The following is a 222,856-nucleotide window of genomic DNA, read 5'->3' on the forward strand; positions in this document are numbered from 1 at the left end:
CCCTTACAAAAATCCGAACACGGGCGAGTTCATCTGGACGCGCGAGAGCAACCGTTTCGGCTGGCGCGCGCTACAGGGCGATTACCAGATCGACGACGCCCGGCGCGGCTGGTTTTCGCCGAGCCTCGCCGCCGACCTGTCGAATCTGCCGCCCGCCTATATCGCGACGGGCAGCCTCGATCTCTTCTTCGACGAGAATCTGGACTATGCGCGCCGCCTGACCGCGGCGGGCGTATCGGCCGAGCTGCACAGCTATGCCGGCGCGATCCACGCCTTCAACGCGATCCCCGATGCCGCACTCAGCCAGCGATTCAATGCCGGACTGCTGGCCGCAGCGGCGGCAATGACCGCCTAAGCCGCCACCGCTTCCTCGCTCCGGCTCGCGGCGGCTTCGAGCATCCGCTTCTCAAGGCTTTTGACGCGCGCGGCGCTGTCGATCTTGTCGCCGATCAGGTCGGTCACGTAAAAAGTGTCGACCGCGCGCTCGCCATAGGTCGCCACATGCGCCGAGTGCACCGTCACCTTCGACTGGAAGAGCGCGTAGGCGAGCTGGTTCAGCAGCGCCGGGCGGTCCTGCGCATTGACCTCGATCACCGTGAAGCGGTTCGACGCCTTGTTGTCGACGAAGACGCTGGGGGCGACGCGGAAGGCCTCGGCGCGGGTGCGCGGCAGCGCGCGCGCTTCGAGTTTCGGAAGCAATTTCTGGCGGTTGGCGAGCGCATCCTCGATCGCCCGCGTCAGCCGGCCGATCTGTCCCTCCTCGGCGAACGGGCGGCCGAGCGGATCCTGGACGAGGAAATTGTCGAGCGCCAGACCGTCGCGCGTCGTGTGGATGCGCGCGTCGATGATGTTGCCGCCGGCGAGGTGGATGCCCCCCGCCATGCGATAGAAGAGCCCCGGATGGTCGGCGGCGAGCACCATGACCAGGGTCGCGCCGCGATCCTCGTCGGGCACCGCCGCGATGTGGAGCGGCGCGTCGCCGGCGGCCTGGATATGGCGAAGATTGGCGGCGATCACCTCGACCGGTTCGGCGATCCAATAGCTTTCGGGCAGGCGCTTGACGAGTTTGGCGAACGCCTTCTCGTCGTCGCCCAGCAGATCGGCGACCGCCTCCTTCTTCGCCTCGATCCGCGACTCGCGCCCGCGCTGCTTGTGCCCGAGGCGCAGCACTTCCTCGGCCGCGTCGTACAGTTCGGTAAGAAGTTGGCGCTTCCAGCTGTTCCAGACGCCGGGGCCGACCGCGCGAATATCGACGACGGTGAGGACGAGCAGCAGGCGCAGACGCTCGGGGCTTTGCACGACCTGTGCGAAATCGAGGATCGTCTTGAAGTCGGCAAGGTCGCGCTTGAACGCCGTCGCCGACATCAGCAGGTGATAGCGCACCAGCCACGACACCGTCTCGGTCTCGGCGGCGCTCAGCCCCAGTCGCGGGCAGACGCGCAGCGCAAGCTCGGCGCCGAGCACGCTATGGTCGCCGCCGCGCCCCTTGGCGATATCGTGGAGCAGCACCGCGACATAGAGCACGCGCCGCGAATGGATCTGGTCGAGGATCGCGGTCGAAAGCGGATGATCGTCGGCGAGCCGCCCCTGCTCGATATCGGCGAGCAGCCCGATCGCGCGGATCGTATGCTCGTCGACGGTATAGTGATGATACATGTCGAACTGCATCTGCGCGACGACACGGCCGAAATCGGGCACGAAACGGCCGAACACCCCGGCCTCGTTCATCCAGCGCAGCACCGTTTCGGGATCGCGGGGCGAGGTCAGCACGTCGAGGAACAACTCGTTCGCGCGGGGGTTGCGGCGGATCGCCTTGGTTTCGATCAGCTTCGCGTCGTGGCGCGCCTGCCGCATCGCCTGCGGATGGATTTCGAGGCCATGCTTGTCGGCGAGCGCGAAAATCTCGACCAGCCGCACCGGATCCGCTTGAAAGAAATCGTCCGACGGCAGCGCGAGCCGACCGCGGTCGAGGACGAAGCCGTGGAGCTTGCCCGGCCGCCGCCGCAGGGTCGGCAGGAAGCGCCGCCCGCGCGCCGCCATCTGCTCGTCGAGATGCGCAAGGAAGGTGCCGGTGACGTCGCCGACCGCCTTCGCATGGATGAAATAGAGCTGCATGAAGCGCTCGACCGCGCTTTTGCCGGGACGCTCGGCGAAGTTCATCCTCTGCGCAATCTCGCGCTGGAAGTCGAAGGTCAGCCGATCCTCCGCCCGCCCGGCGAGGATGTGGAGGTGGCAGCGCACCGCGAGCAGGAAATTCTCGGCGCGTTCGAACTGCCTGAGCTCGCGGCTCGTCAGCAGCCCCGCGTCGACTAGCTCGGGCACCGTGCGCACGCGGTGGATGAACTTGCCGATCCAGAACAGCGTGTGGAGATCGCGCAGCCCCCCCTTCCCTTCCTTCACATTGGGTTCGACGACATAGCGCGAATCGCCCATGCGCTTGTGGCGTTCGTCGCGTTCGGCAAGCTTTTCGGCGACGAACGCGCGCGCGTTGCCCGCGACGACCTCGGCGTCGAAGCGCGCGCTCGCCTGATCGTAAAGCTCGCGGTCGCCCCAGATGAAACGCGCTTCGAGCAGCGCGGTACGGATCGTCAGATCGTCCTTCGCGGCGCGGATCATCTCGTCGAGCGAGCGCGAGCTGTGACCGACCTTCAGCCCCAGATCCCAGAGCGTGTACAGTTGCGCCTCGATCACCTGCTCGGTCCAGCTCGTCTGCTTGAACGGCGTCAGGAAGCCGATGTCGATGTCGCTGAACGGCGCCATTTCGCCGCGGCCATAGCCGCCGACCGCGATCAGCGTGATGCGCTCGCCCGCCGAGCGATTGCCCGAGGGATAGAGATGGCCGACGGTGAAGTCGTGGCTGAGGCGGACGATCTGGTCGATCAGGAAGGCGGTAGCATTCGCCGCGACGCGCCCCGACGAGGGGCGGGCGAGCAGCCGCCGGTTGATCTCCGCGCGTCCCTCTTCGAGCGCGGTCTTGAGCAGCGCTACCATCGCCGCGCGGCGCTTGCCGGTATCGCTCGTTTCGCCCGCGATCTCGCCGAGCCGGTCGGACAACGCGCGCCGATCGATGATCGCGCGGCGGCCCTCAAGATTGTCGAAGATGTCGCTCATCGCTCGTCCGCCACGATCTGCTTCAGCCGGTAGAGCGCATCGAGCGCCTCGCGCGGCGCGAGTGTGTCGGGTTCGATGCCCGCGAGGGCGTCGCGGAGCGCGTCCTTCGCGGCGGCGGGCGCTTCCGCCAGCGTCGCGGCGAACAGCGGCAAGTCGTCGAGCCCCGCGGCGAGCCCGCCGGTCTTCTCGCGCCCCGCTTCGAGTTTCGCGAGCACCGCCTCGGCGCGCTTGACGACACCCGCAGGAACGCCGGCAAGCCGCGCGACGGCAAGGCCGTAGCTGCGGTCGGCGGGCCCTTCAGCAACTTCGTGGAGCAGCACCAGATCGCCCTGCCACTCGCGCGCGCGGACATGGTGGAGCGAGAGCGCGTTCAGCGTCTCGGCGAGGCGCGTGAGCTCGTGATAGTGCGTCGCGAAGAGGCAGCGGCACTTGTTGACCTCATGCACCGCCTCGACCACCGACCAGGCGAGCGCGAGCCCGTCATAGGTCGAGGTGCCGCGCCCGACCTCGTCGAGGATGACGAAGCTCTGCGGCGTCGCCTGCGCGAGAATCGCTGCGGTTTCGACCATCTCGACCATGAAGGTCGAACGCCCGCGCGCGAGATTGTCGCTCGCGCCGACACGGCTGAACAGCCGGTCGACGAGCCCGAGCCTCGCCGACGCGGCGGGGACGAAACCACCCGCCTGGGCGAGCACGACGATCAGGGCATTCTGGCGGAGAAAGGTCGATTTGCCGCCCATGTTCGGGCCGGTCACGAGCCACAGCCGGTCGGCTTCGCAAAGCGAGACATCGTTGGGGACGAAACGCTCGCCCGCCTTCGCCAGCGCAGCCTCGACCACCGGGTGGCGCCCGCCTGAGACATCGAGGCACGGCGTGTCGGCAAGGTCGGGGCGGCACCAGTTGTGGCTCATCGCATGATCGGCGAGCGCGGCGGCGACGTCGATACGCGCGAGGACGTCGCAGCTCGCTGCAATCGCTTCGCGGCGGGAAACAGCGGCTTCGGTGAGGGCTTCGAGATGCGCGGCCTCGGCGGCAATGGCGTGGACACCCGCCTGGGTGACGCGGCTCGCGGCTTCGTGAAGGTCAGACGAGTTGAAGCGCACGACACCTGCGAGCGTCTGGCGGTGGGTGAAGCCCGATTCGGGCGCCATCAGCGCGTCGGCGTGCTTCGCGGGCACCTCGACATGATAGCCGAGCACGCCATTGTGGCGGATCTTCAAGGAGGCGATGCCGGTACGGTCGCGATACTGCGCTTCGAGTGCGGCAATCGCCTTGCGGCCGTCGCGCGCGGTTTCGCGCAGCGCGTCGAGCGCGGCGTCATAGCCCTCGGCGACATAACCGCCCTGCGCGGCATCGACCGGCGGGGTTTCGATCAGCGCGCGCGTCAGTTCGTCGACGAGTGCGCCATGACCGTCGAGGCCCGGAAGCAGCCGCGCAAGCAAGGGCGGCAGGTCGGGGCGGCGGGCAAGCCGCTCGCGCAAGAGTCGCGCGCCGCCCAGCGCATCGCGAAGCTGTGCGAGGTCGCGCGGCCCGCCGCGCCCCGCGACGAGGCGGCCGAGCGCACGCCCGGCGTCGGGCAGCGCGCGCAGGGCGGCGCGAAGCTCGCCGCGCCAGAGTGCATCGCGGGCAAAGCCATCGACGAGGTCGAGCCGGTCGAGGATCGCCGCTTTGTCGGTCAGCGGACTCGCCAGATCGTCGGCGAGGAGCCGCGCCCCCGCGGCGGTAACGGTGCGGTCGATCGTGCCGAGCAAGCTGCCGTCGCGCCCGCCCGCCATCGTGCGGACGAGTTCGAGGCTTTCGCGTGTCGCGGCGTCGATCGCCATGCGGCCCGACGCCTGATGCTTCAGCGGCGGCTGGAGGAAGATCGGCTGGCCGGTCGCGACATGATCGAGATAGGCGACGAGCGCGCCCATCGCGGCAAGCTCGCCGCGGCCAAACTGGCCGAAGCCGTCGAGCGTCTGGACGCCGAAGAAGTTTTCGAGGCGCTTTTGCGCGGTGGTGCTCGAAAAATCGGATTGCGGACGCCGCACGACCTGCCGCGCGACCCATTCGGGCATATCGTCGGCGCTTTCGCTAACGAGCAGCTCCGACGGCGCGAGCCGCGCGAGTTCGGCGTCGACCTGTTCGGGGCGCACCGCAACGACCTCGAACCGTCCGGTCGAGATATCGGCGGCGGCGATCGCGACCTCGCCCTCGCTCCCGACCTGCGCGAGGGCGGCGAGGCGGTTCGCGCTGCGGCCTTCGAGCAGCGCCTCCTCGGTCAGCGTCCCCGCGGTCACGAAACGCACGATGTCGCGCGCAACGAGCGCCTTCGATCCGCCGCGCGCCTTGGCCTCGGCGGGCGTTTCGACCTGCTCGGCTATGGCGACGCGGTGGCCCGCCTTGATCAGCCGCGCGAGATAGGATTCGGCCGAATGGACGGGCACGCCGCACATCGGCACCGGCTCGCCGCCATGTTCGCCGCGCGAGGTCAGCGCGATGTCGAGCGTCGAAGAAGCCGCCTTCGCATCGTCGAAAAACAGCTCGAAGAAATCGCCCATGCGGTAGAAGAGCAGGCAGTCGCCCGCCTTCGCCTTCAGCGACCAATATTGCGCCATCATCGGCGTCGCCGCGGGATGGGCGGCGGGTGCGGCGTTGCTGTTGGCGGCGGTGCGGGCGGTGGCGGACATCGCACCCTGCTTAGTGATTGGGGGCAGCAAGGCAAGGCGCGGGTCGCGAATGGCGGCTTTGGGGTGGATTCCAGACATTCGTCACCCCGGACTTGATCCGGGGTCCACGACTTCAACGCCGCGATGGATCCCGGATCAAGTCCGGGATGACGAAGAAAGGAATATCCTCCCTGCGGCGCAGCCGTGGGGAGGGGGACCGTCGCCGCAGGCGATGGTGGAGGGGCCGCAACCTCGCGTCATTTGCCCCTCCGTCAGCGCTTCGCACTGCCACCTCCCCATGGCTTCGCCACGGGGAGGAACCAAACGGCAACCTTCGGTCGCTCCCAGTCGTTCGCAACCCTTGCGCCTGGACGCCACCCGAGTTTGCAACATTGCCGGTTACAATTCGCCCCGGTGGCGCTAGGGGAATCGGAAACGGGCGCGCGGTCTGGAAACACGAAACAGGGGACAAGGAATGGACAGCGGCAGCAAGGTGCAGTTTTCGGATCGTGAGGCCCTGCTCTACCACTCATATGGTCGGCCCGGTAAGATCGAGATCGTCGCCTCGAAACCGATGGCGACGCAGCGCGACCTTTCGCTCGCCTATTCGCCCGGCGTCGCGGTGCCCGTGCTCGCAATCGCCGAGGATCCGGGGAGCGCCTATGACTATACGGTCAAGGGGAACCTCGTCGCCGTCATCTCGAACGGCACCGCGATCCTCGGCCTCGGCAATCTGGGCGCGCTAGCCTCGAAGCCGGTGATGGAGGGCAAGGCCGTCCTGTTCAAGCGCTTCGCCGACGTCGATTCGATCGACCTCGAAGTCGCCACCGAAGATCCGCAGCGCTTCATCGAGGCGGTCGAACTGCTCGAGCCGAGCTTCGGCGGCATCAACCTCGAGGATATCGCGGCGCCGAACTGCTTCATCATCGAAGCGGCGCTGAAAGAGAAGATGAACATTCCGGTGTTCCATGACGACCAGCATGGCACCGCGATCATCACCGCCGCCGGCCTGATCAACGCCTGCCACCTGACCGGGCGCGACCTGTCGACGGTCAAGGTCGTCGTCAACGGCGCCGGCGCGGCGGCGATCGCCTGCACGGCGCTGATCAAGGCGCTGGGCGTGCGGCACGAAAATGTGATCATGTGCGACCGCAAGGGCACCATCTATCAGGGCCGCACCGAGGGCATGGACCAGTGGAAGTCGGCGCACGCGGTGCCCACCGAAGCGCGCAACCTGACCGAGGCGCTGAAGGGCGCCGACGTCTTCCTCGGCCTGTCGGCCGCCGGCGCGCTGAAGCCCGAGATGGTCAAGGACATGGCGCCCGCGCCGATCATCTTCGCGATGGCGAATCCCGACCCCGAAATCTCTCCGCCCGATGCGCGCGCGGCGCGCCCCGACGCGATCATCGCGACGGGCCGTTCGGATTTCCCGAACCAGGTCAACAACGTCCTCTGCTTCCCCTTCATCTTCCGCGGCGCGCTCGACGTGCGGGCAACCGCGATCAACGAGGAGATGAAGATCGCCGCCGCCTATGCCATCGCCGACCTTGCGCGCCAGCAGGTGCCGGAAGAAGTGGCCGCAGCCTATGGCGGGCGCGCGTCGAGCTTCGGCCCCGAATATATCATCCCCTCGCCCTTCGACCCGCGCCTGATGGAAATCGTCCCTGCCGCGGTCGCCAAGGCGGCGATGGACACCGGCGTCGCGCAGCGGCCGATCGCCGATATGGAGGAATATCGCACCCAGCTGCGCGCGCGGCTCAACCCGACGACATCGGTGCTGACGCTCGCCTATGAGGCGGCGCGCGCCAATCCGAAGCGCATCGTTTTTGCCGAGGGCGAAGAGGAAGTGGTGCTGCGCGCGGCGATCCAGTTCCGCGACGGCGGCTATGGCATTCCGGTGCTCGTCGGACGCGAAGGGCTACACGACAAGCTGCGCGCGATGGGCGTGCCCGACGCCGAGAGTTTCGAGGTCCACAACAGCGTCAATTCGCCGCACGTCCCGCAGATGGTCGACATGCTCTACGAACGGCTGCAGCGGCGCGGATACCTCCGCCGCGACGTGGAGCGCATGGTCAACCGCGACCGCAACATCTTCGGCTCGCTTCTGCTCCAGCTCGGCCTCGCCGATGCGATGATCACCGGCACGACGCGCACCTATTCGCAGTCGATGCGCGAGGTGCGGCGCGTGATCGACCACGCCGAAGGCAAGACGCCGTTCGGCATCCACGTCCTCGTCGACCAGCATCACACCATCTTCATGGCCGACACGACGGTCAACGAGCGCCCGAGCGCCGAGATGCTTGCCGACATCGCCGAGCGTACCGCGCACGTCGCGCGGCGGATGGGGCATGAACCGCGCGTCGCCTTTCTCTCCTATTCGACCTTCGGCAACCCGCCGGGCTCGTGGCTCGACAATATCCGCGAGGCCGTCTGCATCCTCGACGAACGCAATCCCGGCTTCGAATATGAAGGCGAAATGGCGCCCGACGTCGCGCTCAACCTGCGCGCGATGAAGAACTATCCCTTCTGCCGTCTGTCAGGCCCGGCGAACGTCCTCGTCATGCCGGGGCTGCAGTCGGCGAACCTGTCGGCGAAGCTGCTGCGCGAACTTGGCGGCGGTGCAGTGATCGGCCCGATGCTGATCGGGATGGAAAAGCCGGTGCAGGTCGCGACGATGTCGTCGACCGCGTCGGACCTCGTCACCCTCGCCGTTCTGGCGGCGGGCGGTATCGCGCAGTAAAAGAAAGGCGGCGGTCGTCGGGGAGACGCCGCCGCTGTTGCAATCCGCCCGGCAAAGGCCGCCGGCTTACTGCCCCGGCGCGCCACCGCCGGCCGTTCCCGGCGCGCCGACCGCCCCGATATTGCCAAAGATGTCCTCGAAGAAGCTGCGCTCGCGGCCGAGCGTCGGCGTCTTGTCGCCATCGGGGTTGATCTTGCTCACCAACTCGAGCCCGGTCTTGTCGACCGCGACGACATTGCCCGCGGGATCGAAGCGCACGCGCAACACCTGCTGCGCGACGGGGCGCGGCCTGGCGAACGCCAGCTGGCGCGTCTCGCGCGAGACATAATAATATTCATTGTCGCTGAACTGACCGACGAAGGTCGGACGGCCGAGGGTCTTTTCGACCGATTCGCGGTTGTCGACGCCGGGGGCGATCGCATCGGTCAGCACCGGATCGACGAAATAGCCCTGCCGGCCCTTGACCTGCGCGCAGCCGCTGGCGGTCAGCGCGAGCGCCACGCCCGCAACGATCAGGCGTGCGGGACGGGCGAAAGACTTGGGGTCGGCAATCGGCATCAACTCGTCTCCTTGCGCCGCTTTTCCCCGCATCGGGCGCCGGCGCTGGCAATCGCGCCTCTTAACCGCAAGCGGACGGCGCGCACAAGCGGCTTATGCCGCCCGAATGCTTGCGCCAAGCTGACTCAGAAGTCTTTTCGGATGGGCCGAATGCGCCTAAGCGTTGCGGCATGTTTTCTTCGCTCCGCAAGCTCTTCAAGTCCGAACCCGATCCCCGTGAAGCACGGCGCCCGCTGTGGAACGCCATCGTCGCGACCGCGCGGCAACCGCACTGGTATAGCGAGGGCGGCGTCCCCGACACGCTCGACGGGCGCTTCGACATGATCAGCCTGATCCTCGCGCTTGTCCTGCACCGGATCGACGAGGATCCGGACCAGGCGCGCGCGGGCGTCGAACTGACCGAATTGTTCGTCGACGACATGGACGGCCAGATGCGCCAGATCGGGTTCGGCGACATGGTCGTCGGCAAGCAGATCGGGCGGATGGTCGGCGCGCTCGGCGGCCGCCTCGGCGCCTATCAGGCCGCCGACGGATCGGATGAACTCAGGGCGGCGCTGGTGCGCAACCTGTGGCGTGGCAAGGAGCCGCCCGCCGCCGGGCTGGCGCATGTGATGGCGCGGGTGGCGGCGCAGCGCGCGGCGCTGGCGGCGACCCCGGTCGATGCGCTCGTCGTCGCCGACCGGCTGCCCGGATGAGCGCGCCCGAATTTTCGCACGTCGTCACGCTTGCCGAGGCGGCGCAAGGTCGCACGATGCGCCTCGAAGCCGACGAAGCCGTCCGCGCGGCGATCGCGACGCGGCTCGACCTCGTCGCGCTCGACCGGTTCGTCGTCACCGCCGAGGTGCGCGCGGTCGCGGGCGGGATGGCCGCGAAGGGTGAGATCGAGGCGGCAGTCGTACAGGGCTGCGCCGCGACCGCCCTGCCGGTGCCCGCGAAGCTCACCGAACCTTTCGATCTTCGCTTCCTGACGGGCGCCGAGCCCGTCGTCGATCCCGACGAGGAGATCGAGATCAGCGACGGCGACTGCGATATCCTGCCGCTCGAGGACGACCGCGTCGATATCGGCGAGGCGGCGGTGCAGACATTGTCGCTGGCACTCGATCCCTTTCCGCGCCACCCCGACGCCGACCGCATCCTTGCCGAGAAGGGCGTGCTCCGCGAGGAGCAGGCGGGGCCTTTCGCGGCGCTCGCAAAGCTGCGCGGCAAACCCGGCGCCTAATCGCTCTCGGGCGTCTCTTTCGGTTCGTCCTTGACGAGGTCCGCGACCGCGGCGTCGAGACCCTGCTCGTCCTTCGGAGGCGCTTCCTTGGCCGCGCCATCGGTCTCACCTCGCGCGACGGGCAACGATCCGCCGAGCGCCTTCGCCAGCCCGACGAGCTGCTCGCCGAGCACACGGTCGACTCCCGGCGCAACGTCGGCGACCTTGAAGCGCATATAGCCGCCCACCGTATAATCGAACCGGATCGCGCTGCCGGTCGACGTCGGCTTGATCTGGATCGTCAACGTGCCGACGACGGCCTCACCCTGCAGCGGGCCGAAGGCGCCCGACAGGCGCATCAGTTCGTCGGGTTTTGCGAACAGGATGCGCGCGTGCTGGACGCTGCCCGGCGCACCGCCCGGCTTGGCGGGAGGCAGCTTTTCGCAGAAGCAACCGCCGGCCTGCGAATCGAGCCAGAAATTCGCGGCATCGCCCGACCAGCTATGGTCCTTCGACCACCATTTGTCGGGGGTGCGAAGCATCTTCCAGACGTCTTCGGGCGAGGCGGCGACCTGCGCGCTGTGCGCGACGGTGAAGCCGATGTCGCTCTGGTCGATCACCTTCGCCTGCGCGGGCATAGCCAGCGCAGCGGCCGAGAGTATCCCAGCGGCGAGACAGGATTTAGATTTCATACAATCCCCTCCTCCCTGAGCTCCGTCATTGCGAGCGAAGCGAAGCAATCCAGGGCGGCCTTACACCGCTCTGGATTGCCACGGGCCTGCGGCCCTCGCAATGGCGTTTACAATCGGTTCGGCTTAGCTGCCGAGGATCGCCTCGATCGCGCCGTTGACATGGTCGATGTCGGCCATGCCGTCGACCTTGCTGACGATGCCGCGCGCTTCGTAGATCGGCAGGATCGGCGCGGTCTTGGCACGATATTCGGCCATGCGCGTGCGCACCGTTTCCTCATTGTCGTCGGGACGACGCTTGAACTCGTGGCTACCGCACACATCGCAGGTGCCTTTGACCGTCGGAAGCTTGTAGCGGTCGTGATAACCCTCGCCGCACTTGGCGCACGAAAAGCGGCCGGTGATGCGGTCGACGAGCGCGTCCTCCTCGACCACCAGTTCGATCACATGGTCGAGCTTGCGGCCGCGATCCGACAGGATCTGGTCGAGCGCGTCGGCCTGTGCGGCGGTGCGCGGATAGCCGTCGAAGATCACCGAGGTGTCGCCGCCGAGCTCGTCGAGCCGTTCGCCGATCAGGCCCGAGACGATCTCGTCCGAGACGAGCTCGCCCGCGTCCATGACCGCTTTCGCCTGGAGGCCGATCGGGGTGCCCGCCTTGACCGCGGCGCGGAGCATGTCGCCGGTCGAGAGCTGAACCATGCCATGCTCGCTTTCGAGCCGCGATGCCTGCGTTCCCTTGCCCGCGCCCGGCGGTCCAAGCAAAATGATGTTCAGCGTCATGGAAGCCCCTGTTACCTCTGCCCTGTCGGGATTCGCGTAGCGGCGGCGTCAGCGACGCGCAATGCCGCCTTTCAATTTGGCCTTCTTGATGAGGTCGCCATATTGATGCGCGAGCATGTGGCTCTGGATCTGGCTGATCGTGTCGATCGTGACGTTGACGATGATCAACAGGCTGGTACCGCCGAGCTGGAACGGCAGGCCCGATCCCGCGATGAAATATTCGGGGATAAGACAGATCGCCGCGAGGTACGCAGCGCCGATCACGGTGATGCGCGTGAGCACGAAGTCGAGATAGGCGGCGGTGTTCTTGCCCGGGCGGATGCCGGGGATGAAGCCGTTCTGGCGCTTCAGATTGTCGGCGGTTTCCTCGGGATTGAAGACGACGGCGACGTAGAAGAAGCAGAAGAAGATGATCCCCGCGGCATAGAGCGCCATGTAGAGCGGCTGGCCGTGCGCGAGATACTGGTTGAGCGAGACGAGGAATTCGCCCCACGCCGTGTCCTGCTGGACATTGTTGCCGAGCATCTGGGTCACCGTCAGCGGCATCAGCAGCAGCGACGAGGCGAAGATCGGCGGGATGACGCCCGCGGTGTTGACCTTGAGCGGCAGGTGGCTGCGGTCGGCCTGCATCACGCCGCGCTGCGTCGCGCGCTTCGGATATTGGACGAGGACGCGGCGCTGCGCGCGTTCCATGAAGGCGATGAAGGCAATGACGACGATCGCGCCGCCGACGACCGCGACGATCGTGCCGCCGCCCATCGAGCCTTCGCGCACCTGCGTGAACATCTGCGCGAAGCTGCGCGGCAGCTGGGCAAGAATGCCCGCCATGATGATCAGCGAGACGCCGTTGCCGATGCCGCGGCTGGTGATCTGCTCGCCGAGCCACATCAGGAACAAAGTACCGCCGACGATCGAGATGACCGCGCCGATGCGGAACATCATGCCGGGGTCGACGACCGCGGCGATGCCCTGGCTCTGGCCGAGCGTTTCGAGGCCGACGGCGATGAAATAGCCCTGGATCGCGGTGAGGAACACCGTGCCGTAGCGCGTGTACTGGTTGAGCTTTTTGCGCCCGCTCTCGCCCTCTTTCTTGAGCGCGGCGAGGCTCGGCGCCAGCGCCGAGGCGAGCTGCACCACGATCGAGGCGGTGATATAGGGCATGACGCCGAGCGCGATGATGCTCATGCGCTCCAGGCTGCCGCCCGAGAAGGTGTTGAAGATGTCGAGGACGCCGCCGGACGCGGCTTGGCTGTAGAGTCGCGACAACGCTACGGGGTCAACCCCCGGCAGCGGCACGAACGACAGGAAGCGGAAGACGATCAGCGCGCCGATCGTGAACCAGATGCGGTTCTTGAGTTCGGTCGCCTGGCCGAACTTCGAAAAATTGAGGTTGGATGCAAGCTGGTCGGCGCGAGAGGCCATCGGTAGTTTCCTCGAGGATATTCCGGACCGCGCCCCCCGCGACCCGGCGCCTATGTGCGTTCGGAGGTCACGAAGCGCAAGGGGAAAGGCCTTACTTAAGCGGCAGGTTGATACCGAATGCCGCCTTCATTGTCCGTTCGCATCGAGCGAAGTCGAGATGCCCCTCGATCTTGCGCTGTCCCGATGGGTGTCTCGACTTCGCTCGACACGAACGGGAAAAGAGAGGTCGTCAAATGACGTAGGGCGGCCCTTTCGGAGCCGCCCTGGTATATTACTCGGCCTTGGCCTTGGCGCGCCGCTGGGCCTTCTTGCCTTCGGGCGCCGCTTCCTTGACTTCGGGAAGTTCGACCTTGCCACCGGCCTTCTCGACAGCCTCGATCGCGCCCTTCGACGCGCCGGCGACCGCAAAGGTCAGCTTGGCGGTGAGTTCACCCTTGGCGAGGAGACGGACGCCGTCCTTGCCGCCGCGCGCAGCGCCAGCGGCCTTCAGCGCGGCGTGATCGATCACGGCCTTCGCATCGAGCTTCTTGGCATCGACCAGCTTCTGCACCAGGCCAAGGTTCACGATCGCGAAATCCTTGCCGAAGATGTTATTGAAGCCGCGCTTCGGGATGCGCATGTGGAGCGGCATCTGGCCGCCCTCGAAACCGTTGATCGCGACGCCGCTGCGGGCCTTCTGGCCCTTCTGGCCGCGGCCGGCGGTCTTGCCCTTGCCCGAGCCGATGCCGCGTCCGACGCGCATGCGGCCCTTGCGGGCGCCCTTGTTGTCGCTGAGTTCGTTAAGCTTGATCGTCATGTCTGTGCACTCGCTTTCGCTGTGGTCGCGCTGGGGACCGAAAGATTTCAGTCCGGTTCGATTTCATTCGACGGCTGAAAACCGGGATAGGGCCCGGCTTTCTCCATCACGATGGCCTGGGCGACATAGCCGCGGCCATCGACTTCGGTAATCGAGGGGCTGCCGTGAAGCTGCCATCCCCGGTTGAGCAGTCCCTCGACCCGCGCGCAAAAGGCGCTGTCGTCGGGACCGGTCAACAGGCGGTAGAGCTTCACTGGCGTTTAGCCCTCGACGATTTCCACCATGTGCGGAAGCTTGCGGATCATGCCGCGCACTTCCGGCGTGTCGACCAGTTCGACCTCACGGTGCATCTTGCCCAGGCCGAGGCCGGTCAGGATCTTGCGCTGGTCCTTGGGGCGACGGATCGGCGAGCCGATCTGGCGGATCTTGATCTTCTTGTCGGCCATCGTCTTACTCCGTCACCGCCGCGGCTTCCGCCTCGGCTGCGCGGTCGGACGAGCCGCCACGCTTGATCAGGTCCGAAACCTTCTTGCCGCGACGCTGTGCGACCGACTTCGGGCTCGTCTGTTCGCCGAGCGCCTCGAAGGTCGCGCGGATCATGTTGTAGGGGTTCGAGGTGCCGACCGACTTGGTCACCACGTCGGCGACGCCCAGCGATTCGAACACGGCGCGCATCGGACCGCCGGCGATGATGCCAGTACCCGCGGGCGCCGAGCGCAGCGTGACGTTGCCGGCACCGAAGTGGCCACGGCCGTCATGGTGCAGCGTGCGGCCGTCGCGCAGCGGAACGCGGATCATCGCCTTCTTCGCAGCAGCCGTCGCCTTCGAAATGGCTTCGGGCACTTCGCGCGCCTTGCCATGACCGAAACCGGCGCGGCCCTTGCCGTCACCAACGACGACGAGCGCGGCGAAACCGAAGCGCTTGCCGCCCTTCACGGTCTTCGAAACGCGGTTGATGTGGACGAGCTTTTCAATGAGCTCTTCGCCACCGTCTTCGTCGCGCGGACGGCGATCGTCGCGGCGGCCACGGCCACCGTCACGGCCACCGCGGCCACCGTCGCGGCCGCCACGGCCACGGCGGGGAGCGCCGGTGTTTTCGGTCGCTTCGGGCGCCGCTTCGGCGTTCTGAATTTCGTCAGCCATATTAGAACTCCAATCCGCCTTCGCGAGCCGCGTCGGCCAGCGCCTTGATGCGCCCGTGGAACAGGAAGCCGCCACGGTCGAACACGACCTGCGTCACGCCCGCCTTCTTGGCGGCCTCGGCGAGGCGCTTGCCGACTTCGGCAGCGGCCGCAGCCGTGGCGCCCGAGGTCTTGCCGCGGACATCCTTGTCGAGCGTCGAAGCGGCGGCCAGCGTCGCACCGGCAGCGTCATCGATGAGCTGCGCATAGATGTGACGGCCCGAACGGTGCACCGAGAGACGCGGACGTCCACCGGCACGCTGGCGGAGGGCGGTACGCACGCGCTGGCGGCGTTTTTCGAAAGTGGTAAGATGTGCCATGGCTTACTTCTTCTTGCCTTCTTTGCGGAAGATGTACTCGCCGCGATACTTGATGCCCTTGCCCTTATAGGGCTCCGGCTTGCGCCAGCGACGGATTTCCGCCGCCACCTGACCGACCTTCTGCTTGTCGATACCGCTGATCTCGATCGTCGTGTTGTCCGGCGTCTTGATCTCGATGCCCTCGGGCACCGCGAAATCGACATCGTGGCTGTAGCCGAGCTGCAGCTTCAAGGTCTTGCCCTGCGAGTTGGCGCGATAGCCGACACCGGTGATTTCGAGCACCTTGGTGAAGCCCTCGGTCACGCCTGTGATCAGGTTCTGCACCAGCGTGCGCTGCATGCCCCAGAAGGCGCGCGCTTCACGCGTGTCGTTCGCGGGCTGCACCGAGATGCTGCCTTCACCGACTTCATACTTGATGTTGTCGGAGAGCGTCATCGCGAGGGTCCCCTTCGGGCCCTTCACCGAGAGCTGGCCGCCGTCGATCGCAGCGGTCACACCGCTGGGGATCGCCACTGCCTTTTTACCAATGCGCGACATCAGAACACCTCCGCCAGCACTTCGCCGCCGACATTATGCTCGCGGGCCTCGGCGTCCGAAAGAACGCCGCGCGGGGTCGACACGATGGTGATGCCCAGGCCGTTGCGCACGATCGGCAGCTCTTTCGAGCCCGAATAGACGCGGCGGCCCGGCTTCGAGACGCGGGCCACGTGGCGGATCGCCGGCTGGCCTTCGAAATATTTGAGCTCGATGCGAATGCCCTTGTGCTGGCCCTTCGCGCCCAGCGATTCTTCGCTGTAGCCGCGGATATAGCCTTCGCGCTGGAGCACATCGAGAACGCGGACGCGCAGGGTCGAGGCGGGAGTCAGGACGCTGTCCTTCTTCGCCTGCTGGCCGTTGCGGATGCGGGTGAGCATATCACCCAGGGGATCGGTCATTGCCATCTTCTAGTCCCTTACCAGCTCGACTTCACAACACCCGGGATCAGGCCCTTGTTGGCCAGATCGCGGAGCTGCACGCGGCACAGCCGGAATTTGCGGTAATAAGCACGCGGACGGCCCGTCAGCTCGCACCGGTTGCGGATGCGAGTCGGGTTACCGTTGCGCGGAATTTCCGCCATCTTGAGGCGCGCGATCAGACGCTCGCCATCGTCGAGCGAGGTGTCGGCCGCAATCGCCTTCAGCTTCGCATAACGGCCGGCGTATTTCTTCACCAGCTTCTTGCGACGCTCATTCTTGTTCACCGAACTCAGTTTCGCCATGACTTAAGTTCTCTTTCCTTCTTGAAAGAGCCTGCCTGGTCCCTTGCGGGACTCAGGCGGCTTCCTTTTCCTGCGCTTCGATCGGGAAGGGGAAGCCGAACAGCTTGAGCAGTTCGCGGGCCTCTTCGTCCGTGCGGGCGGTGGTGGTGACGATCACGTCCATGCCGCGCACCGTGTCGATGCGGTCATAGTTGATCTCGGGGAAGATGATCTGCTCTTTCAGGCCCATGGCATAGTTGCCACGACCGTCGAAGCTCTTCGCCGACACGCCGCGGAAGTCGCGGATGCGCGGCATGGCGATCGTGATCAGGCGATCGAGGAATTCGTACATGCGTTCGCGGCGCAGGGTGACCTTGCAACCGATCGGCATGCCTTCGCGCAGCTTGAACTGGGCGATCGACTTCTTCGCGCGGGTCACGACGGGCTTCTGACCGGCGATGAGTTCCATCTCGGCAGCGGCCGCTTCGACCTTCTTCTTGTCCTGCGTGGCTTCGCCGACGCCCATGTTGAGCGTGATCTTTTCGATCTTCGGCACTTCCATCGCATTCTTGTAACCGAACTTCTCGGTCATCGCCTTGACGATCTTGTCGTCATAGAGCTTGCGCATACGCGGGGTGTAAGCATCAGCCATTGATCGTCTCCCCGGACTTCACGGCCACGCGGACCTTCTTGCCGTCCTTGGTTTCAAAGCGGACGCGCGTCGGCTTGCCGGTCTTCGGATCGGCCAGCGCGACCTTGCTCGCGAAGAGCGGCGCTTCCTTGCGCTCGAGACCGCCCTGCGGGTTCTGCTGGGTCGGCTTGCGGTGGCGGGTGATGACGTTCACGCCCGCGACGACGACCTTGCCATCCTTCGGCAGCGCCTGCGTCACTTCGCCGGTCTTGCCCTTGTCCTTGCCGGACAGGACGACGACGGTGTCACCCTTCTTGATCTTGTTCGCCATGGTCAGAGCACCTCCGGCGCCAGGCTGATGATCTTCATGTAGCCGCGGCCGCGCAGTTCGCGGACGACGGGGCCGAAGATACGCGTGCCGATGGGCTCTTCGTTCTTGTTGACGAGCACGGCGGCGTTGCTGTCGAAACGGATCACCGAGCCGTCGGCGCGGCGAACGTCCTTCGCGGTGCGGACGATGACGGCGCGATGCACGTCACCCTTCTTCACCTTGCCGCGCGGCTGGGCTTCCTTGATCGAGACGACGATCACGTCGCCCACGCCGGCAGTGCGACGCTTCGAGCCGCCCAGCACCTTGATGCACTGGACGCGCTTCGCACCGCTGTTGTCGGCGACTTCCAATTGTGACTGCATCTGAATCATCGATGCATTTCCTTCTTCTCTGGCCTACCGGGCCATCCCGGCGGTTCCGTGAAACTCTTCGCGCTTACGCGTCGATCTCGTCGGCTTTCTTCGCCTTGGTCGAAACCTCGACCTTGTCGAGGACCTTCCAGGTCTTCAACTTCGAGATCGGACGCGTTTCCTCGATGCGGACGGTTTCGCCAGCCTTGAAGCTGTTGTCCTCATCGTGGGCGTGATACTTCTTCGAACGGCGGATGATCTTGCCGTAGAGCGGGTGCTTGACCTTACGCTCCACCTTCACCACGACGGTCTTGTCGCCCTTGTCGGACACCACCGTGCCGGTCAGAATGCGCTTCGGCATGGGTTGGTCTCCTTATTTCGCAGCCGAGCGCACGCGCCCGGTCTGTTCGGTCTTGATGCGCGCGATCGTGCGGCGCACTTCCTTGACCCGCGACGCCTTTTCCAGCTGGCCGGTGGCGGCCTGGAAACGGAGGTTGAACGCCTCGCGCTTCAGTTCGCCAAGCTGTTCGGCGAGCTGGTCGTCGGTCTTCTTGGTCAGATCTTCGGTCTTGGCCATGGCCCTCAACCCTCCAGATGCGAGGTGTCGCCGAGGCGGGCAACGACCTTCGTCTTGATCGGCAGCTTCATCGCCGCGCGTTCGAACGCCAGCGCGGCCACGGGGCCGGGAACGCCGTCGAGTTCGAACAGGATGCGGCCGGGCTTGACGCGGGCGGCCCAATATTCGGGCGAACCCTTGCCCTTACCCATACGGACTTCGGCGGGCTTCGACGACACGGGGACGTCGGGGAACACGCGGATCCACAGGCGCCCCTGACGCTTGATCGCACGGCTGATCGCACGGCGAGCCGCTTCGATCTGGCGCGCGGTGATGCGCTCGGGTTCCATCGCCTTCAGGCCATAGGAGCCGAAGTTCAGGTCGGTGCCGCCCTTGGCGAGACCGTGGATGCGGCCCTTGAACGCCTTGCGGAACTTGGTTTTTTTCGGTTGCAGCATGTCAGCGTTCCTTAGCGGCGATCATCGCGAGCCGGACGGACACCGGTCGTCTGCGCGTCGAGCATCAGACGGTCGGTCGCCATCGGGTCGTGACCCAGGATCTCGCCCTTGAAGATCCACACCTTGATGCCGCAAACGCCATAAGCGGTGTGCGCTTCGGCCTCGGCATAGTCGACGTTGGCGCGGAGCGTGTGCAGCGGCACACGGCCCTCGCGATACCATTCGGTGCGCGCGATTTCCGCGCCGCCCAGACGGCCGGCGCAGTTGATGCGGATGCCCTCGGCGCCCAGACGCATCGCCGACTGCACCGCGCGCTTCATGGCGCGGCGGAAGGCGACACGGCGTTCGAGCTGGTCGGCAATGCCCTGTGCGACGAGCTTGGCGTCGACTTCGGGCTTGCGGATCTCGACAATGTTCAGCGACACGTCGCTGCCCGTCATCTCACCGAGCTGCTTGCGCAGCTTTTCGATGTCGGCGCCCTTCTTGCCGATGATGACGCCCGGACGGGCGGCATAGATCGACACGCGGCACAGCTTTGCCGGACGCTCGATCACGACCTTCGAGATCGCGGCCTGCGGCAGGTGCTTGAACACGAACTTGCGGATCTTCAGATCCTCGACAAGCATACGGCCATAGTCCTGGCCTTCGGCGAACCAGCGGCTGTCCCAGGTGCGGTTGACCTGCAGGCGCAGGCCGATCGGATTGCTCTTCTGGCCCATCTTACGCCTCTTCTTCCTGTTCGCGGACGACGATGCGGATGCGGCTGAAGGGCTTGACGATCCGGGTCGACTTGCCGCGGCCGCGAGCGTGCCAGCGCTTCATCGAGATCGACTTGCCCACGCTCGCTTCCTTGACGACCAGCGCGTCAACGTCGAGGTTGTGGTTGTTTTCCGCGTTGGCGACGGCGCTGGCAAGAACCTTGCGCACGTCGACGGCCATCGCCTTCTTCGAGAAAGCGAGGACGTTCATCGCGTCTTCGACCTTGCGGCCGCGGATCAGCGCCGCGACGAGGTTCAGCTTCTGCGCCGAACCGCGAATCTGCGTGCCCACGGACAATGCCTCATTATCCGCAACGCGGCGGGGGGACTTTTCCTTGCCCATTAGCGTTTGCCCTTCTTGTCGGCCGCGTGACCGGGGAAGAAGCGCGTCGGCGCAAATTCACCCAGCTTCATGCCGACCATGTCTTCGTTCACCGACACCGGCACGAACTTGCGGCCGTTGTAGACGTTGAAGGTCAGCCCGACGAACTGCGGCAGGATGGTGGAGCGACGCGACCAGGTCTTGATCGGGGCAGAGCTGCCACCGTCCTGAGCCGCTTCGGCTTTCTTGAGGAGATGAAGGTCGACGAACGGACCCTTCCAGACCGAGCGAGCCATGGCTTACCTCTTCTTCTTCGCGTGACGCGACCGGATGATCATCTTGTCGGTCGACTTGTTGTGACGGGTACGAGCGCCCTTGGTCGGCTTGCCCCACGGGGTAACCGGATGACGGCCACCCGAGGTCCGGCCTTCACCACCACCGTGCGGGTGGTCGACCGGGTTCTTTGCGACGCCGCGAGTCAGCGGACGCTTGCCGAGCCAGCGGCCACGGCCGGCCTTGCCCAGGTTGGTGTTCTGGTTGTCGGGGTTCGACACCGCGCCGACCGTGCCCATGCACTCGCCGCGGATATAACGCTGTTCGCCCGAACCGAGACGCACGATGACGAGACCGCGGTCACGACCGACGACCTGCGCATAGGTGCCGGCCGAACGGGCGATCTGGCCGCCCTTGCCCGGCTTCATCTCGATGTTGTGGATGATCGTGCCGACCGGCATCTGCGACAATTCCATCGCGTTGCCCGGCTTCACGTCGGTCTTCTTGCCCGCGACGATGGTGTCGCCGACGCCCAGGCGCTGCGGCGCGAGGATGTAGGCTTGCGTTCCGTCTTCATACTTCACGAGCGCGATGAACGCCGTGCGGTTCGGGTCATATTCCAGACGCTCGACGGTGGCCGGCATGTCCCACTTGCGACGCTTGAAGTCGATGAAGCGGTACTTCTGCTTGTGGCCGCCGGCGATACCGCGCGAGGTCACATGACCCTTGTTGTTGCGGCCACCGGTCTTGCGCTTGCCTTCGGTCAGCGCCTTGACGGGCTTGCCCTTCCACAGCGACGACTTGTCGACGAGGATCAGGCCGCGCTGCGCGGGGCTGGTCGGATTATAATGTTTGAGTGCCATTTTCTTGTCCCTTCCCGAGCCGCTCAGACGCCCGTGGTGACGTCGATCGACTGGCCTTCGGCCAGGCGAACGATCGCCTTCTTCACGTCGCTGCGGGTGTAGGGCTTGCCCTTCCAGCGCTTGGTCTTGCCCTTGGTGACGAGCGTGTTGACGCTCAGCACCTTGACATCGAACAGCGCCTCGACGGCGGCCTTGATCGCGGGCTTGGTCGCGTCGTCCGCGACCTTGAACACCACGGCGTTGTTTTCGCCGAGCAGCGTCGACTTCTCGGTGATCACCGGAGCGAGGATCACGTCATAGTGACGCGCGTCGATGGTCTTTGCCTTAGCCATTGCAGCGGGCCTCCAGCTTTTCGACCGCCGCGCGGGTCAGGACCAGCGTGTCGGCACGGATGATGTCATAGACGTTGGCGCCGATGGCCGGCAGCGAATCGATGCCGATCAGGTTGGCCGACGCCATCGCGAAGCTTTCGTGGACCGCATCGCCGTCGATGAAGAGGGCGCGGTTGCCGAGTTCGAGCTTGCCGAGCTTGCCGGCGAGCGCCTTGGTCTTCGCGTCCTTGAGCTCGAGCGTGTCGATGACGACGAGCTTCCCGCCCTTCGCCTTGTCGCTCAAAGCCATCTTCAGGCCGAGGGTGCGGATCTTCTTGTTCAGCGAGTGGCCGAAGGTGCGGGCACGCGGGCCGTGCGCCTTGCCGCCGCCGATGAAGATCGGCGCCTTGCGGTCGCCGTGGCGAGCCGTACCGCCGCCCTTCTGGCGACCGAACTTCTTGCCGGTGCGGGCGACGTCGCTGCGCTCGCGGGCGGCGCGGGCGGGGCCGCGGCGCTTCTCGAGCTGCCACGCGACGACGCGGTGCAGAATGTCGGCACGCGCGTCGACGCCGAAGACGTCGTCGTTAAGGTCGATGTCGGCGCCAGCCTTGCCATCGAGGGTCTGTACCTTGACCTTCATGATCAGGACTCCTGTGCGCCGTCGGTGGCCGCGGTGTCGACGACGGTTTCTTCGACCGGCGTTTCGACCGGCGCGTCAGCCGGGGCTTCGTTGGTGTTGGCCGCGCTCTTGATGCCCGCCGGATAGGGGGCCTCGGGGTGACGCGGCAGCTTCACCGCATCGCGGACGAGCAGCCAGCCGCCCTTCGAGCCAGGGACCGAGCCCTTGACGAAGAGAAGGCCGCGCTCGGCGTCGGTGCGGACGATTTCGAGATTCTGCTGGGTGCGATTGCGGGCACCCATATGGCCGGCCATCTTCTTGTTCTTGAAGACGCGGCCCGGATCCTGACGGTTACCGGTCGAACCATGCGCACGGTGGCTGATCGAAACACCGTGGGTCGCGCGCATACCGCCGAAACCCCAACGCTTCATCGCACCGGCAAAGCCCTTACCCTGGGTCACGCCCTGGATATCGACGATCTGGCCGGCGACGAAATGGTCGGCCGACAGTTCGGCGCCGACGTCGAGCGTCGCGTCTTCGGCGACGCGGAATTCGACGAGCTTCGCCTTGGGCTCGACTTCGGCCTTGCCATAGGCGCCACGCTGCGGCTTGGCGACATTCTTCGCCTTGGCCGAGCCGGCACCCAGTTGAACGGCCACATAGCCGTCGCGTTCTTTATCGCGCACGGAGACGACCTGACAGCCTTCGAGGCTCAGGACGGTGACGGGCACGTGGCGGCCGTCGTCCTGAAACAGGCGGGTCATCCCCATTTTCTTCGCGATCACGCCAGTACGCATGATCCATACTCCTAAACAGAGGCCGGGCGGACCATTCCGCACGGCTTGCGGGACCCACCGAGGCAAGCCCCGGCAGAACCCTCCCAGCCCGAAATTTCGATGCATCGCCCCGTCCGGGCTGAGATGCCACCGTCCCGAAGGACCAGTGACGAGACGGGGGACGCAGCCCGGTCGTAAATGCTCTCCGAAGAGAGCGACCGGCGGTATCCACCCTATCGTGATGCAGGCGGCGAACCGTCCTGCCGATAGAGACCCCCGCTTTCGCGGGGGCGGCGTTGGCTTAGGCCAACTTAATCTCGACGTTCACGCCCGCGGCGAGGTCGAGCTTCATCAGCGCATCGACCGTCTGCGGGGTGGGCTGCACGATGTCGAGCAGCCGCTTGTGGGTACGCACCTCGAACTGCTCGCGCGACTTCTTGTCGACATGCGGACCGCGGTTCACGGTGAATTTCTCGATGCGCGTCGGCAGCGGGATCGGACCGCGAATGAGAGCGCCCGTGCGACGTGCCGTGTCGGCAATGTCGGTGGTGGCCTGATCGAGCACGCGGTGATCAAAGGCCTTCAGGCGAATGCGAATATTCTGCGTTTCCATGACTGTTCCAGTCGAATCCCGTCTGACGATGCGAAAGAGCGAAATGGCCTGTTCCGACCCCCAAAGGAGGCCGGAGAGGCCATCGAAAATCTTTTAGCTACGAGCCGCGCGAATCAGTCCGAATCGCGCGGCTCGCGGCCCTATATTACTTTGTGATGGTCGCGACAACCCCTGCGCCGACCGTGCGGCCGCCTTCGCGAATCGCGAAGCGCAGACCCTGGTCCATGGCGATCGGGGCGATCAGCTTGACCGACAGCTGGACGTTGTCGCCCGGCATGACCATCTCGGTGCCCTCGGGGAGGATAACCTCGCCGGTGACGTCCGTGGTACGGAAGTAGAACTGCGGACGATAGTTCGCGAAGAACGGCGTGTGACGGCCGCCCTCGTCCTTCGACAGGACGTACACTTCCGAGGTGAACTCGGTGTGCGGCGTGATCGAGCCGGGCTTCGCCAGAACCTGGCCACGCTCGACTTCTTCACGACCGACGCCGCGGATCAGCGCACCGATGTTGTCGCCGGCCTGGCCCTGGTCGAGCAGCTTGCGGAACATTTCGACGCCGGTGACGGTCGTCTTCTTGGTGTCCTTGATGCCGACGATTTCGACTTCTTCACCAACCTTGACGATGCCGGTTTCGACGCGGCCGGTGACAACCGTACCACGGCCCGAGATCGAGAACACGTCCTCGATCGGCATCAGGAAGGGCTTGTCGAGCGGACGTTCCGGCTGCGGGATCCATTCGTCGACGGCAGCCATCAGCTTCAGGATCGCGTCCTTGCCGATGTTGTCGTCGCGGCTTTCCAGAGCAGCGAGGGCCGAACCCGCGATGATCGGAATATTGTCGCCGTCGAAGTCGCGCTTCGAGAGTTCTTCGCGGATTTCGAGTTCGACGAGCTCGAGCAGCTCGGGGTCGTCCAGCTGATCGACCTTGTTGAGGAACACGACCATGGTCGGAACGCCGACCTGCTTCGCGAGCAGGATGTGCTCCTTGGTCTGCGGCATCGGGCCGTCAGCGGCCGACACGACGAGGATCGCGCCGTCCATCTGGGCGGCACCGGTGATCATGTTCTTGACGTAGTCGGCGTGGCCGGGGCAGTCGACGTGCGCATAGTGACGGCCTTCGGTTTCATATTCGACGTGCGCCGTCGAAATGGTGATGCCGCGCTCGCGCTCTTCGGGCGCCTTGTCGATGTTCGCGAAGTCGACGGCTGCGTTGCCCGCGACGTTTTCGGCGAGCACCTTGGTGATCGCGGCGGTCAGCGAGGTCTTGCCATGGTCGACGTGACCGATGGTGCCGATGTTGCAGTGCGGCTTCGTCCGCTCAAATTTAGCCTTAGCCATGATTTAAGAACCTTCTTCTTAGGTGTTTCCGTTGATCAGTCGTGGACGAGCCTGCTGAATCAGGCGCCGCCCTTAGAGGGTCTTGCCGCGCGGCGCAAGTCCGCGCGGCCCAGGACCCTTACTGGGACCCGTCAGGCCATCTTGGCCTTCACTTCTTCAGCCACGTTCGTCGGCACTTCCTCATAATGCGAGAATTGCATCGAGTATTGTGCGCGACCCTGGGTGAACGAGCGCAGCTGGTTCACGTAGCCGAACATATTGGCAAGCGGCACGATGGCTTCAACCACCTGCGCGTTGCCGCGGCTGTCGGTGCCCTGGATCTGGCCACGACGGCTGTTGAGGTCGCCGATGACGTCGCCCATGAACTCCTCGGGAGTCACGACTTCGACCTTCATCACCGGCTCGAGCAGCTTGATGCCGGCCTTCGCCGCCACTTCGCGCATCGCCGCACGGCCCGCGATTTCGAACGCCAGCGCCGACGAGTCGACATCATGGTACGCGCCGTCGGTCAGACGGATTTCGAAGTCGATGATCGGGAAGCCGATCATGTGGCCGTTTTCGGCGCTCTCGCGCATGCCCTTTTCGACCGACGGGATATATTCGCGCGGAATGTTGCCGCCCTTGATCTCGTCGATGAAGGTGATGCCCGAGCCGCGTTCGCCGGGCGCGACGCTGACCTTGACGCGGCCGAACTGGCCCGAGCCGCCCGACTGCTTCTTGTGGGTGTAGTCGACGTCGACCGGCTTCGCGAGCGATTCGCGGTACGCCACCTGCGGCGCACCGACGTTCGCCTCGACCTTGAACTCGCGCTTCATGCGATCGACGAGAATGTCGAGGTGAAGCTCGCCCATGCCCTTGATGATCGTCTGACCCGATTCATGGTCGGTCGACACGCGGAACGAGGGATCCTCGGCAGCCAGGCGGTTGAGCGCGATGCCCATCTTTTCCTGGTCGGCCTTGGTCTTCGGTTCCACCGACAGCTCAATGACCGGCTCGGGGAATTCCATCCGCTCGAGGATGATCGGCGCGTTGGCGGCGCAGAGCGTGTCCCCGGTCGTGGTTTCCTTGAGGCCGGCGAGCGCGACGATGTCGCCCGCATAGGCTTCCTCGATGTCCTCGCGCGAATTGGCGTGCATCAGGAGCATACGGCCGATCTTTTCCTTCTTGTCCTTGACCGAGTTCAGATAGCTGCCCTTGGTCAGGGTGCCCGAGTAGATACGGGCGAAGGTGAGCGAACCGACGAACGGGTCGTTCATGATCTTGAACGCGAGCATCGACAGCGGCGCCGTGTCCGACGTCGCGCGCGAGTCGGGTTCGTTCGTGTCGGGGTTGACGCCCTGAACGTCGGGGATGTCGAGCGGCGACGGCAGATAGTCGACGACCGCGTCGAGCAGCGTCTGGACGCCCTTGTTCTTGAACGCCGAACCGCAGAGAACCGGAACGAACGCCTGGCCGAGCGTTCCCTTGCGGATAAGCGCCTTCAGGGTCGCGACGTCGGGCAGCGTGCCTTCGAGATAGGCTTCCATCGCATCGTCGTCCTGTTCGACGGCGAGTTCGACGAGCTTTTCGCGATATTCGGCAGCCTTGTCGACAAGGTCGGCCGGAATTTCTTCATAGAAGAATTCGGCGCCCAGGCTCTCGTCCTTCCAGATGATCGCGCGCTCGTTGACGAGGTCGACGAGGCCCTTGAAGTCGCCTTCCGCGCCAATGGGCAGATAGAGGACGGCCGGGACCGCGCCGAGACGATCGATGATCGTCTGGACGCAATAATAGAAGTTCGCGCCGGTGCGATCGAGCTTGTTGATGAAGCACATCCGCGGAACCTTGTACTTGTCCGCTTGGCGCCACACGGTTTCCGACTGCGGCTCGACGCCGGCAACGCCGTCGAACGCCGCGACCGCGCCGTCGAGGACGCGCAAGCTGCGCTCGACCTCGATGGTGAAGTCGACGTGGCCGGGGGTGTCGATGATGTTCAGGCGATGTTCGGGGCCTTTACCCTCATCGGCCTTCCACAGGCAGGTGGTGGCGGCCGACGTGATCGTGATGCCGCGTTCCTGTTCCTGCTCCATCCAGTCCATGGTGGCGGCGCCGTCATGGACTTCGCCGATCTTGTAGGACTTGCCGGTATAATAGAGAATGCGCTCGGTCGTCGTGGTCTTGCCGGCGTCGATGTGCGCCATGATACCGAAATTGCGATAGCGTTCGAGCGGATGGCTGCGTGCCATGATCTTTTCCTTGGATTTGGGGGGAGGCCTTTGGAGCCGCCCCCGATATAGGAAGTTTTGTTGCGATTGCGAGACGCCGGGGCGTCGCGCAAATTACCAGCGGAGGCTGACCTTCCCGCTGTTACCAGCGGTAGTGCGAGAAGGCGCGGTTCGCTTCCGCCATGCGGTGCGTGTCTTCGCGCTTCTTGACTGCGTTGCCGCGGTTGTTCGACGCGTCGAGCAGTTCGCCCGACAGGCGCGCGGCCATCGTCGTTTCGCTGCGGTTGCGCGCCGCGGTGATCAGCCAGCGGATCGCGAGCGCCTGCGCGCGGTCCGGACGGACTTCAACGGGAACCTGGTAGGTCGCACCGCCGACGCGGCGGCTGCGGACTTCGATGTTCGGGCGGATGTTCGCGAGCGCTTCGTGGAACACGCCGAGCGGTTCCTTCTTGGCGCGGGCTTCGACCGCTTCGAGCGCACCGTAAACGATGCTTTCGGCGACCGACTTCTTCCCGTCCAGCATGACGCTGTTCATGAACTTCGACAGCACCGTATCACCGAAACGGGGATCGGGCAGGATTTCGCGGCGTTCAGGACGACGACGACGAGCCATAGGTAATTCCTTTTACAACAGCATCCCGGCGCGGAGCGCTCGCGGGATGATCAAATAGCCGGGGAGTGAATGGATCCCGGATGAAATCGCTTGAAGCGATTTTCCGGGATGACGTTCACCCCGTGAACGTCACTTCGGACGCTTCGCACCGTACTTCGAACGGCTCTGCTTGCGGTCCTTCACACCTTGGGTGTCCAGAACGCCGCGCAGGACGTGGTAACGGACACCGGGAAGGTCGCGCACACGGCCGCCGCGGATCAGCACGACGCTGTGTTCCTGGAGGTTGTGGCCTTCGCCGGGGATGTACGAAATGACTTCGCGGCTGTTGGTCAGACGGACCTTCGCCACCTTGCGGAGCGCCGAGTTCGGCTTCTTCGGAGTCGTCGTATAGACACGGGTGCAAACGCCGCGCTTCTGCGGGTTCGCGTCCATCGCCGGGACCTTGGACTTCGCCTTCTGCGGCGTCCGGCCCTTGCGGACGAGCTGGTTGATCGTGGGCATGAATGCTTCACCTTTATGTGTCCGCCCATCGGAGCGAACGGTTACTGTACCGCGGTGGATGAAGCTCTGGCCGACACCTGCCGAAACCGGCAGAAAACGGCCAACCTGATAACAGCAAAAGACCCCGGCGGACTCGTTCGTCCTCCGGAGGCTCCATCCGCGCCAGCAATGTTCAAGCGCTGTTGTGATCGAGTTTGGCGGAAGTCCGCCGCTTTCGACCGTGCGCGCCCCTAGCGGTGATTCCCTCCGCGGTCAAGGGGAAGGCAATATTGTTGCGCCGTGCCTGCGCCGCTATCGGTCGTATATGGCCGCGCTTCGACACGCCAGCTTCGCCCCGCATGTCGCGCCCGACACGCGCCTGCTGATCCTCGGCAGCTTGCCCGGCGCGAGGTCGCTGGCCGAACGCCGCTATTACGCCCACCCGACGAACCAGTTCTGGCGCCTGCTTGGCGCGGTGATCGATCAACCGCTTGCGGAGTGGTCCTATGGCGAGCGGCTCGCCGCGCTGCGCCAAGCGAAGATCGGATTGTGGGACGTGATTCGCAGCGCCGAGCGGCGCACAAGCAACGACGCGCATATCCGCAGGGCCGACCCGCACGACCTTGCCGCGCTGGTGTCGACCCTGCCCGATCTTCGCATGATCGCCTTCAACGGCGGCAAGGCGGCGGCGATCGGGCGGCGTCAGATCGCCCCGCTGGGGGCGATCGCCATCGTCGACCTGCCGTCGAGTAGCGCCGCGAACACCGCAAGCTTTGCAGCGAAACGCGAAGCCTGGCTGGGCTTGCGCGACGCGCTCGACTGACGATCAGAAGCCCATCGTAAAGCGGAGCGCCGCGCCCTTGTCGTCGGGCATCGCCGCAATATGGCCAGGATCGCGCCGCCACCATGTGTTGGCGACCAGATCGCCGCCGAACAGAGTCAACGCATAGCTCGCCTCAGCCACCAGTTCGCGGCCCGTCGGTGCCAGATTGTAGGTGCGGCGCTCGAATCCAGCGCTCTGCGTCGCATAGTCGTACGACACGGGAAGCGTCAGATCGACCCCGCCGCGCGCGACGCGAAGCGGCTGCGCGAAGCGGAGCGCCGCACGGTCGCCGGCGCGCAGCAGGCCCGCCTTCGCGATGTCGAACGAGAAGGCGTTCGAGCGCAGCGCGCCCCCGGCGATCAGGCCGCCGCGATCGGGCCGCGTCCACATCTGGCGCCACGCGCCTGCGATGCTCCAACCGTCACCTATATCGACGCCGAGCCGCGCATCGCCGACGAGGCTGGTCGCTCCGCCCGCGCCGAAGACCGGCCCGAGCCGGGCGCCGAGCAGGCTGTCCGATTCGCGAAGCCAGCTTCCGCCGAGCGCTGCCTGAAACCGCCCGAACCGGCCGTCCCAAGAGGCGCCGAGGCGTTGGTAGCGACTGTCGCGGATACTCCGATAGCGGAGCAGCGGATCGTCCTGCCAGCGCGATCCCGACACCGTGCCATTCTCGGCGCTCAGGCTGATCGCCTGACCGGGGGCGATCCTGTGCCGGATCAGGGACCCGACCCCGGGGCTTGCGGCAAAGCCAAGGCCTTCCTGCGCCGCGTCGCCGACGAGCATCGCATGACCCGCCTCGCCGCGTTCGCCCGCGAGCAACCCGCCAACGCCGCGCCCCACTGCAAGGCCGAGCCGGGTGTCGGCGTCGAGACGCGTGACCATCGACGCGGCGATCGTCCGCGCCCGCTGCGCATCGTGAAAGGAAAGACCCGCCAGCGCGTCGGTCCCGCCGACGCCCGGCGCGGTGACGAGCGACAGCGCGGTCGCGCCCGAGGCGGCGCTCTGCTGGCGGACGAGCCCGCCGATCGCTCCCGACAGTTTGAAGTCGGGGCGGCGCTGGCGAAGCGAGCCAGCGAAGTCGACGTTGAAGGCGCGGCCGAAACCGTCGGTGACAAGCCCGACGGCGCCGCCCTGTCCCCGCGCACCCGCATCGCCCATCGGTCCGCCGAGTTCGCCTAGCGCACCGCCAAGCGGCACCGCGGTCGACGTCCCCGCCAGCGTCGTCGCGCCGATCGGCTGAAAGGCGCGCGCGATGTCGAGAATCCCCTGGCCATAGACCGCATCGTCGCCCGCCGCCCCGGCGTCGCGCGCCGACTGGTAGAGAAGGTCGACGATCTGTTGCCCCGTCAGGTTCGGAAAGGCCTGCGCCAACAAGGCGACCGCGCCCGCGACCTGCGGGGCCGAGAAGCTGGTGCCGTTGAGGACGAAGACGAAATTGCCCTCGGTCTTGATCACGCCATTCTCATAGGCGCAGCACACGCCCTCCCCGAGCGCCGTCAAATAGGAACCCGCATAGGCGCCCGCGCGATTGCTGAAGTCCGCGATGCGCCCATTTTCATCGACCGCGCCGGCAATGATGACAAGCCCGCCGCCCGCATCGCGCAGCCCCTGCGCGAACAATTCGGGATTGTTCGGGTCATTGCCGTTTGCCGTCGTATCACCTTCGTTGCCCGCCGACAGGATGACGACGATCCCCGCCGCGGTCGCGCGCGCCACCGCCGCGCGCAGCGTCGCGCCGGGCGGGTCGCCGCCGCCCAGCGAGATATTGACGACGCGCGCGCCGGCGGTGACCGCGCGGTCGAGCCCCGCCGCGATCGCGCTCTCGGGAAAGCGGCAACCCGTTTCGTCGTTCGACGGATCCTCGGTCGCGCAGCTTCCCGGCCGGTCGGCGCGGAGCACGAGCAGGTTCGCATTATAGGCGATGCCAAAGGTGCCGGCGTCATTCTTCGCGCCGAGCAGGATCTGCGCGACATTGGTTCCGTGCGTCCCCTCGCCGTTGATCCCGCGCGCGCCTGCGACATCGGCCGAGAGCGTCGAGATGCGTCCCGCGAATTCGGCGCTGTCCTCGTCGATCCCGTCGTCGATTACCCCGGCCAGCACGCCCAGGCCGGTCGCGCCCGCCTGATAGGCGGTGATCGCGCCGTGAAAATTGACACCGTCGGATCGCCGCGTTTCAGCCGTGTTGAAATTGCTGCCCGGCGGCGGGGTCGGCGTGGGCGTGGGGGTTGGCACCGGCGTCGGCGCGGGTGTCGGAGCCGGGGGCGGGGCAGGGGTTGGCGAAGGACGCGCCCCGCCGCCACCGCCGCAGCCACCAAGCGACAGGGCGGCGATACAAAATATTGCGGGCAAGGGACGCGTAGCGATCCGGCGCATGAAGCTCTGTCGCATCGCCTCGGCCATCGGTCTTCCCCCTGTCGCTGCCTTCCGTCTCCTAGCTCGACGGACGGGCCCGACGCTAGACCCTACAGCCTTGCCGGAAGGTAAAGCGACGCGCCTTGCCGCCGGATCGTTGGCGCTTTATGCGACCGGGCGTCATGACCGTGCCGATCGACCATATCGAAAGCTGGATCTTCGATCTCGACAACACCCTCTATCCGCCGTCGGCGAAGCTGTTCGACCTGATCGACGAACGCATGGGCGCCTTCATCATGCGCCTGCTCGGCGTCGATGCGGTCGAAGCGCGGCGGGTGCAGAAGCAATATTTCCACGATCACGGCACGACGATGGCCGGACTGATGCGGCATCACGGCGTGCACCCCGAGGATTTTCTGGCCGACGTCCATGATATTGCACTCGACCGGCTGAGTGTCGACGATCGGTTCCGTGCTGGACTCGCCCGGTTGCCCGGACGCAGGCTGGTCTTCACCAACGCCGACGCCGACTATGCCGAGCGCGTTCTCAAGGCGCGCGGGATCGCCGATCTGTTCGACGGTATCTGCGATATCCGCAGCACCGCCTATACCCCGAAGCCCGATCCCGCCGCTTATGCCGCTATGGTCGCGCACCTGGCGGTCGATCCCGCGACGAGCCTGTTCGTCGAGGATATGGCGCGCAACCTGACGCCCGCCAAAGCGCTGGGCATGACGACCGTCTGGCTGGACAATGGCAGCGAAAGCGGCCATCGCGACCACCTGCCGAGCCATGTCGATTTTCATGCGACCGACATCGTCGACTGGCTCGATACCTTACCGCAACCTTGGGGAATTTCATGAGCACCGACCTGCAAGCCACGATCGAAGCCGCCTGGGACGCCCGCGAAACGCTGGGGCTGACGACGACCGGCGCGGTGCGGGATGCGGTCGAGGCGGCGCTCGCCGGACTCGACGACGGCAGCTTTCGCGTTGCGACACGCGACACCGCGGGAACGTGGCAGGTCAACCAGTGGCTCAAGAAGGCGGTGCTGCTCTCCTTCCGCCTCAACGACATGGAGATCATCGAGGGCGGCGCCGGCGGCGCGACCTGGTGGGACAAGGTACCGTCGAAATTCGCCGGCTGGGGCGAGAACCGCTTCCGCGACGCGGGCTTCCGCGCCGTTCCCGGTTCGATCGTCCGCCGCGGCGCCTTCATCAGCAAGGGCGCGGTGCTGATGCCGAGCTTCGTCAATATCGGCGCCTATGTCGGCGAGGGGTCGATGGTCGACGCCTGGGCCACGGTCGGCAGCTGCGCGCAGATCGGCGCGAACGTCCACCTGTCGGGCGGCGCCGGGATCGGCGGCGTGCTCGAACCGCTGCAGGCGGGCCCGGTGGTGATCGAGGATGGCGCCTTCATCGGCGCGCGCGCCGAAGTCGCCGAGGGCGTGATCGTACGCGAGGGCGCGGTGCTGTCGATGGGCGTCTATCTGGGCGCATCGACCAAGATCATCGACCGCGCGACGGGGGAGGTCTTCATCGGCGAAGTCCCCGCTTATTCGGTCGTCGTTCCGGGATCGCTGCCGGGCAAGCCGCTACCCGACGGAACGCCAGGCCCGTCGCTTTATTGCGCGGTGATCGTCAAGCGCGTCGACGCGCAGACGCGCGCCAAGACCGGGATCAACGAGCTGCTGCGCGACTGATCAAATGCGTTGCCCTCGCCAGGGCGACGACTGCGGGCGTTAGCGCTCGCTCAGATAATAACGTTCGCGCGCCGTCAGATCGTCGGCAAGCTCATAGACGATCGGCTGTCCCGTCGGAATCTCCAGCCCCGTGATGTCGGCGTCCGAAATGCCCGACAGATGCTTGACCAAAGCGCGCAGGCTGTTGCCATGCGCCGAGATCAGCACCGTCTTGCCGGCGGCGAGCTGCGGCGCGATCGCGCTTTCATAATAGGGCAGCACGCGCGCGATCGTATCCTTCAGGCTTTCGGTGTTGGGGATCGCGATGCCCGCGTAACGCGGATCGCCCGACAAGTCATAGGGCGATCCGGCGTCGAGCGGTGGCGGCGGGATGTCGAAGCTGCGGCGCCAGATCTTCACCTGTTCGTCGCCATGCTTCGCCGCGGTTTCTGCCTTGTCGAGCCCGGTGAGCCCGCCGTAATGGCGCTCGTTGAGGCGCCAGTCCTTCGTTACCGGCAGCCAGAGCCGGCCCATCGCCTCGAGCGCGAGATTGAGGGTCTTGATCGCCCGCGTCTGGACCGAGGTGAAGCAGGTGTCGGGCGTAATGCCCTTTTCCTTCATCAGCTCGCCCGCCGCCCATGCTTCGGCCGCGCCCTTTTCGGTGACGTCGACGTCCCACCAGCCGGTGAACCGGTTTTCCAGATTCCACTGCGACTGGCCGTGGCGGATGAGGATGAGCTGCGGCATGTTCGGTCCTTCGGATGGAGGAAATTCGCCGCCCCATAGCGCGGGTTTTTGCCGAATGCCAACGCCCCCTTGAAATGGTTTCGGCGGTTACCAGATTGGCCTTGTCCGGCCGCCGAAACGGGGTCGGGTGGTGATCGCGGCCAACAACCGCGGTCCCGTGACTTCGCTTTGAAAGGAAGGAATGACCCATGCGCAACAGCTTTGACTGGACCCCTTATCGCCGTTCGACCGTCGGTTTCGACCGTCTGTTCGACTTCCTCGAAACCGGTGGTTCGGGTGCCGAAAATTATCCGCCGTTCGACATCGAAAAGCTGGGCGACGACCATTTTCGCATCACCGTCGCGGTGGCCGGCTTCAAGTCGAACGAAATCGACATCACCGCGCAGCAGAATATGCTGACCGTCAGCGGCCGCAAGGCGCCGGTGGCCGAAGGCGAGGCGCGCCAGCTGCTTTATAGCGGTATCGCGACGCGCGCGTTCGAGCGCCGCTTCCAGCTCGCCGACTTCGTGCGGGTCGACGCCGCCGACCTCGCCGACGGGCTGCTGACGATCGATCTCGTCCGCGAGGTGCCCGAGGCGATGAAGCCCCACAAGATTGCGATCGGCGGTGCTCCGGTGATCGAAGACAAAAAGGCCGCGTAACCACGCGTCCGTTTCGACCGAAAATATACGGGGTCCGGAGTCCCTTCCGGGCCCCGTTTTCGTGGTCAGAGTGCGCAGGTCATGAAGCGGCTGAACGGATCGGGCCGGTAGTCGGAAAAGGGATCGCAATCCGCGAATCCATGCGCGCGATAGAGCGCTAGTGCCGGCTCGAACGCCGGGCCCGATCCGGTCTCGAGGCTGAGACGTTCGAGGCCCCGGGCGCGGGCCTGGTCCATGATGTGACCCAGCATCCGCGCAGCCACGCCCTGCCGCAAGAACGCCTCTGCGGTGCGCATCGACTTGATCTCGCCGTGGCGGCCATCGATCAGCTTGAGCGCGCCGCAACCGGCGAGTTCATCGCCCTTGTGGATCGACCAGAAGGTCACGCCGCCCGCGCGCAGACCGTCGAAATCGAGGAAATGGCAGCTGCCGGCCGGCGAGTTCGCCAGCATCCCCGCGAAATGCACCTCCAGCAAGGCCCGGATCGGTGCGCCCGACAGATCGTCCTCGACGATCCGCCAAGCGTCACTCACAGAAGCTGGTCCAGCGTCTGCAGACAGGCGTGCGCGAGCAGCTTCGACCGCTCGGGCGACCAGCCCTGCACCGGGTCGGGCAGATCACGATTGTCCTTGAAGGGCATCTCCAGCGTCATCGACACCGCGCCGAACCGTTCGGCGAGCTGGGTCGTCGACATCGACATATTCGCCTGCCCCGGCGCCGATTCGGCATAGCCGAGATCGGTCTGGAAATCGGGGGTGTTCGCGGCAAGCGCCTGTTCAAACGCTTTATATTTTTCAATCTGTCCGGGCTTCAGCGACTTGATCCCCTCAAAGCCGGCGAGGAAGACTGCAGGGATCGCCTCGTCGCCATGGACGTCCATCGCCCAGTCGACCCCGCTTTCGTCCATCGCGTCGCGGACGCAAAGCACTTCGGGGCTGCGTTCGGCGGTCGGATTATCCCACTCGCGGTTGAGGTTCACGCCCGCATAGTTGGTGCGAAGGTGGCCGCCGCGCGAGCCGTCGGGATTCATGTTCGGCACGATATGGAAGCGGCACTTCTGCCTCAGCGAGCGCGCCCAGGGATCGGTGAGGTCAGTGAGCATTTCGAGCGCGCCCTCCATCCACCATTCGGCCATCGATTCGCCGGGATGCTGGCGCGCATAGAGCCACACCTGCGTCGCGCCGGTGCCGAGTTCTATGCAGTCGATCGGCTGGCCCTCGAGGCTGGTGCCGAGGCAGCGATAGGTCACCCCCTCGCACTCGGCGACCGAGGCGATCAGGTCGTGGTGCCGCTCCATCGAATAAGGCGCGAAATAGGCAAGCCACAGGATCGGGCTTTCGGCGGTATGCCGGATCGCGAGTTCGCCAGCGCCCGCATCATAGCTGGTGTCGAGACGGAACCAATGGTCGCGATCGCTGCTCGCGCAGACGGCGTAGCCCGGCCAGCCCTCGGGATAGGCCGACCCGGCGAGCCCGCCGATGGTGAGATCGAGTTCGTCGCCGACGTCGCACGCGACGCGGAAGTGAAACCATTGATAGAAATCGGATTCGCGATCCTTGCGGATCGAAAGGCGCGCCGACGTGCCGTCGACCGAATCCACGACGATGTTGCCGCTGTCGAAAGCGGCGGTGATGCTGATGGTCATGGGACGCTGATAGTGCGTCCCGATTCGCCGGGGAAGTCCTTGAATAGCGCCTCGGCCAATTTCGCCGCGGCGAGACTCGGCTGCGCCGCCGGGGCCTTGACCGGCACCGCAGTCAGCGCGCGGCCCTCCCACAGCGCCTGCCCCGTCGCGGCATCGTCGATACGCACCGAAAGCTGGAGGTCGGCCATCCGCTTTGGCCCGCCGCCGAGATTGAAGCCGATGCCGAGCCCGACGCCAGAACCATAGCTGCCAGTCGAGCCGCCGACCCCGACCGAGACGGGCGAACGGCGCGGGCCATCGAGTTGCTGGGAGCGATCGAAGCCGACGCGGACGCGAAGCGGCGCGGTTTCATTGGCGCCCGCAGCGACGAGACCCTGCCGCTGCAACTGCTGTTCGACCGCGGCGCGATAGCTGTTCCATTCGATCGACGGCATCGCGGCCGGATCGTCGAGCGGGGCGGTCTGGATCGCGTAGCGCGTGCCCGGTGCCCAGCCGGGGATGGCATTGTGAAATCGGGTGACTTCGACCGGCGGCACGGCCGTCGCACAGCCGCCAAGCGCGAGCGCCGCTGCGGAGAGCAGGGCGACGGAAAGATGATGCATCATCGGGCGATCATGCGCCACGAATAATGGCTTGGCAATGAACGGGATGCGCGAAGCTTCGCAAAGCGGCGCGGGCCCTGCCGAACCGAAAAGGGCGGGACCCGATCCCGCCCTTCACCATCACCGATAGAAGATGTGATTGTCGATCGCAGCGACGCGCGTCTTGCGCCAACCCGGCGAGACATAGCGGGCGTGGAAGAAGAGCGCACCCGGCGCCTGGTTCTTCCAGCTGCCCTCGCGCGCGATCTGCGCGATTGCAACCGCGTTGTTCCACTGCGTGCCTTGGCGCATCGCGGGCATCCGGCCGCCGCGCACGAAGCTGAACTGGCTCGGCTGGTGGACGACGCCGCACAGGCTCTTGGGGAAACGGCCCGACTTGGCGCGGTTGATGACGACATGCGCAACCGCGAGCTGGCCGGCGAGCGATTCGCCACGCGATTCGAAATAGACCGCGCCGGCCAGACAGCGCAGTTCATCGTCCAGATCGGCCGGCCGCGGGGTCGCGGCGACGAGTTCGGCAAGCGTATCGACGTCCAGCGGAACCGCCTTGGGCTCGACGGTGGATTCGTCCTTAATTTCAGGGGTTGGCTCGACCGGGGTCTGGGCTTCGGTCGGCAGGTCCGCCGGCGGCTCGGTTGCCGTCGTGTCGGCAAGCGGCAGGGTGATCGCGGGCAGGTTCGCGCTAGTCGCGAGATCGCTCGCGAAACCCGGTTCGGCCAGTGAAAGTGCGGCCACGGCGGTCATGCCGACGGCAGCCATACCGGCCACGTTCAGAATGCGACTCATATATTCCGTCAAAAGGGCAGATGACGGACCGAAACCAAAGAACAGGCGGGCGAGCTAATTTTGCTCAGTGCCGCCTGCGGCCGTCACCCGACTGCGTGTCCGAACCGTTTTGCCGGGTGCTTCGCCGAAACGTCGCAACCCTCGGAACGACCTACGCGTTATGGGGTGCGCGGCACCTATTGTGCGGCGCAACAGAGTCAAGTTAACGCAGCCCACTCCGCGACGAGTCGTGGCGCATCTGCGATATCCAGTTCAACGATCCACAGATCGGGATCGGCCTTTCGCCGCCGTTCGCGATAGTTTTCGCGCGATTCACCATCCTTTGGGTCATCGGGGCCCACGGACTCCCAGACATAGGCGCCATCCATTGAAAAGCGCCGTTCCAGCAGCGGTCCGGGTTCACCGCGATCGCTGCACTGGACGAGAATTACGCCCGACGTGTCGTCCCCTTTGCCGAGAACAGCCGCAAAACCGCCGGCCGCTTCGGTTCGCCGCATCAGCAGATCGACGAGAAACCGGCTCTTGAGCCGCGTCACGGGAAAATCCGGCGCGCGACGTTACGCCGCGTCACGCGTTTCGGCGTCGGCGAGCAAAGCATACAGCGCTTCGTCGTTCTTCGCGCCGCGCAGCCGTTCGGCGAAGCTGTCGTTGCGGAGCATCCGCGACACGCCCGCGAGCGCTTTCAGATGGTCGGCGCCGGCGTCGAGCGGCGAGAGCAGCACGAAAAGCAGATCGACAGGTAGTCCGTCGACCGCCTGGAAGTCGATCGGCCGCGCGAGCTGCAGGAAAAGGCCGCGGACCCCGGTCAGATCCGCCATCTTGGCGTGCGGGAGCGCAATCCCACGCCCGAAACCCGTCGAGCCCAGGCGCTCTCGCTCGAGCAGCGCCTCGCTGACCTCGCCGGCGTCGAGGCCGAGCGAACGGCTCGCAAGGTCGCCGACGAAGGGAAAGAGCGCCTTTTTCGAATCGAGCTGCACATGCGCACGCACGGTCGCCGGGTAGAGAAGGGAAGAAAGGTTCATCACTTTGGTCAAATCTGTAAAACGCCGGTTCGTTGCCGACCAGGACATCCTGCGGGCAAACGATCACGGATCCGTCGTGGCAGGCCCCCGCCATCCCAGCATCGGGCATCGTTGGGCGCGGCCCTTAGGCCGGATGGCGGAGAAAATCCAGTCCTTTGTCCCGCTGCTATCGTCCTAGCGGGGTTCGACCCAGCCGATCGTGCCATCCTCGCGCCGGTACACCATGTTGTGCGAGCCGGTCTTGCTGTTGACGAAGAGCAAGGCGTTGGTGTTGCGGAGGTCGAGCATCATCACCGCGTCGGACACGCTGCTGGTCGGAATGTCGACGCGCGTTTCGGCGATGATCGCAGGCGCGTCGCCCGCATCCTCTTCCTCGGTCCCGGTGTCGAAAACGGTGTAGCTGGCGTTGTCCTCGATCTCGTCGAGCGAGGCGGCCAAGGTGGCGCCCGCGGCGCTGTTGCGGTCCTTGAGTCGGCGCATATAGCGTCTGAGCTGCTTTTCGATGCGCTCGGCCGCGCCCTCGAACGCGACATGCGCGTCCTGCGCCTGGCCGTGCCCCTTGAGCACCAGCCCCTGCATCACATGCGCGACGATGTCGCACTGAAAACTGTCGTGCGGCCCTTTTCCGAAGGTCGCGTGCGCCCCGATCGCCCGCGAGAAATATTTGTCGGCAATCGCGTTCATCCGGTCCGACACATGCGCCTGCAGCGCTTCGCCGGTTTCGATCTGGTGGCCAGAGACGCGGATTTCCATTTTTCTTCTCCTTCCAGGGTCGCGCGAGCGGCGGGGAGGCCGCTACGGGCTATCGTGCCACAAAGGTTGGTTGAGTGCGGCGACGAACTCGGTGTGGCGCGCCAGCTCGGCGGCCGTGGCACCATGCGGGCGGGGCTCGCGGAACGCGCGCGCGGGAGCCGCCGCGCGAACCGGGGCGGCGGCGAGCGAACGCCCTACGTCTACCGATTGCGCCGCAAGGCCCAGGCCGATCTGCCGGCCGCCGGTCATTTCGATGTAGAGGTGCGCGAGAAGCTCGGCGTCGAGCAACGCGCCATGCTTGATACGGTGGCTGCGGTCGATGCCGTAGCGCGTGCAGAGCGCGTCGAGGCTGTGCTTCGCGCCCGGATGCAGCTTGCGCGCCATCTGCACGGTGCAACGCATCCGGTTCATGTCGAGCGCGGGACGTCCCGCGAGCATCAACTCGGCGTTGACGAAGCCGAAGTCGAAGGCGGCATTGTGCGCCACCATCGGCGCATCCCCCAGAAACTCCATCAGCTCGTCGACCCGAGTCGCGAAAAGCGGCTTGTCCGACAGGAACTGGATCGACAGGCCGTGCACGGCTTCGGCGGCAGCGGGCATGTCGCGCTCGGGATTGAAATAGGCGTGGAAGGTGACGCCCGTTTCGCGTCGGTCGATCAATTCGACGCACCCGATTTCGACCAGCCTGTCCCCGGTTTTGGGATCGAGCCCCGTGGTTTCGGTATCGAATATTATCTCACGCATCGAGGCGTCAATCTGGACCCTATCGCGCGCGGAAACAAGAGGCGATGGCGCGAATCTGGCGGCGTGTATAGCTTTTCGGACGCCCCGTTTCGATGACGAAATCGGCACGCGCGCGCTTGACGCGGTCAGGCACCTGCAGGTGGCGAATCGCCTTCAGCTTGGCGCGCGTCATCCCGGGGCGCCGCATCACGCGCTTCGTCTGCATCCACACCGGCGCCGAGACGACGGCGATCGCGCCGACGCGGCGCCAGCCGCCCTTTTCGAAAAGCAGCGGGATGTCGAGGATGACGACGTCGCGCGCGCGGTGGCGCATCAGGAATCGATGTTGCGCCTTCGCCACCGCAGGGTGGACGATCGCTTCGAGCGCGGCGAGTTCGTGGGTGTCGCCAAGGACGTGTGCGCCGAGTTTTTGCCGGTCGACGCCGTGTGGACCGGTGGTGCCGGGAAAGCGCGCCTCGATCGCCGCGACCAGCGCCCCGCCCGGGCCCTGCAGCCGATGCACCTCGGCATCGGCGTCGAACACCGGTACGCCCTCACGCTCGAACATCCTGGCCGCGGTCGACTTGCCCATCCCGATCGACCCGGTGAGCCCGAGGATGAACGGACGGCGAAGCCGCGCACCGAGATGGTTGTGGAACCTCATGTAGTAAGCAGCGACCGCAGTTCGTCATCGCGGCCTTCGGGGGGCGATCGGCCGAAAAACAGTTCGAAGGCCAGCGCGGCCTGGCCGACCAGCATGTCGAGCCCGTCGACGGTGTCGAGTCCGCGCGCCTCGGCGGCCTTGAGGAGACCGGTCCGAAGCGGGGCATAGACGAGATCATAGACGATCGCGTCTTCGGGTAGGGGGGACAGGTCGAGATCGAGCGGCGGCTGGCCGGTCATGCCGAGGCTGCTGCTGTTCACCAGCAGTGACACCGGCGGCAGCGCGGCATCGAGCCCGACGACCTCGCCCTTGAGCCCGAAGGTGGCAAGCAGGCCCATCGCCTTGAGCGGCGACCGATTGAGAATCGTGACATGAGCAACGCCCGCCCGCGCAAGCGCGAACAGCACCGCACGCGCTGCGCCGCCGGCGCCGACCACCGCCACAGCGGCGCCGTCGAGGTCGAGCTCGGCGAGCGGGGCATAGAATCCCGCGGCATCGGTGTTGGTGCCGATCAGCGCGCCGTCCGGCTGCCGCACGACGGTGTTCATCGCGCCGATCGTCCCGCGGATATCGCCGGGATCGTCCACCACATCCATCACCGCGACCTTGTGCGGGATGGTGACGTTGCAGCCGCGCCAGTAGGGATCGGCCTTGCGATCGGCGATATAGCCTTCGAGCGCTTCGGGTTTCACATGCGCGCGGCGATAGTCGCCGTCGATGCCAATCGCGTCGAGCCAGAAACCATGGATGAGCGGCGACTTCGAATGGGCGATCGGATCGCCGATCACTTCGGCATAAGGCTTGCTCATCGCGGCGCCAATCCGGTCGCGCGCAGCCATGCCATCAACGGAAGCATCGGCATGCCGATGATGGTCCAGGGGTCGCCTTCGACCCGGTCGAATAATTGCACGCCTGCCCCCTCGATCTCGTAGCATCCGACGGTCCAGCGGATGCTGTCCCAGTTTTTCGCCACATAGTCGGCGATGAAGGCGTCGGACAAGGGACGCATCCAGAGCTTGGCTTCGCCGATCGCACGCCACACCGGCGCCCCGTCGCGCGCGGCGACCGCCGCGCTGAAAAGCCGGTGGCGCGTACCCGCCATGCGACGAAGATGATCGGCCGCCTCGTCGGGGCTTTCCGGTTTCGACAGCATCGACCCATCTTCGAGCGCGAGCGTCGAATCGGCGCCGATCACAGTGACGCCGGGAAGTCGCGAGGAAATCTTCACCGCCTTCGCCTCGGCGAGCGCGTCGGCGATGTTGCGCGGAGTCTGACCGGCGTCGAGCAGCGATGCGGTGAGTGCCTCCTCGTCGACATGCGCAGCGCTGGTTTCGAATGTCAGCCCGGCGGCGCGGAACATCGCGGCGCGGCCGCTGCTTTGCGAAGCGAGGAGCAGGCCCGTGCTGAGCGAAGTCGAAGGGGTCATGCGGCGCTACGATCCTCGACGAGCTTGATCACCGCCGCTGCGGTTTCCTCGATCGAGCGGCGCGTCACGTCGATCACCGGCCAGCCGTTGTCGGCGAACATGCGGCGCGCGTAAGCAAGCTCGGCCTTCACCCGCTCGTCGTCGACGTAGGAGGTTTCGGGCGCCTGATTGAGCGAAAGCAGCCGGTTGCGACGCACCTGCACAAGGCGGTCGAGACCGGTGGTGAGTCCGACAACGAGCGGCTTCCTGAGATTGTAAAGCGCATCGGGCGGCGGCGATTCGGGAACGATCGGAATGTTCGCGGTCTTGAAACCGCGGTTCGCGAGATAGATGCTCGTCGGTGTCTTCGAAGTCCGCGACACGCCGGCGAGGACAATATCAGCCTGCTCCCAATTCTCCCATCCGATCCCGTCGTCGTGCGCGACCGTGAACTGGATTGCTTCGACCCGCGCGAAATAGGCGGCGTCGAGCTGGTGTTGGCGCCCCGGCCGCGCCTTGGCCTGTTGCCCCAGCATCCGCGACAGCGCATCGGTCACCGCATCGAGCGCCGGAACCGTCGGCAGGTTGAGCGCCGCCGCGCGTCGTTCGAGGCTCGCACGCAGCTCGCCGTTCACGAGAGTGAATAGGATCATGCCGGGGCTCGCCCGCACTTCATCGATGATCCGGTCGAGATGCGATTCCGAGCGCACCATAGGCCAGAAATGGCGCACAACCTCGACGTCGTCGAACTGCGCAATCGCCGCCTTGGCGATGTTTTCGAGCGTCTCGCCCGTGGAATCGGATATAAGATGCAAGTGGAGCCGGCCCATGCGGCATCCTTTCGCGGCGACGGCATAAAAGGCAAGCAAAGCCTTCGTCCGCACATCGTCGCCGACCTACCCCGAAAGGCTGAAACTACCCCCTGTGGATAGTTTGCCGAATAAGTGCCGGGACAAGATCGGCAGGTAGAATTCATCCCCGACGCTGCCGATTCCGCTCCACCGCTTTTCCACAAGGGACGAAATTTATCCACAGGCTGTGAATTTGGGGGAGAGGCGCTCGCGACTCCCTGACGCAACACGTGACACATGGAGTCAATATGTTGGCAAAAGGGGTGCTGCGCCCTAAAGCCGCGCTGTCCGCCGACCAAAAACCACCACAATATCTTTAAATGTATATGATGAGAGAAAGAGGGGCCGTGTGAGGGCGTCGTCGAAGAGCTTGCTGGCAACGCTGCGCGGGGTGCGGCAGGAAAAGCCAGCGCTATGGCTGATGCGCCAGGCGGGGCGCTATCTTCCCGAGTATCGCGCGCTCAGGGAAACCAAGGGCGGGTTCCTCGAGCTTTGCTATGACAGCGAGGCGGCGGCCGAAGTCACGCTGCAGCCGATCCGGCGGTTCGGATTCGACGGCGCGATCCTCTTCTCGGACATTCTCGTTGTCCCGCACGCGCTGGGTCAGAAGCTATGGTTTGAGGCAGGCGAGGGGCCGCGGCTCGCGCCCCCGCTCGTCGACAGCGCGTTGGCGTCGCTCGAGGCGATGCCGCAGCGGCTCGATCCGGTCTATGGTACCGTCGCGCGCGTCGCGGCGTCGCTGCCGGCCGAAACGACCTTCCTCGGCTTTGCGGGCAGCCCGTGGACGGTTGCGACTTATATGGTTGCGGGGCAGGGATCGAAGGACCAGGCGCAGGCGCGCCGCCTGGCATTCGGCGATCCAGTGGCGTTTCAGGCGATCATCGACGCGATCGTCGACCTGTCGGTCACCTATCTTTCGGGCCAGATCGAGAATGGCGTCGAGGCCGTCCAGCTTTTCGACAGCTGGGCGGGGAGTCTCAGCCCCGCGCAGTTCGAACGCTGGGTGATCGCCCCCAATGCCGAGATCGTCCGCCGATTGAAGGCGCTGCATCCCGACACGCCGGTGATCGGCTTTCCGAAAGGGGCCGGGGGCAAGCTTCCAGACTATGCGAACGAGGTCGGCGCCGATGCCATCGGTCTCGACGAGACGGTCGATCCGGTGTGGGCCGACAAGGCGCTGCCGGCGCATCTGCCGGTGCAAGGCAATCTCGACCCGCTGGCGCTCGTGGCGGGTGGTGAAGCGCTCGATACGGCGATCGACCGCATCCTTGCGGCCTTCCCCGATCGTCCCCATATCTTCAATCTCGGTCATGGCATCGTCCCCGACACGCCGATCGCTCATGTCGAGCATCTGATCCGGCGCGTCCGTGGATAGGCGGGACTTATGGAACTGGCAGGATTCTTGGGGGTGACGATGCTTTGGGTCAAAGCCGCGCACGTCATTTTCGTGATCTTTTTCATGGCGGGCCTGTTCATGATGCCGCGCTTCTTCGTCTATCACCACCAATGCCCCGTGGGGTCGGATGAGGACAGGAAGTGGATCGAGCGCGAGGATCGCCTGCGCAAGATTATCCTGAATCCGTCGATCCTGTTCGTCTGGATCTTTGGGCTGATGCTCGCGTTCAACGGCGATTATTGGCACGAGGGCTGGTTCATTGCCAAATTCCTGACCGTTGTCGCGCTGTCCGGCTACCATGGCTGGATGATCGGCTATTTCAAGAAGCTGGCGAAGGGCGAGCGCCCGCTGACCGAGAGGCAACTGCGGATGCTCAACGAAGTTCCCGGCATCGCGGCAGCGCTCGTCGTCATCCTGGTGATCGTCCGTCCCTTCTAAGGCTTCGGCCCTTTTGAGGTTTCGGATCGGCGCAGCCGCGATTGACTTGGCTGGCGGCCGGTTATAGGGGCCGATCAACCCCGTTTTTCAGCGGGCGGCGCCTCGATACGCCGATCTATCGATAACGGTCGTCCCACGGCCGGATAGGCACCAGCCGGTGCGACGAATTTTTTGTCCAAATTTCTTACTGAATTTCTACCCGGAATCTATCCCATGCACCTCAAAGAACTCAAAACAAAAGCGCCCGCCCAACTCGTCGAAATGGCAGAGGAATTGGGTGTCGAGGGCGCGTCGACCTTGCGCAAGCAGGACCTGATGTTCTCAATCCTGAAGGAACTCGCCGAGGAGGGCGAGGAAATCATCGGGTCGGGCACGATCGAGGTTCTCCCGGACTCGTTCGGTTTCCTGCGCTCGTCGGAGGCCAATTATCTGGCCGGCCCCGACGATATTTATGTCTCGCCCAACCAGGTCCGCAAATATGGCCTGCGCACCGGCGACACCGTCGAGGGCGAGATCCGCGCGCCGCGCGACGGCGAGCGCTATTTTGCGCTGACCAAGCTCATCAAGGTCAATTTCGACGATCCCGAGGCGGTGCGTCACCGGGTCAATTTCGACAATTTGACCCCGCTCTATCCGAACCAGAAGCTGTCGCTCGACACCGTCGATCCGACCGTCAAGGACAAGTCGGCACGGGTGATCGACCTCGTCAGCCCGCAGGGCAAGGGCCAGCGCGCGCTGATCGTCGCGCCGCCGCGCACGGGTAAGACGGTGCTGCTCCAGAATATCGCCAAGGCGATCACCGACAACCATCCCGAGGTTTACCTCATCGTCCTCCTCGTCGACGAACGTCCCGAGGAAGTCACCGACATGCAGCGCAGCGTGAAGGGCGAGGTCGTATCCTCGACCTTCGACGAACCCGCGACGCGCCACGTCCAGGTTGCCGAAATGGTGATCGAAAAGGCGAAGCGCCTGGTCGAGCACAAGAAGGACGTCGTGATCCTGCTCGATTCGATCACACGCCTCGGCCGCGCCTACAACACCGTGGTACCCTCGTCGGGCAAGGTGCTGACCGGCGGTGTCGACGCCAACGCGCTCCAGCGTCCGAAGCGCTTCTTCGGCGCCGCGCGAAACATCGAGGAAGGCGGTTCGCTGTCGATCATCGCGACCGCGCTGATCGATACCGGCAGCCGCATGGATGAAGTCATCTTCGAAGAATTCAAGGGCACGGGTAACTCGGAAATCGTGCTCGACCGCAAGGTCGCCGACAAGCGCATCTTCCCGTCGCTCGACGTCGGCAAGTCGGGCACCCGCAAGGAAGAACTGCTCGTCGAGAAGGACAAGCTCAGCAAGATGTGGGTGCTTCGCCGTATCCTCATGCAGATGGGGACGGTCGACGCGATGGAATTCCTGCTCGACAAGATCAAGGATTCCAAGACCAACGAAGATTTCTTCGACAGCATGAACCAGTAAGCCGGCAAAATGGCCGTCATCGAACACGCCTTGCTTCCCGTTCGTGCGGGAAGCGAAGCCGGGTTCGAGGCGGCCTTTGCCGAGGCGCGGCCACTGATCGAGGCTTCGCCGGGATTTATCTCGATCGAAATTCGCCGCCCGACAGGAACCGGACAGCCTTATCTGCTTTTGGCAGAATGGAGGTCGATTGCGGATCATCGGGACGGCTTCCGGCAATCGGACCGCTACCAGCAATGGCGGACGTTGCTGCATCGCTTTTATGACCCTATGCCAGAGGTCAGCTATTTCGGAGAGCCACTGTGATCCTGGAAATCTTGACCCATGCCGGCGCAGCGGCGAGCGGCTTTGGCGGCCCCGGCGATATCTGGGCCGCGATCGTCAAGGATTTCTCCAACATCTCATCGCCAGCGGCTTTCTCGGCCTTTCTCCAGGTGCTGATGATCGACATCGTACTCGCGGGCGACAATGCGATCGTCGTCGGGGCGCTCGCCGCGGGGCTTCCCGCCGACCAGCGCAAGAAGGTGATCCTGATCGGCGTGCTCGCGGCGCTGGTGCTCCGTATCGCCTTCGCGCTCGTCGTGACGCAGCTCATGCAGATCGTCGGCCTGATCTTCGTCGGCGGACTGCTGTTGATCTGGGTCGCGTGGAAGATGTGGCGCGAGCTGCGCGAAGGTGCGCATTCGGCAGGTTCGCCCGAGATCGAGGGTGACGAGCATTCGGGGCTCAAGCCTGCCAAGAGCTTTGCTGCCGCCGCGTGGGCGGTCGCGATTGCCGATGTGTCGATGAGCCTCGACAATGTCCTTGCGGTTGCCGGAGCGGCGCGCGAGCATCCGGGGATCCTGATCGTCGGGCTGATCTTCGCGGTCGCGCTGATGGGCCTCGCAGCGAATGTCATCGCCAAATATATCGAGCGCTATCGCTGGATTGCCTACATCGGGCTCGCCGTGATCCTCTATGTCGCGGTGAAGATGATCTACGAGGGCTGGATCGATCCCGGCGTTGGGATCGGAACGCTGTTCGGCTAGAAAAGGAAAAGCCAGTCCTTCGCGGGGCTGGCTTTTTTCCCAACGGCTCCCCATTTGACGCTCATGCCCCCGCTTCACATGACCCGCGTCGCCGTCGGCTGCGCCGACTATCCGGCGCTTCAGGCGCGGATCGCAAACTTTGCGCAAGCCAGCGAAGTTCGTTTCACGACGCGGTTCAAACCCAAGCGCGCCGACGAACTGATCGGCGGCAAGCTCCACTTTATCGTGAAGCACACGCTGGTCGGGCGGGTCGAGATATTGCGGTTCGACGATCGCGATGACGGGCGCATCGATATCGTCTGCGCCGCCCAACTTGAACGCGTGCATCCGCAACCGAAGCGTGCGCATCAGGGCTGGCGCTATCTGACCGATGCAGACGCGCCGAAGGGCGTCGATGACGCGAGCGGGCTTGGTGAGCTGCCGCCCGAATTGTATCGCGAACTCGCTGAACTCAGCCTTATCTAGAGGGCGGCGCGAAAGCTGTTGGCGCGTGCCATCGCCCAGTAACGCGCACCCGATACCGAGTCCGGATCGTCGAGCAGCACGCCGCGATCATAGAATTTATAGATACGATCGATCGAATCCGAGCGAGCCGAATTGAGCCGTTCGTGCAGGTGATGCGGCCGGATCTGCCAGGGGCTGTCGAGCCCCATCGCGCAGCTGATGTCCCAGAGCGCCGACACTGTGGCGGCCTGAAAGCGGCGAACCCGTTCGGCCTTGTCCTCGACCACGAGCCCGCGCTGGCGGCCGGGATCCTGTGTCGCGACGCCTGTCGGGCATTTGTCGGTGTGGCACTTGAGCGACTGGACGCATCCCAATGTGAACATGAAGGCGCGCGCGGCATTCGACCAGTCGGCGCCAAGCGCGCAGTTCATCGCAAGCCCTGCGCCCGAGTGGACCTTCCCCGACGCCGCCAGCTTCACCTCCTCCTTGAGTCCGCAGCCGACGAGTGCATTGCGCACGAAAATGAGGCCTTCGCGCAGCGGCATGCCAAGGCTGTTCGAAAACTCGATCGGGGCAGCGCCCGTGCCGCCTTCGGCCCCGTCGACGACGATATAATCGAGGCGGATGCCGGTCTCGATCATTGCCTTCATGACGGCATAAACTTCATGCGGCTGGCCGACGCAGAGTTTGATCCCGACGGGCTTGCCGCCCGACAATTCGCGCAGTTTCGCGGCCCATTCGACCAGTTCGATCGGGGTCGCAAAGGCGGAATGGGTGGCGGGCGAAACGCAGTCATGGCCTTTGGGGACGCCGCGGGTCGCAGCAATCTCGGCACTGACCTTCGCGCCGGGAAGAACACCGCCGTGCCCCGGCTTCGCGCCCTGGCTCAGCTTGATCTCGATCATCTTTATCTGATTATCGGTTGCGCGATCGCGAAAGCGATCGGGATCGAAGCGACCGGCATCGTCGCGGCAGCCGAAATAGCCGCTGCCAAGCTCCCAGACAATGTCGCCGCCGTGGATGCGATGGTAGGGGCTGAAGCCGCCTTCGCCGGTATCGTGATAAAAGCTGCCGAGCTTCGCACCCCGATTGAGCGCCTCGATCGCGTTCGCGCCGAGCGATCCGAAGCTCATCGCCGAGATATTGAGCAAGGCGGCGTCGTAAGGCTGCGAACATTGCGTGCTGCCGACCTTCACCCGCTGCGCCCGATCGGCGTGTGGCGTCGGTGCCATGCTGTGGCTCATCCACTCATATTCGTCCGAATAGACGTCAAGCTCGGTGCCGAACGGATGACTGTCGAGCTCACCCTTGGCGCGCGCGTAGACGATGTCGCGTTCGGTACGTGCAAAGGGGCGGCCGTCGAGTGGCCCTTCGACAACATACGAATAGAGAAACGGGCGCAGCTCCTCGAACAGCCAGCGGATGCGCGCGATCAGCGGGAAGTTGCGGCGGAGGCTGTGGTGCTGTTGGACGCTGTCGTAGATGGCGACCAGCAGCAGCGGGATCCACAACAGTAGCGTCCAGCGCGCTGGCGCCCACCAGCCCGCCAGTGCGATCGCGACGATGAGGATCGGATAGGCGATCAGCCGGAGCATCGCTTGCGAGCCGGACTAGCTTGCCTGCGCCGCGAGCATGGCGGCCATCTTCTCCCACACCTTGTTGATTGCCTTGAGCGGACGAACCATCACCTTGAAATCTTCAATTTTTCCTTCGTCGTTCCAGCGGATGATGTCGACACCGTTGATCTGGATGCCGTCTAGTTCGCTTTGGAATTCGAGCATCGCCTGGTCGCCGTCGACGATCTCGCGCAGATAGCGGAAATCATCGCCGCCAAGGACGTGGCTTGCAGCGTGGAGATAAGCGAAGACCTTGTCGCGGCCCTCCTGCGGCGTGTGGACCACGGGCGAGTGGAACACCGCATCCTCCGCAAGCAGGTCGCGTAGAGCCTGCGGATCGCCGCCGCCCGCCATATAGGCGTGCCAGGCGGCGAGACCGGGGTGGCGGCTCACGCGAGATGCTCGGCGAAGAAAGCGCGGGTGCGGCTGTCGGCGAGCTGCGCACCAGCCTCGTCGCGGCGGTTGCCGCTCGTTGCGGCGAACCCGTGGTCGAGCCCTTCGTAGTCGTGGAGCGTGACCTTGGGGTTCGGATCGAGGCCTTCGTGCATCTTCGCCTGTGCTTCGGGCCCGACGAGATGGTCGGCGGTCGGCACATGGAGCATCAGCGGGTGCGCGATCGCGTGGCTTTCGTTCAGCATCTGGTCGATCATGACGCCATAATAGCCGACCGAGGCGTTGATGTCGGTGCGCGCGGCGGTCATGTAGGCGAGGCGGCCGCCGAGGCAGAAGCCCACACACCCCACTTTGTTTGTGCCTTGCGCATGGAGCCAGCGGATCGCGGCTTCGATATCCTTCACGCCGAGGTCGGCATCATATTGGCCGAAATAGCCGAACGCTTCCTGAAGCTCGGCCTCGACATCGGGATCGAGTTCGACGCCGGGGGCGAAGCGCCAGAAAAGGTCGGGGGCGATCGCGAGATAGCCCTCAGCCGCCCAATCGTCGCATTTCTCGCGGATGCCGGCGTTCACACCGAAGATTTCGGGAATGACGATGATCGCGCGCGACGAATCGGCGTCGGGGCGCGCGACATAGGCTGGGATATCGCCTTCGCCGTCGAGTGCGGGGATGGTGATGTTCGTCGCGGACATGGGGAAGCTCCTGACTCTTGCCAACTGGGAGGGAAAGCGCGAAGCTAGCCGCCGTCAGGGCGCGGCTCAAGCGCCGAAAGGGGCGAAAGGCACGGCGATGAAATTCAATATCGAGATCGATTGCACGCCGGAGGAAGCGCGGCGGCTGTTCGGGCTTCCCGACCTCGAGCCGCTGCACGATATCTACCTGAGCCGCGTGAAGGAGCTGATGGCCAAGGGAATAACCCCCGACGTGGTGCAGCAAATGGTCAAGACGTGGGTGCCGATGGGCGGCAGCGGGCTTGAACTCGTCCAGTCGCTGCTCGGCCAGTTCGGCGGTGGGCTGATGGGCGGATCGCCGAAATCGAACGACGACGACAAAGGCTCCAAGGGGCGCAAGAGCTGAGCCAGGATGCAGCGAGTGACACGATTTTCGCGTTGTCGAGCGGGATGCCGCCGGCAGCGATCGGCGTCGTGCGGATCAGCGGGTCGCGGGCAGCGGAAGCGCTGACCGCGCTCGCCGGGCGGTTGCCCGAGCCGCGGCGGGCTTCGCTGGCGTCGCTGAAAGACGCGGCGGGCGCACCGCTCGATCGGGCGCTGGTCCTGTGGTTTCCGGGGCCGGCGACGGCGACGGGCGAGGATCTTGCCGAACTTCATCTTCACGGCGGCCGCGCAGTGGTCGCCGCGGTCGAGGCGGCTTTGGCGGCGTTGCCGGGGCTGCGCCATGCAGCGCCGGGTGAGTTCACCCGGCGGGCTTTCCTGAACGGCCGGATCGATCTGGCGGAGGCCGAGGGGCTCGCGGACCTGCTTGCGGCGGAGACCGAGAGCCAGCGGGTGCAGGCGCTGGGGCTGGCGAGCGGGCATGTGTCGCGTGCGGTTGCCGGTTGGCAGGATCGGCTGCTCGCGCTGATGGCGGGGGCAGAGGCCGAGCTCAATTTTGCCGATGAGGATGATGTCGAAGTTTACGAAGGTGCCGCGCAGCGTTTGATCGAGGGGATGGCCGAGCTGGGGGCGGAGCTCGGCGCATGGTTGGCGCGGCCCGCGGCGGAGGTGATTGCCGAGGGACTGTCGGTGGTGATCGCGGGGCCGCCCAATGCCGGAAAATCAACCCTGATCAATGCCTTGGCGCAGCGTGAACTGGCGATCGTGTCGCCGGTCGCGGGGACGACGCGCGATGTGATCGAGACGCCGCTCGCGCTTGACGGGATTGCGATGCGCTTTTCGGACACGGCGGGGATTCGCGCCGAGGGTGCCGACGCGATCGAGGCGATCGGGATCGACCGGGCGAAGGCGGCCGTCGATGCCGCGGACATATTGCTGTGGCTGGGACCGCCAAAAGACGTCCCCGAGCATCCGCGCGCGATCCTGATCGCGGCGCAGGCCGACCGCTGGCGCGGCGACGCGGCGGCCGAGGCCGACGCCGCGCGATGCGACCTGAGCCTGTCGGCGGCGACGGGCGAGGGGATGGACAGGCTCCACGCCTATATCGTCGAGATGGCGCGGACCTTGCTGCCGCGCGAGGGCGAGGCGGCGCTGCGCCAGCGGCAGCGCGCGGCGCTTGCCGAAGCAAAACAATGGCTTACGATCGAATCGGGCACGCGCGAGGCCGGCGATCTGATCCTGATCGCCGAGCGGCTGCGGCTCGCCGCGACCGCACTTGACCGGATCACCGGACGCGCGGGGGTCGAGGATATGCTCGATGCCTTGTTCGGGCGTTTCTGTATCGGGAAATGATGTTCCACGTGGAACAGATTATTCCGCAGGGCTGCGCGTAAGCGCGAATTTCTCACACAAAGACACAAAGATGGCGCGTTTACCCGCGGCCCGACGCGCCATCTTTGTGTCTTTGTGTGAGATCATATTGGCACCCACCATAAGGGCACAGACACAACGGCCGGGCGCACAGCCTTTTCACGCAAAGGCGTGAAGGCGCGAAGAAGACGGTAGTCCTCTTGCCTGTGCGGGCGACTCTTTGGCGTTGAGCGTGGATGGATTCGGGCCGTGGTTTCGGCTATGCGCGGCCGCAATCATGAACTCTGAAGCAACTTTCGATGTCATCGTCGTCGGCGGGGGCCACGCCGGGACCGAGGCCGCCGCCGCCGCGGCGCGGCTTGGTGCGCGCGTTGCGCTCGTCAGTTTCGATCCGGCGCTGATCGGCACGATGTCGTGCAACCCGGCGATCGGCGGGCTCGGCAAGGGCCATCTGATGCGCGAGGTCGACGCGCTCGATGGCTGGATGGCGCGCGCCGCCGACGGCGCGGCGATCCATTACCGGATGCTCAACGCCTCGAAGGGGGCGGCGGTGCAGGGGCCGCGCATCCAGGCCGACCGCAAACTCTATCGCGACGCGATCCAGGCGCTGCTCGCGGTCGAGGATGGCATCACCGTCGTTGCGGGTGAAGCGGCGGCTTTGACGCTGTCGGCCGATGGCGCGCGGGTCGAAGGGATCGAGCTCGGCGATGGATCGCAGTTGGTTGCCGGAGCGGTTGTGCTCGCGACCGGCACCTTCCTTGGCGGCAAGCTGTTCCGCGGCGAAGAGCGGATGGAGGGTGGACGCATCGGCGAAGCGGGGGCGCATAAACTCGCCCAACAGCTTCGTGCTGCCGATCTGCCGATGGCGCGGCTCAAGACGGGGACGCCGCCGCGGCTCGACGGGCGGACGATCGACTGGGCGCGGCTCGAGGAGCAGCCGTCGGACAGCGTCGAGGGCGCCGACTGGACCTGTTCCACGTGGAACAGTGCGCGGACGGTGCCGCAGATTTTCTGCGCGATCACGCGGACGAACGCCGAGGCCCATGCGATCATCGCGGCGAATCTCGACCGCTCGCCGCTGTTCACGGGCGCGATCGGCGCCGCGGGGCCGCGCTATTGCCCGTCGATCGAGGACAAGATCCACCGCTTCGCCGACCGCGACGGGCATCAGGTGTTTCTCGAACCCGAAGGACTCGATTCGCCCCTCGTCTATCCCAACGGCATCTCGACCTCGCTGCCCGCCGACGTCCAGCTCGCGATGCTGCGGACGATGGAAGGGCTCGAGGCGGTGGAAATGACCGTGCCGGGCTATGCCGTCGAATATGATCATATCGACCCCCGCGCGCTCGACCGCACCTTGCAGGTGCGCGCAATCGCCGGGCTGTGGTGCGCGGGGCAGATCAACGGCACGACGGGTTATGAGGAGGCGGCGGCGCAGGGGCTGGTCGCGGGGGCGAATGCGGCGCTCGCGGTGCAAGGGCGCGCGCCGCTGATCCTCGACCGCAGCGAATCCTATATCGGGGTGATGGTCGACGATCTGGTGCTGCAAGGGGTGACCGAGCCCTATCGCATGCTCACCGCACGCGCCGAGTATCGGCTGCGATTGCGCGCCGACAATGCCGCGACGCGGCTGACGCCGAAAGGCATCGCGATCGGGCTCGTCCGGCCCGCGACCGCCGCGCTGTTCGACGCGCGGCAGGCGGAACGGAAGAGGGCAGCGGCGCTGCTCGAGGCCCCCGTCGCGAGCGCCGATTATGCCCTGATCGGGATGGCGATTCCCGGCGACGGGGCGCAGCGCACGCGTGTCGAACTGCTCCGCTTTCCCGAGGTGGGCATCGCTACGCTCAGGATGCTCGCGCCGGAGCTCGAAGGCATCGACGACGGGATCTTGTCCGAACTCGCCGAGGATGCGCATTACGCGCCCTATATCGCACGGCAGGAGGCCGAGCTCCGCTCGCTCGCGGCGAACGAGGCGATCATTCTCGACCCCGCGCTCGACTATGGCGCGATCGGCGGTCTGTCGCGCGAGATGGTCGAACGGCTGAGCAAGGCACGGCCCGAAACGCTGGGGCAGGCGGCACGGATCGACGGGGTCACGCCGGCGGCGCTGACGGCGATCCTGGTGCATAGTCGGCGGCGGGCGGCTTGAGGGAGTGGTTTACAAGATTGGCATGGGTTTTTTTTGGGGGGAGAGCGGTCACTGTCCGCTACCCCTCGTCACTGCGGACTTGATCCGGGGTCCAGAAGGCGAGGGTGGCCATGGATCCCGGATCAAGTCCGGGATGACGAAGAAGGAATGTCTGAATTGGGGTGGGAAGCGGACGTATCAACAGCGTCGCCCCCGCGCAGGCGGGGGCCGATAGCCGCCTATTCCTGCGCGGCCGCGTAAACCGACAGCGGCCCCCGCCTGCGCGGGGGCGACGGCTCATTTCGGTCGCTAGCTGACGTTGCGATGGAACGGGTCGAGGGGGTGGGCTATTTTCTTCTTCCACGGAGGCACGAAGATGTCGCGGTGGCAAAACTGCCCCTTTGTGTCTGTGCGAGGCTTTTAAAATCGCACGCAAAGGCGCAAAGGCGCGAAGAAGAATGATCCCGCGTCGCGGGAAAAGTGAAAGAGCAACGTGGCGGACGCCGAAATACTGGACGATGAAGGCGCTGCGCGCGACTGGCTGGCGCGGGCGTTTGCGCCGAGTGCGGAGCAATGGGCGCGGCTCGAGCGCTTTTCGGCGATGCTGGTCGCCGAGAATGAGCAGCAGAATCTGATCGCGGCGTCGACGATCCCGATCCTGTGGGTCCGGCATATCGCCGACAGCGCGCAACTGCTGGCGCTCGATGCGGGGGGCGAAGGACTGTGGATCGACCTGGGCAGCGGGCCCGGATTGCCGGGGCTGGTTGTCGCGATCCTGAGCGAACGGCCGATGCTGCTCGTCGAATCGCGCAAGCGGCGGTGCGATTTCCTGCGCGCAGTTGTGGCTGACCTTGGTTTTGCGCATGTCGAGATCGCCGAGGCGCCGCTCGAGCGGGTCGAGACGCGCCGTGCGGGCACGATCAGCGCGCGGGCATTCGCGCCGCTCGACAGGCTGATCGACTTATCCGCGCGTTTTTCCACCGAATCGACGCGCTGGCTGCTGCCAAAGGGACGAAATGCGGTAAAGGAACTGGCGTCGCTGCCGCAGACATGGCAGAATCTGTTTCACGTGGAACATAGCCGCACCGACGCCGATAGCCGCATCCTGGTGGGCCAGGGGCGCATCGCGCCGAAAAAGCGAGGAAAAGCATGATTCGTATCGCTGTGGCGAACCAGAAGGGCGGGGTCGGCAAGACGACGACGGCGATCAATCTGGCGACCGCGCTCGCGGCGACGGGGTGGCGCACGCTGATCATCGACCTCGATCCGCAGGGCAATGCGTCGACCGGGCTGGGAATCACGCAGGCGCAGCGCGAGCTGTCGAGTTATGACCTGCTCCGCGCCGAGGCGACGGTTGCCGAATGCGCGGTGCATACCGCGGTACCGCGGCTCGACATCGTGCCGGCGACGGTCGACCTGTCGGGCGCCGAGATCGAGCTGATCGAATTCGCCGATCGCCTCCACCGGCTCGAACAGGCGCTGACCGGCGCCGAGGCGGGGCAGTGGGATATCTGCCTGATCGACTGCCCGCCGTCGCTCGGCATGTTGACGCTCAATGCGCTGATCGCCGCCGAATCGCTGATCGTGCCGCTGCAGTGCGAATTCTTCGCGCTCGAGGGCCTCAGCCAGCTGCTCACCACGGTCGAGCGCGTGCGCGGGCGTTTCAACCAGAAATTGTCGATCCTCGGCGTCGCGCTGACGATGTTCGACCGCCGCAACCGGCTGACCGACCAGGTCTCCGACGACGTGCGCGAGGTGCTCGGCCCGGTGGTGTTCCAGACCGTCATCCCGCGCAATGTCCGCCTGTCCGAAGCGCCGAGCCACGGCCTGCCCGCGCTGATCTATGACCATCGCTGCGCGGGGTCGGCGGCCTATATCGCGCTCGCCCGCGAGCTGATCGATCGCTTGCCCAACGTTCGCAAGGCAGCATAAATGTCTGAAAACGAAAAAGAAACTGGCGCGTCGGCGCCGCGCAAGCGCCCGTCAGGGCTGGGGCGCGGGCTGAATGCGCTGTTCGGCGATGCCGCGGTCGAGGCGCCGGTGCTGGCGACCCCGGGCGCCGCCGCGAAGGCCGCGCCGGTCGCCGCGGGCGATTCGGTGCAGCATGTATCGGTCGGCTCGATCCGTCCGTTGCCGAACCAGCCGCGTCGCCATTTCGACGAGGCGGCGATCGTCGAACTCGCTGATTCGATCAGCGCGCGCGGGCTGCTGCAGCCGATCATCGTGCGTCAGGCGCCCGATGGGCAGGGATACCAGCTCGTTGCGGGCGAGCGGCGCTGGCGCGCGGCGCAGCGCGCGGGGTTGCACCAGATCCCGGCGCTCATCCGCGATCTCGACGATGCCGCGACCTACGAGATCGCGCTGGTCGAGAATATCCAGCGGCAGGACCTGAACGCGATCGAAGAGGCGGGCGCCTATCGCCGGTTGATCGACGATTTCGGGCACAGCCAGGAAGCGCTCGCGAAACTGGTCGGCAAGTCGCGCAGCCATGTCGCGAACCTGATGCGCCTGCTCGACCTGCCGCAGGGCGTGCAGGCGCTGGTGAGCGACGGATCGCTGTCGATGGGCCATGCGCGCGCGCTGATCGGCGCCGACGAGGCCGAGGCGATCGCGCGCAAGGTCGTCAAGGAAGGCCTGTCGGTGCGCGCGGTCGAGGCGCTGATCCGCGCCGACAGGGGCGGCGGGCGCAAGGCGGCGGCCGAGCCCGCGGCGGGGCCGGGACGCGACCCCGATATCATGGCGGTCGAACGCCATCTCTCCGAACTGCTGGGGATCGGCGTCGCGATCCAATATGCCGGCGGGGGGAAGGGCGCGCTGACGCTGAAATTTGCGTCGCTCGACCAGCTCGACATGATCTGCCAGCGGCTGAGCGGCGAATCGATCTGATTCGCGCGCAGACGGTCGAGCCGGACTCGGCCGGTTTTTGTTCGCCGCTTCCCTTAATTTGTCCCGGCGCGGGCCGTTAATAGCGCACAGGCGGTCCCCACGACTTGCCGATCGGTGGCCCAAGGCCTTGTTTTTGCTCGCTTGCATCCTGCAACGCGGGCCAAATCTCTATGTGCTGTTAACCATGGTTGTTGGGCAAAGCCTGAACGGGTGGCGCGTTAGACGGACCCTCGAATGGGGTGGGATTTCCATTCGAGTTTTCGACTGCACGTCATAGTTCAAGGGACCAAATCATATGCGCACCACTGAAATGAAGCGCGCCCTCGTCGGCGCCGCGATTGCTGCCCTCGCTTTCAACGCTTCGGCGGCGCAGGCGGCGACCACCACGGCGACGGCGAAGGCGCGTATCCTCGCGCCGCTCACCATCGCCAACACCAGCGACCTCGATTTCGGGACGATCGTCAGCGGCACCGGCGCGTCGACCGTCGCGGTGTCGTCGGCGGGCGCCGTCAGCTGCGGCACCGGCCTGACCTGCCTCGGCACGACCTCGGCGGCGAATTTCAACCTTGGCGGCACGAGCGGCGCCAATGTGACGATCAGCGTGCCGGGTTCGGTGAACCTGACCTCGGGCGCGAACAGCATGACCGCGACGCTCGCTTCGTCGGCGAGCAGCCTGACGCTCGGCGCGAGCGGCGGCAGCTTCCAGGTCGGCGGCACGCTGAGCGTTGGCGCCAACCAGGCGGCGGGCAGCTATACGGGCACGTTCACCGTCACCGCCAACTATCAGTAAGATAACCGAACGGTGGGGGGGGGGGCGGCGGGCTTCGGCTCGCCGGCCGAGATCGGCCGCCGGGGTACCAGCCCCCGGCGGCCTTTTCTTATGCGCCGTACGGCGGCGGCACCGGCCCGCTCCCCCACCCGGCCTCCCACAGGATAGACTGGTCGGGAGGCCGGGTGGGGGAGCGGGCCAGTGCCGAATCCTCAACCACCTGCCATGGTTAGCGAAATATCAACCATGATGGCGCAACAGGGACGCGACCAACCAAAGGGGCGACGGCCGTCGCCCGAACGATTGTGGGGATCGTGTCTATGTTGCGTATGTTCCGGGCCATCGGCCTGTTCGCTGCGGCTGCGCTTGGCGTCGCCGCGTCGCCTGCATCTGCCGCGGGCGACCTGCTCGTCGCGCCGACGCGCGTGATCCTCGACGGATCGCGCGGCACCGAGGTGGTGCTCAACAATATCGGCAGCGAACCGGCGACCTATCGCATCAGTCTCGAGATCAAGCGGATGACCGCCGCCGGCGGGCTCGACGAGATCGCCGAGGCCGACGTCAATGCTGCCGAACGGGCGGCGCTCGACATCATCAGCTTCAACCCCCGGCGCGTCCGGCTGCTGCCGAACCAGCCGCAGGTGATCCGCGTCGGCGCGCGGCTTCCCGAAGGGTTGCCGCCCGGCGAATATCGCGCGCATATGCTGTTTCGCGCGGTGCCCGATGCGGCGGCCGAGGCGGCGTCGGCCCCTGAGGCCGTGAAGGCGGCCAGCGGCGGGATGTCGATCGCGCTCACGCCGATTTACGGCATCACCATTCCGGTGATCGTGCGCGTCGGCGACCTCGACGCCGCGGCGAAGATCGGCGATGCGCGCGTCGCCGACACGCGCGACGGGCCGGCGTTCGAGTTCGATCTGGCGCGGACGGGCAGCCGCTCGGTCTATGGCGATATCGAGGTGACGCGGCCGGGGGCGAGCGAACCGCTGCTGCTCGCGCGCGGGATCGCGGTCTATCCCGAGATCGGGTCGCGGACGGTGTCGCTGCGCGTGCCGCCCGAAGTCGCGGCGGCGCTGAAAGGCCCGGTGCGCATCCGCTACAGCGAGGACCGCGAGGTCGGCGGCGCGACGATCGACCAGGCCGATCGGGTGGTGAAATAGCGCGGGGGGCGGGCGGAGCCCGCGGAGCGGACGATGATCCGCGCGGCGATCCTGCGATGGATACCGGTGCTGGCCGCCGGGCTGGCGCTGGCGGGGCTCGTCCCCTCCGGCGCGCATGCCGTCGATACGGCCCAGGTTTCCGCCGCGTGGAGCCCGAACGAGGACGATAGCTGGCTGTTCGACTTGCGGTCGGGGCAATACCGGCTCGGCGACGGGGTGCGCGGATATCAGACGCCGCAGGGGATTTGCGTCGACCTGGCCGACATGGTGCTCGCGCTCGACCTGCCGGTGCGCGTCGACCGGAAGTTGCGCCGCGCAACCGGGTGGGTGTTCGACGAGCGGCGGAGCCTGACGATCGACCGCGAGGCGGGCGAGGTGCGCGTCGGGAGCGCGCGCTATCCGCTGGCCGCGACGACGATCCGCGACACCGCGGCAGGGTGGTGCGTCGACCTCGATGCGCTGTCGAAATGGCTGGGCGTGCCGGTCGCCGCCGATCTGTCGAACGCGGTGCTGCGGATCGAGACGAAGGAAAAGCTGCCCTTCCAGCTCGCCGCCGAACGCCGTGCGCGCGCGGCGGGGCTGCGGCCGCAGGCGAGTTTCGACCTGGCGAGCCTGCCGCAGGCGACGCGGCCGTACCAGATGTGGGCGACGCCCTCGGTCGATGTCGTCGCCTCGGCGGGGGTGGTGTCGGACAAGCGCGCGGGCGGGGGTACCTACACGCAGGCGCGTTACGAGATTTTCGCGGCGGGTGAGATCGCCAGGCACAGCTTCGACGCGCGGCTGTCGTCGGACGAGAAGGGCGAGCCCGACAGCCTGCGGCTGCGGCTCTATCGCACCGATCCCGAAGGGCGGCTGCTCGGGCCGCTCAAGGCGACGCATTACGGCGTCGGCGATGTCAGCCTGCTGTCGACGGGGCTCGTCGCGCAAAATGTACCGGGACGCGGCGCGGTGCTCACCAACCGGCCCGTCGAGCGCCCCGACAGCTTCGACAAGACGAGCTTTCGCGGCGACCTGCCCGCGGGCTGGGACGCCGAACTCTATCGCAACGGGCAATTGCTGGCCTTCACGACGCCCGACGGCAACGGCCGCTACGAATTTCTCGACGTGCCGCTGCAATATGGATCGAACCGCTTCGAGATCGTCCTGTACGGGCCGCAGGGGCAGGTCCGGCGCGAAATCAGGCAGTTGCAGGTCGGGATCGATTCGATTCCGCCGCAGCAGAGCTGGTACTGGGCCGGGATCGCGGAAGAGGACACCGACCTGATCGAGTTCCGGCGCCACGGCGGCGCGTTCCGGCGCGGGTGGCGCGGCACGATGGGGATCGAGCGCGGGCTCGACACGCGCACCTCGATCGCCGCCTATGCCCACAGCCTGATGATCGAGAATGTCCGCCGCACCTACGGCGAACTCGCGCTGCGCCGCGCGATCGGCCCGTCGCTGCTCGAAGTTGCGGGGGCGCACGCCGACGACGGCGGGAGTGCGCTGCGCGCGAGCTGGCTCGCCGCCTTCGGCGACACCAATATCCGCGCCGACGCGATGCGCGGCTGGGGCGGCTTCGTGTCGGACCGGCTCGCGAACAACGTCACCGGCATCTACCAGATCTCGGTCGAACAGGCGGTGAAGCTGGGGCGAACGGTGCTGCCGCTGCAATTCGAACTCGGCCAGATCGACCGGGCGTCGGGCGTTTCGAGCCTCACCGCGTCGGGCCGCGCATCGGCGAGCTTCCGCGCGCTGACCTTCACGGGTCAGCTCGACTGGAGCCGCACGCGGACGCCTGGTGGCCCCGACCCGCCCGACAATCTGAGCGCGACGCTGCTCGCCAATGCCCGGATCGGACGCGTCCGCCTGCGCGGCGAGGCGCGTTTCGCGCTGTCCGGGCAGGAGGCCGACACGCGCATGACCGCGATCGCCGAATGGACGGGGAAGCGCGACGCCGAATGGCGCGCCGAACTCGGCTATGACAAGGGGCTCGACCGCGTGCGCGTTGGTGCTGGTTATTCGCGCCGTTTCAAACAGTTGCAGCTTTCGGGCTTTGGCGAGATCGCGAGCGACGGATCGGTCGCGGCGTCGCTGTCGCTCGCCTTCAGCTTCGGACCGCGTCCGGGCGGAAGCGATGGAGGCCGTGGCGGATGGCGCGTGTCGAGCGAGAAGCTCGGCGGCCGCGGGCAGGTGATGGCCGACGTCTGGATGGACGATAATGGCGATGGCGTTCGCCAGCCGGGCGAAGCCGCGCTCGGCGACGTGCCGCTGACCGCGGGCGGTCATTTTATCGCCGCGTCGACCGACAAGGCCGGCCGCGCGATGGTCGACGGGCTCGAACCCTTCCGCCCGGTGATGATCGGGATCGATGCAGGGAGCCTGCCCGATCCCTATGTCCAACCCGCCGTCCCCGGCGTCGTCGTGACGCCGCGGCCGGGGGTGGCGACGCGCGTCGCGCTGCCGATGACCGCCGCGGGCGAAATCGAGGGCGTGCTGGTGCGCGAGGGCGGCAATCCCGTCGAAGGGCTGACGCTCGAGCTGGTCGATGCCGAAGGGCGCGTGCGCGCGACGACCGCGACCGAATTCGACGGCTATTTCCTGTTCGAAAGCGTCGCTTACGGGCGGTACACGGTTCGCATCGCGAAGGCCTCGGCGAGTGCGTTGCGGCTCGATCCCGCCTTCGTCATCGGCGCTGCGCCGGGCAAGGCGAGCCCGCGCGTTCGGCTGGGGACGCTGGCGCTGAAACCATCGCGGCGCGAAGCTGCGGCAACCGTCGCCGCGGAAGAAGAGGCGAACCGCGCGCGCGGGCCGCCGGGCGCGAGCGGCGTACCGTGAAGCCCGGAGCGGATGGGAATGGGCGGGTTAGGGGTCGTTTCCAGACCGTCCCCTATTTCCGTTCGCATCGAGCGAAGTCGAGACACCCATCGAAGCCGCGCCTGGATCGAGGGGCACCTCGACTTCGCTCGATGCGAACGGGGTCGGTTAGGGCCGCAATCGGTCGGTAGCCGTCATAAGCTTCCGATCGACGACAAATGACGGGATAGGGGTGGCGAGCGGTCACAGCCCGTCACCCCTCGTCACCCCGGACTTGATCCGGGGTCCAGAGGGCGAGGGTGGCCATGGATCCCGGATCAAGTCCGGGATGACGGAGAAGGAATGTCTGAATTGGGGTGGATTCCAGACCTTCGTCACCCCGGACTTGATCCGGGGTCCACGACTTCAACGCCGCGATGGATCCCGGATCAAGTCCGGGATGACGAAGTGGGAATGTCTAAATTGGGGGGGGCGGTCGCCCCAAGCTCGTCATGCTGAACTTGTTTCAGCATCCATGGCCGGGCCTTGCATCCGGCGCCGCGCCGAAGGAAACGGCAGACCATGGACCCTGAAACAAGTTCAGGGTGACGATGCAGGATAGGTCCGCTTCCGGTCGTTAGCGGTCATCGAACCCGGATCGGCGGGGACTTTCCGACGCGGGGGCGTGATCGGGCGGGCTGCGGCACCCGAATGTGCGCGCGTTAACCAGTTTTTATCCATGTTCGGCGCAGAGCGGACCGCAGCAAGTATTTGCCTGTGGGGGACTCTTGATGACCGACGCCCAAGTGCCGAGCAACCGCCCGACGAGTGCCGATGTCGCCATTATCGGCGCCGGGCCCGCGGGGCTGACGGCCGCCTATCTGCTGACCAAGGAAGGTTACAAGGTGACGGTGATCGAAAAGGATCCCGTTTACGTCGGCGGCATCAGCCGCACGGTCGAGCATGAAGGCTTTCGCTTCGACATCGGCGGCCACCGCTTCTTTTCGAAGGCGCAGGAAGTCGTCGACCTGTGGAACGAGATTCTGCCCGACGATTTCATCCAGCGTCCGCGGATGAGCCGCATCTATTATGAGGGAAAATTCTACAGCTATCCGCTGCGCGCGTTCGAGGCGCTGTGGAACCTCGGGATTTTCCGGTCGACCTTGTGCATGGTGAGCTATGCCAAGGCGAAGCTGCTGCCGAACAAGACGGTGCGCAGCTTCGAGGACTGGACGGTCAACCAGTTCGGACACAAGCTCTATTCGATCTTCTTCAAGACCTATACCGAGAAGGTGTGGGGGATGCCGTGCGACGAAATGTCGGCGGACTGGGCGGCACAGCGGATCAAGGGGCTTTCGCTCGGCGGCGCGGTGATCGACGGACTGAAGCGCAGCCTCGGGCTCAATAAAAAGCCGAATGACGGCATGGCGACCAAGACCCTGCTCGAAACCTTCCGCTATCCGCGCCTCGGGCCCGGCATGATGTGGGAGGCGGCGGCGGGCAAGGTGCGCGCGGGCGGCAACCATGTGCTGATGGGCCACAGCTTCAAGCAGTTGACGCAGGATCAGGTGTCGGGCCGCTGGCGGCTGACCGCGACCGGCCCCGACGGCGACGTCGTGATCGATGCGGCGCATGTGATCAGCTCGGCACCGATGCGCGAGCTTGCGGCGCGTATCCATCCGCTGCCGGCGTGTGCGCTGACCGCGGCGCCGAAGCTCAAATATCGCGACTTCCTGACCGTGGCGCTCAAGATCCGGTCGGAGGATCTGTTCCCCGACAACTGGATCTATATCCACGACAGCAAGGTGAAGGTCGGTCGCGTCCAGAATTTCCGCAGCTGGTCGCCCGAAATGGTACCCGATCCCGACCTTGCATGCGTCGGTCTCGAATATTTCTGCTTCGAGGGCGACGGGCTGTGGTCGTCGAGCGACGCGGATCTGGTCAAGCTTGCGACCGACGAAATGGCGATCCTCGGCCTGTGCGATCCGAAGGATGTCGTGGGCGGCGCCGTGGTGCGGCAGGAAAAGGCCTATCCGGTCTATGACGACGATTATGCGGCGCATGTCGCGTCGATGCGCGACGAACTCGAAGCGCGTTATCCGACGCTGCACATGGTCGGCCGCAACGGCATGCACCGTTACAACAACCAGGATCATGCGATGATGACCGCGATGCTGTCGGTGCGCAACATCGTCGCCGGCGCGCGTGTTTACGACATCTGGGGTGTCAACGAGGACGCCGAATATCACGAGAGCGGCAGCGAGGGCGAACAGGCCGCGCTGGCGTCGGTTCGCGAGGTTCCGTCGCGCGTCGACAAGGCCGCCTGAGCAGCGCGCGGGGCGTCACGGCGATGATGCGCACCCTCCGGACCCTGATCGCGACGGTTCGCCGCGGCGAGATCCGCTGGCTGAACTATCTGCTCGCGAGCGGTTTCGCGCTCGGCAGCGACGCGGGGCTGTTCCTGGTGCTGCTCGACGCCGGGCTGCCGCCGATGGCGGCGTCGGCGGTTGGTTATTGCGCGGGTATCCTCGTTCACTGGCTGATTTCGAGCCGCCTCGTCTTCGCCGACGGCGCCGCCGAGCGCGGCACGGGCGAGCGCCACCGTCAGAAGCTGCTCTTCGTCGGGTCGGCGCTGGTCGGGCTGGCGATCACGACCGCGATCGTCGGGGTCGGCACCGCGATGGGGCTCGACCCGCGGCTTGCGAAGCTTGCGGCGATCCTTGTCAGCTTCCAGACCACCTATCTGCTTCGCCGCCATATCGTTTTCCGGGCCGCCGCGGCATGAGCACCGCCGCGCGTCCCTTCGCGGAGGGCGCCGCCGCGACCGACGGCGCGCCCGAATCGGTGGCGGGAGGCTTTTCGCCCTGGTTCACGCCGCTGCGAATCGCGCTGATCGTGTGGACCGCGATGAGCATCGTCGCGGTGATCGCGCAGTGGCACGCGATCCAGATCCTCGAACTCAGCGACACCGACGACGCGATGCGCATGGCGCAGGTGCGCGATCTGCTCGCCGGGCAGGGTTGGTGGGATCTCACCCAATATCGTGTCAATCCGGCGGGCGGCGGGGTGTTGATGCACTGGTCGCGGATCGTCGATGCGCCGATCGCGCTCGGCATCTGGTTGCTGAAGCCGCTACTCGGGCAGGCGCTGGCGGAGAAGGTGGTGATGACGGTCTGGCCGCCGCTGCTCGGCGCTGCGCTCAGCGTCGCCTGCGCGCTCGGCTACCGGAATTTGCCCGACAAGCGCATCGCCTATGTCGCGCCGCTCTATCTTGTCACCGCGGGTTTCATCGTCGTGCAGCTGCGCCCGCTGCGCGTCGACCATCATGGCTGGCAGATTTTCCTCGCGATGCTGATCCTGTGGCAGGCGCTGCGTCCGGCGAGCCGGCAGGCAGGGCTGATCGCCGGGGCGTGCGGCGCGGTGCTGCTCGCGATCTCGATCGAGGGGCTGCCCGTCGTCGCGCTGTTCGCGGGGCTTTGCGCGCTGCGCTGGGCGCTGCACGCGCGCGCCGACGATCGCGCGCGCCTGACCGGCTATATGGCAGGCCTCGCGGGCGGGGCGCTATTCTTCCAGTTTCTGACGCGCGGGCCGATGGGATTGGTCGGACGCTGGTGCGATTCGCTGTCGGCGCCCTATCTCGGCGCCTTCGCCGTCGCAGCCGTCGCGGTGCTGGCGATTGCGGCGGTCGATCCGGCGCGGCGCTGGGTGCGCTTCGCGGCGCTCGGCGGCGCGGGGGTGCTCGCGGCCGCGGCGCTGGTGGCGATCGAACCGCTGTGCGCGGCCGGACCCTTTGCGACGCTCGACCCGATCGTCGTCCATTACTGGTATCGCAACGTCCTCGAGGGCCAGCCGGTCTGGGCCTCGCCGCCGCATTCGGTCTTTTTCGTCGTCGTGCCGTGGCTCATCGGGCTCATCGGATCGCTGTTTGCCTGGCGCGCCGGCAAGACGGCCGAGGACCGCCGCGCGTGGACGACGGTGATCGTCGCGCTGGCCGGCGCGTCGGCGTTGTCGCTGCTCGTGCTGCGCAGCGCCGGGACCGCGCATCTGTTCGCGATTCCGGGTTCGGCGTGGCTTGGCCTTCGCGGCTGGCTGCGCGCGCGGCAGATCGCGGCGCTGCTGCCGCGCGTGATCGCGTCGGCGCTCGCGGCGCTGACGCTGCCGATGCTCGGCAGCCTTGCGGTCGCCGGGCTCGCGGGGCTTGTTTTCCCGGCGGTCAAGGCCGATCCGCGCGCGGTCGACGCGTCGGTGGCGAAGCGGACGTGCGTCGATCCGCCGACGATCGCGGCGCTCAACCATATGCCGAAGGCGACGCTGCTCACCCCGATCGACCTCGGCGCGCCGCTGATCTTCTGGACGCACCATGCGATGGTCGCGACCCCGCATCACCGCAACAAGGAGGCGATGGCCGACACGCTGCGCGTCTTCACCGGCGATCCGGCGAAGGCCGAGGCGCTGGTCCGCAAGCAGCAGGCGAGCCTGATCGTCTATTGCGCCGGGGCGAATGATTTCACGCGCTACCGGCGCGAGGCGAAGCAGGGGCTGGCGGCGCAGCTTTATGCGGGGAAGGCGCCGGGCTGGCTCGAACCCGTCGCGATGCCCGCGGGCAGCAGCCTGGCGGTCTGGCGGGTGAAGCCGGCGTCCTGACGGGTCAGGCGGGGCGGAACCCCAGCGCCGCGCCGTTCATGCAATAGCGCTTGCCGGTCGGCTTCGGCCCGTCGTTGAAGACATGGCCGAGATGGCCGCCGCAGCGGCGGCAATGCACCTCGGTCCTGGGATAGCCGAGCTCATAGTCGGTCGAGGTCGCGATGGCGCCCTTCAGCGGCGCATAGAAGCTCGGCCAGCCGGTGCCGCTGTCATATTTGGTCTGGCTCGCATAGAGCGGCAGCGCGCAGCCCGCGCAGACGAAGGTGCCGCGGCGATGCTCCGTGTTGAGCGCGCTGGTGAAGGGACGCTCGGTCGCCGCCTCGCGCAGGACGCGAAACTGCATCGGGGTCAGTCGCTTCGCCCATTCTGCGTCGGTCAGCCGCCAGCCGGGTTCGGCGAGCGGGCGCTTGCCGGGCTTGGCGAACAGCATCGGCGCGGCGATCAGCGCGCCGCCGAGTGCGAGGCCGGACAGGATATAGCGGCGTTCGATCATATCGGGCTTCCTCATGACCGGGATACGCGGCGAGGCTGCGCCCGGTTACGCCCGGCTGTCAATATTGCTCGAGCTCGACCTGCAGGTGGCGATAGCCGTGGACGAAGCAGGCGTTGACGCGCTCGGGCTCGCCGATGACATTCACGCGCAGGCGGCGCTTCTGCATTTCGGAGATCAAGGTCGTGAGCTGCAACTCGGCGACCCGCGCGCCGACGCAGCGGTGGATGCCATAGCCGAAGGCGAGGTGGCGGCGCGCATTCTCGCGGTCGACGATGATCCGGTCGCCGTCGGGGAATATCTCTTCGTCGCGGTTCGCCGAAGCGTACCAGAGCGCGAGCTTGTCGCGCTTCTTGATCTGGTGGCCGAACAGCTCGGTATCCTCGGTCGCGGTGCGGCGCATGTGCGCGAGCGGGGTCTGCCAGCGGATGATCTCGTGCATCGCGTTGACCGCGAGGTCGGGGTCGTGATTCGCCTCGAGCTTCGCGCGTTCCTCCGGGAAACAGTGGAGACCATAGGCATAGGCCGACATCGAATTGCGCGTCGTGTCGTTGCCGCCGACGATGAGCAGGATGAGATTCCCCATGAACTCATTCTCGCTCATATGCTTCATCGCGTCGGACTGCAGCATGATCGAGATGAGGTCGTGCTTCCCGGGGTTCTGCGCTTTGCGGTCCCACAATTGCTTGAATGCGCCGCCCATCTCGAACGCCACGGCGAGGCGCGCGTGGCGTTCCTCGACGGTGCTGAAGCTTTCGATGTCGCCGAGCGCATCGGACCAGCGGGTGAGGTTGTGGCGGTCCTCCCACGGGAAGTCGAACAGGATCGCGAGCATGTCGGTGGTGAGTTCGATCGAGACTTTCTCGACCCAGTCGAAAGGCTTGCCGACCGGCAGCGTGTCGATCAGCGCCGCGGTGCGCGCCTGGGTGTCGGCGCGCATCCGCTCGATCTCCGACGGGCCGAAGGCGGGGGCGACGGTGCGGCGCTGCGCGGTGTGCTGCGGCGGGTCCATCGCGATGAACATCGGCATCGGCACATCGCCTTCCTGCAGATGATCGATGCCGTCGCCGGCGACGGTGATCCCGCCATATTCCCACGACGAAGAGAATATCTTGGGCAGCGCCTCGATATGCTGGATCGGCTTGTAGGTCGTCACCGACCAATAGGGACCGAACTTCGAATCCTCGCAATAATAGATCGGCGATTCGGCGCGCAGCTGGCGCATCGGTTCCTGCCAGACATCGTTACGCCACAGCTCGGCGCGGCTGAGGTCGAGCGGATTGACGGTTTCGGATGCGGGGCGGATCTGGGTGGCCATAGGGGGTCGCTCCTCTCTGGGCCGTCTCCGCGGCCGATTCAGTTGCAGAATGCCACTATTTACAACTTTGTCAATGGAGCCGAGGGAGTCAGTCTTGGGGTGGGAAGCGGACACAGCCTCTGTTCTTGGAAGTGCCTTTCATCAAAGCCCAGATTTATTGAGAAGCGCCAGCACTTTCGGCCATTTCTCGTACTCGCTCCACTCTCTCAGGGTTTTTCCGTCTGAGGGCCTAACCGCGCCCATGTCGGCGCCGCGAGAAATGAGCAACAGCGCAACATCTTCATCTGAAATGTTGAAAAGGATGTGTTCTCCTTCATTGTCCTTGAAGTCCGGATCGGCGCCAGCATCCAACAACAGTCTCGCGACGCCAACATCACTCACCTGCCACAAGATGCTCTCGCAGTAGCCGTTTTGGCAATGCTTTATGCTTGCTCCCGCATCCAATAGCAGCCGTATGACTGCTCTGCGATCGGTGGTGGCAGGATGCTTTTCGTCATTGCTCATCACACCGTTGGCAGCTTCAAAAAGTGGAGGGTCGCTTGGCAAGCGACTACCGTTATCTCCGTTCGGGTTCGCCCCCAGTCGGAGCATGTCGCTAACAATCTGGGGGTCTGCGTTCGCTGCAGCACTCGTTAGAAGCCTTGTTGCGAAGGCGCGGTCAATCCCACTGGAACTCTGCGGCTGATACAGAGCGTCGTACGCGGCGTGATTATCGGAATCCACTGCCGCCTGCAGTGCGCTCTTCCACTGCGCTTTGTCTGCAATGCCTCCGTTAGCAATCAGCCATTTGATCGCATCGCCATGGCCTTCGTAGATTGCTGTTCTCAGTGGGCTTGGCCCTTCGGCAAGAAAAATCGGGGCTCCCAAACCCTTCAAACGCTGCATCGTCCCCACGTCGTTGCGCTCTGCCGCAGCATCCATGAGTTCGAGCCCCAAAGTACCTGCGAAGTCAGCGCCCTCTTCTTGAAGCATCGGGATGACCTGGGGTGTTCCCTCGATCCAGCGATTAGTTCCTGCTGCTGCATCAATTGCATCCTGAAGCGCTGTTACCGACGCGGGCATCCCTGCTTTCTCGCCGACATAGTCGACGATCGATTTCTTGCCGTTTCCAGTATCAATCGTCACCACATAGGTTGGATTGTCGGTAACCTCGGCGCGATACTCGTCGCGAAGGGTGAAAAATCGTGCCTCTTCGAATTGCGCCACAAGTTGTTCGATCGCCTGCGTCTCTATGGTTGTCTCGTGAGTGCCGGGGACTCGGACGCCGCTTTCTGTCGAGTACGCGCGATGAATATTGGCGACATCATCGGGATCGAGATTTGGCGTGGTTTCAAAAACCACGCGACCGCGTCCTGTGATTGTAACTTTGTAATCTGGACACGATCCGAAGCAGGCAGTCCTTTGAAGGCTGATTACAAGCTTATCCTTGTTTACATCAGGAAAGGGCGCACTCAAGAAATGGCAAGCGCTTAGCAACAAACTGCAAATTCCAATCAAGATGGCTCGCAAATTTGCACTCCTGCACTCCGTTCACACGCGCTTGCTTATCAAACAAAGGACGAATGTCCGCAATCGTTCGAAAGCGGCCAGCCTAGGTCCGCTTCTTCTTCCAGAATTTCCAGCCGCTGCCGCTGCTGAGCACGCCGGCGCGGAACAGGCGGACCGAGAGATAGACGGTGAGCGCGACCCAGATGGCCTGCCAGCCGAGCGCGAGCAGGTGGACGCCGACCGCATCGTCGGTAGCGGCGCGCGCTGCCATCGCGAAGGGCGACGAAAAGGGGAAGATCTGCGCGAAGCGGGCGAGGCCGGTGCCGGGGGCGCTCGCCGCCGCGGCCGAGAGGCTGAACATGCCGACTTGGAAGATGGTGATCGGCAGGCTGAGCATCTGGATCTCGCGCACCGTCGCCGCCTGCGCGCCGACGCCGAGAAACGCCGCGCCCAAAAGCAGGAAGGCCATGATGAAATAGGCGAGCGAGATGCCGAGGAAGAAGAGCCAGCCCGTCGCGGGCGCGGCCATCAGCGCGGGCTTGGCGGCGCCCGCGGCGGCGCCGGCCGCCGCGATGGCGGCGGGGTCGGCCTGAAGCGCGTAGAGAAATCCGCCGCCCATCGCGAGCGCGAACCAGAAGGCGATGAAGAGTATCGCGACGCCGAGCATCCCGAGCAGCTTGCCGAGGAAGACGCTTTCGAGCGGCACTGCAGCGGCGAGAATCTCGATGACCTTGTTGCCCTTTTCCTCGGCGAGCGAGCTCACCGTCTGGCCCGCGAGCAGCAAGGTCAGGAGGAAGATGGTGAACACCGCGACAAAGGCCAGGGTCTGCTGCGCCGCAATGCTGTTGCCGCCGTTCGACAGGCTTTCGAAGCGCGGCGCCACGGGTGGCAGCGGCCCGGCGGCGCGCGCGCGTTGCACCTCGGTGGCGAGGAGGACGAGATAGCGTCCCGGACTGGTGCCCGGTTCGCGCTCGACGATGCGCGGCGCGGCGAGCGGTCCGCTCATCACCGCATAGGTGTCGCTGCCCTTCTCGCGCGCGATGGCGACCGGATCGGCGGCCGGGGACACGACGCGGAGCACAAGAACCGCTGGTTCGCGCGGCATCGCGGCGCGCAGCCGGGCATCGGCAGTGCGCAGCACTTCGATATCGGCAGCATCGGCGATCGCGACGATCCGCCCCGCGCCGCGCGCGCTGTCGGCGAGCTGCGCGGCGCCGGTACCGCCGGCAAGCCCCATGGCCAGCATGAACAGCGGCGCGAGCAGGAAGAGCAGGAAGGTCGGCGTCGCGACGATGGCGAGGAAATCGCGGCGCGCGACGACGCGCATATTCCTGAGGAAGGCGTTCATGCCGCGGCCTCCTCGATCGCGTCGTTTTCGGGCGAGGCGTCGAAACCCGCGTCCACCTGCCGCACGATATGGACGAAGGCGTCGTGAAGCGCCGGGCGCGCGATCGACAGGCCCGCGACGCCGTGCCCGCTCGCCGTGATTCGCGCCAACAGCGGTTCGACCTCGCCATCCTCGATGGCGAAATGCCACGCGTCGCCCTTGCGCATCGCCGCCGAGGGAAGCAGCGCCGCGACGGCGTCGCTACCGTCGCGCGGCGTATAGCGCACCTGCATCGGCAGCAGCGCGCGCGCTTCGTCGACGGTCCCCTCGAAGCGGCGCTGCGAGCGCGCGATGATCGCGAGCCGGTCGCAGAGCCGTTCGGCGTGCGCCATGACATGCGTAGAGAAGAGGATCGTCGCGCCGCGGTCGCGTTCGCGCCGGACGAGCATTTCGAGCCGTTCCTGGTTGACCGGGTCGAGCCCCGAGAAGGGCTCGTCGAGGACGATCAGATCGGGGGCGTGGACGATCGAGCCGATCAGCTGGACCATTTGCGCCATGCCCTTCGACATCTTGCGGATCTTTTCGTCGATCACGCGTTCGAGGCCGAGTTCGGTCATGAAGGTCGCGGCCCGGCGGCGTCCCTCCGACCAGTCGAGCCCGCGCAGCGCGCCCATGAAGGCGATCGCCTCGCGCGCCTTCATGCCCGGATAAAGCCCGCGTTCCTCAGGGAGATAGCCGATGCGATGGCGCACCGATTGCGGCTTGTGGCCGCCGAGCAGGCGGCTCGTGCCCTCGTCGGGGTCGATGATGCCGAGGGTCATGCGCAGGCTGGTCGTCTTGCCCGCGCCATTGGGTCCGAGCACGCCATAGATGCTGCCCTCAGGCACCTGAAGCGACACATGGTCGACCGCCTTGAAGCTGTCGAAATATTTGGTGAGGCCATCGGCCTCGACGCTGTAGTCGGTCAAACGCTGGTCCCCGATCTTCGGTCACGCCGTCTATGGCACGGACAGGCGGTTGCCGTATAGAGCGCCAATGGTTGCCGAAGCCTTGCCTCACCCCGAAACGCTCGAACAGCGGCTCGAAGCGGTCGCGCGCGCGCACGGCTTTGCTGCCTTCGGGATCGCGCGCGCCGACGCGGCGCCCGAAACCGCGGCGCGGCTCGACCGCTGGCTGGCCGAGGGATGCCACGGCGACATGATCTGGATGGAAAGCCGCAGCAGCCAGCGCGGGTCGCCGCAAGGGCTGTGGCCCGAGGTGCGGTCGGTGATCGCGCTCGGCATGAGTTATGCGCCCGAGGTCGATCCGCTGGCGCTGGCGGAGGTTCCGACACGCGGCCGCATCTCGGTTTACGCGCAGGGCGCCGACTATCATGACGTCGTCAAGAAAGCGCTGAAAGCCGTCGCGCGCTGGCTCGTCGCCGAGGCGAAGGAGGCAGAGGTCAAGGTGTTCGTCGACACCGCGCCGGTGATGGAAAAGCCGCTGTCGGCGGCGGCCGGGCTCGGCTGGCAGGGCAAGCATACCAATCTGGTCAGCCGCGAGCATGGCAGCTGGCTGTTCCTTGGCGCGATCTATACGACGCTCGACCTTGCACCCTCGGTTGCAGGCCGCGATCGTTGCGGCAGCTGCGCCGCGTGCCAGCAGGCGTGCCCGACCGATGCCTTTCCCGCGCCCTACCGCCTCGATGCGCGGCGCTGTATCTCCTACCTCACGATCGAGCATGACGGGCCGATCCCGGTCGAGCTGCGGCGCGGCATCGGCAACCGCGTCTATGGCTGCGACGATTGCCTTGCGGTGTGCCCGTGGAACAAGTTCGCCGACACGGCGGCGCGGCACAAGGCCTTCCTGCCGCGCGGCGAACTGGTCGCCCCGGCGATCGCCGACCTTCTCGCGCTCGACGATGCGGGGTTCCGGCAGGTGTTCGCGGGGTCGCCGATCAAGCGGATCGGACGCGGGCGGATGGTGCGCAATGCCGCGATCGCGGCGGGAAACAGCGGCGATGCGCGATTCCGGGCGCGGCTGGAAGCGCTGACGCAGGACGAATCGCCGATGGTGGCCGATGCGGCGGCGTGGGCGCTTGCCGAACTGGCGTCCTGACGTCAGCGCCTGAGCGCGTTCACGCAGCTGTCGACATTGGCATCGCGCCCCTCGGGCGTGCGGGCGTCGACGTGCGTCGCAACCGGCTCGGCACCCTGTTTCGGGGCGTAATAATAGATGTCGAGGATACAGGCGGTGCCCGCGAACTGCAGCTTGCGGCCGGCACCCTCGGCGACGTCGAGGCGCGGCTTGCCGAATTGCGACAGCGCCGCGCCGGCACGCTGGCCGACGAGGCTGTTGTGCTGGACGATACGCGGGGTGACGGGTGGCGGCGCGGCGACCGGCCGCGCCGGGCGCGGTACGGCGGTGGTTCCGCAGCCCGCCAGGGCGGCTGCAAGCAGGATCGTCGGCAGCAGCCGGACCAGTTTCATCGCGGTTTCCCGTCGCTCAGGTGCAAAAGATGGACGGCCATAGCGGCGCTCAGGATCGGGGCCAACAGATTGGCGACGGGCACCAGGAAGCTTGCGGCGGACAGCAGGCCGAGCGACCAGCGTGTCGGCCGGTCGAAGCGCGGCCGGTCGGGGTGGCGCGCAAGCACCATCGCCTCGAGATCGCGGCCGAGCAGCAGTGCATTGACGGCGAGGGCGAGGATCGGGGTGCCGATACCGGTGACGAGCAGGACGATATAGAGCGGCAGCGCGAGGAGGTTGCCGACGATGAGGCGGCCGAGCGAGGCGAGCGCGAGCGCGATATTCTGCCGCCAGCCGACATCGACCGCGCGGCTTGCGGCGGCGGCATAGTGGCGCCCCTCGACATCGGCAACGATCGCGTCGGCGAACAGCCCGACGACGACGATCGCGACGGCGCGGAAGAGCAGCCAGCTTCCGACGACGAGCGCGAGGGCGATCAGCACGCCCGCCATGTCGAGGCTCGCACCGTCCAGCCAGCGCCAGTGCGCGAGCGCCCAGCGCACGCCGAAGAAGATCGCGGCACCCGCGGCGGCGAAGATCAGCAGGGTGAGCGCAAGACTTTGCGCGAGGATGCGGATCACGCGCGGGCTCGGCAAGTCCCTGAGGGCAAGCAGGAAGGCGTGGACGGTGCGGGTCATCATAGGGGGATGGGGCGCGGCGGGCCGCTTCGTCAAGCGATGCGCTTGCCTAGACGCGCTGTCGCCCTTAAAGCGCGCGGCAGTTTTCCCCGACCAGCACAGGATTTTTCATGGCCTCCACCGCCCGTTTCGACGTCGTCGCCATTGGCAACGCCATCGTCGATGTTCTTGCCCGCGCCGACGATGCGCTGATCGAGGCCGAGGGCCTGACCAAGGGGTCGATGCGGCTGATCGACGGCGACGAGGCCGAACGTCTCTATGCGGCGATGGGGCCCGCGGTCGAGGTTTCGGGCGGCTCGGCCGCGAACACGCTCGCGGGCATGGCGGCGCTCGGCGAACGCTGCGCCTTCATCGGGCAGGTCGCCGACGACCAGCTCGGCCATGTCTTTACCCACGATTTGCGCGCGCTGGGCGTCGCGTATGAGACGCCGGCGCTCAAGGAAGGCGCGCCGACCGCGCGCTGCCTGATCCTCGTGACCCCCGATGGCCAGCGCACGATGAACACCTTCCTCGGTGCGAGCCACCTGCTCGAGCAGCGGATGATCGACGAGGCGTGGATCGCCGACGCCGAGATCCTCTATCTCGAAGGCTATCTGTGGGATCCCGAACTGTCGCGCGCGGCAATGCGCCGCGCGATCGACGTGTCGCGCGCGGCGGGGCGAAAGGTCGCCTTCACGCTGTCCGACGCCTTCATCATCGACCGCCACGGCGCCGATTTCCGCAAGCTGATCGGCGCGGGGCTGTTCGACATCCTGTTTGCGAACGAGGTCGAGATCTGCGCGCTCGCCGAAACCGAGGATTTCGAGGCGGCGGTCGCCAAGATCGCGCCGCAGGTGCCGCTGCTTGTCGTCACGCGCGGTGCGCGCGGCGCGATCGCGCTCCGCGATGGGACACGAACCGAAGTCGGCGCCGAGCCGATCGAGACCGTCGTCGACACGACGGGCGCGGGCGACCTGTTCGCGGCGGGATTCCTCTCCGGCCTCGCCGAAGGGCGGCCGATCAAGGATTGCCTGACGATGGGCGCGGTGTGCGCGCGCGAGATCATCGCGCAAGTCGGCCCGCGCGCGCAGACCGACCTGAAGGCGAAGGTCGCCGCGCGCCTCGGCTAGGGTCAGGATCCCGGGAACTTTTGCGTTCGCCGAAGCGTCCTTAGCGCCATAGTGCAAAAAGGAGGCTTCGCCATGGCCGACGAAATCCACACGACGCGCGATCCCGACGGGACGACGCACACCACCACGGTCATCGACCGCGAACCGCGCCGCGGCGGCGGGATCGGCGTTGGCCTGATTGTCCTCGTCGCGATCGTGATCGCGGCCTTTTCCGCCTTTCAGTTCCTTGCGAACGACAAGACCGAAACGGGCGCGATCACCGAGGCAGCGCAGAAGGTCGGCGACGCCGCACAGGATGTCGGCGACGCGGCGCAGAAGGCGGTCGATTAGGTCAGGCGGCCGGCGCCGCGGCCTCGGGGTGCTTGCGGAACAGCGCGCGGTCGGCGGGGCCGAAGCCGCGGGTCCAGATCAGCCAGGCGTAGATGCCGAGGATGAAGGGGACGCCGATCAGCAGCTCCGCCCATTCGGGGAGCTTGGTCGCGCCCCAGCCGAGCACCGTCGCGCCCGCGGTTGCCCAGACGAGCGCCCAGCGCAGGCTGTTCACCGGCGCGCCGAGGATGTGCGCGAGCAGCCGCGCCTTGACCACCGATGCAAAGCCGAGCGCAAGCATCAGCGCGAGTGCGACCGCGGCGGCATAGTAGATCGGGTCGAGCCCCATCGAGCGCGCGACGAGGATCAGCGCGACGCTGAGCACCGCCTGCAGCGCGAGTGTCGCAAGGCTGATCAGCAGGTTGCGGTGGCGCGCGACATAGACGAGCGCGGCCTCGCTGACGACCGCGGTGGCGGCGACGACCTCGGCGGCGAGGAGGAAGGCGAGCGCGCCCGCGCCGCCGACGAACTGCGGCCCGACGAGGCCCATGACGGCCTCGCCCGGGATGCCGAGCGCGAGCGCGATGCCCGCCTGCGCGGCGATGATCCAGAAGCCGACCTGGCTGACCTGTGCCGCCACGGCGGCAAGCCGCTTTTCGGCGAGGTTGCGCGTGATCACGGGGCCGAGGATCGGTTCGAAGCTGGTCTTGAGCTTCTGCGGCAGCGAGGCGACCTGCTGTGCCATATAATAGATGCCGTAGATCGTCGGCGAGGTGAACTGGCCGAGGATGAAGAGGTCGAGGCGGCGTGTGCCCCATTCGATCGCATCGGCAGCGGCGAGCGGGGCGTTGCGCCGCGCAACTTTAAAGAGGTGCGCGGGGTGCGGTTGCCAGCCGCCGGGCCCGCCATAGTGGCGGATCATCGGAACGAGCGCGGTCAGGAAAGCGCCGATCATCGCGCTGCCATAGGAGAGCATCAGCCCGTCGCGCGGCGAGACGAACCAGAAACCGGCGGCGGCGATGCTGATCACCCACGGTTCGACGACGGCGCGCGCGCGCACCGTCGCGCCGACGTCGAAGCGATAGGCGCAGGCGGCGAGCGCGACGTCGGTGCCCGCGATCGCGAAGATCAGCAGCGCCATCCAGCGGTCGGTGCCGTCGATGCTGCCTGCCGGAAACATCAGCCCCGGAAAGAGGAGCAGGATCGCCGAGCCCGCCGCGGAGGCAAGGAAGGCGACGAACATGCCGTCCCAGACGACGGTGCGCTGGTCGGCGCCCGGCGCGCTCAATTGCTCGGCGAGTCCGCGCTTGAGGCCGAGCGTCGCGAGCTGCGCGACGAGTTCGATCACGAGGACGGCGAAGGCGAAGCGCCCGACCGCCTCGGGCCCGTACCAGCGCCCGGCGAAATAGAGGAAGGGCAGGCGCGCGACGAGGCGCAGAACGAAGCCGAAAAAATTGGTGCGTCCGCCCTTGGCAAGCGCCGCGGTATCCGCCTCGGCCTGTGGCGCAGTAGCGGACGAATCGGGGGTGCGCGCGGTCGCGCTGTCCGTGTGGCTCAAGCCTGGCGCCCCTTCTGCATGTCCCCGCGCAATCTAGCGCGGGGGTGCGGGGCAGGCAATCGGTGCAAAAGACTCATCGGCCCTCTGGTCGGAGCGGCCGGCTGAGCAGGGCCTGAATCGCTTCGCCCGCGCGAATCTCGCCCGCGACGAGCCGCGCCACGGCGTCGGTAATCGGCATGTCGATGCCGTCGGCGCGCGCCGCCGCGGCGATCACGGGCGCGCTGAACGCGCCTTCGGCCACCGTGCGGCGGTCGGCCATCAGTCGGGCAGCCTCCTCGCCGCGCCCGAGACCCTGGCCGAGCGCGAAGTTGCGCGAATTGGACGAGGTGCAGGTGAGGACGAGATCGCCGAGTCCGGCGAGCCCGGCGAGCGTTTCCGCCTGCGCGCCGCGCGACAGGCCGAACCGCGTCATTTCGGCAAAACCCCGGCTGATCAGCGCAGCGCGTGCGTTGAGGCCGAGCCCGGCACCGTCGACAATGCCGCACGCGATCGCGAGGATATTCTTGACCGCCCCGCCGATCTCGGCGCCGATCATGTCGGCCGACACATAGGGACGGAAATGCGGACGCGCGAGCGACCCGGCGATGGCCTCGGCGGCCGCTGTGTCGGCGGCGGCGAGCGTGATCGCGGTTGGCAGGCCGGCGGCGACCTCGTGCGCAAAGGTCGGGCCCGAGAGCACCGCGAGCGGCCTCGCGGGGCAAAGCTGTTTGGCGATGTCGATCGGGAAGGCGAAGCTCTCGGCCTCCATACCCTTGCTGCAAAAGATCAGCGGCGCGTCGCCTGCGGGTAGATCGGTCAGAACCGCGCGCAGAAAGGGCACGGGGACGACGACGAGCAGCGCATCGCAGGCGGCGAGATCGGCGAGCGTTCCCGTCGCGGTCAGCGAGGACGAAAGCGCTGCGTCCGGCAAGAAGAGCGGGTTGCGATGTTCGGCGTTGATCGCGGCGACAACCTCCTCCTCGCGCGCCCAGAGGCGCACCGGCGCGCCGTCGGCGGCGAGCATCTGTGCGAGCGCGGTGCCCCACGCGCCGCCGCCGACGACGCCGAAGTTCGAATATGATGTCATGCCTTCACGCGTCATGCTTTCACTCCGGCGCCGCGCACGGCTTCGGCCTCCGGATCGAGCGGCCAGCGCGGGCGCGCGGCGGTATCGAGCGGATCGGTGAGCCCCGCGGCGAAGCGCTCGGCGCCCGCCCAGGCGATCATCGCGCCATTGTCGGTGCAGAGCCAGAGCGGCGGCGCGACGAAGGGCTTGTCGAAGCGGCTTGCGAGTTCGGTGAGCGCGGTGCGGATCGCGCCGTTCGCCGCAACGCCGCCCGCGACGACGAAGGCGGTCGCCTCGGGACACGCCGCGAGCGCGATGCGGCTGCGATCGACGAGACAGTCGACGACCGCCTGCTGGAAGGAGGCGGCGAGGTTGGGGACGCTATGCGCACCCGACGCGGCGGCGCGTGCGACCGCGCTCTTGAGCCCGGCGAAGGAGAAATGCGGCTCGGCGCTGCCGACGAGCGGGCGCGGCAGCGGCACCGCGGTCGGATCGCCGCTCTGCGCCGCGCGCTCGACCGCGGGGCCGCCCGGATAGCCGAGCCCGAGCAACTTCGCGGTCTTGTCGAAGGCTTCGCCCGCGGCGTCGTCGATCGTGGTGGCAAGGCGGCGATAGGCGCCGACGCCTTCGACGAGCAGCAACTGGCAATGGCCGCCCGATACGAGCAGCAGCAGATAGGGAAATTCGAGCGCGGCGTCGGTGAGCCGCGGGCTCAGCGCATGGCCTTCGAGATGGTTGACCGCGACGAGCGGCTTGTTAGCGGCGTGCGCGAGCGCCTTGCCGGTGACGAGCCCCACCATCACGCCGCCGATCAGGCCCGGGCCCGCGGTCGCGGCAATCGCGTCGACATCGGCGAGCGTGACGCCCGCGTCGGCGAGGACGCCCTCGACGAGCGGCGCGAGCCGGTCGACATGCGCGCGCGCGGCGATTTCGGGGACGACCCCGCCATAGGGCTGATGTTCGGCCTCCTGCCCCGCGACGCGGTGCGCAAGCACGCGCCGGTTGCTGTCGACGAGCGCTGCCGCGGTTTCGTCGCAGCTCGATTCGAGGCCGAGGATGAGAGTCATATGATAGCGCGCCCTTTACCCGCCCCATTGCGGGCAGGGCAAGGGAGAGAGAGAGATGCGAGCCTTTCCCCGCCGAAAACCGGATTGGAAAAACCGGTTCCCACTTTTTCGGGAAATGCTCTAGCGCGTGAATATGGCTTCGATTCCGCTTCCGACAACTGCCCGCCCGCTGCGTATCGGCACGCGGGCCTCGCCGCTGGCGCTCGCGCAGGCGCATATGGCCGCCGCCGCACTGGCCAAGGCCCATGCATTGGCGCCCGAAGCGCTTGAAATCGTGGCGATGACCGCGACCGGCGACAAGATCCAGGATCGCGCGCTCGCCGAGGTTGGCGGCAAGGCGCTGTGGACGCGCGAACTCGACGCCGCGCTCGATGCGGGCGCGATCGATATCGCGGTTCATTCGTTGAAGGATGTGGAAACGATCCGCGACGCGCGTTTTGCGCTAGGCGCGATGCTCGAGCGTGCCGATCCGCGCGACCGGCTGGTGGTGCGCGGCGGCGTCACCGCGACGACGATTGCGGAGCTGCCGCCCGGCGCGCGGCTGGGGACGAGCAGCCCGCGGCGCGCGGCGCAGGTCAGGCGGCTGCGCCCCGACCTGGTGACGATGCTGCTGCGCGGGAATGTCCAGACGCGGCTCGCGAAGCTCGCCGCGGGCGAGGTCGATGCGACGTTGCTCGCGGCGGCGGGGCTCGACCGGCTCGGCATGCACGACATCGGGCAGGCGCAGGCGATCGACCTGCTGCTGCCTGCCGCCTCGCAGGGGGCGATCGGTATCGAGTGCCGTGCGGATGACGCCGCGACCTTCGCACTGCTCAAGACGATCGACCATGCGCCGACGCATCGCGCTGTGGCGGCCGAGCGCGCGTTGCTCGCTACGCTCGGCGGCGATTGCCGTTCGCCGGTCGCGGCATACGCACACTGGCTGGACGATGGCGCGCTTCGCCTCGACGCCGAAATCTTCTCGGACGACGGCGCGGAGCATGTGGCGGGCCATGCGCTGGTCACCGGTCGCGGCGATGCCGAGGCGCTGGCGCATCGCCTACTGGACGAAGCTCCGGGCAGCGTGCGGCGCCTGTTCGCCGTATGATTGGCGGCCTGCCGCTGCTCGTGACGCGCCCCGAGCCGGGATGCGCCGCGACGGTGGCGCGGGCGCGGACGCTGGGGCTCGATGCGCGGCCGCTGCCACTGTTTGCGGCGCGGGCGCTCGAATGGGTAGCGCCCGATACGCGCGACCATGACGCGCTGCTGCTGACGAGTGCGCAGGCGGCACGGCTGGGCGGGTCCGGGCTCGCCGCGCTCGGGGCGCTTCCGGTTTATGCGGTGGGCGAGGCGACCGCCGCTGCGGCGCGCGATGCGGGGTTCGGCGTCGCTGCCGTCGGCGAGCGCGACGCCCAGGCGCTGCTCGACGGCATGGCGTCATCGGGAAAGCGGCGAATCCTGTGGCTTTGCGGGCGCGACCGTACGGCGTTCGCGACCGCGCTGACGGTGACGGCGCTGCCCGTCTATGCGGTCGATCCGGTCGATCCGGCCGCCGGTTGGCGCGATTCGGTCGCGGCGCCGGCGGTGGTCCTTGCCCACTCGGCGCGGATCGCGGCGCGGGCCGCCGACCTCGCCGGAGCGGCGGTTAAGCATTTGACCTTGCTGGCGATCAGCGCCGCGGCCGCCGATGCGGCGGGTGATGGCTGGGCGGAAAAGGCGGTTTCGCCGCGCCCCGATGATGCCGCGATGTTGGCAGAGGCGGTCCGTTTGTGCCACAAGGGTCGCCAATAGGGTCGTTCGAAAGAGACACATGACAATCGAAAGCATCGACAGGCCGGCGTCCTCGGACGGCGTGGCCCCGGTGAAAAGACTTTCGCTCCGCGCGCTGTTCATCGGCGCGGTGCTTCTCCTGATCCTGGGCGTGGTCGGCGGCGGCTGGGCGATGAGTCGCTGGCTGGCGAGCGAGAAGCCCCCGGTGACCGTCGTCAGCGACGAACCGGCGGTGGGCGGAGCGCTCGCCGCGATCGGCCAGGCCGAGGTGGCGGCTGGCGGGCAGGTGGCCGCGGCGCCCGCAGTCGACGGCGCAGGCGGTCTCGCGGCGCGGGTCGCCGAACTCGAACAGCGGCTGTCGCGCATCAACCTGCAGGCCGAATCGGCGTCGGGCAACGCCTCGCGCGCCGAGGGGCTGCTCGTCGCCTTTGCGGTGCGGCGCGCGCTCGATCGCGGGTTGTCGCTCGGCTATCTCGAGGCGCAGCTTCGCCTGCGTTTCGGCGACGACCAGCCCAATGCGGTCAAGACGATCACCGAAACCTCCCGCGAACCGGTGACGCTCGAGCAGCTGCGCGCCGAACTCGACGCGATCGCGCCCGAACTTGTCGGGCGCAGCGGCGACAAGGGCAGCCTGTGGACCGGCCTGCGCCGCGAGCTCGGCGAATTGTTCGTCGTGCGCCCGGCGGGCACGCAGTCGCCGCGTGCGACCGAGCGGCTCGAACGCGCGCGCCGCTATCTCGCGGGCGGCATGGTCGACCAGGCGATTACCGAGGTCGAGGCGATGCCCGGCGCGGCGGAGGCGGGCGACTGGCTGATCGACGCGCGCCGCTATCACGAGGCGCGGCGTGCGCTTGACCTGATCGAGACCGCCGCGATATTGGAGCCGCGCGACGGGGCCGCCGTCGCGATGGCCCGCGATCCGGCCCAAACGAACCCCTGAGCGCGCCCGCGGGCACGCCCCAAGAGAAAGCCCGACCCATGGCCCTCGCCGATCCGCAGCGCATCGAGGCGCTCGACCCGTTCGATCCGCTCCAGCTCGCCGACCAGCTCAGCGAAGAAGAGCGGATGATCCAGAGCGCGGCGCGCGCCTATGCCGAGGGCGAGCTGCTGCCGCGCGTCACCTCGGCCTTTCTCGACGAGCGCTTCGACCGTGAGATCATGTCGGAGATGGGCCAGCTCGGCCTGCTCGGCGCGACGATCGATCCCGAATATGGCGGGGCGGGGCTCAATTACGTTTCCTACGGGCTGATCGCGCGCGAGGTCGAGCGCATCGATTCGGGCTATCGCTCGGCCTGTTCGGTGCAGAGCAGCCTCGTGATCCATCCGATCAACGCCTATGGCAGCGAGGAGCAGAAGCGGAAGTTTCTGCCCGGGCTGACCTCGGGCGAACTCGTCGGCTGCTTCGGCCTGACCGAGCCCGACGCGGGCAGCGACCCCGGCAGCATGCGCACGCGCGCCGAGAAGATCGCGGGCGGCTATCGCCTGAAGGGCGCGAAGATGTGGATCACCAACGCGCCGATCGCGGATGTCTTCGTCGTCTGGGCGAAATCGGACGCGCACGACGGCGCGATCCGCGGCTTCGTCCTCGAAAAGGGGATGAAGGGCCTGTCGGCGCCGAAGATCGAGGGCAAGGTCAGCTTACGCGCCTCGATCACCGGCGAGATCGTTATGGACGGGGTCGAGGTCGGCGAGGATGCGCTGCTGCCGCACGTCTCGGGCCTCAAAGGCCCGTTCGGCTGCCTCAACCGCGCGCGCTACGGCATCGGCTGGGGCGCGATGGGCGCGGCTGAATTCTGCTACGAAGCGGCGCGCAACTACACGCTCGAGCGCAAGCAGTTCGGGCGCCCGCTCGCGGCGAACCAGATCGTCCAGCTGAAGCTCGCCAACATGCTCACGGAGATTTCGATGGGGCTGCAGACCGCGCTGCGCGTCGGCCGGCTGATCGACGAGGGCCGGCTGGTTCCCGATGCGATCAGCCTCCTGAAGCGCAACAATTGCGGCAAGGCGCTCGATATCGCGCGGGTTGCGCGCGATATGCACGGCGGTAACGGGATTTCGGCGGACTATCATGTCATCCGTCACGCGGTGAACCTCGAGACGGTGAACACCTATGAGGGCACGCACGACGTCCATGCGCTGATCCTCGGCCGCGCGATCACCGGCATTCCCGCCTTTTCCTGATGCGGCCGCTGGAGGGCCTGCGCGTCGTCGAGCTGGCGCGCGTGCTTGCGGGGCCGTGGTGCGGGCAGCTGCTCGCGGATCTCGGCGCCGAGGTGGTCAAGGTCGAGCGGCCGGGCGCCGGCGACGACACGCGCGAATGGGGGCCGCCCTTCGTCACCGGCGCGGACGGCGCGAATCTGGGCGCGGCCTATTATCACAGCACCAACCGCGGCAAGCGGAGCGTCGCGATCGACATCGCGAGCGCCGAGGGCCAAGCCGGGGTGCGCGCGCTGCTCGCCGATGCCGATGTCGTCATCGAGAATTACAAGGTCGGCGGGCTCGCCAAATATGGGCTCGATCCAGCGCGATTGCGCGCCGATTTCTCGCGGCTGATCGTCTGCTCGATCACCGGCTTCGGCCAGACCGGGCCTTATGCGCACCGCGCGGGCTATGATTTCATCGTCCAGGCGATGAGCGGTTTCATGTCGCTGACCGGCGAGCCCGACGGGGCGCCCCAAAAGGCGGGAATCGCCTATGCCGACATTTTCACCGGCATGTATTCGGCGGTCGCGATCCTCGCCGCGCTGCGACGTCGTGACGTCAGCGGAGCGGGCGCGCATATCGACATGGCGCTGCTCGATTCGCAGGTCGCGGTGCTCGCCAACCAGGCCGCGAACTATCTGGCGAGCGGGGTGTCGCCGAAGCGAATGGGCAATGGTCACGCGAATGTCGTGCCCTATCAGGCGTTTGCGACCGCCGACGGCCAGCTCGTCGTCGCGGTCGGCAACGACAGCCAGTATCGCAAGCTCTGCGCGATCCTCGGCGAGCCGCAGTGGGCGGACGATGCGCGCTTCGCGAACAATGCCGCGCGGCTCGCGAACCGCGCCGAGCTGATCCCGCTGCTTGCGGCGAAGATCGCCACCTGGGACGCGCAGCCGCTGTCGCTCGCGCTCGAGGCGGAGGGTGTGCCAGCAGGCCCGATCAACGACCTCGCCGGGGTGTTCGCCGATCCGCAGGTGATCGCGCGCGGCATGCGCTTCCGGCCCGACGGGGCCTTTATCGACGGCGTTGCGAGCCCGATCGTGATCGATGGCGAGCGGATGGTCGCCCCGACCGGGGCGCCGCCGCTCGCCTCATAGAAAAAGGGGCGCCGCAGCGGACGCCCCTTTCCCCCCTTATTACCTTGCGATCAGAATTTGACCGTGCCGGTGACAAAGACCTGGCGCGGGTTGCCGTAGAAGGCGGTCAGTGTGCCTTCGGTCCCCAGCGCCGAGGTCGGCAGGCCGTTCGCGCCGAGGATCGGCACGCCGGTAACCGGGTTCACGCCGATGAAGGTATAGCCCGAGGTCTTGTAGTGCTTGTCGGTCAGATTCTTGCCGAAGACGCCGAGACTCCAGCGGCCTTCGGGCGCGGTGTAGACGAGGCTGGCGTCCCACAGCGCGAAGCCCTTCTGGTCGATATAGGGGTTCGGGATTTCGAACTGGTTGGTCTTGCTGCGGTACGACAGCGTTGTGCCGAAGCTGATGTCGCCGTCGCCGACCGGGGCTGAATAAGCGAGCGTACCGCTGGCGGTCCATTTGGGCGTGTTCTGGACGCGGCGGAAATCGGCGACGTCGGTCGGCACGCCGGCGATATTGGTGACGAAGCGCTTGTACTGCGCATCGATATAGCCGAGCGCGGTCGACAGCGTCAGCCGGTCGCCAGCCGCAGCCAGATCTTCGCCCAGCCGCGCGCGGCCCTCGAACTCGAGGCCCTTGAAGGTCGCCTTGCCGGCGTTCGACACGATGCCGCAGAAGCTGGGCAGGCCGCCGACGGTGCAAGCGACCGAGCCGGGGATCTGGACGTCGGTATAGTCGGCATAGAAGCCCGCAATTGCGACGTTCAGCCCGCCGTCGAACAGGCTGCCCTTGTAGCCGAGCTCGTAGCTTTCGACCTTTTCGGGGCGGAAGCTCAGGAAGGCGGCGATTTCAGCGTCGCTGCGCGTGCCGTTGCCGTCGAGGTCGGGCGCGTTGGCCCCGACGCCGCGCGGATCGAAGCCGCCGCCCTTGAAGCCCTGCGAATAGCTTGCGTAGAGCGTGTGATCGGGCGTGGGCTTGAAGGTCAGCGAGGCGCGCGGGGTGAATTTGTTGAACTTGCGGCTGCCTTCGAAATCGGTGCCCGGCGCGCCGAAGGGAACGCCCGCGCCGCCGAACACCGGCGAGCCGCCGCCGAGATAATTCTGGCGCAGGATCGAGGCCTCGCGCTTGTCCCACGTATAGCGGCCGCCGAGCGACAGGCTGAACTGGTCGGTGAAATCATAGGTGAAATCGCCGAACACCGCCGCGGTCTTGGTATCGACATCGGCCTCGGTGAAGGCGGTCAGCCCGGCAAAGGTGTTGAAGATGCGGACGTCGAACAGCGTGTCGGCGGTCGCGTCGAGATAATAGAAGCCAAGCAGGCCTTTCAGCTTGTCGCCTTCGTACAGGAGCTGGAATTCCTGGCTGACCTGTTCGTTGAAATAAAAGCCGGGAACGTCGACGTCGACCGCGGGCAAAGCGTCGAAATCGATCGGGGTCGCCGACTTGTCCTTGCGCCAGGCGCTGATCGAGCGGAGCGTGACCGTGTCGCTGAGTTCGGCGGTGACGTTCATCGCAAGCCCGTAAGCCTCGATGCTCTGCTTGGGATCGACGAGACCGCCGCGGCTGTCATAGACGTCGTCGAGGACCGGCGCGTTCGTCGCGAGGCTGGGAATCAGGCGGTGGCCGCCGCGCGGATCGCTCTTGTCCTTGCTATAGTCGCCCGAGATGCGGATCAGCACCGGCTCGCCATAGCCGCCGAACTCGACGGTTCCGCGACCGGCCCAGACATCCTTGTTGTAATTTTCGAGGCCGGTGGTGAGATTGTCGCCGAAGCCGCCGCGCGAGAGTCGCGCGACCGAGCCGCCGATGCGAAGCAGATCACCGATCGGGGTGCTCGCGGTAACGATCAGATCGGCCTGCTTGTAGGTTCCGAGCGTGCCCTTGATCTTGAGCGAGAAATCCTGCGGCAACGGGGCGGTAACATATTTGACCGCGCCGCCGATGGTGTTGCGGCCATAGAGCGTGCCCTGCGGCCCACGCAAAATTTCGATGCGCTCGACGTCATAGATGTCGAGCACTGCCGCCTGCGGACGGTTGAGATAGACGTCGTCGAGGTAGAGGCCGACGCCCTGTTCGAAACCCGACACCGGATCCTGCTGGCCGACGCCGCGGATGAAGGCGGTCAGCGTCGAGTTCGAGCCGCGCGAGACCTCGAGCGTCGTGTTCGGAGTGGTCTGGCCGATTTCGGTGATGTCGATCGCGCCGGCCTTTTCGAGCGCTTCGCCCGAATAGGCGGTGATCGCGACCGGAACGTCGATCAGCCGTTCGTCGCGGCGGCGGGCGGTGACGATGATCTCTTCATCGCCGGCATCGGCACTTGCGCCTTCTTCCTGGGCGAAGGCGGCGGGCGTGAAGGCGAGGATCGAAAGCGCGCTCGTTGCATAGACGGCACGGCGCAGCTGGCGGGCGAAAGGACGCATGAAAACTCTCCCATGTGGCGGACGACCCCTCGCCGTCCCTCCTCTTTTCTTGGGCCCGGTCTTGCCAAGCCGCGCGCCACCCAATAATGAAACATGAACCAAGTTTCAACTTGGAATGTGAAACCGCTATGTTTTGCCTGCCGGTGATGCGAAAAGGTCACGCTGGCGGTAACCCGAGGAGGGGCAGGCGGACAGGGGACGGGAAGGCAAGGCAATGGATCAGCCGCGCTCATCGGCGCCGCTAAGGGCGGAAGAAACGGGGAATCCCGACAAGACACCGCGCACCGAGCGCGGGCGGCGGACCTTGCGCAAGCTGCTCGACGCCGCGGCGACCGAGTTTGGCGAGCGCGGGTTTCACGATGCGTCGATCAGCGGCATCACGCGCCGCGCCGGCACCGCGCTCGGCAGTTTTTACACCTATTTCGATTCGAAGGACGAAATCTTCCAGGCGCTCGTCCGCTATATGAGCGAGCAGTTGCGCGACCATGTCACCCCGCGCGTGCAGGCGGCCCCCGACGAGATCAGCGCCGAGCGGATCGGCCTTGAATCCTTCCTCGGCTTCGTGCGCGAGCACAAGGAAATCTATCGCATCATCGACGAGGCCGAGTTCGTCGATTACGCAAGCTATCGCCGCCACTATGAAACGACGGTCGAACGTATGCGGCAGCGGTTGGAAGCCGGTGCGGCGCGCGGCGAAATTCGCGCGGATGCGAGCGAGGTCCATGCCTGGGCGATCGCGGGGATGAACGTGTTCCTCGGGATGCGCTACGGATTGTGGGATGCCGACGCCGACATCGCCGATGTGGCGCGGATCGCCAACGACATGCTCGCGAACGGACTGAAGAAGCGGGATTAACCGCGCGCGATCAGGAAGATCGCGTGCTCGGCGCGCCAGCTCGCGGCGGCGTCGCTCGTCGGCTTGTCGCCCGACAGATACCAGGCGCCCTCGACCCGGATGCCTTTTTCGCGCAGCAGCTCGCGAAAGTCGCGGACGGTCACATGGTGGATGTTCGGCGTTTCGTACCAGGCGACGGGCAGCAGCCGCGTCACCGGCATCCGGCCCGTCCATAGCAGCGACAATCGCACGCGCCAGTGCGCGAAATTGGGGAAGCTGACGAACGCGCGCGGCGCGATGCGGAGCAGTTCGCCGACTACGCGGTCGGGGCGTTCGGTCGTCTGCAGCGTCTGCGACAGGATGGCATAGTCGAACGCGTCGTCGGGATAATCGGCGAGGTCGCGGTTTGCGTCGCCCTGCACCACCGACAGCCCCTGCGCCATCGCTGCCTCGATCGCCGCAGCGTCGATTTCGAGCCCGCGCGCGTCGATCCGCTTTTCGGCGCGCAGTTCGGCCATCAACGCGCCGTCGCCGCAGCCGATGTCGAGTGCGCGCACGCCCGCCGGAATCGCATCGGCGATGATGCGCAGGTCGGGACGAAGCGCGCTCACCAGCCGGCTCCGAGCGCGCCCGCCATGATCCGGTCGAGCGCAGGGACATCGAGCAGGAAGCTGTCGTGACCGAAGGGCGCCGACAGCTCGACGAAACTCGCCGCCGCACCCACCGAATGGAGCGCCTGGACGATGCGCCGCGATTCGGCGGTCGGATAGAGCCAGTCGGTGTCGAAGCTCACCAGCGTGAAGCGCACATCCTTGGCGTTCGCGAAGGCACCTGCAAGGCGCCCGTCGTGCGGCTCGGCGAGGTCGAAATAGTCCATCGCGCGGGTGATATAGAGATAGGCGTTGGCGTCGAAGCGGTCGGTGAAGGCCAGCCCCTGGTGCCGCAAATAGGATTCGATCTGGAAATCGGCGTCGAAGCCGAAACTCTTGATGTCGCGCGCCTGCAGCCGGCGGCCGAACTTCTCGGTCAACCCTTCCTCGGACAGATAGGTGATGTGCGCCGCCATGCGCGCGACCGCGAGGCCTTTTGTGGGCGCCCGCGCGCTGCCGTAATATTGGCCGCCCTGCCAGTCGGGATCGGCCATGATCGCCTGCCGTCCGACCTCGTGGAACGCGATATTCTGCGCCGAATGGCGCGCTGCGCTGGCGATGACGACCGCGGAACGCAGCCGCTCGGGATAGGATGCGGCCCAGGCGAGCGTCTGCATCCCGCCCATCGATCCGCCGATGACGGCATGAAGCCGTTCGATGCCGAGATGATCGAGCAGCATCGCCTGCGCGCGCACCATGTCGGTGATGGTGATGACGGGAAAGGCCATGCCCAGTGGTGCGCCGGTCGCGGCGTCGGGGGTCGCGGGGCCGCTCGACCCCATGCAGCTGCCGAGGACGTTGGCGCAGATGACGTGGAAGCGATCGGTGTCGATGGGCTTGCCGGGCCCTACCATCCGCGCCCACCAGCCGGGCTTGCCCGTCGCAGGATGGTCGCTCGCGACATATTGGTCGCCGGTGAGCGCGTGGCAGATCAGCACGGCATTGGACTTGTCGGCGTCGAGCGCGCCATAGCTTTGCCAGGCGATCGTCACCGACGGCAGCGACTGGCCGCTGTCGAGCGGCAGGGCTGCGGGAATCGTCACGCTCTGGTGCTGGATCTGGTGAAGCAGGCTTGCCATCGTGCGCGCGGGGCTAAGCGGGCGCGGACAGGCTGTCAACGTGCTGGACTTGGGGCGCACAGCCGCTAAACGGCGCGGCATGACCGACGCGACCCCGACCCTCACTCCGAAGCCGTGGATCAGCGGCATCGCCCCCTATGTGCCCGGCAAGTCGGCCGGCGCCGACGGTCGTCCGCTGATCAAGCTCAGCGCGAACGAAAATCCGCTCGGTACCGGGGACAAGGCGCGCGCGGCGTTCGCGGCGTCGCAGGCGGCGGCCGACGCGCTGTCGCGTTACCCCGACCCGGGCGCGAACGAGCTGCGCGCGGCGATTGCGGCGAAGTTCGGGCTCGACCCGGCGCGGGTCATCTGCGGGAACGGCTCCGACGAGTTGCTGCACCTGGCGGCGGGCACTTATGCGGGGCCGGGCGACGAGATTCTCTATGTGCGCTATGGCTTCGCGGTCTATGAAATCGCCGCGCGCCGCGTCGGCGCTACGCCGGTCGAGGCCGACGATCGCGACTATGCGACCGACGTCGATGCGCTGCTTGCGGCGGTGACCGACAAGACCCGCGTCGTCTATCTCGCCAACCCGAACAATCCCACGGGCACGCTCGCGACGCGCGAGGAGGTGCAGCGGCTCTATGCGGGGCTGCCCAAGGACGTGCTGTTCGTGATCGACCAGGCCTATAGCGAATATCTTTCGGCGGCCGAGGACGATGGCGGGCTCGAACTCGCGAAGACGCAGCCGAATGTCTTCGTCACGCGCACCTTCTCGAAGATCCACGGCCTTGCCGCCGAACGGATCGGCTGGGGCTATGCCGCCGCCGAGGTGATTTCGGCGCTGCACCGTATCCGCCTGCCGTTCAACGTCACGCGCGCGGGGCAGGCGGCGGCGATTGCCGCGCTCGGCGACGAGGATTTCGTCGCGAACAGCCGCGACCATAATGCCAGGTGGCGCGCGTGGCTGGCGCAGGAGCTCGAAAGCCTCGGCAACCATGGCGTCCGCGTCGTGCCGTCGGCGACCAACTTCCTGCTCGTGCTGTTCGAGGGCGAGGTCAGCGCCGAGACGGTCTACAACCGGCTGATGGATGCGGGCTATATCGTCCGCTGGCTGCCGGGGCAGGGGATTCCGCAGGCGCTGCGCATGACGATCGGTACCGAGGCGGAAACGCGCGGGCTGGCGGCGGCGGTCCGCGCGGCGCTCGCCGGCTGATGGCGATCGAGCGGGTCACGGTCGTCGGGCTGGGGCTGATCGGCTCGTCGATCGCGCGCGCCGCGAAGGCGCGGCTGCCGCAGGTGACGGTGACCGGCCATGACGCCAGCGCCGATGTGCGCGAAGAGGCGCGGGCGCTCGGGCTGTGCGATACGATCGCCGACGATCCCGCCGCGTCCGTCCTGGGCTCCGACCTCGTAATTCTCGCGGTGCCGGTGGGGCGGATGGCCGATGCGGCCGCCGCGATCGCCTCGGGACTGAAGCCCGATGCGATCATTTCCGACGTCGGATCGTCGAAGGCGGGGGTCGCCGATGCACTGGCGAAGGCGCTGCCCGACCATGTCGTCATTCCCGCGCATCCGGTCGCGGGGACAGAGAACAGCGGACCCGCCGCGGGCTTCGCGACCCTGTTCGAGGGGCGCTGGTGCATCGTGACGCCGGGCGCGAGCGCGCCCGCCGACGCCGTGGCGGCACTGTCGGGCTTCTGGGAAGCGCTCGGCGCCAAGGTCGACACGATGGATGCGGCGCATCACGATATGGTACTCGCGGTGACCAGCCACCTGCCGCACCTCATCGCCTATACGATCGTCGGCACCGCGAGCGAGCTGGAGGAAGTGACCGAGAGCGAGGTCATCAAATATTCGGCGGGCGGCTTCCGCGATTTCACGCGCATCGCGGCGAGCGACCCCGTGATGTGGCGCGACGTGTTCCTGGCGAACAAGGATGCCGTGCTCGAAACGCTGCAGCGCTTCAACGAGGATCTCACCGCGCTCCAGCAGGCGATCCGCCGCGGCGACGGAGCAAAGCTCGAGGACTGGTTCACGCGCACCCGCGCGATCCGGCGCTCGATCATCGAACAGGGGCAGGATGATGCCGCGCCCGATTTCGGGCGGCGGCATTGATTTTCCGCTGACACGGAAAGCGGCGGCGGGCCAGTGCCGCTATCTGGCCGAAAGCAGCGCCTCCGGCGGGTTCAGCGCATTGATGGCGCGCCAGACCCGCTCCTCGGCCTCTTCGCGCGGCAGGCCGGCGGGGATCGTCTCGCCGATCCGGTAGGTGATCGTGCCCGGCCATTTGACCCAGCGGCGCGGCGGATAGACGAGGCCGCTGTTCACCGCGACCGGGATCACGGGCACGCCGAGCATCCGGTAAACGCCTGCGAAGCCCGAGCGGAGCGGCGGCGCCGACCCGTGCGGTACGCGCGTTCCCTCGGCGAACAGCACCAGCGGACGACCCTTCGCCAGCGCGGCCTTGGCGGCGTTCAGCATCGCGCGCATCGCCTTGCCGCCGCCGTCGCGGTCGACCGGGATCAGGCCATAGAAGCGCGCCGCCTGCCCCCAGACGGGGATCGAGAACAGCTCTTCCTTCGCGAATACCGCCGGATGCCTGAACAGCATCGGCTGTTCGATCGTCTCGAACGCGCCCTCATGCTTGAAGACGTAGAGGACGGGGATATCGGGCATGTCGCCCTCAACGACGATCCTCTGCCCGAGCACGAAGCGGCATATCAGCCGGTGGAATTGCGCCCAGATGCGCACGAACCAGATCGTCGCATGGTGCGAGACCGGCAGCGAAATGACGGCGCCGATCGACGAGATGCTGCTCATGATCACGAACAGCAGCCAGAAGAGGATCGAGCGGAGAAGGGCGATGGTGTAGCGCATCGGCGCGGTTTCTAGAGGCCGAGGAGCCCGCCCGCCAGCCCGGCGAGATATTTATGATATTCGCGGAACAGGGTCGCGAAGTTCGGCTGGCTCCGCACCGCGTCGGGGACGATCCGAACCGTGTCGCCGACCGCGCGGCCGATCTCATATTCGGCGCGGCGCATGTGCCAGTCGGTGGTGATCAGGCGGATGCTCTTGTAGTTGCGCCGCTGGACCCAACTCGCGACCTCGGTCGCGTTCGAGCGCGTATCCTCGGCCTCGAACCCCAGCGCAATGCAGCAGTCGAAGAGCTTTATGGAGCGCTTGTATTCGGCGGCGAGTTCCCCGGGCTTCACCTCGCGCGCGACGCCGCTGATCAGCAATCGCTTGGCATCGCCGGCCTCGAGCCGTTCGAGCGCGCGGTCGATCCGGCCGGGTCCGCCGGTCAGGACGACGATCGCGTCGGTCTTTTCGGCGGGTGCGGGCTGCGGCAACAGCAGCGCAAACCAGGCGAAGCCGAGCACCCAGGCCAGGAAGATGAGCGAAATCAGACGCTTGATCATAGTATCTTCTGGAGGGCGGCGAGCAGGGTCAGCCGCGCGGTCAAAGCTGCGAGCGCGATAGCCAATAGCGGCAGCGCCAGCAAGAGCGTCCAGCCGGCGGGGCCGAGCGACGCGGTCGCGGCGAGCCCCGAGGTGACCCCCGACCATTGCCAGCCGATCAGCAGCAGGATCAGCGCCGCGACGACGGTGCCGAGCGCGATGCCATAAGCCGTGTCGATCGCGATCCGCCGCTGGAACAGCCGCGTGATCTGCTGGTCGGTCGCGCCGATCATGTGGAGCATCTCGATCGTCGCATAATGGGTGCCGAGCGCGGCGCGCGCCGTCATGATCACGACCGCGGCGCTCGCGAGCGTCATCAGGACGACGAGGCCGCCCGCGACCCAGGCGAGCGAACGGATCAGCCGCGCGACGGGGCCGAGCCATTCGGCGTGCGGGATGATCCGCGCGCCCGGTGCCTCGAGCGCGACCAGCGCGCGGAGCTGGCCCATGTGGCGGGCGCGGTCCTCGCCGACGAAATCGATGTCGATCAGCGCGGGGAGCGGCAGCGACTGCAGCACCGGGTCGTCGCCTTCCGCACCGCCGAACCATTGGCCGAGCGTCGCCTTCAATTCCTCCTGTTCGACCGCGCGCGCCGAGCGGACGAAGGGCTGCGCGGCGGCGGCGCGGCGCAAGGCGACGGCCTGTTCGGCGCGGGTGACGGGGTTGGCGGTGACGATCTGCACGGTCACGCGCCCCGCGATCGCGTCGCCGATCGCGTTCGCCGAGCGCGCGAGACCGACACCCGCTGCCGCTGCGAGCAGGGTGAGCAGCATCAGGATCGCGATGACCCACGGCGTCGGCCCCGACAGGCGGCGGTCGGGGAGCAGGCGGCGGTGCTGGACGGGAACGCGGGGGATGATCATCGGCGCGTCACGATCGGTTCGGCGGATAGCGCAGCGCGCCGGTCGGGTCGGACAGGCGCCCTTTCTCGAGGCGCATCATCTGCGCATTCTCGATGCGGCTGATCAGGTGGATATCGTGCGTCGCAACCACGACAGTGGTGCCGAGGCGATTGAGCGCCTCGAACAGCCCCAGAAGGCGCGTCGCCATCTCGGGATCGACGTTGCCCGTCGGTTCGTCGGCGACGAGAAGCTGCGGCCGCGCGATCACCGCGCGGGCGATCGCGACGCGCTGTTGCTCGCCGCCCGAAAGCGTCGGGGGAAAGGCCTCGGCGCGCTCGGCGAGACCGATCCAGCTCAGCATCTCGCCGACCGGGCCCGACAGATCCTCCTCGCTCACCCCCGCGATGCGCAGCGGCAAAGCAATATTGTCGCGCGCACTGAGGTGCGGGATCAGCCGGAAATCCTGGAAGACGACGCCGATACGGCGGCGAAACCCAGGCAGGCGATGGCGCGGCATCGACACCAGATCCTCGCCGAAAAGCCGGACGATCCCGCGGCTCGGCCGCTGCGCGAGATAGAGCAGCTTGAGCAGCGAGGTCTTGCCCGCGCCCGATGCGCCGGTGAGGAAATAGAAGCTGCCCGGCTGGAGGTTGAAGCTGATGTCGGACAGGATTTCGGCATCGGGGCCGTAGCGGAGCCCGACGCCGCTGAATTCGACCATCGCGCCGCCAGACCGGGGCGTCGACGTCATGACGCCCCCATGGCGCGCGCGGGGGCGCCCGACGAACCGTGGATGATGACAGCCCCGACGCTCATGCGCCCGGCTGTTACATGCCTGTCCACAGAGGTAAAGTGCTCTGTTTCGCAGGAGGCGGCGCCGGCCCGTTCCCCCGCCCAACCTCGCGATACGATATGCTCTGGGAGGATGGGCGGGGGAGTGGGCCGGCACCGCGACAAGCTGCGCGTAACGCAGAGCTTGCCACGCGCGAATCGGCATGTTTAGAGGGGAGCCATGATCCTTGCCTGCCCGTCCTGCCATACGCGCTATGTCGTCCCCGACACGGCGATCGGACCCACCGGACGGACAGTACGCTGCGCCAATTGCCGGCACAGCTGGTTCCAGGAGCCCGCGGCGCCCGCCGCCGCAGCTCCACCGACCCCGCCGCCGCCGGCCGAACCGGCTGCGGCCGGGCCCGCGCCGGTCGTGCGCGAGCCCGATCCGGCGCCTGCCGTGCCGCCGCCCGAAGCGGTGCCCGAACGACCGGTTTTCGTCGAAGAGCCCGTCGCGGCTGCCCCGCCGCCGCCGCCCGAAGCCTTTGCCGCGCCCGAAACGCCGGTGATCCAGCCGCCGGCGGAAGACGCTCCGCTGCCCTTCCGCCGCCCGCGCCGCAACCCGGCGCGGCGCTGGACGCTGATCGCGGCGAGCGCGGCGCTGTTGATGCTCGCCGCGACCGGCGCGCTCTACTGGTTCGGGCTGCCCGGCTGGGCGCAGGGCCTCGGGATTCCCGGGATGACCGACGAGCCCGATCTGGTGATCGAGCTGCCGCCGAACCAGGACCATCGCGAACTGGCCGACGGCACCATCTATTTCGCCGCGTCGGGGGTGATCATCAACCCGACCGATCGCGAACAGCGCGTGCCGCCGATCCTCGCCGAGCTGCGCGATGCGCAGGGGACGATCGTCTATAGCTGGACGATCAAGCCGCCGGTGCGGATGCTGCCGCCCAACGAGAAGGTCAATTTCAGCGAGGCCAAGCTCGACATTCCGCGCCGCGCCACGCAGCTGACGGTGAGCTGGGCGCTACCGAAGGGCTGATATCCCAGAGTGTTACGGTGACGTCACGGCGTCACAGGCTGATCGCGGCGGCCAGCGAAAACAGGAAGCTGGTCAGCGTCGCGACGACGATCGGGGCGAAGCTGCGCCACCCCTGATCGAGCAGCAGGTGCAACCGCGCCTTCATTGCCGTCGCGACGATCGCGAGCAGCAACAGCGCCTGCGCGGCGGTATTCGCGGCGCCCTGCACTGGCTTCGGGATCGCGACCAGCGAATTGACCGCGGCGACGGCAAGAAAGCCGAGGATGAACCACGGCAGACGCAGCGGAATGCGCGTCTTGGTATTGGCCTCGCCGCTCCGCGCCAGCCAAAGACCGACGAGCATCAGCATCGGCGCGAGCAGCGCGACCCTCGCCAGCTTGACGATCGTCGCGACCTCGCCCGCTCGAGCGGAAAAGGAGAAGCCGCCGCCGATCGCCTGCGCGACGTCATGAATCGATGCGCCGATCAAAAAGCCTGCCTGCTGGTCCGACAGGCCGAGTTCGGTCGCGAGTATCGGGTAAAGCGTCATCGCGAGTGCGCTCGCGACCGTGATGCCGACGAGCGTCAGGGTGAAGCGCGCCTGGTCGACGCGCTTGTCGCCGATCAGCGAATAAAGCGCGAGCGCCGCCGACGCGCCGCAGATCGCGGTCGCCCCGCCCGCGAGCAGCGCCGAATGCCTGTCCTGCCGGAACAGACGCGCGCTTGCGACGGTCGCGACGATCACCGTGAGCATGATGAGCACGAGCAGCGCAAAGGGCAGCGGCCCCAGCTCGACGAGCTGTGTGGCGGTGATCCGCGCGCCGACGAGGACGATCCCGATGCGCAGCGCGGTCTGCGACATCAGGTCGAGCCCCGCGTGCGTTCGCTTGTCCTGCGACAGGAAGCTCATCGCGAGCCCGATCAGCAGCCCCATCAGCACCAGCGGCGCGGCATAATGGTCGGCGAGCCACGCGGCGGCGAGCGCGGCGATGGCAGTGACGAAGGCGCCGGGCAGATAGTCGCGCAGCCGGCGCTTCGCGGGCGGTACCGCCTCGAGCTGCATTTCGCCATACAGGTCGGCCGCCATCGGCCAGCTCTGCTCGGATGCGCGCATACGCTTTCCCCCAAATCGCCGCCCGCTTCGCACATCTGCGCGCGGCGGTCGATAGGCCATTGCTGGCGACGCCCTTGCTTGCTAGAGGCCGCGCTCTACCGGCACCCGTAGCTCAGCTGGATAGAGCGCTGCCCTCCGAAGGCTGATGTCAAGGGCGGCTGGTCTTTAAGTGATGACGAAAAGGAGTTCGTTTACAAAGGTTTGCGAGAAACGCGAGTAGAGCTTCCAACTCACAGGTTTTCCGCGTAAGCACGGCGTAAGCAATAGGCACCCATAGCTCAGCTGGATAGAGCGCTACCCTCCGAAGGTAGAGGTCTCAGGTTCGAATCCTGATGGGTGCGCCATCCCTGCCTTGATTGACTTCTGGGTCGAGCGACTGCTCCCCATTCGAAGCTACTCAGACTTACGTCACAGTTTGGTCTGTGACGGCGGGGCGGAGTAGACCCACTCCAGTTTCCACAACTTTGAGCCGGGCTTGGAGCACGGACATCACCTGCGATGAGCTCCGATACTCGGCCTTCCCTGTATGGCCCAGTGCCAGCCCCGGCCGGCAGAGGCCTGCGCCTCATCGCGGCGGTGTATGTTCTGTGAACCGTTTGCTTTCAAAGCCTGGCCGCCGACCCCACCGAGATGTCCCCCGATTTTCGGCTTATTAAGACACGCCAGTCCCGAAATTGATGGTGCCATGTGTATCCGCCGGGTACACATAGGGCCATGAAGGACTCAGGGCTTCGCATCCGCATTGAGCGGGATTTAAGGGAGAAATTCCTAGCAGCATGCCGGGAGCAGGACCGGCCTGCTGCACAAGTCATTCGCGAATTTATGAAGAATTACATCAGTTTGCACACCAGTAATGCGGGCGCTTCAAGAGTCGGGGCGGAGAAGAAATGAACGCGGTTGAAATTGAGCAAGCCGTTAGCGATTTGGCCGAGCGCCCATTCGACCCAGTGGAATTCCCCTTCGCGTTTCTAGAGGCCTTCGGCAACAAGGAAACCACTATCAAGCGCCTGCGAAGCGGCGTGTCGAACAAGTCGGACATGGGCGGAGTCCTCCAAACTAACAACATCCATATCGTTAGCTGCGCCGTGGGAGAGGTCACGAAAACCCTTCTCGCGCTAAGGGCCAGTCCAGCCACCTCGCGGGCCAAGGCGAAGTTCGTGCTCGCGACGGATGGCGATATGTTCGAGGCGGAAGATATCGAGAGCGGCGAGACCGTCGCGTCCGCATATGGGGATTTTCCTGATCATTTCGGCTTCTTCCTGCCGCTTGCAGGGATTTCGACCGTTCAGCAAATCCGCGATAACTCGTTCGACATCAGAGCGACTAGTCGCCTCAATCGCCTCTATGTCGAGCTTTTGAAGGACAATCCTGATTGGGGCACGGCAGAGCGGCGGCCCGACATGAATCATTTCATGGCGCGCTTGATCTTCTGCTTTTTCGCCGAAGACACAGACATCTTCAGCAAGACAAGGCTATTTACCGACACAATCGATAAGATGAGCGCGAAAGACTCGTCAAACACCCATAGTGTCATAGGCACGCTCTTCCGCGCAATGAACACCAAAGGCGAAGATCGAAGTTCGGCGTCTCTTCCTCGATGGGCCGAGCCGTTTCCCTACGTGAACGGCGGGCTGTTCTCGGGAAACACGGACGTACCGAGCTTCAGCCGGATCGCGCGATCATATTTAATCCATATAGGGAAGCTCGACTGGAGGCAGATCAATCCCGATATTTTTGGGTCGATGATCCAAGCCGTCGCAGACGACGAAGAGCGCAGTGCGCTCGGGATGCACTACACCAGCGTGCCGAACATTCTGAAGGTACTGAATCCGCTATTCCTCGATGATTTGCGGCAGCGGCTCGAAGAAGCTGGCGACAACGCTCGCACGCTATTTAATCTGCGCAAACGCTTATCGAAAATCAGAGTGTTCGATCCAGCCTGCGGCAGCGGAAATTTCCTTGTCATTGCCTACAAGGAAATGCGCGATATCGAAGCCACTATCAACACGCGGCGTGGCGAAGCCGATCGACCTTCTGATATCCCGGTGACGAACTTCCGCGGTATCGAGTTGCGTGACTTCCCTGCAGAGATTGCGAGACTTGCGCTCATAATTGCAGAGTACCAGTGCGACGTGCTCTATCGAGGCCAAAAGCTGGCTCTTGCGGACCTTCTGCCGCTTGATGCCCAGAACTGGATTTTTAGAGGCAACGCCCTGCGCCTAGATTGGCTAAGCATTTGCCCTCCAACCGGAACAGGGGTGAAACTGGTAGGTGAAGATCTATTCAGCATCCCGCTCGACCAGGCTCAAATCGACTTCGAGAATGAGGGTGGCGAAACGTACATTTGTGGTAACCCGCCTTACCTCGGAAGTAAGTGGCAGAACGAGGATCAGAAGGACGATTTAAGGGCGATTTTTGACAGTCGCACGCCCGCATGGAAGTCCCTAGACTATGTCGCAGGCTGGTTCATGAAGGCTGCGGATTACGGCTTGAGATCGAACGCCGCTGCGGCGTTCGTTTCAACCAATTCGGTCTGTCAGGGACAACAGGTTCCGATCCTGTGGCCCCTGATTTTCGGCACCGGCCACCAGATCTCGTTTGCCCATACCTCATTCAAATGGGCCAATCTTGCGAGCCACAACGCGGGCGTGATTGTGGCAATCGTCGCCATTTCGCGGGAGGCACCGGCTTCCAAACGCCTGTTCTCGATCGCCGATGACGGTTCGGTGACCGAGCGGCAGGTGAGCAACATCAACGCCTACCTTGCGGCCGGCGCCAACACTTCCGTCGATGCGGCACGAAGCCCGATCGGAGGTCTATCTCCAATGCTCTTTGGAAACATGCCGCGTGATGGCGGCCATTTCATCTTGTCGCCAGATGAGCGTAGGCAGGTTCTCCACCAGTATCCCGAGTTGGGTCGGTTCGTCCGGCCCTATCTGGGCTCCGAGCAGATGATTCAGGGAAAGCCCCGCTGGTGCGTTTGGATCGAGGCCAAGGACTCCGAGTTTGCGGAGGCCCACCCATATTTACGAGCCCTGTTAGCCCGCGTGCGGGATTTCCGCGCCAGCAGCGCAGCCGCATCGACTCGGGATTTCGCTTCCAAGCCCTATCGGTTCGTCCAGATCGCGGGCACTGCCAAGCGCTACACACTGGCCGTGGCGAAAGTGTCGTCGGAAAGACGCCCCTACCTGCCCGTGCATCTTTTCGATCGGGAGACGATCGTAAGCGATCTGTTGTTCGCCCTCTACGATGCACCGTTGTGGAATATGTCGATCGTGGCGTCGCGGCTTCATCTGGTCTGGGTCGCCACCGTCTGCGGAAAGCTAAAAACGGACTTCCGATACTCGAATACGATTGGCTGGAACACCTTTCCGGTTCCAATCCTCACCGACAAGAACAAGGCTGATCTGACACGATGCGCGGAAGATATTCTCCTCGCCCGTGAGGCCCATTTTCCTGCAACGATTGCAGATCTCTATGAGCCCGAGCACATGCCGTCTGACCTGCGGCAGGCGCACGAGCACAACGACGAGGTTCTGGAGCGCATCTATATCGGGCGGAGATTTCGCAATGATACCGAGCGGCTGGAGAAACTGTTCGATCTTTACACGAAGATGACCACTTCGCAGGGCGAAACCAGAAGACGCAGGGCGGGGGCAAACGCATGACCGACGAAAAGAGATCCGTCCCCTCTGTTTCGGTTTCATATGTGCGCAACGGCGCTTCGACCAAAGCCAATGCGCTCGGCATGCGGCCCATGCAGGAGCGCGCCTTCGAAAAGCGCGGTGAGCAGTACCTTCTCATCAAGTCGCCTCCAGCCTCCGGGAAAAGCCGTGCGCTGATGTTCATCGCGCTCGACAAGCTGGCGCATCAAGACGTGAAGCAGGCTATCATCGTCGTGCCGGAAAAATCGATCGGCTCCAGCTTCAATGACGAGCCGCTCACCCGGTACGGCTTTGAGGCCGACTGGCATGTCGAGCCGAGGTGGAATCTCTGCAATGCGCCTGGCGGGGACAACGGCGGTAAGGTCAAGTCCGTCGTCGCCTTTCTTGATAGCGAGGACAAGGTGCTGGTTTGCACCCACGCCACGTTCCGCTTCGCCGTGGACGAATACGGCGTGGAGCGATTCGATGGCCGCCTGATCGCGGTGGACGAGTTCCACCACGTCTCGGCCAATCCCGACAACAAGCTCGGTCAGCATCTCGGCCAGTTTATGGCCCGTGACCGCGTGCATATCGTGGCGATGACGGGCTCGTATTTCCGTGGCGACGCGGAGGCCGTGCTCGCGCCGCACGACGAAGCGAAGTTCGAGAGCGTCACCTACACCTATTACGAGCAGCTCAACGGCTACGAGTATCTCAAGCAACTCGACATCGGATACTTCTTTTATTCCGGCTCCTATGCCGACGACATTCTTGGGGTGCTTGATCCCGCCGAGAAGACGATCATCCACATTCCGAACGTCAACTCGCGCGAGAGCACGAAGGACAAGATCAAGGAGGTCGAGCACATCATCGGCGAGCTGGGCGAGTGGCAAGGGGCTGATCCGCTCACAGGCTTTCAACTCGTCAAAACGCTCGAGGGGCGAATTCTGCGCATCGCCGATCTCGTCGATGACGATCCGGTCAAGCGGGATCGTGTCTCGCTGGCGCTCAAGGATCCCAGGCAGAAGAACAACCGAGATTTTGTGGACATCATCATCGCGCTCGGGATGGCGAAGGAGGGTTTTGACTGGATTTGGTGTGAGCATGCCCTCACAGTCGGATACCGCTCCAGCCTGACCGAGATCGTCCAGATCATTGGACGCGCCACGAGAGATGCGCCGAACAAGACCCGTGCTCGCTTCACCAATCTGATCGCGGAACCCGATGCGTCGGAGGCGGCTGTTACCGAAGCGGTGAACGACACACTTAAGGCCATCGCCGCAAGCCTCCTCATGGAGCAGGTTCTTGCGCCGCGCTTCGAATTCAAGCCAAAGAATCCGGCGAGCGGCCCTTCGCCTGGCTTCGACTATGGCGAAGGCGGATACGACCCCACCAAATGCAATGTCGGCTTCAACGAGCAGACCGGCCAGTTCCAGATCGAAATCAACGGGCTTGTGGAGCCTAAATCCAGCGAAGCTGCGCGCATCTGTCAGGAGGACCTCAACGAGGTGATCGCGGCCTTCGTGCAAGACAAGACCGCGATCGAGAGAGGTCTGTTCGACGAGGAGCTCGTGCCAGAGGAGCTTACGCAAGTGCGTCTCGGGAAGATCATCAAGGATAAGTATCCCGAGCTGAGCGACGAGGACCAGGAGGCGGTGCGCCAGCACGCTATCGCCGCGCTCACCCTGACGCAGCAGGCGAAGAAGGAAGCAGATGGCGAGCCGAGCGCTAACACTGCCCTGATCGATGGCGTGCGTAAATTCGCGCTTAGCGTCACCGAACTCGACATTGATCTTATCGACCGGATCAACCCATTCGGCGAAGCATACGCCATCCTTGCAAAAACGATGAGCGAGGAAAGCCTCAAACAGGTAGCTGCCGCCATCGCAGCCAAACGCACGACCCTCACGCCCGATGAGGCCAAGGAACTGGCCGTGCGCGCCGTGAAGTTCAAGAACGAGCGCGGACGGCTTCCTTCCATCAGTGCGACCGATGCGTGGGAAAAGCGCATGGCAGAGGGCGCGGCCGCGTTTGTCCGCTTCAAGGATGAGGGCCGCTATGAGTGATCTCAACCTCGATGAACTGCGCGAGGAGCTGGCCGAGTTTGCCCAGCCGGAAAAGAACGCCGGACGCTCCCAGCGTGAGGAGCGCATCATTGCGGGTTTTGAGGAAATCCAGCGCTTCACCGAGGAGCATGGCCGCGCCCCGAAGCACGGCGAAGAAGGGGATGTTTTCGAGCGGCTCTATGCCGTCCGGCTTGACCGTCTTCGTGGTCTAGAGGAGTGCCACTCCCTTCTAGCGCCGCTCGACCATCAAGGATTGCTGACTGGTGCGGAGAGCGCTTCCGCCTCGTCGGTGGAGGAAATGGACGAGGATGAGCTACTCGCCGAGCTAGAAGGCGCGGCAGGATCGGCCGACATCACCGAACTTCGTCATGTGCGAACGACCGCCGAAAAGCGTGCAGCGGAGGAAATCGCCAACCGTGAGCGGTGTGAGGATTTTGAGCGGTTTGAACCTTTGTTCGAAGCCGTTCAGGCCGAGATCGATTCCGGTCTGCGCGAAACGCGTCCGTTCGAAATGAAAGCGGAGATCGGCCCCGGCGCATGGTTCATCGTCAGCGGGCAAAAGGCTTATGTTGCCGATATGGAGGAGGTCTTCGTCAACGCGCAGGGCAAGACCGATGCTCGGCTCCGTGTGGTTTTCGACAACGGCACCGAGAGCAATATGCTCATGCGCTCGCTCCAGCGGGCGCTGCATAAAGACGAGGTCGGAAGGCGTATAACCGACCCCGTTGCAGGGCCGCTGTTTTCCGGTGAGCACGCCGGCGATGATCTGGCTTCCGGCACGATCTACGTGCTTCGGAGCAAGTCCGATTATCCAACCGTTGCCGCTAATCGCGATCTGGTCCACAAGATCGGCGTAACGAACATGAGTGTCGAACAGCGTATCGCAGGCGCGCGCTTGCAGCCGACATTCATGATGGCCGACGTAGAAATCGTCGCGACCTACGATCTCTTCAACATCAATCGTGCCAAGCTGGAGCGTCTCATCCACCGCGTTTTCGATCCCGCGCGGCTGGACATCACCATTACCGATCGCTTCGGTAATCCTGTGGTGCCGCAGGAATGGTTTCTTGTGCCGCTGTTCGTCATCGACGAAGCGGTCGATCGCATCAAAGACGGCTCGATCACTGGGTTCGTTTACGACCCAAGCAAAGCCGCCCTCGTTCGATCGGGGAACAAGGCATGAGGCTGCGCACGTTCCTTCACAGCGATCAGAATTCACCTACGACCCTCTCGGAGATACAACGGGCTCACGATTGGATCGGCTCGGAAGAATATTTGGGCGTATACGCCTACGCCACTCAGTCCGGCGCTTCCGCCTTCAGCATTGCGATGTCGCCTGCCTTTTGGGCCGGAACGCAATCGCGATGGTTGTTCGGGCTGGATTACGGACGGACCCAGCCTTACGCCCTACGGATAATCAGCGACAAACCCAATGCGGAGGTCCGCATCTACGATGGGGCGTGGATTGTCGAGCAAAACGGATTTCTGCCCCGCCGAGACTTCCATGCGAAGTCATCGATATTGGCAAACCGTACCAACGGCCGAGCGGGGATGATCGTAGGGTCCGGCAACTTTTCCTCAAACGGCCTGCGGAAGAGTATCGAGGCGGGAGCCTCGATCTGCACCGATGTTCAAGTGGAATACGAACGCAGGATCCGCAATATCGAGGCGATGGCCGATGACCTTTGGGCACAAGCCACACCGCTGGACGATATCCTGGAGATATATGAGGAACGCTGGAAGGCAGATTTCGCTGCGGTAACGGCTGAAGATGAGGACGAAGCCGGCCAACCAGCCCCAAACATGTTCTGGATTGAGGCTGGCTACGTCACACAGAATCGTGGACCGCATCGTCCTGGGAACCAGATCGATTTGCCGAGAGGGATGAGCGGTTTCTTTGGCTTTAATCCCCCTGCGAATCTTGCGCGCAACTCGGTAATCGGGACCATTACATTTGAACCGCCGAGCGGCGGCCTCGTTTCGCGAGACTTAAGACTTGGCAATAATCTGATGGAGAAGATAACGCTGCCGATCCCTGAAACGCATGGTTTTGACCTCTATGACGGCAAGGTTCTTGTGTTTCGCCGCAGCGGCAACCGGTTCAAGATGTGGGCATTGGAAGCGGACGATTTCCTCACGGCCTTTGGCAACAGGCTGCACGACGTCAAGGCAATGGCGAGTGGGAGACGTTTTGGACCGATAGCCGACTAGACAATCACTAGTTGCGAGCCGTTCTCAAAAGCCCGGCTTCAAACCTTTTGCGGCCGTCGACTTGGCAGCGATCGCGAAGCGGCTCTTATGGGGTGTACCACGCTGCGGACGCCAATCCGCCAGCTTGATTGAACGCTGCGCCTGAAGCGGCAGAAGTCCGTGTCGGGAGGAATGCCAGCGCAGCATTGGCTACTCAGGCAACGCGTTCTCCGAAAAATGTTTGCGGATGAAGTCGAGCTTCGGATCGATGTATCGACGACAGAAGGGTCTGTTCGGGTCAGTGCGATAATAGTTCTGGTAGCGCTCGTCCGAAGCTTTGAAGCCCGCGAACGGCAGGACGACGGTGTGGACGGGCGTGCCAGCCTCCTCAGCGAATTCGCGTATCGCCTCGTCGGCTTCGACCCGCTGGCTCTCGTCAAAGATATAGATCGCGCTTCGGTATTTGTTCTGCGGTGAGCGGGCACGTGTAGCGGAGTGTGTGCGCAGGTGCACCTCGGACAGTGTCCCCAGCCCGATAACGGAGGGTTCGAACGTTACAATCACCCCCTCGGCCCAGGTGTCAGCCGGAGCGGCCGATTGCAGAAAACCCTGGTCGACCTGCGTGACGCCGCGCAACGCTTGGAAAACGCCCTCGGTGCACCAGTGGCAACCTCCTCCAAAGCCCACCTTCGCCATACTCAACTCCCGCGCAAAGGCACAACGGCCGGGCCAGACCTATCGAGCTGGCGCACGAACGCGATGATCCGCTGTCCGACATCGTTCGCCATTTCGACATGAGGGTAGTGCCCGGCACCCTCGACAATCATGGTTTCCCCATTGAGCCTGGAAGCCAAGCTCCGGGCTTCTTCGACGGGGTCCGGGAAATCGGGATCCTTTGTGCCCATGACGATGAGGCTCGGCACAGAGATCTCGTCCAAGATCGCTGCGGTGTCGGACTTCGACAATGAGAGCATCGTCAAGAGAGCCTGCATGCGCTTTGGCTCCCTGAGGTTTGCAGCAATCGCCGCTTTTACCTCAGCGTGATCCGGCGCCGGTTTCGTCGGGAATAGGCTGCTCCAGTAAGTGGTCCAAAACCAGGTTCGCCATGGCCCCGCAAATCCGAGCCCAAGGACAAGTTTCTGGATCGTCGTGAGGGGAAGGTCGCGAACGATCGGACCGAGCAGCACCACCCCGTTGACGTGACTAGGAGCTTCCTTGGCAGCCCAAAGCGCGGAGCCGGCTGCGAACGAGTTGCCCATGATCACGGCTGGCCCGGCAGCCAACTGTCGGAGGATGGCGACGGCGTCACGGCCGACCGCTCGCGCGGAGTAATCCGACCACTCCGGCGACGATTGGCCGAACCCGCGGACGTCCATCGTCACCACTCGGCATCCCGCATGCTGCAGCATGGGCTTGATGAGCCGATACTCGGAGCGCAGGTCTCCCATTCCTGGGATGCCTACGACGAGAGGTCCGGTTCCGCCCGTATCGTCGAAGGCTATCCTACCGCCCTCTGTCTGGAGGAACTGGGTCTGCCCATCGTTAGGTGCCATGAAACGATCCGATCCTTTGAGTAGCAGACCTATCGGCTAACTTCGAAAAGGAACCACGCTCGGCGTTCCGCCTCGTCGGTCCAGGTATCGATCAGGCCGGAGGTCGCGTTGTCCTTCGCCTCGTCGGCGACGTCCTTTGCGCGGCGCAGCGACTCGACCATGTGAAGATTATCGGCGCGCAGCTCCGCCAGCATGTCCTGCGGCGTGACGAATTCCGCGTCGTTGTCCTTGATTGTCTGGTGGCGGGCGATATCGCCGATCGATCGTATGGTCGTATTTCCGGTCTTCCGGGCGCGCTCCGCCATCGCATCGGTCGCTGCTAGGATCTCCGCAGCTTGCTCATCAAGAAGCAGATGGTAGTCCCTGAAGTACGGGCCCGAGACATGCCAGTGAAAGTTCTTGGTCTTGAGGTAGACCGCATAGCTGTTCGCCAAAATGATCTTCAACGCATCCGCGACCGTCATGGTCGCGTTTTCGTCGAGGTCAGATGGTGAAGGCACGGTTGCAGCACTGGAATTTGTCATCGCGTGAACTTCCTCGATGAGGGCTTGCGCAAAAGATCAGCGCCGATTCTCTGGCACGCTGAGGTATAGAAGATGAATTTACCTCAGATCGAAGTCCAATGGCCTGTGTCTATAGTTTCGATAGTTCTGGCGACCAGAAGGGGCGCTTGGAGCGGCATGGGAGCATAGGAAGGCAGTGAACCCCACATGCTCATCAGGCATTCGGCTGATAGCCCAATACGTGTGTTTCGGCTTGCAAAAGTGACCCCCATCTCGGGGATATCGGCGTCCAAAAATGACCCCCTGTCCTTGAGGCTTTGATGGCCAGATCGGCGGCTTGTGTAGCCGCGGATCGAGACGGGGATGTTGGTAGTGGAGACGGTGGCGAAGATCCGGCGCGAGCACTTCGCGCGGGGCAAGGGCGTGAAGACGATCGCGCGGGAGATGGGCCTGGCGCGCAACACGGTGCGCAAGGTTTTGAGGTCGGGAGCGACCTCGCTGGAGTACGAGCGCCGCGAGCAGCCGCACCCGAAGCTGGGGCCGTTCATCGAGCGGCTGGAGGCGCTACTGGAGGCCAATGCGTCCGGCGCTCGCAAGGATCGGCTGACGCTGATGCGGATCAGCGATCTGCTGCGCCGGGAGGGCTATGACGGCGGTTACGACGCGGTGCGGCGCTATGCGGGGCGCTGGTCGGTTCAGCACCGAGGCGTGAGCTCTCCGGTCGAGGCCTTCGTGCCGTTGAGCTTCGCGCCGGGCGACGCCTATCAGTTCGACTGGAGCCACGAGCAGGTCGAGATCGGCGGCACACCTCTGACGGTGAAGGTCGCCCACGTGCGCCTCTGCCATAGCCGCCGCTTCTACATCCGGGCCTATCCGCGCGAGACCCAGGAGATGGTGTTCGACGCCCATGCCCGGGCCTTCCAGGCGTTCGGCGGCGTCACCCGAAGGGGCATCTACGACAACATGAAGACCGCCGTTGAAGCGGTGTTCACCGGTAAGACCCGCCGCTTCAACCGGCGCTTTGAGCAGATGTGCTCGCACTATTTGATCGAGCCGGTGGCCTGCACGCCAGCCTCGGGATGGGAGAAGGGCCAGGTTGAGAACCAGGTCGGCTACGCCCGTGACAACATCTTCAAGCCGCGCCTACGCTTCCGGAGCCTGGAGGAGCTGAACGGCTGGCTGGAGGCCGAGTGCGTGCGCCGGGCCCGCAACGATCGCCATCCCGAGCACCGCGATCGCGTCGTCTGGGATGTCTACGAGGCTGAGCGGCCGTTCCTGGCTCCCTTCGCCGGCCCCTTCGACGGCTTCCACCAGATCGAGGCCGTCGCCCAGGCCACCTGCCTGATCACCTTCGATCGCAACCGCTACTCGGTGCAGGCCAAGGCCGCGCGACGAGCCGTCCAGATCCGCGCCTACGCCGACCGGATCATGGTGCTGTGCGACGGCGAGGTGGTGGCCGATCACCCGCGCGGCTTTGGCCGTGACCATACTGTCTACGATCCCTGGCACTACCTGCCCGTCCTGGCTCGCAAGCCCGGGGCGCTGCGCAACGGCGCGCCATTCCAGGAATGGGCGCTGCCGCCCGCCTTCAACAGGCTGCGCAAGCGGCTGGGCTCTGGCGACGAGGCCGACCGGCGCTTCGTGCGGGTCCTGGCGGCGGTGCTGGACGATGGCCTCGACGCCGTCGACCACGCTGTCCAGGAAGCGCTCGACGCCGGCGTCGCCAGCGACGAGGTAATCCTCAACATCCTGGCCCGCCGACGCGAGCCGCCCAGGCCCGATGCGATCACGACTTGCCAAGCCCTGGCTTTGAGCCACCCGCCGATCGCCGACTGCGCGCGCTACGACCTGCTGCGAGGCTCCTGTGCAGCGGCATGAGATGATCCAGGCCCTGAGCGAGTTGGGCCTCAAGGGCATGGCCGGCGCCTTCGATGACGCCGTCACCACGGGCCTGCAGCGCAAGCGCACCGCCATGGAGATTCTGGCTGACCTCGTGAAGGCCGAGGCCGCCCATCGTCAGGCCGCCTCGATCCGCTACCGGATCACCGCCGCCAAGTTGCCGGTGCTCAAGGACCTGGCGCACTTCACCTTCGAGGGCTCGCCTATCAACGAGAGCCTCGTGCGCGCCCTGCATGGCGGCTCCTTCCTGGCCGATCACCGCAACATCGTCCTGATCGGCGGCACGGGCACCGGCAAGACCCACCTGGCCATCGCCATCACCGCCAACGTCGTGCGAGCCGGCGCGCGCGGGCGCTACTTCAACACCGTCGATCTGGTGAACCGTCTTGAGGACGAGGCCCGGCGCGGCAAGACCGGCGCCTTGGCCGCCCAGCTCTCGCGTCTGGACGTCGTGGTGCTCGACGAGCTCGGCTACCTGCCATTCGCCCAGTCCGGCGGCCAGCGCCTCTTCCACCTGATCAGCAAGCTCTACGAGCGCACCTCAGTGATCATCACCACCAACCTGACCTTTGGCGAATGGCCCACCGTCTTCGGCGACGCCAAGATGACCACGGCGCTGCTCGACCGCCTGACCCATCACTGCGACATCGTCGAGACCGGCAACGACAGCTGGCGCCTCAAGACCAGGGCTTGATCCACAATCTATTCAACCTCCCCCAGACCCCCTCCGGGCAGCTGAATCTCACGCAGCTCACCCGGCGGCGACGCGCTGCGCTAGCTGACCGCTACGCGCCTCGCCGCCGGTCCGGGAACAGAGACCAGAGGGGTCAATTTTGGACGCCGATAGGGGGTCAATTTTCAACGCCGTTTGACACAATACGAAAGCGATAACCTTCTCCGAGGACATCTCGCACGGCTTCAGCGACGCACTGCCCGAAGCAACGCGATACAGATTGAAGCTGACTATGTCGTTCCCGGCTAGTTCTCGAGCAAAAAGGCTGTTCCTCCGTCCATCCTCCGACCGACGAACCGTCACGCCGAAACGCCTGTCTTCGTAAGCGCCTTCGCTATACCCCTCAGGCAGGCGCTCGAAAGCCGTATCGAATTCTGGATGGTCCATTCTGCATCACCGCCAATCGGCCTTCGCCCTGCGAACGTGAGCGCCGCGCCATGCGATTGGGGTCATCGCGTCAGTCTGACGTTGCGGCCCCAAAGAAACCCCGCGTCATTAGCGCTAGCGAAGTCGGGGTCCACGTAGATGAAAACACGCTTGATAAGCGTGCCGTCGAACTCGAATACGTTGGCGAAACGGCCTTCGGACCGGCCTTCAACCGGCCACGCCGTGCCGTCAGCCATAACGCCACCTTCAAAGCCTTCGACGATCACGTGGTCGCCGGCTACGTGGAAGGTCATGCGATCGAAATCGTGCTCGATCCGCTGAAGCGACCCCAACAGACCCTTGGCGACTTCCATGAATTCGGCTTTGCCATATCCAACTCCGAACTTCGGGAAGTACGTCACGACATCGTCAGTCAGAATATCGAGAATGGTGGGATCTCCACTGTCGATTTTCCGGAAATAGTCGGTGGCGATGGCGATGCGCTCTTGGGTTAGCTCTGTATTCGGCACTCTATGAACTCCTGAAATGCGGAAGCTTTATCCACTATGGCTTCGAGAATAATGGGCCCTGCAGGATCAGCCGATCTGCTGCCCGGATTTCAACGGAGCGCTGAGGCGCGGAAGCGATCGTCCTTCAGCTATCCGCGTGACACGCCCGTCGCGCATCGTTTCAGACCAGGACGCCCCCTGACACATCTATCACCGCGCCAGCTGTGTAGCTTGCAGCGGGACTAACGAGGTAACTGACGGCGCCCGCCACTTCTTCAATCGTGGCGATCCGACGGATGGGATGCATATCGATGACGGCCTGCGGAAAATTCTCAGCAACTTCTCCGGTCATGTCCGTCGGCATGATGCCAGGTTGGACCACATTGACGGTAATGTTGCGTGGGCCAAGATCGCGCTGCACCCCTCGGGCATATCCTGTGATCGCTGCCTTGGTTCCTGCGTAGTCGGCAATTCCCGGCACGATCGCTCGGGTACCCAGGCCGGAACCGATGAAGACAATGCGGCCACCGTCAGAGATTTTCTGGGCCGCCGCGCGCGTGATCGCCACGGTCCCAAGCACATTGACCATCCACTGCCTGTCGAACGCAGCGGAATCGAGCGTCGGATCGTCGACCAATTTTCCTTGGACGGCGATTGCGGCGTTGTTGATCAAGATGTCGAGCTTGCCGAGTTCAGCTACGACCTGCTCGACCATGGGCTTGGCGGCGGACGTATCCGCTTGATCGCATCGGATCGCGAGAGCGCGAACGCCTTTGGCCCTCACCACCTCGGCGACGGACTCGGCTTTATCGGCCGAAGCAGCGTAGGTGATAGCAATATCGGCTCCCTGATCGGCGAGCGTCGCCGCCAGCACGGCGCCAAGGCCCCGAGAGCCACCCGTGATGATAGCGACTTTGCCGTCCAAAACTTTCGACATCGGCGGTTCCTTTTTGAAGTCTAATGGCCGGCTGACGGCTAAGCGACGTTGACGCCTTTCCAGAAGGCGATGTGATCCTTGATGGAGTGCGCCGCCGGAGAAGGGTCGGCGTACGTCCAGGCGGCGTTTGCATTGCGCCGGTCGCCGACCTGGAGATGGAAGTATTGCGCCGTCCCCTTCACGGGACAGACAGACGTGTACTCGCTCGGTTCCAGATACTGCCGGTCAACCGATTGAGGCGGGAAATAATGGTTTCCGTCCACCACCACAGTCTCGTCGCTGACCGCGAGGATGACATCGTTCCAAACTGCTGAGACCAAACCGGAATCCTCTCTTGTCGTTCAGCCACTTGCATCGCCCAGTGGCCCTATCGGGCGGGACAAATCAGTTTGCCGGGGTTGTCCGGCAAGCAGCTTGTCGAGCGAGCCAGTTGCATCGAGCGCAACGAGATCGTCGGAGCCGCCGACATGCGTCTCGTTGATGAAGATCTGCGGCACGGTGCTTCGCCCCGACGACTCGATCATCGCCTTCCGGTGTGCAGGATCGGCTTCGATATCAAGCTCGGTGAATGCCACGCCCTTCTCTTGGAGGAGCGCCTTCGCGCGGCGGCAGAACGGGCACCAACTCGTGGTGTAGATGAGGACTTCAGGCTTCATGTCGTGTCTCCAATCGTTGAGGGATGACGGGCCGGCCGGATTCGCGGGGGCCATCCGAAGGTGAAGGCAAAGGCTTGCGCCCCGGGGTAGAGAAGCTCGATTTCGAAGGTGCACTCGTGGACCTCGCCGCTTTGGCGTCCGAGTTGGTTGAGGCGCTGGGCATCACGCCGCCATCTTTCGGACCGTGTCCAAAACCCGGTCTTGCCGGTATGGCTTGGCGAAGAACACAACGTCCGCTGGAACGACGGCCTCGACCGGCCAAGGCCTCCCGGACGTGATGATGATCTGAATGGTCGGCCACCGCCGGCGGATGCAAATGGCGAGCATGATGCCATCGATCCCGCCGGGCATGTTCACGTCCGTGAACACGACGCGCACATCCAGTCGTTCCTCCAAGGTCATGAGCGCGGCGGATGCATTCGGCGCCTGCAAGACTTCGAAGCCCGCCTCCTCGATCATGTCCGTCGCAAACAGACGGAGAAGTGGTTCGTCTTCGACGACGAGCACCACGGGTTTCACCATTCCACCCATACTCCCATCAACCTTGAACCAGGTGACGCATGGAGGCGTGCAGATCGGCCGTTAACCCGGCGGGCTCGAAGCGAACATCGACGCCTCCGGTGCCGACCAGGCCGATGTTGATCAGCTTCGATCCAAAGCCTCGGCGAGTTGGCGGCACAACCGGTGGCCCACCCCGTTCTCGCCATTTTACGCGGAGAAGGTCGTCGTCCTGGCCGACTTCGACATCCCACGACAGCGAGACGTGGCCGTCGTCACTGGTCAGCGCGCCGTATTTGCAGGCGTTCGTCAGCAACTCGTGGACGATGAGGGAAAACGAGAGCGCCGCTCGTGGCCCCAGCGCCACCGCCGGCCCACTCATGTCGACCCGATCTGAGAACCCGATCGCGTCGATCACTGTCGCCGCGACAGCTTGTAGATCAGCTTGTGTCCAACTCCTTTGAAGCAAGGCGTCGTGCGCCGCGCTCAAAGCCATCAGCCGACGCTCGAAGGCGTAGACCGCTTCGCGATCGGTGACGCTTCGCAGCGTTTGGCTCGCGATGGCCTGCACCATGGTGAGCATGTTCTTCAGGCGGTGAGCAATTTCGCCGTTCACTATGAGTTGCTGCTGCTCGGTACGATGCCTCGCGACGCCTGCCTCGAGCCGGTCTGCCGCACTTCGCAGGAACGAGATTTCCTCTGCGGGCCAAGGTCGGGGATGCGCCGAATGAACGAAGAAAACGGCGATGGTTTTGCCACGATCTCGAACCGGCATGTCGACCAGCGACCGAACGCCGACCCGCATTGCGCTCTCTAGATTGTGCAGAGTGCGATCGTCGGTCAGGGCGTCCCAAACAACGAGAGGGTCGCCAACGACGAGCGGCTCGCGCAAGTTCCCGTACTCGTCGAGACGGTGGCGCCCGGCAATGCTCACGGCCCCGGGCGCCGTCCAATCGGTTTCGACGTCGATCGTATCGACGTCCTCGTTGACGGATCCGAACCCGGCTCGGTCCGCGGAGAGCGCTCGGCCGACGATGGCGGCGGTCGCCGAAGCCATCTCTGCGGTATCGTGGCTGCTCCGAATGGTCTCGCCGATCTCGACCAAGGCAGTCTGCAGGGCTGTGAGGCGCTCGCTCGCGGTTGCGATCCGGCGCAGCTCGAGATTTTCGCTGGCGAGACGGGCAAGCGCCTGCAGCATCGCCTTTTCCATCTCGCTGAGCCCTTTAGGCCGCGGAACGGTATCGATGACGCACAGGCGACCCACGATCGCTCCGGATCGCAGGACGAGCGGTGCGCCAGCGTAGGCGCGAAAGTGCCTGGCACCTGTGACGAGCGGATTGCGCTTGGTCCGCGCATCATTTGTGAGATCGACGATCTCGAGAAGATCGCCCTGATCGATCTCGATCCGACAGACCGAGTGTTCGATCTCCGTCTCGCATACCTCAAGCCCGTACTTGGCTTTGAACCATTGCCGGTCAGTATCCAGCAGGGTGATGAGCGCGATGGGAACGTCACAGGCCTTTGCGGCGACAAAAACGAGATCGTCGAAGGCTTGCTCATCCGGTGTGTCGAGCACCATGAGGTCTGCAAGCGCCCGCGCCCGTTGTGCCGCCCCGAAATCGGTTCTGTCAGCGCTCAGGCTCACCGCAGTTCTCCTGGATGATGCCGCGAAGGTCGAGCGTGGCCGATCATCGGCGTTTCCCGCGTCATGTCAGTGCCCCCTCATGCGGGGCGGCCACTGCGATGACGGCACGCCCGCTTGGCCGCTCTGATCGGCGATGGGGTCACCGACGGCGAGGACGATCTTGCCCTGGATATGGCCTGCCTCTGCGCGTTCGTGAGCGGCGGCTGCTTCGGAAAGAGGGTATGTGCTGTCGACGGCGACGCGAACCGCACCGCTGTCGAGCAAGCGAGCTAGCTTGGCCAACTGGTCGCCACTGGAACGCACCTGCGTCGCCGAAACGGTCACTCCCCGGTCGGCAGCTTCATCATGTCCGGCAAAACCAAGGGGAAAAATCGGGAACAGCGCTCCGCCCCGACGTATGGTCCGAAGGAAGCGGCCGGAGGTCGGACCTCCGACGGCATCGACGACAAGATCGATGTCTCGCACATCGTCTTCGGGTTTGGTCTTCGTGTAGTCGATGAACTCGTCGGCACCCAGTTCGCGGAGGAACGCTTCGTGCCGGGTTGAAGCGACAGCGATGACACGCGCGCCTTCGTGCTTTGCCAACTGCAATGCCAGATGACCGACACCCCCTGCAGCGCCGTTGATCATAACGCTCTTCCCAGCCAACGGGACCGGGCTGTGGCGCTCGGACTGCAGCGGGTTCTGCTCGTTATGGCCTAGCTCGATCAGGAACTGCCAAGCGGTCAGCCCCGACATGGGAACGGCGGCTGCATGAATGTGGTCCAGGTGTCGGGGCTTGGCCGCAAGGTCGGAAGCAGGCGCGGAAACATACTCGGCGTATCCCAGGCTCTCGCCGAAGCTGGGAAAGCGGATCATTCCGAAAACTTCATCGCCCGGCGAGAACGCGGTCACATCGTCGGCGACCTTCTCGACGATCCCGGACACATCCGAGCCCGGTATGGCGGGGAATGTCACCGACGGCCGCCACTCGGGCGGCAGAGCCTTGTATCCCTCGCGGAGATACCAGTCGGGCGGGTTGAGGCCTGCCGCTTGTACACGGACGAGCACCTCTCCCGGCTTTATCACAGGTGTCGGCGCGTCCTCATAGCGAAGAACATCGGGAGCGCCGAACTCATGGAAGCGGATCGCCTTCATTTTTTTCGTCCTCCGATCAGATGCGTTCGAGGAGGGCGACAGTGCCTTGACCACCATCGGCGCAGATGCTGACGATCCCTCGAGATCCGACCGGCATGGCCCACAGCTCTTTCACAGCTTGGCTGAGATCACGCGCGCCGGTCGCGCCGAAGGGATGTCCGATGGCTACCGAGCCGCCGTTCGGATTGACGCGATCCCAATCGAAGTTGCCCATCTCAGCCGAAACACGGGCCTTCTCTCGGACCCAGTTCGGATCGGTGATGGCCGCGACGTTGGCCAGCACCTGTGCCGCGAAGGCCTCGTGGATTTCCCAAAGTGCGATGTCGGCGAAGCCAAGGTGATGGCGCGCGAGAAGTCGTGGAATGGCATATGACGGCGCCATCAGCAGCCCCTCCGTGCGCAGGTCGACCGCCGAGACTTCGTAGTCGATTATCCGCGCATAGGGCGTGCCATCGGGCAGCCTCTTCAGACCCTCCTCGTTGGACACCCAACAGCCGGCCGCCCCATCCGTGATGGGGGAGCTGTTGCCGGCTGTCAGGCTACCCATTCCGCTCTCACGATCGAAGGCGGGCTTCAAACCGGATAGACGTTCGGCGGATGTGTCCGCGCGCGGGTTCGCATCGCGGGAAAGCTCCGGCAACGAGATCACGAGGTCATCGAAGAAGCCGCCGTTCCAGCCGGCGACGGCGCGCTGGTGGCTTTTTAGAGCCCAGTCATCCTGAGCCTCACGCGAGATGCGCCACGCCTTGGCGGTCTCCTCCATGTGATCGCCCATCGTCCTGCCCGTAAGGCGGTTGGCCCAGCCCTTCGTGGGGAGCACATAGTCTTGAGGGGTCAACGCCCCCAGGGCGGCAAGTGCTGCGGCCGGATCCTGCGCGAAGAGATCGGTGAGTCGTTTAGATGCCTCAGCGGTGAGAGCGAGCGATGGTCGGCTCATGACCTCAGACCCGCCGACCAGTATCAGGTTGAGCCCGCCGCCGAGCATCCCGGCTGCGGCGAAGCTCGCGGTCATGCTGGTCGAGCACGCTAGGACTACGGAGAATGCTGGAACGTTGGGGTTGAGCTTCGCGTCCAGCCAGATTTCGCGAGCGATATTGCTCCAGCCCAGGTTCGGGATGACGGTTCCCCAGATCGACAGATCGGGCTCCGCAAGCTTCGCCATTTCTTGGACGACTGGCACTGACAATGAGGCCGCGTCATAATTTGCCAGCGCTCCTCCGCCACGGCCGAATGGTGTCCGCAAGCCTGCGGCTATGAAAACTGGTTCAGCGAAGCGGCTCACGGTGATCTCCCAAAGCAAAAGATTTTAATTAGACGAGGTGGCGTGGTGCGGTCCGCTGACGGCAGGCGCCGCCCGTCAGGGCGTCTCCCCATCCCTGAGGTCGATGACCATCTTTCCGATGTTTTTTCCGGCGAAGAGATCGAGGAACGCCGAAGGGGTTCTCTCGAGGCCGTGAACAACCGTCTCCTGCCATTTGACCTTCCCATCGGCGATCCACCGGGTGACGTCGCGCTGGAAATCCTCCCAAACCGACATGTTGTGGATGGTGACGAAGCCTTGCAGCAGGAGGCTCTTCTCAATAACCGCATAGATATTGCGGGGACCGACCGGCTCGCTATTGTATTGCTCGATCATTCCGCACAGAGCGAAGCGTGCGAAGTCATTGGCCGCCTCAAGCGCCGCTTCCAGGTGCGTGCCACCGACGTTGTCGAAATAGATGTCGACACCCTTAGGCGCAGCTTCGCGAAGTGCTGCGACCATGTCGTCCGTATTCTTGTAGTTTATCGTGGCATCAGCGCCTGCTTCCTCGCGCAGCCAACGCAATTTGTCCTCGCCGCCCGCGGACGCAACGACTCGGCATTCCTTGATCTTTGCGATTTGGACAGCGAGCGATCCGACCGAACCCGCTGCTGCTGACACGAACACAGTTTCGCCAGCTCGCGGCTTTCCGATCTGGAGCATGCCGATGTAGGCGGCGAAGCCTGGGAAACCGAGCGGGCCCAGATACGCCTGCTCTGGAATCGTCGTATCGATCTTAGTAGCGGATGCGGCGTCGATGATCGCGCGGTCGCGCCAGCCGGCAAAGTGGCTCACGACCTCGCCAGGGCTGAACCGTTCATCCTTGCTTTCGACTATGACGCCGATCGCGGCGCCATCCAGAGGCTCGCCAACTTGGAAGGGCGGCATATAGCTTTCTCGACCGGTCATGCGGCCGCGCATGTAAGGGTCAACGGAGAGCCACCGGTTGGCGACGAGCAGTTGTCCTCGCTCTGGCGCGGGGAGATCCTGCTCGACGAGTTCGAAGTTGTTGGCCTGCGGTAGCCCTTCGGGACGACTTTTAAGGTGAAATTGACGGGCCATGATGGTCATGCGCGAAGCCTTTCCCGGACAGAGCTTGAGCTGGGCGCTCCCGCGTGATGGGATGCGATCATCTGGCCGCCCCTACCCACCGTAGCGCTCGGTCTTGATGATCGAGACGCCCAGCCCTGCCGACAATGCGCTGTCCGTCGCGATGTTGACGAAACCGTTCGACCCGCAAACGAACACGTGGCCCGGGTCGCGACCGAGACGTGCGATTGTCGCCTGGACCATCCCATCGTCGATCCGTCGGCCATAGTCCGAGGCGCGCGTTGGCGCTTCTCGCGTAATCGCGAGCGTCAAGATGAACGTGGGATCGCTCATCTCGATTGAGTGGAGTTCGCTGGAGAAGAGCACGTCCTCAGCGGTTCGCGCCGACAAGAGCAGAGCGACTGGAACGGCCTGTGCCGATGCCCGACGCTGCCGGATCATCGCCATCAGCGGCACCACGCCTGAACCTGCGCCGATCAGCAGCACCGGCTTGTCGGTAGGCTCGGGCCAAAGAAAGTGGCCTCCAAGCGGTCCCCTGAGTTCGATCTCGTCGCCGGCTGCGGCGACGTCGTGGAAGAATGGCGAAACTTCGCCATTCGGCAGGCGCTCGATGGCGAGTTCCAGGATCGGTGAAGAGCCCGCCGACGATGCGATCGAATAACTGCGCATCGCCTGATAGCCGTCTGGGGCGGTCAGCCGGACGTCGACGTGCTGGCCTGCTGTATGGACGAATGGTTCCTGCAACCGCAGGAAAAAGCTCTTGATACTCGGTGTCTGTTGGACGATTTCGTCGATCACGCCTGACTGCCACGACGCGGGTTGCGCATCGAACTCAGTCATGGGTGTACCGTTGCTCGCGCCACGGATCACCGTAGATGTGATAACCGCGCAACTCCCAGAACCCGGCCTCGTCGCGAGTGGTGAACTGCAGCGCATTCACCCACTTGGCGGACTTCCAGAAGTAGAGATGCGGAACAAGAAGGCGCGCCGGTCCGCCATGGTCGCGGGGAAGCGGCTGGCCCGCGTAGCTCAGCGCGACCATAGCTTTGCCGGACAACATGTCCGCGAGCGGAACATTCGTCGAATAGCCATCGTAGCAGTGCGCGAGAACGAAGTCTGTTGGCTGTTTAACTTCAGCGTCAGCGAGGATGTCCTCGATCAGCACGCCTTCCCACTTCGTGTCGAGCTTGGACCAGGACGTGACGCAGTGAATGTCTTTGGTCACTTTGGTCTTTGGAAGGGCGTTGAATTCACTCCAACTCCAGACCTTCACGGGTCTCGGACCGATCTTGACCGTGAACTTCCAGTCGGACGTCTCGATACGAGGCGTTGGCCCAGCGGTAAGAACGGGAAAGTTCTCCACGAGATGTTGACCTGGCGGAATACGGCCCTCGTGGTCGCCGCCTGAACCGCGGCCGGTGAAACCTCTGGTGACCATGCCGAACCCCCTTGCTCGTCACGACAGACCGACCGACTTCATCTCAGGCTAATGCGTAGATGACCCTCGCAAAGGAAAGATATCGAGCGGATCGCAAAGCTGATGTTCAGACAACCGGGTGTTAAATCAGTAGAGACACGCAATTCATCACTATGACTCGCGATAATCCCGCCTCGACTATAGCTTTATATCAGACTGCTTTCCCAATGCCCTGTCGCTATAGTTTCGATAGCTTTGAATCGGTATTGCGTGAGCGTTATGGCTCGTGGGACAGAGAAGCTTCGCGAGGTGAGGTCGCCAGCATGCGACTGCGGCGTGCCCAGGAGGTCGTCATTCCCATCCAAGACGAGATTATCGCAGCGCTCGGCGTTTCGGCGTCGTTCGATGCCCGACGCGAGGCGGTAGAACGCGCCGCCTTCCTCCGCGACTATCTGAGGTCGTCGGGGCAGCGAGCGTATGTGCTTGGAATCAGCGGCGGCGTCGATTCCCTGACGGCGGGCCTAATCGCGCAATCGGCCGTGAAGGATCTGCGTCAGATCGGGTACGAATGCGAGTTTGTAGCGGTGCGGCTGCCCTATGGCGAACAGATGGACGAGCGCGATGCTCAGCTTGCCTTGTCAGCCATCAGGCCCGACCGCGTTGCGGTGATCAATATAAAGCCCGCGACCGACGCGCTGTGGAGCGAGATGACAGGCTCCAATTACGAGTCCGCCGACCCCGGCCTGCGCAGTACGGTGCTCGGGAACATCAAGGCACGCCAACGGATGGTCGCCCAGTTTGCTCTCGCGGGGACCCTGGGCGGCCTTGTGATTGGCACGGACCATGCAGCCGAAGCGGTGATGGGTTTCTTCACAAAGTTCGGCGATGGCGCGGCCGATGTTCTCCCTCTCGCCGGTCTCAATAAGCGGCGCGTTCGCGCGATCGCGTCTCATCTGGGCGCCCCGGCGGAACTGATCAGTAAGGTTCCCACGGCAGATTTGGATGACGCGATGCCGTTACACCCCGACGAAGACGCCTACGGCGTGACCTATGATGAGATAGACGATTACCTCGAAGGAAGGGGTGTGGCCCAGGCGGCGGTCGAGACGATCCAAAGAGCGTACCGAGCCACCGCGCATAAGCGCGCGCTGCCTGTGGCCTCCAACGTGCAGCTTCTGGCGCCGCAAGGGTCGAACGGACGCTAAATTTGCTCCCGCCTAGGACATAGAAACTATGTCACGCCGCTATTGGAAAAGACCGGCGTTGGAATTCATAGTCATCCACGTAAACTCGTGGCCTCGTCGGGTATAGTCGAGACAAGATTTTGGTCTTATCGACTATTTGACGCTCGGGCCGTGGGGCGGTGAAGTATAGCAGTTCCCCTGCGCTCGCGAGTTTTCGCTGCACGTCGGGCACATGCTTCGTGTTCGGAGAGAGGGATGAGCGCGGCCGATCGTCAAGCGCCAGAGCTTCGCATTCATCGGTGGATCGCCGTGGATGGAAGCGACCTTCAGACGCCGATCAAGCTATCGGATCTTGGCGTAGGGCCGAAGATCCTTTTCGCGTTTCAGCACTGGTGCAGGGGCTGCCATCTGCATGGGTTTCCCACACTGCAGAAATTGCATGGTGCGCTGGAGTCCAGAGGCGTCGGATTCGCAGTGATCCAGACGGTCTTCGAAGGAGCGCACGAAAATACATTCGACAAGTTGCGCATCAATCAGGTGGAGTACCGTCTCCCCGTCGCCTTCGGGCACGACGAACCGCCGCCTGGTGCTGCGTTTCCAACGTTCATGGAGGATTACCGGACACGGGGAACGCCGTGGTTCACGGTCATCAATGCCGACGGTCGCATCGTCTTTTCGGATTTCCACCTGGACGCGGATCGTTTGGTGGCAAATTTGGAGAGCTCGTGAAACATGCCACGGTGGCTCATTCTAGCCTGCACCCACTTCGTCGTTGGCATCACAGGCTTTGCTGCCGGCATCTACACGCTGCCTATCCTCACCGCGCCGGCGTCGCCCACTGAAGCTGCGTTGAGGAGTTCGACGCCTGAGGCGCTCTATTCGGGAAAGCTTTCTCGTGATCTAGCCGGCAGCGACCTGCTGCACTGGGGTGAAGGCGAAGTGCAGATCCTGCCTCACCGGATCGCACACATCGGCCGTCTCTCTCCCGGGCCGGACTACAAGCTTTATCTCGCCCCGCACTTCGTCGAGACCGAGGAAGCGTTCCTCGCGATCAAGGACGCGTCGGCCCGGGTCGGCGATGTGAGGACGTTCAACGGCTTCATTATGGAGGTGCCCGCCGACATCGACGTTCGCGACTACAGCGCCGTTGTCATCTGGTGCGAAGCCTTTGATCAGTTCATCAGTTCTGCGGCGTATCAGCCTCCGCGCCAGGCTCGGAAATGAGTCAGGCGATGAACAGCGTGAAGGCGGCCTGCGCGCGGGGGCTCGTTTTGGCGCCGGTCGCAGCGCTATTGTTGAGCGTCGCCACGTTGCTCTTGGGCAATGGTCTACTGGGTACGCTCCTGATCGTGAGGGCTGGGGAGGAAGGCTTTTCAGCTCAAACGATCAGCGCGATGATGTCCCTATACTTTGCGGGCTTCACCATTGGCGCTCTCACGCTGCCCAAGATGATCGTGTCCGTGGGCCATGTGAGGACTTTCGCTGGCTTCGCCGCGATCGCCTCAATGACGGCTCTTCTTCATGTCGCATTCGTGGAGGCGAACGTATGGATGCCGCTTCGCCTTGTGACCGGCTTCGCCTATGCAGGCATGATCCTAGCGACTGAGAGTTGGCTCAACGCGCACGCGATTCAATCCACGCGCGGTCAGCTTTTGTCGATCTTCGGCGTTGTTTCGATGGGTTCATGGGCCCTTGGTCAAGCGCTGCTCAACATCGCGCCGCCTGCAGACGTGACGCTATTCCTGTTCGTCTCGCTGCTGATATCTGCGGCCGTCGTCCCCGTCACGCTACTGCCCAGTCATCCCCCGGCCGAGGTTCAACAGGAGCCCGTCGCCTTTCGCGATCTCGTTGCAATTTCGCCCCTTCCGTCGGTCGGCGTTTTCCTAGCCGGCCTGGCCATCGGCGGCTTCTGGGGACTAGGCCCCAATTTTGCGCAGAGGATTGGCCTCGATGTGGGCGGCATTTCTGCGTTCATGGCTGCGGTCCTTGGTGGAACGCTCGTGCTGCAGTGGCCATTGGGATGGCTATCGGACCGCGTGTCGCGGACACTCGTCATTGCCGGCGCCGCCCTGGCTTCCGCGGCGGCTGCGATCGGCGTAGCGCTGGCTGCGGAGGCGCCTCTGCCTGTGCTACTTGCGGCGGGCGCGCTGTTCGGCGGCTTCGGTATTCCCATCTATTCGCTATGCCTTGCCGTTGCGAATGACGACCTTCCTGCGGGTCGGCTGCTGGGGACCGCTCGCGGACTTCTCCTACTCAACGGGATCGGAACCGCCGCCGGGCCGCTCATCGGAGGCCTGGTGATGGACCTCCTCGGCCCTGGCGGCCTGTTCCTCTACGCAGCGGCACTGCTGACTGCCCTGGCGGTCTTGGCCGGTGTCCGCAGGCACTCAGACCGCTCGGTCAAGACGAGAGCAACACGCTGCCCGAGCACGGCGATGATCACCGGGTCGCTCGACGCGATGATACGAACCCCGGCGGATCAGCGCCGCTGAGACGCCTATGCCGACGACCGAAGGATTGCCAGTCGGCTGTTAGAGGAGCCTGGCTGAGAACAAGGCGGAACGTGTCATGGATGAGAGCGTGAACGCTCTAGCCGCGAGAAACGCATACGAGGCTAAACGGGGGGCGATCGCCATCCTCCCGTTGGCCTTGGGGGCCAGCGTGTACGGCTTGGCCTTTGGTTTCCTGGCCGTACAGGTAGGTTTCCCGTGGTGGGGCGTCGCGATCATGAGCGCCTCTACCCATGCGGGCTCTTCGCAAATCATCGCGGTTGAGCAGTTCGCTTCCACAGGTGTCGTGTTGGGCGCGGTTCTGGCCGGTGCGTCACTCAACCTGCGCTATGTCGGCATCATCGCCTCTTTATCCGAGGTGTTGGCCGGCTTGTCGCTGAGGAAGAAGCTCTTCGCCATCCACATTACTGGCGACGAGAACTGGGCTTTGACGATGTCCGAGCGGGCGAAGTCCCCCGATGTCGGAGCACCATTCCTCATAGGCTCAGGGCTGGTGAACATCTCCATGTGGACAGCCTCCACGACGCTCGGGGCCTTGCTTGGCGCCGCGCTGCCCGATCTCGGACGCTTTGGCCTGAGCTTCGCGTTCACGGCGGCCTTCATTGCGATGGCGCGAGGTCTGTGGCGGGGACGTTCCCAAGTTCTGCCATGGACCATGGCCGCGGCAGCGACCATGGCCGTCATCTCGCTCGGCATGCCCAAAGCTTACGGGATCATCGTCGGCGCATTCTTCGGCTTGGTGGTGACCTTCTTGAAGCGCAGGATCGAGGCGGCAGCCCGATGAGCGCTTCGCACTGGGGTGTTGTCAGTTTGCTCGTTGTGGCTGCGTTTGCGATCCGGGTCGCCGGATTGATTGCCGGTGAACGAATTAGGGTTTCCAGGCAGGCTTGGGTTCTGGACGAGTTGCCTGGGCTGATCGTGGTCAGCTTGGTCGCGTCGTCGTTGATCGGTCAGCCACCTCCAACCTGGATCGCGGCCGGTGTCGCGCTGGGTGCAGCGATCGCCACGAACCAGGTCATCGTGGCGATGGTATTGGGAATGCTCGCCTACGCAGGTCTGGGGTGGCTTAGCTCGTAAGTGCCGATCATCTGAGAGAAGCGGCAATGGGGAGGCCGGATGTCGTCCAGTAAGGCTGCGAACGTCGATGGCCCGCACTCACGATCCGAGGACCGCGGGTCCTCGCCTACGCAACAGCCTCCACGGTCAAATCGCGGCCATTGAACTGCACCGTTTCCCCGGCTCGCGCGCCTTCGATCGCCTCGTAGATCGGGGCCATCGTCGAGATGCCCATCAGTTCCTGCCCATGACAAATGAACCTGCCAGTCGAGACCGAAATGACGAAGTGCTTACCGGACAGCTTGACGACGGCGCCTTCCGAGACTTCTGACTTTGGTCCAAAATCGATTGTCCGGAGTTTGTCGAGCTTATCAACATAGTCATCGAGAGTGTCATCGAGCGCCTCAGCAAAGTCGCTCGCCACCTCGGCTTGCGCCTGCTCGTCGTTCTCGATCGGCTCGCTGCGATCGAGGCGCGCGGTGGAGACGTAATCCAGATACTTCTTGCGAGCGCTTTGCAGCGCCGCGGTTTCAAGCGACAGCATTGTCTCGCGAATATGGTCCTTGTTCCAGTCCATCTCTGCCTCGTTATTTTTGACCTTAAGGGGCATCCCATCCATCGTTGGGGTCTGGGTTTCCCGCGCTCCGCCGACATCATTCGTCGGTAATAACGTCTTCGCCCTGGTAGGGAATCCTGATCAGCCGGGGATCCCGAATAATGCTCGTCACGAGCCAGACGTATGATTGTTCTGCTGTATCGAAGCCGAGGATGCTGAAGGCTCCCCCGAACGGGCATGCCGGAAAGTCAGGGAAGCCTTCCCGCAAAACGTAACGCTCAGGGTCGCGATCAAACTCGCTTTTGTAGACTTTGCGCAGCCCATGCTTGCTCGGCACGTCGGCGTCACCGGCCGGAGCTGTTTCACGATGCTCAAGAAGCCGTTCGGACAGGTCACGGTGACATATCTCGTCGAACACATCGAAGGCATCGATAAGCAGACCTTTATGCTCGGTCGCCGGATCTGTGATGGCGTAGATGTTCGAGGCGTCTTCGGCTCCATCGCCGCTCTCAAGGCGTAATGCGGCATCGACACGAATGCTGCACGCGTCGAGGGTCGATCCGAGTTCGAGATCGACAAGAGCGCCGTCCTTCACACGGTACTCTCGGTCATAGCCCTTAGCCACGAAGGACTGTACGGCGTCCAGAACGTCTCTCACTGGAGTTGTCATCAATGCACCTCGAGTTCGGATTGTAGGGGTTGCGCGCCGACCGAAGGCGCGCTTTGGCTCCGTGACCGACCAGCACTGAAGATGCGGAGCACCATCATAGCCACTTGGCTCGCTTGAAGCGGACGAACAGGAAAAGACAGAACGTCAGCATTAGGCCGAGCACGACGAAATAGCCGTAAGCTGTGTCCAGCTCCGGCATGTTCCTGAAGTTCATTCCATATATGCCCGCGATGGCCGTAGGGACCGCGAGGATCGCCGCCCAGGCAGCGAGCTGGCGCGTGATGACGCCTGTCCTCTGCGCCTCAAGAAGGCTGCTGAATTCGAAGACCGTGGACAGCACCTGGAGGAGGCCATCGACCATGGACTGGACCCGATCGACATGGTCGGCGACATCGTTGAAGTACGGCCGCACCTCAGCGCTGATGCACGGGAAATGTCCGCGAACGAGCTTGCGCACCAGTTCCGCCATAGCGCCAAGGGTTCGCTGGAAACGCGTCAATTCGCATCGCAAGCCGAAGATGCGCGCGACCTCCGCCCGCCCCAGGAAGTCGTCGAGCGATCGCCTCTCCATCGCGAGCACGTCGTCCTCGATCATTTCGAAGATCGGCAGATACTGATCGACGATGCGGTGAAGGATGGCATGCAGGACGTAGTCGACACCCTTACCAAACTGAGCAGGCGAACCCTCAAGCTGCTCGCGAAGATTGCCAAGCGCTCCGGCGTTGCCGTGACGCACGGTGATCAGATGGTTGTGACCAGTGAAGATCGCGGTCTTGCCGTAGCGTATGCGGTCCCCAACCAGCTCGGCCGTCTGAGCGACGACGTAAAGCTCGCCGTTATAGACTTCGAGCTTCGGCGGGCACATCGGATGCATCGCGTTATCAATCGCCAATGGATGCAGATTGTAGGTCGACTGAAGCGCCCTGAGTTCGCTTTCCGAAGGCTCGCTGAGCCCAATCCAGCAGAAGCCAGATCGGTTCTTGTCGAGCTCAACCCGCTCGTCGATAGCGACTTCGCGGATGCGGCGACCCTCGTCGTAATAGTAAGCGGCGATGACGCTCATGCGGGCCTCGCAGGGATAACCAGGCCCCGCTGCACGGCTGGTCGAGCGAGGCCGCGATCCAACCAACCCCGGACGTTCCGGTGTTCGGCGATGCGCAACAGGTCACCGGCGTCATAGGTGCTGACCAGGGCATTGACCCAGCCGAGCGTCGCGATGTCGGCGATGGAATAGTCGTCGACGATCCACTCGCGCCCATCCAGCTGGCGATCCAAGATCCCCAGCAGGCGCTTGGACTCGTCGGCGAACCGTTGCTGAGGCCGCTTGTCCTCGTAGTCCTTTCCGCCCCAACGCAGAAAGAAGCCCAGCTGACCGAACATCGGGCCGATCGCCGACATCTGGAAGAATACCCAACTCAGCACCTCATAACGCCTGGCTTGTCCCGGTGGGATCAATCGGCCCGTCTTCTCGGCGAGGTAAACGAGGATCGCACCGGACTCCCAAACGCCGAGCGGCTCACCATCGGGCCCTGACGGATCGATGATCGCAGGGATCCGCCCGTTTGGGTTCAGCGACACGAAAGCGGGGTCTTTGGCCTCGTTTGTGCTGATGTCGATAAAGTGCGGCTCGTATGGCAGGCCGGTCTCCTCGAGCATGATGGAGACCTTGACGCCGTTGGGCGTGGGCGCTGCATAGAACTGCAGGAGATCGGGATTGGAGGCAGGCCAGCGCTTGGTGATCGGATATGACGAAAGGTCTGGCATGCTGGGGCAATCCTACCAAATCGATGGCCGGCAAGCGGCATGACCGCTTGAGGGGCCGTACGAGGACCGCATCGTTCGCCGATGCGGTCCCATTGCTTGCGATGCAGAGCGCTATGTCGCGATAGGCGCTGCAGCTATTCTGCTGCCGCTCCGGTGGTAGGCTGGGTAGCACCAGCGTCTTGACGCTTGGGGAGCACCCAATTCGCGCGCGGAAAATGGCACGTGTAACCGCCCGGGCGCTTCTCGAGATAGTCTTGGTGCTCCGGCTCCGCTTCCCAGAAATCGCCGACAGGCTCGACTTCGGTGACGACTTTGCCGTCCCACAGTCCGGAGGCGTCGACGTCGGCGATCGTCTCCTCGGCGACCCGCTTCTGCTCATCGTCCACATAGTAGATGCCGGATCGATAGGAGAGGCCGCGATCGTTGCCTTGCCGATCTTTCGTCGTCGGGTCGTGGATCTGGAAGAAGTATTCCAGGATGTTACGGTAACTTGTCGCTGCCGGGTCGAAAATGATCTCGATCCCTTCAGCGTGAGTACCGTGATTGCGATAGGTGGCGTTCGGGACGTCGCCACCGGTGTATCCGACGCGGGTCGACACGATGCCGGGCTGCTTGCGGATCAGATCCTGCATGCCCCAAAAACATCCGCCTGCGAGAACAGCGCGCTGATGCATGTTACGCCTCCTCCACCTGATCGAGATATTCGCCGTAGCCCTCGGCTTCCATCTCATCGCGCGGGATGAAGCGAAGGGCGGCCGAGTTAATGCAATAGCGCAGTCCGCCACGGTCGGCCGGACCGTCGGGGAACACGTGGCCGAGATGGCTGTCGCCATGGACCGATCGAACTTCCGTCCGGACCATGCCGTGCGAACTGTCCCGCACCTCGTTCACGTGCGCGGGGACGATGGGCTTGGTGAAGCTGGGCCAGCCGGATTTCGACTCGAACTTGTCCGTCGATGCGAAAAGCGGCTCTCCGGACACGACATCGACGTAGATGCCCGGTTCTTTGTTATCGTTGTATTCACCGGTGAAGGCTCGCTCCGTGCCGTCTTCCTGGGTGATCCGGCGTTGCTCGGGGGTCAGGCGGTCGATCGCTGCCTGAGACTTTTCAAACTTCATGATCGTCTCCAATACTTGGTTTCAGGGCCAAGGCACATTACGGACATCTTATCTTGCTTGACGGTCACCTCGACTATCGCAGTGCCAATTATATTTATCCAATACGCTGTGCGTATAGTTTCGATAGCTCCGCTGTGATCAGCGGCGTTCAGTTCCACGCGTATCTGGCCGCCATCTGCGCGATCTTCCTGATCTCAACCGGCGCCGTGGAGCCAGAGACCGTCGCGATCACGACCTCTCGCTCGAGGACAAACCCATCGATCGGACGCGTAACCAGACCTTGGGCTGTAGCCGACCGCTCCGGAAGGATGCATATGGCCTCGCCGTCTGCGACGACCCGTTGCACCCAATCGTCACGATCGGACCGGAAGCGCGGCCGCATCAGCACCTCCCGTCGTGCGAAATGGTCTAGGATCTGCTCGCGAAACTCACACTTCAGACGATCAACGAACGGGAACTCCAACAAGTCCTCGCCTCGCACGATATCGCTCGCCGCGAGCGGGTGTTTCGCGGAACAGCCGAGTACGAAGCGCTCACGGAACAGAGGTCGCACATCAAGCTTGCGGTCCGGCCGCGTCTCGCGCGGCAGGATGCATGCGTGATACTTGCCCGACAGCACCTCCGATGTGTCTTCACTCGCCCCGAGCGAATGCATCTTGATCTCGATCGATGGCACTTCTGCCAACGCGCTTTCGAAGAAGGCCGTGAAAAGCTTCGGCCCGACGGTCGGGGCGACGGCTACGTCCAGCACCCGGTGCCTCCCCATGGCCCAGTTTTCAGAATGATGCCGAACACTTTTCATCGCGACTAACATGCGCCGAAACTCAGCCTCCACGTCCTGGCCAAGGCCGGTGAGACGGCTGTTCTTCCCATCGCGATAAATGAGCGGACCGCCGAGCTCTTCCTCCAAGCGGCGGATCGCGCGTGTCAGGCTTGGCTGGGACACACCGCTCAACCGCGCCGCTGCTGTAAAATTCAGCGTCTCGGCCAAGTTGATGAAATAGCTGACCTGATTGAGTTCCATAGCCCTTCGGCCTGCACGCCGTGAATGATGCCGCTTCCAAGACCGGTCTTTTCGACCGCCACCAGAAGTATGCGCGACGCATATAATCACGCTTTAGGGGCTTGTCTATATGCGCCACGCATATAAAAAGAATGTCTTGGACGGCTAGTCCGGGCCTGATGGCGCTTCCGCCAGGGCCCAAGGGTTCCGGTGCACCCACTAAGTCGCCGTGGGAGGCTCGACGCTTATGACAGGAAGACCGTTCACGTTTCCCGGTGGTGGAGGCTCTGATCTAACCGGGTATTTGGAGGCGCCCGAAGGTACGCCTCGCGGCTGGGCTATTTTCGCCCATTGCTTCACTTGCGGGAAAGACAGCCGCGCCGCCGTGTACATCGCACGCGCCCTCTCGCGGGCTGGCATCGGCGTCTTGCGGTTCGACTTCGCCGGCACAGGGATCGAGAGTTCTGCGGATGAAGCGATAAGCTTCGCTTCCGACGTCGATGATCTTAAGGCCGCCGCGGAGGCCATGGCTGTCGCCGGTAAGGCCCCCTCCCTCCTTGTCGGACACAGCCTGGGCGGCACGGCTGCGATCGTAGCCGCCGCCGACTTGCCGGATATCGCAGCGGTAGTGACGATCGGCGCCCCGGCTGATCTTCAGCATATATTGCGCGTCTTTCAACCTGCCGACCTAGACGCGATAGCGAGCGAGGGCGAGGCATCGGTGGATATTGCTGGCAGGCCCTTCCTGATCCGCCGCAGTTTCCTTGAAACGGTCGACGAAGTGGACATCGAGAGGTCTATCGCTGCCCTTCGACGTCCGGTGCTTGTGATGCATTCACCGGTGGATCAAGTCGTGGGTATCGAGCACGCCTCGCGCATCTTCGTCGCGTCGCGCCATCCCAAGAGCTTTGTTTCGCTCGACACGGCCGATCACCTTCTCACCGATGTCGAAGATGCGAATTACGCCTCAGCTATGGTCGCAGCGTGGGCAAGCCGCTTCCTGCCGCCGCTCGCGGCGGACCTTCCACAAGTCGAGTTAGCGAATGGAGTCGTGGCGTCGGAAACGTTGGCGGGGAAGTTCCAACTCACGGTCCGTAGTGGCGAGCACACGCTGTTCGCCGATGAACCAGAATCGGTCGGAGGTCTCGGCAGCGGCCTGTCTCCTTACGAACTGGTGTCGGCCGGACTGGCAGCCTGCACGGTGATGACAATGCGTCTTTACGCGAACCGCAAAGGCTTCCCGCTGGAGCGAGCGACGACGACCGTGCGACACGAGAAAGTGGCGGACATGATGCCTCCCGACCGCTTCACGCGCACCGTCTCTCTCGATGGGCCGCTCAGCGATGAACAGCGGGCGCGCATTCTGGAAATCGCGGATCGGTGTCCGGTCGACCTGACACTCGTCCGAGGCTCGGATGTGCAGACCGAACTTTCGAGCGATGCGCAGCCTGCAGGTGCGGCGCCGGCGAACTGATGTGGTGCACAGAGCGGAGGTTGATCGGATGCAGAGTCTGCCCACTACCGACCAGACGCCGACGCGAACCGAGCGAGCGATACTTGCGGGTGGGTGTTTCTGGGGCCTCGAAGATTTACTTCGCCGCGCGAAGGGCGTCGTGACGACGCGTGTCGGCTACATCGGCGGCGAAATGCCGGACCCGACTTACACGAGACACCATGGTCATGCGGAAGCGGTGGAGGTCACGTTTGATCCTTCGATACTGACATATCGTGCTCTCCTGGAACTCTTCTTCCAAATCCACGATCCGACGACATACGAGCAACAAGGTAACGACGTCGGGCCAAGCTATCGGTCCGCGATTTTCTACACGTCTGAGAAGCAGATGGACGTTGCTCTGGAGACAATCGCCGAGATCGAAGCGTCGGGGCGCTGGCCGGGACCTGTCGTGTCCGAGATCAACCCGGAAGAGCCGTTCTGGGAGGCCGAGCCAGAGCATCAGAAGTACCTCCAGCGTCGACCCGGCGGCTATAGCTGCCACTTCGAGCGACCGGCTTGGCGATTGGACCGAGCGAAACGATGAGCGCGCTGGGACGATCGTCAACGATACGGACGCGAAGGCGCTCGCCCCGCGTCGCTAGGTCAGCTGGGTTCTTGCGATGATACCCGAATACGTAATCGCCGGCTTGTGGGGGCTTTTGTCAGGAAGCGGACTTCTGGTCGGGGCGGTACTTGCGGACGTGCTGTACGGGCGACTCACTCACCGCATGATCTCAGCGGTGATGGGCTTCGGTGGTGGTGTGTTGATTGCCGTGGTCGCTACCGAACTCATCGGTGATCGCGTGTCGGCTGGCATGGGACCCTTGGCGATCTTTGCGCTGCTCGCAGGGGCCGCAATCTTCAGCGGCACAAACTGGTTTCTCTCTGGCAGGGGCGCGAAGCATCGAAAGCGATGCGGTGAATGCACCGAGCAGGCCACTGAACAGGAGCGCCGCGGTAGCGGTGCTGCGATTGCGTTCGGCAGCGTTCTCGACGGCATTCCAGAGGCCCTCGTAATTGGGATGTCCGTGGCTGGCGGAGGCAGGATCAGCCTTGCAGTGGTGGCAGGCTTCTTTTTGGCTAATGTGCCACAGGGTCTGTCGAGCACTTCCGGAATGAAAGTCGCGGGCCGATCGCGAAGCTATATCTACGCGGTCTGGATCGGTATTCCGTTACTTGTTTGCATCGCCGCCGGCACGGGAAACCTTCTGCTCGGCTCGGCGTCCACTCAGGCCCCTGCCATTCTCTCGTTCGCAGCCGGCGCGGTCATAGCGATGCTGGCGGAAGCGATGATCCCTGAAGCTTTCGAGAAGGCGCCGCCGTTCATAGGCCTGATCACGGTCGTGGGGTTTCTGGCGGCGTATCTCATCGCTCAACACTGAAACCTGCGACTTCCAGAGCTCTAAGCCTCGCCGCCGTTCTCGCGGTCTACGCCGCGCTCGTGCAACTCGGCATCGATTGGGCAATTCGTGCAGCCCTCGTAACAGCACAAGCGGCAGATGCGGTAGGAATGCTCGAGGTTTTCCAGGCGATCGCGCAGCACGCGTTCAGCAATGCTGTAAAGAGCGTCCAACTCGGTAGGGGTGAGGATCGATAGTCCCTCAGCGATCACCTTGTCGCGCGAGGCCAAGACCGCATCGCTCGCGACCTTGCCAGCCTCTGTAAGATGGAGGGACCGCGTGCGCCCGTCAGTCGAATGCTCGCGCCGCTCGACCAATCCCTCCGTCGACAAACGGTCCACCAAGCGGACGGTCGCGGCATGAGAAAGTCCCACCCCAACTGACAGCATGCGGATCGATAGCCCTGGCTTATGGGCAATCAACGCAAGCGCCGAGGCGGCGGGTCCAGCTTCTGGCGCCCGCGATGAACTAGCGCGAACGATGTCGTCGCTGATCATGAGTGCGAACGCCCCAAAGATATTTCGATCTCGAGGTCCATCCATTGCCCCATCTATATGTGCGCGAAGCATAGACAGCAAGCCATACCCCTCCAATGCCAAGGGATCGAGGTGACCCGAAAGCAGCGTCTTTACAACGGCTTAGGACGTGCTGCGGATTGCGCGGAAGATTGAAATCCGGGATCTGGGTCGTCCGGTCGCATAAAATGGCGATACCTGGCGGCTATGGATCGGTGTGGGCTGTCGCGATTTTGGCTCCCAAAACGGCCGAATCACATCACCCCTGCGCCAGGGGCCATCCCTCGTCGGCACCTATTGGCGCGGTTCGGCGGTATGCTCTCTGCGCCGCACCTCGACCGTCTCGCCGCGTCCGATCACGACAGTGTCAATCTCGCTGAGAAACAAGCCGTGCTCCATGACGCCGGGGATGGCATCGATCGCTCGGGCGATCTCAATTGGCCTAAGGCCCTCGCCGAAGGCTGCATCCAAGATGTGATTGCTCTGGTCTGTGAGGAATGGTTCTCCCTCGACCGAGCGAAGCCCCACACGGGCTCCAAGGTTGGCAAGATGCGTTCGAACGAACTCGCTCGCGAAGGGCACGACTTCGACCGCCAGAGGAAACTCGCCGAGCCGTCGAACGACTTTGCTTGCGTCTACGATCACGATCATCCGGCTAGAAGCGGCAGCCACGACCTTCTCTCGGAGCAAGGCGCCGCCACCGCCTTTGATCGCCTGAAAGTGGCAATCGATCTCGTCGGCGCCGTCGATCGTGAGGTCTACCGAACCGAACTGCTCAAAAGGAACGAGCGGCACCGCGAGACGACGAGCGAACATTTCGGTCGCTCGGGAGGTGGCGACAGCGGTGATGCGAAGGCCCTGCCGAATGCGGTCGCTCAGGCTTTGAATGGCATACGCTGTTGTGCTTCCGGTCCCAAGTCCAACGAACATGCCGTCTTCGATCTCGTCGACCGCTCTAGCTGCAGCCAGCCTCTTCTCTGCTTCTCGGTTAGACATCTAACGCCACTTCATCTCGCCGGCATGCGTGCCATCACCAGGTCGATTATGAAACCGGGCGGCGCAAACCTAATCCTCCATGCCGACATTGCCTCGTTGACCTGCAGCCAACAGACGGATAGGTCTATGCGTGGCGCATACATAATGTGGATGGTCTGATCGGCAAGCTTTCGCTGCTGGAGACGACCACCGTATGCCAGGCGGCACTGAGCGAAGTGCGTATGCCGGAGCCAGTTCGGCGAACCAGGGGACACAGGCATGACGGTCAAGGTCGCAATCAACGGTTTCGGTCGGATCGGACGACTGGCCTTACGGTCGATCGTCGAACTACGGCGTGACGACATCGAGGTGGTTGCGATCAACGACCTCGGGCCGGTTGCTACGTTGGCGCACCTCCTGAAGTACGATTCAGTTCACGGCCCCTTTCAAGGATCGATAGCCACCGGCGAAGACTGGATCGACATCGGGTCCGGTAAAATCAAAGTGTCTTCGGAGCGCGATCCATCAAAGCTTCCGCATAACGAGCTTGGAGTCGACGTGGCGCTCGAATGCACGGGTTTGTTCACCTCCAAGGAGAAGGCTGAATCGCACATCCGTGCGGGAGCAAAGCGCGTGCTCGTCTCCGCGCCCAGCGAGGGCGCAGACAAGACGATCGTCTTCAAGGTCAATCACGAAACGCTGACAACCGATGATGTCGTCGTATCGAATGGCTCATGCACCACGAATGTCCTCGCGCCCGTCGCGAAGATCCTGAACGATCTATGTGGCATTGAGCGGGGCTACATGACCACGGTTCACGCCTATACCGGTGACCAACCGACGCTGGATACGGTGCATAAGGATCTCTACCGCGCACGGGCAGCCGCGCTGTCGATGATCCCAACCTCGACCGGAGCCGCGAACGCAATCGGACGCGTGCTGCCAGAACTGAAAGGCAAGCTCCATGGCTCGTCAATCCGCGTGCCAACGCCGAACGTATCGGTCGTCGATCTCGCTGTTTCCGCATCCCGGGAGGTCACGATCGACGAAGTGAACGACGCCATTCGTCAGGCTGCGAGTGGTCCTATGAGTGGGGTGCTCGCTTACACGACAGAGCCATTGGTGTCTGTGGATCTGACCCACCGGACCGAATCCTCGATCGTCGCGCTACCCCAGACCGATGTCGTCGATGGCCGGATGGTTCGCGTGCTTGCTTGGTACGACAACGAGTGGAGCTTTGCGACACGCATGGCGGATGTCGCCGTGGTGATGGCGAAGCTCATCTAGCGGATCGGTTGCGGGAAAAGTCGGATCTTGGCGACAAGATGCGTTCGCGAAACGGAGGCATTGAACATGAATGGGCCACTAGCACGTGCAGCGAGAGCGCTCATTCAGTGGCCGCGATCACATGTCGCCAAGATCGCAGGCTTGGAGGAAGAGGCGCTAGCTCAATTCGAAGCCGGCGCCAGCGTGTTTGCAGCCTCGGATCTGACGCGGCTGCGGGACGCGCTCGAACGCGGCGGCGCGGTCTTCATCGGCGAGGACAATAGCGGAGGGCTCGGCGTGAGGCTTAAATTCAACGCCAAGGATGTGCGTGCGATCAATCGGATGGAGGGCGAAGGTGGGCCGGTAGGCACCGACGACGTCTAAGCCTTCCAGCGAACGCTTGTACTCCGGCAAGAGGCTCGACACCGGCCCACAGATATTGTATGCGCGACGCATATATTGCGTGAGTCGCGGCGATGGATGACCCCTCGGATCGCTTGATCAACATCTTTGGCGCGCTGTCTCAAGCGGTGTCTGACCGCGTGCGCTTGGCGATCGCTGAAGCATTCAATGCGGGGGGCGAGACGGCCGCGGCGTTGATCGCGATCGGTCACGCGCCAGGAATGTCGATCGGCCAGGTACGGCAAACTCTCCGGCTTTCGCATGCAGGTGCAGTTCGCGTCGTCGAGAGGCTAGGCGAGCAAGGCCTGGTGGCGAAATCGTTATCGCCCTCTGACCGCCGGGTAGTTCATGTCTCGCTGACCTCGCGTGGTCAGGTGGAGCGGACCAAGCTGCTAGGTCTGCGGAACGCGGCGGTGTCCGAGCTGCTGAGCAAAGTGTCGGCTGACGATCGCGTCGTGCTGGAGCGGGCCGCGGACAACATCCTGTCGTCGCTGTTCTCGGACCTCCACGGCGGCTTGGCAATCTGTCGTCTGTGCGATCAGGCCCGGTGTGCCGATTGCCCAGTCGGCCACCATCGTCCGTGACGCCCTGACGATCATCCCCTTTTGAGGAGTTCGATATGAGTATTTTCGATCGGTATGAATTGCTTGTGCCCGAGCGCAGTCGGAAGGAACTGGCGCTGTTGAGATGGGCGCTCGTGATCGTTTTCTCTTGGTTCGGCGCGATGAAATTCACGGCTTACGAGGCCGATGGCATCGCCCCTTTCATCGGCCATAGTCCGATCATGAGTTGGCTGGGTATGTTCGGGGTACAGGGCCAAAGTTACTTTGTCGGCGTCATCGAGCTGTCGACCGCAGTCGTGCTGGCCTTAGGGGCTTTCCGCCCATCCTTCTCAGCGCTTGGCGCGCTTATGTCGGCGGCGACCTACTTCATCACCCTGACCTTCTTTTTTACGACGCCTGGGGTCGGGGAGCCGACTGCCGGAGGCTTTCCTGCGATATCCGCCGCTCCTGGCCAGTTTCTGCTGAAGGACGCAGTTTTGCTGGCGGCATCACTTGTGCTGCTGCTTGCGTCGGTCCAACCCAAAAATGAGCGCCTTGGGCCGATGACCATCGATCGGTCGTGAACATAGGCACGATGGTCTTGGACACGCTCCGTGGAGAGTGGGCGCTTCGTCGCAACGTCGATCCGACGGGCGAACAACTGATTGGCGACGCGGATTTCGCTTCGACAGGTGAATCCGCGCTCACCTATCGAGAAAGCGGGATACTTCGGCTTCGGGATGGCCGCGAACTCTCAGCGTCTCGGCAATATCGGTACTGCGCGGTCGGCCACCGAGTAGACGTTCAGTTCGCAGACGGACCGAACACCGGGAAGCTGTTTCTCAACCTTGCATTCTCGCGCAAGAATTGGGGGTACGAGGCAACAGACACCCACTTCTGCGGTGACGACGCCTATCACGCTTTTTACCGAATTCTCGACGCAGGATCTTTCGAGACAGTTATAGGGGTCATTGGTCCACGAAAGGCGTACGACCTGCGGAGCCGGTACTCAAAGGTGTCACCAACGACGCCGGACCGTCTACTTTTTCCCCTGGCCTGACGCGCCGTTCCTGGCCAGTCTGTCACGCGCTTCGAATCCGAAAACGATCGTGGTCGTCATCACAAGGTAGGCGACTATGCCGCCCGGAGAAAGCGTAGGCATTGCGGCAAGGATTAAAGCGTCGTTGCCACCGGGTATCAGGCCGATGCCTATTCCCATCAACGCGCCGCCGGCGATCGACCGCAGGATGCCGGCGGCCGTCGGCCGCTGGAGACGCAAGCGACCCTGGCGCACGGATGCCGTGATGGCTCCCGCAACTGAGGCAATGACCGCAACCAGTGCGTAAGCGCCGACGGAAGGTGGCGTTGACGCGGCCTGTCAGGCTTTGCGGCGTGTCCGCGGCGCCCATTTTTTCGCGAGCGCTTCCAGCCTTGCCTCGATCAGTGGGATATCGGGCTGGGCGTTGGGATCATGGTCGTCGCCGAGGGTATCGAGCGCTTCTTCATGATATTCATGCTGGGGGTCGCCGAACGCTTCGAGTTTTTCGGCGTAACCCCATGGGCCGCCACAGTCCTCTGGCGGCCGCATGCCTACTGCATTGAGAATGAGCGGATATGTCAGGTGCGGGCTGGCCGCGCTGACGCGCTCGATCTTGACGCTATGCTCCCAGGCGTCGCCAAAGTCGTAGAGATATCGGAAGGTCTTTCGCCTGGTGTCCGCCAGAACCTGAGCGAGAGTGGCCTTACGGGCATCGAGCGGTCCGTCGAAGCCATATTCAGGATCAGGGATGCCGAAGCCGGTTTGCCCGAAGCTCATTTCCCACAGGTGAGAGTCCGTCCAGGAGAAGGCAGTCTGGAAGACGGTGTGCAGACGATCGAGCCGGATATTGAGCGGCACCTCCAGCGTTCGGCTGACGATGGGCGGGACATCGTCCAGCGTAATCTTCATCCGCACGACAGTGCCGTTGCTCACGCAGCCTTCTCCAGATCGTTGGTCAGCCTTGATGCCTGCCAGTTCCACGGCAAGAAGTCATCGATCCGATTGATCGGGTGATCACCGATGCGCTCGATGACGTCAGTGAACCATGCCTCGGGCTCGACGCCGTTGAGCCGGCATGTGCCCGCCAGGGCGTAGAAGAGCGCCGCCGCTTCTCCCCCCTTCATGGAGCCGACGAACATCCAGTTCCGGCGCCCGAGCGCGACACCGCGCAGGGCGTTCTCCACCAGATTGTTGCTGATCTCGAGCCGACCGTCATCGCAGTAACGGATCATGGCCTGCCAGCGGTTGAGCGGATAGCGACAGGCACGCGCCAGATTGCTGTCGGAAGACAGGCCACGGTTCTGGGTTTCAAGCCAGACGCGCAAAGCCTCGAGCTTCGGCACCGCCTTGATCTGGCGGATGCGTCTTCGCTCATCAGGTGGCGCACCCTTGATATCGCGCTCGATGGCGAAGAGTTCGGCGATCCGCACGACCGCCTCCGCCGCGATCGGTGACGGGCTCTTATCCAGGATGTCGGTAAACTTCCGGCGCGCGTGGCTCCAGCATCCCACTTCGACGATATCCCTGAGCGCCTTGGTCTTGGGGTCACGGTAAAGTGCGTTGTACCCGGCAAAGCCGTCTGCCTGTAGATACCCCCGATAGTCGGCGAGATGTTCTGCCGGATGCGCTCCGCCACGATCGGCGCTGAAGCGGAAGACCACGGCAGGCGGGCTCATGTCGCCGCTGGAGCGGTCATCACGCAGATATACCCAGAAGTGCCCGGTCCGGCTGCCGTCGCCATTGCCCAGCAAGGTGACCGGCGTGTCGTCACCATGAATCTTGGCGGCTTCCCGGATATAGGCGAACAGCCGCTCGCCCAGCGGCGCCAGCAGCCATGCCAGTTTCCGTGCCCAGCGGCTCATCACGTCCCGATCGATGTGGAGTCCCACGCGGCGAAAGATCACTGACTGCCGGTGCCAGGGCTGATGATCGACAAAGCGGCTCACGACGAGGTGGGCCAGCAAGGCGCTGCTCGCCATCACCTTGGGCAGCGGCAGATCGACAGCGGGCGCCTGGCGGATCTGTTCGCAGGACCGGCACACCAGTCTTGGCCGCACGTGACGGATGACCCGGAAGCGCGCAGGGACATAGTCGAGGACCTCAGTGACAGCCTCGTCGATCTGTACTGACGGCCCGTTACAACCGGTACTGCACGGGCGGGGCTGATGATCGACTGTATGACGCGGGAAGTGCGAAGGAAGCGGAACACGGCCGCCGGATTTGCGGGCCGATTTCACCACAAGCGGCGCCGCCACCTCATCGTTGGCGGGTTCTGGTGCATCGACCTCCTCGAACATCAGCCGCAGCTGGGCGATATCCATTTTCTCGGAGCTGCGGCCGAACTGGACGCGCAGCAGCCGCGCGACGCGATGCTCGAGCTTTTCGATCCGCAAGGTCTGGGCTTTGACGGTGGCTTGCGCCGCCGTCAGTTCGGCCCGTTCCTGCTCCATGACATCGGCCATCTCCAGCAGCATTTTCTGCAGGAGAACCGGGTCTGTGGGAAGGCGATCAAGGGCGAACCGCATGCCGCCGATAATAGCCGAAGCCCACGGTAAATCCTACATAAAATGGCGGTTTTCCTGATCTTTGTGGCTATGCGAGCCTCGGCGTGATCACCTCGTCGTGGACGATCGCCTGCTTCCAGTTCAGCCCTTCGACGAGCATCGCAAGCTGGGCTGCCGACAGGCGTAGCGCGCCCTCATGAGCACGAGGCCACACGAACTTTCCGCGCTCGAGACGCTTCGCATACACGCATAGCCCGGACCCGTCCCAGACCAAGGCCTTCAACCTGTCGCCCCTTTTCCCGCGGAACAAGAAAACCGCCCCCGAGAAGGGATCAAGCTGAAGAATATTGCGCACCTGCGCCGACAGCCCATCAAACCCCTTGCGCATGTCGCACGGCGCCAGCGACAGATAGATTTTCGTCGAAGGCGGGAACGCCAGGCTCATTGATCCAGCTCCCGCAGGACATCGAGCACCTGTTTCAGGGCGGCCCGATCGACCTCGCCATCAACCAACACCGTCAGGCCGCACCGCCCTCGAACCTCAATCCGCCCTGGCTCCCGAGCTTTGGCCGACGGCGAAGACGATGCCAATTCGACAGGCACGAAGCCCGCCATCGCTCCGCGAAGCAGCTGCTTGCGCCAGGTATAAAGCTGGCCTGTTCCAACGCTGTGCCGCCGAGCCACGGCCGATACGATCGCCCCCGGCGCCGTCGTCTCCTTCAGGATCGCCAGCTTCTCCTCGTCGCTCCAGTTCCGACGCCGCTTCACCCGTACAAGCGCTCCGCCATCACCGCGACCGCTCATACGAGGCTCGTTTGACTGCTCGATGTCCATGCTCACGCCTCCTCAAAGGCCGCGAGCTTTCCTATTCCGGTGCCGGCAACAAGGCCGCCTTCCGTCGGCGCTTACACCAGTGCGACCTCGCCTGTTGGCGACATTCGAAGAGGAAGGCCGCGTTGGATAAGGTCAGCGAATGTCCATGCTGGCGAAAGCGCGTAGAGAAGCCCACCAGTGATACCGAGGCCGATCATTGAAGCGCCAAATGCCCAGCTCTGCCTTCTTCGCGGTGGGGTCTTCCGCGATACGAAGATCACCGCCAGCGCGAGCACGACGGCTAAGGCAAGAAGCGTCGCGGCCCCAGGGACACTCGGCCTAGCGATGGAACTTGGCCATGTCGCGACGGCGCCAAACCGGCCGAAATCAGCGGCCAAGATGCCGATTGCCAGTCCGGCAGGAAGGGCAAGCAACCGCATCTCTCCATCCCCTAACCGTGCCAGTGAACCTAGCAGGCAGGTGTCATTTATGAGCGCGCCGAGGCCGAAGGCGATGGCGCCGATGATGAGGAGGCCGTTGACGCTCGTCGAGAGTGGGAGGGTCGCGTTCAGCGTCCCCGCCCAGGCGAGCGGTATCGCAATAAGGCCAGCAGCCGCAGACGCCGCAACAAATCCGACGAACATTCTTGGTCGGCGCCGTTGCTGCAACTCATGAGCCGCTACGACCAAGCACGTGCCGCCTCGGTTCGCAGAATACCCGAACCAGAAGGCCAGTATGCATATGAGAAAGTCGAACGCGATCGATGCCAAAGATATCAAGCCTGCCTCGGTTTCTCGTCAGCCCTTGTGCGAAGGGCGCCGGCGCAGCTGGCGGGCGGGCTGAGATGCATTTTCAGCCGGTGTCTGTCCCCGGTAGCCAACCACGGGCCACATAGTCTCGACACCAGATTTCTCGTAACCGTTTGCGATAAGGAGCCGCTCGGACAATCGGCCTAGTTTGTTCAGGTCAGCCGGCGACAGCGGCGAGACACACGCTGCAATCACTTGTTCGCGCGCTCTGAGCAGAGCGCCGGTCATTTTCACACCTGCATTGGTCAAGTGGATAAAGCGCGCCCTCTTGTCCGCCGTGTGTCGCCGCCTTTCCACCAGGTGATCGGATTCGAGCCTATCGATCAATCGGACTGTTCCCGCATGCGAAAGCCGGATCCGGCTCGCAAGGACACTGATAGGTAATCCCGGCTCGAAGCTAAGGAAAACCATCAATGCAGCCGCGGGGCCGCTCGGCGAAAGCGAGGCTGATGCGCTCGCGATGCTGTCAGCTACCGCGAGCGCAAGTGCACCAAAATGATATTTGGCGGCCTCGGGCTCCATCCGGGAAGAATATATGCGCCACGCATAGACATCAAGCGCTCGAATATGTATGACCGGCGCATACATCTATCACGGATTCGGAGATGGTCATGCTCACTGATGGGCTCGGCTTGGATTCCCCATCTGAGATCGAAACGCGGGGCCTCCAGCAAAGGCTTTGGAGCATCGCGCGCTGCTCGTGTGAACGGAAGCCGGGAACCGGGAATGCGCGTCATGCCTGATCTGACGCTCGATCTTCGATACCTTAAGTATGCTATCCATGTCGCCGAAGCGGGTAGTTTCCGCAGGGCGGCGGATCGCCTTTCAATATCGCAATCAACGGTCAGCCGCCGCGTTCAGATGCTCGAACGGCAGCTTGGCGTTTCCCTGTTCAAGCGCACGCGATCGGGCGCTGGATTGACGCCGGAAGGAGAGCGATTTCTGCAGCAAGCTGCGGTCGGGGCGAGGTATCTTCGCGAGGCCGCCACTGAGATGCGATCGGTCCGTAAACTTACGACTGGACTAGTCAGGTTCGGGATGCTCGAGGCGTTTCCGGCATGTCCCATAATCGACCTCTTGGCGACCTTTAGACAGCGACACCCGACGATCGAGGTGAAGCTCGAAGAAGGCACGTCAGAGCAGAACACCCTCGGCGTGGAGCGCGGGCTGCTAGACGCGGCGATCAGCCTGGCCGCAACGAAGGGCCCTCCGTTTCAGATTCGACGGTTGTGCGAACCCGACCTCTTCGTTGCCCTATCACCCATACACCAACTCGCGTCGCGACCGCGGCTCGCCTGGGAGGACATTTGCAACGAAGTCTTTCTTGTCCGCTCCGATGGTGCCGGGCGCGAACTCGCAGCTATTCTCCGGCGGATGCTGGGCGCTGCCGAAGAGGCGATCCAACTGTCTATCCAGCAGGTCAGCAGGGAAACACTTCTGACCATGGTCGAGCAAGGCTTCGGGCTGACGATAACGAGCGTCGTGGATCGGCCTGATATTGCATTGGTTCCGCTCACACCCGCGCGGGCGCCGACGGCGTCTATGATTTCGTCGAGCGATAACGACAATCCGGCTCTGCCGCTGCTGCTGAAGTGCTTCAATGTCCTGCCAGCCTTCACGCGGAGCAGCGCCAGCTAATCGGAGGCGTTCTGGGTCTTCGTACGCCTAGCCTTCGAGAACCCTCGATCGGTTGCGATGAACCGCTGCAACATCGGTACGATCAACCGCGCGGGCTCGACAGCAGGCATACCTTGTTCGCGCCCTAACAAATCCGCGTAGTCGGAAAGGTCTTGGTGGAGAGCCGCCGGCAGCTCCACCTGAACCTTGATCGGCTTCTCGTCGGCGATGGGACCTAGCTTGAGCTTCGACATCATCAGCCCCCATAAGGTTCGAGAACGAGATCACGGGTCACGACGACACGGACAGGAAATCCCGGCCGGATCGTCAATGTTGGAGCCACGTTGAGCTGCCGTCTGACGATCTGCTGACCGGCATCGTTGATCGTGTCTTGACCGCCATTCCGGATCGCCTGGATGAGACGGTCGTCATTGTCGGCGGCGAGCTCGGCGCCGACTCCGAGAAGAGTCGAGAGACCGGCGGCCTTGGCAAGATCCCACCAGTGGTAATCGACGCCATCCTGCAGGCCGGCATAGCCTTCGACGTCTGCGCCGGGCTGGCGCTCGAGCACTATCGAACGGCCATTTGGGAAGATCAGTCGATTCCAGACTAGCAGGACGCGGCTTTGACCGAATTGCACATTGTTATCGTACTGGCCGATAATGCGCGTGCCTTGTGGCACGAGCAGAATGCGCCCTGTCGGGCTGTCGTAGATGTTTTCGGTCACCTGAGCGGTGATCTGGCCCGGGAGGTCGGATCGGATGCCGGTTATAAGAGCTGCCGCGATAACTGCGCCGGCCTGAAGTACATTTGGCGACGCTGGAGCAACGACGCGATCGGGCGACACCGTCCGTCGATCGGTCGCTGCGTTCAGGAAAGCGTTCTGACGCTCCTGCGCGGAGGGTGTGGCCGGCGGAGGCGCGAGGCCGAGGCTCGCCAAATCCGGAGCGTGCGGGAGTGCTGGGGCAGCTCCCGCTGCAGCGGGAGCGCCCCGGCTGTCCGATCCGGAGAAGAGGCGGCTGGTCCGCGCGGTCTCGATCTCCTGAAGGCGGCGCTGCTCTTCCGCGCTGATACCGGGGTTGGGCGTGGCGATAACGGGAGCGGGCACCGGCTGTCCGCGATCCTGGGTGCTGAGGATCGGTCGGCCGAGGTCACCGGGAAGGGGCGGACCGAGTTGGGGCACGCCACTGTAATCTCGCGGCAGGCCGGCCAAGCCGTCAGCCGTCGAGCGATTCTCGGTCGAATAGAGTTCGTCGTTGGGCCGACCGGCGTCGCGCGTCTGGAGCGCGTAGAGCAGTGCACCACCAAGGCCGACGCTGGCGACAAGACCAAGGCCGGCGAGGACCTTGCGCGATAGTCGAGTGACGCGGGGCGGTTCGGCGCGCAGACGCATCGGCGCTGGCAAGACCGGCTCGCCGGTCAGGGGCTGTGCATCATCGTCTGGCACTTCCTCATTTGGGGGCGAGTTCGCGCTCACGAGGTGGGCCTCCCGTCGGTTCGGACGATCCTGACGCGCTTCTGCTCGCGACCGGAACCGAACCGCAGTTCCGCCGCCGCGAAGAGTCGATCGACGATCATGTGGTGGCCGCGAACGCGGTAGTTCACCAGTTCTGAGGTGTTGCCCTCGGGCCCGACGACGAAGAGCGGCGGCATCTCGCCCTGACCAATGCCTCGCGGAAACTCGATGAAGACCTGGCGACCGTCGTCGAAGGCGCGCAGTGGGCGCCAAGGAGCGCGGTCACCCTCGATGGCATAGCGGAAATTGACGTTCGCGAGATCGACACCGCTCGCAACCGGTTGAGCGGCCTGCGCGTCGGAATTCTGCCGGCGCAGCGCGATGAGTTGATCCTGCGGATACTGCCAGGACACTGAAGCCATGTAGGTTCGCTCTGTCGACCGCAACTCCATGTGATAGGTGCGCATGTTGGTGTTGATGACCAGGTTCGTCATCAGGTCGGCCCGTGTGGGCTTCACGAGGATGTGGATCTGGCGCGTCGCGCCCGATCCGCTCTCGGTGTCGCCGATGATCCAGCGCACCGTGTCCCCGGCCGCAACAGGGCCTGCGCCGACGAGCTGTTCGCCGGGCTGAAGCGCGATGTCGGTGATCTGACCGACAGCGGTATATACCTGATAGAGCGCGCCTTGCGTCCAGGGATAGACCTGCATGGAGTTGATGAAGCCGTCGCGCACCGGCTGGACGCGGGCCGCCTCATTAGCCTGGTTGACGCGCGCCGTTGGGTTGGCGGGCTCGGGCGCGCGTCGCGTCTCCGGCACACGCTGCAACTGGCCGGGTAGCGGCAGCGGCCGCGGCAGTTCGACCACGGTGACGGGCGCTGGCGGATCGACGGTCTGCACGGCGGGAGCCGCGTTGTCGTAGGAGATCTCGGGCGGTGGGTTCGTGGTGGCGCAGCCCGCGAGCGCAGTTGTCGCCAGCAGGACCATCGGGATTGCGGCTCTGCGGAGAGCCGGGATTACAAGTGCGTGTGAAGCCGGGTTTCCGGCTTTACGGAAAGACGGCTTCATTGCCCAAGCTCCCGTGACCAATTGATGGCGTTGACATAGATGCCGAGCGGGTTTGCCCTCAGCCGATCGGCGTTGCGGGGGACCTGCACGACGATCGTCAGGATCGCGGTCCAGCGCGTGGTCTCGGCGAGCTGGCCGTTCTCATAGCGGCGCTCGACCCAGGCGACGCGGAAGCTGTCGGGCGAGGCGCGGATGACGCTTGAGACATCGACAGCAACCTGCTGTCGGCCGACCCGCGTGAACGGGTCGTTCGAGCGAGCATAGTCGTTGAGCGCCATGGCGCCGCGATCAGTGGTGAAGTCGTACGCCCGTAGCCAGTTCTGGCGCACGATGATCGCGTCCGCCGGGATGCTGCGAACCTGTTCGATGAAGCGCGCGAGATGAAAGGCGATTTGTGGATCGGTGGGCCGGAAGTCGGCCTCGGCGGGTGCGACCGCCTGGGACTGACCCAGTCGATCGACCTGCACGACCCACGGCACGACGGTCCCGCGAGCTGATTGCACGACGAGGGCGGTGGCGAACCCCGCCGTAAGGATCAGCGAGCCGAAAGCCATCAGCCGCCAGTTTTTCGCCTGGATCCTGGAGGCCCCGATCCGATCGTCCCAGACTTGGGCAGCACGTTGATACGGCGTCTCCGGCTCGGGTGCCTTGCCGTAGTGAGTGGATGGTCGTTTGAACATTAGCGGTCGCCTTGAGTCAGATTTACCGAGGAACCGCCGCCATGGGCGTCGCCAGAGCGGACGGCATGAGCCGTGGCCTGGGCGGCGTGAGTCATTTGCTGGGACCGGCGCATTCTCTGCGCCCAAGCCGGCGGCCCGCCAGCGCTCGCAGGCGCCGCGCCATCGCTGGCGGCATCACCCCCTATCGAGCCCATGGTGGACGTTCCGCCTGTCGCTTCGAACGCCGCTTTGCCGCCTGCGTTGAAGCTTGACCTCATTGTGTCGGCAGCGCGCGATGCGGCACGGCGCAGAGGTGAGACAGCCGCGCTGCCGCCTGCACGCGCAACGCCTCCGAGGCCGGAGGCCACCCCGGCCGCGCCGGACTGTCCGGCTGCGCCAAGGCTGTAGGCTGTGGACGCTCCACCCGCGATGGCGGCGCCACCACGAGCTGCGGCTGCCGCACCGCCTGCCAAGGCCGCGCCGCCGGAGGCTGCTGCACCGACGGCGCCGGCGCCAAGAGCGACCACGCCGCCCGCTGCGAGGCCGGTTCCTATCGCCGCGCCTGCACTGAGCTGCGGGCCGCCAGAAACGAGCCCGGTGGCGATTCCGGGACCAAAAATGCCGAGGCCGAGAAGTGACAACGCGGCCAGCACGATCGCCATGGCTTCGTCGATCGACGGATTCTGCCCGCCAAAACCGGAAGTGAACTCTGAGAAGAGCGTTGACCCGATGCCGATGATGACAGCGAGGACCAGAACCTTGATGCCGGAGGAGATGACGTTGCCGAGCACGCGCTCGGCCATAAACGCGGATTTGCCGAACAGGCCGAACGGGATCAGGACGAAGCCGGCGAGCGTCGTCAGCTTGAATTCAATGAGGGTGACGAACAGCTGGATGGCGAGAATGAAGAAGGCGAGCAGGACCAGCGCCCAGGCAAGAAACATGCAGGCAATCTGGATGAAGTTCTCGAAGAACGACCAGTAGCCCATCAGGCTGGAGATGGAGTCGAGCAATGGTCGACCGGCGTCTAGGCCGGTCTGCGCGACTCTTCCCGGGCGCATGAGGTCCGCAGTTGAAAATCCGGTGCCACTCGCCTTCAGCCCGAGACCGGCGAAGCTCTCGAAGACGATACGTGCGAGGTTGTTCCAGTTGCCGATGATGTAGGCGAAGACGCCGACGAAGAGCGTTTTCTTCACCAGCCGCGCCATGATGTCGTCGTCGGCGCCCCAGCTCCAGAACAGTGCCGCGAGCGTCACGTCGATGACGATCAGGGTCGTGGCGATGAAGGCGACCTCTCCGCTAAGCAGGCCGAACCCGCTGTCGATGTAGCGAGTGAAGACCTCGAGGAAGTGGTCGATGACGCCGGTGTTGCCCATGATGCTATCGCGCTTCGTTGATCTGTGGCGTGCTCGGCGCGGTCGGCGCGTGATCTTGCGCGTCTGTCCCTCGTGGTTGAGGGCTGAAGACGTCACCGATGGGTGATGCTACGTCCGGCAAGCGCTCGACGGGACGAGAACCGGGCGCGAGAAAGCGGTGTCGGTTCTCGGCCCAGGCCCGGCGGCAGGCGGGGTCTCGCGGACCTTCTTCACCGAGTGCCTGGCAGCGGATGAGCGCGTCGCGCAGGGGATCCGCAGTTTCTTGAGGCGTTCGTCCGGACGACCAAGCCTCAGGCACTTCCTCTTTCCGGGACATCTCGATCGCGGTCGCGGTGACCGCAACCGCGACGAAAATCACGGCGCCCATCCGAGCGACCAATTTGCCGTCCACGGTCGGTCCCCTCAATTGCCGTTCGGGAACATGCGCGCATTGCCCGGCTGGTAGCCGCTGCCGGGCGTGAGAAAGCGACGGCGCTGCTCACGACCCTGTTCCGCCGCTGCGGCGCGCTCGGCTTCGGATAGGCTCTGAGCGCGCCCGTTAGCGGCGACGACGGCGGTGAGGTCGGCGAGCTGTTGGGCCTGCAGTGCGAGCAGTTGATTGCCGGCCTGCGTCGCCTGCAACGCCCCCGTCGCGCCCTGGCTTTGGCCGATAAGCGCTGACATCTCCGTACGGTTGGTGTCGATGTTGCCGACAACACCCGCCTGGACCCGCATAGCGTCCTGCAGACCACCGACAGTGTTCTGCCAGCGCTCCCGCGCCTGTGTGACGAGCGCCTGATCCGAGGCGGACATCGAGGCATTGCCATAGGTGGTCTGGAATGCTCGGTCGATCTGTTGGACGTTAAGGGCTATCCCCTGCGCCTCGCTCAGAAGCTGTTGCGTCCGCTGAACCGACTGTTGAAGCTGCTGAAGCGAAGAGTGCGGGAGGCTGGCAAGATTGCGCGCCTGATTGATCAGCATCTGAGCTTCGTTCTGAAGCTGAGTGATCTGCTGATTCACCTGCTGGAGGGTCCGCGCCGCAGTGAGGACGTTCTGGGCATAGTTCGTTGGGTCGTAGACGATCCACTGAGCGGCAGCCGGGGTGCTGAGGACCGGTGAAAGTGCGAGCGGGACCGCGAGGAGTGCGGCCGTCACGCGCAGTGCGCGACTGTGGGTTTGAATCAGACGTGTCATGGACGTGCCTCCGGGTCTTGTTGATTGACGTTGGTGAGGTCGGTGATCAGGTCGGCAGCCCAGTCGAGTCGGTTGGCCGCCAGCCACTCGGCGAGGAACCCCTCGGTGCCGCTTCGGGCGTGGACATCGGCGATCATCGCTTGATGCTGTTTGGATGAGGCTGCGCACAGCGCCAGCGCCACATCCGACAGGCCCAGCTCGAACAGGCGATTGCCCCGTCGCGACTGGCAGTAATAGTCTCGCTTGGGCGTTGCCCGCGCGAGGATTTCGATCTGCCGGTCGTTGAGACCGAAGCGGCGGTAAATCGCGGTGATCTGCGGCTCGACCGCGCGCTCGTTCGGCAGGAGGATGCGCGTTTGGCAGCTCTCGATAATCGCCGGCGCTATCGCAGAGCCGTCGATGTCGGAGAGCGACTGGGTGGCGAAGATGACGCTGGCGTTTTTCTTGCGCAGCGTCTTCAGCCATTCGCGGAGTTGTCCGGCGAAGCCGTCGTCGTCGAGGGCGAGCCAACCTTCATCCACGATCAGGAGTGTCGGCCGGCCGTCGAGGCGGTCCTCGATGCGATGGAAGAGATAGGCGAGCACCGCTGCCGCTGCACCGGTGCCGATCAGACCTTCGGTCTCGAAAGCCTGGACATGCGCCTCGCCGAGATGCTCGGCCTCAGCGTCCAACAGCCGGCCATAGGGGCCGCCGACGCAGTAGGGTCGCAGCGCCTGTTTCAGGTCATTGGACTGGAGAAGTACCGACAGCCCGGTCAACGTGCGCTCGGCGACCGGCGCTGACGCCAACGACGAAAGCGCCGACCACAGATGCTCCTTGACCTCGGGCGTGACCGGCACGCTCTCTCGGGAGAGGATCGCGATCAGCCAGTCGGAGGCCCAGGCGCGCTCGGCGACGTCGTCGATGCGGGCGAGCGGCTGGAGCGACACACTCTCCTCGGAACCCTCGGTCAAACCGCCGCCGAGATCATGCCAGTCGCCCTGCATGGCGAGCGCCGCGGCGCGGATCGATCCGCCGAAGTCGAAGGCGAAGACCTGAGATTGTGCATAGCGGCGGAACTGGAGCGCCATGAGTGCGAGAAGCACCGATTTACCGGCGCCGGTCGGCCCGACGATCAGCGTATGACCGACATCGCCGACGTGGATGGAAAGCCGGAACGGGGTCGAGCCCTCCGTTCTGCCGTAAAGCAGTGGGGGTGCATCGAAGTGCTCGTCCCGTTCCGGTCCCGCCCACACCGCTGACAGCGGGATCATGTGAGCGAGATTCAATGTGCTGATGGGCGGCTGGCGGATGTTGGCGTAGACATGCCCGGGGAGTGAGCCCAGCCAGGCGTCGACAGCATTGATGGTCTCAGTCATCGCCGTGAAGTCGCGGCCCTGAATGACCTTTTCCACAAGCCGGAGCTTCTCGGCCGCGACGCGGGGATCATCGTCCCAGACGGTGATGGTCGCGGTCACGTAGGCTTGGCCGGCATAGTCGGCGCCCAGTTCCTGCAGCGCCATATCAGCGTCAGCGGCCTTGTTGGCTGCGTCAGTGTCAACGAGCGCCGATGCCTCGTTGGTCATCACCTCTTTGAGAATGGCGGCGATCGACTTGCGCTTTGCGAACCACTGCCGCCTGATCTTCGTCAGCAGCTTGGTCGCGTCGGTCTTGTCGAGCAGGATCGCTCGGGTCGACCAGCGATAGGGAAAGGCGAGCCGGTTCAGCTCGTCGAGGATGCCGGGCGTCGTCGCGGTCGGGAAGCCGACGATAGTGAGGATGCGTACGTGCGCATCTCCAAGCCGGGGCTCCAGCCCGCCGGTAAGCGGCTGATCGGCGAGCAAAGCGTCGAGGTACATCGGCGTTTCGGGCACGCGGACGCGATGGCGCTTCGTCGAGATCGTCGAATGCAGGTAGGTGAGCGTTTCGGCGTCATCGAGCCATACGCACTCCGGCATGAAGGCGTCTATCAGGTTGAGGATACGGTCGGTGCGATCGACAAAACTTCGGAGCACTTCGCGCGCATCGACGCCGGCATGGTCCCGACCCTCGTAGAGCCAGGTCTCGGCACGGGCGGCATCCTCGGCCGGCGGTAGATAAAGGAATGTGAGGAAGTAGCTGGACTCGAAATGGGCGCCGGCTTCTTCAAAGTCTGCCTTGCGCTCGGCATCGACAAGCGCCGAAGCGCTGTCGGCAAATGTGCTTGCCGGATATGACACCGCGCCATGGCGCTGCGCTTCGACGAATATGGCCCAGCCGGAACCGAGGCGACGGAAGGCGTTGTTCAGCCGGCCAGCGACGGCGACGAGCTCGGCTGGCACTGCGCTGTCGAGGTCAGGACCGCGAAAGCGGGCCGAACGCTGCAGACTGCCGTCTTTGTTGAGGACGACGCCTTCGCCGGCGAGCGCCGCCCAGGGTAGGAAGTCGGCAAGCCGGGTATTCCGATTGCGGTATTCGGATAGGTTCATCACTGCCCGGCTCCTCAAGTCGCCAAGTGGCCGGGGATGCGCAGATGTTTGCGCACGACGTCGACAAATTGCGCATCACGTTTGGCCGCCCAGACGGCGGCGAAGTGGCCGACTGCCCATAGCGCCAGCCCGACCAGCCAAAGGCGAAGGCCCAAGCCAAGCGCGGCGGCCAGGGTGCCATTGAGGATCGCGAGCGAGCGCGGCGCACCGCCGAGCAGGATGTGCTCGGTCAGCGCACGATGAACCGGCACGGAAAAGCCCGGCACGTCCGCGCTATGATCCGCTCCAACGGCCATCAGACAAGCGCCCCGCCGCCGAACGAGAAGAACGACAGGAAGAAGCTCGACGCGGCGAAGGCGATCGACAGGCCGAACACGATCTGGATCAGGCGGCGCGCTCCGCCCGACGTGTCGCCGAAGGCGAGAGTCAGGCCGGTGATGATGATGATCATCACCGCGATGATCTTTGCGACCGGGCCCTCGATCGATTCGAGGATCGACTGCAGAGGAGCTTCCCATGGCATCGACGAACCGGACGCATGAGCGGCAGGTGCGAGGGCTATGGAAATGAAAGTGACGGAAGCCGCCGTGGCGATGTGACGGCGGATGCGCAGGGCATGCTTGATCATTACCTGTCTCCTGAGATGGACGGAATTGTTGGAGTGACGCAGTAGTCACCGTCGGGGCCCATGCCTTCGACGCGGGCAAGCTCGGTCAGGCGGCGCGAGGAGCCGCGGCCGGAGAGCACCGCAACCAGATCAATGGTCTCGGCGATCAGCGCGCGCGGAACCGTGACGACGGCTTCCTGGATGAGTTGCTCCATCCGGCGAAGAGCGCCGATAGCGGTGCCGGCGTGGATCGTGCCGACGCCGCCGGGATGGCCGGTGCCCCAGGCCTTCAGCAGATCGAGCGCCTCTGCACCGCGCACTTCGCCGATCGGGATGCGGTCGGGACGAAGACGCAGCGAGGAACGGACAAGATCGGAGAGAGAAGCGACGCCGTCCTTCGTGCGCATTGCGACCAGGTTTGGCGCGGCGCATTGCAGTTCACGGGTGTCCTCGATCAACACGACGCGATCGGATGTCTTCGATACCTCCGCTAACAGGGCGTTCGTGAGCGTGGTCTTACCGGTGGAGGTGCCGCCGGCGACGAGGATGTTCCGCCTATGAAGAACGGCCTGACGCAGCGTTTCGGCTTGGTCGGACAGCATGATGCCAGCCGCGACATAGTCATCGAGCGTGAACACGGCGACGGCTGGCTTCCGGATCGCGAAAGCCGGCGCTGACACCACCGGCGGCAGAAGGCCCTCAAACCGCTCCCCTGTTTCAGGCAGTTCGGCGGAGACGCGGGGCGCCCCGGCATGAACCTCGGCCCCGACGTGATGTGCGACAAGTCGAACGATGCGTTCGCCGTCGGCTGGAGATAGGCGTTCACCGGTGTCGGAGAGACCTTCCGACAACCGGTCGACCCAGAGCCGCCCGTCGGGGTTGAGCATCACCTCGACGATCGCGGGGTCTTCCAGAAACGTGGCGATCGCCGGGCCGAGCGCAGTGCGCAGCATCCGAGCACCGCGAAGGATCGCCTCCGATTTCTGGTGAGCTGCCGTCACGTCGTCCCCGTTCTTTTGCGGGACCGCCGCGGGCGCCCCTGGATCGGGGATGAGTAGAAGAGGCAGAAATCATGGCGTGACAACAACCATCATGTGGCCGTCGTACTGTGGCGTACAAAGACAGGGAAACGGCGGAACGGTCGAATACTTGTGATACGTCAAACAGTGATTATTCCGCGTCGCGCGCGGGGATGTCTTCCGCGATTTCCTGCCTGAGCTTCGGACCTTGCGCGAGTCGTCTGCCGAGCGCGGTCACGAAGGCTTCGTAGCGCTCCGACGCTTTGGCGCGAGCCGCGACCTGCGCCGGCTCCGGCAACGGCGGGTTGGAGGTCAGCCAGAAGCGGATGAACACGGCGAGCGTCTCGACCGATATTCCCAGATCGCGCTCCATGCGCGCCATGCGTCGGTCGAGCTGGTCAAGCCGCTTCGTCGTCGCGGCCTCCTGACGCTCGGCAGCGTCCGGCGAGAGGAATGAAGCGATACCGGCCTCGGCTACCAGTGACAGGGACAGATCGCGCCGGGCAGCATGGGCTGCGAGCGCCTTCATGACGTCCGGGTCGAGATAGACCGACAGCCGCTGCTTCTTCAAAGGTTTGGTCACCCCCGCCTCCTACAGATCGATGCCATCGCCAGGATCGAGCGATGCCTGCCGAGCGACCTGGCGCATGGTCTGCGTCATGCGGCTGAGGCGCGCAGCATCCTCATCGACGTCGTCGCGAGGATCGATCTCGAATTCGTTGTCGACGATCGCCTTGCGTTCGACGGTTTTCATGCGGCTCAGTTCAGGCTGATGCCGTTGCTCGGAGTCCGTCGGGTCGTCGTCGGCTAGGTTATCTGCCGTAGCTGGCGCACTCAGCACGGGAGGTTCCGGTATGGCGAGCGCGCTCCAATCGTCGGCTCGAGCGCTTGCGGGCTTCGTGAGTGCGGGAGGCGTAAGGATGCGCTCCTGAAGCCGACGATCCTCGTAATAGCGTGCCTTCTTTGCGCGGATAGGCGGGATGCCGGCGACCATGACGATCTCGTCTGACGGCGGGAGCTGCATGATCTCGCCCGGCGTGAGCAATTGCCGTGCAGTCTCCGAGCGCGACACCATCAGGTGGCCGAGCCAGGGCGATAGCCGGTGGCCGGCATAGTTCTTCATGGCCTTCATTTCGGTCGCGGTGCCAAGCGCATCCGAAACGCGCTTCGCAGTTCGCTCGTCGTTGGTGGCGAAGCTGACGCGCACATGGCAGTTATCGAGGATCGAGTTGTTCGGACCGTAGGCTTTCTCGATTTGGTTCAGCGATTGCGCGATGAGGAACGCCTTCAGACCGTAACCCGCCATGAAGGCGAGCGCGCTCTCGAAAAAGTCCAAGCGCCCAAGCGCAGGAAACTCGTCGAGCATGAGCAGCAGCCGATGGCGATTGCCTTTCGCCTGGAGGTCCTCGGTCAGACGGCGGCCGACCTGATTAAGGATCAGGCGGATCAGCGGCTTGGTCCGGTTTATGTCAGATGGCGGCACCACGAGGTAGAGCGTGGTCGGATACTTGCCGCCGACCATGTCGGCGATGCGCCAGTCGCACCGACGGGTAACTGCCGCGACCACGGGATCGCGATACAGGCCGAGGAACGACATCGCTGTCGACAACACCCCGGAGCGCTCGTTATCGGACTTGTTGAGCAGCTCGCGGGCGGCGCTGGCAATCACCGGATGTGGACCGGCCTCGCCGAGATGGGCGGTCTTCATCATCGCCGCGAGCGTCGACTCGATCGGGCGCTTCGGATCGGAGAGGAAGGCGGCGACGCCGGCCAACGTCTTGTCGGCCTCTGCGTACAGGACATGCAGGATCGCGCCGACCAGAAGCGCGTGCGATGTCTTCTCCCAGTGATTTCGCTTTTCGAGCGAGCCTTCCGGGTCGACGAGAATGTCTGCGATGTTCTGCACGTCGCGGACTTCCCATTCGCCGCGGCGCACTTCGAGCAGTGGGTTGTAGGCCGCCGACTTCGCGTTCGTCGGATCGAAGAGCAGCACGCGGCCATGCCGTGCGCGATAGCCGGCGGTGAGCGTCCAGTTCTCGCCCTTGATGTCGTGGACGATCGCCGACCCCGGCCAGGTCAGGAGCGAAGGCACCACCAGGCCCACGCCCTTGCCGGAACGGGTCGGCGCGAAGCACAGCACATGCTCCGGACCGTCATGGCGGAGATACTCGCGCTCATGCCTGCCGAGTACGACTCCGTCGGGGCCGAGCAGTCCTGCCGCCTTCACCTCTTCCGGTCGTGCCCAGCGGGCCGAGCCATAGGTCTCGACATTCTTGGCTTCACGCGCCCGCCATACCGACATGCCGATCGCGACGGCGATGGAGATGAAGCCACCCGACGCGGCGATGTAGGCGCCCTCGACGAAGATCGGCGGCGCATAGGCGTCGTAGAAATACCACCACCAGAAGAAGGCCGGGGGATAATAGATCGGCCATCCGGCCAGTTCGAACCAAGGCTGACCGAGCTGGGGCTGGAAGCCGAGACGGTAGGCTGTCCATTGCGTGGCGCCCCAGGTCGTCATCAAGACGATCAGGAACACGGTGAGGATCTGCCCCCAGAGGATTTTCGTCGCCGACATGGCAGGCACTCCTTTCTTGGTGGGGCTACATGCCGAGGCCGCGATTGCGGCCGAAGCTCCAGTCGACGCCGCCGCCCCCGCGTGAGACCCCGGAGACGTGCTGGCCGAGTTGACGTTCGAGAGACGGCGTCCAGGGCACGAGCTGGAAGCCGAGCCCGTCGTCGATCATGGCGAAGCGGCCCGAGGCGAGCGCAAAGCGTTGCCGATAGGTGCCCGCTACATACTCACCCGTTCCGGCCTTGGTGAATGGCCGGCCGGTTTCGGCCGCGAGCTTCTCGCCGAGCGCTTCGACCTCGCGCTGGCGCAGCGAGTCGATCAGTCCGGGCGAGAAGCTGACGCCACGGGTCTGCCGTTCGGCGAGCCCTTGGTGGATAAGATGCTCGGCGCGTCGGTCCATTGCCTGCCGCACCTCCGCGCCAAAGCCGCCACCACCGAGAGCCACCGGTTCGCGGGCGATGGCCTGCCGGTCGAGCCAGGTGGCGCCGGTCGCATGGACCTGCTGTTCGATATCGAGATCGGATCGAACAGCGAGTGCGACACGGCGGCGGCCCTGCACGTCGTCAAACTTGCGCAGCTCGACGATCGAACCCGGCGCGCTGTCGGCAGCCGCGTCGAGATCGGGGAGCTTAATATGATGGGTTCGCCCGTCGGTGCCGTCGACTACGGCGTAGGCCGTGCCCTTCAGTTCGTTGTCGAGACCGCGATCGACCAGACGCCCGATGACAGGGTCATCGATGCTTTCGCCCGCGAGCACATAGCTTCCGGCGCCACGCTCTATGCCGCGCTCGGTCAGGCCACGATGGATGCGCTTGATGATGTCGCCGCGTTCACCGAGGGCGCGCAGCGTCTTCTCCGCAGTCTCCGAGACAACCCACTGACCGGGACCGACCTGATCGGCGAGATCAAGCGTCTCCAGCTTGCGCAGCCTGCCGACCTTCAACGCGTGGAACTCGTCAGGCTTCTGATCGGGACGTGGCGCGAGGTCGACGATGCCGGTGCGATAGCTGTCGCGGGAGATCTGCCGATCGAGATCGGTCCAGCGTTCCGCCTCGACCTGACGTCCGAGGTTACGACGGATCTCCTGCTCGGTGCGGGGCCCCAGTTCCTGGGTGACGAGGTCTTGCGCGCGGGCGCGCATGCCTTCCTTGATGTAGTCGCGGGAGATTACGAGGTCCTGGCTGTCGTCGGTACGTCCCCGCAGGATGATGTGGACATGGGGATTGTCGGTGTTCCAATGATCGACGCCGACCCAATCGAGCTTGGTGCCGAGGTCCTTTTCCATCTGCCCCATCAGGTCGCGGGCGTATGTCCTGAGGTCGGACATCTCCGTTGCGTCCTCCGGTGAGACGATGAAGCGGAAATGATGGCGGTCGTCCTGGGTTCGCTCAGCGAAGGCCTTCGGATCGGCGTCTCCGGTCTCGGGACCGAACAGCTGGGCCTTCTCCCCGTCCCGGGTAACACCCTCGCGCCGGAGGTAGCTGAGGTGGGCGCTAAGCGGCGCGGCCTTAGCGGTGTGCCGCACGACGCGCGTCTTGATAACCACGTTGCGCGACCGGCTGGTCAGGAGCCGGTTTGCCTGCACTGTCGCGCGTTGTCCGCGACCGAACCGCGAGCGATTGCTCGTGGTGATCTGGCCGGAGCGCGAGATGCGGCCGCCAGCCCGCTGTGCGGCCGCAAGTGCCTGAGCGATGAAGGGCCGTGCCTGTTGCGCGCGTGTCGAGCGGATGCGGCCAGGCCGGATGCGGAAATCGTCCTCGCCGCTCATCGCCAAAGCTCCGCACATCGCGCAAAGCGAAGGAACCACTTGGAAAAATGGCGATTGCGCAGGCTGCGCCAGTTGGGCGCACCTCGCGCAAATGCGCCATAAGTCCCTGAAAACACACGACCGCACCAAGCCGCACATCGCCGGCTTTTATCTCGCCATCGTTCGGTTGTGCTGACTGCTCCCCCTCCGCAGACTGCCCATCTCCCGCCAAGGCACGCCACGGTACGCACGGGTGCGAACGCGGTCATCGCGGTCCCCCGGAAACGCTGCGCGTAACGAAAAGGCCATCGGTGGGCGAAGCCACGGGGCCTTGATCGCGCACCGGGGCCGCCGCCGTGGCGGTGTCCGGCTTGCCGTCAGACTGCAACGGCACGGCAGCCTCTCTGCCGGCCGACTGTACGACGAAGAGCGGCGCTCTCGTCCAAGTTAGCGGATCGGCGGCCGCCACCATGACAGGGCCGGTGAGTTCACCGCCCCCGACGATGGGGGCGAGCGTCGCGACATAGGCGCGCGTTTCGGCCGGCAATGGGCGGCCGGCGAGATACTCTTCGTAGCGGCCCGGACCCGCGTTGTACGCCGCCAAAAACCCCGGCGATCCGTAGCGGTCGTGCATCTCGCGCAGATATGCAGCACCCGCCAGAATGTTGTCCCGGGGGTCGTAGGGGTTGCCGCCGAGCCGATGCCGGACGCGCAACTCCTCCCACGTGGCGGGCATGATTTGCATCAGGCTCATTGCGCCGGCCGACGAGATCGCGCGCACATCGCCCGCGCTTTCGACGCGCATGACGGCACGAATCCACGTTTCTGGAACGCCAAACCGCTGAGACGCCTCTGCGATGTACGCGCCATAGGGATCGCTGCGTGATGGCTGCTCGACCTGCGCCTGCTGGGCGCAGGCAGTGCTCGCGGCGGATCCGGCGAGGACCAGGCCGGAAAGGAGAAGGAGAGCTGCACGTCGGAGGGCGATCCTCCCTCCGACGACAGGTTTGATGCGTGTGGCGGGCATCGTTCAGTCCAGCTCGCCGCGCTTTGGCGGGCGGTTCCAGTGCAGGGCCCAGGCGGACTTGTCGTCGGCCGACTGGAACAGGTTGGCGCGGATCGGATGTTCGAAGGTCGGATCGTCAAGCTGCAGCGAGACGTATTCGCCGGCCTTCTCGCCGGTGCGCTTCCAGCCCGCGCCGATCTCCGCGCCGGTCTCGTTGCTCATGGTGTCGAGCACATGGACGCGGTAGTCGGGCGCGTTCTCAGCTTCGGATGGCTCGGCCGCGACGATGATGATGTCCTGGTGCAGGGAAAGTGTCGTCAGATGGCCGATGAAGCCATCATTCTCGCGCATGAATTGACCGATCACGGGCATTGTTCGTCTCCTTAAGATTGCGGTGGACAGGGTCATGGGCGCGCCGTCACCGCGTCGGCGCGCGCCAGACGAAGCGGCCATCGCCGTCCTCGTCGGTGTAGAGAGGGGTGGCCCGGCCGATCACGGCGGTGGCCGGAAGCGGGCCGAAGTAGCGGCCGTCGAGACTGTCGCGGACCTGCCAGTTCATCAGGAACAACTCTCCAGCCGCGACCAAGCGGCAGCCCTGCCAAACGGGGAGCGGGCGACCGCGACGATCGCGATCGAGGGCGTCGCCGATCGGCAGGCCGTCGACCGTGATGGCGAGCCCGGTCCGGCAAACCCGTTGACCCGGGAGCGCGGCGACGCGCTTCAAGAGCGGCACGCCGCGTGGCAGGTAGTCGCCATCGGACAGGAATGTTGCGAGCGGCTCGGGCGCGTCGACCGCCACCAGATCGGTCACGTCGAGGGCGCCCACATCGCCGATTGTGTAGAAGCCGACCGGCGTGCTGGCTGAAGCGTTCCAGATGAGGCGCGGCGCGAATGAGGCGATCGAGGCGAGGCCGAGAAGCGATACGGCCGCCGTCGTGACGATGGCGTAGGAGAGCCGGGTCATGCGCCGATCTCCCGACGTAGGAGAAAGGCCTGGTGCTGTCGCAGGCCGTAGGCGCGCGGCGCTTCGCCGACAGTCAGCCGGTTGTGGACGTGACGCCAATGATCCGGCGAGACCTCGATCGGGTCGATGCCGCGCGCCTCGATCGCGTCGATGGCTTGGAGCATGCGCTCCACCTTCGGCCAGCCGTCGACGCGCAAGAGGATGTCCGCGCCGGGCGTGACGGTCGGCATCGTCTGGCACGGCGCAGCAGGCTCAACAGCACGCAGGATGTCGAGGCGCGAGAGCACGGTCCCGTGCTCATTTGCGGCCCATCGGACCAGCGCAAAGATACTTCCGGGAGGGAAGAAGAGGATGCGTCGGCGCCGGTCGAGGATCTGTTCGCGTAGCTCGCGACCGAACCGTATCCATTGCTCCGTTCGCTTCTCGACCCAAGTAAGTTCGACCTGGGTGAGAGTGTCGGCCGGCAGCTCGATGGCGGCGCGGCCGACGCGCATTGGCGCGGCGACATGGCCGGTCATGATCCTTCTCCTGAGGGGGGTGGGAATTCGCGCTCGAACAGCGCGCGCAGCATGTCGGCGACGGTCTGACCGCGCTGGAAGGCGGCAATCTTGATGCGGCCGCGCATATCCGCAGTCACGTCGATCGTCAGTCGCGCCGAGAAGTCCTCGCCGGCTTGTGCGCGCGGGTGGTGGCGCTCGGGCGCCTTGATCCAGCTCTCCGGATCGACCGGACGCGCCGCGAAGCTGCGTTTCGGGGACCGCGCGCTCATGCGCCGATCCTCGCGACTTCCGCCGCGAGCGCGGCGATCTCGCGCGCGCCAGGGCAATCCTCGTCCTGCTCGGCGGCGAGCCGGCCGGTCTGCACGACATCGGCGAAGACGATGCGCTGGCCGATCGTGGTCGAGAGCAAGGGCGGGTCGTGATCCGCGAGCGTTTCGGCGGTCTCGCGCGCCAACACGGTGCGAGCCGCGCAGCGGTTCAGCACGAAGCGGGCGGCGAGCTGCGGGCGGTAGATGCGTGCCTCCCCGAGCAGCGAGAGCATTTCGGCGGAGGCCCAGCCATCGAGCGGCGACGGCTGCACCGGAATGAGCACGAGATCGGCCGCGAGCAGCGCCGAGCGCATCAGCCCAGCGACGCGCGGCGGGCCGTCGATGACGACATGGTCAACGTCGCGGGCCAACTCCGGCGCTTCGCGGTGGAGCGTGTCGCGGGCCAGGCCGACGACACCGAACAGTCGCTCCAACCCCTCTCGGCTGCGCTGCTGCGACCAGTCGAGCGCCGAACCCTGGGGGTCGGCGTCGATCAGCGTCACGCGCTGTCCACGGCGAGCCCATTCGCCGGCGAGGTGCAGGGCGAGCGTCGTCTTCCCGACGCCGCCCTTCTGGTTGAGCAGCGCGACGATCATGACGGTCTCCCGGCGATCGGGGACTCGTCCACAGCGGCCGAAAAGCACGGTCGCGTTAGAAAGATTCCGTAGGAATCTAGGTTAGATAAGTTACAGGGCTTGCAAGTCGCTGATTCAGCGCGAGGATTCGTCGAATCCGGTCCCCGATAGCACGAGACTTCGGTCCCCGATGGCACGATAGTGCCGGTCCCCGATAGCACGAGACGATTCACAGCTTATCCCCAGGGCGAGTTTTCGAGCGGCGACGGCGGCGCGGAATGCCAAGCGCGTCGGGATCGGTGGGTGCGAAGGACAGGATGTCGGGACCGCCGACGCACTGCTCGATGGTGAGCTGATACCCGGGGAGCGGCTGCCGGCGGACGATCTCGCGGAGGTCGTAGGCAAAGTGCTTGAGCGGCGAGAGGCTACCCGACTTTGCATGGAGGTGCGGAAAGTCGAAGCTCCAGCCGAACTCCTGCTTGCCGCCGTGCTTGCGCACCAGGCGGTACAGCCAGCGCTCCAGCCCTCCGGTCAGGCCGAAGTAGTTGCGGTCGATGGTGAGCACCAGCGCGTCGTCGAGCACTGCGCTGTAAAACCAGTCGGGAACGATGAGTTCGAGGCCGAGCGGCCTGCCGCGTTGGTCGGCTCGTTCCTTCCACTCGTTGATCCAGGAGAACCGGTGCATCCGACGCTCTGTCGGCTGGCGGATCGAGGTCGCGACGGTCGTCGACTGCAGTCGGTCGAGTGCGGCCTTGAGCCGATCGTAATCCCGCAGCGATACGCCGCGGCCGATGAAGTTCAGGATTTCATACGGGGTCGTGGCCATCAGCCGCGATGGCTGGAGCCCCACGTCGCGAGCCTCGACGATCTGTGAGGCGGCCCAGATGAGGATGTCGGCGTCCCAGATCGTCGCCATGCCATGCTCGGGCACTGCCTCGACACGGATCTTGACCGAGCCGGCCTTGAAGTCGATCGGCGCAAGCCGCTTCGACTTGGCGAGCGAGAAGAATGGATAGGCCATCAGGTCCTGCGCATCGCGAGGCGCCAAGTCACCGGGCAGCGCCCGGAAGAGGTCGAGTTGCGCTCTCTCGTCGCTGCGTTGATGGCGGGACGACATCACGGAGACCGGATCAGCGAAGGCCGGAAGTGCCGGCGTTGCGGCCTTGGGAGGCCGCAGCTTTCGCAGGAGCGACGATGCCGCCACGCGGATCCGAGGTCGAGGTCACCAAGCCGCGATCGGCCCACGCCTGCAGGTCGGTCAGCGAATAGACCACCCGTCCACCGAGCTTCCGGTAGGTCGGTCCGGTGCCATATGTTCGGTGCTTTTCGAGCGTGCGCTCCGACAGCCCGAGAAAGCGCGCGGCTTCCTCTGTCCTGAGGTAGCGTGGCGGCATGGGGGCGGCCGTTTCGTCCATGATCGAACCTCCGTGGTTTCGCGGCGCCTGCCTCGGACAGGCGGCGGATTGCGGTCACGGTGGCGCGATTGCGGCGGTCGGCACGATGTCGAAGTAAAGGAGATAAGTTCGACACCCTTTGGGGGGTCAGCGGTCTCGGCGTGGCCGACGCAAGATCGAACGATAGCCGCCCTGGACGAGCTTCGCGCCGTCTCTAGCCAGGCGAATGGTCGTCTCGCGGATTGCGCTGCCTACCCACGAGGCTGCGTCGTGATCATGTTTGGGAAAGACGGCGTCGGCGATTGCACGATACGTCGCTCCGGATGCCCGACCGTCGAGGACGCGCAGCATTTCGCGCGCCCGCTTTTGTCGGGATCGGGTGATACGCGGATCCGGCGGGACGGTTTTTCCAGCGAGAGCCGCCCAAAAACGAGCCAGCGCGCTCAGGCGGTCGGGCGTAAGCTCATCGAGAAGGACCATGGCCGCGAGACTTCCGGCACCGTCGCGGAAAGAAGCGTCGAACTTTTCGCCCCGGATCTGAAGGCGCAGCATCTCGCCATCGATGCCATTTATGGCCTGCGCCCTGATGAAATCGTCAAGTGAGGGAGGCGTGTGAGCCGTCGGGATTTTGCCGAGGACGACGATCGATGGATCGAAGTGGGCGTCCCAAAAGACTGGAGAGACGATTGCAGATGCAGAAGGGTCTGCCGGGAAATCGCAACCCCCATCGGGATGTAAACTCCCGGGTCAGTTCTTCGGTGTTGTCGCCTGCCTGGAGGAATTCGTCGTATGATCGCCGGTACTCGGTGTTTCTCCGCAAAAACTCCCAGGCAAGATCTCCGGGAGACAGAGCATCGACATAGTCGTAAGCGGCCTCTGACCGCCAAGAATCTTCTTCAGACATCCTCCACAGCCTCCGCAGTTTTAGCGCGCGAATTGAGCTGCGGACACGATTCCAAGTTGTGTGAGGGCTGGGAATAACGAAGGCGGAGCAACGTGATGCGAAACCTGCATCACGTTCAGTTCACGCGGCCGGCCAGCAAACCGCTATAGCCGTTCTTCGTCATCCACTTTGCGCGCGCGAGATGCGAGCGGTGAACGCGCTCGGCACGCTCGGGCTCGGCGTTCACCGAAATCCCGAAAATCGTCTCGACGACGTCTGCCCAGGAAGCGCCTTGCGCTTCGGCATCCAGCAAACGCAGGTAAAGCTTCACATTGGCCGCGTCATACGCGGTCGGCGTCGCGCTGCTTGGCGGTTCATCAAGAAATAAGCTTGTAGTCACGGCGTTCCCCGGCGCGGATATCCATCCATACTGGAGCATTTTGTTAACGATCTTACGAGCGAGCTTCTAGCGCAACCCGATGAGAGGGGCGTTTGCGAGTTCGCTCCTCGCGTGCCGTCAGGCTTGCCCTTTGCGATCAACCACCATCACTCCCACACCACGGTCGGAGCTCAGGAACACGACGCCATTCTGTTCGAAAGCGCGCCTGACCTCATCCCGCGTGCTCTCGTACACCTCGAGGCCACTGGCGGACTCGAGGCGCTTGAGGGCGGTCAGAGATACGCGAGCCTTGTCAGCGAGCGTCTCCTGTGTCCAACCCAGCAACGCGCGCGCGGCCCGTGATTGTCGGGCGGTGATCATGCATGATCACCTCCCACTCGGACCTACGCGCACGCCAGAACTACGACTATAATAGTCGCCCTATGCCAGTTTGGCCACCGCAAAGCCGACCGGGCAAACGTCAGCTGATTCGGTTGCCAGAAAGCTGAAAGGCCCCGACCTTCTGGCCGGGGCCTTGCGCGGAGGCCTCAGTCGCCGCGCCGCCCGCTCGGGCGGGACCAGATCAGCGAGAAGGTATCGCCGTCCTCGTCGTCGAAGAGGTTGGCGTAGATCGGGGCGTTGAAGCTCGGATCGTCGAGCTTGAGGCCGAGATAGTCGCGGCCCTCGTTGGAGCGCTTCGACCAGGCGGCGCCGATCTCGGCGCGGCCCACCAGGACGCGGTGGCTGGGAGCGTTCTCGCCAGTGGCGCGGGTATCGGGGACGATGCGCACGCCCTTGGCCTGGACGCTGAGGGTGACGATTTCGCCGGTGAACTCGTTCGAGCCGGTCTTCTTGAAGGTGCCGATGGTCGCCATTGTAATTCTCCGTTTTCCGTTCCCGAGCCCGCACCATTGCGGCCTCGATGGCGATCGGCAGGCCGGAGGCGGTCGACGGCGCACCCCGAAGGGGCCTGACAGCTTAGGAGGGCTTTCTTGTCTCGCGAGGAATGACGGCGCAGCCGGCAGGGGAAGAAAGTTCGACGCGGCTGTTGCGTCATAGGCGATCGAGGCGAAGCCGTACTTCGGCCAGATCAGGCCATTGAAGAGGCCGTTTGGAGCGGTCTAGGCACGGTCAGATAACGGAGAAGATGGCGACCCTCCCGCATCGGCAAGTTGGCGCAGGGTGTGCGCAGCGGCTTCGTTCCCCATCGACAGGCATTGCTCCAGCATCTCCGTCCACTGCCACCGGGAGTGTCTCTGCCTTCGGTGCACGGACGGATGCGCTGCCGGTGTTGCCCAAAGCGCTCCCCCGCGGGTTGCTTTTCGGGGCGATGAACAATCAGCACCCACCGCTTCATCTGCAACCTCGGAGGCTACGAGGATATGCTTTGTTCGGTGCTGTTCCGGTCCGCCGAGACGACGTCGACAAAGATCATGCCCGAGTAAGGTCCGGGCTGGATGGGCTGGGAGTCGCCACTAGTCCAGCGACCCGGAGGAAGGCGGTGATCCCGACCGCGACGGCCCCGAAGATCGAAAACGCCATCTGCCACGCTTCCGACGGCATCAGGTGCTTCACGATGCCATGGGTGGCATGAAAACCCGCGATCGCCGCCGGGGCGACGAAGGCGATCGCCACGACGAGTTTCAGCCACATCGAGCGGACGAAGGCGATCAGGAGGTGCCCGATGGCGAGCGTCATCGCCGCCGCGAGCGCGCCCACGACGACAGCGCCGGCAATGCCGGCGCCGCCTTCGTTGGCCCAGGCGCCCGTCGTCACGCCGACGAAGGCGGGCAGAGCGAAAACGGCCAAGGTGAACACCAGCCAGCAGAGCAGGCCGACGGCGAAGAGGGATGCGAGTATGGCAAAGACGATCATGGCAGTGGTTTCCAATCGTTCATGGCTGACGATCGCGCCTCCACCACCACCACAGCGCGCCTGAAGTATAGCGAATGACAAGCCGGGACGGGAGCGGAAATCCTGCCGGACTTCCGCTTGCGGCCGTGAAGCCTTGCCCGCGATCAGTGGGCGAAGGGATCAACCTCATGGACGATCGCGGCGAGTTCGCCGTCATATTCGCCCGCGGGCATGACACCCATGCTGCCGTCGCCCGCCTGGAAGATGACAATCGAGACCATCAGGGTGGTGGCGAGGCTGAAGGCGAAGGCGTGAGCTTGATTGAGGGACATCTGCTGGGCTCCTGCTGGAGCGGGGGACCATCCCCCGCCGACAGGCGCCCGAAGTGTTCGGCCGTGGACTGCAATCACCGCGCAGGCGTAGCCGCAGCGGCGGCATGCTGGCATAGCCGACCCTTCATGGGTTGATGGCGACAAGTCCGCGGCTGGACCAAGGATCAGCGCTGATAGGCGGAGGTGGTCTTCGCGTCGGGAGACCCGTTTTACAGTCTCGACACTGCTTTCGACTCAGCCTCGCGTCGTGTCCTCAGATGGCTATTTGCGCTATGCTCTTGGCAGCAAGTGTAGAGTCGCGAAGGGCTGGACGATGGCGGAGTTCACAGGAAGGAGCCTGCACCTCTTGAAGAAGGCTTTGACGATCGCTGTGCTGGCGATCGAGCGGCAGCCGGGCCCCTTCCAGTCGTCTTCGGACCAAGCGGATATGAAAGCGCTTCTCGACGCGTTGATCGAAAACGACACCGAGCTTGCCTTCTACGCGCGATCCGCCCGTATCGCAGTGACAGGCGAGCCAGACTGAACGTGGGGCTGCCAATGACGGAGACGCTCGCTTTCGAGAAGCGACACAAGGACGGAAGCTTGTGGGTCGTCGGCCAGACGATGGAGGGACAACCTACCGGATACTGGGAGTGGTTTCGCCGGGACGGTTCGAAGCTGCGGTCCGGCTACTTCGACGACGGTCAGCAGGTTGGTGATTGGACCACGTATGATCGCTCCGGGTGCGTCTACAAAGTCACGAAGATGAAGCGCTAGGCAGCGGCGCATGCGTGGCGGCGCTTACGCGCCGCCGTGCTTCCAAACCGGAATGCCGAGTTTCTTGGCCTTGTCGGCGAGGTTGTCATTTATGCCCGTGCCCGGGAAGTGCAGCACGCCCTTCGGCACGATCTCGAGCATCTGGTCATTCCGCTTGAACGGTGCCGACCGTCCGTGCTTGGTCCAATCGGGTGCAAAGCCGATCTGCGGAACGTTGCGGTTCGATGCCCAGAGCGAGGCGATCCTCTCGGCACCCTTTGGCGACTTTCCATGGACGAGAACCATGCCGGCGTGCTTGGCGTGAACCTGATCGAGCTTTGCCCAGATAAGCTGGTGATCATTGAAGTCGAGGCCGCCGGTGACGACGATCTTGGGGCCAGGCGGCAGGAGCACCTCTTGATCGGCGCGCTTCTTCGCCATCAAGAAGTCGCGGCTGTCGATCATCGCCGAAGTCAGATTGCGATGGTTGACCTTCGATCCGCTGCGCGGGAGCCAAGGCTTGCCGACGTGGCGTTCGTAGTGTTCGGCGGCCTGGTCGCGCATTAGCTCGAAGGCGTTCTGGCGCTCTATCAGCGTGATCCCCTCTGCGATCAGGCGCTCCAGTTCGACCGATTTCACCTCGCTGCCGTCCTGTTCGCGCTGCGCCCGCTTCTGGGACTGCTCATTGTCATCCAGTTCGCGGCCGATCCGGTCGGTCGCGCGGTGGAAAACGTTCACGGTCGACCAGAGGAGATCGTCGAGGTCAGGTTCGAGGCGCGTGTCTGCCAGGGTGCCGATTAGAGCGTCGAAGATGTCGGCGACGGCGCCCGCGACCTGGTTGCCGTCCGGCAGAAGCCGCTGGTCGGGCTCGTCGGTGAAGGGTCGGTAGCCGTGAAGTTGCAGTTCGTTAAGGACATGGTCGGTGGGTGAGGACTCGTGATGCGGTTCGTAGTCGTCGTGATCGCGCATGGGATGCTCCATCGGTTGGACCGCGACCGTCGCGGCCTTCATGGCGACGAAGCCCGCGGGCCGGACGGCCGGGCACCCGGAGCGAAAGCGTAGGGCTCGATGGCTAAGGCCGGCTATTTTGCTTCGCGATGGAAAGCGGCCTCTGGGCCGCGCCGGAAAATAGTTGGCCGCCGCCATTGCCCGGTTGGCCGGCTTGTGGGCCGATCGCCCTCTCGAAGGCCGAGGCGCGGTCCCCCTCCGATGGATGATGCATCCGCCGAGCACGACGGCGAACCTCACGCCCGTTCTCCTGCCGGCTATGCCGCCAACGCCATGAAGCGCGCGATGTCCTGCGGCGCGACCTGCAACCGGGCTTCCACGCTCAATGCGTCCAGGCCGAGGCTGCGCAGATCCTCGTTGAAGTCGCCCAGCTGCGGCGAGATGACAATCGGCTCGATCCCGGCCGCGTCGGCCCGTTCAATGAGGGTGTCGCGCGCAGCGTCACCGGCCGGATCGTTGTCGCGGACGATGTAGAGCCGCCGCAGTGTGTCGGGGAACAGGATGGCAGCGAGATGGGCCGCGGAGAGCGCCGCCAGCATAGGCATGTCGGGAAGGACCTGACGAAGCGACAGGACGGTCTCGATGCCTTCGCCCGCCGCTATCACATCGCTGCCTATGCCGAAGCGGACCGCGTTGCCGAGAAGATCGCCCATGGCTCGCCTCGGCGTGTCGATTGGCGCCTTGTCGCGGCGGCGCGGATCGAGCCAGGTGCGATGCGCCCCGGTGATCTTGCCGTCGAGGTCGGTGACGGCCGCGATCATCGCCGGCCAGGTCTCGGTCGGCGAATGCTCTTCGGGGCGATAATAGCAGCGCGGGTGGAAATGCAGGCTTCCGGTTCCGCGCAAATCCGTAATGCCGCGTTCCCGTAAATATGTTTGTACGAGCGTGCCGTGGATCGGCTGCGACATGCGGACCAGTCGGCGGGCCGCTTCGGGGGAGCCATGCGGCGCTGGGTTCTGCCGCTCGTGCTGACGGGCCTCCGGTGCCGGCGGCATCGAGAGAAAGGTCCGCGCCTCGTCGGCGACATCCTTGAAGTCGATGAGGCCGCAGCTTTCTCGGATGACGTCGAGGAGATCGCCATGCTCGCCGGTGGCCGCGTCGGTCCATTTGCCGGCGGGACCTTTCGGCGTGTCCTTGAGCCGGACATACATCGAGCGGCCGGGTGTGTTGCGCGCATCGCCCACGAGCCAGTAGTTGCCCTCGCGGCGACCGCTGGAAAGATAATGCCGGCACACCGCCTCGGCCTGCCGGCCGAGACGGTGCGCGAGATCGGAAGCGTCCTGACGTGCCATCACGCGGCCTCCCGCTCGGAGATGCGAGCCACGGGATATGTATCGAGCACCTTGGCGAGGACGCCCGGTCCGGCGGAGTCGGCCGGCACGAAAAAGCGGAGCTTCCACGAGATGATCTCGCTGAACAGGCCGTAGGTGCGCAGCCGGTCCCGCATCGCCTCGGTGAAGCCGGTCAGCTCCAGGCGCTGGGCATTCATGACGCGGGCGCGCCGAAGCTGAAGGCCGTCAGCGAGATCGAGGATCGTCGTGCCGTCCATCAGAGCGGTGAAGGCCTGCTCAGGGGTCAGCGATGTTGCGCCCGTGGTGACGGCGTTTGCCGCCCAGGCGGGCGAGACGCGGCGGCCGATGATGCGCTCGCCGCCATCGGTCTGGAGCCGGTAGACCCGCGTCGACTCGTTTGGCAGCCGCTTCCAGATCGGCAACAACAGGCCGGCGACAATGTGGATCGTGCTGTCGGAAAACTCCGGCACGTCATTCAACTCAGCCCACCACGCGGCGGCGAAGGCGGCGCGATCGGCTTCCTCCCAATGGCTCTCACCCATCATGCGCAGCGGCGCATAGTGCTGCTCCATCGGCCGGACCAGGCAGACGCGGCGCTCGATCTCGCCATCGTCGAGCATCATCGATGGTGCGGAAATCTGCACGGCGGCGCGGCCGGAGCGACCATTGACCAGGAGCCGTGCGCGCGGATCGGAGAGATGATCGAGCGCGTCGGCGAGGCTCGTCGGTCGATTGCGCTCCCGGCGGGTGATGGTGAGAAGCCGCGTTTCCGCGCCGGTGCCCGGGTGCGTATGGATCACCTCGCTGCCGGTGACGATGAAGCTCTCGGCCTGCAGCGTTTCGAGTCCGACGTCATAGACTCCACTGCGAACCGCCCCGTCGACCTTTGCCGTCAGGAGCTGCTCAAACGCCGTAAAAAGCACGCCCTGCAGGTCGATGGTCAGCGCGAGCAGACGGTTGAGGAAGGTCGTGATCGGCGGCAGCTCGTCCTTGATGCCGTTGTCATCCGTGAGTTTGAGTCCGGTGGCGGACTCAAAGCGGTCGAGCGAGCAGTTCTCGACCTTGCCACGCACGAGCAGCAGATAGAGCTGGCGCAGCGCATCGCGCGCATAGGGGCTTTCGAGATTGTCCTCTGGCCGGAAGAGACCCTGTCCGCCGGTCTGGCGCTGCCCACGCGTGATGGCGCCGAGTGTATCGAGCCTACGCGCGATCGTGGAGAGGAAGCGCTTCTCAGCCTTCACGTCAGTGGCGATCGGGCGGAAGAGCGGCGGTTGAGCTTGATTGGTCCTGTTGGTCCGACCGAGACCCTGGATCGCCGCATCGGCCTTCCAGCCCGGCTCCAGCAGATAGTGGATACGCAGGCGCTGGTTCTTCGCGCCAAGATCGGCGTGATAGCTGCGCCCCGTACCGCCCGCATCTGAGAAGACCAGGATGCGCTTCTGGTCGTCCATGAAGGCGGCGGCCTCGGCGAGATTGGCCGAGCCCGCCCGATTTTCGACGGCAAGGCGATCGCCCTTGCGCACAACGCGCCGTGAACGGCCGGTGACCTCGGCGACGACATCGGAGCCAAAGCGCTGGACGATCTGGTCGAGGGCGCCTGGAACGGGTTCTAGCGATGCGAGCCGTTCGATCAGCTCGTCACGGCGGGCGACGGCCTCCCTGCTCTCGATGGGGTGACCGTCCCGGAAGACTGGCCGCGACGACAGATTGCCCTCGCTGTCGGAGAACGGCTCGTAGAGCTGCACCGGGAAGGAATAGGCGAGATAGTCGAGGACATATTCCCGCGGCGTGATGTCGACACGCACGTCGTTCCATTCCTCGGTCGGGATCTCGGCCAGTCGGCGCTCCATCAGTGCCTCGCCGGTTGAGACGATCTGAATGACGGCGCTATGCCCGTCGGCCAGGTCCTGCTCGATCGAGCGGATCAGCGTCGGGGTCTTCATGCTGGTCAGCAGATGACCGAAGAACCGCTGCTTAGCGCTTTCGAATGCAGAACGCGCGGCCGATTTCGCCTGACGGTTCAGGGTGCCGCTATCGCCGGTGATGTTGGCGGCCTGCATCGCGGCGTCGAGATGGTTATGGATGATGGCGAAGGCGCCGGCGTACGCATCGTAGATGCGGGTTTGCGCGGGCGTAAGCTGGTGCTCGACCAGTTCGTATTCAACACCGTCATAGGAGAGCGACCGGGCCGTGTAGAGGCCGAGGGCGCGCAGGTCGCGGGCAAGCACCTCCATGGCCGCGACACCGCCATTGTCGACGGCCTCCACGAACTCGGCGCGGTTAGCGAAGGGAAAATCGTCACCGCCCCACAGGCCGAGCCGCTGGGCATAGGCGAGATTGTGGACGGTTGTCGCGCCCGTGGCAGAGACGTAGACAACGCGCGCATTTGGCAGCGCGTGCTGGAGCCGGAGCCCGGCACGGCCCTGCTGTGAGGGCGCAACATCGCCCCGTTCTCCCTTGCCGCCGCCGGCGTTCTGCATTGCGTGCGACTCGTCGAAAATAATGACTCCATCGAAGTCGGAGCCCAACCATTCGACGATCTGTTTGACCCGCGAAAGCTTCTCGCCACGGTCGTCGGACCGTAGCGTGGAATAGGTGGTGAAAAGGACGCCTTCGTTGAGACGGATCCGCGTGCCCTGAGGGAAACGCGATAGCGGCGTGACCAGCAAACGCTCCATACCGAGCGCCGACCAGTCGCGTTGCGCGTCTTCCAGCAGCTTGTCGGACTTCGAGATCCATACTGCCTTGCGGCGACCCTGCAGCCAGTTGTCGAGGATGATGCCAGCGGATTGACGGCCCTTGCCGGCGCCGGTCCCGTCGCCGAGCATAAAGCCCCGCCGGAAGCGGACGGCGTTTGGCGCGTCGTCCGGCGCGGCGGTGACGAGATCGCCGGTCTCGTCCACGGTCCAGGCGCCTGCGAGGTGTTCGCCATGAGCTTCGCCGGCGTAGATCACCGTCTCGAGCTGGGCGTCGGACAGAACGCCCTCGGTGACGACCGCGGCTGGAAGCGTCGGGCGATAGCTCGGCTTCGGCGGCGCGACCGACGCCATGGCGGCCGACTGTACCAATTTCGTGGGATGAGGCTGCGCCTCCGGGATGCGGACCGACTGGAGCGCATAGGCCTCATAGATCGAGTCAGACAGTCGGCATTCTTCTGGAGGCATCCGCTCGACGGTCTCATAGTCAAGCGGCATGCCTTTGATCTCAGCCGTCGGCCGGGCGGGGGTGGATGCTGCGGCCTTGGCGAGATAGCCGCGAACGGTGCGCGGCGCCGTGTCCGGGGAAATCTTGGGCAGCGCGACCGCCATGCGCGGGGGCAAGTCGCGTTCGATCCAAGCGAGGAGCGTCGCCACGTCGGGCGCGATGCCGGGGGATGCCGGGAAGCGTGCAAAATCCTCGGCCGGCGCCTTGTCGATGACGGTCAGGCGGGTTTCGATGGTCGTGCCGTGCTTGGCATAGACAGAGCCCGCGATCGCCGCACTGAACACGACGCGGCCGCGCTCCTGCAGCCGGGCGAAGCGGTCCCGCCAGGCCGGCAGCTCGGGCGAGAAATTTGCGCCGGTGATCGCGACCAACCGGCCGCCCGGCGCGAGCCGCGCCAGAGCGGAAGCGATATGGCGATAGGCGGCGTCGGCGACGCGTCCTGAGACGGCCGCCATGACCGAGAACGGCGGGTTCATGATGATGACACTGGGAATGGCGGCGCGGTCGAGATGATCATCGATCTGCGCGGCGTCGAAACGCGTGACCGAATGAGCTGGAAAGAGAGCGGCAAGAAGATCGGCGCGGGTCTCGGCCAGCTCATTGAGGATGAGATCGGAGCCTTCGATCTCGGCAAGGATCGCAAGCAGGCCCGTGCCGGCCGAGGGCTCCAGTACCCGGTCAGCGGACGTGAGCGCTGCGGCGGTCAAGGCCGCGAGACCAAGCGGCGTCGGCGTCGAGAACTGCTGACGGGCCTGAGCCTCCTCGGACCGGCGCGTGTGCGTCGGCAGCAGCCCGGCGATCTTGCTCAGCGCTGCGAGCCGTGCTTCCGGAGACGCGGCTTTGCGGAAAAGCGGCTTTCCGTATTTGCGCATGAAGAGGATGGTTGCCGCTTCGCAGGCGTCATAGGCCGTCTTCCAGTCCCAGGCGCCGCTAGCGTCGGACGCGCCGAAGGCCTGTTCCATGGCCGAGCGCAGTATCGCGGCATCGATCGCGCGGCCCTGTTCGAGATGAGGAAGGAGATGGCCGGCGGCGGCGAGAATGGCGGCGGCCGGCGGCGCGTTGGGCGCGAGCGGAAGCGAGGCCGCCGGGGCGGCTCCGGAGACGGGAGCGTAAAGCATGGAGGGAACCTCGAGAGAGCAAGAACGGACGAGCCGGCCCGGCGCTCTCTCTCGACCGGACGGGCTCAACCCCGTCCCGGCCGACCTCTCACTCTGACGCGGTCAGCGACCATCGCTCCGGCTTGCGGGAAGCACGTCTTCGGCAGTTGCGCGTGCCGGCGGGCGATGCGCCGTTCCCGGCGAAGGATCGCACTATTGTCGCGAATCCGTCCGAGCGCCCGCCTCAGGGCGAGGCATCGGGTGGACGGTAGAGCTCGAAGGGGTTGCCGTCGGCCAGATGGCCGAAGGGCGTAAAAACGTAGTCGCCGTCGTCACGTCCAACGGCGCAGATGACGTAGCGAACCTCGCCCGTTGCGATCTCGGTGCATTCAATTAGCGCCAGGTCGCCGCTGGTCGCGGCGTGCAGCAGCGTCTCGAAATTGGCACGGGCATGATCGGGAATGCTCATCGCGCGGCTCCCTGAGGAAGTCGATCGGCGAGCCAGCGTCCGGTGCTGATCCATTCGAGCGTCCGGCCGGTCGAAAGATCGAGCAGATGGGCGCCGCCAGAGAAGCCGTCGATTACGGGGTCCGAGGCAATATTCGCCCACTGGAAGCCCCAATGTCCGGTCAGGCCGAAGGCCGCGGCGCAGCGGGTAACGAAGGTGATCACCAGTTGCTGGTCAGCGCTGCCAGGATCGCGCAGCCACAGGCGAGCCGATCCGAATTCGGGCGAAAGGGTGAGCAGGAACGGCTCGGCCGGGGGATCCTCGCGGGAGTTTTCGGCCATCAGCGTGGTGTAGATGTCGAAGGCGCGCGTCGCGTTGGCGGCAGTGCCGACGTCGAGCAGGCAGGAAAAGCGGGTGAGAAAATCGGTCATGGCGGACTCCTGAAACGAAAAAAGCCCGGCGCTGGGCCGGGCTTGGGAGGGATCGAAAGACTGTCCGGCTAGTAGCCGAACCGCCAGGACGGCCAGTCTTGACCGTCGTCGGCGGCCTGCACTGCCTCGCCGAGATAGGCGGGATCGCCTTCGACGATGGTGGGATCGCGGACTGGCGTCTCATCGATGACGGTGACGCAGGCAACTAGCCCGTCCTCGACCTCGACATGCACGGGAACGAGATACTGGAAAACGACGCGCCGGGGCGCCGGGCTGGATTGCGACATGGCGTAGCTCCTCGATTGGGGGAATAGACGGAGCGGCCAAAGCCGCCCCGCCAGAGCGATCATTCGGCCGCGACGAGGTGGCGTTCATCGTCTTCGCCAGCGGCCTCCTCGTCATCGCTCGCGAGAAAGTCGGGCAACGCCGCCCCATCATCCTCGCCTCCGGTCTGGGTTTCCGCCGTCGACACCTCACCCTCGGCGACCACGCGCAGCGGCTCCGGCAGCCAGCCGGTGTCCGCCAGCAGGCGCTCGGCCTCCTTCGCCATGTCGCCCTTCTTCAGATGGTCGATGAGTTGTGCGGCTTGCTCGCCGGCGCCCTCGCGGACCGCCTGCAAGATGCGGGGCTTGGTCACCCGGTTGAGGTAGTTGCCGAAGGTCGGTCGCCAGCCGGCCTCGACCAGATCGAGGCCTGTCGCCTTCGTCAGTCGGTCGGCCTGCGAAAGCCTCATGTCGAGGGTATGCTGGGATACACCGCTGCCACTATGCGGGTTCGGCCGCTCATAGAGCGCGTTCACGCCATAGCTGACGCAATGCGCGAGGAGAGCCATGCGGCTGGGCTCATCCAGGTCGGCGAGCCAGTCCCACAAGGCTGCATCGTCCTTCGGGATATCGCCAGCCCAGGCGGCGTGGCGGTCCTGCACCGCACGGGCGGACGGGCTGTCCTTCAGCGCATCGTCCTGGGCCGGGAAGAAGACGTGCTTCACCCCGGCTTCCATGGTGCCCGTATACATGCGGGTCATGAAGGTGTCCGAGACGAGCTTGTGGAGGAGCGCCGTCATAGCTACGTGCGGGTTCTCCGCGACGGCGTTGCGCAGCGCGAGCGTGCGATAGGCCGTCAGCTCGATCACCAGGCGCTCCGGCAGCGGCTTGATGACGCCGTCATCCTCGTCGTCCTCGGGCTCGGCAGGCTGGCCGCCGATGGTGATGACCGCCCTCTGCACCGACGGCTCGGCCAAATCGCCGTCGGCGTCCACGCCGTTCTCGACCTCTGGATCGATCGGTGCTTCATCCTCCGCCCGCACGTAGCCACGGTCGATGGCGAGGGTGCCGTCATGGGCGACGCTGATGAAGACGCCCGCGCGCGGGATGTCGTCCGCCTCGTAGCGCATCGGCCGGGTCTCGAAGGCTGCGAGCGCCGTCTCGATCTCGCTGAGGCGCTGGTCTACCTCGTCCGGCAGTTCGTCGGCGCCTTCATACTCGGCTTCGAGCTTCTGATACTCGGCATTGAGCGCCTCGATGGTCGCCTGTTCCTCGGCCGAAAGGTCGAGCGGCTCGCCCTGCAATTCCCGCAGGCCGCGCGTCGTGTCGTAGGGAAAGCTGACCGCGACCTCGATCCACTTCCAGCCTTCGGCGGCGATCGACTCGGCGGTGGCCTTGAGCTTTTCGGCGACCAGGCGGTCGAGCAGGCTCGCGTCCTGCAGCCAGCCGCCATCATCGGACTGGAAGAGATCGCGCATGACGATGCCTCCCGCCTGTTCATAGGTCTCGATTCCCACGAAAACCGCGCGCTTGTCCGCGGCGCGAACGGTTGTCTCGGTCAGCATGCGCCTGATCTGGTAAGGCTCCTTCGACCAGGCGTCCTTGATCGCGTCCCAGACCTGCTGCTGACGGGCGTGGTCGCCCGACACGGTGAAGGCCATGAGCTGCTCCAGCGTCATGCCGTCTTCGGCATAAACCTCGAGCAGCGCTGGCGACGCCGAAGCAAGCCGCAGCCGCTGTTTGACGACTTGGGCCTGCACGAAGAAGGCCGCGGCGATCTCCTCCTCGGTCATGCCCTTGTCGCGCATGTCCTGAAAGGCGCGAAACTGGTCGAGGGGATGGAGCGGCGCGCGCTCGATATTCTCGGCGAGCGAGACTTCTTCCGCGAGGATCGCGCTGTCGCGCTCGCGCACCACGCACGGCACCGGCGACACCTTGGCGAGGCGCTTCTGCTTCACCAGCAGCTCCAGCGCACGGAACCGGCGTCCGCCGGCTGGGACCTCGAACATGCCGGTCTCGTTGCCTTCGGCATCGACGACCGGGAAAACGCTGATGCTCTGGATCAGGCCGCGCCGGGCGATCGAGGCCGCCAGGTCCTCGATCGAGACACCAGCCTTGATGCGCCGGACGTTCGACTGACTCAGGACCAGCTTGTTGAAGGGGATGTCGCGCGAGGGCGACAGGACGATCTTTTGAGCTGCAACAGCCATCGGGATGTACTCCGCGACGGGCGGCCAAGAGACTCTCTCTCGACCTCCAACCCGTCACGAAAAACCCGTCCTCCCTCTCACTCTCCTCCTGGGCGCGCCCGGCGAGACCCCGGAAGGGCATCGGCGCGACCAAGGAATCTGGCAAGCGCCTCATCCTCAGGCGCATCCCGGTCGAACAGGATGTATTCCGCGCCGAGGCGCCGCGCGTATTCGGCAATCCCCACCAGATCGGCGGGGAGATTATCGCGGTCGCCTTCTCCGACCCAGATGAACCAGCCGTAGGGTGTCGCCGCGACAAGCTCGTCGCCCTGATCGACGTGAACATTCAGATAGGTGCTCGACGCTTCCGAGAGGTGAGCGGTCGAGCAATCGAAGAAGACCCGGAGCGGGTACGTGATCATGCTCATGCCGCCCTCCTTTCAAGTGCATCGGCGGCAACGTCGCGGGCAGCGGCCTCCGGCGCATGCGCCAGCAGCCAGTCGGCCGCCTTGCTCGCCTGACTTGCGGCCCGAACGATGGCGCGGTTGTCCTCGCGCAGGACCTGCAGCCACGAGCCGATATAGTCGGCGTGGCGGACGGTGGGCACGATGCCGAGTGAAGCGCAGCAGAAGGCTGCGTTCATTTCGGCGACCAATTCCTCGAACGCGTATTTCTTGGTGCCGAAGCCGCCGGTCAGGTCGCGGCCCACTCGGCTCGAGTGACCCGTCGCGTGTCCGAGTTCATGCAGGGCCGTGCGGTGCCAGTTGATCGGCTCGAAATAGGCTTGTGGCGGAGGGACCTGCACATAGTCGAGCGCAGGCACGTAGAACGCCCGATCACCGGCGATGCGAAAGTCTATGCCTGAGGCGCGGATCAGCGATTCGACCTGTGGTTCGATCATCCCCTGCGGCGGCGGCGGCGCATTGACCGTGACGTCCTCCGGCAGGCCCTCGCACTGGGCTGCGTTGAAGACGGTGAAGCGCTTCAGGAACGGGATCGCCTGCGCGTCCTCACCGCTCTCGCGGGCGCGGCGTTTCTCGTCTTCTGGCGTGAAGCGGTCCGCATAGACGACGGTCGTACCGCGCGCGCCCTTGCGGACATTGCCGCCGAGCGAGAGTGCTTGACGGAAGGTGAGCCAGCTCTGGCCCGGAAAGCCGTGTTCGACCACGGCGCCCCAGAGGATCAGGATGTTGATGCCCGAATAGTGCCGGCCCGTGGAAGCGTTTTTCGGCATGGCAAGCGGGGCCTTTGCGGCCGTCGTTCCCCACGGTTGGACCCAAGGCACGCGACCGGCCTCCAGCTCGGCGACGATCTTATCGGTAATCTCGTCGTAAAGGTTCGCCCGGTCCTGGCCTGGGCGTGGCGAAGCAGTTCGTCTGGACATCGCGGATCTCCGCGACGGGCGCCGGAAGCTTCTCTCCCAGCCCTAAACCCGTCACGGCAATCCGGTCCGCACTCTCACTCTCGGGGGGCGTTGCGGGGTCTCCCCGCAGAAGGGGTCGGCAGAGACCTTGGGCTCGGCCGAAGGGGAAGGCCTTCCCCCCGCGTAGGATAATGAAATGTTTATCGTGTTCAGAGGTCAGCCGTTAAGCGAACAGCGATTACCATCAGCGTTGGCGAAGTGTGTTCCTGGGTGACCCGTCGTTGCTGCGCTTTCAGAACGAAATTCTACGAATGATCGCGAACGGTGAGCCGCTCTTCGACACGATGCGGCAACTTTGCTTGCGGGTCGAAAAGACGTGGCCCGGTGTGCTCTGTTCGGTGTTCGCCATCGATCGAACGGGCGCAATGCGGCCGTTAGCGGCACCGAGCTTCCCGGAAGCCTATAGCCAGGCGCATGACGGGGTTGCGATCGGCCCCAACACCGATGCACCCGGGAGAGCCGCGTCTTCGCGCAAGCCAGTGCTGCTGGAGGATCTAGCGTCCGACCCTCGCGCCTCCCATAGTGCGGCGATCATTCATGGACTTGGCGTATCGGCGTGTTGGTCACTGCCTGTGCTTGGGGCGGCAGGCGACACGCTAGCGGTGCTGAACCTCTATTTTCACGGTGCGCGCCAGGTCGCAGATGTCGAGCGAGACGTGGCTGAAGCTTGCGTAGAACTCTGCGAGACAGCCTTCCGCAGACACGAGAGTACGCTCGATCGGGATCGTCGAGCGAATGTCGATGCGTTGACCGGTTTGGCCAACAGGGCAGCCTATAACGGCGCGATGGCTCAGCTTCGCTGCGACGATGTCGGGTCGTGGGCACTGTTCATCATCGACCTCGACAACCTCAAGATCGTCAACGACACGTTCGGCCATCTGGCGGGCGACGCTCTGATCCGTGCCGCGTCGGCGCGTATCGCTCGCGCGATGGCGCCGGACGTCACCTATCGGATAGGAGGCGACGAATTCGCGGTCATCCTCCAGCAGCCGACAAATGTCGCCGACCTGAATGCTGCGGCCGAACGCGTCTTCGACGAGCTTGAGGTGGCGGCGGACTGCGACGGACACACCGTCGTACCTCGCGCGACCATCGGCGGCGCGACGTTGAGCAAGACCGAACGCACAGCGACGAGCGTCGGAGAAGCGGCCGACTTCGCGCTCTACCATGCGAAGGAGACGGGCCGTGGCGGCTTCGTTCGCTACTGGCCCGGCATCGGCTCGCGGATCTCAAGCCGGCGCGCCGCGATCCGTGATGTCTCGGAAGCCTTGACCGAAAATCGTATCGAGGCGCACTACCAGCCGATCCTGAGGCTGGACACCGGCCTCATCGTGGGACTCGAAGCCCTGTGCCGACTGCGATCGCGAAGCGGCGATCTTCTTCCTGCCGGCTCTTTCCAGGAAGCAACGACTGACGCTCATGTCGCCTCCGAGTTGACGGCCCGCATGATGGCAATCGTCGCTTCCGACATAGGTCATTGGCAAAACGCGGGACTGCTCGTCGAGCAGGTCAGCCTGAACGTATCGACAGCGGATTTCTACACGGGCAGCCTCGCCAAGAAGGTCTCCGAGACCTTCTCCAAAGGTGGCATCGACCTGAACAAGATCGTGTTGGAGATAAGCGAGGACGTCTATCTCGGTCGGAATGATCGGGTCGTAGCGCGGGAGATCGAAGTGTTGCGTGCGGCCGGGGTGCGCGTCGCCCTCGACGACTTCGGCACGGGCTACGCCTCGCTGACGCATCTGGTGAATGTGCCGGTCGATATCATCAAGATCGACCGGGCATTTGTCGCCCGGCTGTGGCCTGACGATCCGAGCACCATCATTGTGGAAGGGCTAATCGAGATCGCCCGCCGTCTTGGCGTCGCCGTGGTCGCGGTCGGCATCGAGACCGAGGTTCAGGCGAGTCAGCTCTGGGCGATGGGCTGTGCGCTTGGACAGGGCTACGCGTTCGCGTATCCCGGCGACCGAGACGCGACCGGCACGCTACTCCATCGGCATGAAGCGGGCGGCATCGGAACGATGCCGCTTTACGCTGCTCGGCAATCGGCCGGCCAGGGTGACCGTATCTCTAGGCGCCGCGTTTCAACGAGATAAGCGGTGCGCCGTAAATGCGTATCCGTGCACAAGCGTAACTCCGCAGCGCGGGCAGGATTGTAAGTTCGCACTATGGTCGCCGATGTTGGAGACGACGCTCTCCGCAGCTTCTGTAACTTTTAACGGAAATCTCTCGTCTTCACCTTGATCGTGTCCAGGTGGAGGTCCGGAATGAAAATGTCGCGCGGCCGAACAGTCCGAGGCGGCAAGCCGCGTGGATCGGGCATAGGCGAGCCATGGTGAAACTCGTCGCCCCGACCATGCGGTAAGGGGAAGGCTGTCTCCCGATCGCCGACGCTCGCCAGGGCAGCGGAGAGGTCTGTGAGCCGCTGGGCGACGAGATGGACCACTTCCCCCTCGCGCTGCACGCGACCGCGCACCGCGATCATGCCCGCTGAAAGGATTATGCGACGGTTCTGCTCGAAGACCTTCGGCCAGACCACGAGGTTCGCGATGCCGCTTTCGTCTTCCAGCGTTATGAACATGACGCCCTTGGCAGACCCCGGACGCTGTCGGACCAGCACGATGCCGGCCGCTTCGAGCCACCGGCCGTCACGCGCTTCCATAGCTTCGAGGCAGGTGACCATTCGGCGCCGCCGCAAGTCCTGCCGCAGGAAGGATACGGGGTGATCCCGTAGAGAGAGGCTGACGTGGCGGTAGTCTTCGACGACATCGCCACCGGCCGTCATGGGTCGGAGAACGATGGCCGGTTCGGCAATCTCGGGCACGATTTCCGCTTCGCGGGCCGAGGCCGCAGCAAAGAGCGGCAATGGTTCATCCCGAAGCGCCTTGATTGCCCAGAGCGCTTCCCGACGAGCGAGACCAAAGGGCGGCCGGAAACCGTCTGCCTCAGCGATCTGCGTCAATGCGCCCACGGGCACGCCAGCTCGGCGCCAGAGGTCGTCCACCGACATGAAGGGATGACCCGCCTGGGCAGCGACGATCGCCGCGCCATGGGCGTTTGCCAGACCCTTGACCATGCGCAGGCCCAGCCGGACAGCAAATCGGCCGTCATCATCGATCGGCTCAAGCGTGCAGTCCCAACGGGACGCATTGGCGCACACCGGTCGCACTTCGACGCCATGATCTCGTGCATCGCGTACGATCTGGGCCGGCGCGTAGAACCCCATGGGCTGGCTGTTCAGGAGCGCCGCGCAGAAAACGTCGGGGTGCCAGCATTTCAGCCAAGCGGACGCGTAGGCGATAAGCGCAAAAGAGGCTGCGTGGCTTTCCGGAAAGCCGTAAGAACCGAAGCCTTCGAGTTGCTTGAAGGTCTGCTCGGCGAAGGCAGCGTCGTAGCCATTGGCCACCATGCCGGCGATCAGCTTGTCCCGGAAATGCGATACACCCCCGGTGAACTTGAAGGTCGCCATCGACTTGCGCAGCATGTCGGCTTCCCCGGGCGTGAACCCGGCGCATTCGATCGCGACGCGCATCGCCTGCTCCTGGAACAGGGGAACGCCGAGCGTCTTGCCCAGAACCTTCTCGAGCTCCGGCTTTGGATAGTGGACGGGCTCCAGCCCCTCCCGGCGACGAAGATAGGGGTGAACCATGTCGCCTTGGATCGGCCCAGGCCGGACGATGGCGACCTGAACGACGAGGTCGTAATAGGTACGCGGTTTCAGGCGCGGCAGCATGGACATCTGCGCGCGGCTTTCGATCTGGAAGGTGCCGAGCGTATCGGCCCTCCGGATCATCGCATAGGTGCGTGGATCCTCCGCAGGGATGGTCGCCAGATCGAGGTTTACGCCCTTGTGCTCGGCGAGTAGATCGAGCCCCTTCTTCATGCAGGTCAACATGCCGAGCGCCAGGACGTCGACCTTCATGAACTTGAGAGCGTCGATATCGTCCTTGTCCCATTCGATGACCTGACGATCGACCATCGACGCGGGCTCGATCGGCACGAGATCGTCGAGGCGGTCATGGGTGAGCACGAAGCCGCCAGGGTGCTGGCTGAGGTGGCGCGGAGCGCCCATCAGTTGCCGGGCAAGATCGAGCGTCATCCGAAGGCGCCGGTCTGCGAGGTTGAGATTCAACTCCTCGACGTGGCGCTTCTCAACGCCTTCCTCTGACCACGCCCACACCTGCGACGACAGCGTGCCGATCAGGTCTTCGGGCAGTCCGAGCGCCTTGCCGACGTCCCGCAACGCACCCTTGGTGCGATACCGGATGACGGTCGAGCACAGCGCGGCATGCTCCCGGCCATAGGTCTCGAACACCCATTGCATGACGATTTCGCGCCGCTCATGTTCGAAATCGACGTCGATGTCGGGCGGCTCGCGCCGTTCCTCGGAGATGAAACGCTCGAACAGCAGGTCGTTGCGGCCAGGATCGATCGAAGTGATGCCAAGAACGTAACAGACGGCGGAGTTGGCGGCCGACCCACGACCCTGACACAGAATGTCCTTTGACCGCGCGAAGCGAACGATGGAGTTCACGGTCAGGAAATAAGGCGCGTAGTCCAGCTTCTCGATCAACCGCAACTCATGCTGGAGGGCGGCGGTCACGCTCTCGGGTACGCCCTCGGGATAGCGTTCAGCCGCGCCCTCCCAGGTGAGCTTTGCCAACGTCTGCTGGGGTGTGAGTGCGGGATCGTCGCGCTCTTCCGGATACTGGTAGGCAAGCTCGTCGAGGCTGAAGCGGCAGCGGTCCGCGATCTGCAGCGTCCGGGCAAGGGCCTCGGGATAGCGGCTGAACAGACGATGCATTTCGTCCGGCGGCTTGATGTAGCGATCGGCATGTCGCTCTCGCCGATCGCCAAGCGTATCGATCGTGACGTTGTGCCGGATGCATGTGACTACGTCCTGCAGGATCCGCCGGGCCGGCTCGTGGAAGAGGACGTCGTTCGTCACCACGGTGGGCACGCGCATCTGTGTGGCCATGTTCGAAAGCTCATGCAGTCGGAGCTGATCGTTTGGCCGGCGGCGCAAGGTGAGCGCGAGATAGGCTCTGTCGCCGAAAGCGTCCCGCAATCGCCGCAGCCGGAACTCGCACTCGTCATCCGCCAGGTCGGGTACGAGCGCGACGATCAGGCCTTCGCCATACGCGACGAGATCAGGCCATTCGAGGACGCACCGGGCCTTGCCCCCTCGCTTTTTGCCCAGGGACAGAAGACGGCAGAGGCGCGAATAAGCGGGTCGATCCGTTGGATAGACGAGCACGGATGTCCCGTCAGAGAGGTCGAGCCGGCAACCGACAATCAGGCGAACGCCGGTCGTCTTGGCCGCTTCATGAGCACGGACGACGCCGGCGAGCGAATTCCGATCGACGATGGCGACGGCCTCGATCCCAGCCAAGGCCGCTTGCGCAAACAGTTCCTCGCAGGAGGACGCGCCGCGCAGGAAGCTGAAGTGTGAGGTGACCTGCAGTTCGACGTAGCGAGGTGAGCTCATCCGAAGACCCCGTGGATGAACCAGCGGTGCGACCCCGTCGCCGTGTCTTCGCCGTCACCGGCACGATAAAGCCAGTAGCGTTCGCCGGCGTCGTCCTCGACCCGAAAATAGTCTCGGACGGCGACCAATTCGGCGTCGCGCTTCCACCACTCTCCGAACACGCGCTCCGGTCCATCACCCCGGCGCAGTCGGCGACGCACGCCGCGCCAGGTGAATGAAACGGGCGGATGATCAGGCAAGAGCGCTACAGTCTCGACCTGCTCCGGATGGGCCAGCAGACGCGAGGGCCGCGGCCAATGGCCGGGCCATGCTGCGCCCGTATCGGCGGCCATCGCCGGAATGCGGGCAACGGAGCGTTCCGGGACGTCGCTCGCAACCGGCGCCAGCCGATAGAGCGCCTGCTCGCCCACCCGGTTCATGAGCGTATCGATCAGGTCCGAGACGTCCGGCACACTCTCCTCGATAAGCGAACTAACGGTTTGCCGGCGCTCGATCGGCTCGGCGACGCTGGCTGCAAGCGTCATCACCTCGATTCCAAAGCCGGGCTCGATCGTCTCGATCTTGTCGCATAGGAGGCGCGTCAGGCGCTTTGCATCCCGGACCGGCGTTGCCATTCCAACCCGGACCGCCTGTGAGCGACTGTCGACACGGTGGCAGATAAGGTCGAGGCGTCGTGCGCCGAGACCCGCTGCCTCGAGGCGGTCGCAGAGCTGATCGACGAGCTTGGCGATGTAGCGGGCGATGGTCTCCGCCGCGCCAATCGGTTCCGCGAACGACCTGCGCACTTCGATCAGGTCGGCGGGTCGAATCGGATCGATCGGCTCTGACAGATCGCCAAGCGCCTGATCGATACGGCGGCCGATCGCTGGACCGAAGCGCAGGGTGAGCGGCGCGCGCGGCTGCGCGAGGATATCGCCGATGGTTTCAAAGCCAAGCGTCCGCAGCGCCGCGACTATCGAAGCGTCGATGCGCAGCGCGGCCAGCGGAAGCGGTTCCAACAGCGATGCATCATGACGTTCAGGAGCGATTATCGTCGCGCGGGCTGCAAACCGGGCCAAGGCGTGGGCCGCGCCCCAGCTGTCGGCGATCGCACCGCGAGCGGCGATACCGGACATGGCCAGCCTACCGATCAGGCCCTCCAGCATGACAGCTTCGCCGCCGTGAAGGTGATCGGCTCCGGTCGAGTCGATGATGATCCCGTCTGGAGGATCAGGGGCCACGACAGGCGCGTAGCGCAGGAGCCAGGTGGCGAGCCGATCAAGTGCCTCCACATCGGCTGCCGGCTCGGCATCTTGCACGATGAGGTCTGGCACCAGGACCTGAGCCTTGGTCACAGGCATGCCGGGGCGAAGGCCGGCGGCCACGGCAGCAGCATTCGCCGCCAGCACCACCCGCCTGTTTCCTTCCCGGCCAATCAGGACGAGCGGCGCCTCAGCCGGAGGCGCCGCGTCGCCAGCCTTCCGCCGAAGCCGGTCGGTGGACCAGCTCGGCAGGAAGAGCGAGACGACCCGTGTCATCGCACGCCTCCAACTCGAAATCTGCACTCTCGCCCGCGCGTGCGCGGATCAGTTCGACCAGCCAGCGGGCACGCCCTACGCCCGGAACAGGCAGAGGTGTCGATGGCACCATAGACACGCGCCAGCGTGTCATCGCGGCGGTGGGTTGGCCGAAATCAGTGGCTTCGGTCTGTCGTCGCCAACGCCGCAGCGCGATACCGATCGATCCGCTGCCCTCGGCTGCCAACTGCAGGCGGCGCGAGGCTGTCATGGAAAGCCGGGCCACCTCACCGAGAACCGCCCCTAGACCACCATGGCGCAACCCTTCCTCCATGCAGGCCAGCACGGTCTTGTCATCGCCGGCTTCGAGATAGATTACGCGATCTGACGCAAGACCTGCCTGGGCGATCGCCGGCGCGAACAGGTCCGGACGGGTGATACACCAGAGGATCTTGCCCTTGGTTCGAGCCGCGACGCCCGCGCTGAACAAGGCTGCTGCAGCACCATCGACCGCGCCATTCCCACCGCCTGCAATCTCATGCAGCGCGCCAAGCGCCAACCCGCCACCGGGGAGTCGTGAGTCGACGTCGGCAATCCCAAACGGGAGAACCGATTTGGCGCGCCGACTCCGGCCTTCGATCTTCTCGATCTGCGCGCGCAAAGACTCTATGGCGGGTTCGGGCCGCACGCTTCCAGTTGACCTCCGGATAAGGGTTCGTCATCATGTTCTCTATTTGTTCTATCTTGCGCGTGTGAGAGTCAAGCCGGTTTTCCGGACAGGAAGAGTTTTAGCCAATCTTGAAAGAGGACGCGCGTAGCCGGTCCGGTGAAAAAGACGTGGACCGCTACGGCGGCGAGATATCTGCCGGTCCTAGATAGGCGATGTCGATCTTGCCGACATCCGTGGCTACCACAGCCCGGAGCAAACCGATCCGGTCTGGATTAAGCGCAGCCTGGAGGGTGCCAAGCGGCGCGGCGTCGGCAGAAAGTACGCGGGGTTGCCCGCCCCAGTAATGAACTTGGACCGGTGTGCCCGGAGGCGGCGGCGCTCCAAGCCAGTTAACTGACGCCCAATAACGCCGATCAGCCCAGGTGCGGTTGTCAGCGGGCATGAAGCTGTTTGTGAACTCCGTCCAGATCGCCTTCGTCTCTGCGGTAGGCCAGTCGGGCAGAGCGCTCCAGGCGGCGACGGCGTCCGAATTGAGCCATTCCCGCAGCTCCTGTCCCGTCGTGAAGGTCGCTGCGGTGTCGGTGACTGCCTTGATCGCGGCAAGCCGCGAGTTGAAGCCGGCTTGGATCAGGATCGAGGCTGACCGATTGAGCGTGCCGGTCTCCACCGCAGGAACTGCTGCGCCAAGTTCGTGATCCTCCAGTAGAAGATCGAAAACGCCGACCGTGTCACCGTTGGCGGCCGCCCGAACGCGGATCGCCTCCATCGCCCAAGGCAGGCGATAGACGAGGCCACCCTCTACAAATTGCAGGGTCTCAGAGGCCTGCGCTGCGCCCAGCGCCGCGAGCGGTTGGCCAAGCAGCCATGCGCGCAGGATGTCGCGCCAGTTCGCCGGCAGGGGATCGGGGGTGAAGGGATAGAAGGCGAAAACCCGTTCGGCGAGGCCGGCGATCGCAGTGATCGCCCCCTCGGTGTCTCCTTCGAGGATCGCGCCATTAGCTTGGATCAGGAGAAGATTGGCGTCGGCGGCGATGGCATCGAGCGCATGGCCTGTCGTCAGCCCAACCCCCGCGAGGAAGTAGCCGCGTCGTCCGGCGGCCGTCGACTGACTCCAAATGAGTCGGCTGCGGGACACGAGGCCGGCCTTCAGCACCTGTCGAACCTGCAGGTCCTGGCGCTGCAGACGGCGGTGCCACAGTGAGGATTGGAGGATGTCGTGGAGGGCCGTCTCGATGCCCTCATCGGGAATGTCGTTTTCCCCGATGAGGCTCAAGATCGCCGTATCGAGCGTTGCGACATGTCGTTCCCAATCGGCGAGCGCGCGTTCGCGTTCTTCGGGCTTCTCGTTTGCGACTTCCGGGAAAGTCCAGGCGGCCGCGTTGTTGACGACGTACTCGACCAGCTGATTGAGGTCGCCGCCGATGCGCGAGCGCATTCGCGTCAACAGCATCGCGACAAGCCGCACGAGGCCGCTTTCCATCTCGCGCGCGCCGAGGTCGGTGATGAGGGCTTCCCAGTTGCGCCGCTTCTTGGCGATCTCGTCGAACATGGGGAAGAGAACGATGCCCTCGACATCGACATAAGCGCGGCCCGCGCGGCCGATGACGTTCTTGAACTCGCTGATCTCAATGCGCTCGCCAGCCCGGTGAAGGGAATACATGACGACGGCGGTGGCGGAGAGGTTGAGGCCCTGCGCCAAGGTCGGAGATGAGATCGTGACCTTGAGAACATTCTCGCGTAGCAGGCGCTCGACCTCCTTTCGATAGGCGGTGGGGAGTGCGCCATGGTGAAGGGCGACACCGAGGCGAAGGCATTTCAGGATTGCGCTATCGGCGCCCAGCCATTCCTCACCAAGCGCAATCGCCGTGTTCAGAAGGTTCGGGTCGGCCTCGAGCAAAGAGCGCAGGGCGCCGCGCTCATGCAAATCGACGATGACGTCCGCAAACGGCTCGACGCTGCGCCGCTCGGGGCAGAAGATCAGGACCGTCTGACCATCATCGACTAGCCGCCAGGCCGTCGCAAGGCAGAGTTCGCGCTGGTCGTCGGGAAAGAGACGGGTGCGCCGGCGCTTCGGCGGAATCCAGTTGGGTGGGGCCGCACCGGTGAGAAACCGCTGGACCCAGGGCCGCTCGTCGCCAACCCGCAGGTTGAGCCGCGCCGTTGGCGACGTCCAAACCACTTCACCGAACCGCAGCCGGGTCGGCCGCCAATCGTTCTTGATCAGCCCGCCCGGGTGATCGCGCCGCAACCAGGCGGCAAAGTCGTCGAGCTGGTCGCCATCTGGCAGGATCGCCGAAAGGCAGACGATCCGTCGCTCCTGCGCGTCCGGGCGACGAAGAAGCCGCTGGATCTGTACCTCGTAACGGACCTCACGCTCGTTGGGGCCGATCATATGCCCTTCGTCGAAGACCAGCAGACCGACATCGTCAAGGAGCGAGGGGTCGTTGCGCAGGGCGAAGTCGAGCTTCTCCGGCGTCGCGACCACGATGTTGCGCTCGCGGATGGCGTCCTCGTCGAAGCCGCTGACGCCGATGCTGCCATATAGGGCCGAGATGGTCTTGCCGAGCGGGCCGAAGGTCCGCTGCAACGTGGTCTCGGTCTGTGCCGACAGCGCGCGCAGCGGGGTGACGAAGACCACCCGCTTGCCGCCCGCTAGGCACCTTAGAATGCAGAGTTCGGCGATGCGGGTCTTGCCGGCGCTTGTCGGCAGCGACACGACCAGGTCGTCGGACTGGTCGGCCGCCCGAGCGGCCGCCTCCGTCTGCGACGGCCAGAGGTCGATTTCCGCTTTCGGGCGACGCTGCAGTAATGCGATGAACAGCTCGCGCAGCGGCTGCCAGTCGGCTGCGGCACCACCGGCCGGCTGAAGCGGAACCCTCTCGTGAAAGGTGCTTGACCAGAGATCCGAGAGGAGGTGGATCGCGACGCGATGCGCCCACCATTGCGGCAGCATGTTCATCTCGCTGCAGATCGCGAGGCTGGTGCGAAGCCGTTCGAGCGCTTGGTCGATCAGCGGCCGCTCGCCCCGTTCGAGAGCGAGCAGGAAGAGCGACATGGCGGCCATGAAGGCATCGGTGAGCGCGATATCGAGACCGTCGAAAAGGAAGTCGTTGCCGTCCTCGGGCGGGGCGGCAACGGCTTCGGCCTGATCGAGCTGAGCTTGGATGCCTGCGGCGATGCGTGCGTCGCTGCCTTGGCCGGAGGCGCGATAGTCGAGGACGCTGGAGCGCAGGGCGCCGAAATTGCGGCGCATCAACTGCGCGAGGGCCCGCTCGACCGGCGAAAAGTTCTCGTCGGTCTCGACGATGGCGAGCAGCGAATATGCGCGTGCCGACAGATGGGCGAGGTGATAGGCCCCAGCGGCCATGACGAAATGGAAGTCGCGATCGACCTCCTGGCGGTCGCCCTTGGCCATCACGGCTTCAAGCGCCGTGGCCGCCTGCTCGAAGGCGGTGCGCGCCTGGGCAGCGTCGCCGCCAAAGTCGCGAAGGCGCAAGCCAAGGCCCAGCAAGGCATAAGCGTAAGAATGAAGATCGTAGCTCAGTTGGGGCGCGAAGGCCGGTGCGTCGGCCGGAAGAGCGCCATCGCGCCAGATGATCGCGCGGGCCTGGCCGCGTGCGATCAGCCGCCCCCGGAAGCCGGCGGTCGCCGCTTCGGCGATGTCGGCCGCGATCGCTTCAGGGGTTGTTGGCATCGGCGATCACTCGATCATAAACCGCGCCGATGAAGGCGGCGTGCCCGTCGATGTATAGCCCAATGCCCCATTGGTTGATGGCGCCGGGATAGGCTTGAAGGGAAGCGGTCAGCAGCGCCTCGGGCGCGTTGCCGGAAAATGTGAATAGCAAATGCTTGACGCTCTGCGGCGGAATACCGTGCTTGAGTAGCGCGTCGTCGATCGCATCCGCCAGCGGCAGATTATCGAGTTCAAGCAAGCGGGCCGAGATAAAGGACAGGGCGTGCGCCGAAGGCAGTCCGCCGTCCTTGTCTAGGCCAGCACGCGCGTCGGTCAGGACCTGGCCGGTGAGCGTGGCACGGCTCTTCGCTTCGGTCTTTAGGAAATGCAGGCGCTGCGACTGGGCGTCCTGCAGGATTCCGATCACGTCGTCGCCGCGCATCGCCATGTTCCGATGGTCCTTCCAACGCAGGCGCTTGATCGGAGCTCGGTAGCCGCCGCTATGCGCGTCGATCCATTCGGTCGCGTAGATCTCGCCAAGGTCGCCAGACCGGATTTGCTTGGTCGTCGGCAGTTTGCCTTCGATCAGCGCCGCAGCGGCGGGCTTGCCGAGCCTGGCGAGCGCGCGCGCCAATTGTTCTTCCGAGGCGTAGTGCGCGGGTACGATGGCGGCAGTCGCTTGAATGCCGGTGGCGAGGCTCGCCGCCTGTCCGGTCATCACCCGGCGATGGTGTGTCCCTACCGGCCCATCGACAGAGACGCACCAGTCATTGAACTGCGCCATCCTCGTCCCTCCCGGTCATTGAGGAAAGAGGTCGCGGACGCGCATGAACGGCGAGCCGGTTTCAGCGGCACGGCGCACCTTGCGTTCGAGAACTTGGGTGAGTGGGAGTTCACGGTCGAGCATCTCGTAGAGATCGAGCCCGTCCATGCAGATGACGCGCTTGCCGCGCCCGAAGGCCGAAAGGCCCTCTTCAGTGAAGCCGCTGTTGCTGACGAACAGGCCGCGGGTCCAGGCGGCCTTTTGCTCGATCTTGCCATGGAAGGTGTGCAGCTCGGCGACGCCCATCGGCTGGCCGTGCCACTTTGCCTCGACAAGGTAGGTCTCGCTTCCGAGTTGGAAGCTCCCGTCGATCTGCTCTCCCCGCAGCCGAAAAGGCTCTTGGGCCGCGAGGCCAAAGGCGTCGAACAGGCCTTTCAGGAATCCTTCGAAGGCATAGCCGCGCGCATGAGGTGCGAGCGTGGTGACGCGAAGGAGGTCGGACTTAATCTTCGCGACCGCTTGCCGATCGACAGGGGGAGGCGACGGGCTCGCCGCAGGACGTTGGGGTGAGGCGCCGCCAGAAAGGCGGTTTATCAGTCCCTGATACCGCGCCTCCGCATTCGCGACGGGGTCAGCTCCGCCCGACCGGGCAAGATATTCGGAGCGATGCTCCCAGAGCGCGGTCAAGGCGCGGACGGCTGTCGAATCGTCGCAGGTCTGCAAGAAATAGCGCAGGCGCTTGCCCTTTGACCCTCCATTGGCCGAGTATTTCGGATCGTCTATGTTGACCTTGAGCTCTGAGGCAAAGAAGTCCGAGAAGCTGGGATCGGAGAAATCCAGCACGAAGCCGGGACCCCGGACGAAGTCGACGAGGTCGTCAATGAGGCGCAGGTCTATTGATCTAATCGAACTGATGTCCTTTCTCCCCAGCGGACAGCTTTGAGTTAGCTGTTGATCGTTTTTTCAAGCGCGGCAATTCTCGCGAGTACGTCGTCGAATGAAAGCGGTGTCTGGTCAAACATCATCGGCATCATCGCCCGATAATCGGCTCGCAGATCTTTGGCCCGAGCGCCGTCCGGCATGAGCTGGAGCGTGCCTGGCCGTGCCGTTTCGTAATTGGCCCAACCCGAACGAAAGAACGTGGCTTTGTGGCGCGCCACCTGCACCAGCAAACCGAGATCGGCAGCGGCGGCTTGGCCGTCGTCCGTCTCGAGAAGCATGGCGAGGTCATAAAAGTGCCGCGAGAAATACAGCGGCGTGGGTGACCCGGCGGGGCGATGCGCCTCCGCATGGAGCGCGGTCGCCTTCTCCCAGAAGGTCCGCCTCGCTGACAGCACGGTCACGCTGGTGTCGGGATCGGTGAAGAAGTCTGGATAGTCGTCGGCCGCGTAGGGGCGGATGACTTTCTCCTCTGTCGGCCAGGGATCGCCGCGCGCGCCGAGCTCGAATTTCACGCGCGGCGTGATGTAGGCCATGCCTTCGTATTCGGCGGTAGGCAGCGCGGTCGGATAGTGGAAGTTGACGGTCTGCGCGTCACCGGCGTCTATCTCTAGCGACCACTCGCTTTCGGTCGGCTCACCGAGTTGTTCGACGATCGCGGCGCGAAGCGCTGGCAGAAGTCGCTCGGCGATGTGCTGCTCGACATCGCTGACTAGGTCGTCGATCAGCCGAGCCGCCTGCTTCTTGCTGATCCCCTCCTTATCGGGGTCGCGCTCGCCGGTGTATCCGAGTTCGGCACGGTCGAACGACAAGTCGATGTCCTCGGAGAATCGGCGAATAGCGTTGAACGCTTTGGAGAGCGACGTGCCGCCCTTAAAAACGAGGGTTGCCGTGGTGCCCTTCGGTAGACCGAACAGGCGCTTCAGGCTCCAACATACCCAGAAGTCCTTTTCGATGATCGTATTGGCGACGCCCCGCCCGGCGCCGGTCTCCCCGAAAAGAGCTGCACGATCGTCGGTGGGAAGGCGGGCGACATCATCCATCGATATCGGCCACCGCTGCGTGGGCAATCGAGACGAGCGTGGGTCGCATCCAGGCGGGCGCTTGAACGGCGGTTGAGGCCAACGTCTTCTTGTCGTTGGCCGAAAGCCGGCGCGCCGCGACCTGCGCGACGTCAGCCGCCCGAACGGGGCCGACATGACGAAGCGCCTGAACCACCGTCCCGGCGGGGCTGCCCGGTGCGATCAGATGCTTGGGCGAGGCGTGACGAAGGTCGACGACGCGCTTTCCCAGCACGACGCGCCGCGACGGGCCGTCGGTCAGATAAGTGCTTTGTGCCGGGACCTGGGTCGAAAGGCCGAGCGCGTTCGCTGCGCGCGCTCCGGAGATCTGCACCTGCGAGCCGGTCTCCCGCGCAAGAGCGTGGGCGACATCGTCCGGCGCGGGTGACAACGCCCCAAGTTTCGGGTGCAGCTTGGGAAAGTCGTAAAGCCCACGCGCAAGCCGCCGGAGCTGTCCGCCCTTCACTAATCGGGAGAGTGCCTGATCGACAGAAGAGCGGGCGGCAACTGTGAGGAAGTCGCTAGGCGTGAAGACGCTGCCACGTCCGCTGGCGCGGACGCGTTTCATGAGCCGGTCGGGGACTGAGGCGTTTAGCGTCTTCATATGTCAGAAAATAAGGCAAGTTTTTCTGACATGCAAGTGGCGGCATTCCTCGTCTAGAGTGCGACCGCCACTTGCTAAGCATTACGCCGCGGCGCGTTGCTCGTCATTCGCCGCGCCGGCAGCGTCCGGTGCCGCAGCCTGCTGCAAGAAGCGAGCGAGTGCTGCGCGCCGAGAATCCCGATCCACGGCATAGGCAGTTTGTTTGAATTCAATGCCGTCTAGGAGGCCTTGGATGTAGCCGGAGATGGTATCAGCGGCCATGATCAGCGCCGTGTCGAGCGTGTGTATGTAGTTGCTGGTGACGGAGCCCTTCGAATGGCCGACCAGAGCAGCGATAGTGACCTCGGTAAAGCCGAGATCGTTTGCAATGCTGGCAAAGCTGTGCCGCAAGACGTGTGGTGTGATGTCGGCTAGCGGCGTTGCTTTGAAGATCTGGTCCCAGTGGTTAGGAAGGCTTCCGAACGCGTTGTCGTCGCCGTGTCCAGGAAACACGTAGGTTCCTGAGCGAGTTCTCCGGCTAGCTTCCAGGTATTCAACGACCGGTAGGCCGATCGGACGGATTGAGCCTCCTTCCTTGCTGTCAACGAGGCGGAGGCAGCTCGCGCTCGTGTCGGCTTCAGACCAAGCAAGCGTGACCATCTCCGTGCGGCGGCATCCTGTCAGCGCAAGCTGGCGGATGATGTCGACCGATAGCTCATACTTCTCATTTTCAGCAGCCTGCGTGAGAATTTCGCCGAGCAACCGATATTCGGCCTCGCTCAGCCGTCGTGCGCGCACGTTGTCCTTCGGCCGCCTCACACCGTGCGCTGGATTGGTATCGATGATGCCAGCCTCGACTGCATAGGTCAGTATTCCACCAAAAAGTCCGATGGTGCGCGTTGCCGTGCCCGCTCCACCTCGCACGATAGCGCGACCGCGAAGCTTCCTCGTCTTGACGCTGCAGCGGGTCTTGCCGGCCATGATGTCCTTCAGGGCCTTCGTGATGTCCGCTTTCACCAGATCCTTGACCCTATGCGTACCAAGCAGAGGAATGATGTGGCGCTCGATGCGCCCCGTGTCGGAGAGAATGGTGCTGGCTTTCTTGGGGCGCCCGCCCTTTCCAAGAATGAGGCCGGCTTTAAGATCGGCGACGTAAAGGTCACACAGTTCCTTAACGGTAATCGCTTTGCTGTCGAGCTGCTTCTCTTCGGCCGGGTCGTCGCCTTGAGCGATCCTGCCCAACTGGACCTTCGCCTCTTGGCGAGCGCGCTCTGGTGTCCAGACGCCGTGCAATCCGATTGTGAAGCGACGCGACCGCTTGCCGAGCCTGTACTGGATGACATAGCTGCGCTTGCCGGATGCGAATACTCGGAGGCCAAAGCCGGGCAGTTCGTCGTCCCAAATGACGTAATCTTTCGCGCGACTGTCCGCGGCGTCGACGACCCGTTTCGTGAGCTTAGGCATGGGCTTCCTCCGACCCTAGCGTTTCCTCTCGCGTAAGCACCACGTAAGCACGCGGGCGAAAACAGTGGCGGGGAGAAGAGTAGCTTTGGCGGAGAAGAAAGGCAAATTGTTTAGCGTTTACAGGGAGATAGGCGGACATCGGCGGCTCCTTGCGCTTATTGGCGGAGCTAGCCATATTCCCTCCGAAGGCAGAGGTCACAGGTTCGAATCCTGTCGGGTGCGCCACTTCACTACAGAACTGCGAACGCCGTACGCCGCCATATCCACCCTCGAGGCGGCTACCAAGCTCGGACGCAGTTCCGATCTCGCTCCGTTAATCGAACTTCGTCGTCTGCGACCTCGACGCGCTGAGCGAAGGCGCGCAGCTGATCCGGTCGATAGCCCGCCCGCTTCCATACGCAGGCCGTCGTGTGCAGCGATGGTGGCGTTGACATATATAATCCGGTCGGGGTCTTCCAGATCGTGTCGGTATCGCGCGGCGGTCAACGACCCCGCGCTGGCCGATCTGCCGACCCCCGGCTTTGACGATTATCCCTTGTTCGCCAAGCCGCCGCCGCTCGATCATGGCTATTTCGAAGCCTTCAACCGCGATAACGTGCATCTCGTCGACATCAAAAAACGCGAAGCGCCGGTCGAGATAACCGAGACGGGAGTGCGGACGAGCTGAACGCGTATGAATTCGACATCATCGTGCTGGCGAGCGGCCTCAAGGCCTGCACCGGCGCGCGCGAAGCCTTTCCGATCCCCGGCGAGGGCGGCCGGACGAAATGACTCTTCCTTCAGGCTCGTCACCGCGAGCCTGAAGCACGGCCGTCATCTGAAATCAATGGACCCCGCCCCGGCCGTTGCGTGTCGCCGGATGCCCGCGGAGATCGGCAAAATAACGAGCCGTCAGTTCGCCCACCGGCCCGCTGCCGAACACATAACGGTCGGCTCGGACGAGTACCGCGTCGGCGCTATGCTTATCGAGCCAGTGCCGGACTTCGGCGCCAAAAGGTTCGATGTCGTCGAGCGAAAAGCAGGGCACCGCGCCGCTGGACGGCGAGGTTTCCCGCGCGACGATCCAAGGCCCCGGGCCCAGCAGGTCGTCGAGCCGGCTCGGCCCCGCTTTTGGCTGCGGGAAATAGCTTCCTGCGCCCGGAGTGCCCGCGTCGATGAGACCCGTCAGAATATCGGGATAAGCCGCTGCCCCGGCCGGCTCCGGATTGGCAGCGCGCGCCGCGAGCATCTGCGCGTCGCGGGCGGCCGCCGCGTCGGGATCGGTGATGCACACCGTCCGACCCATCATCATCGCAAGACCGATGATCGCGCGGACGTTGGGCTCGCGCTCGGGCTGGTAGGTTTCGAGGATGGGCGCTGCCGCCTCGCCCCTTACGACAGCGGCGAGTTTCCACGCGAGATTGGCGGCGTCGCGAATGCCCGAACACAAGCCCTGACCGGCAAACGGCGGCATCTGGTGCGCGGCGTCACCCGCGAGGAAGATGGCGCCTCGCTGCCATTGTTCGGCGATGCGCGCCGAAAAACGATAGACCGCCTTGCGTTCGATTTCGACCGCGCCCGCGACATCCCAAGGGTCCAGCAGTCGCCCGATCATGGCGTCGTCGAGGAGGTCGTCGGGCCTTTCACCCGGCTTCACCATGAATTCCCAGCGGTGACGCCCTTCGCCCATCAGCACGCAAGTCGTCGGCCGCGCGGGATCGCAAATCTGCAGATTGACCTCGGGAAGCCGCGATACGTCGTTTACGATCGTGTCGACGATCAACCAGCTTTCGTCGAAATCGAGGTCGTCGATGCCGATGCCGGCAAGGTCGCGCACGGTGCTGCGCGCACCGTCGGCACCGACAAGAAAGCGGGGCCGAACGAGCTGCGCGCCTTGCTCCGTCTCGAACTCCGCCGCCGGAGCGTCGCAACTGCCGCCGAGGCCGGTCAGTCGCCATCCCGCGCGTAGCTCGATATTCGGCTGTGCCGCAACGGCCTCGCGCAACAGTCGCTCGATCGAAGGCTGATGGATCATGTTCGCGCTATGCCAGCCGCCAGCTGCGATCCGGTCCGCCCCGTCGAGGCGAAGCAGCACCTGCCCGTCGGCGGTCACGAAATCATAGCGCGGGCTGTGGCGGCACGTCGCCACGATGGCGTCGGCGATGCCGAGCTCCTGAAAGACGCGGAGGATCTGGTGATCGATATGCGCGGCGCGCGGCAGGGCGTAAGGCTCGGTGGCGCGTTCGGCGAGGATGACCGTCACGCCGCGCCGGGCGAGCAGCAGCGCAAGCGTAAGCCCGGTTGGCCCGGCGCCGACGATCAGGACGTCGCAATCTTCGGCTTTGGGGCTGCTGCTCACGCCTCCGCCTCCATCACCCCCTCGATCGCGCCGAGGCCGTCGATTTCGCAGCGCACGACGTCGCCGGGCTTCAGGAATTGGCGCGGGTCCATTGCGGCGCCGACGCCGCCCGGCGTGCCGGTGAAGACGAGATCGCCGGGTTCGAGCGTCATCGCCGCCGAAAGATGCTCGATCTGCTGCCACAGGTCGAAGACCAGATGACGGGTGTTCGAAGATTGGCGCAGTTCGCCGTTGACGAGGCAATGGAGGTCGAGGGCGTGCGGGTCGACTTCGTCTGCCGTCGTGATCCACGGCCCGATCGGGGCGTGCGTGTCGAACGACTTTCCGAGCGACCATTGCGGCCCCGCGTGCTGCCACATGCGTTCGGTCACATCGTTGCCGACGCAATAGCCGAAGACATGCTCGTGCGCCTGCGCCGCGGGAATATGCTTGCCGCGCTTGCCGATCACCGCGACCAGTTCGACCTCATAGTCGGCGGTGAAGGTGTTTTTCGCGATCAGGATCGGCGCGAAGGGGCCGTTGATCGAGGTCTGCGCCTTGGTGAACCAGACCTGCCGCTGCGGCGTCTCCATCTTCGATTCGGCGATATGGTCGGCATAGTTGAGGCCGATCGCGAATATCTTGCCGGGGCGCGCGATGGGGGCGGTCAGTGTTACCGCGGTAAGCGGGGCCGCGCCGCGGTCGTCGAGGGCGTCGAAGGCGGGGCGCAGCTCGTCCCAGCGCGCGATCAGGTCGATCATGCTGCCGGCGAAGCCCGTGTCGACGATCGTCTCGCCGCGAACGATGCCGATGTGCGCGGCGCCATTCTGTTCGTAGGTTGCTATCTTCATGCTGCGATATCCTTGGGTTTGCGGCGGAAAAGCGCCTTGAAGCGAAGCCGGAGGGCAAGCAGCCTGCCGATGGTCTCGGGTTTCGGCGCGCGCTTGCCGGCGAGCGCGGGGAAGGGCGCGCCCCATTGCACGTCGAGCAGTTCGCGCATCGTCGACAGGCGCGAACCGTCGGCGGCGGCGAACAGGTCGCCGTCGGTCCAATGCTCGAGCTCGTGCCCCCAGGGATCCTTCCAATAGTCGAAGATCTGGCTGCCGAGCACATGGCGCCCGACGCCCCACGCGGCGGTGCGCCCCGCGCGCTTCAGATGCTCGTGGCCGGCCATCAGGTCGTCGAGACCCTCGACCTCGAACGCGGCGTGGTTGAAGCCGGGGCCGGGCGGCAGCTGGGCGAGGAACAGCGTGTGGTGATCGGTCGGCGTGTCGCCGCGGTCGCAGCGCATGAAGGCACCGATCGCGAGCCCCGGCGCCGCCTCGATCTCGTCGGAGGTGATGAAGCCGAAGCGCGCCTTGTACCACGCCTCCGACCGACGAAAGTCCGCGACGTTCAGCACCACATGACCGAGACGCCGGACGCGCGAGGGCCGCTGCGCGATACGTACAGGCGCGCGCAAGCGCCGGCGCGCCGCGACCGAATTGAAGGGGGTTTCGCGGTCGGGTACGACCGGCTCTCGCCCTGCCTGTCCGGTGACGGCTTCGACGCGGTTGCCATCGGGATCGGTGAGGCGGACGACATGGCCGCCGCCCGGCGCGGTCGATGCCTCGACCGCGACGCCATCGGCGGCCGCCAATGCCTCGAGGTCGGCGAGGTCGCCGACGCGAAAGGCGAGACCGGCGAAGCCTGCATTCCCCGCGACCGTCGCGTGGGCGAAGGGCGCACCGTCGGACCCGCGGCCGTAGAGCACGCCCTGCTCCTCGAAACAGGCGAGCCCGAAATCCTCGAGAAATGTTCGCATCGCGCCGAGGTCCGGCGCGGCGAAGCGCACATGCGCGATATCCTCTGCCCGTGTAATGCTCATCGTTCGCGACTCGCTGTTGACTATCTGGTCAACTTAGCGAATATGACCATTTAGTCAACTGTGAGAGACGATGACGAGCGAAGCCCTCTCCCCCCGCGCCGCGCGCACCCGGGCCGCCCTGCTCGACGCGGGGCTCGATCTGCTCGCCGACCGGCCGATCGATGCCATCGCGATCGACGAACTGGTCGCCGCCGCCGGGGTCGCCAAGGGATCCTTCTTCAATCATTTCGGCGACAAATATGGCTTTGCGAATGCGATCGGCGAGGCGATCCGCAGCGATATCGAGGCGCTGATCGGGGCGCTCAACGCCGATGAGGATGATCCGCTGGCCCGGCTGTGCGGCGGAATGATCGGTGCAGCGGCGTTCGCCCTCAGCGAGCGCAAGCGCGCGGCGGTGCTGATACGCAGCGCGCGCGGCATGACGCTCGAACAGCATGTGCTCAACCGCGGCGTGATCGCCGATCTCGGCGCCGTCGGCGCGGCGCATCGGTTGGTGCCCGCGGCCGGGCGCACGGGCGTGCTCTTCTGGCTCGGCTGCTGCCAGGCACTGATGGGCGGGCTGATCGAGAAGGAGGCTGCCCGCGCCGAGGTCACCGCAATGCTGTCGGACATGATCGCGCTGGGGCTCGGCGGGCTCGGCGTCGATGCGGCGAACCGCGCGCGGCTGAGCGACGCGGTGCGTGTCGGGCAAGAGCTCGACCGCGCGATCGGGCTTTTGAACGGAAATCGATAGGGCGGCGAAAGGCCGCAGCAGGCGAGGGCGCGCAGGGGTGCGCCCTCGCCCGAACCGTCACCGCTTGCGGGGACGGCCGCCCTTCGCGGGGTGCCCGCCGCTGCCGATCGCTGGGCGGCTACCGCTCTTGGCGCCGGTGAAGCCGCCGTTTCCGATGCTGCCGCGCTCGCGTCGCTGGCGGCTGGTCGAGGCGGCGTTGCTGCCGGTGCCGCGGTCGTGCGCGACCTGTTCGCGGTCGACCGGGCCGGTCGTCGTGCCGGACGGCCGCTGCCCATTCTGCCGCTGCGCAGTGCTGCGCTCGACCTGTTCCCAGCCGCCGTCGGTCTTTTGATAGACGTCGCCATTTTTCCCGGCGTAGACATCATCGCCGACCTTGACCGCGCCGCCGGCGTTCACCGTGCCGCTGTCGCGGTCGTAAGTGACGCCGCCGACGCCCGCGGCATTGCCGCCAGAGCCGGTCGTCGAGAATCCGCCGACCGCCCCCGCGCCTTCCGGGCCGGTGCCCGCCGCGCCTGCCATGCTCGTCTGGCGGCCGGTGTTGCTATTATAGACCTCGCGGTGGTTCGCGGCCCCTGCCTGTCCCGTATAGGGGTTATAGGCGGCGACGCCTTCGTTCGCGACGACGCGGCCGGTTTCGGGATTGTAGCGCACACCGCGCGCCGCCGCGGTGGTCGTGCCGGTATAGGCGTTGGTGTTGACCGCCGCCTGTCCGACCCCGCGTCCCCCGGTCGCCTGGTTGTAATAGCCGCCTTCCACCGCACGGCCGTAGTTGCCGGTCCACGGATTGGCCCAGGCCGCTGCGGTGCCCGAGACGACGGCGTTGCTCCATTGGCCATAGACGTTCCACGCCCCCGCGACGGGATAGGCGCCGCCATACCAATAAGCGGCAGGCGCATAAGCGGCGGGACAGCCATACCAGACCGAACCGACCCACGCGGTGCAGCGATAGCCGGTGCCATAGACCAGGACGGTTCCGGTCGACACGATCCCGTAATAGCCGGGCGTATAGCCGACCTGAACGCTATCGCCGCTGACCCCATAGACGCGGACATAGGTCACATAATGGAGCGGCGAGCTAACCGGGATCGTATAGATTGCGGGTGCGACGCTGGTCGCGACCACCCACGGACCGTGCGGCGACGAAGCCGCGAACCAGACGCCATTTGAAACGGCGTAATAATGGCTGGCATCGACGCGGATCACCGGCACCGCAGCATTGCGCGCGTAGCTGAGGCTGGTCCCGGTCACGACACGGAATTCGGGAGTGCCGTCATAAGTTGCGGTAAAGCTTGCCTGCCTGCGATTGACCGTCGCGGTCTGCGGGATGCTGTTGCTGGCGATCGCTGCCTTCGCCTGCGGCGTCCCGGCAACCGATGCGAGGACCACGCCCTTGGGGCTGTCGGCAGGGATGCGTGCGAAGTCGGCGGGCAGCTTGTCGGGCGCAACATAAGTCCATGGACCCGTCGCCGACGGCGCGACGAACCAGCGCCCCGACAACAGCACATACCAGTTGGTGTTCGCCGTGACAAAGACGTCGGCGCGCGTGTTTGCGACATAGGCGAGCGTCGTGCCCGCGATCGGGGCGAATTGCGGCTCGCCCGATATGGCGATCAGCTCGGCAGCGTCGCTGCGCACGACGATTACCGGCGCTCGGCCAGCGCGCAGCAGCGCGGCGACATCGTCCGCCGTCTTGTCCATCGGGTCGGCGAGCTTGTACGATGTGGCTTCGTTCAGCGCCCAGGTCACATTGGCGGGCACGTCGCGGGCCAGCGTCCAGCGGGCGTTCAGCGCCGTTGCGGTCAGCCAGCGGCCGCCGATGCGCAGATAGTAAAGATTGCCTGCCCGGACCAGCAGCGCGCGCGTGTTGACGACGCGCCGGACGCCTGCCGACTTCATGTCGCGAAGCACGGGCTTGCCGTCGATATGCACCATGACCGTCGGCTCGAAGGCGAAGACGATCGCGGGCGGCGTGTTGTCGACCGCAATCGTAGCGGTCGTCGCGGTGGTCGCGGCGTCGGCGGGATATTCCATGGCGACGAGCGATGCGCCGGCAAAAAGCAGCCACAGCGCGGCGGCTTTGCCGTAACCGGCGCGGCGATTTCGGTTGGGAATATTGGTCATGATATAATCCTTGTTGCTTGATTTCGGGTACAAAAATCTTGTGACGCAGAATCGCGTTTCGGCTTCATTCTGGGGCGAAGGATCGAACGCGAGCCGGCCGACACCAGGGAGGGCTCGACCGGCTCGCGCCGACGATGGACGTTCCGGGCGGGCGGGGGGCAGGGGGAGGTGCCCGCCCGGAACTTCCGCACGATGCAGGTCAGTGCACCGAACTGGTATCCACGGCGCGCGTCGGCCGCGGGGCGAGCCAGATGATCGAGGCGGCGGCGGCGAAGACGAACGCGGCCCAGACGAAGGTCTGTCCGGTCGCCAGCGCGACGCTTTCCTTGTCCACCATCTGGCTGATGATCTGGCGGGCCTGCTCGAGGCTGTAGCCCTTGGCCATCAGCCCATCGATCGCCGCCTGCGTGCCGTGGAGGACGCCCGAGAGGCCGTCGCGCTTTTCCTGCGCGCCGTCGTACCAGAGCGTCGTCGAGATCGCGACGGCGACCGCCCCGGCCATCGTCCGCAGGAAGTTCATCACCCCTGCCGCCGAGGCCGTTTCCTCTTCGTCGACCGCGCCGAGGGCGATGGTCGTCAAAGGCACGAAGAAGAAGGGCATGCCCGCACCCTGGATCAGCTGGGGGAGCGCCAGCGTCCAGAAGTCGGCGCCGCTGTTCCACCAGAAGACACGAAGCAGCGAGGTACCGCCGAGCCAGAGCACGCCGATGAAGACGAGCCGGCGCGGGTCGACTTCGGTCATCCGCTTCGCGACGATCGGCGCCATCAGCACCGCCGCCACGCCGTTGAACGCGGTGGCATAGCCGGCCCAGGTCGCGGTGTAGCCCATCGCGCCCTGCAGCCACTGCGGGATCACCACCAGGCTCGCGAAGAAGGTGCCGTAAGCGAACACCAGCGCGATGACCGCGACGGTGAAACCGCGGTGGCGGAAAGGGCGAAGGTCGACGACGGGTCTGTCGTGCGTCAGCTCCCAGATGAGGAAGCTCGCGAAACCGACGATCGCGATGATGGCGAGCTGGACGATGATGTCCGCGCTGAACCAGTCATGTTCGCGCCCGAGATCGAGCATGAGCTGCAACGCACCGACCCAGAGGACGAGCAACACGAGGCCGAAACCGTCGACGGGCTCGTTCACCTTCTCGGTCTCCGCCTTGCGCAGCACCGTCCACGCCGTGAAGGCACAGATGGCCGCAACGGGCACGTTGATGAAGAAGATCCAGTGCCAGCCCCAGCTGTCGGAGATGGTACCGCCGAGGATCGGGCCGAAGATCGGCGCGGTCAGCGTCGTCATCGCCCAGATCCCCATCGTCATCGCATGCTTGTCCTTCGGGAACACCCGCAGCAGCAAGGTCTGGCTCAAAGCCATCAGCGGCCCGCCGCAAATCCCCTGCCCGATCCGGAAGGCAACGAGCATGGTGAGGCTCGTCGCGGTGCCGCAGAGGAAGGAGAAGATGCCGAAGCCGAGCATCCCGCCCGCGAACAGCCGCACGGTGCCGAGGCGCCGCGAGAGCCATCCGGTGAGCGGCACGCAGATCGCCTCGGCCACGGCATAGGATGTGATCACCCATGTCCCCTCCGAGGAGGAGATGCCGAGGCCGCCCGCGATATGCGCGACCGACACGTTCGCGATCGTGGTATCGAGCACGACCATGAAGTTGCTGACCGCGAGCACCGCCCCGGCGAGCAGCAACATGCTGCCCGTCAGGATCGTCGAGCTGTGGCCCTCGGCGCCGGAGTGCTGGGCCCCCGCCGCGCTCACCGGACGTCCTTCCGGCGGGGCGCCACGTCGATCTCGGCTTCCATCGACAGGCCGACGCGCAATGGATGCTTCTTGAGTTCCTTCGGGTCGAGCGAGACGCGCACCGGCAGACGCTGGACCACCTTGATCCAGTTGCCCGTGGCATTCTGCGCCGGAATCAGCGCGAACGCCGAACCGGTACCGCCCGAAAAGCCCTCGACGCGGCCGTGGAAGACGACGTCCGACCCATAGAGGTCGGAGACGAGCTCGACCGGCTGGCCGACGCGAACGCGTTCGAGCTGGCCTTCCTTGAAGTTGGCGTCGACATAGACGGCGCCGATCGGAACGATCGTCATCGCGACGCTGCCCGCCGAAGCGCGCTGGCCGACCTGCACCTGACGATTGGTGACGACGCCGTCGACGGGCGCACGGATCACCGTGCGTTCCAGGTCGACGCGCGCCTGATCGAGCTTCGCCTTCGCGGCGAGTACGTCGGGGTGGCCGTCGACCGAGACGCCCGCGATCATCGCATTGTTCGCGGCGAGCGAGCCCGACGCCGAATTGCGCGACGCAACCGCCTGCGCGAGCCCGGCCTTCGCCTGCGCCAGATTGGCTTGCGCGGTCGCATAGGCGTTGCGAACGACGGTCAGTTCCTCGCCCGACACGGCGCCGCCGTCGGCGATGCCGGCACGGCGGTCGAGGTCGATGCGCGCCTTGGCGAGCGCCGCATTCGCGATCTGGACCTGCGCCTCTGCCTGACCGATAGACGCCGCACCGGCGCTGACCTGTCCGGCAAGCGAGCTGCTGGTCGCGACCGCCTGTCCGAACTGGCGGCGGGCACGGGCATAGTCGGCCTCGGCGCGCGCCAGCGCCAGTCTGGCGTCGGTGTCGTCGAGCTGGATCAGGATATCGCCGCGCTTCACATTCTGCGTATTGGCGACGAAAACCTTGGTCACCGCGCCCGAGACGAGCGGGGTTACCTGCGCCGAGTCCGCGGCGACATAGGCGTTGTCGGTCGCGACCAGATCGCCGTCGGCGAGCAGCCAGTAACCGGCACCGGCGAGCAGCACCGCGCCGCCGAGTGCGGCAAAGAGCTTCCTGCGCTTGGCCGATGTCGCGGCCTCGTTGGAGTCGATCGTCGGTTCGGTGGCCCGCGCGCCGTTGTCGCGGAAATCATCGGTATGGTCGAGAAGAGCTATTTGAGTCATCGGTCTGTCCTTTGGAAATCATCGTGCGGAAACGATCAGAGGGGGGTGGTCATGATCTGCTGGGCGGTTGCGGCGAACAGCCAGGCGCCCCCAATGAGCGCGAGCTTGAACAGCAGGCCGTAGCCCAGCCAGCGCAGCGCGCGCTGGCGTTTCGGATTTTTGACATCGGTATTCATGGGGATGGGTCTTTCCTTTGGGGGTTCGGAGGGGAGAGGATCAGGCTTTGGTGAATCCGCCGCCGAGCGAGCGGACCATCTGGACGTCGAGCGTGAAGACGCGCGCCTGAAGGTCGGCGACCGAACGCCGCGCCTGCAGGACATTTTCCTCGTTGCTGAGAACGTCGAGATAGGAGGCGAGCCCGCGCTCGTAGCGCTGGCGCGAAAGCTCGTGCGCGGCCTCGGCATCCTTGAGCGAGGCCAGCGACAGGCTGAGCCGTTCAGCCAGAGCGCGGCGGCTGACCAGCGTGTCGGCGACATCGTGGAGCGCGCCGATCACGGTAGCGTCATAGCGCGCGACGGCTTCGTCATATTGCGCCCGCGTGCCGCGATATTGCGCGCTGATCGCACCGCCATGGAAGATCGGCAGGCTCACCGCCGGGCCGGCATTGCCATAGAGCGAACCGCTGTCGGCGAGATTGCCGATGCCGAGCGCCTGCAAGCCGATCAGCCCGGTGAGGCTGATGTTCGGATAGAAGGCGGCACGCGCCGCCTTGATCCGGCTCGTCTGCGCATCGACCCCGGCGAGCGCCGCGGCGATGTCGGGACGGCGGCCGATCAGATCGATCGACGCATTGGCAGGGACGCCGCGGACGGCGGCAAGCGCGACCGCGGGGCGGCCGATCGTCAGCGCGCGGTCGGGACCGGCACCGGTGAGTTCGGCGATGCTGTTCTTCGTCAGCGCGATCGCTTCTTCGGTTGCCGCGAGCTCGGCCTTGGCGGCCGGAACGCGCGAGCGCGCCTGCTTGAGCGCGGCCTGATTGTCGAGCCCGGCATAGACACGGTCGCCGACGAGCTTCAGCGTCTCGAGCCGGTTCTGCACCGTGCGGTCGAGCACCTCGCGCTGTGCACAAAGCCGTGCGAGTTCGGCATAGCTGGTGGCAAGCGCGGCGGTCAGCGCGCTCCGCGCTTCCTGCACTTCATAGGCCGCCGCCAGCGCATCGGCCTTCGCCGCTGCGAGCGTCGCGCGGTTCTTGCCCCACAGATCGAGGTCGAGCGAGAAGGAGAGGCCGGTCTTTGCGGTGTCTTCCCAGCCGTCGGGGACGAATTGCGCGGGGACGCCGTTATTCTCGCTCTGCTGGACGAAGCCCGCGCTGCTCGTCGCATCGATTTGCGGCAGCAGCGCAGCGCCCGCCTGACGGGCATAGGCCTGCGCCTTGCGGAGTCGCGCCGAAGCCATGCGAAGGTCGGGCGATCCGGCGATCGCTTCCTGCATCAGCGCGTCGAGCTGGGCATCGCCATAGCCTTTCCACCAGCCGTCGGCGGGCCAGACGCCGGCGTCGCCGCTCAGGCTCGCGGCGCTGGCGATGGTTTCCGGCGCACGGATTTCGGGGCGCGCGCCGAGGTCGGGGACCGAGGCGCAGGCGGTCAAAGTGGCGGCGCTGGCCATGAGCATGGCCAGCCCGCCGAAGCGGGTTGCGATCATCGTCGATTCCTTTGAGGTACTATGCAGTACCGTTTAAATCGCGATTCGCGCCGCAAATGTCAATCTAAAAATGGTACTGCATGGTACCTGTATTTAATTCTATACAGATCAACAGCTTAAATGCGATATGAAGGGTTTTCTGGCCACAAAATGGTACCGTTATGCGAAAAATATGCGGCCGGAAAATGCCCTTCTTCGAATCTTCGTATCTTGCAAAAGGTGGGGAGTGGTATCATATTGGCGGCATGAAGATTGGTAAGAGAGAGAGCCAACGGCTCCTGAAACGCGCCCAGATCATTGCAATCGCGCGCGAACATTTTTTCGAGAAAGGCTTCGAGGGCGCGTCGATGTCGGCGATCGCGGCGCAGCTCGGCGGGTCCAAGCGCACCCTCTGGTCCTATTTCCCTTCGAAGGAAGAGTTATTCGCCGCGGTCGTCGAGGATACGGCGGCCGGGATTCGCGGCGGCATCGATTTTTCGGCGGTCGGCGATTCGCCGCTCGATCAGCTGACGCATCTGTCGCGGACGATCATCGAACGCATGACCGCCCCGATCGCGGTGCAGATGTTCCGGCTGATCAGTCCGATGTCCGAACGCAATCCCGAGTTGGTGCGCATCTTCTTCGAACGCGGCCCGCGCCGGACGCAGAAGAGTATCGCCGAATATCTGCGCGCGAATTTCGGCGACCTCCTTTGGACCGACGATTATTGGCAGGCGGGCGACGATCTCGTCGCACTGGCCGCATCGAATTTCCATTTCGAGAGCCTTTGGGGCCTCAGCAATCCGCCGACGCCGAAGCAGAAAGACGCGCGCGCGCGGCGCGCCGCGATCCTGTTCCTCCGCGCCTATGGCCGCCACCCCGAGCTGTGGGCGCCGATCGATAAAGTGGATGGCGCCAGGGAAACGGTATGACCAGGGCTGCGTGGATGGCGTAGCCCGTTGGTACCCGCCCGAAGGCGGAGGTCAGGGCTTCGGGTCCCTTCGGGCGCGCGATTTTTCCCAATATTGCCGCGTGCCCTGCCTCAAATTTATTGGGGTTGCGGGCGCTCGTCCGTCTGGGGCATCGCTGTGCGGTCCTATCGGGGCGGGAGGGCGATGAGCGACACGCACAGGATCTTGATCGTCGACGATCACCCGCTCACGCAGAGCGGGCTCCGGCTGCTTTTTTCCGCGCATCCGCGCTTTTCGGTTGTCGGTGCGCTCGATCGCGGGGCGACGGTCGCCGCCTTCGTCCAGTCGCAGCCGGTCGACCTCGTCATCCTCGACCTCAACATGCCCGACGTGCGCGGGATCAACATTCTCGCCGAAATCGTCGGCTCGCGCGACATGACGGTAATCATCCTGACCGGCGAATCGGGCTATGGCGAGGTCGACTATGCGCTGAAACTCGGCGCGCGCGCCGCGGTGAGCAAGGCCGACCCGGCCGAGGAAATCATCGCCGCCTGCGACGCCGCGCTGGCGGGCGACGTCTATCTGTCGCCGCATATGGAGGAGGCGCTCGGCAAGTACAGCGGCTCGCCCGTCACCCTGTCGTCGCGCCAGATGGCCATCCTCCACTATCTGGCGCAGGGCGAGAGCAACAAGGAAATTTCGTACCGCCTGTCGATCGCGCAGCCGACGGTGTCGTTCCACATCGCCGAACTGCGCCGCAAGCTCGATGTGCCCAACAATCGCAAGATCGTCGAGCGCGCGCAGGAGCTAAAGCTGCTCTGACCCGCGCACGACGAGCGGGTGGCGCATCAGCTCGCGGCACGGCGGTTTCAAGATCATCAGCCCGACAAGCTCGCTCAGCCGTCCGCGCGTGACCGTCGTGTCGTCATAGGTCAACGCGGCGATGCGGCGTCTGGAACCTTCGGCCGCGGCGAGCGCGGCGTCGAACGCGGCGCGCTCGTCGAAGTCGAGGATGCGCCAGCCGGGCAGGCCCGCCTGGAGTTCCTCCGCCGGACAGGGCGTGATCGCGTCATAGGCGGCAGGAAGCCGGACGGCGATCGTCGTGCCGCCGGCGTCCGAGGCGGTGATCGCCAGCGACCCGCCGAGCGCCCCGATCAGCCGCTTCGCCGAATGGAACCCCGATCCCGAGCCCGCCGCGCGCGCGTCGGCGCGCACGCGCCGGCCATCCGCTGCGTTGAGGGCGCGGACGATGTTGGCGGGCATCCCGCTGCCGGTGTCGGAGAGGAGGATCACGGCCTCTTCGCCTTCGCGGTCGAGCGTCAACGTCGCGCCGCCCTTCGCCGTATATTGATAGCTGTTGCTGATCAGGTTCGCGAGCACCCGCATCAACAGCGGCTTGTCCGAAACAAGCATGATGTCGGCGTCGACCCGGACCGCGAGCGTCAGCCCCTTGGCGGCAAAGGGGGCGCGGAACATCATCTGCAGCGGCTCGACCAGCGCTGCGCCGCCGAAAGCGCCGAGGGCGACGAAATCATCCTCGCTGCCGACGATGTTGGCACCCGACATCGTCGTCGACACGATTTCGCCCAGATAATCGGCCGAGCTTTGCAGCATCGCGGTCAATTCGCCGTTCGCCGCCGGGTCGCGCTTCAACGCGTCGACCGCGCTGTTGAGCGCGAGGATGACCTGCTTGCTGTCATGCCCCGAGGCATGGAGCAGCGCGTTCTGGCTGTGCACGGTTTCGAGCGCGAAAGCCTTTTCCTCCGCCAGCCGCGCGGCGCGCTCGCTGACCGCGAGGCGTCCGGCGAGTTCGCGGGCATAGGCTTCGTCGGCGGCGATCTTGTCGGCCTGGATCTTCTTGAGGTTGAGGCCGAGCGCGAGCGTCGCCATCAGCGATTCGAACAGCCCGACCGGCCCCGCGAGGTGCCAGTTGATCGGCAGCCAGGCGAACACGCCCATCGAGGCGATCGCGGCATAGACGATGAAGAGCGCAAGGCTCGCCCAGCCGACGAACAGCGGCCAGAGCTGGCGCCCGACGCGTTTCATCGCGGCATAGCCGACGAACGGCAGGAACAGCGCGCCGGCGACCGCGATGATCCAGCAACCGATGTGCAGGCTGTGCCGGAAGACAGGCGGATAAAGCGCGAGGCCGGGCTGCAGCGCCATCAGCACCAGCGCCGCGCCGATCAGGATGCGGAGCGCAAGGTCGGTCTTCGGAAAGCGCGTCGCCGTCCCGACGAAACTGCGCGCGAACTGCGCCATCGCGCCCGCGAAGCCGCATTTGAACATATCCTCGATCCCGACGCTGGTCAGCGGATTGTCGGAGAGGAAGAAGATGGTGACATAGCCCTCCGAATGGATCGTGTTGATCGCGAAAAAGGCCTGCGCGACCGCGAGCCACACGAAGTCGCGGTGCCCGGTGATCGAGAAGAAGAGGAAGTTCAGGAAGATCAGCACCGCGAGCCCCAGCACGACCCCGGACACCAGCGCGATGTTGGCGCGCCGGTCCTTGAAGAAGCTGCCATAGGTCTGGATCTTGAGCGGCATATAGGTCGAATTTTCGGAGACGAAGTCGATCAGCAGCAGCTTTTCCTGTCCGGGGTCGAGCACGAATTCGGTGCTGAACGCCTGATAGCTGAGCAGATTCTCGCGCGCAGCCTTGGCGTCGGTGCCGTCGACGAGCAGGTCGACCTTGCCGTCGGCGACCTCGAAGAGGCGGAAATATTTGAGCGATCCGCGCCCGGTGGTGAAGATCCAGCTCCCCTGTGCGTCGCTTGCATTACGAACCTTGACCGCGACGATCGTTCGGGCGCCCGGCGGACCGAAATGGACGCTCTGTCCCTGTATGGCTTCGAGCGGCGCCTCCAGGATCGCGGCAAGGCCCCGTTCGTCGGGCGCGCCGGGATCCTTCGTATAGCGGACATAGGGTGCGACCGCCGGGCCGTCGGCGCCGGCGCTGAGCTCGATGGTCGGGATCGGCGGTGCCGACGCTTGTGCCGACGCTGCGGCGGGCGCCAGCAGCGCCGCCATCAGCCAGAGGCCGAAGCCTATCCGCGCGACGATCGACATGCGCCGACCGGTGTCGCGTGCGCAGTCGGAAAAGTCAATTTTTGCGTTGCCTTTCAAGGGCGCGAAACAAGCCGGGCGGGCATCGGACGATCGGGTTCGCGCGTCGGCCACCCCAACAAACATTGGGTAGCGCCTCGCGCGGCGCTGACCTAGGCGGTCGTTCAAAGCTCGGCGGCGCATCCGCGACTGGCCGGCGCGCGGGGGCGCAACGACATCGTGACGCGACGGGCCGGCCGGTGAGGGAGGCCGCGACCGGTCCGTCAGTTAACCGCACGAATTGCCTTCTGATCTTCTGCGACCCGGGTCAGGACAGTTCGGTGGTGGGGCCGGGGCGGCTTGGCCGTTCCGGCCTCTTCTTTCCAAGAACGAAGGCGAATTGGTACGTCCGGCCACACGCGCATCAAAACGGATTGAGCCGGTTCGCGTAACGCTGCAGCCGCGGCGGCACCCAGTCCTTGATGAAATGGCTCGTGCGCGTGCGCCAGTCGGTCCGGTCGGTGGTTCCCGGCCGGGTCTGGAAGGTCGTCGATCGCTCCGGGGTATTCTCGAGGCCTTCAGCGAAGGCGGTGTAATAATAGGTGGCAATCGAACGGCGGTCGCGGTCGGGCGGGAATCGCCCCTTAAGGCACCCGCGGTTTAGGAGCCCGACCAGCCCACGCGGGTCGATCTAGTCTCCTCTCGGACGCTTCCGCTTTGCGCCTCAGCCCGGCCATTCACCGCCAGCGACGCGTGGCCCAAAACCAGTCGTTCGCAAATGGGCCATTATAGCAGTGGCCGGACGTCCGATCTCCCACGAAACCTAACAGCTGCGAGAAACGCCCTTATCTTTGGAACGCGAGAACTTGCCCCATGCCCGTTCGCTGCCCCACCACAGAGCGGCAAACCCGCCAAGCGTGACTCCGCCCAGAATACCCCAGCCATGTGGCCCCAGCGGCAGCATCCCAATCGCGTAGGCGACGACCAGTATCGCCATCCCAATCAGGAACGGTCCGGTGAAACGGCAATGAGTCCGGCCGCACCGTCTGGCGTTCATGATACAAGCCGCACCCATGGAGGCCAGCATGACGGTCCAGATGACCGCGCGGGGCGTAGGTTCCAGCCACATGGCGGCCAGCATGGCTAGGCCGGGAATAGCCCAGAGCCCGACAAGCGTGCGCCAGTTACCCGACCAATCCCCGGCGCCGCTGGCGGGATCGGAACCGCGCGGGCTACTCATGTCATCTCACCGCCGCGACGCGACCGAGCAATCTTATCCTGCACAGCAGGACAGCCTTTTCACATCCCGATCGAATGTCTGCGCAGCCAGCTTCAGTCCTTCGACCGTGGTCAGATAGGGGAAGATCATCTCCGCCAGATCGTCGATCGTGAGGCCGCAGCGGATCGCCATGGCGGCGGTCTGGATACTGTCCGCACCTTCCGGCGCCAAGATATGCGCGCCCAGCAGTTTGCGGGTCCGGCCATCCGCAACCAGCTTGATCAGGCCGCGCGTGTCGCGAGCCGCCAATGCGCGCGGAACATTCTCGAGCGGGAGGGTCGAGGTTCGCGTTGCATATCCTGCCGCGATAGCCTGCGCTTCGGTGAAGCCGACACTGGCTACCTGCGGATCGCTGAATACGACGGCCGGCATGGCCGAATTGTCGTACCGCAGGCTATCGCCGTTCAAGGCGTTCTTGGCGGCGATCTTTGCGCCATAGGCTGCCATGTAAACGAACTGGTCTCGGCCCGTCACATCGCCGGCGGCATAGACGCCGCGCACCGAGGTTCGCATATGGTCATCGACAATGATGGCACCGCTGAGCGTCTGCTTCACCCCTGCCTCGATGAGACCGAGGTCCTCCACATTCGGGGCGCGCCCGGTCGCTACGAGAAGGCGCTCCGCGACGATGGTTTCGGCGACCCCGTTGCGCAGGACGGTGAGCGCGGTGCCCCCTTCCGCCGTCTTGTGGGCCGACTGATAGGCGAGGTCGCCCAGAACCGTGATGCCTTCGCTCGAAAGATAGTCGGTCAGCGCGGCACCGATCTCCGGCTCCATATCGGGGAGAAGGCGGCTGCGGAAAACGAGCGTCACGTCGACGCCGGCGCGGGAGAACATCTGGGCGAGTTCCACACCGATATAGCCGCCCCCGAGGACGATCATCGATTTCGGCAACTCGGTCAGGTCGAGCGCGGTAGTGCTGTCGAGCGCATCGACGTCCGGAAGGCCCGGGATAGCCGGCACCGCCGGACGCGTACCTGTCGCAATCACGATCCGGTCAGCGGTGAACCGCCTTCCACCGGCCTCGACGCCATTTTCGACGAGCCGCGCCGTGCCTTCATGGTAGGCGATATTATTGTAGAGAGGCAGGAGATCCGCATATTTCGCCTGACGAAGGCCCGAGACGAGCGAGTCCTTTTCGGCGATCACCTTGCCCCAATCGGCCATTCGTGCCCCGGCCTCGACACCGTTGAACCGCATCGGCGCGGCATTCGCGTGGTGAATGCTCTCGACCGCGCGGATCAGCGCCTTGGAAGGAACGCAGCCGACGTTGACGCAGGTTCCGCCGATGGTGCCGGCACCGATAACGGCGACTTGGGCTCCTTGCTCCGCCGCGGTAATCGCGGCCGAGAACCCAGCCGAGCCGCCGCCCACGACGATAAGGTCGTACTTCTTGGCCTGAGAGCCGTCGCCCCGATTGCAGCAATCACTCATGATACGACTTTCACTTGCGGACTCGGGAAGGGTAGCCAGCGTTGGTGGTCGCCGCGATCAACGCCGCGGTGCTGGTCTTGGCGTCGTCATAGGTGACCGTCGCGGTATGCGTTTTGGCCGACACTTCGACAGCGGTCACGCCGGGTACGCGCGACAGGCTCTTTTTGACGGTGGGAGCGCAGGTCACGCAGGTCATGTTCTCGACCGCCAAGGTGGTGGTCCGGATTGCGGCAAAGGCCGGCCCGGATGCGAACAGCGCAGCCGCGGCCGCGAACAGGGTAAGCTTCTTCATCATGGTCTCCTTGTTCAAAGGTCGAGGAATAGGGGGGCGAGATAGGGGAAGAGGACGGCGAGTCCGATCAGCGCCGTTGCAAGCCACAAGGCCGTCTTTGCCAAGCGGTTGGAGGAAGGCGTGCCGCACTCGCCCTCGGCGCAGACCACGCGCGGCTGACGATAGATCCGCCAGAACCCGGCGGCCAGGAAGGCGATCGCCACCGCCAGGAAGATGGGCTGATAGGGGGCGAGCGCGGTCAGGTTGCCGATCCATGCGCCACTGACGCCCAGTGTGAAGAGCACTAGCGGGACGATGCAGCAAGAGGCCGCGCCGAGCGCGCCCAGACTTCCTCCAACAATCGCTATCCACGCACCACGTCTGGAAGCCGTTTTCGGCTGGGTCATTTTCTGTTCTCCGAATCACGTTGTTGACCCTAGATAGGATCTGTAGCGGCTACAGGTTCAAGAGGTATTTCAGCATGGATCGGAAAAATCTGCAGGACACAGCGCCCCGGCTCCCCATCGGAGCACTGTCGCGGCGCACCGGATGCAACATCGAGACGATCCGCTATTATGAGAAAATTGGCCTGCTCTCCGCGCCTGCGCGCAGCGACGGCGGTCACCGGCTCTATGGCTATGGTCATCTCATGCGGCTCGGCTTTGTGCGGCGCGCGCGGGAACTGGGCTTCACGCTGGACGAGATCCGCGCGCTGCTTCGGCTGGCCGAGGACCGCGATCGCCCATGCACCGAAGCGCGCGAGGTCGCCGTGGTCCATCTGACCGACATTCGTACCAAGATCGCGGATCTTCAGGCCATGGAGTCGGTGCTTGCCGAAACCGTCGTGCGATGCGCGGATGGCAAGACCCCGGAATGCCCGCTGCTGGAAACGCTATTCGGTTCGATCGATCCGTCTGCCCGGCCTCCTGCCGGCTAGCCGCCGTCGGCCAGCACAGACCAATGTCGGTTTTCGCAAGGACGACGCTTTGGCGAAGCTCAATGTCTGCTTCTTTCATTTTCAGTCCGAAAGCCGACAGGCTGGAAACGGCCAGTCCACGCCATGGTGAGCGACCGCGCAAGAATTCCGTTAGCCCAGATCGGTCAGAAGAAATGACAGCGCCACAGCCAGCATGATTGCCGCGAACGCGCGTCGCACGATCTTGGTGCGCTGCGGATCGGATAGCCATTCATGCGCCGCGCTTCCGGCGATGACTATCGACAGGTGAATCGATGTCGCGATGGCGACGCTGATAACCGACAGGATAAGCGCATTGCGGATGCCGAGCGCCTCGCCGTTCAGGAACTGCGGCGCCACAACGAGGAAAAAGATATAAGCCTTCGGGTTGAGCAGATTGATCAAGGCGCCGGTCGCAAAGGCGCGGCGAGGCGAGCTGATCGGCCGTGTGGATCGTGATCCATCGCCGGTGCCGCGCCATGCTTCGATAGCAAGCCACAGCATCATTGCCGCGCCGGCGAAGCGCAGGATGTTCCAGAGCTGCGGGGCAGCCTGCAGCAATGCCGCCAGCCCCAAGGCTGCCAGAACGCCGTTCGCGAGCAGGCCCAGCGCGACGCCTGCGACGGCGGATAGGCCGCAACGCCGGCCTTCGGTTGCGGCAAGCCCGGCGAGCCAGGCCATGTTCGGGCCCGGCGTCAACTCGATCAGCAGCACCGCCAGCGCGAACCCGATAATGTCCAAGCGCCTGTTCCTTCGCGGTTAGACGGCGGTTCCGACCAGTCGTCCGATACCTGCCGTCAGCGCCATGGCGAGCGCCCCCCAGAAGACGACGCGCGCGACAGGCTTCAACGGCCTCGATCCGCCCGCCGTTGCCCCAACCCATCCGAGCAGAGCAAGAAAGAGGAGCGATGCAACGGCCTCGCCGGGCACAAGCCAGTCGTGTGGGAGCATCGCCGCCGCCAGCACAGGGAGCAGGGCGCCCAGTGTGAAGGTCCCGGCCGAGGTGAACGCGGCGGTGATCGGCCGCGCCGCTGTCATGTCGGTGATGTGAAGCTCGTCGCGGGCGTGGGTGCTGAGCGCATCGAACGCGGTCATCTGCATGGCGACGGTTTTCGCGACATCGGCATCGACGCCCCGTGCTCGATAGATGCCGGCAAGTTCGGCAAGCTCCGCATCGGGGTCTGTCGCCAGTTCGAGCCGTTCGCGTTCGAGGTCCGATCGCTCGGTGTCCGACTGGGAGCTCACCGAAACATATTCTCCGGCGGCCATCGACATCGCGCCCGCGACAAGCCCGGCAATCCCCGAGACAAGCACCGCGGAGCGCGGGGCCCCCGATGCGGCGACGCCCATGATGAGGCTTGCGGTCGATACGATGCCGTCATTGGCACCGAGCACGGCGGCTCGCAGCCAGCCAATGCGCGACACGAGATGGCTTTCGCGGTGGCTTCTCATCCATTGTTCCCCTGCGGTTTGGCTTCAGCCGGTTTAATCGCGTCGCCGTCGACAAGGTCTTCGACCATCAGGGCTATCAGGCCGACTTGCGAATGCACTCCGGCCTTGGCGTAGATGCGCGCGAGTTGCGCCCGGATCGTCCCCGCCGCCGCGCCGCGGAGGTGCGCAATCTCGGCTGCATCGAAGCCCTTGAGCGCGAAGAGCGCGACATCGGCCTCGGCAGCAGTCAGTTGCCAGTCGAGAAACCGCTGCCGGACAAGGTCCGACATCGCGCCGCGCGCCGCCGCGACCGCCGTCTCGTCAAGTCGGGCGCGAAGGATCAGCAAGCGCAGCTGGAGAGCGCCGAAGCCGACCCCGGCGAGAAGCGCAACGGTCGCGCCGGTTTCGACAAGCAGGTGCATGTTCCAGCCATCAGCGGCGATGTCGCCAGCGACATCGGCGATGAAGAAGATCGCCGCCACGGACTGGAGGACCACCAGAAAGGTGGTCGCGACCGCCCGGCGTTCCAGCGATCTTCGTCTTTCCTGCATGGCCACGGTTTACGCGCGGCCGGGCAACATAGCCAACAGGATTTCCCGGCCGCTGCGGCGCGTCTCGAAGGCCACCCCAGCGACATGCAGTGCGATCAGAATGTAGAGCAGATTGACGGCCGTCTCGTGGACTTCTTCCCACACGCTGTCCTCGCCGCCTGCGCCTTCGGGCACATCATCGTCGTCATGATCGCCCTGTTCTACAACCAGCTGCGGGCTGACATCGCCGGACCGCTCTGCGCGATCGAGAAAAGCCGTCGAAGGAGGCTCCGCCACAGCTATGCCGCTGGCGATGATGACCCCGAGCATGCTCCAGATCGCATAGACCATCAGCGCGCCGAGCGGATTGTGCGAGCGATGAACCTCCTTTTTGCCGACCCTGATATCGCGCAGGTGGGCAAGAGCCCGGCGGGGGCTCGGGAGAAAGGCCGAGAAGCGAGCCTCGGCGGGTCCTATCAACCCCCAAAGCAGGCGAAGCGCGAGGATGGCGGCCAGTGCATAGCCGACCCAGATATGCGCGCCCGAACCTTCCTCGGTGAACAGCGCGTTGGCGATGATCGCGGTCACGATCGACCAGTGGGTCACTTTGACTACGGGGTCCCAGCGTCGGCGCGGGCGAACGGGTTTCCCGAAACCTTCATCGGGATTTGGAGGAGGCGAAATCGACATGAGGCGTTCCTTCATTGGTTGAAGGTGTTGATCATGATGCGCACGCCTAAGCTATCGGCAAACTGCTTAGGGTCTTAGGTGTAAGCGCCTGCTTATGTCCGCGCATCGGGCCGCCAATGCGGTCAAAGACGATTTCCAGCCCCTCAAGCCGGCAGCATTTCCTTGGCCTCAAAAGTCCTCTCTGAACCATTTTCGGCGGCAAACGTTCAGCATTTGGACCACTCAGGGAGAGCCAATGTCCAAGCCCGGCGCCGCCGAATTCCTATCCTATGTTTCTGACCCGAGCTTTCCCTGCGTCGGCGCCAAATCGGCGGTGGCGCGGGGTAATCTGCGGATCATCGAAGCGCGAGATATGACGAGCGCATGGAACGATCTGGAGATACACCGCGCCTTGCTCGACTGGGCGCGCGATTTCGGAAGCGCGCGAGAGGGCCTGCGCAGTCTCGTCGTTCTATTCGATGGGCCTTCTAACTTGTCCGAGCAGGATTTTGAGGCCGCCATGTGGACGCGGCTGCAGTCGTTCGCTGACAAGGATGCCTGGCTCGGTCAGCCGTACGACGAGGCCGTCAGCTCCGATCCGGAGGATCCGCATTTTTCGTTGAGTTTCGGCGGCGTTGCCTTTTTCGTCGTCGGGCTGCACCCCAACGCTTCTCGCCCGGCGCGCCGGTTCTCGCGGCCGGCGCTCGTCTTCAATCTCCACGACCAATTTGAACAGCTACGCACAAAAGGAAGCTACGACAGGATGCGCGACATCATCGTCGAACGCGATGTGGCCCTCGCGGGCTTTGCCAATCCGATGCTCGCCCGGCACGGTGAAACCAGCGAGGCGAGGCAGTATAGCGGGCGGCAGGTCGAGGCCGACTGGACCTGCCCGTTTCGGGATCCGCGCCGTTGAAACCCGGGCAGCTCGAGATCGCTCCGCGAAGCGGCGTCGCCTTTACCATGGCGGCGGGACAGGCGCTGACGGTCTGGGATCCGGAGGGCGAACAGGTGTCGGACATGGTTGCCTATGCATCCGGCGACACGGGCGAATATCTGTCGAACGGGCGCACCTTCGATTATGAGGAGACGATCCGGCTGACGACGGGCCATCGCCTGTGGTCGAACCGTTCGCGGATCATGTTCGAAATCGAGGAAGATCGGGTGGGTACGCATGATTTCCTGCTTACACCCTGCAGCGAGGCGACCTTCCGGCACTTCTATCCCGACAAGCCGGTGCATCGCGGCTGTTTGGGGAATCTCGCTGAAGCCCTCGCTCCTTTTGGGATCAAGCCGGATGCCATTCCGGTGGCCTTCAACATCTTCATGAATGTGCCGATCGATCCCTCGACGGGCAGGGTGTCGGTCCTGGCGCCGCGCAGCCGGGCAGGCGATTATATCCGCCTTCGCGCATCCATCGATTGCATCGTCGGGCTCACCGCCTGTTCGGCCTATGCTTCGAACGGCGGCAGTTTCAAACCGATCCACTATGCCGTCGACTGATCTGGCCGTCTTGCCGACCGACCGGGCGGCATCCTCGGCGATCGGGGACATCGTCTCGGCGCTTTCTCGCTGGCGGGTCGCCGTCAGTTACGGCTGGCGCCATCGCCGCCTGCTCAATCTCGATGCGCCGATCCGGTTCACCGAACTGGTTCAGATGCGCAAATTATATGATCGGTCTCCCGGCCAAACGCTGCTGATGGACAAGGTCGAGTCCAAGCGCCTCGCCGGGGCCGCGCTCGGAACGGAATGGGTGGTTCCGACGCTCTGGTCGGGGAAGATGTTGCCCGACGAGATTCCCTTTGCGGTTCCTGCCATCCTCAAGGCGCGTCATGGCTGCAATCAAAATGCCGTGCTGTGCGAAGCGCCCTCCGCGGCGCAATGGCGCCGGCTGCAACGCCGGTCGCAGCGCTGGCAGCGATCGCCATATGGCCTATGGCTCGACGAATGGGCCTATCGCGACGTACCGCGCGGTCTGATTGCCGAACCGTTGCTCGGCGGAAAATTGCCGCTGCCGATCGATTACAAGATGTACGTTTTCGGGGGTCAGGCGACCCATGTGCAGGTCCATTTGGATCGCGGTGGCCGACACCGCTGGATTTTGCATGATCGCAATTGGCGGCCTTTGGTCGACAATATCGATCGCCCTCAAGCGCCCTCCTCCTTGTCGGCCATGCTCTCCGCTGCCGAAACCCTGGCGCGCGGCATGAGCTTTCTTCGCGTCGATTTCTATGAAGTCGAGGGCCATCCCTATTTTGGCGAATTCTGTCTGTATCCCGGTTCAGGGTTCGACCCTTTCGCTGCAGACTGGATCGACCTCGAACTGGGCGCCTTATGGCTAGATGCGATGGCAAGTTGATACTCGATCATCAGCATTCGAGGCGATTGCGCGCATAGCTGGAATATTCCCTTGCCCGCCGCGTGCCGCGCGAGTTTTCAATCGGCACGCGAATAGCGGGGATCACGCGCTAAAAGTGTTTTGAAAGCGCGATACTGAATTGCCGGGGCGCCATGGGCGTATATTGCCGCATCGTCGCGAAACGGAGCGAATTGCCGAACGCAAAACTGTCCTCGTCCTCGCCGAACAGGTTTTCGACGCGTGCGGTCAGATCGAGCCCCGCGACTTTCAGATGTCCCTCCAGCCCGCCCTCGATCAGGTTCCCCATCGGTCGGTCGACCAACGGGTCGAAACTGAGCCTTGAAGGTCCTACGTAACGCAGGCGCAGCGCCAGCGAGGCTTCGGCTCCAGCGATTTCGAAGTCACGGCTGATCGCGGTGCGGACGACATAAGAGGGGACGACGGGCAGGCGCCGGTCATCGAGCGCGATGCCAAGGTTGTTGCGCACCAAGCGAGCCGAGACGAGATTGGCGCCGCTTTCGAGCTTCCAACCTCTGCCGAGCGGTACGGAAAGGCTCACCTCGGCGCCGACGATCCGGCCTTGCCCTGCATTGCGGGTTTCGATCAGCCCGTCGCTCTCGAGCAGGTCGGACTGGATATGGTCCCAGCGGCTGTACCAGAGGCCGGCGTCGAGCTGCCCGCTGCCCAGTTGCTGTCGCCAGCCGGCTTCGAGTGTTTGCAACTCGTCGCCCTTGAGCAATTGCAACTCGCCCGCCGGATTGATGTCCGACCCGCCTTGCCGGACGGCCGAGCCATAGCGCAGGTAGATCAGCCGATCGCTCCGCGGATGCCAGGACAGCGCAACGCTTGGGGTGAAGCCGGTTCGCCCGAAGCGTTCATATTCGGTCCCCACAGGAACAAGCCGCGATTCCGAGACGCGGGTGTGGAACGCGCGGCCGCCGACGTCGAGGCTGAACCTGGGTGCAAGTGCGAAGCCGACATCGCCGAACAACGCAAGATCGCTCGTCGTGCGCCGATCGTCGTCGATAAGCAGCGCCGCATTGGCCGACGCCAGCGATGCGACGAAGTCTTGACTGGCGCGAACATAAGACAGGCCGACGAGCCAGCGGATCGGTCCGCGATCGCTGCTGATGCGCAGTTCATTATCGAGCACGCGATATTGCCTGTCGTCGCTCAGGATGAGCGGATCGGCGAGCCCGAACTGGCCGGCGCCCATTGTTGCATCGAGTTGGTCGCCGACCTCGTGCCAGGTCATGCCGCTGACCAGTTCGACAGTCACATCGCCTTCGCGAGCCAAGCGTGCGGCAATGTGGCGCAGGTCGTTGTCATGCGGCTCGGGGCGTTGGGCAGCGCGCGAGCGCGCGCCGGGAGCATAGACATATTGGCTGTCGCGCGACCCAAGAAACTGGACAACTCCCGACAGGTCGAGCCGCCAGCGGTCACCCAGTTCGACGCCAAGCGCCGCGCGGGCTCCTTCGACGCGGGTGCGATTGGCGTTGCGACGCGTACCGGTCTCTATCCACCCCGGCTCGTCGGCGCGGTAGCCGACCAGCCGCAACGCGGCAGATCCTTGGGCGAGCGGCAGATTGACGATCGCCGATGCCGAGAGGCCGGTTCCGCCGCCGGACACGAGTGTGGCGCCGCCGGTCATGCTGGCCGTGAAGCTCTCGGGATCGGCACGCCGGGTTACGATATGATAGGTGCCGCCGAGCGCCCCGGTCCCGTAGAGCGATCCTTGCGGCCCCTTGATCACCTCGGCCCGCTCGACGTCGACGAGCCTAAGATCGGGGTCCGGCGCGGAATAGGTAAGACGCGATCCGTCGAGGACGATCGCGACCGTCGACTGGCTTTCGCCGTTGAAGGCGCTGTCGGCGATACCGCGCAGGAACATGCGGTTGCGGCCCGGCCCGAGGCCCGTCATCGAGAACCCGTCCACCGCCGCTGCGACGCGCGCGGTATCCGAAGCCGGATCGACCCCGTCGGATGCGGATGGAATGAAGACCGACACCGCCAAAGGCAAATTTGCGAGCGGGGCCTCTCGTTTCGTCGCTGTGACGATGATCGTTGCTGGATCGTTCGAATCTTGAGGCTTGGAACCGTCGGGCGGTGGGTGCGGGGCATTGGAAACGGGCACGCGCTCGATCCGCCACGCATTGCCGCCGACCCGTCGGGCGACATAGCCGGTGCCCGCCAGCAAGCGCGCGAGTGCCTGATCGACGGTCAATTGGCCATGAATGGCGGGTGTCCGCAAATTGGGAAGCCGTCCCTCGATGCCGATCGATACGCCCGCTTCGCGCGACAGTTGATCGATCGCCCGCGCCAAAGTGGCGGCAGGGATGTCTATTGTCTGCCGCGCTGGTTCGCGCGCGTCAGCGGGGGGGCAATTCCAGGCGATAGCCGTTATCGCGGCGGTCAAGCCGAAGGCCCATGAGCCGCGAAAGATCGCGAAGCGCCGCCTGTCCATCGCCAATGACCAACGTCCCCGAAAACTGCCGGGCGGCGACAGCGTCGGCGACCACGACCTTGACGCCCGCATAGCGGGACAGGTCGGCCGCGACCAGCGCCAATGGCGCGCGGTCGTAACTGAGCCGGCCGCTGCGCCAAGCCCCGACCTGTTCGCCGGGGATGGCGCGAACCTGCGCGATATGCGTCCTGCCGTCGACCTGCAAACTGCGGCCCCCGGACAATTCGATGCTGCGCGCTAGGCGCGCTCCGGACACTTTCACCTTGCCGTCGGCCACCGCGACGCGCACGCCGGCACCGGCAGTCTGGATGTCGAAGCGCGTGCCGACGTCACTGATTGTCAGACCATCGGCGGTGATCGCCATTTTCCGGCCGGGGTCGTGGCGAATATCGAACCACGCCCCGCCGGCCAAGGCGAGGCGATCCTGGTGGCGCCCCGCCACCTCGAGCCGGCTGTACGGCGCGAGTTCGATCCGCGATCCGTCATTGAGCGCGATCGCGCGTGTCTTCGCTCCGGTGACATAAATCGCGGGGTCGGGTTCGGCGAGGCGTGGCACGAGCATCGTTGCAACCAACGCAGCGGCAACAGCGCCGCCGCCCCAGCCTAGCCATTTTGCGCGGCGAGGGAGGGGCAGCGTGGCTTTTTCATCGTTGGCGGGCATCGCGATGCGCGGTGCCAGCGTCTCGCGATGGTCATCGATGATGGCGCCTGTCAGCATTATTTGATCATAGGCTGCGGCATGGCGCGGATCGGCCTCCAGCCATAGCGTAAGGCCGTCCCAATCCATGTCGTCAGTGTCGCTCGCGGCATGCCATGCGGCGGCCTCGGCGACGATCCTGTCCATTTCCCCATTCATAGCTTTTCATCCGGTCGCGGCCTGGCCGCGTCTGACCGCCCCTGCCACTGTAACGCCGCGGCGTCGAAAAATCCGCAGTCGGCCAGCGCATCGCGCAAATGTCTCATCGCGAGCGCGAGATGTTTCTCTACGCCGCTGCGGCTAATGCCCATGATGGTTGCAACTTCCGCCTGACCGTGCCCATCGAAGCGGTGCAGTCGCAAGGCGCGCTGTGCTCCCGGAGGCAGCGCTGCGATCGCCTGCGCCAGAAAGTCGGCTTCCTGCTGCCGCGCCAGTACTTCATCGGGGGGAAGCGCCGGATCGGCGCGTAGTTCGCTTGCCACGGCTTCGCCATCGCCTTCCAGCCAACGCCGGTCGCGCTGCATCGCGCGATACTGACCCCGGCGCCGATCGAGCAAAAGATTGTTCGCCATGCGAAACAGATAGGCGCGCCCATTGGCTACCGGACCGCTTGGATTGTTGGCGGCCTTCAGCCACAATTCCTGCAAACAGTCGTCAGCCTCATAGGCGTTGCCGCAGCGCGCGCGCAAGAACCGCAGCAATTCGCCGCGATGCCGATCGAACAGTGATACGAGACCAGCAGTCGGCTCCATTGCGGCAACTGTCTCCCGACCGGGGGCGCCGCGCCGAAAATCATCGGGTCGCAATGGCGAAAAGCCCCTTAACAGACTTTGTTATCGGCTGCGCTTGCACTGAAATACAATCATGCGCAAATCCCGCCGCGACGAAGACATCGAAAAGCGCGCTTTCGTCATAGAGCCGGTGAAGGCCGGCGCGGGTGAACGACCAGCCGCGCATTGCGTCGCGATGGGTGACATAAGCAACCACCCGCCCACCCGGTTTGAGGGTCCGATGCAGGCGAGCGAGCGCAATCCCGTCCGCCTTGCAGAAGTAGAGCATGTTAAGGAGCAGCGCGGCGTCGAAGCTTGCATCGGGAAAACACATTGTCTCCAAACTCGCGCGATGCACCGTGCCGACGCCATCGAGCCGCGCGGCGGCCATGCGCGCCATCAGGTCGGATGGATCGACCCCGGTGACGCGCGCAGCGGCGCGTCGCCGCAAAGCGACGAGCGCCGAACCGGTGCCGCACCCGACATCGAGGATATGCTCACCCGCGCGCGGCGCGAGCAGATCGAGCGCGAGCCGGGTCGGCTTGCGGTTCGCCAGGTCCATGGCAAGGCCGACGAACCGCCCGGCCGCGCCGTGCGGCCGCGCGAGCTGTCCGGCAAATGCTGTCGCCAGCGCCATGGCCCTACTGGGCCTTGGCGAGCAGCGTCTGAACCTCGCGGCGGCGACCGGCGTCCCACACCGGGCGAGTTGCATCGTGCGGCGCGCGTAACGCCTTTTGCAGGAACAGTCGCGCGCCCTTGGTATCGCCTTGGTCGAGCAGAAAGTCGCCGTAGAAATAATTGGCGTCGAGTCCGCCCGGATCGAGCGCCAGCGCTTCCTTGAGCAGCTTGCGCGCCTTGTCATCGTCGCCGAAGCCGATCGGTGATCCGGGCACCTTGTAGTAGAGGACGCCGAGGCTCATCGCGGCGCCGCCATTGGCCGCGCGCGGATTGATCGCATAGGCGCGGGCGATGATATCGCGCGCCTTGGTGGCGAGCCCGAGCTTGTGCAGGAAATTCGCACGGTTGGCCTGCTCGCTGGTGACGATCCCCTGCCACAACAGCGGTTCGGCCTTGCCCGGATTGCGCGCAACGATCTGCGCGGCCTGTTTCGCGAGCGCATCAAGCGCTTTGGTCTGGGTGCTCGATCCGCGGACTTCGTAGACGATATGCGCCCAGCCGTCGTTGATCGATTTTACATCCTCGGTGACGCCGGCGAGGACGGCGACCGGCATCGTGGCGAGAAGGATTGCGGCGACTGTGCTCGACAGGGTGAGGCGCTTGTTCATCTTATGCTCCTTTGTCTTGGATCAGGAAAATTCGGCGCGGGCGCGCTTGATCTGCGGCGCCAGGCCGGAATCGATCAACGCGGGGGACACGGCGTTGAGCGCCGCATAGACGCGCTCGATCAGGCCGATGTTGACTGTCGCTCGCTTGGCCAGGATCGCCGCGACGATACGGTCGGCCACCCAGTCGGGCGCATCGGCCTTCATCCCCGTGATTTCGAGGAAGCGGTTGACGTCGGCATTGTTGAAGGCCGTGCGTGCGGCGCGCGGATTGATGTGGGTGACGGTGACGCCGGTGCCGCCTAGTTCGCGCCGCAATCCCTGGCTGAGTGCGGCGAGGCCTGCCTTGCTGCTCGAATAGGCCGCGAACCACGGATAGGGGATCGACCCCAGCACCGATCCGATGTTGACGATCTGGCCATGACCGCGCCGTCGCATCGGTCCCGCCACCGCGCGGGCCAGCACCGCCGGGACGAGCAGGTTGACGCGGTAGCATAGAGCGAGCGCCTCGACCGGTTGGCTCTCGTGCAGGCCGAAGCGCTGGATGCCGGCGATATTGACCAGGATGTCGGGCGGGTCGTCCGCGAGCCGGTCGGTGAGCGTCGCGAGCGCGATGTCGTCTGCGAGGTCGGTGACGATATTGGCGTCGCAGGCCACGCTTTCGATACGGTCGATGCCGATCGTCTGCGCGCCCGCCGCAGCGAGCAAGCGCGCGACGGGCGTGCCGAGCCCGCCCGCGGCGCCGGTGATCGCGACGCGTTTGCCTTCAAGCG

General features: G+C 64.8%; 238 protein-coding genes and 1 tRNA gene (3 of these 239 cut by a window edge). 71 read left to right on the plus strand and 168 right to left on the minus strand.

Features of this window, described 5'->3' with window-relative positions; genetic code table 11:
- Positions 1-355: the 3' portion of an alpha/beta hydrolase gene (locus tag ATE64_RS04005; protein ID WP_058454370.1), read on the plus strand. It extends 593 nt beyond the left edge of the window; the window shows 355 of its 948 coding nt (coding positions 594-948); its start codon lies off the left edge, out of view; its stop codon occupies positions 353-355.
- Here the strand turns inward: ATE64_RS04005 and ATE64_RS04010 are convergent.
- Both ATE64_RS04010 and mutS read right to left on the minus strand, forming a co-directional pair.
- Positions 352-3,111, minus strand: a complete 2,760-nt coding sequence (locus ATE64_RS04010; RefSeq protein WP_058454369.1) for a [protein-PII] uridylyltransferase — start codon at positions 3,109-3,111, stop codon at positions 352-354. The two genes, ATE64_RS04005 and ATE64_RS04010, sit on opposite strands and share 4 nt — an antisense overlap.
- A complete protein-coding gene (mutS, locus tag ATE64_RS04015) occupies positions 3,108-5,711 on the minus strand; it encodes a DNA mismatch repair protein MutS (protein ID WP_058454423.1) in 2,604 nt (867 codons plus the stop codon). The genes ATE64_RS04010 and mutS overlap by 4 nt, the downstream gene beginning before the upstream one ends.
- 523 nt (positions 5,712-6,234) lie before the next feature.
- On the opposite strand from mutS, the gene ATE64_RS04020 reads away from it, so the two are divergent.
- Positions 6,235-8,499, plus strand: coding sequence for an NADP-dependent malic enzyme (locus tag ATE64_RS04020; RefSeq protein ID WP_058454368.1), 2,265 nt, complete (start codon positions 6,235-6,237; stop codon positions 8,497-8,499).
- Positions 8,500-8,565: 66 nt separating this feature from the next.
- Here the strand turns inward: ATE64_RS04020 and bamE are convergent, their stop codons facing one another.
- A complete protein-coding gene (bamE, locus tag ATE64_RS04025) occupies positions 8,566-9,057 on the minus strand; it encodes an outer membrane protein assembly factor BamE (protein WP_197410103.1) in 492 nt (163 codons plus the stop codon).
- A 170-nt stretch (positions 9,058-9,227) separates the two neighbouring features.
- Between bamE and ATE64_RS04030 the strand changes: the two genes are divergently transcribed.
- Positions 9,228-9,752 carry a ubiquinol-cytochrome C chaperone family protein gene (locus ATE64_RS04030; RefSeq protein ID WP_058454366.1) on the plus strand — a complete coding sequence of 175 codons (525 nt, stop codon included), beginning with the start codon at positions 9,228-9,230 and terminating at the stop codon, positions 9,750-9,752.
- Positions 9,749-10,276, plus strand: a complete 528-nt coding sequence (locus ATE64_RS04035) for a DUF177 domain-containing protein (protein ID WP_058454365.1) — start codon at positions 9,749-9,751, stop codon at positions 10,274-10,276. Before ATE64_RS04030 ends, ATE64_RS04035 begins: the two co-directional genes overlap by 4 nt.
- Here ATE64_RS04035 and ATE64_RS04040 read toward each other — a convergent pair.
- The 29 genes from ATE64_RS04040 to rpsL form a co-directional block, all read right to left on the minus strand.
- The gene (locus ATE64_RS04040; protein WP_058454364.1) at positions 10,273-10,947 is read right to left on the minus strand and encodes an SRPBCC family protein; all 675 of its coding nucleotides are present in this window, start codon (positions 10,945-10,947) and stop codon (positions 10,273-10,275) included. The two genes, ATE64_RS04035 and ATE64_RS04040, sit on opposite strands and share 4 nt — an antisense overlap.
- 123 nt (positions 10,948-11,070) lie before the next feature.
- The gene (locus tag ATE64_RS04045; RefSeq protein WP_197410104.1) at positions 11,071-11,724 is read right to left on the minus strand and encodes an adenylate kinase; all 654 of its coding nucleotides are present in this window, start codon (positions 11,722-11,724) and stop codon (positions 11,071-11,073) included.
- A 48-nt stretch (positions 11,725-11,772) separates the two neighbouring features.
- Complete coding sequence (secY, locus tag ATE64_RS04050) at positions 11,773-13,146, minus strand: preprotein translocase subunit SecY (RefSeq protein ID WP_058454363.1); 1,374 nt, start codon at positions 13,144-13,146, stop codon at positions 11,773-11,775.
- 271 nt (positions 13,147-13,417) lie between these two features.
- A complete protein-coding gene (gene rplO / locus ATE64_RS04055; RefSeq protein WP_082657567.1) occupies positions 13,418-13,942 on the minus strand; it encodes a 50S ribosomal protein L15 in 525 nt (174 codons plus the stop codon).
- A gap of 47 nt (positions 13,943-13,989) precedes the next feature.
- Positions 13,990-14,196, minus strand: a complete 207-nt coding sequence (locus ATE64_RS04060) for a DUF1737 domain-containing protein (RefSeq protein ID WP_058454362.1) — start codon at positions 14,194-14,196, stop codon at positions 13,990-13,992.
- Positions 14,197-14,202: 6 nt separating this feature from the next.
- Positions 14,203-14,388 (minus strand): 50S ribosomal protein L30, encoded by a 186-nt coding sequence (gene rpmD / locus ATE64_RS04065; RefSeq protein WP_058454361.1) that lies wholly within the window; start codon positions 14,386-14,388, stop codon positions 14,203-14,205.
- 4 nt (positions 14,389-14,392) lie between these two features.
- The gene (gene rpsE / locus ATE64_RS04070; RefSeq protein WP_058454360.1) at positions 14,393-15,085 is read right to left on the minus strand and encodes a 30S ribosomal protein S5; all 693 of its coding nucleotides are present in this window, start codon (positions 15,083-15,085) and stop codon (positions 14,393-14,395) included.
- 1 nt (position 15,086) lies between these two features.
- Positions 15,087-15,443, minus strand: coding sequence for a 50S ribosomal protein L18 (gene rplR / locus ATE64_RS04075; RefSeq protein ID WP_058454359.1), 357 nt, complete (start codon positions 15,441-15,443; stop codon positions 15,087-15,089).
- Positions 15,444-15,446: 3 nt separating this feature from the next.
- Entirely contained in the window at positions 15,447-15,980 is a 534-nt protein-coding gene (gene rplF / locus ATE64_RS04080) for a 50S ribosomal protein L6 (protein WP_058454358.1), read from the minus strand.
- Positions 15,980-16,384: a 30S ribosomal protein S8 gene (gene rpsH / locus ATE64_RS04085; RefSeq protein ID WP_058454357.1), complete on the minus strand. Its 405-nt coding sequence runs from the start codon at positions 16,382-16,384 to the stop codon at positions 15,980-15,982. Before rpsH ends, rplF begins: the two co-directional genes overlap by 1 nt.
- Positions 16,385-16,395: 11 nt before the next feature.
- Complete coding sequence (gene rpsN, locus ATE64_RS04090) at positions 16,396-16,701, minus strand: 30S ribosomal protein S14 (RefSeq protein WP_058454356.1); 306 nt, start codon at positions 16,699-16,701, stop codon at positions 16,396-16,398.
- 52 nt (positions 16,702-16,753) lie between these two features.
- Positions 16,754-17,332 carry a 50S ribosomal protein L5 gene (rplE, locus tag ATE64_RS04095; RefSeq protein WP_058454355.1) on the minus strand — a complete coding sequence of 193 codons (579 nt, stop codon included), beginning with the start codon at positions 17,330-17,332 and terminating at the stop codon, positions 16,754-16,756.
- The gene (gene rplX / locus ATE64_RS04100; protein WP_058454354.1) at positions 17,325-17,642 is read right to left on the minus strand and encodes a 50S ribosomal protein L24; all 318 of its coding nucleotides are present in this window, start codon (positions 17,640-17,642) and stop codon (positions 17,325-17,327) included. The genes rplE and rplX overlap by 8 nt, the downstream gene beginning before the upstream one ends.
- A 2-nt stretch (positions 17,643-17,644) precedes the next feature.
- Positions 17,645-18,013 carry a 50S ribosomal protein L14 gene (rplN, locus tag ATE64_RS04105; protein ID WP_011543078.1) on the minus strand — a complete coding sequence of 123 codons (369 nt, stop codon included), beginning with the start codon at positions 18,011-18,013 and terminating at the stop codon, positions 17,645-17,647.
- Positions 18,014-18,077: 64 nt separating this feature from the next.
- Positions 18,078-18,353, minus strand: a complete 276-nt coding sequence (gene rpsQ, locus ATE64_RS04110) for a 30S ribosomal protein S17 (protein WP_058454353.1) — start codon at positions 18,351-18,353, stop codon at positions 18,078-18,080.
- Positions 18,354-18,365: 12 nt separating this feature from the next.
- Positions 18,366-18,569 carry a 50S ribosomal protein L29 gene (rpmC, locus tag ATE64_RS04115; RefSeq protein ID WP_058454352.1) on the minus strand — a complete coding sequence of 68 codons (204 nt, stop codon included), beginning with the start codon at positions 18,567-18,569 and terminating at the stop codon, positions 18,366-18,368.
- Between the two features lie 5 nt (positions 18,570-18,574).
- On the minus strand, positions 18,575-19,006 hold the full coding sequence (gene rplP / locus ATE64_RS04120) for a 50S ribosomal protein L16 (protein WP_058454351.1): 432 nt from the start codon (positions 19,004-19,006) through the stop codon (positions 18,575-18,577).
- A gap of 11 nt (positions 19,007-19,017) precedes the next feature.
- Positions 19,018-19,725, minus strand: coding sequence for a 30S ribosomal protein S3 (rpsC, locus tag ATE64_RS04125; RefSeq protein ID WP_058454350.1), 708 nt, complete (start codon positions 19,723-19,725; stop codon positions 19,018-19,020).
- 1 nt (position 19,726) lies between these two features.
- The gene (gene rplV, locus ATE64_RS04130; RefSeq protein ID WP_054589690.1) at positions 19,727-20,107 is read right to left on the minus strand and encodes a 50S ribosomal protein L22; all 381 of its coding nucleotides are present in this window, start codon (positions 20,105-20,107) and stop codon (positions 19,727-19,729) included.
- A complete protein-coding gene (gene rpsS, locus ATE64_RS04135) occupies positions 20,107-20,382 on the minus strand; it encodes a 30S ribosomal protein S19 (protein ID WP_003042215.1) in 276 nt (91 codons plus the stop codon). Before rpsS ends, rplV begins: the two co-directional genes overlap by 1 nt.
- Before the next feature lie 3 nt (positions 20,383-20,385).
- The gene (rplB, locus tag ATE64_RS04140; protein WP_058454349.1) at positions 20,386-21,222 is read right to left on the minus strand and encodes a 50S ribosomal protein L2; all 837 of its coding nucleotides are present in this window, start codon (positions 21,220-21,222) and stop codon (positions 20,386-20,388) included.
- 23 nt (positions 21,223-21,245) lie between these two features.
- On the minus strand, positions 21,246-21,554 hold the full coding sequence (locus ATE64_RS04145) for a 50S ribosomal protein L23 (RefSeq protein WP_058454348.1): 309 nt from the start codon (positions 21,552-21,554) through the stop codon (positions 21,246-21,248).
- Positions 21,547-22,173: a 50S ribosomal protein L4 gene (gene rplD, locus ATE64_RS04150; protein ID WP_058454347.1), complete on the minus strand. Its 627-nt coding sequence runs from the start codon at positions 22,171-22,173 to the stop codon at positions 21,547-21,549. Before rplD ends, ATE64_RS04145 begins: the two co-directional genes overlap by 8 nt.
- 2 nt (positions 22,174-22,175) lie before the next feature.
- Complete coding sequence (gene rplC / locus ATE64_RS04155; protein WP_058454346.1) at positions 22,176-22,949, minus strand: 50S ribosomal protein L3; 774 nt, start codon at positions 22,947-22,949, stop codon at positions 22,176-22,178.
- Positions 22,950-23,229: 280 nt separating this feature from the next.
- On the minus strand, positions 23,230-23,541 hold the full coding sequence (gene rpsJ / locus ATE64_RS04160; RefSeq protein WP_003042199.1) for a 30S ribosomal protein S10: 312 nt from the start codon (positions 23,539-23,541) through the stop codon (positions 23,230-23,232).
- Positions 23,542-23,686: 145 nt separating this feature from the next.
- Positions 23,687-24,880, minus strand: a complete 1,194-nt coding sequence (gene tuf, locus ATE64_RS04165) for an elongation factor Tu (protein WP_058454345.1) — start codon at positions 24,878-24,880, stop codon at positions 23,687-23,689.
- Between the two features lie 131 nt (positions 24,881-25,011).
- The gene (fusA, locus tag ATE64_RS04170) at positions 25,012-27,105 is read right to left on the minus strand and encodes an elongation factor G (protein WP_058454344.1); all 2,094 of its coding nucleotides are present in this window, start codon (positions 27,103-27,105) and stop codon (positions 25,012-25,014) included.
- 121 nt (positions 27,106-27,226) lie between these two features.
- A complete protein-coding gene (gene rpsG / locus ATE64_RS04175) occupies positions 27,227-27,697 on the minus strand; it encodes a 30S ribosomal protein S7 (RefSeq protein ID WP_058454343.1) in 471 nt (156 codons plus the stop codon).
- 129 nt (positions 27,698-27,826) lie between these two features.
- Positions 27,827-28,198, minus strand: a complete 372-nt coding sequence (gene rpsL, locus ATE64_RS04180; protein WP_058454342.1) for a 30S ribosomal protein S12 — start codon at positions 28,196-28,198, stop codon at positions 27,827-27,829.
- Positions 28,199-28,502: 304 nt separating this feature from the next.
- Between rpsL and ATE64_RS04185 the strand changes: the two genes are divergently transcribed.
- A complete protein-coding gene (locus ATE64_RS04185) occupies positions 28,503-29,000 on the plus strand; it encodes a DNA-deoxyinosine glycosylase (protein WP_058454341.1) in 498 nt (165 codons plus the stop codon).
- Between the two features lie 3 nt (positions 29,001-29,003).
- Here the strand turns inward: ATE64_RS04185 and ATE64_RS04190 are convergent, their stop codons facing one another.
- A complete protein-coding gene (locus ATE64_RS04190; RefSeq protein WP_058454340.1) occupies positions 29,004-31,232 on the minus strand; it encodes a S8 family peptidase in 2,229 nt (742 codons plus the stop codon).
- Between the two features lie 302 nt (positions 31,233-31,534).
- Between ATE64_RS04190 and ATE64_RS04195 the strand changes: the two genes are divergently transcribed.
- Together ATE64_RS04195 and dapD are read left to right on the plus strand one after the other, a co-directional pair.
- Positions 31,535-32,212: a pyrimidine 5'-nucleotidase gene (locus tag ATE64_RS04195; protein ID WP_058454420.1), complete on the plus strand. Its 678-nt coding sequence runs from the start codon at positions 31,535-31,537 to the stop codon at positions 32,210-32,212.
- Positions 32,209-33,051, plus strand: coding sequence for a 2,3,4,5-tetrahydropyridine-2,6-dicarboxylate N-succinyltransferase (gene dapD / locus ATE64_RS04200; RefSeq protein ID WP_058454339.1), 843 nt, complete (start codon positions 32,209-32,211; stop codon positions 33,049-33,051). Before ATE64_RS04195 ends, dapD begins: the two co-directional genes overlap by 4 nt.
- A gap of 39 nt (positions 33,052-33,090) precedes the next feature.
- On the opposite strand, the gene gpmA is transcribed toward dapD, so the two are convergent.
- Positions 33,091-33,777, minus strand: coding sequence for a 2,3-diphosphoglycerate-dependent phosphoglycerate mutase (gene gpmA, locus ATE64_RS04205; protein WP_058454338.1), 687 nt, complete (start codon positions 33,775-33,777; stop codon positions 33,091-33,093).
- A 188-nt stretch (positions 33,778-33,965) separates the two neighbouring features.
- Between gpmA and ATE64_RS04210 the strand changes: the two genes are divergently transcribed.
- Positions 33,966-34,418 carry an Hsp20 family protein gene (locus ATE64_RS04210; protein ID WP_058454337.1) on the plus strand — a complete coding sequence of 151 codons (453 nt, stop codon included), beginning with the start codon at positions 33,966-33,968 and terminating at the stop codon, positions 34,416-34,418.
- Positions 34,419-34,483: 65 nt separating this feature from the next.
- Here ATE64_RS04210 and ATE64_RS04215 read toward each other — a convergent pair whose 3' ends face one another.
- From ATE64_RS04215 to ATE64_RS04270, 12 genes are all read right to left on the minus strand, one after another.
- The gene (locus ATE64_RS04215; protein ID WP_058454336.1) at positions 34,484-34,951 is read right to left on the minus strand and encodes a GNAT family N-acetyltransferase; all 468 of its coding nucleotides are present in this window, start codon (positions 34,949-34,951) and stop codon (positions 34,484-34,486) included.
- On the minus strand, positions 34,948-36,063 hold the full coding sequence (locus ATE64_RS04220) for a M14-type cytosolic carboxypeptidase (RefSeq protein WP_058454335.1): 1,116 nt from the start codon (positions 36,061-36,063) through the stop codon (positions 34,948-34,950). Before ATE64_RS04220 ends, ATE64_RS04215 begins: the two co-directional genes overlap by 4 nt.
- Complete coding sequence (locus ATE64_RS04225; RefSeq protein ID WP_058454334.1) at positions 36,060-36,668, minus strand: DUF4136 domain-containing protein; 609 nt, start codon at positions 36,666-36,668, stop codon at positions 36,060-36,062. The genes ATE64_RS04220 and ATE64_RS04225 overlap by 4 nt, the downstream gene beginning before the upstream one ends.
- A gap of 117 nt (positions 36,669-36,785) precedes the next feature.
- A complete protein-coding gene (locus tag ATE64_RS04230) occupies positions 36,786-37,451 on the minus strand; it encodes a cell wall hydrolase (RefSeq protein ID WP_058454333.1) in 666 nt (221 codons plus the stop codon).
- Between the two features lie 197 nt (positions 37,452-37,648).
- Positions 37,649-37,987, minus strand: coding sequence for a DUF1491 family protein (locus tag ATE64_RS04235; protein WP_082657568.1), 339 nt, complete (start codon positions 37,985-37,987; stop codon positions 37,649-37,651).
- 21 nt (positions 37,988-38,008) lie between these two features.
- Complete coding sequence (locus tag ATE64_RS04240) at positions 38,009-38,473, minus strand: PTS sugar transporter subunit IIA (RefSeq protein WP_058454332.1); 465 nt, start codon at positions 38,471-38,473, stop codon at positions 38,009-38,011.
- 174 nt (positions 38,474-38,647) lie between these two features.
- Positions 38,648-39,226 (minus strand): ribosome-associated translation inhibitor RaiA, encoded by a 579-nt coding sequence (gene raiA / locus ATE64_RS04245; RefSeq protein ID WP_058454331.1) that lies wholly within the window; start codon positions 39,224-39,226, stop codon positions 38,648-38,650.
- Positions 39,227-39,268: 42 nt separating this feature from the next.
- Entirely contained in the window at positions 39,269-39,970 is a 702-nt protein-coding gene (gene dnaQ, locus ATE64_RS04250; protein WP_058454330.1) for a DNA polymerase III subunit epsilon, read from the minus strand.
- A gap of 19 nt (positions 39,971-39,989) precedes the next feature.
- Positions 39,990-40,613, minus strand: a complete 624-nt coding sequence (gene coaE / locus ATE64_RS04255; RefSeq protein ID WP_058454329.1) for a dephospho-CoA kinase — start codon at positions 40,611-40,613, stop codon at positions 39,990-39,992.
- Positions 40,610-41,422: a shikimate dehydrogenase gene (aroE, locus tag ATE64_RS04260; RefSeq protein WP_058454418.1), complete on the minus strand. Its 813-nt coding sequence runs from the start codon at positions 41,420-41,422 to the stop codon at positions 40,610-40,612. The genes coaE and aroE overlap by 4 nt, the downstream gene beginning before the upstream one ends.
- Positions 41,419-42,039, minus strand: a complete 621-nt coding sequence (locus ATE64_RS04265; RefSeq protein WP_082657569.1) for a Maf family protein — start codon at positions 42,037-42,039, stop codon at positions 41,419-41,421. Before ATE64_RS04265 ends, aroE begins: the two co-directional genes overlap by 4 nt.
- On the minus strand, positions 42,036-42,848 hold the full coding sequence (locus tag ATE64_RS04270; RefSeq protein ID WP_058454416.1) for a pyruvate, water dikinase regulatory protein: 813 nt from the start codon (positions 42,846-42,848) through the stop codon (positions 42,036-42,038). The genes ATE64_RS04265 and ATE64_RS04270 overlap by 4 nt, the downstream gene beginning before the upstream one ends.
- 370 nt (positions 42,849-43,218) lie before the next feature.
- Between ATE64_RS04270 and hemE the strand changes: the two genes are divergently transcribed.
- The 6 genes from hemE (at position 43,219) to ATE64_RS04300 (ending at position 47,663) form a co-directional block, all read left to right on the plus strand.
- Positions 43,219-44,244, plus strand: a complete 1,026-nt coding sequence (gene hemE / locus ATE64_RS04275; protein ID WP_058454328.1) for a uroporphyrinogen decarboxylase — start codon at positions 43,219-43,221, stop codon at positions 44,242-44,244.
- 39 nt (positions 44,245-44,283) lie between these two features.
- Positions 44,284-44,703 carry a CopD family protein gene (locus tag ATE64_RS04280; RefSeq protein ID WP_231729044.1) on the plus strand — a complete coding sequence of 140 codons (420 nt, stop codon included), beginning with the start codon at positions 44,284-44,286 and terminating at the stop codon, positions 44,701-44,703.
- A 213-nt stretch (positions 44,704-44,916) separates the two neighbouring features.
- On the plus strand, positions 44,917-46,173 hold the full coding sequence (gene rho, locus ATE64_RS04285; RefSeq protein ID WP_058454326.1) for a transcription termination factor Rho: 1,257 nt from the start codon (positions 44,917-44,919) through the stop codon (positions 46,171-46,173).
- Between the two features lie 9 nt (positions 46,174-46,182).
- Positions 46,183-46,476 carry an antibiotic biosynthesis monooxygenase gene (locus tag ATE64_RS04290; RefSeq protein WP_058454325.1) on the plus strand — a complete coding sequence of 98 codons (294 nt, stop codon included), beginning with the start codon at positions 46,183-46,185 and terminating at the stop codon, positions 46,474-46,476.
- Positions 46,473-47,198, plus strand: a complete 726-nt coding sequence (locus tag ATE64_RS04295) for a TerC family protein (protein WP_197410105.1) — start codon at positions 46,473-46,475, stop codon at positions 47,196-47,198. The genes ATE64_RS04290 and ATE64_RS04295 overlap by 4 nt, the downstream gene beginning before the upstream one ends.
- 63 nt (positions 47,199-47,261) lie before the next feature.
- Positions 47,262-47,663 (plus strand): DUF1489 family protein, encoded by a 402-nt coding sequence (locus tag ATE64_RS04300; protein WP_058454414.1) that lies wholly within the window; start codon positions 47,262-47,264, stop codon positions 47,661-47,663.
- On the opposite strand, the gene ATE64_RS04305 is transcribed toward ATE64_RS04300, so the two are convergent.
- The 3 genes from ATE64_RS04305 to ATE64_RS04315 are packed head-to-tail and all read right to left on the minus strand — an operon-like array spanning position 47,660 to position 50,346.
- Positions 47,660-49,237: an FMN-binding glutamate synthase family protein gene (locus tag ATE64_RS04305; protein WP_058454324.1), complete on the minus strand. Its 1,578-nt coding sequence runs from the start codon at positions 49,235-49,237 to the stop codon at positions 47,660-47,662. The genes ATE64_RS04300 and ATE64_RS04305 overlap by 4 nt on opposite strands.
- Positions 49,238-49,252: 15 nt before the next feature.
- The gene (locus tag ATE64_RS04310; protein ID WP_058454413.1) at positions 49,253-49,612 is read right to left on the minus strand and encodes a nuclear transport factor 2 family protein; all 360 of its coding nucleotides are present in this window, start codon (positions 49,610-49,612) and stop codon (positions 49,253-49,255) included.
- A gap of 35 nt (positions 49,613-49,647) precedes the next feature.
- On the minus strand, positions 49,648-50,346 hold the full coding sequence (locus tag ATE64_RS04315; protein ID WP_058454323.1) for a dienelactone hydrolase family protein: 699 nt from the start codon (positions 50,344-50,346) through the stop codon (positions 49,648-49,650).
- 97 nt (positions 50,347-50,443) lie between these two features.
- Here ATE64_RS04315 and ATE64_RS04320 point away from each other — a divergent pair, with 97 nt between their 5' ends.
- The 12 genes from ATE64_RS04320 (at position 50,444) to ATE64_RS04375 (ending at position 66,433) form a co-directional block, all read left to right on the plus strand.
- Positions 50,444-50,731, plus strand: coding sequence for a DUF6489 family protein (locus ATE64_RS04320; protein WP_058454412.1), 288 nt, complete (start codon positions 50,444-50,446; stop codon positions 50,729-50,731).
- A 23-nt stretch (positions 50,732-50,754) separates the two neighbouring features.
- Complete coding sequence (mnmE, locus tag ATE64_RS04325) at positions 50,755-52,059, plus strand: tRNA uridine-5-carboxymethylaminomethyl(34) synthesis GTPase MnmE (protein WP_269433193.1); 1,305 nt, start codon at positions 50,755-50,757, stop codon at positions 52,057-52,059.
- Positions 52,060-52,354: 295 nt separating this feature from the next.
- A complete protein-coding gene (gene mnmG, locus ATE64_RS04330) occupies positions 52,355-54,226 on the plus strand; it encodes a tRNA uridine-5-carboxymethylaminomethyl(34) synthesis enzyme MnmG (RefSeq protein WP_058454321.1) in 1,872 nt (623 codons plus the stop codon).
- 472 nt (positions 54,227-54,698) lie between these two features.
- Entirely contained in the window at positions 54,699-55,358 is a 660-nt protein-coding gene (rsmG, locus tag ATE64_RS04335; protein ID WP_231729028.1) for a 16S rRNA (guanine(527)-N(7))-methyltransferase RsmG, read from the plus strand.
- Positions 55,355-56,137, plus strand: coding sequence for an AAA family ATPase (locus tag ATE64_RS04340; protein WP_058454320.1), 783 nt, complete (start codon positions 55,355-55,357; stop codon positions 56,135-56,137). Before rsmG ends, ATE64_RS04340 begins: the two co-directional genes overlap by 4 nt.
- Positions 56,138-57,091: a ParB/RepB/Spo0J family partition protein gene (locus tag ATE64_RS04345; protein ID WP_058454319.1), complete on the plus strand. Its 954-nt coding sequence runs from the start codon at positions 56,138-56,140 to the stop codon at positions 57,089-57,091.
- A gap of 295 nt (positions 57,092-57,386) precedes the next feature.
- Positions 57,387-57,881, plus strand: a complete 495-nt coding sequence (locus ATE64_RS04350) for a DUF4402 domain-containing protein (protein ID WP_058454318.1) — start codon at positions 57,387-57,389, stop codon at positions 57,879-57,881.
- A 299-nt stretch (positions 57,882-58,180) separates the two neighbouring features.
- Positions 58,181-59,017: a hypothetical protein gene (locus ATE64_RS04355; RefSeq protein ID WP_058454317.1), complete on the plus strand. Its 837-nt coding sequence runs from the start codon at positions 58,181-58,183 to the stop codon at positions 59,015-59,017.
- A 33-nt stretch (positions 59,018-59,050) separates the two neighbouring features.
- Positions 59,051-61,831 (plus strand): carboxypeptidase-like regulatory domain-containing protein, encoded by a 2,781-nt coding sequence (locus tag ATE64_RS04360; protein WP_058454316.1) that lies wholly within the window; start codon positions 59,051-59,053, stop codon positions 61,829-61,831.
- A gap of 749 nt (positions 61,832-62,580) precedes the next feature.
- Positions 62,581-64,116 (plus strand): NAD(P)/FAD-dependent oxidoreductase, encoded by a 1,536-nt coding sequence (locus tag ATE64_RS04365; protein ID WP_058454315.1) that lies wholly within the window; start codon positions 62,581-62,583, stop codon positions 64,114-64,116.
- A gap of 23 nt (positions 64,117-64,139) precedes the next feature.
- Positions 64,140-64,574, plus strand: coding sequence for a GtrA family protein (locus ATE64_RS04370; protein ID WP_331458578.1), 435 nt, complete (start codon positions 64,140-64,142; stop codon positions 64,572-64,574).
- Positions 64,571-66,433: a hypothetical protein gene (locus ATE64_RS04375; RefSeq protein WP_058454314.1), complete on the plus strand. Its 1,863-nt coding sequence runs from the start codon at positions 64,571-64,573 to the stop codon at positions 66,431-66,433. The genes ATE64_RS04370 and ATE64_RS04375 overlap by 4 nt, the downstream gene beginning before the upstream one ends.
- A 4-nt stretch (positions 66,434-66,437) precedes the next feature.
- Here ATE64_RS04375 and msrB (ATE64_RS04380) read toward each other — a convergent pair whose 3' ends face one another.
- The 5 genes from msrB (ATE64_RS04380) to ATE64_RS04400 all read right to left on the minus strand — a co-directional run bounded on the left by msrB (ATE64_RS04380) (position 66,438) and on the right by ATE64_RS04400 (position 72,024).
- The gene (msrB, locus tag ATE64_RS04380) at positions 66,438-66,926 is read right to left on the minus strand and encodes a peptide-methionine (R)-S-oxide reductase MsrB (RefSeq protein ID WP_082657571.1); all 489 of its coding nucleotides are present in this window, start codon (positions 66,924-66,926) and stop codon (positions 66,438-66,440) included.
- 58 nt (positions 66,927-66,984) lie between these two features.
- Positions 66,985-68,241: a cytochrome P450 gene (locus tag ATE64_RS04385; RefSeq protein WP_058454313.1), complete on the minus strand. Its 1,257-nt coding sequence runs from the start codon at positions 68,239-68,241 to the stop codon at positions 66,985-66,987.
- A 141-nt stretch (positions 68,242-68,382) separates the two neighbouring features.
- Positions 68,383-69,750 (minus strand): DUF6438 domain-containing protein, encoded by a 1,368-nt coding sequence (locus ATE64_RS04390; RefSeq protein WP_331458784.1) that lies wholly within the window; start codon positions 69,748-69,750, stop codon positions 68,383-68,385.
- Between the two features lie 82 nt (positions 69,751-69,832).
- The gene (locus tag ATE64_RS04395; protein WP_058454311.1) at positions 69,833-71,077 is read right to left on the minus strand and encodes an ABC transporter permease; all 1,245 of its coding nucleotides are present in this window, start codon (positions 71,075-71,077) and stop codon (positions 69,833-69,835) included.
- Positions 71,074-72,024 carry an ATP-binding cassette domain-containing protein gene (locus ATE64_RS04400; protein ID WP_082657572.1) on the minus strand — a complete coding sequence of 317 codons (951 nt, stop codon included), beginning with the start codon at positions 72,022-72,024 and terminating at the stop codon, positions 71,074-71,076. The genes ATE64_RS04395 and ATE64_RS04400 overlap by 4 nt, the downstream gene beginning before the upstream one ends.
- 67 nt (positions 72,025-72,091) lie before the next feature.
- Between ATE64_RS04400 and queG the strand changes: the two genes are divergently transcribed.
- Entirely contained in the window at positions 72,092-73,153 is a 1,062-nt protein-coding gene (gene queG / locus ATE64_RS04405) for a tRNA epoxyqueuosine(34) reductase QueG (protein WP_058454309.1), read from the plus strand.
- A 2-nt stretch (positions 73,154-73,155) separates the two neighbouring features.
- Here queG and ATE64_RS04410 read toward each other — a convergent pair whose 3' ends face one another.
- Complete coding sequence (locus tag ATE64_RS04410) at positions 73,156-73,524, minus strand: hypothetical protein (protein WP_058454308.1); 369 nt, start codon at positions 73,522-73,524, stop codon at positions 73,156-73,158.
- Positions 73,521-74,237 (minus strand): EI24 domain-containing protein, encoded by a 717-nt coding sequence (locus ATE64_RS04415; protein ID WP_331458577.1) that lies wholly within the window; start codon positions 74,235-74,237, stop codon positions 73,521-73,523. Before ATE64_RS04415 ends, ATE64_RS04410 begins: the two co-directional genes overlap by 4 nt.
- Before the next feature lie 74 nt (positions 74,238-74,311).
- On the opposite strand from ATE64_RS04415, the gene ATE64_RS04420 reads away from it, so the two are divergent.
- Both ATE64_RS04420 and ATE64_RS04425 read left to right on the plus strand, forming a co-directional pair.
- Positions 74,312-75,310 carry an adenosine kinase gene (locus tag ATE64_RS04420; RefSeq protein WP_058454307.1) on the plus strand — a complete coding sequence of 333 codons (999 nt, stop codon included), beginning with the start codon at positions 74,312-74,314 and terminating at the stop codon, positions 75,308-75,310.
- Between the two features lie 72 nt (positions 75,311-75,382).
- The gene (locus ATE64_RS04425) at positions 75,383-75,640 is read left to right on the plus strand and encodes a hypothetical protein (RefSeq protein WP_058454306.1); all 258 of its coding nucleotides are present in this window, start codon (positions 75,383-75,385) and stop codon (positions 75,638-75,640) included.
- A 1-nt stretch (position 75,641) separates the two neighbouring features.
- On the opposite strand, the gene ATE64_RS04430 is transcribed toward ATE64_RS04425, so the two are convergent.
- The 3 genes from ATE64_RS04430 to tsaD form a co-directional block, all read right to left on the minus strand.
- Entirely contained in the window at positions 75,642-77,177 is a 1,536-nt protein-coding gene (locus ATE64_RS04430; RefSeq protein WP_058454305.1) for a lipopolysaccharide biosynthesis protein, read from the minus strand.
- Between the two features lie 73 nt (positions 77,178-77,250).
- A complete protein-coding gene (locus ATE64_RS04435) occupies positions 77,251-78,258 on the minus strand; it encodes an NAD(P)H-dependent glycerol-3-phosphate dehydrogenase (RefSeq protein WP_231729211.1) in 1,008 nt (335 codons plus the stop codon).
- The gene (tsaD, locus tag ATE64_RS04440) at positions 78,255-79,289 is read right to left on the minus strand and encodes a tRNA (adenosine(37)-N6)-threonylcarbamoyltransferase complex transferase subunit TsaD (RefSeq protein WP_058454304.1); all 1,035 of its coding nucleotides are present in this window, start codon (positions 79,287-79,289) and stop codon (positions 78,255-78,257) included. The genes ATE64_RS04435 and tsaD overlap by 4 nt, the downstream gene beginning before the upstream one ends.
- Positions 79,290-79,422: 133 nt before the next feature.
- On the opposite strand from tsaD, the gene hemC reads away from it, so the two are divergent.
- From hemC to ATE64_RS04465, 5 genes are read left to right on the plus strand one after another with little or no spacing between them, the layout of a single operon-like run.
- A complete protein-coding gene (hemC, locus tag ATE64_RS04445) occupies positions 79,423-80,376 on the plus strand; it encodes a hydroxymethylbilane synthase (RefSeq protein WP_058454303.1) in 954 nt (317 codons plus the stop codon).
- Positions 80,373-81,059 carry a uroporphyrinogen-III synthase gene (locus ATE64_RS04450; protein WP_058454302.1) on the plus strand — a complete coding sequence of 229 codons (687 nt, stop codon included), beginning with the start codon at positions 80,373-80,375 and terminating at the stop codon, positions 81,057-81,059. Before hemC ends, ATE64_RS04450 begins: the two co-directional genes overlap by 4 nt.
- 19 nt (positions 81,060-81,078) lie before the next feature.
- Complete coding sequence (locus ATE64_RS04455) at positions 81,079-81,978, plus strand: mitofilin family membrane protein (RefSeq protein ID WP_058454301.1); 900 nt, start codon at positions 81,079-81,081, stop codon at positions 81,976-81,978.
- A 38-nt stretch (positions 81,979-82,016) separates the two neighbouring features.
- Positions 82,017-83,219 (plus strand): acyl-CoA dehydrogenase, encoded by a 1,203-nt coding sequence (locus ATE64_RS04460; protein ID WP_058454300.1) that lies wholly within the window; start codon positions 82,017-82,019, stop codon positions 83,217-83,219.
- Positions 83,219-84,337, plus strand: a complete 1,119-nt coding sequence (locus ATE64_RS04465; RefSeq protein ID WP_058454299.1) for a CaiB/BaiF CoA-transferase family protein — start codon at positions 83,219-83,221, stop codon at positions 84,335-84,337. Before ATE64_RS04460 ends, ATE64_RS04465 begins: the two co-directional genes overlap by 1 nt.
- 50 nt (positions 84,338-84,387) lie before the next feature.
- Here ATE64_RS04465 and ATE64_RS04470 read toward each other — a convergent pair whose 3' ends face one another.
- Complete coding sequence (locus ATE64_RS04470; protein WP_082657573.1) at positions 84,388-86,736, minus strand: TonB-dependent receptor; 2,349 nt, start codon at positions 86,734-86,736, stop codon at positions 84,388-84,390.
- 214 nt (positions 86,737-86,950) lie between these two features.
- Here ATE64_RS04470 and ATE64_RS04475 point away from each other — a divergent pair, with 214 nt between their 5' ends.
- Positions 86,951-87,592 carry a TetR/AcrR family transcriptional regulator gene (locus tag ATE64_RS04475; protein WP_058454298.1) on the plus strand — a complete coding sequence of 214 codons (642 nt, stop codon included), beginning with the start codon at positions 86,951-86,953 and terminating at the stop codon, positions 87,590-87,592.
- Here the strand turns inward: ATE64_RS04475 and metW are convergent.
- Together metW and ATE64_RS04485 are read right to left on the minus strand one after the other, a co-directional pair.
- Complete coding sequence (metW, locus tag ATE64_RS04480) at positions 87,589-88,185, minus strand: methionine biosynthesis protein MetW (protein ID WP_156416484.1); 597 nt, start codon at positions 88,183-88,185, stop codon at positions 87,589-87,591. The two genes, ATE64_RS04475 and metW, sit on opposite strands and share 4 nt — an antisense overlap.
- Complete coding sequence (locus ATE64_RS04485) at positions 88,179-89,300, minus strand: homoserine O-acetyltransferase (protein WP_058454296.1); 1,122 nt, start codon at positions 89,298-89,300, stop codon at positions 88,179-88,181. Before ATE64_RS04485 ends, metW begins: the two co-directional genes overlap by 7 nt.
- A 79-nt stretch (positions 89,301-89,379) precedes the next feature.
- Here ATE64_RS04485 and hisC point away from each other — a divergent pair, with 79 nt between their 5' ends.
- The gene (gene hisC, locus ATE64_RS04490; protein WP_058454295.1) at positions 89,380-90,495 is read left to right on the plus strand and encodes a histidinol-phosphate transaminase; all 1,116 of its coding nucleotides are present in this window, start codon (positions 89,380-89,382) and stop codon (positions 90,493-90,495) included.
- On the plus strand, positions 90,492-91,397 hold the full coding sequence (locus ATE64_RS04495) for a prephenate/arogenate dehydrogenase family protein (protein WP_058454405.1): 906 nt from the start codon (positions 90,492-90,494) through the stop codon (positions 91,395-91,397). Before hisC ends, ATE64_RS04495 begins: the two co-directional genes overlap by 4 nt.
- Positions 91,398-91,436: 39 nt before the next feature.
- Here ATE64_RS04495 and ATE64_RS04500 read toward each other — a convergent pair whose 3' ends face one another.
- The 4 genes from ATE64_RS04500 to ftsE are packed head-to-tail and all read right to left on the minus strand — an operon-like array spanning position 91,437 to position 94,333.
- Positions 91,437-92,159 (minus strand): lysophospholipid acyltransferase family protein, encoded by a 723-nt coding sequence (locus ATE64_RS04500; RefSeq protein WP_058454294.1) that lies wholly within the window; start codon positions 92,157-92,159, stop codon positions 91,437-91,439.
- Between the two features lie 11 nt (positions 92,160-92,170).
- Positions 92,171-92,701, minus strand: coding sequence for a YdcF family protein (locus ATE64_RS04505; RefSeq protein WP_058454293.1), 531 nt, complete (start codon positions 92,699-92,701; stop codon positions 92,171-92,173).
- Positions 92,698-93,603, minus strand: coding sequence for a hypothetical protein (locus ATE64_RS04510; protein WP_058454292.1), 906 nt, complete (start codon positions 93,601-93,603; stop codon positions 92,698-92,700). Before ATE64_RS04510 ends, ATE64_RS04505 begins: the two co-directional genes overlap by 4 nt.
- A 7-nt stretch (positions 93,604-93,610) precedes the next feature.
- A complete protein-coding gene (ftsE, locus tag ATE64_RS04515) occupies positions 93,611-94,333 on the minus strand; it encodes a cell division ATP-binding protein FtsE (RefSeq protein WP_058454291.1) in 723 nt (240 codons plus the stop codon).
- 261 nt (positions 94,334-94,594) lie between these two features.
- Between ftsE and ATE64_RS04520 the strand changes: the two genes are divergently transcribed.
- The gene (locus tag ATE64_RS04520) at positions 94,595-95,398 is read left to right on the plus strand and encodes a zinc-ribbon domain-containing protein (RefSeq protein WP_058454290.1); all 804 of its coding nucleotides are present in this window, start codon (positions 94,595-94,597) and stop codon (positions 95,396-95,398) included.
- A gap of 31 nt (positions 95,399-95,429) precedes the next feature.
- Here ATE64_RS04520 and ATE64_RS04525 read toward each other — a convergent pair whose 3' ends face one another.
- Positions 95,430-96,491 carry a putative sulfate exporter family transporter gene (locus ATE64_RS04525; protein ID WP_058454289.1) on the minus strand — a complete coding sequence of 354 codons (1,062 nt, stop codon included), beginning with the start codon at positions 96,489-96,491 and terminating at the stop codon, positions 95,430-95,432.
- Positions 96,492-96,758: 267 nt separating this feature from the next.
- Here ATE64_RS04525 and ATE64_RS04530 point away from each other — a divergent pair.
- The 5 genes from ATE64_RS04530 to ATE64_RS04550 all read left to right on the plus strand — a co-directional run bounded on the left by ATE64_RS04530 (position 96,759) and on the right by ATE64_RS04550 (position 104,412).
- A tRNA-Arg gene (locus ATE64_RS04530) sits at positions 96,759-96,835 on the plus strand.
- Positions 96,836-97,378: 543 nt separating this feature from the next.
- Positions 97,379-100,159, plus strand: a complete 2,781-nt coding sequence (locus tag ATE64_RS04535) for a DNA methyltransferase (RefSeq protein WP_058454288.1) — start codon at positions 97,379-97,381, stop codon at positions 100,157-100,159.
- Positions 100,156-102,201, plus strand: a complete 2,046-nt coding sequence (locus ATE64_RS04540) for a DEAD/DEAH box helicase (RefSeq protein WP_058454287.1) — start codon at positions 100,156-100,158, stop codon at positions 102,199-102,201. The genes ATE64_RS04535 and ATE64_RS04540 overlap by 4 nt, the downstream gene beginning before the upstream one ends.
- Entirely contained in the window at positions 102,194-103,384 is a 1,191-nt protein-coding gene (locus tag ATE64_RS04545) for a GIY-YIG nuclease family protein (protein ID WP_058454286.1), read from the plus strand. The genes ATE64_RS04540 and ATE64_RS04545 overlap by 8 nt, the downstream gene beginning before the upstream one ends.
- Complete coding sequence (locus ATE64_RS04550; RefSeq protein ID WP_058454285.1) at positions 103,381-104,412, plus strand: hypothetical protein; 1,032 nt, start codon at positions 103,381-103,383, stop codon at positions 104,410-104,412. The genes ATE64_RS04545 and ATE64_RS04550 overlap by 4 nt, the downstream gene beginning before the upstream one ends.
- Before the next feature lie 189 nt (positions 104,413-104,601).
- On the opposite strand, the gene ATE64_RS04555 is transcribed toward ATE64_RS04550, so the two are convergent.
- The 3 genes from ATE64_RS04555 to ATE64_RS04565 are packed head-to-tail and all read right to left on the minus strand — an operon-like array spanning position 104,602 to position 106,468.
- Positions 104,602-105,087: a peptide-methionine (S)-S-oxide reductase gene (locus ATE64_RS04555; RefSeq protein ID WP_058454284.1), complete on the minus strand. Its 486-nt coding sequence runs from the start codon at positions 105,085-105,087 to the stop codon at positions 104,602-104,604.
- 2 nt (positions 105,088-105,089) lie between these two features.
- On the minus strand, positions 105,090-105,944 hold the full coding sequence (locus ATE64_RS04560) for an alpha/beta hydrolase (RefSeq protein ID WP_058454283.1): 855 nt from the start codon (positions 105,942-105,944) through the stop codon (positions 105,090-105,092).
- 29 nt (positions 105,945-105,973) lie between these two features.
- Positions 105,974-106,468 (minus strand): DNA starvation/stationary phase protection protein, encoded by a 495-nt coding sequence (locus tag ATE64_RS04565; protein ID WP_058454282.1) that lies wholly within the window; start codon positions 106,466-106,468, stop codon positions 105,974-105,976.
- Positions 106,469-106,810: 342 nt separating this feature from the next.
- On the opposite strand from ATE64_RS04565, the gene istA reads away from it, so the two are divergent.
- Complete coding sequence (gene istA, locus ATE64_RS04570) at positions 106,811-108,325, plus strand: IS21 family transposase (protein WP_058454281.1); 1,515 nt, start codon at positions 106,811-106,813, stop codon at positions 108,323-108,325.
- Complete coding sequence (gene istB / locus ATE64_RS04575) at positions 108,312-109,040, plus strand: IS21-like element helper ATPase IstB (protein ID WP_058454280.1); 729 nt, start codon at positions 108,312-108,314, stop codon at positions 109,038-109,040. The genes istA and istB overlap by 14 nt, the downstream gene beginning before the upstream one ends.
- A gap of 488 nt (positions 109,041-109,528) precedes the next feature.
- Here the strand turns inward: istB and ATE64_RS04585 are convergent, their stop codons facing one another.
- From ATE64_RS04585 to ATE64_RS04635, 12 genes are all read right to left on the minus strand, one after another.
- The gene (locus ATE64_RS04585; protein ID WP_058454279.1) at positions 109,529-109,975 is read right to left on the minus strand and encodes a nuclear transport factor 2 family protein; all 447 of its coding nucleotides are present in this window, start codon (positions 109,973-109,975) and stop codon (positions 109,529-109,531) included.
- 160 nt (positions 109,976-110,135) lie between these two features.
- A complete protein-coding gene (locus ATE64_RS04590; RefSeq protein WP_058454278.1) occupies positions 110,136-110,891 on the minus strand; it encodes an SDR family oxidoreductase in 756 nt (251 codons plus the stop codon).
- A 38-nt stretch (positions 110,892-110,929) separates the two neighbouring features.
- Complete coding sequence (locus tag ATE64_RS04595) at positions 110,930-111,211, minus strand: DUF427 domain-containing protein (protein ID WP_058454277.1); 282 nt, start codon at positions 111,209-111,211, stop codon at positions 110,930-110,932.
- 21 nt (positions 111,212-111,232) lie between these two features.
- The gene (gene grxC, locus ATE64_RS04600) at positions 111,233-111,547 is read right to left on the minus strand and encodes a glutaredoxin 3 (RefSeq protein WP_058454276.1); all 315 of its coding nucleotides are present in this window, start codon (positions 111,545-111,547) and stop codon (positions 111,233-111,235) included.
- Positions 111,544-111,777, minus strand: a complete 234-nt coding sequence (locus tag ATE64_RS22380) for a hypothetical protein (RefSeq protein WP_082657574.1) — start codon at positions 111,775-111,777, stop codon at positions 111,544-111,546. Before ATE64_RS22380 ends, grxC begins: the two co-directional genes overlap by 4 nt.
- Positions 111,710-112,069: a response regulator gene (locus ATE64_RS04605; RefSeq protein WP_035449975.1), complete on the minus strand. Its 360-nt coding sequence runs from the start codon at positions 112,067-112,069 to the stop codon at positions 111,710-111,712. The genes ATE64_RS22380 and ATE64_RS04605 overlap by 68 nt, the downstream gene beginning before the upstream one ends.
- A 16-nt stretch (positions 112,070-112,085) precedes the next feature.
- Complete coding sequence (locus tag ATE64_RS04610; RefSeq protein WP_058454275.1) at positions 112,086-113,690, minus strand: GAF domain-containing protein; 1,605 nt, start codon at positions 113,688-113,690, stop codon at positions 112,086-112,088.
- A 66-nt stretch (positions 113,691-113,756) separates the two neighbouring features.
- Positions 113,757-114,827 carry an NADP-dependent oxidoreductase gene (locus ATE64_RS04615; protein WP_058454274.1) on the minus strand — a complete coding sequence of 357 codons (1,071 nt, stop codon included), beginning with the start codon at positions 114,825-114,827 and terminating at the stop codon, positions 113,757-113,759.
- Between the two features lie 16 nt (positions 114,828-114,843).
- Positions 114,844-116,109, minus strand: a complete 1,266-nt coding sequence (locus ATE64_RS04620) for a thiolase family protein (RefSeq protein ID WP_058454404.1) — start codon at positions 116,107-116,109, stop codon at positions 114,844-114,846.
- A gap of 75 nt (positions 116,110-116,184) precedes the next feature.
- Positions 116,185-117,198, minus strand: coding sequence for an NADP-dependent oxidoreductase (locus tag ATE64_RS04625; protein ID WP_058454273.1), 1,014 nt, complete (start codon positions 117,196-117,198; stop codon positions 116,185-116,187).
- A 72-nt stretch (positions 117,199-117,270) separates the two neighbouring features.
- On the minus strand, positions 117,271-118,017 hold the full coding sequence (locus ATE64_RS04630; protein WP_058454272.1) for a ferredoxin reductase: 747 nt from the start codon (positions 118,015-118,017) through the stop codon (positions 117,271-117,273).
- Positions 118,010-118,615, minus strand: coding sequence for a sulfite oxidase-like oxidoreductase (locus ATE64_RS04635; RefSeq protein WP_024350792.1), 606 nt, complete (start codon positions 118,613-118,615; stop codon positions 118,010-118,012). Before ATE64_RS04635 ends, ATE64_RS04630 begins: the two co-directional genes overlap by 8 nt.
- A gap of 302 nt (positions 118,616-118,917) precedes the next feature.
- On the opposite strand from ATE64_RS04635, the gene nadE reads away from it, so the two are divergent.
- The 6 genes from nadE (at position 118,918) to ATE64_RS04665 (ending at position 123,365) form a co-directional block, all read left to right on the plus strand.
- Positions 118,918-119,799, plus strand: coding sequence for an ammonia-dependent NAD(+) synthetase (gene nadE, locus ATE64_RS04640; RefSeq protein ID WP_058454271.1), 882 nt, complete (start codon positions 118,918-118,920; stop codon positions 119,797-119,799).
- A 234-nt stretch (positions 119,800-120,033) separates the two neighbouring features.
- The gene (locus ATE64_RS04645; RefSeq protein WP_024350794.1) at positions 120,034-120,507 is read left to right on the plus strand and encodes a redoxin domain-containing protein; all 474 of its coding nucleotides are present in this window, start codon (positions 120,034-120,036) and stop codon (positions 120,505-120,507) included.
- A gap of 3 nt (positions 120,508-120,510) precedes the next feature.
- Positions 120,511-121,002 carry a DM13 domain-containing protein gene (locus ATE64_RS04650; RefSeq protein ID WP_024350795.1) on the plus strand — a complete coding sequence of 164 codons (492 nt, stop codon included), beginning with the start codon at positions 120,511-120,513 and terminating at the stop codon, positions 121,000-121,002.
- A gap of 8 nt (positions 121,003-121,010) precedes the next feature.
- Positions 121,011-122,270: an MFS transporter gene (locus ATE64_RS04655; RefSeq protein WP_058454403.1), complete on the plus strand. Its 1,260-nt coding sequence runs from the start codon at positions 121,011-121,013 to the stop codon at positions 122,268-122,270.
- Between the two features lie 76 nt (positions 122,271-122,346).
- Positions 122,347-123,072, plus strand: coding sequence for an AzlC family ABC transporter permease (locus ATE64_RS04660; RefSeq protein WP_024350797.1), 726 nt, complete (start codon positions 122,347-122,349; stop codon positions 123,070-123,072).
- Positions 123,069-123,365: an AzlD domain-containing protein gene (locus ATE64_RS04665; RefSeq protein WP_058454270.1), complete on the plus strand. Its 297-nt coding sequence runs from the start codon at positions 123,069-123,071 to the stop codon at positions 123,363-123,365. The genes ATE64_RS04660 and ATE64_RS04665 overlap by 4 nt, the downstream gene beginning before the upstream one ends.
- Before the next feature lie 106 nt (positions 123,366-123,471).
- Here ATE64_RS04665 and ATE64_RS04670 read toward each other — a convergent pair whose 3' ends face one another.
- The 7 genes from ATE64_RS04670 to ATE64_RS04700 form a co-directional block, all read right to left on the minus strand.
- Positions 123,472-123,921: a hypothetical protein gene (locus ATE64_RS04670; protein ID WP_024350799.1), complete on the minus strand. Its 450-nt coding sequence runs from the start codon at positions 123,919-123,921 to the stop codon at positions 123,472-123,474.
- A gap of 76 nt (positions 123,922-123,997) precedes the next feature.
- Positions 123,998-124,495, minus strand: coding sequence for a hypothetical protein (locus ATE64_RS04675; protein ID WP_231729029.1), 498 nt, complete (start codon positions 124,493-124,495; stop codon positions 123,998-124,000).
- A gap of 169 nt (positions 124,496-124,664) precedes the next feature.
- Positions 124,665-125,633, minus strand: a complete 969-nt coding sequence (locus ATE64_RS04680) for a magnesium and cobalt transport protein CorA (RefSeq protein WP_058454268.1) — start codon at positions 125,631-125,633, stop codon at positions 124,665-124,667.
- Complete coding sequence (locus ATE64_RS04685; RefSeq protein ID WP_024350802.1) at positions 125,630-126,334, minus strand: glutathione S-transferase N-terminal domain-containing protein; 705 nt, start codon at positions 126,332-126,334, stop codon at positions 125,630-125,632. The genes ATE64_RS04680 and ATE64_RS04685 overlap by 4 nt, the downstream gene beginning before the upstream one ends.
- A gap of 134 nt (positions 126,335-126,468) precedes the next feature.
- Positions 126,469-127,008 (minus strand): peptide-methionine (S)-S-oxide reductase MsrA, encoded by a 540-nt coding sequence (gene msrA, locus ATE64_RS04690; protein ID WP_058454267.1) that lies wholly within the window; start codon positions 127,006-127,008, stop codon positions 126,469-126,471.
- A 1-nt stretch (position 127,009) separates the two neighbouring features.
- Complete coding sequence (gene msrB, locus ATE64_RS04695; protein ID WP_024350804.1) at positions 127,010-127,453, minus strand: peptide-methionine (R)-S-oxide reductase MsrB; 444 nt, start codon at positions 127,451-127,453, stop codon at positions 127,010-127,012.
- A 148-nt stretch (positions 127,454-127,601) separates the two neighbouring features.
- Positions 127,602-128,477, minus strand: a complete 876-nt coding sequence (locus tag ATE64_RS04700) for a LysR family transcriptional regulator (protein ID WP_024588018.1) — start codon at positions 128,475-128,477, stop codon at positions 127,602-127,604.
- Between the two features lie 226 nt (positions 128,478-128,703).
- Between ATE64_RS04700 and ATE64_RS04705 the strand changes: the two genes are divergently transcribed.
- From ATE64_RS04705 to ATE64_RS04715, 3 genes are all read left to right on the plus strand, one after another.
- Entirely contained in the window at positions 128,704-129,930 is a 1,227-nt protein-coding gene (locus ATE64_RS04705) for a bifunctional alpha/beta hydrolase/OsmC family protein (RefSeq protein WP_058454266.1), read from the plus strand.
- Between the two features lie 28 nt (positions 129,931-129,958).
- Positions 129,959-130,495, plus strand: a complete 537-nt coding sequence (gene msrA, locus ATE64_RS04710) for a peptide-methionine (S)-S-oxide reductase MsrA (RefSeq protein WP_029660570.1) — start codon at positions 129,959-129,961, stop codon at positions 130,493-130,495.
- A 76-nt stretch (positions 130,496-130,571) separates the two neighbouring features.
- Positions 130,572-131,333 (plus strand): hypothetical protein, encoded by a 762-nt coding sequence (locus ATE64_RS04715; RefSeq protein ID WP_058454265.1) that lies wholly within the window; start codon positions 130,572-130,574, stop codon positions 131,331-131,333.
- Positions 131,334-131,353: 20 nt separating this feature from the next.
- On the opposite strand, the gene ATE64_RS04720 is transcribed toward ATE64_RS04715, so the two are convergent.
- Together ATE64_RS04720 and rpiA are read right to left on the minus strand one after the other, a co-directional pair.
- On the minus strand, positions 131,354-131,848 hold the full coding sequence (locus ATE64_RS04720; RefSeq protein WP_230450755.1) for a MarR family transcriptional regulator: 495 nt from the start codon (positions 131,846-131,848) through the stop codon (positions 131,354-131,356).
- Between the two features lie 312 nt (positions 131,849-132,160).
- Positions 132,161-132,862 (minus strand): ribose-5-phosphate isomerase RpiA, encoded by a 702-nt coding sequence (gene rpiA / locus ATE64_RS04725; protein ID WP_058454264.1) that lies wholly within the window; start codon positions 132,860-132,862, stop codon positions 132,161-132,163.
- 258 nt (positions 132,863-133,120) lie between these two features.
- On the opposite strand from rpiA, the gene gap reads away from it, so the two are divergent.
- From gap to ATE64_RS22385, 5 genes are all read left to right on the plus strand, one after another.
- Positions 133,121-134,128: a type I glyceraldehyde-3-phosphate dehydrogenase gene (gene gap, locus ATE64_RS04730; RefSeq protein ID WP_058454262.1), complete on the plus strand. Its 1,008-nt coding sequence runs from the start codon at positions 133,121-133,123 to the stop codon at positions 134,126-134,128.
- A gap of 141 nt (positions 134,129-134,269) precedes the next feature.
- On the plus strand, positions 134,270-134,491 hold the full coding sequence (locus ATE64_RS04735; RefSeq protein WP_197430705.1) for an XRE family transcriptional regulator: 222 nt from the start codon (positions 134,270-134,272) through the stop codon (positions 134,489-134,491).
- Positions 134,492-134,583: 92 nt separating this feature from the next.
- Positions 134,584-135,093: a MarR family winged helix-turn-helix transcriptional regulator gene (locus ATE64_RS04740; protein ID WP_058454261.1), complete on the plus strand. Its 510-nt coding sequence runs from the start codon at positions 134,584-134,586 to the stop codon at positions 135,091-135,093.
- Between the two features lie 35 nt (positions 135,094-135,128).
- A complete protein-coding gene (locus tag ATE64_RS04745) occupies positions 135,129-135,635 on the plus strand; it encodes a DUF417 family protein (RefSeq protein ID WP_058454260.1) in 507 nt (168 codons plus the stop codon).
- Between the two features lie 11 nt (positions 135,636-135,646).
- Positions 135,647-136,111: a DUF6314 family protein gene (locus tag ATE64_RS22385; protein ID WP_082657592.1), complete on the plus strand. Its 465-nt coding sequence runs from the start codon at positions 135,647-135,649 to the stop codon at positions 136,109-136,111.
- Here ATE64_RS22385 and ATE64_RS04750 read toward each other — a convergent pair.
- The 7 genes from ATE64_RS04750 to ATE64_RS21015 form a co-directional block, all read right to left on the minus strand.
- A complete protein-coding gene (locus ATE64_RS04750) occupies positions 136,091-136,390 on the minus strand; it encodes a YeeE/YedE thiosulfate transporter family protein (protein WP_082657575.1) in 300 nt (99 codons plus the stop codon). The two genes, ATE64_RS22385 and ATE64_RS04750, sit on opposite strands and share 21 nt — an antisense overlap.
- Before the next feature lie 39 nt (positions 136,391-136,429).
- The gene (locus tag ATE64_RS04755; RefSeq protein WP_231729031.1) at positions 136,430-137,023 is read right to left on the minus strand and encodes a plasmid pRiA4b ORF-3 family protein; all 594 of its coding nucleotides are present in this window, start codon (positions 137,021-137,023) and stop codon (positions 136,430-136,432) included.
- Positions 137,020-138,615 (minus strand): IS66 family transposase, encoded by a 1,596-nt coding sequence (locus ATE64_RS21010; RefSeq protein WP_082657576.1) that lies wholly within the window; start codon positions 138,613-138,615, stop codon positions 137,020-137,022. The genes ATE64_RS04755 and ATE64_RS21010 overlap by 4 nt, the downstream gene beginning before the upstream one ends.
- 67 nt (positions 138,616-138,682) lie before the next feature.
- On the minus strand, positions 138,683-139,039 hold the full coding sequence (tnpB, locus tag ATE64_RS04765) for an IS66 family insertion sequence element accessory protein TnpB (protein ID WP_058454258.1): 357 nt from the start codon (positions 139,037-139,039) through the stop codon (positions 138,683-138,685).
- On the minus strand, positions 139,036-139,428 hold the full coding sequence (locus ATE64_RS04770) for a transposase (RefSeq protein WP_082657577.1): 393 nt from the start codon (positions 139,426-139,428) through the stop codon (positions 139,036-139,038). Before ATE64_RS04770 ends, tnpB begins: the two co-directional genes overlap by 4 nt.
- Before the next feature lie 71 nt (positions 139,429-139,499).
- Positions 139,500-140,186 carry a YeeE/YedE thiosulfate transporter family protein gene (locus ATE64_RS04775; RefSeq protein ID WP_331458542.1) on the minus strand — a complete coding sequence of 229 codons (687 nt, stop codon included), beginning with the start codon at positions 140,184-140,186 and terminating at the stop codon, positions 139,500-139,502.
- Between the two features lie 18 nt (positions 140,187-140,204).
- Complete coding sequence (locus ATE64_RS21015) at positions 140,205-140,804, minus strand: MarR family transcriptional regulator (RefSeq protein ID WP_231729033.1); 600 nt, start codon at positions 140,802-140,804, stop codon at positions 140,205-140,207.
- 147 nt (positions 140,805-140,951) lie between these two features.
- On the opposite strand from ATE64_RS21015, the gene ATE64_RS04780 reads away from it, so the two are divergent.
- Positions 140,952-141,854, plus strand: coding sequence for a LysR family transcriptional regulator (locus tag ATE64_RS04780; protein WP_058454400.1), 903 nt, complete (start codon positions 140,952-140,954; stop codon positions 141,852-141,854).
- Here ATE64_RS04780 and ATE64_RS04785 read toward each other — a convergent pair.
- The 28 genes from ATE64_RS04785 to ATE64_RS21955 all read right to left on the minus strand — a co-directional run bounded on the left by ATE64_RS04785 (position 141,851) and on the right by ATE64_RS21955 (position 164,154).
- A complete protein-coding gene (locus tag ATE64_RS04785) occupies positions 141,851-142,087 on the minus strand; it encodes a DUF2274 domain-containing protein (protein WP_024350817.1) in 237 nt (78 codons plus the stop codon). The genes ATE64_RS04780 and ATE64_RS04785 overlap by 4 nt on opposite strands.
- Positions 142,088-142,089: 2 nt before the next feature.
- A complete protein-coding gene (locus ATE64_RS04790; protein ID WP_058454257.1) occupies positions 142,090-143,310 on the minus strand; it encodes a TrbI/VirB10 family protein in 1,221 nt (406 codons plus the stop codon).
- Positions 143,307-144,356 (minus strand): P-type conjugative transfer protein TrbG, encoded by a 1,050-nt coding sequence (trbG, locus tag ATE64_RS04795; protein WP_058454256.1) that lies wholly within the window; start codon positions 144,354-144,356, stop codon positions 143,307-143,309. Before trbG ends, ATE64_RS04790 begins: the two co-directional genes overlap by 4 nt.
- Positions 144,353-145,036 (minus strand): conjugal transfer protein TrbF, encoded by a 684-nt coding sequence (gene trbF, locus ATE64_RS04800; protein WP_024350821.1) that lies wholly within the window; start codon positions 145,034-145,036, stop codon positions 144,353-144,355. Before trbF ends, trbG begins: the two co-directional genes overlap by 4 nt.
- Positions 145,036-146,391 carry a P-type conjugative transfer protein TrbL gene (gene trbL, locus ATE64_RS04805; protein ID WP_024350822.1) on the minus strand — a complete coding sequence of 452 codons (1,356 nt, stop codon included), beginning with the start codon at positions 146,389-146,391 and terminating at the stop codon, positions 145,036-145,038. Before trbL ends, trbF begins: the two co-directional genes overlap by 1 nt.
- 4 nt (positions 146,392-146,395) lie before the next feature.
- Positions 146,396-146,782: a putative entry exclusion protein TrbK-alt gene (gene trbK-alt / locus ATE64_RS21020; RefSeq protein WP_070154328.1), complete on the minus strand. Its 387-nt coding sequence runs from the start codon at positions 146,780-146,782 to the stop codon at positions 146,396-146,398.
- 11 nt (positions 146,783-146,793) lie between these two features.
- Positions 146,794-147,564 carry a P-type conjugative transfer protein TrbJ gene (gene trbJ, locus ATE64_RS04810; RefSeq protein WP_029660577.1) on the minus strand — a complete coding sequence of 257 codons (771 nt, stop codon included), beginning with the start codon at positions 147,562-147,564 and terminating at the stop codon, positions 146,794-146,796.
- On the minus strand, positions 147,561-150,014 hold the full coding sequence (gene trbE / locus ATE64_RS04815; RefSeq protein WP_058454255.1) for a conjugal transfer protein TrbE: 2,454 nt from the start codon (positions 150,012-150,014) through the stop codon (positions 147,561-147,563). The genes trbJ and trbE overlap by 4 nt, the downstream gene beginning before the upstream one ends.
- 11 nt (positions 150,015-150,025) lie before the next feature.
- Positions 150,026-150,307: a VirB3 family type IV secretion system protein gene (locus tag ATE64_RS04820; RefSeq protein ID WP_027297074.1), complete on the minus strand. Its 282-nt coding sequence runs from the start codon at positions 150,305-150,307 to the stop codon at positions 150,026-150,028.
- Positions 150,307-150,639: a TrbC/VirB2 family protein gene (locus ATE64_RS04825; RefSeq protein ID WP_024350826.1), complete on the minus strand. Its 333-nt coding sequence runs from the start codon at positions 150,637-150,639 to the stop codon at positions 150,307-150,309. Before ATE64_RS04825 ends, ATE64_RS04820 begins: the two co-directional genes overlap by 1 nt.
- The gene (gene trbB / locus ATE64_RS04830) at positions 150,639-151,619 is read right to left on the minus strand and encodes a P-type conjugative transfer ATPase TrbB (RefSeq protein WP_058454254.1); all 981 of its coding nucleotides are present in this window, start codon (positions 151,617-151,619) and stop codon (positions 150,639-150,641) included. Before trbB ends, ATE64_RS04825 begins: the two co-directional genes overlap by 1 nt.
- A 169-nt stretch (positions 151,620-151,788) precedes the next feature.
- Positions 151,789-152,220 (minus strand): hypothetical protein, encoded by a 432-nt coding sequence (locus ATE64_RS04835; protein ID WP_024350828.1) that lies wholly within the window; start codon positions 152,218-152,220, stop codon positions 151,789-151,791.
- Between the two features lie 9 nt (positions 152,221-152,229).
- Positions 152,230-154,215, minus strand: a complete 1,986-nt coding sequence (locus ATE64_RS04840; RefSeq protein ID WP_058454253.1) for a conjugal transfer protein TraG — start codon at positions 154,213-154,215, stop codon at positions 152,230-152,232.
- 25 nt (positions 154,216-154,240) lie between these two features.
- On the minus strand, positions 154,241-155,980 hold the full coding sequence (locus tag ATE64_RS04845; RefSeq protein WP_058454252.1) for a VirD2 family relaxase/mobilization nuclease: 1,740 nt from the start codon (positions 155,978-155,980) through the stop codon (positions 154,241-154,243).
- A gap of 244 nt (positions 155,981-156,224) precedes the next feature.
- Positions 156,225-156,986, minus strand: a complete 762-nt coding sequence (locus ATE64_RS04850) for a lytic transglycosylase domain-containing protein (RefSeq protein WP_058454251.1) — start codon at positions 156,984-156,986, stop codon at positions 156,225-156,227.
- Positions 156,987-156,989: 3 nt separating this feature from the next.
- Positions 156,990-157,337, minus strand: a complete 348-nt coding sequence (locus ATE64_RS04855; protein ID WP_058454250.1) for a DUF736 domain-containing protein — start codon at positions 157,335-157,337, stop codon at positions 156,990-156,992.
- 46 nt (positions 157,338-157,383) lie between these two features.
- Positions 157,384-157,929 carry a S26 family signal peptidase gene (locus ATE64_RS04860; RefSeq protein ID WP_058454249.1) on the minus strand — a complete coding sequence of 182 codons (546 nt, stop codon included), beginning with the start codon at positions 157,927-157,929 and terminating at the stop codon, positions 157,384-157,386.
- The gene (locus ATE64_RS04865; protein WP_058454248.1) at positions 157,926-158,447 is read right to left on the minus strand and encodes a DUF2840 domain-containing protein; all 522 of its coding nucleotides are present in this window, start codon (positions 158,445-158,447) and stop codon (positions 157,926-157,928) included. Before ATE64_RS04865 ends, ATE64_RS04860 begins: the two co-directional genes overlap by 4 nt.
- Positions 158,444-158,698, minus strand: a complete 255-nt coding sequence (locus tag ATE64_RS04870; protein ID WP_058454247.1) for a hypothetical protein — start codon at positions 158,696-158,698, stop codon at positions 158,444-158,446. The genes ATE64_RS04865 and ATE64_RS04870 overlap by 4 nt, the downstream gene beginning before the upstream one ends.
- Positions 158,695-159,333 (minus strand): ParA family partition ATPase, encoded by a 639-nt coding sequence (gene parA / locus ATE64_RS04875; RefSeq protein ID WP_027297065.1) that lies wholly within the window; start codon positions 159,331-159,333, stop codon positions 158,695-158,697. Before parA ends, ATE64_RS04870 begins: the two co-directional genes overlap by 4 nt.
- A 208-nt stretch (positions 159,334-159,541) precedes the next feature.
- The gene (locus ATE64_RS04880; RefSeq protein ID WP_058454246.1) at positions 159,542-160,429 is read right to left on the minus strand and encodes a replication initiator protein A; all 888 of its coding nucleotides are present in this window, start codon (positions 160,427-160,429) and stop codon (positions 159,542-159,544) included.
- 13 nt (positions 160,430-160,442) lie between these two features.
- Positions 160,443-160,727 (minus strand): helix-turn-helix domain-containing protein, encoded by a 285-nt coding sequence (locus tag ATE64_RS04885; RefSeq protein ID WP_024350838.1) that lies wholly within the window; start codon positions 160,725-160,727, stop codon positions 160,443-160,445.
- A gap of 126 nt (positions 160,728-160,853) precedes the next feature.
- Positions 160,854-161,258 (minus strand): DUF2285 domain-containing protein, encoded by a 405-nt coding sequence (locus ATE64_RS21025; RefSeq protein ID WP_082657578.1) that lies wholly within the window; start codon positions 161,256-161,258, stop codon positions 160,854-160,856.
- A gap of 467 nt (positions 161,259-161,725) precedes the next feature.
- The gene (locus ATE64_RS04895) at positions 161,726-162,028 is read right to left on the minus strand and encodes a DUF2285 domain-containing protein (protein ID WP_058454244.1); all 303 of its coding nucleotides are present in this window, start codon (positions 162,026-162,028) and stop codon (positions 161,726-161,728) included.
- A gap of 78 nt (positions 162,029-162,106) precedes the next feature.
- Positions 162,107-162,349 carry a helix-turn-helix transcriptional regulator gene (locus tag ATE64_RS04900; protein WP_027297061.1) on the minus strand — a complete coding sequence of 81 codons (243 nt, stop codon included), beginning with the start codon at positions 162,347-162,349 and terminating at the stop codon, positions 162,107-162,109.
- A gap of 167 nt (positions 162,350-162,516) precedes the next feature.
- Positions 162,517-162,843, minus strand: coding sequence for a DUF736 domain-containing protein (locus ATE64_RS04905; protein ID WP_027297060.1), 327 nt, complete (start codon positions 162,841-162,843; stop codon positions 162,517-162,519).
- A 556-nt stretch (positions 162,844-163,399) separates the two neighbouring features.
- Positions 163,400-163,843, minus strand: coding sequence for a hypothetical protein (locus tag ATE64_RS04910; RefSeq protein WP_058454243.1), 444 nt, complete (start codon positions 163,841-163,843; stop codon positions 163,400-163,402).
- 143 nt (positions 163,844-163,986) lie between these two features.
- The gene (locus tag ATE64_RS21955) at positions 163,987-164,154 is read right to left on the minus strand and encodes a hypothetical protein (protein WP_167541743.1); all 168 of its coding nucleotides are present in this window, start codon (positions 164,152-164,154) and stop codon (positions 163,987-163,989) included.
- A 313-nt stretch (positions 164,155-164,467) separates the two neighbouring features.
- On the opposite strand from ATE64_RS21955, the gene ATE64_RS04915 reads away from it, so the two are divergent.
- Both ATE64_RS04915 and ATE64_RS04920 read left to right on the plus strand, forming a co-directional pair.
- The gene (locus ATE64_RS04915) at positions 164,468-164,677 is read left to right on the plus strand and encodes a hypothetical protein (RefSeq protein WP_058454242.1); all 210 of its coding nucleotides are present in this window, start codon (positions 164,468-164,470) and stop codon (positions 164,675-164,677) included.
- 14 nt (positions 164,678-164,691) lie between these two features.
- Positions 164,692-164,910 carry a hypothetical protein gene (locus tag ATE64_RS04920; RefSeq protein ID WP_027297057.1) on the plus strand — a complete coding sequence of 73 codons (219 nt, stop codon included), beginning with the start codon at positions 164,692-164,694 and terminating at the stop codon, positions 164,908-164,910.
- Positions 164,911-164,934: 24 nt separating this feature from the next.
- Here ATE64_RS04920 and ATE64_RS04925 read toward each other — a convergent pair whose 3' ends face one another.
- The 9 genes from ATE64_RS04925 to ATE64_RS04965 all read right to left on the minus strand — a co-directional run bounded on the left by ATE64_RS04925 (position 164,935) and on the right by ATE64_RS04965 (position 176,205).
- Positions 164,935-165,858, minus strand: coding sequence for a DUF2493 domain-containing protein (locus ATE64_RS04925; RefSeq protein ID WP_027297056.1), 924 nt, complete (start codon positions 165,856-165,858; stop codon positions 164,935-164,937).
- Positions 165,859-166,154: 296 nt separating this feature from the next.
- Positions 166,155-167,189 (minus strand): toprim domain-containing protein, encoded by a 1,035-nt coding sequence (locus ATE64_RS04930; RefSeq protein ID WP_058454241.1) that lies wholly within the window; start codon positions 167,187-167,189, stop codon positions 166,155-166,157.
- Positions 167,189-171,511: a strawberry notch family protein gene (locus ATE64_RS04935; RefSeq protein ID WP_058454240.1), complete on the minus strand. Its 4,323-nt coding sequence runs from the start codon at positions 171,509-171,511 to the stop codon at positions 167,189-167,191. Before ATE64_RS04935 ends, ATE64_RS04930 begins: the two co-directional genes overlap by 1 nt.
- Before the next feature lie 223 nt (positions 171,512-171,734).
- On the minus strand, positions 171,735-171,959 hold the full coding sequence (locus ATE64_RS04940; RefSeq protein WP_058454239.1) for a DUF6117 family protein: 225 nt from the start codon (positions 171,957-171,959) through the stop codon (positions 171,735-171,737).
- Positions 171,956-172,369: a hypothetical protein gene (locus ATE64_RS04945; RefSeq protein ID WP_027297052.1), complete on the minus strand. Its 414-nt coding sequence runs from the start codon at positions 172,367-172,369 to the stop codon at positions 171,956-171,958. Before ATE64_RS04945 ends, ATE64_RS04940 begins: the two co-directional genes overlap by 4 nt.
- A gap of 68 nt (positions 172,370-172,437) precedes the next feature.
- On the minus strand, positions 172,438-172,656 hold the full coding sequence (locus tag ATE64_RS04950) for a hypothetical protein (RefSeq protein ID WP_027297051.1): 219 nt from the start codon (positions 172,654-172,656) through the stop codon (positions 172,438-172,440).
- Positions 172,657-172,715: 59 nt separating this feature from the next.
- A complete protein-coding gene (locus ATE64_RS04955) occupies positions 172,716-174,842 on the minus strand; it encodes a ParB/RepB/Spo0J family partition protein (protein WP_058454238.1) in 2,127 nt (708 codons plus the stop codon).
- 77 nt (positions 174,843-174,919) lie between these two features.
- The gene (locus ATE64_RS04960) at positions 174,920-175,249 is read right to left on the minus strand and encodes a hypothetical protein (protein WP_058454237.1); all 330 of its coding nucleotides are present in this window, start codon (positions 175,247-175,249) and stop codon (positions 174,920-174,922) included.
- On the minus strand, positions 175,246-176,205 hold the full coding sequence (locus tag ATE64_RS04965; protein WP_058454236.1) for a zincin-like metallopeptidase domain-containing protein: 960 nt from the start codon (positions 176,203-176,205) through the stop codon (positions 175,246-175,248). Before ATE64_RS04965 ends, ATE64_RS04960 begins: the two co-directional genes overlap by 4 nt.
- 290 nt (positions 176,206-176,495) lie before the next feature.
- Here ATE64_RS04965 and ATE64_RS04970 point away from each other — a divergent pair, with 290 nt between their 5' ends.
- Positions 176,496-178,340, plus strand: coding sequence for an EAL domain-containing protein (locus ATE64_RS04970; RefSeq protein ID WP_058454235.1), 1,845 nt, complete (start codon positions 176,496-176,498; stop codon positions 178,338-178,340).
- 119 nt (positions 178,341-178,459) lie between these two features.
- Here the strand turns inward: ATE64_RS04970 and ATE64_RS04975 are convergent, their stop codons facing one another.
- The 9 genes from ATE64_RS04975 to ATE64_RS05015 all read right to left on the minus strand — a co-directional run bounded on the left by ATE64_RS04975 (position 178,460) and on the right by ATE64_RS05015 (position 192,381).
- Positions 178,460-181,732: an error-prone DNA polymerase gene (locus ATE64_RS04975; RefSeq protein ID WP_058454234.1), complete on the minus strand. Its 3,273-nt coding sequence runs from the start codon at positions 181,730-181,732 to the stop codon at positions 178,460-178,462.
- Positions 181,729-183,249 carry a DNA polymerase Y family protein gene (locus ATE64_RS04980; RefSeq protein ID WP_058454233.1) on the minus strand — a complete coding sequence of 507 codons (1,521 nt, stop codon included), beginning with the start codon at positions 183,247-183,249 and terminating at the stop codon, positions 181,729-181,731. Before ATE64_RS04980 ends, ATE64_RS04975 begins: the two co-directional genes overlap by 4 nt.
- Positions 183,164-183,889, minus strand: coding sequence for an ImuA family protein (locus ATE64_RS04985; protein WP_207790345.1), 726 nt, complete (start codon positions 183,887-183,889; stop codon positions 183,164-183,166). The genes ATE64_RS04980 and ATE64_RS04985 overlap by 86 nt, the downstream gene beginning before the upstream one ends.
- 184 nt (positions 183,890-184,073) lie before the next feature.
- On the minus strand, positions 184,074-187,592 hold the full coding sequence (locus tag ATE64_RS04990) for a DEAD/DEAH box helicase (protein ID WP_058454231.1): 3,519 nt from the start codon (positions 187,590-187,592) through the stop codon (positions 184,074-184,076).
- Positions 187,576-188,355, minus strand: a complete 780-nt coding sequence (locus ATE64_RS04995) for a Hachiman antiphage defense system protein HamA (protein WP_027297292.1) — start codon at positions 188,353-188,355, stop codon at positions 187,576-187,578. Before ATE64_RS04995 ends, ATE64_RS04990 begins: the two co-directional genes overlap by 17 nt.
- Before the next feature lie 15 nt (positions 188,356-188,370).
- Complete coding sequence (locus ATE64_RS05000) at positions 188,371-189,177, minus strand: restriction endonuclease (protein WP_037251215.1); 807 nt, start codon at positions 189,175-189,177, stop codon at positions 188,371-188,373.
- Positions 189,178-189,278: 101 nt separating this feature from the next.
- Positions 189,279-190,316, minus strand: coding sequence for a nucleotidyl transferase AbiEii/AbiGii toxin family protein (locus tag ATE64_RS05005; protein ID WP_058454230.1), 1,038 nt, complete (start codon positions 190,314-190,316; stop codon positions 189,279-189,281).
- Positions 190,309-190,902, minus strand: a complete 594-nt coding sequence (locus ATE64_RS05010; protein ID WP_058454399.1) for a DUF6088 family protein — start codon at positions 190,900-190,902, stop codon at positions 190,309-190,311. The genes ATE64_RS05005 and ATE64_RS05010 overlap by 8 nt, the downstream gene beginning before the upstream one ends.
- 117 nt (positions 190,903-191,019) lie before the next feature.
- The gene (locus ATE64_RS05015; protein WP_058454229.1) at positions 191,020-192,381 is read right to left on the minus strand and encodes a site-specific integrase; all 1,362 of its coding nucleotides are present in this window, start codon (positions 192,379-192,381) and stop codon (positions 191,020-191,022) included.
- 427 nt (positions 192,382-192,808) lie between these two features.
- Here ATE64_RS05015 and ATE64_RS05020 point away from each other — a divergent pair, with 427 nt between their 5' ends.
- Positions 192,809-193,048, plus strand: coding sequence for a hypothetical protein (locus ATE64_RS05020; protein WP_058454228.1), 240 nt, complete (start codon positions 192,809-192,811; stop codon positions 193,046-193,048).
- 156 nt (positions 193,049-193,204) lie between these two features.
- Here the strand turns inward: ATE64_RS05020 and ATE64_RS05025 are convergent, their stop codons facing one another.
- From ATE64_RS05025 to ATE64_RS05035, 3 genes are read right to left on the minus strand one after another with little or no spacing between them, the layout of a single operon-like run.
- Positions 193,205-194,719, minus strand: coding sequence for a bifunctional 3-(3-hydroxy-phenyl)propionate/3-hydroxycinnamic acid hydroxylase (locus ATE64_RS05025; RefSeq protein ID WP_058454227.1), 1,515 nt, complete (start codon positions 194,717-194,719; stop codon positions 193,205-193,207).
- The gene (locus tag ATE64_RS05030) at positions 194,716-195,549 is read right to left on the minus strand and encodes a fumarylacetoacetate hydrolase family protein (protein ID WP_058454226.1); all 834 of its coding nucleotides are present in this window, start codon (positions 195,547-195,549) and stop codon (positions 194,716-194,718) included. The genes ATE64_RS05025 and ATE64_RS05030 overlap by 4 nt, the downstream gene beginning before the upstream one ends.
- Entirely contained in the window at positions 195,546-196,565 is a 1,020-nt protein-coding gene (locus ATE64_RS05035; RefSeq protein WP_058454225.1) for a VOC family protein, read from the minus strand. Before ATE64_RS05035 ends, ATE64_RS05030 begins: the two co-directional genes overlap by 4 nt.
- A gap of 70 nt (positions 196,566-196,635) precedes the next feature.
- Here ATE64_RS05035 and ATE64_RS05040 point away from each other — a divergent pair, with 70 nt between their 5' ends.
- The gene (locus ATE64_RS05040) at positions 196,636-197,298 is read left to right on the plus strand and encodes a TetR/AcrR family transcriptional regulator (RefSeq protein WP_058454224.1); all 663 of its coding nucleotides are present in this window, start codon (positions 196,636-196,638) and stop codon (positions 197,296-197,298) included.
- A 57-nt stretch (positions 197,299-197,355) separates the two neighbouring features.
- Here the strand turns inward: ATE64_RS05040 and ATE64_RS05045 are convergent, their stop codons facing one another.
- The 5 genes from ATE64_RS05045 to ATE64_RS05060 all read right to left on the minus strand — a co-directional run bounded on the left by ATE64_RS05045 (position 197,356) and on the right by ATE64_RS05060 (position 204,006).
- A complete protein-coding gene (locus tag ATE64_RS05045) occupies positions 197,356-199,419 on the minus strand; it encodes a hypothetical protein (protein ID WP_058454223.1) in 2,064 nt (687 codons plus the stop codon).
- A 199-nt stretch (positions 199,420-199,618) separates the two neighbouring features.
- Entirely contained in the window at positions 199,619-201,112 is a 1,494-nt protein-coding gene (locus tag ATE64_RS05050; protein WP_058454398.1) for a DHA2 family efflux MFS transporter permease subunit, read from the minus strand.
- Between the two features lie 62 nt (positions 201,113-201,174).
- Positions 201,175-202,365: an HlyD family efflux transporter periplasmic adaptor subunit gene (locus ATE64_RS05055; RefSeq protein ID WP_082657580.1), complete on the minus strand. Its 1,191-nt coding sequence runs from the start codon at positions 202,363-202,365 to the stop codon at positions 201,175-201,177.
- A gap of 35 nt (positions 202,366-202,400) precedes the next feature.
- The gene (locus ATE64_RS21485) at positions 202,401-202,541 is read right to left on the minus strand and encodes a hypothetical protein (protein WP_156416469.1); all 141 of its coding nucleotides are present in this window, start codon (positions 202,539-202,541) and stop codon (positions 202,401-202,403) included.
- 40 nt (positions 202,542-202,581) lie between these two features.
- The gene (locus ATE64_RS05060) at positions 202,582-204,006 is read right to left on the minus strand and encodes an efflux transporter outer membrane subunit (RefSeq protein ID WP_058454222.1); all 1,425 of its coding nucleotides are present in this window, start codon (positions 204,004-204,006) and stop codon (positions 202,582-202,584) included.
- 245 nt (positions 204,007-204,251) lie between these two features.
- Between ATE64_RS05060 and ATE64_RS05065 the strand changes: the two genes are divergently transcribed.
- Both ATE64_RS05065 and ATE64_RS05070 read left to right on the plus strand, forming a co-directional pair.
- Positions 204,252-204,917: a TetR/AcrR family transcriptional regulator gene (locus tag ATE64_RS05065; protein ID WP_058454221.1), complete on the plus strand. Its 666-nt coding sequence runs from the start codon at positions 204,252-204,254 to the stop codon at positions 204,915-204,917.
- A 183-nt stretch (positions 204,918-205,100) separates the two neighbouring features.
- Positions 205,101-205,718 carry a response regulator transcription factor gene (locus tag ATE64_RS05070; protein WP_058454220.1) on the plus strand — a complete coding sequence of 206 codons (618 nt, stop codon included), beginning with the start codon at positions 205,101-205,103 and terminating at the stop codon, positions 205,716-205,718.
- Here the strand turns inward: ATE64_RS05070 and ATE64_RS05075 are convergent.
- The 5 genes from ATE64_RS05075 to ATE64_RS05095 all read right to left on the minus strand — a co-directional run bounded on the left by ATE64_RS05075 (position 205,704) and on the right by ATE64_RS05095 (position 211,332).
- Positions 205,704-207,965 (minus strand): sensor histidine kinase, encoded by a 2,262-nt coding sequence (locus ATE64_RS05075; RefSeq protein ID WP_058800321.1) that lies wholly within the window; start codon positions 207,963-207,965, stop codon positions 205,704-205,706. The two genes, ATE64_RS05070 and ATE64_RS05075, sit on opposite strands and share 15 nt — an antisense overlap.
- 799 nt (positions 207,966-208,764) lie before the next feature.
- Entirely contained in the window at positions 208,765-209,181 is a 417-nt protein-coding gene (locus tag ATE64_RS05080; RefSeq protein ID WP_011542785.1) for a hypothetical protein, read from the minus strand.
- A 33-nt stretch (positions 209,182-209,214) separates the two neighbouring features.
- Positions 209,215-210,654 carry a mercury(II) reductase gene (gene merA, locus ATE64_RS05085; protein WP_011542784.1) on the minus strand — a complete coding sequence of 480 codons (1,440 nt, stop codon included), beginning with the start codon at positions 210,652-210,654 and terminating at the stop codon, positions 209,215-209,217.
- Between the two features lie 10 nt (positions 210,655-210,664).
- Entirely contained in the window at positions 210,665-210,946 is a 282-nt protein-coding gene (gene merP, locus ATE64_RS05090) for a mercury resistance system periplasmic binding protein MerP (protein ID WP_041384122.1), read from the minus strand.
- Positions 210,947-210,960: 14 nt separating this feature from the next.
- Positions 210,961-211,332, minus strand: coding sequence for a mercuric transporter MerT family protein (locus tag ATE64_RS05095; RefSeq protein ID WP_011542782.1), 372 nt, complete (start codon positions 211,330-211,332; stop codon positions 210,961-210,963).
- A 74-nt stretch (positions 211,333-211,406) separates the two neighbouring features.
- On the opposite strand from ATE64_RS05095, the gene ATE64_RS05100 reads away from it, so the two are divergent.
- A complete protein-coding gene (locus ATE64_RS05100; protein ID WP_011542781.1) occupies positions 211,407-211,862 on the plus strand; it encodes a helix-turn-helix domain-containing protein in 456 nt (151 codons plus the stop codon).
- 150 nt (positions 211,863-212,012) lie between these two features.
- Here ATE64_RS05100 and ATE64_RS05105 read toward each other — a convergent pair whose 3' ends face one another.
- The 4 genes from ATE64_RS05105 to ATE64_RS05120 are packed head-to-tail and all read right to left on the minus strand — an operon-like array spanning position 212,013 to position 214,546.
- Positions 212,013-212,621, minus strand: a complete 609-nt coding sequence (locus ATE64_RS05105; protein ID WP_058454217.1) for a LysE family translocator — start codon at positions 212,619-212,621, stop codon at positions 212,013-212,015.
- Between the two features lie 18 nt (positions 212,622-212,639).
- Positions 212,640-213,332, minus strand: a complete 693-nt coding sequence (locus ATE64_RS05110; RefSeq protein WP_058454216.1) for a VIT family protein — start codon at positions 213,330-213,332, stop codon at positions 212,640-212,642.
- The gene (locus tag ATE64_RS05115) at positions 213,329-213,862 is read right to left on the minus strand and encodes a helix-turn-helix transcriptional regulator (RefSeq protein ID WP_156416470.1); all 534 of its coding nucleotides are present in this window, start codon (positions 213,860-213,862) and stop codon (positions 213,329-213,331) included. The genes ATE64_RS05110 and ATE64_RS05115 overlap by 4 nt, the downstream gene beginning before the upstream one ends.
- 9 nt (positions 213,863-213,871) lie before the next feature.
- Positions 213,872-214,546, minus strand: a complete 675-nt coding sequence (locus ATE64_RS05120) for a cytochrome b/b6 domain-containing protein (protein WP_156416471.1) — start codon at positions 214,544-214,546, stop codon at positions 213,872-213,874.
- Between the two features lie 220 nt (positions 214,547-214,766).
- Between ATE64_RS05120 and gntA the strand changes: the two genes are divergently transcribed.
- From gntA to ATE64_RS05135, 3 genes are read left to right on the plus strand one after another with little or no spacing between them, the layout of a single operon-like run.
- Positions 214,767-215,426, plus strand: a complete 660-nt coding sequence (gntA, locus tag ATE64_RS05125) for a guanitoxin biosynthesis heme-dependent pre-guanitoxin N-hydroxylase GntA (RefSeq protein ID WP_058454213.1) — start codon at positions 214,767-214,769, stop codon at positions 215,424-215,426.
- Positions 215,423-216,013, plus strand: a complete 591-nt coding sequence (locus ATE64_RS05130) for an urea carboxylase-associated family protein (protein ID WP_082657583.1) — start codon at positions 215,423-215,425, stop codon at positions 216,011-216,013. The genes gntA and ATE64_RS05130 overlap by 4 nt, the downstream gene beginning before the upstream one ends.
- Positions 216,000-216,869 (plus strand): ATP-grasp fold amidoligase family protein, encoded by an 870-nt coding sequence (locus tag ATE64_RS05135; protein ID WP_231729035.1) that lies wholly within the window; start codon positions 216,000-216,002, stop codon positions 216,867-216,869. The genes ATE64_RS05130 and ATE64_RS05135 overlap by 14 nt, the downstream gene beginning before the upstream one ends.
- Positions 216,870-216,978: 109 nt before the next feature.
- Here the strand turns inward: ATE64_RS05135 and ATE64_RS05140 are convergent, their stop codons facing one another.
- Positions 216,979-219,192: a TonB-dependent receptor gene (locus ATE64_RS05140; RefSeq protein ID WP_231729036.1), complete on the minus strand. Its 2,214-nt coding sequence runs from the start codon at positions 219,190-219,192 to the stop codon at positions 216,979-216,981.
- 46 nt (positions 219,193-219,238) lie between these two features.
- A complete protein-coding gene (locus ATE64_RS05145) occupies positions 219,239-220,177 on the minus strand; it encodes a FecR domain-containing protein (RefSeq protein WP_058800151.1) in 939 nt (312 codons plus the stop codon).
- A gap of 8 nt (positions 220,178-220,185) precedes the next feature.
- A complete protein-coding gene (locus tag ATE64_RS05150) occupies positions 220,186-220,836 on the minus strand; it encodes an RNA polymerase sigma factor (protein ID WP_231734690.1) in 651 nt (216 codons plus the stop codon).
- The gene (locus ATE64_RS05155; RefSeq protein WP_058454210.1) at positions 220,823-221,437 is read right to left on the minus strand and encodes a class I SAM-dependent methyltransferase; all 615 of its coding nucleotides are present in this window, start codon (positions 221,435-221,437) and stop codon (positions 220,823-220,825) included. The genes ATE64_RS05150 and ATE64_RS05155 overlap by 14 nt, the downstream gene beginning before the upstream one ends.
- Positions 221,438-221,441: 4 nt before the next feature.
- Positions 221,442-222,086: a tetratricopeptide repeat protein gene (locus tag ATE64_RS05160; protein WP_058454209.1), complete on the minus strand. Its 645-nt coding sequence runs from the start codon at positions 222,084-222,086 to the stop codon at positions 221,442-221,444.
- Positions 222,087-222,107: 21 nt separating this feature from the next.
- A protein-coding gene (locus tag ATE64_RS05165) for an SDR family NAD(P)-dependent oxidoreductase (RefSeq protein ID WP_058454208.1) crosses the window boundary here: on the minus strand, positions 222,108-222,856 show its 3' portion. 7 nt of this gene lie beyond the right edge of the window; only the last 749 of its 756 coding nucleotides appear in the window; its start codon lies beyond the right edge, outside the window — the gene reads right to left on this strand; the stop codon is at positions 222,108-222,110.
- A protein-coding gene (locus ATE64_RS05170) for an AMP-binding protein (RefSeq protein WP_058454207.1) crosses the window boundary here: on the minus strand, positions 222,850-222,856 show its final stretch. The gene runs 2,048 nt beyond the window's last position; only the last 7 of its 2,055 coding nucleotides appear in the window; its start codon lies beyond the right edge, outside the window; its stop codon occupies positions 222,850-222,852. The genes ATE64_RS05165 and ATE64_RS05170 overlap by 14 nt, the downstream gene beginning before the upstream one ends.

The organism is Sphingopyxis sp. H073 (assembly GCF_001468395.1).
Classification (GTDB): Bacteria; Pseudomonadota; Alphaproteobacteria; order Sphingomonadales; family Sphingomonadaceae; genus Sphingopyxis.

Coding starts and splice junctions, on each gene's coding strand:
- tsaD (WP_058454304.1), bottom strand. CDS start 79,289: ATGACTCTCATCCTCGGCCTCGAATCGAGCTGCGACGAAACCGCGGCA.
- ATE64_RS04460 (WP_058454300.1), top strand. CDS start 82,017: ATGGCCCTCGCCGATCCGCAGCGCATCGAGGCGCTCGACCCGTTCGAT.
- ATE64_RS04965 (WP_058454236.1), bottom strand. CDS start 176,205: ATGTCCAGACGAACTGCTTCGCCACGCCCAGGCCAGGACCGGGCGAAC.
- ATE64_RS04720 (WP_230450755.1), bottom strand. CDS start 131,848: ATGATCAGCGACGACATCGTTCGCGCTAGTTCATCGCGGGCGCCAGAA.
- ATE64_RS05040 (WP_058454224.1), top strand. CDS start 196,636: ATGACGAGCGAAGCCCTCTCCCCCCGCGCCGCGCGCACCCGGGCCGCC.
- ATE64_RS04195 (WP_058454420.1), top strand. CDS start 31,535: ATGACCGTGCCGATCGACCATATCGAAAGCTGGATCTTCGATCTCGAC.
- gpmA (WP_058454338.1), bottom strand. CDS start 33,777: ATGCCGCAGCTCATCCTCATCCGCCACGGCCAGTCGCAGTGGAATCTG.
- ATE64_RS05095 (WP_011542782.1), bottom strand. CDS start 211,332: ATGACCCAGCCGAAAACGGCTTCCAGACGTGGTGCGTGGATAGCGATT.
- ATE64_RS04545 (WP_058454286.1), top strand. CDS start 102,194: ATGAGTGATCTCAACCTCGATGAACTGCGCGAGGAGCTGGCCGAGTTT.
- fusA (WP_058454344.1), bottom strand. CDS start 27,105: ATGGCACGCAGCCATCCGCTCGAACGCTATCGCAATTTCGGTATCATG.
- mutS (WP_058454423.1), bottom strand. CDS start 5,711: ATGATGGCGCAATATTGGTCGCTGAAGGCGAAGGCGGGCGACTGCCTG.
- ATE64_RS04020 (WP_058454368.1), top strand. CDS start 6,235: ATGGACAGCGGCAGCAAGGTGCAGTTTTCGGATCGTGAGGCCCTGCTC.
- ATE64_RS04510 (WP_058454292.1), bottom strand. CDS start 93,603: ATGATCATCCCCCGCGTTCCCGTCCAGCACCGCCGCCTGCTCCCCGAC.
- ATE64_RS04625 (WP_058454273.1), bottom strand. CDS start 117,198: ATGACCATCATGGCCCGTCAATTTCACCTTAAAAGTCGTCCCGAAGGG.
- merP (WP_041384122.1), bottom strand. CDS start 210,946: ATGAAGAAGCTTACCCTGTTCGCGGCCGCGGCTGCGCTGTTCGCATCC.
- ATE64_RS04520 (WP_058454290.1), top strand. CDS start 94,595: ATGATCCTTGCCTGCCCGTCCTGCCATACGCGCTATGTCGTCCCCGAC.
- ATE64_RS04715 (WP_058454265.1), top strand. CDS start 130,572: ATGATACCCGAATACGTAATCGCCGGCTTGTGGGGGCTTTTGTCAGGA.
- ATE64_RS04505 (WP_058454293.1), bottom strand. CDS start 92,701: ATGATCAAGCGTCTGATTTCGCTCATCTTCCTGGCCTGGGTGCTCGGC.
- rplB (WP_058454349.1), bottom strand. CDS start 21,222: ATGGCACTCAAACATTATAATCCGACCAGCCCCGCGCAGCGCGGCCTG.
- ATE64_RS04350 (WP_058454318.1), top strand. CDS start 57,387: ATGCGCACCACTGAAATGAAGCGCGCCCTCGTCGGCGCCGCGATTGCT.
- ATE64_RS04385 (WP_058454313.1), bottom strand. CDS start 68,241: ATGGCCACCCAGATCCGCCCCGCATCCGAAACCGTCAATCCGCTCGAC.
- rpsC (WP_058454350.1), bottom strand. CDS start 19,725: ATGGGCCAGAAGAGCAATCCGATCGGCCTGCGCCTGCAGGTCAACCGC.
- hemC (WP_058454303.1), top strand. CDS start 79,423: ATGGCTTCGATTCCGCTTCCGACAACTGCCCGCCCGCTGCGTATCGGC.
- ATE64_RS05135 (WP_231729035.1), top strand. CDS start 216,000: ATGCCGTCGACTGATCTGGCCGTCTTGCCGACCGACCGGGCGGCATCC.
- ATE64_RS04605 (WP_035449975.1), bottom strand. CDS start 112,069: ATGGTGAAACCCGTGGTGCTCGTCGTCGAAGACGAACCACTTCTCCGT.
- ATE64_RS04590 (WP_058454278.1), bottom strand. CDS start 110,891: ATGTCGAAAGTTTTGGACGGCAAAGTCGCTATCATCACGGGTGGCTCT.
- rplX (WP_058454354.1), bottom strand. CDS start 17,642: ATGGCGAACAAGATCAAGAAGGGTGACACCGTCGTCGTCCTGTCCGGC.
- ATE64_RS22385 (WP_082657592.1), top strand. CDS start 135,647: ATGGTCTTGGACACGCTCCGTGGAGAGTGGGCGCTTCGTCGCAACGTC.
- ATE64_RS04950 (WP_027297051.1), bottom strand. CDS start 172,656: ATGTCGCAATCCAGCCCGGCGCCCCGGCGCGTCGTTTTCCAGTATCTC.
- ATE64_RS04560 (WP_058454283.1), bottom strand. CDS start 105,944: ATGGCACCTAACGATGGGCAGACCCAGTTCCTCCAGACAGAGGGCGGT.
- ATE64_RS04395 (WP_058454311.1), bottom strand. CDS start 71,077: ATGAACGCCTTCCTCAGGAATATGCGCGTCGTCGCGCGCCGCGATTTC.
- rho (WP_058454326.1), top strand. CDS start 44,917: ATGCACCTCAAAGAACTCAAAACAAAAGCGCCCGCCCAACTCGTCGAA.
- ATE64_RS04960 (WP_058454237.1), bottom strand. CDS start 175,249: ATGAGCATGATCACGTACCCGCTCCGGGTCTTCTTCGATTGCTCGACC.
- ATE64_RS05005 (WP_058454230.1), bottom strand. CDS start 190,316: ATGGATGATGTCGCCCGCCTTCCCACCGACGATCGTGCAGCTCTTTTC.
- ATE64_RS04915 (WP_058454242.1), top strand. CDS start 164,468: ATGGCGGAGTTCACAGGAAGGAGCCTGCACCTCTTGAAGAAGGCTTTG.
- rpsJ (WP_003042199.1), bottom strand. CDS start 23,541: ATGGAAACGCAGAATATTCGCATTCGCCTGAAGGCCTTTGATCACCGC.
- ATE64_RS05035 (WP_058454225.1), bottom strand. CDS start 196,565: ATGAGCATTACACGGGCAGAGGATATCGCGCATGTGCGCTTCGCCGCG.
- ATE64_RS04980 (WP_058454233.1), bottom strand. CDS start 183,249: ATGACACGGGTCGTCTCGCTCTTCCTGCCGAGCTGGTCCACCGACCGG.
- ATE64_RS04280 (WP_231729044.1), top strand. CDS start 44,284: ATGCTTTGGGTCAAAGCCGCGCACGTCATTTTCGTGATCTTTTTCATG.
- ATE64_RS04630 (WP_058454272.1), bottom strand. CDS start 118,017: ATGACTGAGTTCGATGCGCAACCCGCGTCGTGGCAGTCAGGCGTGATC.
- ATE64_RS04500 (WP_058454294.1), bottom strand. CDS start 92,159: ATGCGCTACACCATCGCCCTTCTCCGCTCGATCCTCTTCTGGCTGCTG.
- raiA (WP_058454331.1), bottom strand. CDS start 39,226: ATGGAAATCCGCGTCTCTGGCCACCAGATCGAAACCGGCGAAGCGCTG.
- rpmC (WP_058454352.1), bottom strand. CDS start 18,569: ATGGCCAAGACCGAAGATCTGACCAAGAAGACCGACGACCAGCTCGCC.
- msrB (WP_024350804.1), bottom strand. CDS start 127,453: ATGAAGTTTGAAAAGTCTCAGGCAGCGATCGACCGCCTGACCCCCGAG.
- rpsH (WP_058454357.1), bottom strand. CDS start 16,384: ATGGCAATGACCGATCCCCTGGGTGATATGCTCACCCGCATCCGCAAC.
- ATE64_RS04945 (WP_027297052.1), bottom strand. CDS start 172,369: ATGACCGATTTTCTCACCCGCTTTTCCTGCCTGCTCGACGTCGGCACT.
- rplP (WP_058454351.1), bottom strand. CDS start 19,006: ATGCTGCAACCGAAAAAAACCAAGTTCCGCAAGGCGTTCAAGGGCCGC.
- ftsE (WP_058454291.1), bottom strand. CDS start 94,333: ATGACGTCGACGCCCCGGTCTGGCGGCGCGATGGTCGAATTCAGCGGC.
- coaE (WP_058454329.1), bottom strand. CDS start 40,613: ATGAGGTTCCACAACCATCTCGGTGCGCGGCTTCGCCGTCCGTTCATC.
- ATE64_RS04265 (WP_082657569.1), bottom strand. CDS start 42,039: ATGACCCCTTCGACTTCGCTCAGCACGGGCCTGCTCCTCGCTTCGCAA.
- ATE64_RS04705 (WP_058454266.1), top strand. CDS start 128,704: ATGACAGGAAGACCGTTCACGTTTCCCGGTGGTGGAGGCTCTGATCTA.
- ATE64_RS04185 (WP_058454341.1), top strand. CDS start 28,503: ATGGCCGCGCTTCGACACGCCAGCTTCGCCCCGCATGTCGCGCCCGAC.
- gntA (WP_058454213.1), top strand. CDS start 214,767: ATGTCCAAGCCCGGCGCCGCCGAATTCCTATCCTATGTTTCTGACCCG.
- ATE64_RS04485 (WP_058454296.1), bottom strand. CDS start 89,300: ATGGCAAGCCTGCTTCACCAGATCCAGCACCAGAGCGTGACGATTCCC.
- ATE64_RS04855 (WP_058454250.1), bottom strand. CDS start 157,337: ATGCCCGTGATCGGTCAATTCATGCGCGAGAATGATGGCTTCATCGGC.
- ATE64_RS04340 (WP_058454320.1), top strand. CDS start 55,355: ATGATTCGTATCGCTGTGGCGAACCAGAAGGGCGGGGTCGGCAAGACG.
- ATE64_RS04455 (WP_058454301.1), top strand. CDS start 81,079: ATGACAATCGAAAGCATCGACAGGCCGGCGTCCTCGGACGGCGTGGCC.
- rpsG (WP_058454343.1), bottom strand. CDS start 27,697: ATGGCTCGTCGTCGTCGTCCTGAACGCCGCGAAATCCTGCCCGATCCC.
- ATE64_RS04535 (WP_058454288.1), top strand. CDS start 97,379: ATGAACGCGGTTGAAATTGAGCAAGCCGTTAGCGATTTGGCCGAGCGC.
- rplD (WP_058454347.1), bottom strand. CDS start 22,173: ATGAAGGTCAAGGTACAGACCCTCGATGGCAAGGCTGGCGCCGACATC.
- ATE64_RS04355 (WP_058454317.1), top strand. CDS start 58,181: ATGTTGCGTATGTTCCGGGCCATCGGCCTGTTCGCTGCGGCTGCGCTT.
- tuf (WP_058454345.1), bottom strand. CDS start 24,880: ATGGCTAAGGCTAAATTTGAGCGGACGAAGCCGCACTGCAACATCGGC.
- ATE64_RS04410 (WP_058454308.1), bottom strand. CDS start 73,524: ATGAAACTGGTCCGGCTGCTGCCGACGATCCTGCTTGCAGCCGCCCTG.
- msrA (WP_029660570.1), top strand. CDS start 129,959: ATGCAGAGTCTGCCCACTACCGACCAGACGCCGACGCGAACCGAGCGA.
- hisC (WP_058454295.1), top strand. CDS start 89,380: ATGACCGACGCGACCCCGACCCTCACTCCGAAGCCGTGGATCAGCGGC.
- ATE64_RS04565 (WP_058454282.1), bottom strand. CDS start 106,468: ATGACAAATTCCAGTGCTGCAACCGTGCCTTCACCATCTGACCTCGAC.
- ATE64_RS04550 (WP_058454285.1), top strand. CDS start 103,381: ATGAGGCTGCGCACGTTCCTTCACAGCGATCAGAATTCACCTACGACC.
- ATE64_RS05115 (WP_156416470.1), bottom strand. CDS start 213,862: ATGCAGGAAAGACGAAGATCGCTGGAACGCCGGGCGGTCGCGACCACC.
- ATE64_RS21025 (WP_082657578.1), bottom strand. CDS start 161,258: ATGCTGCGCCTTCAGATCCGGGGCGAAAAGTTCGACGCTTCTTTCCGC.
- ATE64_RS04540 (WP_058454287.1), top strand. CDS start 100,156: ATGACCGACGAAAAGAGATCCGTCCCCTCTGTTTCGGTTTCATATGTG.
- ATE64_RS04880 (WP_058454246.1), bottom strand. CDS start 160,429: ATGTCGTCCCGCCATCAACGCAGCGACGAGAGAGCGCAACTCGACCTC.
- ATE64_RS04910 (WP_058454243.1), bottom strand. CDS start 163,843: ATGATCGTCTTTGCCATACTCGCATCCCTCTTCGCCGTCGGCCTGCTC.
- trbJ (WP_029660577.1), bottom strand. CDS start 147,564: ATGACACGTCTGATTCAAACCCACAGTCGCGCACTGCGCGTGACGGCC.
- ATE64_RS04895 (WP_058454244.1), bottom strand. CDS start 162,028: ATGCTCCAGTATGGATGGATATCCGCGCCGGGGAACGCCGTGACTACA.
- ATE64_RS21015 (WP_231729033.1), bottom strand. CDS start 140,804: ATGTATGCGCCGGTCATACATATTCGAGCGCTTGATGTCTATGCGTGG.
- msrA (WP_058454267.1), bottom strand. CDS start 127,008: ATGCATCAGCGCGCTGTTCTCGCAGGCGGATGTTTTTGGGGCATGCAG.
- ATE64_RS04230 (WP_058454333.1), bottom strand. CDS start 37,451: ATGAGTCGCATTCTGAACGTGGCCGGTATGGCTGCCGTCGGCATGACC.
- parA (WP_027297065.1), bottom strand. CDS start 159,333: ATGATCGTCGCGCTGCTCAACCAGAAGGGCGGCGTCGGGAAGACGACG.
- ATE64_RS04645 (WP_024350794.1), top strand. CDS start 120,034: ATGAGCGCGGCCGATCGTCAAGCGCCAGAGCTTCGCATTCATCGGTGG.
- merA (WP_011542784.1), bottom strand. CDS start 210,654: ATGAGTGATTGCTGCAATCGGGGCGACGGCTCTCAGGCCAAGAAGTAC.
- ATE64_RS04035 (WP_058454365.1), top strand. CDS start 9,749: ATGAGCGCGCCCGAATTTTCGCACGTCGTCACGCTTGCCGAGGCGGCG.
- ATE64_RS04870 (WP_058454247.1), bottom strand. CDS start 158,698: ATGAGCGCGCGGTCCCCGAAACGCAGCTTCGCGGCGCGTCCGGTCGAT.
- ATE64_RS04345 (WP_058454319.1), top strand. CDS start 56,138: ATGTCTGAAAACGAAAAAGAAACTGGCGCGTCGGCGCCGCGCAAGCGC.
- ATE64_RS04990 (WP_058454231.1), bottom strand. CDS start 187,592: ATGCCAACAACCCCTGAAGCGATCGCGGCCGACATCGCCGAAGCGGCG.
- ATE64_RS04555 (WP_058454284.1), bottom strand. CDS start 105,087: ATGGCGAAGGTGGGCTTTGGAGGAGGTTGCCACTGGTGCACCGAGGGC.
- dapD (WP_058454339.1), top strand. CDS start 32,209: ATGAGCACCGACCTGCAAGCCACGATCGAAGCCGCCTGGGACGCCCGC.
- ATE64_RS04310 (WP_058454413.1), bottom strand. CDS start 49,612: ATGGCGGGCGGCGGCGATCCGCAGGCTCTACGCGACCTGCTTGCGGAG.
- ATE64_RS04955 (WP_058454238.1), bottom strand. CDS start 174,842: ATGGCTGTTGCAGCTCAAAAGATCGTCCTGTCGCCCTCGCGCGACATC.
- ATE64_RS04935 (WP_058454240.1), bottom strand. CDS start 171,511: ATGCTTTACGCTCCCGTCTCCGGAGCCGCCCCGGCGGCCTCGCTTCCG.
- queG (WP_058454309.1), top strand. CDS start 72,092: ATGGTTGCCGAAGCCTTGCCTCACCCCGAAACGCTCGAACAGCGGCTC.
- rpsE (WP_058454360.1), bottom strand. CDS start 15,085: ATGGCTGACGAAATTCAGAACGCCGAAGCGGCGCCCGAAGCGACCGAA.
- ATE64_RS04770 (WP_082657577.1), bottom strand. CDS start 139,428: ATGGACATCGAGCAGTCAAACGAGCCTCGTATGAGCGGTCGCGGTGAT.
- ATE64_RS05075 (WP_058800321.1), bottom strand. CDS start 207,965: ATGTCGATCGTCGCGCGGATAGGCTTCGGCCTCTGGCTGATGGCGGCG.
- nadE (WP_058454271.1), top strand. CDS start 118,918: ATGCGACTGCGGCGTGCCCAGGAGGTCGTCATTCCCATCCAAGACGAG.
- ATE64_RS04660 (WP_024350797.1), top strand. CDS start 122,347: ATGGATGAGAGCGTGAACGCTCTAGCCGCGAGAAACGCATACGAGGCT.
- ATE64_RS04425 (WP_058454306.1), top strand. CDS start 75,383: ATGGCCGACGAAATCCACACGACGCGCGATCCCGACGGGACGACGCAC.
- rplO (WP_082657567.1), bottom strand. CDS start 13,942: ATGACGATCAAGCTTAACGAACTCAGCGACAACAAGGGCGCCCGCAAG.
- ATE64_RS04975 (WP_058454234.1), bottom strand. CDS start 181,732: ATGAGCTCACCTCGCTACGTCGAACTGCAGGTCACCTCACACTTCAGC.
- ATE64_RS04370 (WP_331458578.1), top strand. CDS start 64,140: ATGATGCGCACCCTCCGGACCCTGATCGCGACGGTTCGCCGCGGCGAG.
- ATE64_RS05045 (WP_058454223.1), bottom strand. CDS start 199,419: ATGACCAATATTCCCAACCGAAATCGCCGCGCCGGTTACGGCAAAGCC.
- ATE64_RS04465 (WP_058454299.1), top strand. CDS start 83,219: ATGCGGCCGCTGGAGGGCCTGCGCGTCGTCGAGCTGGCGCGCGTGCTT.
- rpmD (WP_058454361.1), bottom strand. CDS start 14,388: ATGGCCGACAAGAAGATCAAGATCCGCCAGATCGGCTCGCCGATCCGT.
- ATE64_RS04240 (WP_058454332.1), bottom strand. CDS start 38,473: ATGAACCTTTCTTCCCTTCTCTACCCGGCGACCGTGCGTGCGCATGTG.
- ATE64_RS04420 (WP_058454307.1), top strand. CDS start 74,312: ATGGCCTCCACCGCCCGTTTCGACGTCGTCGCCATTGGCAACGCCATC.
- rplE (WP_058454355.1), bottom strand. CDS start 17,332: ATGGCTGATGCTTACACCCCGCGTATGCGCAAGCTCTATGACGACAAG.
- ATE64_RS04225 (WP_058454334.1), bottom strand. CDS start 36,668: ATGATGCATCATCTTTCCGTCGCCCTGCTCTCCGCAGCGGCGCTCGCG.
- ATE64_RS04475 (WP_058454298.1), top strand. CDS start 86,951: ATGGATCAGCCGCGCTCATCGGCGCCGCTAAGGGCGGAAGAAACGGGG.
- ATE64_RS05050 (WP_058454398.1), bottom strand. CDS start 201,112: ATGTTGCTGCTCGCCGGGGCGGTGCTCGCGGTCAGCAACTTCATGGTC.
- ATE64_RS04435 (WP_231729211.1), bottom strand. CDS start 78,258: ATGACGCGTGAAGGCATGACATCATATTCGAACTTCGGCGTCGTCGGC.
- grxC (WP_058454276.1), bottom strand. CDS start 111,547: ATGAAGCCTGAAGTCCTCATCTACACCACGAGTTGGTGCCCGTTCTGC.
- ATE64_RS04930 (WP_058454241.1), bottom strand. CDS start 167,189: ATGGCACGTCAGGACGCTTCCGATCTCGCGCACCGTCTCGGCCGGCAG.
- ATE64_RS04995 (WP_027297292.1), bottom strand. CDS start 188,355: ATGGCGCAGTTCAATGACTGGTGCGTCTCTGTCGATGGGCCGGTAGGG.
- ATE64_RS21485 (WP_156416469.1), bottom strand. CDS start 202,541: ATGAATACCGATGTCAAAAATCCGAAACGCCAGCGCGCGCTGCGCTGG.
- ATE64_RS05160 (WP_058454209.1), bottom strand. CDS start 222,086: ATGAACAAGCGCCTCACCCTGTCGAGCACAGTCGCCGCAATCCTTCTC.
- ATE64_RS04865 (WP_058454248.1), bottom strand. CDS start 158,447: ATGACCGGCCATGTCGCCGCGCCAATGCGCGTCGGCCGCGCCGCCATC.
- ATE64_RS04365 (WP_058454315.1), top strand. CDS start 62,581: ATGACCGACGCCCAAGTGCCGAGCAACCGCCCGACGAGTGCCGATGTC.
- ATE64_RS04010 (WP_058454369.1), bottom strand. CDS start 3,111: ATGAGCGACATCTTCGACAATCTTGAGGGCCGCCGCGCGATCATCGAT.
- ATE64_RS04905 (WP_027297060.1), bottom strand. CDS start 162,843: ATGGCGACCATCGGCACCTTCAAGAAGACCGGCTCGAACGAGTTCACC.
- ATE64_RS04300 (WP_058454414.1), top strand. CDS start 47,262: ATGCCCCCGCTTCACATGACCCGCGTCGCCGTCGGCTGCGCCGACTAT.
- ATE64_RS05070 (WP_058454220.1), top strand. CDS start 205,101: ATGAGCGACACGCACAGGATCTTGATCGTCGACGATCACCCGCTCACG.
- rplF (WP_058454358.1), bottom strand. CDS start 15,980: ATGTCGCGCATTGGTAAAAAGGCAGTGGCGATCCCCAGCGGTGTGACC.
- aroE (WP_058454418.1), bottom strand. CDS start 41,422: ATGAGCAAGCCTTATGCCGAAGTGATCGGCGATCCGATCGCCCATTCG.
- istA (WP_058454281.1), top strand. CDS start 106,811: ATGTTGGTAGTGGAGACGGTGGCGAAGATCCGGCGCGAGCACTTCGCG.
- ATE64_RS04665 (WP_058454270.1), top strand. CDS start 123,069: ATGAGCGCTTCGCACTGGGGTGTTGTCAGTTTGCTCGTTGTGGCTGCG.
- rpsS (WP_003042215.1), bottom strand. CDS start 20,382: ATGGCTCGCTCGGTCTGGAAGGGTCCGTTCGTCGACCTTCATCTCCTC.
- ATE64_RS04820 (WP_027297074.1), bottom strand. CDS start 150,307: ATGGCCGTTGGAGCGGATCATAGCGCGGACGTGCCGGGCTTTTCCGTG.
- trbG (WP_058454256.1), bottom strand. CDS start 144,356: ATGAAGCCGTCTTTCCGTAAAGCCGGAAACCCGGCTTCACACGCACTT.
- ATE64_RS04670 (WP_024350799.1), bottom strand. CDS start 123,921: ATGGACTGGAACAAGGACCATATTCGCGAGACAATGCTGTCGCTTGAA.
- ATE64_RS05100 (WP_011542781.1), top strand. CDS start 211,407: ATGGATCGGAAAAATCTGCAGGACACAGCGCCCCGGCTCCCCATCGGA.
- ATE64_RS05030 (WP_058454226.1), bottom strand. CDS start 195,549: ATGAAGATAGCAACCTACGAACAGAATGGCGCCGCGCACATCGGCATC.
- ATE64_RS04655 (WP_058454403.1), top strand. CDS start 121,011: ATGAACAGCGTGAAGGCGGCCTGCGCGCGGGGGCTCGTTTTGGCGCCG.
- trbL (WP_024350822.1), bottom strand. CDS start 146,391: ATGGGCAACACCGGCGTCATCGACCACTTCCTCGAGGTCTTCACTCGC.
- ATE64_RS04840 (WP_058454253.1), bottom strand. CDS start 154,215: ATGTCGGCGACGAAAATCCTCTGGGGGCAGATCCTCACCGTGTTCCTG.
- ATE64_RS04650 (WP_024350795.1), top strand. CDS start 120,511: ATGCCACGGTGGCTCATTCTAGCCTGCACCCACTTCGTCGTTGGCATC.
- ATE64_RS21010 (WP_082657576.1), bottom strand. CDS start 138,615: ATGCGGTTCGCCCTTGATCGCCTTCCCACAGACCCGGTTCTCCTGCAG.
- mnmG (WP_058454321.1), top strand. CDS start 52,355: ATGAACTCTGAAGCAACTTTCGATGTCATCGTCGTCGGCGGGGGCCAC.
- ATE64_RS04785 (WP_024350817.1), bottom strand. CDS start 142,087: ATGTCGAAGCTCAAGCTAGGTCCCATCGCCGACGAGAAGCCGATCAAG.
- ATE64_RS04635 (WP_024350792.1), bottom strand. CDS start 118,615: ATGGTCACCAGAGGTTTCACCGGCCGCGGTTCAGGCGGCGACCACGAG.
- ATE64_RS04305 (WP_058454324.1), bottom strand. CDS start 49,237: ATGCTCCGGCTGATCGCCTATCCGATCCTCATCGTCGCGATCGCACTG.
- rpsL (WP_058454342.1), bottom strand. CDS start 28,198: ATGCCCACGATCAACCAGCTCGTCCGCAAGGGCCGGACGCCGCAGAAG.
- ATE64_RS05080 (WP_011542785.1), bottom strand. CDS start 209,181: ATGAGTAGCCCGCGCGGTTCCGATCCCGCCAGCGGCGCCGGGGATTGG.
- ATE64_RS04030 (WP_058454366.1), top strand. CDS start 9,228: ATGTTTTCTTCGCTCCGCAAGCTCTTCAAGTCCGAACCCGATCCCCGT.
- ATE64_RS04970 (WP_058454235.1), top strand. CDS start 176,496: ATGATCGCGAACGGTGAGCCGCTCTTCGACACGATGCGGCAACTTTGC.
- ATE64_RS04900 (WP_027297061.1), bottom strand. CDS start 162,349: ATGATCACCGCCCGACAATCACGGGCCGCGCGCGCGTTGCTGGGTTGG.
- dnaQ (WP_058454330.1), bottom strand. CDS start 39,970: ATGCGTGAGATAATATTCGATACCGAAACCACGGGGCTCGATCCCAAA.
- ATE64_RS04145 (WP_058454348.1), bottom strand. CDS start 21,554: ATGGCTAAGGCAAAGACCATCGACGCGCGTCACTATGACGTGATCCTC.
- ATE64_RS04210 (WP_058454337.1), top strand. CDS start 33,966: ATGCGCAACAGCTTTGACTGGACCCCTTATCGCCGTTCGACCGTCGGT.
- rplC (WP_058454346.1), bottom strand. CDS start 22,949: ATGCGTACTGGCGTGATCGCGAAGAAAATGGGGATGACCCGCCTGTTT.
- ATE64_RS04920 (WP_027297057.1), top strand. CDS start 164,692: ATGACGGAGACGCTCGCTTTCGAGAAGCGACACAAGGACGGAAGCTTG.
- ATE64_RS04450 (WP_058454302.1), top strand. CDS start 80,373: ATGATTGGCGGCCTGCCGCTGCTCGTGACGCGCCCCGAGCCGGGATGC.
- ATE64_RS04740 (WP_058454261.1), top strand. CDS start 134,584: ATGGATGACCCCTCGGATCGCTTGATCAACATCTTTGGCGCGCTGTCT.
- rpsQ (WP_058454353.1), bottom strand. CDS start 18,353: ATGCCGAAGCGCATTCTGACCGGCACGGTGGTGTCCGACAAGGGCGAC.
- ATE64_RS05065 (WP_058454221.1), top strand. CDS start 204,252: ATGAAGATTGGTAAGAGAGAGAGCCAACGGCTCCTGAAACGCGCCCAG.
- gap (WP_058454262.1), top strand. CDS start 133,121: ATGACGGTCAAGGTCGCAATCAACGGTTTCGGTCGGATCGGACGACTG.
- ATE64_RS04685 (WP_024350802.1), bottom strand. CDS start 126,334: ATGCCAGACCTTTCGTCATATCCGATCACCAAGCGCTGGCCTGCCTCC.
- ATE64_RS05145 (WP_058800151.1), bottom strand. CDS start 220,177: ATGGACAGGATCGTCGCCGAGGCCGCCGCATGGCATGCCGCGAGCGAC.
- ATE64_RS04615 (WP_058454274.1), bottom strand. CDS start 114,827: ATGAAGGCGATCCGCTTCCATGAGTTCGGCGCTCCCGATGTTCTTCGC.
- ATE64_RS04700 (WP_024588018.1), bottom strand. CDS start 128,477: ATGGAACTCAATCAGGTCAGCTATTTCATCAACTTGGCCGAGACGCTG.
- rplV (WP_054589690.1), bottom strand. CDS start 20,107: ATGGGCAAGGAAAAGTCCCCCCGCCGCGTTGCGGATAATGAGGCATTG.
- ATE64_RS04315 (WP_058454323.1), bottom strand. CDS start 50,346: ATGTCCGCGACGAACATCACCATCCCCGCACTCGACGGCGAAGGCGAT.
- ATE64_RS04860 (WP_058454249.1), bottom strand. CDS start 157,929: ATGACCCGGCTCTCCTACGCCATCGTCACGACGGCGGCCGTATCGCTT.
- ATE64_RS05015 (WP_058454229.1), bottom strand. CDS start 192,381: ATGCCTAAGCTCACGAAACGGGTCGTCGACGCCGCGGACAGTCGCGCG.
- rplR (WP_058454359.1), bottom strand. CDS start 15,443: ATGGCACATCTTACCACTTTCGAAAAACGCCGCCAGCGCGTGCGTACC.
- ATE64_RS04040 (WP_058454364.1), bottom strand. CDS start 10,947: ATGAAATCTAAATCCTGTCTCGCCGCTGGGATACTCTCGGCCGCTGCG.
- ATE64_RS04680 (WP_058454268.1), bottom strand. CDS start 125,633: ATGAGCGTCATCGCCGCTTACTATTACGACGAGGGTCGCCGCATCCGC.
- ATE64_RS04375 (WP_058454314.1), top strand. CDS start 64,571: ATGAGCACCGCCGCGCGTCCCTTCGCGGAGGGCGCCGCCGCGACCGAC.
- ATE64_RS04525 (WP_058454289.1), bottom strand. CDS start 96,491: ATGCGCGCATCCGAGCAGAGCTGGCCGATGGCGGCCGACCTGTATGGC.
- msrB (WP_082657571.1), bottom strand. CDS start 66,926: ATGATCGAACGCCGCTATATCCTGTCCGGCCTCGCACTCGGCGGCGCG.
- ATE64_RS04845 (WP_058454252.1), bottom strand. CDS start 155,980: ATGAGCGGCGAGGACGATTTCCGCATCCGGCCTGGCCGCATCCGCTCG.
- ATE64_RS05110 (WP_058454216.1), bottom strand. CDS start 213,332: ATGAGAAGCCACCGCGAAAGCCATCTCGTGTCGCGCATTGGCTGGCTG.
- ATE64_RS05155 (WP_058454210.1), bottom strand. CDS start 221,437: ATGGCGCTGGCGACAGCATTTGCCGGACAGCTCGCGCGGCCGCACGGC.
- ATE64_RS04320 (WP_058454412.1), top strand. CDS start 50,444: ATGAAATTCAATATCGAGATCGATTGCACGCCGGAGGAAGCGCGGCGG.
- secY (WP_058454363.1), bottom strand. CDS start 13,146: ATGGCCTCTCGCGCCGACCAGCTTGCATCCAACCTCAATTTTTCGAAG.
- trbF (WP_024350821.1), bottom strand. CDS start 145,036: ATGTTCAAACGACCATCCACTCACTACGGCAAGGCACCCGAGCCGGAG.
- ATE64_RS05055 (WP_082657580.1), bottom strand. CDS start 202,365: ATGACTCAAATAGCTCTTCTCGACCATACCGATGATTTCCGCGACAAC.
- ATE64_RS04360 (WP_058454316.1), top strand. CDS start 59,051: ATGATCCGCGCGGCGATCCTGCGATGGATACCGGTGCTGGCCGCCGGG.
- ATE64_RS04940 (WP_058454239.1), bottom strand. CDS start 171,959: ATGAGCATTCCCGATCATGCCCGTGCCAATTTCGAGACGCTGCTGCAC.
- ATE64_RS04745 (WP_058454260.1), top strand. CDS start 135,129: ATGAGTATTTTCGATCGGTATGAATTGCTTGTGCCCGAGCGCAGTCGG.
- ATE64_RS04825 (WP_024350826.1), bottom strand. CDS start 150,639: ATGATCAAGCATGCCCTGCGCATCCGCCGTCACATCGCCACGGCGGCT.
- ATE64_RS04780 (WP_058454400.1), top strand. CDS start 140,952: ATGCCTGATCTGACGCTCGATCTTCGATACCTTAAGTATGCTATCCAT.
- ATE64_RS21955 (WP_167541743.1), bottom strand. CDS start 164,154: ATGTCCCTCAATCAAGCTCACGCCTTCGCCTTCAGCCTCGCCACCACC.
- bamE (WP_197410103.1), bottom strand. CDS start 9,057: ATGCCGATTGCCGACCCCAAGTCTTTCGCCCGTCCCGCACGCCTGATC.
- ATE64_RS04290 (WP_058454325.1), top strand. CDS start 46,183: ATGGCCGTCATCGAACACGCCTTGCTTCCCGTTCGTGCGGGAAGCGAA.
- ATE64_RS04850 (WP_058454251.1), bottom strand. CDS start 156,986: ATGCCCGCCACACGCATCAAACCTGTCGTCGGAGGGAGGATCGCCCTC.
- ATE64_RS04925 (WP_027297056.1), bottom strand. CDS start 165,858: ATGCGCGATCACGACGACTACGAACCGCATCACGAGTCCTCACCCACC.
- rplN (WP_011543078.1), bottom strand. CDS start 18,013: ATGATTCAGATGCAGTCACAATTGGAAGTCGCCGACAACAGCGGTGCG.
- rpiA (WP_058454264.1), bottom strand. CDS start 132,862: ATGTCTAACCGAGAAGCAGAGAAGAGGCTGGCTGCAGCTAGAGCGGTC.
- ATE64_RS04885 (WP_024350838.1), bottom strand. CDS start 160,727: ATGGACGAAACGGCCGCCCCCATGCCGCCACGCTACCTCAGGACAGAG.
- ATE64_RS05060 (WP_058454222.1), bottom strand. CDS start 204,006: ATGATCGCAACCCGCTTCGGCGGGCTGGCCATGCTCATGGCCAGCGCC.
- ATE64_RS05010 (WP_058454399.1), bottom strand. CDS start 190,902: ATGAAACGCGTCCGCGCCAGCGGACGTGGCAGCGTCTTCACGCCTAGC.
- tnpB (WP_058454258.1), bottom strand. CDS start 139,039: ATGAGCCTGGCGTTCCCGCCTTCGACGAAAATCTATCTGTCGCTGGCG.
- ATE64_RS05120 (WP_156416471.1), bottom strand. CDS start 214,546: ATGAAGGAACGCCTCATGTCGATTTCGCCTCCTCCAAATCCCGATGAA.
- ATE64_RS04270 (WP_058454416.1), bottom strand. CDS start 42,848: ATGGGCCGGCTCCACTTGCATCTTATATCCGATTCCACGGGCGAGACG.
- ATE64_RS04220 (WP_058454335.1), bottom strand. CDS start 36,063: ATGACCATCAGCATCACCGCCGCTTTCGACAGCGGCAACATCGTCGTG.
- ATE64_RS04470 (WP_082657573.1), bottom strand. CDS start 86,736: ATGCGTCCTTTCGCCCGCCAGCTGCGCCGTGCCGTCTATGCAACGAGC.
- ATE64_RS04045 (WP_197410104.1), bottom strand. CDS start 11,724: ATGACGCTGAACATCATTTTGCTTGGACCGCCGGGCGCGGGCAAGGGA.
- rpsN (WP_058454356.1), bottom strand. CDS start 16,701: ATGGCGAAACTGAGTTCGGTGAACAAGAATGAGCGTCGCAAGAAGCTG.